Origin of the sequence: Pelagibacterium nitratireducens, assembly GCF_037044555.1 — a bacterium.
In the GTDB taxonomy this organism is placed as follows: Bacteria; Pseudomonadota; Alphaproteobacteria; order Rhizobiales; family Devosiaceae; genus Pelagibacterium; species Pelagibacterium nitratireducens.
On sequence record NZ_CP146275.1, the window covers coordinates 3,147,144 to 3,377,829 of the forward strand.

The 230,686-nt window shown below is 60.7% G+C and carries 216 protein-coding genes, 1 tRNA gene, 1 other RNA gene, 3 pseudogenes and 1 riboswitch (1 of these 222 running past the window's edge); of the genes and pseudogenes, 97 read left to right on the plus strand and 124 right to left on the minus strand.

The window, feature by feature from the left end:
* Positions 1–196: 196 nt before the first annotated feature.
* From V6617_RS15490 to dctP, 5 genes are all read right to left on the minus strand, one after another.
* Entirely contained in the window at positions 197–613 is a 417-nt protein-coding gene (locus V6617_RS15490; RefSeq protein WP_338607817.1) for a heme-binding protein, read from the minus strand.
* 2 nt (positions 614–615) lie between these two features.
* Positions 616–1,056, minus strand: coding sequence for a type II 3-dehydroquinate dehydratase (locus tag V6617_RS15495; RefSeq protein WP_338607818.1), 441 nt, complete (start codon positions 1,054–1,056; stop codon positions 616–618).
* 18 nt (positions 1,057–1,074) lie between these two features.
* A complete protein-coding gene (locus tag V6617_RS15500; protein ID WP_338607819.1) occupies positions 1,075–2,376 on the minus strand; it encodes a TRAP transporter large permease in 1,302 nt (433 codons plus the stop codon).
* Complete coding sequence (locus V6617_RS15505) at positions 2,373–2,879, minus strand: TRAP transporter small permease (protein ID WP_338607820.1); 507 nt, start codon at positions 2,877–2,879, stop codon at positions 2,373–2,375. Before V6617_RS15505 ends, V6617_RS15500 begins: the two co-directional genes overlap by 4 nt.
* 103 nt (positions 2,880–2,982) lie before the next feature.
* Positions 2,983–3,969 (minus strand): TRAP transporter substrate-binding protein DctP, encoded by a 987-nt coding sequence (gene dctP / locus V6617_RS15510; RefSeq protein ID WP_338607821.1) that lies wholly within the window; start codon positions 3,967–3,969, stop codon positions 2,983–2,985.
* A 263-nt stretch (positions 3,970–4,232) separates the two neighbouring features.
* Here dctP and V6617_RS15515 point away from each other — a divergent pair, with 263 nt between their 5' ends.
* On the plus strand, positions 4,233–4,922 hold the full coding sequence (locus V6617_RS15515) for a GntR family transcriptional regulator (protein WP_338607822.1): 690 nt from the start codon (positions 4,233–4,235) through the stop codon (positions 4,920–4,922).
* Positions 4,923–4,932: 10 nt separating this feature from the next.
* On the opposite strand, the gene V6617_RS15520 is transcribed toward V6617_RS15515, so the two are convergent.
* Positions 4,933–5,814: a shikimate dehydrogenase gene (locus V6617_RS15520; RefSeq protein WP_338607823.1), complete on the minus strand. Its 882-nt coding sequence runs from the start codon at positions 5,812–5,814 to the stop codon at positions 4,933–4,935.
* Between the two features lie 175 nt (positions 5,815–5,989).
* Between V6617_RS15520 and V6617_RS15525 the strand changes: the two genes are divergently transcribed.
* The 3 genes from V6617_RS15525 to V6617_RS15535 all read left to right on the plus strand — a co-directional run bounded on the left by V6617_RS15525 (position 5,990) and on the right by V6617_RS15535 (position 11,383).
* Positions 5,990–6,652, plus strand: a complete 663-nt coding sequence (locus V6617_RS15525; RefSeq protein WP_338607824.1) for a TetR family transcriptional regulator — start codon at positions 5,990–5,992, stop codon at positions 6,650–6,652.
* A gap of 110 nt (positions 6,653–6,762) precedes the next feature.
* Complete coding sequence (locus V6617_RS15530) at positions 6,763–8,652, plus strand: bifunctional sugar phosphate isomerase/epimerase/4-hydroxyphenylpyruvate dioxygenase family protein (protein ID WP_338607825.1); 1,890 nt, start codon at positions 6,763–6,765, stop codon at positions 8,650–8,652.
* A 238-nt stretch (positions 8,653–8,890) separates the two neighbouring features.
* A complete protein-coding gene (locus V6617_RS15535; protein WP_338607826.1) occupies positions 8,891–11,383 on the plus strand; it encodes a PIG-L family deacetylase in 2,493 nt (830 codons plus the stop codon).
* 112 nt (positions 11,384–11,495) lie between these two features.
* Here V6617_RS15535 and V6617_RS15540 read toward each other — a convergent pair whose 3' ends face one another.
* Genes V6617_RS15540 through V6617_RS15550 form a run of 3 tightly spaced genes read right to left on the minus strand, consistent with a single transcriptional unit; the run spans position 11,496 to position 15,988 of the window.
* Positions 11,496–12,386 carry a DMT family transporter gene (locus V6617_RS15540; RefSeq protein WP_338607827.1) on the minus strand — a complete coding sequence of 297 codons (891 nt, stop codon included), beginning with the start codon at positions 12,384–12,386 and terminating at the stop codon, positions 11,496–11,498.
* The gene (locus V6617_RS15545) at positions 12,387–14,738 is read right to left on the minus strand and encodes a PIG-L family deacetylase (RefSeq protein WP_338607828.1); all 2,352 of its coding nucleotides are present in this window, start codon (positions 14,736–14,738) and stop codon (positions 12,387–12,389) included.
* A gap of 8 nt (positions 14,739–14,746) precedes the next feature.
* Positions 14,747–15,988, minus strand: a complete 1,242-nt coding sequence (locus tag V6617_RS15550) for an ROK family transcriptional regulator (protein ID WP_338607829.1) — start codon at positions 15,986–15,988, stop codon at positions 14,747–14,749.
* 334 nt (positions 15,989–16,322) lie between these two features.
* Here V6617_RS15550 and V6617_RS15555 point away from each other — a divergent pair, with 334 nt between their 5' ends.
* The 6 genes from V6617_RS15555 to V6617_RS15580 all read left to right on the plus strand — a co-directional run bounded on the left by V6617_RS15555 (position 16,323) and on the right by V6617_RS15580 (position 22,965).
* The gene (locus V6617_RS15555; protein ID WP_338607830.1) at positions 16,323–17,585 is read left to right on the plus strand and encodes an extracellular solute-binding protein; all 1,263 of its coding nucleotides are present in this window, start codon (positions 16,323–16,325) and stop codon (positions 17,583–17,585) included.
* A 112-nt stretch (positions 17,586–17,697) separates the two neighbouring features.
* The gene (locus tag V6617_RS15560) at positions 17,698–18,630 is read left to right on the plus strand and encodes a sugar ABC transporter permease (RefSeq protein ID WP_338607831.1); all 933 of its coding nucleotides are present in this window, start codon (positions 17,698–17,700) and stop codon (positions 18,628–18,630) included.
* The gene (locus V6617_RS15565) at positions 18,630–19,490 is read left to right on the plus strand and encodes a carbohydrate ABC transporter permease (protein WP_338607832.1); all 861 of its coding nucleotides are present in this window, start codon (positions 18,630–18,632) and stop codon (positions 19,488–19,490) included. The genes V6617_RS15560 and V6617_RS15565 overlap by 1 nt, the downstream gene beginning before the upstream one ends.
* 3 nt (positions 19,491–19,493) lie before the next feature.
* Positions 19,494–20,996, plus strand: a complete 1,503-nt coding sequence (gene argH, locus V6617_RS15570) for an argininosuccinate lyase (protein ID WP_338607833.1) — start codon at positions 19,494–19,496, stop codon at positions 20,994–20,996.
* Positions 20,996–22,066 (plus strand): sn-glycerol-3-phosphate ABC transporter ATP-binding protein UgpC, encoded by a 1,071-nt coding sequence (locus V6617_RS15575; RefSeq protein ID WP_338607834.1) that lies wholly within the window; start codon positions 20,996–20,998, stop codon positions 22,064–22,066. Before argH ends, V6617_RS15575 begins: the two co-directional genes overlap by 1 nt.
* Positions 22,063–22,965, plus strand: a complete 903-nt coding sequence (locus V6617_RS15580; RefSeq protein ID WP_338607835.1) for a carbohydrate kinase family protein — start codon at positions 22,063–22,065, stop codon at positions 22,963–22,965. Before V6617_RS15575 ends, V6617_RS15580 begins: the two co-directional genes overlap by 4 nt.
* Positions 22,966–22,993: 28 nt before the next feature.
* Here V6617_RS15580 and V6617_RS15585 read toward each other — a convergent pair whose 3' ends face one another.
* From V6617_RS15585 to V6617_RS15620, 8 genes are all read right to left on the minus strand, one after another.
* Positions 22,994–24,163, minus strand: a complete 1,170-nt coding sequence (locus tag V6617_RS15585) for a M20 aminoacylase family protein (RefSeq protein WP_338607836.1) — start codon at positions 24,161–24,163, stop codon at positions 22,994–22,996.
* 9 nt (positions 24,164–24,172) lie between these two features.
* Positions 24,173–25,153 (minus strand): oligopeptide/dipeptide ABC transporter ATP-binding protein, encoded by a 981-nt coding sequence (locus tag V6617_RS15590; protein ID WP_338607837.1) that lies wholly within the window; start codon positions 25,151–25,153, stop codon positions 24,173–24,175.
* Positions 25,150–26,163 carry an ABC transporter ATP-binding protein gene (locus tag V6617_RS15595; protein ID WP_338607838.1) on the minus strand — a complete coding sequence of 338 codons (1,014 nt, stop codon included), beginning with the start codon at positions 26,161–26,163 and terminating at the stop codon, positions 25,150–25,152. The genes V6617_RS15590 and V6617_RS15595 overlap by 4 nt, the downstream gene beginning before the upstream one ends.
* A gap of 4 nt (positions 26,164–26,167) precedes the next feature.
* Positions 26,168–27,169 carry an ABC transporter permease gene (locus V6617_RS15600; protein ID WP_338607839.1) on the minus strand — a complete coding sequence of 334 codons (1,002 nt, stop codon included), beginning with the start codon at positions 27,167–27,169 and terminating at the stop codon, positions 26,168–26,170.
* A 10-nt stretch (positions 27,170–27,179) separates the two neighbouring features.
* Positions 27,180–28,025, minus strand: coding sequence for an ABC transporter permease (locus V6617_RS15605; RefSeq protein WP_338607840.1), 846 nt, complete (start codon positions 28,023–28,025; stop codon positions 27,180–27,182).
* Between the two features lie 68 nt (positions 28,026–28,093).
* Positions 28,094–29,818, minus strand: a complete 1,725-nt coding sequence (locus V6617_RS15610; RefSeq protein WP_338607841.1) for a hydantoinase B/oxoprolinase family protein — start codon at positions 29,816–29,818, stop codon at positions 28,094–28,096.
* A 1-nt stretch (position 29,819) separates the two neighbouring features.
* On the minus strand, positions 29,820–31,841 hold the full coding sequence (locus V6617_RS15615) for a hydantoinase/oxoprolinase family protein (protein ID WP_338607842.1): 2,022 nt from the start codon (positions 31,839–31,841) through the stop codon (positions 29,820–29,822).
* A 21-nt stretch (positions 31,842–31,862) separates the two neighbouring features.
* Positions 31,863–33,449: an ABC transporter substrate-binding protein gene (locus V6617_RS15620; RefSeq protein WP_338607843.1), complete on the minus strand. Its 1,587-nt coding sequence runs from the start codon at positions 33,447–33,449 to the stop codon at positions 31,863–31,865.
* 313 nt (positions 33,450–33,762) lie between these two features.
* Between V6617_RS15620 and V6617_RS15625 the strand changes: the two genes are divergently transcribed.
* Genes V6617_RS15625 through V6617_RS15635 form a run of 3 tightly spaced genes read left to right on the plus strand, consistent with a single transcriptional unit; the run spans position 33,763 to position 36,522 of the window.
* Positions 33,763–34,770, plus strand: coding sequence for an Ldh family oxidoreductase (locus V6617_RS15625; RefSeq protein WP_338607844.1), 1,008 nt, complete (start codon positions 33,763–33,765; stop codon positions 34,768–34,770).
* A gap of 35 nt (positions 34,771–34,805) precedes the next feature.
* Positions 34,806–35,429 carry an XRE family transcriptional regulator gene (locus tag V6617_RS15630; RefSeq protein ID WP_338607845.1) on the plus strand — a complete coding sequence of 208 codons (624 nt, stop codon included), beginning with the start codon at positions 34,806–34,808 and terminating at the stop codon, positions 35,427–35,429.
* Positions 35,430–35,484: 55 nt separating this feature from the next.
* Positions 35,485–36,522, plus strand: a complete 1,038-nt coding sequence (locus V6617_RS15635; protein ID WP_338607846.1) for a trans-3-hydroxy-L-proline dehydratase — start codon at positions 35,485–35,487, stop codon at positions 36,520–36,522.
* A 9-nt stretch (positions 36,523–36,531) separates the two neighbouring features.
* Here the strand turns inward: V6617_RS15635 and V6617_RS15640 are convergent, their stop codons facing one another.
* Both V6617_RS15640 and V6617_RS15645 read right to left on the minus strand, forming a co-directional pair.
* Positions 36,532–37,533, minus strand: coding sequence for a 4-hydroxyproline epimerase (locus V6617_RS15640; RefSeq protein ID WP_338607847.1), 1,002 nt, complete (start codon positions 37,531–37,533; stop codon positions 36,532–36,534).
* Positions 37,534–37,543: 10 nt separating this feature from the next.
* Positions 37,544–38,776, minus strand: a complete 1,233-nt coding sequence (locus tag V6617_RS15645; protein WP_338607848.1) for an FAD-binding oxidoreductase — start codon at positions 38,774–38,776, stop codon at positions 37,544–37,546.
* Positions 38,777–38,918: 142 nt separating this feature from the next.
* Here V6617_RS15645 and V6617_RS15650 point away from each other — a divergent pair, with 142 nt between their 5' ends.
* From V6617_RS15650 to V6617_RS15660, 3 genes are all read left to right on the plus strand, one after another.
* Positions 38,919–39,641, plus strand: a complete 723-nt coding sequence (locus tag V6617_RS15650; protein WP_422394790.1) for a GntR family transcriptional regulator — start codon at positions 38,919–38,921, stop codon at positions 39,639–39,641.
* A 124-nt stretch (positions 39,642–39,765) separates the two neighbouring features.
* Positions 39,766–40,725, plus strand: a complete 960-nt coding sequence (locus V6617_RS15655; RefSeq protein ID WP_338607850.1) for a dihydrodipicolinate synthase family protein — start codon at positions 39,766–39,768, stop codon at positions 40,723–40,725.
* Between the two features lie 109 nt (positions 40,726–40,834).
* The gene (locus tag V6617_RS15660; protein ID WP_338607851.1) at positions 40,835–42,289 is read left to right on the plus strand and encodes an alkaline phosphatase family protein; all 1,455 of its coding nucleotides are present in this window, start codon (positions 40,835–40,837) and stop codon (positions 42,287–42,289) included.
* A 36-nt stretch (positions 42,290–42,325) separates the two neighbouring features.
* Here V6617_RS15660 and V6617_RS15665 read toward each other — a convergent pair whose 3' ends face one another.
* Positions 42,326–43,186 carry a LysR family transcriptional regulator gene (locus V6617_RS15665; RefSeq protein WP_338607852.1) on the minus strand — a complete coding sequence of 287 codons (861 nt, stop codon included), beginning with the start codon at positions 43,184–43,186 and terminating at the stop codon, positions 42,326–42,328.
* 117 nt (positions 43,187–43,303) lie between these two features.
* On the opposite strand from V6617_RS15665, the gene V6617_RS15670 reads away from it, so the two are divergent.
* From V6617_RS15670 to V6617_RS15680, 3 genes are read left to right on the plus strand one after another with little or no spacing between them, the layout of a single operon-like run.
* A complete protein-coding gene (locus V6617_RS15670; protein WP_338607853.1) occupies positions 43,304–44,179 on the plus strand; it encodes a metallophosphoesterase in 876 nt (291 codons plus the stop codon).
* A complete protein-coding gene (locus V6617_RS15675; RefSeq protein ID WP_338607854.1) occupies positions 44,176–45,228 on the plus strand; it encodes an ABC transporter ATP-binding protein in 1,053 nt (350 codons plus the stop codon). Before V6617_RS15670 ends, V6617_RS15675 begins: the two co-directional genes overlap by 4 nt.
* Positions 45,225–46,181 carry an oligopeptide/dipeptide ABC transporter ATP-binding protein gene (locus tag V6617_RS15680; RefSeq protein WP_338607855.1) on the plus strand — a complete coding sequence of 319 codons (957 nt, stop codon included), beginning with the start codon at positions 45,225–45,227 and terminating at the stop codon, positions 46,179–46,181. The genes V6617_RS15675 and V6617_RS15680 overlap by 4 nt, the downstream gene beginning before the upstream one ends.
* A 14-nt stretch (positions 46,182–46,195) precedes the next feature.
* Here the strand turns inward: V6617_RS15680 and V6617_RS15685 are convergent, their stop codons facing one another.
* Genes V6617_RS15685 through V6617_RS15695 form a run of 3 tightly spaced genes read right to left on the minus strand, consistent with a single transcriptional unit; the run spans position 46,196 to position 49,580 of the window.
* Entirely contained in the window at positions 46,196–47,038 is an 843-nt protein-coding gene (locus tag V6617_RS15685) for an ABC transporter permease (RefSeq protein ID WP_338607856.1), read from the minus strand.
* Positions 47,035–47,955: an ABC transporter permease gene (locus V6617_RS15690; RefSeq protein ID WP_338607857.1), complete on the minus strand. Its 921-nt coding sequence runs from the start codon at positions 47,953–47,955 to the stop codon at positions 47,035–47,037. The genes V6617_RS15685 and V6617_RS15690 overlap by 4 nt, the downstream gene beginning before the upstream one ends.
* A 59-nt stretch (positions 47,956–48,014) precedes the next feature.
* On the minus strand, positions 48,015–49,580 hold the full coding sequence (locus V6617_RS15695; protein ID WP_338607858.1) for an ABC transporter substrate-binding protein: 1,566 nt from the start codon (positions 49,578–49,580) through the stop codon (positions 48,015–48,017).
* A gap of 297 nt (positions 49,581–49,877) precedes the next feature.
* Between V6617_RS15695 and V6617_RS15700 the strand changes: the two genes are divergently transcribed.
* From V6617_RS15700 to V6617_RS15795, 20 genes are all read left to right on the plus strand, one after another.
* Entirely contained in the window at positions 49,878–50,933 is a 1,056-nt protein-coding gene (locus V6617_RS15700) for a LacI family DNA-binding transcriptional regulator (protein WP_338607859.1), read from the plus strand.
* A 92-nt stretch (positions 50,934–51,025) separates the two neighbouring features.
* Positions 51,026–51,913 (plus strand): ABC transporter permease, encoded by an 888-nt coding sequence (locus V6617_RS15705; RefSeq protein WP_338607860.1) that lies wholly within the window; start codon positions 51,026–51,028, stop codon positions 51,911–51,913.
* On the plus strand, positions 51,913–52,809 hold the full coding sequence (locus tag V6617_RS15710) for a carbohydrate ABC transporter permease (RefSeq protein ID WP_338607861.1): 897 nt from the start codon (positions 51,913–51,915) through the stop codon (positions 52,807–52,809). Before V6617_RS15705 ends, V6617_RS15710 begins: the two co-directional genes overlap by 1 nt.
* 33 nt (positions 52,810–52,842) lie before the next feature.
* On the plus strand, positions 52,843–54,240 hold the full coding sequence (locus V6617_RS15715; protein ID WP_338607862.1) for an extracellular solute-binding protein: 1,398 nt from the start codon (positions 52,843–52,845) through the stop codon (positions 54,238–54,240).
* Positions 54,237–55,445: an ADP-ribosylglycohydrolase family protein gene (locus V6617_RS15720; protein ID WP_338607863.1), complete on the plus strand. Its 1,209-nt coding sequence runs from the start codon at positions 54,237–54,239 to the stop codon at positions 55,443–55,445. The genes V6617_RS15715 and V6617_RS15720 overlap by 4 nt, the downstream gene beginning before the upstream one ends.
* 26 nt (positions 55,446–55,471) lie before the next feature.
* Positions 55,472–57,568, plus strand: coding sequence for an ADP-ribosylglycohydrolase family protein (locus V6617_RS15725; protein WP_338607864.1), 2,097 nt, complete (start codon positions 55,472–55,474; stop codon positions 57,566–57,568).
* 21 nt (positions 57,569–57,589) lie between these two features.
* Entirely contained in the window at positions 57,590–58,654 is a 1,065-nt protein-coding gene (locus V6617_RS15730) for a sn-glycerol-3-phosphate ABC transporter ATP-binding protein UgpC (protein ID WP_338607865.1), read from the plus strand.
* Positions 58,654–59,856, plus strand: a complete 1,203-nt coding sequence (locus V6617_RS15735) for a CoA transferase (protein ID WP_338607866.1) — start codon at positions 58,654–58,656, stop codon at positions 59,854–59,856. The genes V6617_RS15730 and V6617_RS15735 overlap by 1 nt, the downstream gene beginning before the upstream one ends.
* Positions 59,853–60,641, plus strand: a complete 789-nt coding sequence (locus tag V6617_RS15740) for a CoA ester lyase (protein WP_338607867.1) — start codon at positions 59,853–59,855, stop codon at positions 60,639–60,641. Before V6617_RS15735 ends, V6617_RS15740 begins: the two co-directional genes overlap by 4 nt.
* Positions 60,642–60,672: 31 nt before the next feature.
* Positions 60,673–61,638 carry an alpha/beta hydrolase gene (locus V6617_RS15745; protein ID WP_338607868.1) on the plus strand — a complete coding sequence of 322 codons (966 nt, stop codon included), beginning with the start codon at positions 60,673–60,675 and terminating at the stop codon, positions 61,636–61,638.
* 60 nt (positions 61,639–61,698) lie between these two features.
* Positions 61,699–63,684, plus strand: coding sequence for an SUMF1/EgtB/PvdO family nonheme iron enzyme (locus tag V6617_RS15750; RefSeq protein ID WP_338607869.1), 1,986 nt, complete (start codon positions 61,699–61,701; stop codon positions 63,682–63,684).
* A gap of 155 nt (positions 63,685–63,839) precedes the next feature.
* Positions 63,840–64,103: a metal/formaldehyde-sensitive transcriptional repressor gene (locus V6617_RS15755; RefSeq protein WP_338607870.1), complete on the plus strand. Its 264-nt coding sequence runs from the start codon at positions 63,840–63,842 to the stop codon at positions 64,101–64,103.
* A 250-nt stretch (positions 64,104–64,353) separates the two neighbouring features.
* A complete protein-coding gene (locus tag V6617_RS15760; RefSeq protein ID WP_338607871.1) occupies positions 64,354–65,169 on the plus strand; it encodes a DUF4198 domain-containing protein in 816 nt (271 codons plus the stop codon).
* 56 nt (positions 65,170–65,225) lie between these two features.
* Positions 65,226–65,789 (plus strand): hypothetical protein, encoded by a 564-nt coding sequence (locus tag V6617_RS15765; protein WP_338607872.1) that lies wholly within the window; start codon positions 65,226–65,228, stop codon positions 65,787–65,789.
* Between the two features lie 15 nt (positions 65,790–65,804).
* Complete coding sequence (cbiM, locus tag V6617_RS15770) at positions 65,805–66,437, plus strand: cobalt transporter CbiM (protein WP_338607873.1); 633 nt, start codon at positions 65,805–65,807, stop codon at positions 66,435–66,437.
* Positions 66,430–67,017 (plus strand): hypothetical protein, encoded by a 588-nt coding sequence (locus tag V6617_RS15775; protein ID WP_338607874.1) that lies wholly within the window; start codon positions 66,430–66,432, stop codon positions 67,015–67,017. The genes cbiM and V6617_RS15775 overlap by 8 nt, the downstream gene beginning before the upstream one ends.
* Complete coding sequence (gene cbiQ, locus V6617_RS15780; protein WP_338607875.1) at positions 67,014–67,796, plus strand: cobalt ECF transporter T component CbiQ; 783 nt, start codon at positions 67,014–67,016, stop codon at positions 67,794–67,796. The genes V6617_RS15775 and cbiQ overlap by 4 nt, the downstream gene beginning before the upstream one ends.
* Positions 67,780–68,463 carry an ABC transporter ATP-binding protein gene (locus V6617_RS15785; protein WP_338607876.1) on the plus strand — a complete coding sequence of 228 codons (684 nt, stop codon included), beginning with the start codon at positions 67,780–67,782 and terminating at the stop codon, positions 68,461–68,463. The genes cbiQ and V6617_RS15785 overlap by 17 nt, the downstream gene beginning before the upstream one ends.
* A 170-nt stretch (positions 68,464–68,633) precedes the next feature.
* Positions 68,634–69,272 (plus strand): HupE/UreJ family protein, encoded by a 639-nt coding sequence (locus V6617_RS15790; protein ID WP_338607877.1) that lies wholly within the window; start codon positions 68,634–68,636, stop codon positions 69,270–69,272.
* Positions 69,273–69,295: 23 nt separating this feature from the next.
* Positions 69,296–69,766 carry an Rrf2 family transcriptional regulator gene (locus V6617_RS15795; protein WP_338607878.1) on the plus strand — a complete coding sequence of 157 codons (471 nt, stop codon included), beginning with the start codon at positions 69,296–69,298 and terminating at the stop codon, positions 69,764–69,766.
* 137 nt (positions 69,767–69,903) lie between these two features.
* On the opposite strand, the gene V6617_RS15800 is transcribed toward V6617_RS15795, so the two are convergent.
* The 9 genes from V6617_RS15800 to V6617_RS15840 form a co-directional block, all read right to left on the minus strand.
* Positions 69,904–70,869, minus strand: coding sequence for a ring-cleaving dioxygenase (locus V6617_RS15800; protein WP_338607879.1), 966 nt, complete (start codon positions 70,867–70,869; stop codon positions 69,904–69,906).
* 292 nt (positions 70,870–71,161) lie between these two features.
* Positions 71,162–72,160: a branched-chain amino acid ABC transporter permease gene (locus V6617_RS15805; protein ID WP_422394838.1), complete on the minus strand. Its 999-nt coding sequence runs from the start codon at positions 72,158–72,160 to the stop codon at positions 71,162–71,164.
* Positions 72,161–72,292: 132 nt separating this feature from the next.
* A complete protein-coding gene (locus tag V6617_RS15810) occupies positions 72,293–73,150 on the minus strand; it encodes a branched-chain amino acid ABC transporter permease (RefSeq protein WP_338607881.1) in 858 nt (285 codons plus the stop codon).
* Positions 73,151–73,156: 6 nt separating this feature from the next.
* Entirely contained in the window at positions 73,157–73,861 is a 705-nt protein-coding gene (locus tag V6617_RS15815) for an ABC transporter ATP-binding protein (protein WP_338607882.1), read from the minus strand.
* Entirely contained in the window at positions 73,858–74,580 is a 723-nt protein-coding gene (locus tag V6617_RS15820; RefSeq protein ID WP_338607883.1) for an ABC transporter ATP-binding protein, read from the minus strand. The genes V6617_RS15815 and V6617_RS15820 overlap by 4 nt, the downstream gene beginning before the upstream one ends.
* Positions 74,581–74,620: 40 nt before the next feature.
* Positions 74,621–75,688 (minus strand): maleylacetate reductase, encoded by a 1,068-nt coding sequence (locus tag V6617_RS15825; protein ID WP_338607884.1) that lies wholly within the window; start codon positions 75,686–75,688, stop codon positions 74,621–74,623.
* A gap of 141 nt (positions 75,689–75,829) precedes the next feature.
* The gene (locus V6617_RS15830; RefSeq protein ID WP_338607885.1) at positions 75,830–76,738 is read right to left on the minus strand and encodes an AraC family transcriptional regulator; all 909 of its coding nucleotides are present in this window, start codon (positions 76,736–76,738) and stop codon (positions 75,830–75,832) included.
* Between the two features lie 356 nt (positions 76,739–77,094).
* Positions 77,095–77,715 carry an alpha/beta hydrolase gene (locus V6617_RS15835; RefSeq protein ID WP_338607886.1) on the minus strand — a complete coding sequence of 207 codons (621 nt, stop codon included), beginning with the start codon at positions 77,713–77,715 and terminating at the stop codon, positions 77,095–77,097.
* A complete protein-coding gene (locus tag V6617_RS15840) occupies positions 77,708–78,091 on the minus strand; it encodes a hypothetical protein (protein ID WP_338607887.1) in 384 nt (127 codons plus the stop codon). Before V6617_RS15840 ends, V6617_RS15835 begins: the two co-directional genes overlap by 8 nt.
* Before the next feature lie 12 nt (positions 78,092–78,103).
* Between V6617_RS15840 and V6617_RS15845 the strand changes: the two genes are divergently transcribed.
* Positions 78,104–80,047, plus strand: coding sequence for a cation-translocating P-type ATPase (locus tag V6617_RS15845; protein WP_338607888.1), 1,944 nt, complete (start codon positions 78,104–78,106; stop codon positions 80,045–80,047).
* A gap of 7 nt (positions 80,048–80,054) precedes the next feature.
* Here V6617_RS15845 and V6617_RS15850 read toward each other — a convergent pair whose 3' ends face one another.
* From V6617_RS15850 to V6617_RS15885, 8 genes are all read right to left on the minus strand, one after another.
* Positions 80,055–80,426: a DUF6152 family protein gene (locus tag V6617_RS15850; protein WP_338607889.1), complete on the minus strand. Its 372-nt coding sequence runs from the start codon at positions 80,424–80,426 to the stop codon at positions 80,055–80,057.
* Between the two features lie 99 nt (positions 80,427–80,525).
* The gene (locus V6617_RS15855) at positions 80,526–81,077 is read right to left on the minus strand and encodes a hypothetical protein (protein ID WP_338607890.1); all 552 of its coding nucleotides are present in this window, start codon (positions 81,075–81,077) and stop codon (positions 80,526–80,528) included.
* Between the two features lie 10 nt (positions 81,078–81,087).
* On the minus strand, positions 81,088–81,666 hold the full coding sequence (locus tag V6617_RS15860; protein ID WP_338607891.1) for a DUF6644 family protein: 579 nt from the start codon (positions 81,664–81,666) through the stop codon (positions 81,088–81,090).
* 12 nt (positions 81,667–81,678) lie between these two features.
* Positions 81,679–82,194: a DUF6644 family protein gene (locus tag V6617_RS15865; protein ID WP_338607892.1), complete on the minus strand. Its 516-nt coding sequence runs from the start codon at positions 82,192–82,194 to the stop codon at positions 81,679–81,681.
* A gap of 118 nt (positions 82,195–82,312) precedes the next feature.
* On the minus strand, positions 82,313–82,825 hold the full coding sequence (locus tag V6617_RS15870) for a DUF6152 family protein (protein ID WP_338607893.1): 513 nt from the start codon (positions 82,823–82,825) through the stop codon (positions 82,313–82,315).
* 130 nt (positions 82,826–82,955) lie between these two features.
* Entirely contained in the window at positions 82,956–84,353 is a 1,398-nt protein-coding gene (locus V6617_RS15875) for a hypothetical protein (protein ID WP_338607894.1), read from the minus strand.
* 244 nt (positions 84,354–84,597) lie between these two features.
* The gene (locus tag V6617_RS15880) at positions 84,598–86,337 is read right to left on the minus strand and encodes an FAD-dependent monooxygenase (RefSeq protein WP_338607895.1); all 1,740 of its coding nucleotides are present in this window, start codon (positions 86,335–86,337) and stop codon (positions 84,598–84,600) included.
* A 14-nt stretch (positions 86,338–86,351) separates the two neighbouring features.
* On the minus strand, positions 86,352–87,221 hold the full coding sequence (locus tag V6617_RS15885; RefSeq protein WP_338607896.1) for an intradiol ring-cleavage dioxygenase: 870 nt from the start codon (positions 87,219–87,221) through the stop codon (positions 86,352–86,354).
* 341 nt (positions 87,222–87,562) lie between these two features.
* Here V6617_RS15885 and V6617_RS15890 point away from each other — a divergent pair, with 341 nt between their 5' ends.
* On the plus strand, positions 87,563–88,084 hold the full coding sequence (locus V6617_RS15890; protein ID WP_338607897.1) for a hypothetical protein: 522 nt from the start codon (positions 87,563–87,565) through the stop codon (positions 88,082–88,084).
* 86 nt (positions 88,085–88,170) lie between these two features.
* Here the strand turns inward: V6617_RS15890 and V6617_RS15895 are convergent, their stop codons facing one another.
* From V6617_RS15895 to V6617_RS15925, 7 genes are all read right to left on the minus strand, one after another.
* Entirely contained in the window at positions 88,171–88,959 is a 789-nt protein-coding gene (locus V6617_RS15895) for a DUF4198 domain-containing protein (RefSeq protein ID WP_338607898.1), read from the minus strand.
* 128 nt (positions 88,960–89,087) lie between these two features.
* Positions 89,088–89,600 (minus strand): DUF6152 family protein, encoded by a 513-nt coding sequence (locus V6617_RS15900; RefSeq protein WP_338607899.1) that lies wholly within the window; start codon positions 89,598–89,600, stop codon positions 89,088–89,090.
* Between the two features lie 196 nt (positions 89,601–89,796).
* Complete coding sequence (locus V6617_RS15905) at positions 89,797–90,990, minus strand: CoA transferase (protein ID WP_338607900.1); 1,194 nt, start codon at positions 90,988–90,990, stop codon at positions 89,797–89,799.
* A 5-nt stretch (positions 90,991–90,995) separates the two neighbouring features.
* Positions 90,996–91,802 carry a citryl-CoA lyase gene (locus V6617_RS15910; protein WP_338607901.1) on the minus strand — a complete coding sequence of 269 codons (807 nt, stop codon included), beginning with the start codon at positions 91,800–91,802 and terminating at the stop codon, positions 90,996–90,998.
* Positions 91,803–92,268: 466 nt separating this feature from the next.
* Positions 92,269–93,585 carry an ABC transporter substrate-binding protein gene (locus V6617_RS15915; protein ID WP_338607902.1) on the minus strand — a complete coding sequence of 439 codons (1,317 nt, stop codon included), beginning with the start codon at positions 93,583–93,585 and terminating at the stop codon, positions 92,269–92,271.
* 164 nt (positions 93,586–93,749) lie between these two features.
* Positions 93,750–94,781, minus strand: a complete 1,032-nt coding sequence (locus V6617_RS15920) for a VOC family protein (protein ID WP_338607903.1) — start codon at positions 94,779–94,781, stop codon at positions 93,750–93,752.
* Positions 94,782–94,839: 58 nt separating this feature from the next.
* A complete protein-coding gene (locus V6617_RS15925; RefSeq protein ID WP_338607904.1) occupies positions 94,840–95,526 on the minus strand; it encodes an alpha/beta hydrolase in 687 nt (228 codons plus the stop codon).
* Positions 95,527–95,628: 102 nt separating this feature from the next.
* Here V6617_RS15925 and V6617_RS15930 point away from each other — a divergent pair, with 102 nt between their 5' ends.
* The 4 genes from V6617_RS15930 to V6617_RS15945 all read left to right on the plus strand — a co-directional run bounded on the left by V6617_RS15930 (position 95,629) and on the right by V6617_RS15945 (position 99,662).
* Entirely contained in the window at positions 95,629–96,456 is an 828-nt protein-coding gene (locus V6617_RS15930) for an IclR family transcriptional regulator (protein ID WP_338607905.1), read from the plus strand.
* A 142-nt stretch (positions 96,457–96,598) separates the two neighbouring features.
* Positions 96,599–97,198 (plus strand): NAD(P)H:quinone oxidoreductase, encoded by a 600-nt coding sequence (gene wrbA, locus V6617_RS15935; RefSeq protein ID WP_338607906.1) that lies wholly within the window; start codon positions 96,599–96,601, stop codon positions 97,196–97,198.
* Between the two features lie 120 nt (positions 97,199–97,318).
* The gene (locus tag V6617_RS15940) at positions 97,319–98,650 is read left to right on the plus strand and encodes a hypothetical protein (protein WP_338607907.1); all 1,332 of its coding nucleotides are present in this window, start codon (positions 97,319–97,321) and stop codon (positions 98,648–98,650) included.
* A gap of 127 nt (positions 98,651–98,777) precedes the next feature.
* Positions 98,778–99,662, plus strand: a complete 885-nt coding sequence (locus V6617_RS15945; RefSeq protein WP_338607908.1) for a helix-turn-helix domain-containing protein — start codon at positions 98,778–98,780, stop codon at positions 99,660–99,662.
* A gap of 18 nt (positions 99,663–99,680) precedes the next feature.
* Here the strand turns inward: V6617_RS15945 and V6617_RS15950 are convergent, their stop codons facing one another.
* Positions 99,681–100,010, minus strand: a complete 330-nt coding sequence (locus V6617_RS15950; RefSeq protein WP_338607909.1) for an antibiotic biosynthesis monooxygenase family protein — start codon at positions 100,008–100,010, stop codon at positions 99,681–99,683.
* Between the two features lie 288 nt (positions 100,011–100,298).
* On the opposite strand from V6617_RS15950, the gene V6617_RS15955 reads away from it, so the two are divergent.
* The 7 genes from V6617_RS15955 to V6617_RS15985 all read left to right on the plus strand — a co-directional run bounded on the left by V6617_RS15955 (position 100,299) and on the right by V6617_RS15985 (position 108,645).
* A complete protein-coding gene (locus V6617_RS15955) occupies positions 100,299–101,696 on the plus strand; it encodes an alpha/beta hydrolase domain-containing protein (RefSeq protein WP_338607910.1) in 1,398 nt (465 codons plus the stop codon).
* Positions 101,697–101,930: 234 nt separating this feature from the next.
* Entirely contained in the window at positions 101,931–102,986 is a 1,056-nt protein-coding gene (locus tag V6617_RS15960) for an alpha/beta fold hydrolase (RefSeq protein WP_338607911.1), read from the plus strand.
* A gap of 96 nt (positions 102,987–103,082) precedes the next feature.
* Positions 103,083–103,286, plus strand: a riboswitch (cobalamin riboswitch).
* 396 nt (positions 103,287–103,682) lie between these two features.
* Positions 103,683–104,711, plus strand: coding sequence for an LLM class flavin-dependent oxidoreductase (locus V6617_RS15965; protein WP_338607912.1), 1,029 nt, complete (start codon positions 103,683–103,685; stop codon positions 104,709–104,711).
* The gene (locus V6617_RS15970; protein WP_338607913.1) at positions 104,711–105,712 is read left to right on the plus strand and encodes an ABC transporter substrate-binding protein; all 1,002 of its coding nucleotides are present in this window, start codon (positions 104,711–104,713) and stop codon (positions 105,710–105,712) included. Before V6617_RS15965 ends, V6617_RS15970 begins: the two co-directional genes overlap by 1 nt.
* Before the next feature lie 6 nt (positions 105,713–105,718).
* Positions 105,719–106,891, plus strand: a complete 1,173-nt coding sequence (locus V6617_RS15975) for an iron ABC transporter permease (RefSeq protein WP_338607914.1) — start codon at positions 105,719–105,721, stop codon at positions 106,889–106,891.
* On the plus strand, positions 106,888–107,664 hold the full coding sequence (locus tag V6617_RS15980; RefSeq protein WP_338607915.1) for an ABC transporter ATP-binding protein: 777 nt from the start codon (positions 106,888–106,890) through the stop codon (positions 107,662–107,664). Before V6617_RS15975 ends, V6617_RS15980 begins: the two co-directional genes overlap by 4 nt.
* 105 nt (positions 107,665–107,769) lie before the next feature.
* Complete coding sequence (locus V6617_RS15985) at positions 107,770–108,645, plus strand: bile acid:sodium symporter family protein (RefSeq protein ID WP_338607916.1); 876 nt, start codon at positions 107,770–107,772, stop codon at positions 108,643–108,645.
* Positions 108,646–108,654: 9 nt separating this feature from the next.
* On the opposite strand, the gene V6617_RS15990 is transcribed toward V6617_RS15985, so the two are convergent.
* On the minus strand, positions 108,655–109,875 hold the full coding sequence (locus tag V6617_RS15990; RefSeq protein WP_338607917.1) for a glycosyltransferase: 1,221 nt from the start codon (positions 109,873–109,875) through the stop codon (positions 108,655–108,657).
* Between the two features lie 547 nt (positions 109,876–110,422).
* On the opposite strand from V6617_RS15990, the gene V6617_RS15995 reads away from it, so the two are divergent.
* A complete protein-coding gene (locus V6617_RS15995) occupies positions 110,423–111,460 on the plus strand; it encodes a helix-turn-helix domain-containing protein (RefSeq protein ID WP_338607918.1) in 1,038 nt (345 codons plus the stop codon).
* Positions 111,461–111,479: 19 nt separating this feature from the next.
* On the opposite strand, the gene V6617_RS16000 is transcribed toward V6617_RS15995, so the two are convergent.
* From V6617_RS16000 to V6617_RS16035, 9 genes and pseudogenes are all read right to left on the minus strand, one after another.
* A complete protein-coding gene (locus tag V6617_RS16000) occupies positions 111,480–111,869 on the minus strand; it encodes a RidA family protein (RefSeq protein ID WP_338607919.1) in 390 nt (129 codons plus the stop codon).
* A gap of 265 nt (positions 111,870–112,134) precedes the next feature.
* On the minus strand, positions 112,135–112,698 hold the full coding sequence (locus V6617_RS16005) for a GntR family transcriptional regulator (RefSeq protein ID WP_338607920.1): 564 nt from the start codon (positions 112,696–112,698) through the stop codon (positions 112,135–112,137).
* Positions 112,699–112,770, minus strand: a pseudogene (locus V6617_RS19030) (hypothetical protein); the annotation flags it as partial.
* Between the two features lie 194 nt (positions 112,771–112,964).
* Positions 112,965–114,131, minus strand: a complete 1,167-nt coding sequence (locus tag V6617_RS16010) for a pyridoxal phosphate-dependent aminotransferase (protein ID WP_338607921.1) — start codon at positions 114,129–114,131, stop codon at positions 112,965–112,967.
* An 87-nt stretch (positions 114,132–114,218) separates the two neighbouring features.
* Complete coding sequence (locus V6617_RS16015; RefSeq protein WP_338607922.1) at positions 114,219–115,487, minus strand: FAD-binding oxidoreductase; 1,269 nt, start codon at positions 115,485–115,487, stop codon at positions 114,219–114,221.
* Positions 115,488–115,592: 105 nt separating this feature from the next.
* Positions 115,593–116,549, minus strand: coding sequence for an ABC transporter permease (locus tag V6617_RS16020; protein ID WP_338607923.1), 957 nt, complete (start codon positions 116,547–116,549; stop codon positions 115,593–115,595).
* On the minus strand, positions 116,546–117,484 hold the full coding sequence (locus V6617_RS16025) for an ABC transporter permease (protein ID WP_338607924.1): 939 nt from the start codon (positions 117,482–117,484) through the stop codon (positions 116,546–116,548). The genes V6617_RS16020 and V6617_RS16025 overlap by 4 nt, the downstream gene beginning before the upstream one ends.
* The gene (locus V6617_RS16030) at positions 117,481–119,316 is read right to left on the minus strand and encodes an ABC transporter ATP-binding protein (protein WP_338607925.1); all 1,836 of its coding nucleotides are present in this window, start codon (positions 119,314–119,316) and stop codon (positions 117,481–117,483) included. Before V6617_RS16030 ends, V6617_RS16025 begins: the two co-directional genes overlap by 4 nt.
* 85 nt (positions 119,317–119,401) lie before the next feature.
* Complete coding sequence (locus tag V6617_RS16035) at positions 119,402–121,141, minus strand: ABC transporter substrate-binding protein (RefSeq protein ID WP_338607926.1); 1,740 nt, start codon at positions 121,139–121,141, stop codon at positions 119,402–119,404.
* Positions 121,142–121,438: 297 nt separating this feature from the next.
* Between V6617_RS16035 and V6617_RS16040 the strand changes: the two genes are divergently transcribed.
* From V6617_RS16040 to V6617_RS16055, 4 genes are all read left to right on the plus strand, one after another.
* Entirely contained in the window at positions 121,439–122,683 is a 1,245-nt protein-coding gene (locus V6617_RS16040; RefSeq protein WP_338607927.1) for a metal-dependent hydrolase family protein, read from the plus strand.
* 60 nt (positions 122,684–122,743) lie between these two features.
* On the plus strand, positions 122,744–124,819 hold the full coding sequence (locus V6617_RS16045; protein ID WP_338607928.1) for a S9 family peptidase: 2,076 nt from the start codon (positions 122,744–122,746) through the stop codon (positions 124,817–124,819).
* Positions 124,820–125,113: 294 nt separating this feature from the next.
* Positions 125,114–126,559, plus strand: coding sequence for a hypothetical protein (locus V6617_RS16050; RefSeq protein WP_338607929.1), 1,446 nt, complete (start codon positions 125,114–125,116; stop codon positions 126,557–126,559).
* Entirely contained in the window at positions 126,556–129,096 is a 2,541-nt protein-coding gene (locus V6617_RS16055) for a pentapeptide repeat-containing protein (protein ID WP_338607930.1), read from the plus strand. The genes V6617_RS16050 and V6617_RS16055 overlap by 4 nt, the downstream gene beginning before the upstream one ends.
* Positions 129,097–129,599: 503 nt before the next feature.
* Here V6617_RS16055 and V6617_RS16060 read toward each other — a convergent pair.
* Together V6617_RS16060 and V6617_RS16065 are read right to left on the minus strand one after the other, a co-directional pair.
* Positions 129,600–129,911, minus strand: a pseudogene (locus V6617_RS16060) (IS110 family transposase); the annotation flags it as partial.
* Between the two features lie 414 nt (positions 129,912–130,325).
* Positions 130,326–131,780: a winged helix-turn-helix domain-containing protein gene (locus V6617_RS16065; RefSeq protein ID WP_338607931.1), complete on the minus strand. Its 1,455-nt coding sequence runs from the start codon at positions 131,778–131,780 to the stop codon at positions 130,326–130,328.
* A 234-nt stretch (positions 131,781–132,014) separates the two neighbouring features.
* On the opposite strand from V6617_RS16065, the gene V6617_RS16070 reads away from it, so the two are divergent.
* Together V6617_RS16070 and V6617_RS16075 are read left to right on the plus strand one after the other, a co-directional pair.
* Positions 132,015–133,100, plus strand: coding sequence for a PLP-dependent cysteine synthase family protein (locus tag V6617_RS16070; RefSeq protein ID WP_338607932.1), 1,086 nt, complete (start codon positions 132,015–132,017; stop codon positions 133,098–133,100).
* Positions 133,101–133,123: 23 nt separating this feature from the next.
* On the plus strand, positions 133,124–134,596 hold the full coding sequence (locus V6617_RS16075) for a pyridoxal phosphate-dependent decarboxylase family protein (protein ID WP_338610745.1): 1,473 nt from the start codon (positions 133,124–133,126) through the stop codon (positions 134,594–134,596).
* Between the two features lie 129 nt (positions 134,597–134,725).
* Here the strand turns inward: V6617_RS16075 and V6617_RS19035 are convergent.
* The 3 genes and pseudogenes from V6617_RS19035 to V6617_RS16085 all read right to left on the minus strand — a co-directional run.
* Positions 134,726–135,159, minus strand: a pseudogene (locus V6617_RS19035) (integrase); the annotation flags it as partial.
* Positions 135,160–135,456: 297 nt separating this feature from the next.
* Positions 135,457–136,206: a 3-oxoacyl-ACP reductase family protein gene (locus tag V6617_RS16080; protein ID WP_338607933.1), complete on the minus strand. Its 750-nt coding sequence runs from the start codon at positions 136,204–136,206 to the stop codon at positions 135,457–135,459.
* A 42-nt stretch (positions 136,207–136,248) separates the two neighbouring features.
* Positions 136,249–137,217, minus strand: coding sequence for an oxidoreductase (locus tag V6617_RS16085; protein ID WP_338607934.1), 969 nt, complete (start codon positions 137,215–137,217; stop codon positions 136,249–136,251).
* An 80-nt stretch (positions 137,218–137,297) separates the two neighbouring features.
* Between V6617_RS16085 and V6617_RS16090 the strand changes: the two genes are divergently transcribed.
* Positions 137,298–138,266, plus strand: a complete 969-nt coding sequence (locus V6617_RS16090) for an AraC family transcriptional regulator (RefSeq protein WP_338607935.1) — start codon at positions 137,298–137,300, stop codon at positions 138,264–138,266.
* A 45-nt stretch (positions 138,267–138,311) separates the two neighbouring features.
* Here V6617_RS16090 and V6617_RS16095 read toward each other — a convergent pair whose 3' ends face one another.
* Both V6617_RS16095 and V6617_RS16100 read right to left on the minus strand, forming a co-directional pair.
* Positions 138,312–138,485: a hypothetical protein gene (locus tag V6617_RS16095; RefSeq protein WP_338607937.1), complete on the minus strand. Its 174-nt coding sequence runs from the start codon at positions 138,483–138,485 to the stop codon at positions 138,312–138,314.
* Positions 138,486–138,536: 51 nt separating this feature from the next.
* Complete coding sequence (locus tag V6617_RS16100; protein WP_338607938.1) at positions 138,537–139,001, minus strand: carboxymuconolactone decarboxylase family protein; 465 nt, start codon at positions 138,999–139,001, stop codon at positions 138,537–138,539.
* Positions 139,002–139,310: 309 nt separating this feature from the next.
* Here V6617_RS16100 and V6617_RS16105 point away from each other — a divergent pair, with 309 nt between their 5' ends.
* The 5 genes from V6617_RS16105 to V6617_RS16125 all read left to right on the plus strand — a co-directional run bounded on the left by V6617_RS16105 (position 139,311) and on the right by V6617_RS16125 (position 143,075).
* On the plus strand, positions 139,311–140,066 hold the full coding sequence (locus tag V6617_RS16105; RefSeq protein WP_338607939.1) for an SDR family oxidoreductase: 756 nt from the start codon (positions 139,311–139,313) through the stop codon (positions 140,064–140,066).
* Between the two features lie 37 nt (positions 140,067–140,103).
* Positions 140,104–140,721: an Rrf2 family transcriptional regulator gene (locus V6617_RS16110; protein ID WP_338607940.1), complete on the plus strand. Its 618-nt coding sequence runs from the start codon at positions 140,104–140,106 to the stop codon at positions 140,719–140,721.
* 2 nt (positions 140,722–140,723) lie between these two features.
* A complete protein-coding gene (locus V6617_RS16115) occupies positions 140,724–141,365 on the plus strand; it encodes a response regulator transcription factor (protein ID WP_338607941.1) in 642 nt (213 codons plus the stop codon).
* 83 nt (positions 141,366–141,448) lie between these two features.
* Entirely contained in the window at positions 141,449–141,823 is a 375-nt protein-coding gene (locus V6617_RS16120; RefSeq protein WP_338607942.1) for a response regulator transcription factor, read from the plus strand.
* Positions 141,824–141,827: 4 nt separating this feature from the next.
* A complete protein-coding gene (locus V6617_RS16125) occupies positions 141,828–143,075 on the plus strand; it encodes a sensor histidine kinase (RefSeq protein ID WP_338607943.1) in 1,248 nt (415 codons plus the stop codon).
* Here V6617_RS16125 and V6617_RS16130 read toward each other — a convergent pair.
* From V6617_RS16130 to V6617_RS16145, 4 genes are all read right to left on the minus strand, one after another.
* Positions 143,072–143,656 (minus strand): glutathione binding-like protein, encoded by a 585-nt coding sequence (locus V6617_RS16130; protein ID WP_338607944.1) that lies wholly within the window; start codon positions 143,654–143,656, stop codon positions 143,072–143,074. The two genes, V6617_RS16125 and V6617_RS16130, sit on opposite strands and share 4 nt — an antisense overlap.
* Before the next feature lie 141 nt (positions 143,657–143,797).
* Positions 143,798–143,874 (minus strand) — tRNA-Arg (locus tag V6617_RS16135).
* Positions 143,875–143,993: 119 nt separating this feature from the next.
* A complete protein-coding gene (locus V6617_RS16140; protein WP_338607945.1) occupies positions 143,994–145,427 on the minus strand; it encodes a HAMP domain-containing sensor histidine kinase in 1,434 nt (477 codons plus the stop codon).
* 26 nt (positions 145,428–145,453) lie between these two features.
* The gene (locus V6617_RS16145; RefSeq protein WP_338607946.1) at positions 145,454–146,872 is read right to left on the minus strand and encodes an NAD(P)/FAD-dependent oxidoreductase; all 1,419 of its coding nucleotides are present in this window, start codon (positions 146,870–146,872) and stop codon (positions 145,454–145,456) included.
* A gap of 280 nt (positions 146,873–147,152) precedes the next feature.
* On the opposite strand from V6617_RS16145, the gene rpmH reads away from it, so the two are divergent.
* From rpmH to yihA, 4 genes are all read left to right on the plus strand, one after another.
* Positions 147,153–147,287, plus strand: a complete 135-nt coding sequence (gene rpmH / locus V6617_RS16150; protein WP_264225450.1) for a 50S ribosomal protein L34 — start codon at positions 147,153–147,155, stop codon at positions 147,285–147,287.
* Positions 147,288–147,305: 18 nt separating this feature from the next.
* Positions 147,306–147,680, plus strand: a complete 375-nt coding sequence (gene rnpA / locus V6617_RS16155) for a ribonuclease P protein component (protein ID WP_338607947.1) — start codon at positions 147,306–147,308, stop codon at positions 147,678–147,680.
* Entirely contained in the window at positions 147,677–149,503 is a 1,827-nt protein-coding gene (gene yidC, locus V6617_RS16160) for a membrane protein insertase YidC (RefSeq protein WP_338607948.1), read from the plus strand. Before rnpA ends, yidC begins: the two co-directional genes overlap by 4 nt.
* Before the next feature lie 117 nt (positions 149,504–149,620).
* Positions 149,621–150,241, plus strand: coding sequence for a ribosome biogenesis GTP-binding protein YihA/YsxC (gene yihA, locus V6617_RS16165; RefSeq protein ID WP_338610747.1), 621 nt, complete (start codon positions 149,621–149,623; stop codon positions 150,239–150,241).
* A 122-nt stretch (positions 150,242–150,363) separates the two neighbouring features.
* Here yihA and V6617_RS16170 read toward each other — a convergent pair whose 3' ends face one another.
* From V6617_RS16170 to V6617_RS16190, 5 genes are all read right to left on the minus strand, one after another.
* On the minus strand, positions 150,364–151,068 hold the full coding sequence (locus tag V6617_RS16170) for a glutamine amidotransferase-related protein (protein WP_338607949.1): 705 nt from the start codon (positions 151,066–151,068) through the stop codon (positions 150,364–150,366).
* A gap of 38 nt (positions 151,069–151,106) precedes the next feature.
* Entirely contained in the window at positions 151,107–151,589 is a 483-nt protein-coding gene (msrB, locus tag V6617_RS16175) for a peptide-methionine (R)-S-oxide reductase MsrB (protein WP_338607950.1), read from the minus strand.
* A 172-nt stretch (positions 151,590–151,761) separates the two neighbouring features.
* A complete protein-coding gene (locus tag V6617_RS16180) occupies positions 151,762–152,319 on the minus strand; it encodes a fasciclin domain-containing protein (protein ID WP_338607951.1) in 558 nt (185 codons plus the stop codon).
* A gap of 111 nt (positions 152,320–152,430) precedes the next feature.
* On the minus strand, positions 152,431–153,147 hold the full coding sequence (locus V6617_RS16185; protein WP_338607952.1) for an anti-sigma factor: 717 nt from the start codon (positions 153,145–153,147) through the stop codon (positions 152,431–152,433).
* 11 nt (positions 153,148–153,158) lie between these two features.
* Positions 153,159–153,701, minus strand: coding sequence for a sigma-70 family RNA polymerase sigma factor (locus tag V6617_RS16190; protein WP_338607953.1), 543 nt, complete (start codon positions 153,699–153,701; stop codon positions 153,159–153,161).
* Between the two features lie 147 nt (positions 153,702–153,848).
* Here V6617_RS16190 and argB point away from each other — a divergent pair, with 147 nt between their 5' ends.
* The 3 genes from argB to V6617_RS16205 all read left to right on the plus strand — a co-directional run bounded on the left by argB (position 153,849) and on the right by V6617_RS16205 (position 156,888).
* Positions 153,849–154,739 (plus strand): acetylglutamate kinase, encoded by an 891-nt coding sequence (argB, locus tag V6617_RS16195; RefSeq protein ID WP_338607954.1) that lies wholly within the window; start codon positions 153,849–153,851, stop codon positions 154,737–154,739.
* 65 nt (positions 154,740–154,804) lie between these two features.
* The gene (locus tag V6617_RS16200; protein ID WP_338607955.1) at positions 154,805–155,521 is read left to right on the plus strand and encodes a pyrimidine 5'-nucleotidase; all 717 of its coding nucleotides are present in this window, start codon (positions 154,805–154,807) and stop codon (positions 155,519–155,521) included.
* Positions 155,522–155,661: 140 nt separating this feature from the next.
* On the plus strand, positions 155,662–156,888 hold the full coding sequence (locus V6617_RS16205; protein WP_338607956.1) for a hypothetical protein: 1,227 nt from the start codon (positions 155,662–155,664) through the stop codon (positions 156,886–156,888).
* Positions 156,889–157,017: 129 nt separating this feature from the next.
* On the opposite strand, the gene V6617_RS16210 is transcribed toward V6617_RS16205, so the two are convergent.
* Together V6617_RS16210 and V6617_RS16215 are read right to left on the minus strand one after the other, a co-directional pair.
* A complete protein-coding gene (locus V6617_RS16210; protein ID WP_338610748.1) occupies positions 157,018–157,824 on the minus strand; it encodes an LOG family protein in 807 nt (268 codons plus the stop codon).
* 663 nt (positions 157,825–158,487) lie between these two features.
* Positions 158,488–158,922, minus strand: a complete 435-nt coding sequence (locus V6617_RS16215) for a DUF2267 domain-containing protein (protein ID WP_338607957.1) — start codon at positions 158,920–158,922, stop codon at positions 158,488–158,490.
* Between the two features lie 125 nt (positions 158,923–159,047).
* Between V6617_RS16215 and dapD the strand changes: the two genes are divergently transcribed.
* The 5 genes from dapD to V6617_RS16240 are packed head-to-tail and all read left to right on the plus strand — an operon-like array spanning position 159,048 to position 162,782.
* On the plus strand, positions 159,048–159,893 hold the full coding sequence (gene dapD, locus V6617_RS16220) for a 2,3,4,5-tetrahydropyridine-2,6-dicarboxylate N-succinyltransferase (RefSeq protein WP_338607958.1): 846 nt from the start codon (positions 159,048–159,050) through the stop codon (positions 159,891–159,893).
* Between the two features lie 5 nt (positions 159,894–159,898).
* Positions 159,899–161,068, plus strand: coding sequence for a succinyl-diaminopimelate desuccinylase (gene dapE / locus V6617_RS16225; RefSeq protein WP_338607959.1), 1,170 nt, complete (start codon positions 159,899–159,901; stop codon positions 161,066–161,068).
* The gene (locus tag V6617_RS16230; protein WP_338607960.1) at positions 161,068–161,589 is read left to right on the plus strand and encodes a hypothetical protein; all 522 of its coding nucleotides are present in this window, start codon (positions 161,068–161,070) and stop codon (positions 161,587–161,589) included. The genes dapE and V6617_RS16230 overlap by 1 nt, the downstream gene beginning before the upstream one ends.
* A 14-nt stretch (positions 161,590–161,603) precedes the next feature.
* Positions 161,604–162,173 carry a hypothetical protein gene (locus tag V6617_RS16235; protein ID WP_338607961.1) on the plus strand — a complete coding sequence of 190 codons (570 nt, stop codon included), beginning with the start codon at positions 161,604–161,606 and terminating at the stop codon, positions 162,171–162,173.
* A gap of 6 nt (positions 162,174–162,179) precedes the next feature.
* Positions 162,180–162,782 (plus strand): hypothetical protein, encoded by a 603-nt coding sequence (locus tag V6617_RS16240; protein ID WP_338607962.1) that lies wholly within the window; start codon positions 162,180–162,182, stop codon positions 162,780–162,782.
* Here V6617_RS16240 and truA read toward each other — a convergent pair.
* The 3 genes from truA to def are packed head-to-tail and all read right to left on the minus strand — an operon-like array spanning position 162,779 to position 164,997.
* A complete protein-coding gene (gene truA / locus V6617_RS16245) occupies positions 162,779–163,516 on the minus strand; it encodes a tRNA pseudouridine(38-40) synthase TruA (protein ID WP_338607963.1) in 738 nt (245 codons plus the stop codon). The two genes, V6617_RS16240 and truA, sit on opposite strands and share 4 nt — an antisense overlap.
* Entirely contained in the window at positions 163,516–164,439 is a 924-nt protein-coding gene (fmt, locus tag V6617_RS16250) for a methionyl-tRNA formyltransferase (protein ID WP_338607964.1), read from the minus strand. Before fmt ends, truA begins: the two co-directional genes overlap by 1 nt.
* 42 nt (positions 164,440–164,481) lie before the next feature.
* Positions 164,482–164,997 (minus strand): peptide deformylase, encoded by a 516-nt coding sequence (gene def / locus V6617_RS16255; protein WP_338607965.1) that lies wholly within the window; start codon positions 164,995–164,997, stop codon positions 164,482–164,484.
* Positions 164,998–165,102: 105 nt separating this feature from the next.
* On the opposite strand from def, the gene V6617_RS16260 reads away from it, so the two are divergent.
* Positions 165,103–166,248 (plus strand): DNA recombination protein RmuC, encoded by a 1,146-nt coding sequence (locus V6617_RS16260; protein ID WP_338607966.1) that lies wholly within the window; start codon positions 165,103–165,105, stop codon positions 166,246–166,248.
* Between the two features lie 59 nt (positions 166,249–166,307).
* Positions 166,308–166,715 carry a hypothetical protein gene (locus V6617_RS16265; RefSeq protein WP_338607967.1) on the plus strand — a complete coding sequence of 136 codons (408 nt, stop codon included), beginning with the start codon at positions 166,308–166,310 and terminating at the stop codon, positions 166,713–166,715.
* A 6-nt stretch (positions 166,716–166,721) separates the two neighbouring features.
* Here the strand turns inward: V6617_RS16265 and V6617_RS16270 are convergent, their stop codons facing one another.
* The 6 genes from V6617_RS16270 to V6617_RS16295 form a co-directional block, all read right to left on the minus strand.
* Complete coding sequence (locus tag V6617_RS16270) at positions 166,722–169,124, minus strand: bifunctional diguanylate cyclase/phosphodiesterase (protein ID WP_338607968.1); 2,403 nt, start codon at positions 169,122–169,124, stop codon at positions 166,722–166,724.
* 127 nt (positions 169,125–169,251) lie between these two features.
* Complete coding sequence (gene recR / locus V6617_RS16275) at positions 169,252–169,854, minus strand: recombination mediator RecR (protein WP_338607969.1); 603 nt, start codon at positions 169,852–169,854, stop codon at positions 169,252–169,254.
* 13 nt (positions 169,855–169,867) lie between these two features.
* Positions 169,868–170,191, minus strand: coding sequence for a YbaB/EbfC family nucleoid-associated protein (locus tag V6617_RS16280; RefSeq protein WP_338607970.1), 324 nt, complete (start codon positions 170,189–170,191; stop codon positions 169,868–169,870).
* Complete coding sequence (locus V6617_RS16285; RefSeq protein ID WP_338607971.1) at positions 170,188–171,918, minus strand: DNA polymerase III subunit gamma/tau; 1,731 nt, start codon at positions 171,916–171,918, stop codon at positions 170,188–170,190. Before V6617_RS16285 ends, V6617_RS16280 begins: the two co-directional genes overlap by 4 nt.
* 53 nt (positions 171,919–171,971) lie before the next feature.
* Positions 171,972–172,066, minus strand: an RNA gene (gene ffs / locus V6617_RS16290) — signal recognition particle sRNA small type.
* Between the two features lie 54 nt (positions 172,067–172,120).
* Complete coding sequence (locus V6617_RS16295) at positions 172,121–172,954, minus strand: prephenate dehydratase (protein ID WP_338607972.1); 834 nt, start codon at positions 172,952–172,954, stop codon at positions 172,121–172,123.
* A gap of 292 nt (positions 172,955–173,246) precedes the next feature.
* Between V6617_RS16295 and V6617_RS16300 the strand changes: the two genes are divergently transcribed.
* A complete protein-coding gene (locus V6617_RS16300; protein WP_338607973.1) occupies positions 173,247–174,449 on the plus strand; it encodes a cytochrome c family protein in 1,203 nt (400 codons plus the stop codon).
* 84 nt (positions 174,450–174,533) lie between these two features.
* Positions 174,534–175,475 (plus strand): glyoxylate/hydroxypyruvate reductase A, encoded by a 942-nt coding sequence (locus tag V6617_RS16305; protein ID WP_338607974.1) that lies wholly within the window; start codon positions 174,534–174,536, stop codon positions 175,473–175,475.
* Here the strand turns inward: V6617_RS16305 and V6617_RS16310 are convergent.
* Positions 175,469–176,812: a leucyl aminopeptidase family protein gene (locus V6617_RS16310; protein ID WP_338607975.1), complete on the minus strand. Its 1,344-nt coding sequence runs from the start codon at positions 176,810–176,812 to the stop codon at positions 175,469–175,471. The genes V6617_RS16305 and V6617_RS16310 overlap by 7 nt on opposite strands.
* 150 nt (positions 176,813–176,962) lie before the next feature.
* Here V6617_RS16310 and V6617_RS16315 point away from each other — a divergent pair, with 150 nt between their 5' ends.
* On the plus strand, positions 176,963–177,721 hold the full coding sequence (locus V6617_RS16315; RefSeq protein ID WP_338607976.1) for a tetratricopeptide repeat protein: 759 nt from the start codon (positions 176,963–176,965) through the stop codon (positions 177,719–177,721).
* Positions 177,722–177,743: 22 nt separating this feature from the next.
* On the opposite strand, the gene V6617_RS16320 is transcribed toward V6617_RS16315, so the two are convergent.
* From V6617_RS16320 to V6617_RS16360, 9 genes are all read right to left on the minus strand, one after another.
* Positions 177,744–178,736 (minus strand): type II secretion system F family protein, encoded by a 993-nt coding sequence (locus V6617_RS16320; RefSeq protein WP_338607977.1) that lies wholly within the window; start codon positions 178,734–178,736, stop codon positions 177,744–177,746.
* A 7-nt stretch (positions 178,737–178,743) separates the two neighbouring features.
* Complete coding sequence (locus V6617_RS16325) at positions 178,744–179,721, minus strand: type II secretion system F family protein (RefSeq protein WP_338607978.1); 978 nt, start codon at positions 179,719–179,721, stop codon at positions 178,744–178,746.
* Positions 179,722–179,723: 2 nt separating this feature from the next.
* Positions 179,724–181,199: a CpaF family protein gene (locus V6617_RS16330; protein WP_338607979.1), complete on the minus strand. Its 1,476-nt coding sequence runs from the start codon at positions 181,197–181,199 to the stop codon at positions 179,724–179,726.
* Positions 181,200–181,220: 21 nt separating this feature from the next.
* Positions 181,221–182,498: an AAA family ATPase gene (locus V6617_RS16335; RefSeq protein ID WP_338607980.1), complete on the minus strand. Its 1,278-nt coding sequence runs from the start codon at positions 182,496–182,498 to the stop codon at positions 181,221–181,223.
* Between the two features lie 64 nt (positions 182,499–182,562).
* A complete protein-coding gene (locus V6617_RS16340; protein WP_338607981.1) occupies positions 182,563–183,891 on the minus strand; it encodes a type II and III secretion system protein family protein in 1,329 nt (442 codons plus the stop codon).
* 45 nt (positions 183,892–183,936) lie between these two features.
* Positions 183,937–184,842, minus strand: a complete 906-nt coding sequence (gene cpaB, locus V6617_RS16345) for a Flp pilus assembly protein CpaB (RefSeq protein ID WP_338607982.1) — start codon at positions 184,840–184,842, stop codon at positions 183,937–183,939.
* 278 nt (positions 184,843–185,120) lie between these two features.
* Positions 185,121–185,597 (minus strand): A24 family peptidase, encoded by a 477-nt coding sequence (locus V6617_RS16350; protein WP_338610749.1) that lies wholly within the window; start codon positions 185,595–185,597, stop codon positions 185,121–185,123.
* 90 nt (positions 185,598–185,687) lie between these two features.
* Positions 185,688–185,954, minus strand: coding sequence for a Flp family type IVb pilin (locus V6617_RS16355; RefSeq protein WP_338607983.1), 267 nt, complete (start codon positions 185,952–185,954; stop codon positions 185,688–185,690).
* A 28-nt stretch (positions 185,955–185,982) separates the two neighbouring features.
* Positions 185,983–186,174 (minus strand): Flp family type IVb pilin, encoded by a 192-nt coding sequence (locus V6617_RS16360; protein WP_338607984.1) that lies wholly within the window; start codon positions 186,172–186,174, stop codon positions 185,983–185,985.
* A gap of 303 nt (positions 186,175–186,477) precedes the next feature.
* Here V6617_RS16360 and V6617_RS16365 point away from each other — a divergent pair, with 303 nt between their 5' ends.
* The 4 genes from V6617_RS16365 to V6617_RS16380 all read left to right on the plus strand — a co-directional run bounded on the left by V6617_RS16365 (position 186,478) and on the right by V6617_RS16380 (position 189,162).
* Entirely contained in the window at positions 186,478–186,942 is a 465-nt protein-coding gene (locus tag V6617_RS16365) for a pilus assembly protein N-terminal domain-containing protein (RefSeq protein WP_338607985.1), read from the plus strand.
* A 132-nt stretch (positions 186,943–187,074) separates the two neighbouring features.
* Entirely contained in the window at positions 187,075–187,629 is a 555-nt protein-coding gene (locus V6617_RS16370; protein WP_338607986.1) for a TadE/TadG family type IV pilus assembly protein, read from the plus strand.
* Positions 187,630–187,631: 2 nt separating this feature from the next.
* Positions 187,632–188,405: a TadE/TadG family type IV pilus assembly protein gene (locus tag V6617_RS16375; protein WP_338607987.1), complete on the plus strand. Its 774-nt coding sequence runs from the start codon at positions 187,632–187,634 to the stop codon at positions 188,403–188,405.
* A 139-nt stretch (positions 188,406–188,544) separates the two neighbouring features.
* The gene (locus V6617_RS16380) at positions 188,545–189,162 is read left to right on the plus strand and encodes an HAD family phosphatase (protein WP_338607988.1); all 618 of its coding nucleotides are present in this window, start codon (positions 188,545–188,547) and stop codon (positions 189,160–189,162) included.
* On the opposite strand, the gene upp is transcribed toward V6617_RS16380, so the two are convergent.
* From upp to V6617_RS16445, 13 genes are all read right to left on the minus strand, one after another.
* Positions 189,159–189,788 (minus strand): uracil phosphoribosyltransferase, encoded by a 630-nt coding sequence (gene upp / locus V6617_RS16385; RefSeq protein WP_338607989.1) that lies wholly within the window; start codon positions 189,786–189,788, stop codon positions 189,159–189,161. The genes V6617_RS16380 and upp overlap by 4 nt on opposite strands.
* Positions 189,789–189,809: 21 nt before the next feature.
* Positions 189,810–191,027 (minus strand): phosphopentomutase, encoded by a 1,218-nt coding sequence (locus tag V6617_RS16390; RefSeq protein ID WP_338607990.1) that lies wholly within the window; start codon positions 191,025–191,027, stop codon positions 189,810–189,812.
* Positions 191,027–192,346 carry a thymidine phosphorylase gene (deoA, locus tag V6617_RS16395; protein WP_338607991.1) on the minus strand — a complete coding sequence of 440 codons (1,320 nt, stop codon included), beginning with the start codon at positions 192,344–192,346 and terminating at the stop codon, positions 191,027–191,029. Before deoA ends, V6617_RS16390 begins: the two co-directional genes overlap by 1 nt.
* Before the next feature lie 6 nt (positions 192,347–192,352).
* Positions 192,353–192,643 carry a DUF6958 family protein gene (locus tag V6617_RS16400; protein ID WP_264225494.1) on the minus strand — a complete coding sequence of 97 codons (291 nt, stop codon included), beginning with the start codon at positions 192,641–192,643 and terminating at the stop codon, positions 192,353–192,355.
* Positions 192,644–192,646: 3 nt separating this feature from the next.
* Positions 192,647–195,016, minus strand: coding sequence for an aldehyde dehydrogenase family protein (locus V6617_RS16405; RefSeq protein ID WP_338607992.1), 2,370 nt, complete (start codon positions 195,014–195,016; stop codon positions 192,647–192,649).
* 153 nt (positions 195,017–195,169) lie between these two features.
* Entirely contained in the window at positions 195,170–196,159 is a 990-nt protein-coding gene (gene deoC / locus V6617_RS16410; RefSeq protein WP_338607993.1) for a deoxyribose-phosphate aldolase, read from the minus strand.
* Positions 196,156–196,950 carry a purine-nucleoside phosphorylase gene (locus V6617_RS16415; RefSeq protein ID WP_264225497.1) on the minus strand — a complete coding sequence of 265 codons (795 nt, stop codon included), beginning with the start codon at positions 196,948–196,950 and terminating at the stop codon, positions 196,156–196,158. The genes deoC and V6617_RS16415 overlap by 4 nt, the downstream gene beginning before the upstream one ends.
* Before the next feature lie 165 nt (positions 196,951–197,115).
* Positions 197,116–197,529, minus strand: coding sequence for a cytidine deaminase (locus V6617_RS16420; protein WP_338607994.1), 414 nt, complete (start codon positions 197,527–197,529; stop codon positions 197,116–197,118).
* Entirely contained in the window at positions 197,529–198,491 is a 963-nt protein-coding gene (locus tag V6617_RS16425; protein WP_264225499.1) for an ABC transporter permease, read from the minus strand. Before V6617_RS16425 ends, V6617_RS16420 begins: the two co-directional genes overlap by 1 nt.
* Before the next feature lie 3 nt (positions 198,492–198,494).
* A complete protein-coding gene (locus tag V6617_RS16430; RefSeq protein ID WP_338607995.1) occupies positions 198,495–199,604 on the minus strand; it encodes an ABC transporter permease in 1,110 nt (369 codons plus the stop codon).
* An 8-nt stretch (positions 199,605–199,612) separates the two neighbouring features.
* Positions 199,613–201,205 carry an ABC transporter ATP-binding protein gene (locus V6617_RS16435; protein WP_338607996.1) on the minus strand — a complete coding sequence of 531 codons (1,593 nt, stop codon included), beginning with the start codon at positions 201,203–201,205 and terminating at the stop codon, positions 199,613–199,615.
* 31 nt (positions 201,206–201,236) lie between these two features.
* On the minus strand, positions 201,237–202,244 hold the full coding sequence (locus V6617_RS16440; protein ID WP_338607997.1) for a BMP family ABC transporter substrate-binding protein: 1,008 nt from the start codon (positions 202,242–202,244) through the stop codon (positions 201,237–201,239).
* A 177-nt stretch (positions 202,245–202,421) separates the two neighbouring features.
* The gene (locus V6617_RS16445) at positions 202,422–202,889 is read right to left on the minus strand and encodes a carbon monoxide dehydrogenase subunit G (protein WP_338607998.1); all 468 of its coding nucleotides are present in this window, start codon (positions 202,887–202,889) and stop codon (positions 202,422–202,424) included.
* Between the two features lie 158 nt (positions 202,890–203,047).
* Between V6617_RS16445 and V6617_RS16450 the strand changes: the two genes are divergently transcribed.
* The 5 genes from V6617_RS16450 (at position 203,048) to V6617_RS16470 (ending at position 207,687) form a co-directional block, all read left to right on the plus strand.
* On the plus strand, positions 203,048–204,253 hold the full coding sequence (locus V6617_RS16450; protein WP_338607999.1) for a cell surface protein: 1,206 nt from the start codon (positions 203,048–203,050) through the stop codon (positions 204,251–204,253).
* A gap of 17 nt (positions 204,254–204,270) precedes the next feature.
* Positions 204,271–205,221: a DUF6384 family protein gene (locus tag V6617_RS16455; RefSeq protein ID WP_338608000.1), complete on the plus strand. Its 951-nt coding sequence runs from the start codon at positions 204,271–204,273 to the stop codon at positions 205,219–205,221.
* A 7-nt stretch (positions 205,222–205,228) separates the two neighbouring features.
* Positions 205,229–206,725: a hypothetical protein gene (locus tag V6617_RS16460; protein ID WP_338608001.1), complete on the plus strand. Its 1,497-nt coding sequence runs from the start codon at positions 205,229–205,231 to the stop codon at positions 206,723–206,725.
* Positions 206,726–206,832: 107 nt separating this feature from the next.
* The gene (locus V6617_RS16465) at positions 206,833–207,180 is read left to right on the plus strand and encodes a metalloregulator ArsR/SmtB family transcription factor (RefSeq protein WP_338608002.1); all 348 of its coding nucleotides are present in this window, start codon (positions 206,833–206,835) and stop codon (positions 207,178–207,180) included.
* A 15-nt stretch (positions 207,181–207,195) separates the two neighbouring features.
* Entirely contained in the window at positions 207,196–207,687 is a 492-nt protein-coding gene (locus V6617_RS16470) for an SRPBCC domain-containing protein (protein WP_338608003.1), read from the plus strand.
* Positions 207,688–207,765: 78 nt separating this feature from the next.
* On the opposite strand, the gene V6617_RS16475 is transcribed toward V6617_RS16470, so the two are convergent.
* The 3 genes from V6617_RS16475 to V6617_RS16485 are packed head-to-tail and all read right to left on the minus strand — an operon-like array spanning position 207,766 to position 210,748.
* Positions 207,766–208,803, minus strand: a complete 1,038-nt coding sequence (locus V6617_RS16475; protein WP_338608004.1) for a histidine kinase dimerization/phosphoacceptor domain -containing protein — start codon at positions 208,801–208,803, stop codon at positions 207,766–207,768.
* A gap of 5 nt (positions 208,804–208,808) precedes the next feature.
* Complete coding sequence (locus V6617_RS16480; protein ID WP_338608005.1) at positions 208,809–209,252, minus strand: response regulator; 444 nt, start codon at positions 209,250–209,252, stop codon at positions 208,809–208,811.
* Complete coding sequence (locus V6617_RS16485; protein WP_338608006.1) at positions 209,249–210,748, minus strand: sensor histidine kinase; 1,500 nt, start codon at positions 210,746–210,748, stop codon at positions 209,249–209,251. The genes V6617_RS16480 and V6617_RS16485 overlap by 4 nt, the downstream gene beginning before the upstream one ends.
* Before the next feature lie 137 nt (positions 210,749–210,885).
* On the opposite strand from V6617_RS16485, the gene V6617_RS16490 reads away from it, so the two are divergent.
* The 3 genes from V6617_RS16490 (at position 210,886) to V6617_RS16500 (ending at position 214,470) form a co-directional block, all read left to right on the plus strand.
* Complete coding sequence (locus V6617_RS16490; protein WP_338608007.1) at positions 210,886–211,611, plus strand: VWA domain-containing protein; 726 nt, start codon at positions 210,886–210,888, stop codon at positions 211,609–211,611.
* Entirely contained in the window at positions 211,608–212,348 is a 741-nt protein-coding gene (locus tag V6617_RS16495) for a DnaJ domain-containing protein (protein ID WP_338608008.1), read from the plus strand. Before V6617_RS16490 ends, V6617_RS16495 begins: the two co-directional genes overlap by 4 nt.
* Positions 212,349–212,469: 121 nt before the next feature.
* Positions 212,470–214,470, plus strand: a complete 2,001-nt coding sequence (locus tag V6617_RS16500) for a BCCT family transporter (protein ID WP_338608009.1) — start codon at positions 212,470–212,472, stop codon at positions 214,468–214,470.
* Positions 214,471–214,503: 33 nt separating this feature from the next.
* On the opposite strand, the gene V6617_RS16505 is transcribed toward V6617_RS16500, so the two are convergent.
* From V6617_RS16505 to V6617_RS16525, 5 genes are read right to left on the minus strand one after another with little or no spacing between them, the layout of a single operon-like run.
* Positions 214,504–214,941 (minus strand): GNAT family N-acetyltransferase, encoded by a 438-nt coding sequence (locus V6617_RS16505; protein WP_338608010.1) that lies wholly within the window; start codon positions 214,939–214,941, stop codon positions 214,504–214,506.
* On the minus strand, positions 214,941–216,755 hold the full coding sequence (edd, locus tag V6617_RS16510) for a phosphogluconate dehydratase (RefSeq protein ID WP_338608011.1): 1,815 nt from the start codon (positions 216,753–216,755) through the stop codon (positions 214,941–214,943). Before edd ends, V6617_RS16505 begins: the two co-directional genes overlap by 1 nt.
* A gap of 51 nt (positions 216,756–216,806) precedes the next feature.
* A complete protein-coding gene (pgl, locus tag V6617_RS16515; protein ID WP_338608012.1) occupies positions 216,807–217,505 on the minus strand; it encodes a 6-phosphogluconolactonase in 699 nt (232 codons plus the stop codon).
* An 18-nt stretch (positions 217,506–217,523) separates the two neighbouring features.
* The gene (zwf, locus tag V6617_RS16520) at positions 217,524–219,005 is read right to left on the minus strand and encodes a glucose-6-phosphate dehydrogenase (protein ID WP_338608013.1); all 1,482 of its coding nucleotides are present in this window, start codon (positions 219,003–219,005) and stop codon (positions 217,524–217,526) included.
* Between the two features lie 24 nt (positions 219,006–219,029).
* A complete protein-coding gene (locus tag V6617_RS16525) occupies positions 219,030–219,905 on the minus strand; it encodes a BadF/BadG/BcrA/BcrD ATPase family protein (protein ID WP_338608014.1) in 876 nt (291 codons plus the stop codon).
* 168 nt (positions 219,906–220,073) lie between these two features.
* Here V6617_RS16525 and cobU point away from each other — a divergent pair, with 168 nt between their 5' ends.
* On the plus strand, positions 220,074–220,604 hold the full coding sequence (gene cobU / locus V6617_RS16530) for a bifunctional adenosylcobinamide kinase/adenosylcobinamide-phosphate guanylyltransferase (protein ID WP_338608015.1): 531 nt from the start codon (positions 220,074–220,076) through the stop codon (positions 220,602–220,604).
* Here the strand turns inward: cobU and cbiB are convergent.
* The 4 genes from cbiB to cobA form a co-directional block, all read right to left on the minus strand.
* Entirely contained in the window at positions 220,601–221,557 is a 957-nt protein-coding gene (gene cbiB / locus V6617_RS16535) for an adenosylcobinamide-phosphate synthase CbiB (RefSeq protein WP_338608016.1), read from the minus strand. The genes cobU and cbiB overlap by 4 nt on opposite strands.
* A complete protein-coding gene (locus V6617_RS16540) occupies positions 221,554–223,020 on the minus strand; it encodes a cobyric acid synthase (protein ID WP_338608017.1) in 1,467 nt (488 codons plus the stop codon). Before V6617_RS16540 ends, cbiB begins: the two co-directional genes overlap by 4 nt.
* Positions 223,017–224,420 carry a cobyrinate a,c-diamide synthase gene (locus V6617_RS16545; protein ID WP_338608018.1) on the minus strand — a complete coding sequence of 468 codons (1,404 nt, stop codon included), beginning with the start codon at positions 224,418–224,420 and terminating at the stop codon, positions 223,017–223,019. Before V6617_RS16545 ends, V6617_RS16540 begins: the two co-directional genes overlap by 4 nt.
* A gap of 248 nt (positions 224,421–224,668) precedes the next feature.
* A complete protein-coding gene (gene cobA / locus V6617_RS16550) occupies positions 224,669–225,526 on the minus strand; it encodes a uroporphyrinogen-III C-methyltransferase (protein WP_338608019.1) in 858 nt (285 codons plus the stop codon).
* Positions 225,527–225,559: 33 nt separating this feature from the next.
* Between cobA and V6617_RS16555 the strand changes: the two genes are divergently transcribed.
* The gene (locus V6617_RS16555; RefSeq protein ID WP_338608020.1) at positions 225,560–226,324 is read left to right on the plus strand and encodes a cobalt-precorrin-6A reductase; all 765 of its coding nucleotides are present in this window, start codon (positions 225,560–225,562) and stop codon (positions 226,322–226,324) included.
* Here the strand turns inward: V6617_RS16555 and V6617_RS16560 are convergent.
* The gene (locus tag V6617_RS16560; RefSeq protein WP_338608021.1) at positions 226,299–227,288 is read right to left on the minus strand and encodes a cobalamin biosynthesis protein; all 990 of its coding nucleotides are present in this window, start codon (positions 227,286–227,288) and stop codon (positions 226,299–226,301) included. The two genes, V6617_RS16555 and V6617_RS16560, sit on opposite strands and share 26 nt — an antisense overlap.
* A gap of 388 nt (positions 227,289–227,676) precedes the next feature.
* Positions 227,677–228,696 carry a LacI family DNA-binding transcriptional regulator gene (locus V6617_RS16565; protein WP_338608022.1) on the minus strand — a complete coding sequence of 340 codons (1,020 nt, stop codon included), beginning with the start codon at positions 228,694–228,696 and terminating at the stop codon, positions 227,677–227,679.
* Between the two features lie 120 nt (positions 228,697–228,816).
* Here V6617_RS16565 and V6617_RS16570 point away from each other — a divergent pair, with 120 nt between their 5' ends.
* Positions 228,817–229,308: a hypothetical protein gene (locus V6617_RS16570; RefSeq protein ID WP_338608023.1), complete on the plus strand. Its 492-nt coding sequence runs from the start codon at positions 228,817–228,819 to the stop codon at positions 229,306–229,308.
* A 214-nt stretch (positions 229,309–229,522) separates the two neighbouring features.
* Here the strand turns inward: V6617_RS16570 and cobO are convergent, their stop codons facing one another.
* On the minus strand, positions 229,523–230,167 hold the full coding sequence (gene cobO / locus V6617_RS16575; RefSeq protein ID WP_338608024.1) for a cob(I)yrinic acid a,c-diamide adenosyltransferase: 645 nt from the start codon (positions 230,165–230,167) through the stop codon (positions 229,523–229,525).
* Positions 230,164–230,686: the 3' portion of a cobaltochelatase subunit CobN gene (gene cobN / locus V6617_RS16580; RefSeq protein ID WP_338608025.1), read on the minus strand. It continues 3,197 nt past the right edge of the window; 523 of the gene's 3,720 nt are visible here — the last part of the coding sequence; the start codon falls outside the window, past its right edge; its stop codon occupies positions 230,164–230,166. The genes cobO and cobN overlap by 4 nt, the downstream gene beginning before the upstream one ends.

Below are 230,686 nucleotides of genomic sequence, written 5' to 3' on the forward strand. Positions count from 1 at the left end.
ACCCGGACGTACAGAATACGACCGGCTGGAGCCTGATTTGCGCTGTCGGTTGCCGGGCTCGGGCGCGCTGTCGATGGAGCCGCCGGCAGGCTCCTAGAGCCGTTCAGGATTTGATTGAGTCAAATCCTTGGCTCCAAGTCCTTGTTTTTTCGCGTGTCCGAGCCGCAAAAATCGTTTCACTTTTGCTGGACACGCTCTAGGTCTGAACTATGCGGCCCGCCGCGAATTCGGCGGCGATGCGTTCAGCCAGCTCGGTCTCAGTATCCTCACGGGCACCGCTCAGCCCCATAGCGCCGAAGAAGACACCGTCACGCTCGAGCAGAACGCCGCCGCCGAGCGGTGTCACATGGGGAAGATGAGCCAGGGGCATGCCCTCCTTGACCCGCCGCGAAAAGTCCGAGGTCGGCCTGCGAAACAGGGCAGCGCTACGGGCCTTGGCCAGGGCGGCATCGACCGCTGCGGGAAACGCGCCATCCATGCGCATTTGAACGTTGGACCAGCCGCCATCATCAACTATGGCGATGGCCAGCTCGAACCCTTTCTCGCGCGCACCGGCCATTGCCGCTTTGGCGATGGCCTCAGCTTGAGCACATGTGAGCGCACGCCGTTCCATGGTCAGTTCAGAAGGTCCTTGCGGGCACACATGGCCCGAACGGCCATGCCATAGCCATCCGCACCCATTCCCGCCATGACCGCGGTTGCGACCTTGGACACATAGGAATGGTGATAGATGGCCTCACGCCGGTGCACATTTGTGATGTGGAACTCAAAGATCGGGCCTGGGAACATCTTGAGCGCGTCGAGCAGGGCAAGCGAGGTGAAGGTGAAGGCCGCCGGATTGATGATGATGCCGGCCGCGGTGTCGATCGCTTCGTGCACCCAATCGATCAGGCGTTCTTCGGAATTGGTCTGCCGGAACTCGATCGGACGGGTTCCCGCGCTTGCCCGGCACAGGTCTTCGACCTGGGCCAGCGTGGTTGCGCCATACAGCTCGGGTTCACGAAGACCAAGCCGGTTGAGATTGGGGCCGTTGAGCACGAAAATGGGTTTGGTCATTACGCGAACTTTCGAAAACTAACCCTGATAGCCGAACATACGCGGCAGCCACAGGACGGTATCGGGAACGAAGGTGAAAAGAAGCAACGCCGCCAGGAGGACGCCCAGGAAAGGAAGCGTATCGCCCACGATGTGGCGCAGCTTGGCCCGTGAGATCGACTGCATGACAAAGAGCAGCATGCCGTAAGGCGGGGTAATCAGCCCGATCATCACGTTGATGACGACGACCACGCCGAAATGGACAAGATCGATGCCCAACGCCGCTGCCGAGGGCACGAGCACCGGCACGATGATCAGGATGATCGCCGTCCCCTCCAGCATGCACCCCAAAAGCAAAAGTACGACATTGACGAAGATCAGGAAGGTGATCGGATCGAGATTCCAAGCGGTCAGTATGGAGCTGAGGGTGGCGGGAATGTTTTCGACGGTGACGACGTAATTGAGAACCAGTGCCCCGGCGATCAGCATGCCGATTGAGACCGTCGTCTTCGAAGAGGTTACCAGCGACCGGTAGAAACTCCTGAGGCTGATCGAGCGATAAAGAACAATCGAGATGATGAGTGCGTAAGCGGCGGCGACCGCTGCGGCTTCGGTGGGCGTTGTGATGCCGCTGTAAATGCAGAATAGCAGAACGACGGGCATCATCAGCGCGGGAAGCGAAGTCCAGGTGATGCGCGGCAACTCGCGCAGCGGCACCGGGTCTTCCACCGGGAAGTTGTTGGTGCGGGCCTTGAAATAGACAATGATTGCCAGCGAAATGCCCATGATGGCGCCGGGGACGATGCCGCCCAAAAACAGGTATCCGATCGAGGCGTCGGAAACGAGGGCGTAAAGCACCATGGGGATCGAGGGCGGAATGATCGGCCCGATCACCGCGGACGATGCGGTGAGCGCCGCGGCAAAGGAAGCGGGGTATTTGCCGTCGCGGGTCATGAGCGAATAGATCATCTTGCCAGTGCCGGCAGCGTCGGCAATGGCGGATCCGGACATGCCGGCAAACACCATCGATTGGAGCACGTTGACCTGGGCCAGCCCGCCCCGGAAACGGCCGACGACCGCGTTGCACCATGCCAGCAGCCTGTCGGACAGCGAGCCGGTGTTCATGAACTCGGCAGCGAGGATGAAGAGCGGAACGGCCAGGATGATGTAGTTGGAATACATGCGGTTGAGGAACTGCTCGGCCGCGATGCCCATGTCGAGGCCCGACATGAACAGATAGAGAATGGACCCGGCGATCATGGAAAGGCCGATCGGCAGGCCGAGCACGGCAAGCACCAAAATCGAGACGATGCAGAGAAAGAAGGGATCGAGAAAAATCATTTGGCCGGGCCTTCCAACTCGTCATCGGCATCCTTGCCCCACACCGCAACGCCCGCCCGCCAGATGTAGCGGGCCATGGTCACCACGGTAAAAACAATGAAGATCGAATAGACATAGTCGTAACGGAATTTGAGATAGGCGGTCTTTTCCACCTTCATGAACAGCACGTAATCGACGATGGCGGGCAGGGCCAGCCCGAACAGGGCGACGAGCGCAATGGCCGTGATCACGGTCATTATCCTGCGAGACCGCGAACTTACCGAGCTGTAGATGATGTCGAGCCGCACATCGTCGCGCGAGCGCAAGACGAAAGTTGTCCCGAAAAGGACGATCCAGACCCACAAGATTGCGCTGAGTTCATAGGCCCAGCCACTCTGCATGCGCAGCCCGTAGCGGAACACGATCTGCAGAATGAACAGCGTAAACATGGCGCCGAGCATCAAGGCCAGGATGTTCTCGGCCCGCGCGACAAGCCAGCGCCCAACACGCAATAGTCCGGACATGAAAATCTCCTCTTCCCTAAACACTCCGGGCAAAACCCGGGGCAGACGTCAGGGAAATACAGAAAGGGCGCCGCGGCAATAAGCACGGCGCCCGATATGCGCCCTAAAGGGCGTTGATGGCTTCAAGCGCGCCTTCGGGCCAGCTGTCCGAAATCTCGGAGTTCAGGTACTGCTCCTGCGCATAGGCGCGGAAGGCGTCCTGATCGGGCTCGTAGATGTTGAGACCGGCAGCTTCGAACTCGCCGATCAACTGCTCTTCCATGGCGATGTGTTCGGCCTGGCTCCAGTTGATGGCCTCGCTGGCAGCGGCCTGGAAGGCTTCCTGGTCTTCTGCCGACATGGCGTTCCATGCGTCGGACGAGATCACCAGAAGATCATACCCGATCAGGTGCGACGTCAGAACGATCTGGTCCATCACCTCGTAGAACTTCATGTTCTGAACGTTGGGAAGCGGGTTGTCCTGGCCGTCGATGGCGCCGGTCTGAAGGCCGGTATAGACCTCGGCATAATCCATCGGTGTGGGGTTAGCGCCAATGGAGCTACCCAGGAACTGCCAGGCATCGCCGCCCGGCATGCGCAGGCGCACGCCTTCCATATCGGCCGGGGTCTGAATTTCCTTATCGATGCGCAGACCAACCTGGCGGGCGCCAAAATAGGTGGGGCCCAGAATGTGAACGCCGAGCTGATCTTCGGCCATCTGCTTGAATTCTTCGCCCACTTCGCTCTCAAAGAACGTACGCAGGTGCTCGGCATCACGGAACAGATAGGCCGAGGTCAAAAGCGACCATTCGGGAATCTGGTTGGAGATATCCTGAGGGGCGATATTGCCCATCTCGAGGTTTCCACGCTGCAGTGCGACGAGCTCGGTGCCTTGACGGAACAGGGTTCCGCCGTAATAGGGCTCGATGGTGGCGATGTCGCGCACTGCATCGGCGAACTGGCCCATCATGGCGGCGCGGATGTCCTGATCGGAAAACACAGCCGAAAAGCGGAGCGTGGGCGCGTCCTGCGCCATGACCGGCATCGATACTGCAGCCGCAACTGCAACCGAGCCGAGCATGAGAGCCCGGCGGGTGAGATTCAAAAGCATAATTATCTTCCTCCTTGTTGCATCCGGCGACGATTGGCGCAGCGTCACGACGCGCGACATCTCCCCTCTCTCGCCGATCTCAAATGTACGAACTAGTTCGTTTATGTCAAGCAGCTTTCCACCTGCTGTCAATGCATCTATCTTTACCAATAACGTCTGTCAATTTTGAAAATCTCATATGAAACAATTTTACACCGTGATAACGTGAAGGTGACAAGTGCGCAGAGACGTGGCAGGAACAGGCGACGGGGAAGAAAACGATCATGGCAAACGCAAAACCGCTGCACGACACAATGGACGAAATCTCCGACACCGTAGGCGAGCAGGCCTTCCGAAAGATTCGCGGCGACATCGTATCGGGCGATCTCAAGCCGGGGCAAAAGCTCAAGCTCGAACAGCTCAAGAGCAAATATGGCGTCAGCGTTTCCACGCTTCGCGAAATCCTCAACCGGCTCACGACCGAGGATCTGGTGGTGGCGGAGGGACAGCGCGGGTTCGAAGTCAGCCCCGCCTCGGTGGACAATCTGCGTGAAGTGGGCGACCTGCGGCTGGTTCTCGAAAACCACGCGCTCGCGCTTTCCTTTGCGGCGGGCGACCTCGACTGGGAAGCGGATGTGGTTGCGGCCCATCACAAGCTGTCATCGATCGAACGGGCGCTGCTGGGGGGCGATGCGAATCGGACATTTGAGTGGATCAAATACGATTTTGCGTTTCACCATGCGCTGATTTCGGCCTGCGGATCAAAGTCGCTGCTGGCGATCCATCAGTCGATTTTCGACCGCTTCATGCGCTACCACCTTCTGGCTGCGAGCTTTCGCGGCGACGGGGTTTCCGAGGACCACAAGGAGTTGTTCCGGCTGGCGCTTGAACGGGACGTTGCCGGAGCCCAGGCCAAGCTGGCCCAGCACATTCATTCGGGCATCGACCATATCCTGAGCACCGGCCGGCTCTAGCGTCGGACGATCAGGCCGCCGCTTCAAAGCTGCGGGTCATTTCCTCACGCGATGGCACGCGACCGGTGAACAGCTCAAATGCCTTGACGGCCTGAAATATGGCCATGCCGGTGCCCGGGAGCGTGGCGCATCCCGCTGCAGCCGCGCGCTTTACCAGCGCGGTTTCGCGCGGGAAATAGACGATATCGGCAACCCATTGGCCAGCGCTCAAAAGCTCGGCATCGACCGGCAGGCCGGGATATTTATCCATTCCGACCGGGGTGGCATTGACGATGCCATCGAAACTGGAAACCGACGAGATGTCGGTGGTTGCAGTCACTTGATAGGCCATCTCGCGCATGCGCGCCGCAAGGCCCTGGCTGCGGGCGGCGTCCATGTCGAAGACGACCAACTCCTCTACCCCGACCTCGATCAGGGCGCGGGCAACGGCGGCACCGGCACCCCCTGCCCCGATCTGGAGCACGCGCTTGCGCTGCGCGTTGGGCAGGCCGAGCCGAAAACTTTCGGCAAATCCCCAACAATCGGTGTTGTGGCCGATCCGCTGTCCGGCATCGAATATCACGGTGTTGACCGCCCCGATCTCCTTTGCATCGGGCGCGAGACCATTGAGGTGCTCAATCACGGCCTGCTTGAACGGATGGGTAACATTGACACCGCGGAACCCGACCTTTTCCAGCAGATCGACAACGTCACCCAAATGCTCGTTGCCCAGGGCGAGCGCGTCAAAATCGATCAGGTGGTAATGATAGTCGAGCCCCTGGCGCTCGCCTTCCTGCCTGTGCATGGTGGGAGAGAGCGATGCGCCGATTCCACGGCCAAGCAATCCGATATGAATGGCCCCCTTGGCGCCGATATCGAGCAATTCCGCAAGATTGCCGCCCAGATTCGCCATGCCTGAAGATCCCGCTTGTGCTGACAGTGCAGTCAAATCCATTCCCCTTCGGGCCATTGCCTTGCCCTTGTGTTTTTTGACCGTCTCGACCTAAATGCAGGCGCGACAGTAGGTGAATGATGTACGAACTAGTTAGTTTAGTCAATCCACGATGCATGGTGACAGGGGCGGGATATTGAGCACTACCGAGGATACGAAACGGCCCGGCCGACGTCAGCAGGACCCCGAGGGCACCCGGCGCAACATCATAGAGGTCGCCTCGAACGAATTTGCTCTCAATGGGTTGGCCGGGGCACGTATTGACGAGATTGCCGAAAAGACCCGCGCCAGCAAGCGCATGATCTATTATTATTTCGGCGACAAGGAGGGCCTTTACGTCAGCGCTCTCGAAAACGCCTATCGCGTGGTGCGCGAAGGGGAGGCCGAGCTTGATATCGAAAGCCTGCCGCCGCTCGAGGGATTGCGCCGTCTCGTGGGCTTTACATTCGATCATCATTCCGAGCATGAGGATTTCATCCGCATGGTGATGATCGAAAACATTCATTCGGGGCGTTATATGGAACGCTCACCGGCGCTGCGCGCCGTCAACGAGGCCGCTATCGCGCGGATCGGATCGATCTACACCAAGGGCGTCGCGGATGGCGTTTTCCGGGACGGGCTGGACCCTCTGGAAATCCACTGGCAGATCAGCGCGCTGTGCTTTTTCAACGTATCGAACCGGGCGACCTTTTCCCACCTGTTCGGCCGCGACATGGGTTCGGCGCAAAATCAGGCAACGCTGCGCCAGAACGCCATCGACATGGTTTTTCGGTATCTGGCCAAGCCCGAATATATCTAGGTATCGATCGGGCGGGAGCCCTCGGAACTCAGGCTCGCGCGCACCACATTGACCGGCAGGGCAAGCGGCCTGTAGAATGTACGAAACAGTTCGTATGTTGTGGAGCCATCATGAAGACCTCAATCGCGACGGTATCGATCAGCGGCGATCTGCGCGAAAAGCTTGCCGCGATTGCCGGGGCCGGGTTTGACGGGATCGAGATTTTCGAAAACGACTTTCTGGCGTTTGACGGTGGCCCGCGCGAAGTTGGGCGCATGGTGCGCGATCATGGGCTCGAAATATCGCTGTTCCAGCCATTCCGCGATTTCGAGGGCCTGCCCGAGCCCGAACGCAGCCGGGCGTTCGATCGGGCTGAACGCAAGTTCGATGTGATGGAAGAGCTGGGCACGGATCTGGTGCTGATCTGCTCGAACGTCTCGCCTGCCGCGCTGGGCGGCATCGATCGCGCCGCAGCCGACCTGCGCGAATTGGGCGAGCGTGCGAAAAGGCGCGGCTTGCGGATTGGCTATGAGGCGCTGGCCTGGGGGCGGCATGTCAACGACCACCGCGATGCATGGGAGATCGTACGGCGTGCCGATCACGCCAATGTCGGCCTGATTGTCGACAGCTTTCACACCATTGTGCGCAAGATCGACCCGCAAACCATACGCTCGATACCGGGCGACAAGATATTCTTCGTGCAACTGGCCGATGCGCCATTGATCGATATGGACCTGCTCTATTGGAGCCGGCATTTCCGCACCATGCCCGGACAGGGCGATCTCGATGTCACCGGCTTTGCCGCAGCCGTCGCGGCCAGCGGCTATGACGGGATGTGGTCGCTGGAGATTTTCAACGACCAGTTCCGTGGCGGCACGCCCGGCACCATCGCGGCTGACGGGCATCGCTCGCTGATCGCGCTGATGGATGCAGTGCGGCGCGCCGAGCCGGCCGTCAAGACCGATCTGGCACCCATGCCCGCACCGATTGCCGTCGAGGGGGTCGAATTCATCGAATTTGCCGCCAACGAGACCGAGGCGGAAGATCTGAAGACGATGCTGGCGTCGATGGGGTTTGCCCATGCGGGACGCCACATCGCCAAGCATGTCGATCTCTACCGCAATGGCGGGGTCAATATCGTCATCAACACCGAGCGCGAGGGCTTTGCCCATTCCGCCTATCTGATGCACGGTACCTGCGTGTGCGATATCGGGCTCAAGGTCGAGGATGCGCAGGCGACGGTGGCGCGCGCCAGAGCGCTTGGGGCCGAACCGTTCGAGCAGCCGGTTGGGCCGGGCGAGCTCAAGATTCCGGCCATTCGCGGTGTGGGCGGCGGGCTGATGCATTTCGTGGACGACAAGACCGAACTGGCCAAAGTCTGGGAGACAGAATTCACCCCGGTGACCGACCAGGGCACACCCGATATGGGCGTTACCCATGTCGACCATGTCGGCCAGACCATGAATTACGAGGAACTTCTGACCTGGCTGTTGTTCTACACGACCCTGTTTGACACGCGCAAAACCCCAATGCTCGACGTGGTCGATCCGGCGGGGCTGGTGCGGTCGCAGGTGATCGAGAACGAGAAAGGCACCATAAGGTTTACCCTGAACGGCGCCGATCAGCGCTCGACGCTGGCGGGACATTTCATTTCGGAAAGTTTCGGATCGTCGGTCCAGCACATCGCCTTTGCGTCGTCGGACATTTTCAGGACCGCCGAGGCGCTCAGGGCCACCGGGTTCAAGTTCCTTGGGATTTCTGCCAACTACTTTGCCGATCTGCAGGCCCGGTTCGGGCTGGCGGATGAATTCGTCGCTCGACTCAAGGCCGGCAACATCCTTTACGACCGCGACGGAGACGGGGAGTATTTCCAGCTCTACTCCTCGCTATACGGCGATGGGTTCTTCTTTGAAATCGTCGAGCGCCGCGGCGGATACAACGGCTATGGCGCGCCCAATGCCCAGTTCAGAATTGCCGCCCAGAAGCGGAGCCTGAGGGACAGAAAAATTCCCGCACGCTAGATCGGCCCGCCTCCCATCCATCGCAATAAACACTTTGTCTGCTCGGCCCTGGCAGCCGGAGAGGGCCTGTGTTCCTCGGCCCGAGCCAGGGACAACGCGCGCCAACGTCAATAAGGTAACTCACTTGTGTTATTGTTTTTCACGGCGCATACTCGTGGTCGAATTGGACGGAAAGATCCGATGCCAGGCGCCGCTGAACGGGCCATAGGAGTGTAATTTCAAAGGTAGGACAAACCCGATGACCAAGATCACACGACGCATGTTCATGGCGTCCTTGCCGGTGATGTATGCAGCCTCGCACATCCCCGCCTGGGCGGCTCCGCTCAGCGATCTCGACCTGATCGCCCAGCAAAAACTCGAGCCGGCCATCGTTACTCTCTATCGCCGTCTCGAGCGCCTGACTTCCACCGCCACAATCATGACCACAGGGGCGCACCCCGATGACGAACCGTCGGCGATGCTGGCGGCGTTGCGCCATGTCTATGGCATCCATCCGGTAGTCTATGCCATCACGCGCGGCGAAGGCGGTCAGAACTCGATCGGGCCGGAACTGGGCTCGGTGCTGGGCGTGCTGCGCACCCGCGAAATGGAAGAAGCCTCGCGCTCGCTCGATGCCTCGCTGGCATTCGGCAGTTTCGGGCACACCGATTCCGTTCACGATTTCGGCTTTTCCAAAGACCCCAACGAGACCATCGACCAGTGGGGCCGCGACAAGATCGTCGAGCGCATGACGGCGGCGTTCCGCAAGTACAAGCCCGACATCATCATGAACTGCTTCCTCGATGTCCCTGGCCAGCATGGCCACCACAGGGCGGCCAACGTCGCGACATTCATTGCCGCCGAGCTGTCGGGCAACCCGCAGGAATTCCCCGACCAGATCGCCGGCGGCCTCGACACCTGGGAGGTGCCGAAAATCTATCAGCCAGCCTATGGCGGCGGCGGCGGGGTCTATGACGACGAGGTGCCGCCTCCCCCCGTGACGCTGGTGGTGACTGCACCCGAACGCGACAAGATTTCCGGTGCGACTTTCCCCCAGATGGGCGAATGGTCCCGCTCCTGCCACCGCACACAGGGCATGGGCCGCTGGCGGCCCGAGCCGACGACCGAATGGGAGCTCAATCTCTCCCGCATTACCGGTGGTGGCGAAGGCGCCCAGGAAAGCGATATTCGCGAAGGGCTCATCGCCACAGTCGGGGACATCGCCGAACTCGACGGCATGCCGTCCGACACCGCAGATGCACTGCGTGAGGCCCAGGGGCTGATCGAGGAAGCCATTGCCGATTATGGCGACCCGGTCGTCGTTCTGGCGAAAGTGGGACGGGTTGGTGAAATCATCGACATGGCCCGCGAGAGCCTGCCCGAAGCGCTGCATGCCAATGTCGCACACCGGCTGGATCGCAAGGTCAAGGAGATCGACCTCGCCCTTGCCGCCGCGGCCGGTGTTCAGATCCGGTCCTATACCGAGGGCGGCGATGTGACGCCGGGCGACGAAGTGGTCATCAAGACCATCGTCGATGGTCCCGAGGACGTAACAATCGAGGGTGTCGAGATCGTCGCGCGCGAGGGTCTCACGGCTTCGGGTGAAACGGTTTCTGTTGCCGAAGACGCCAGCTACACCAACCCGCTCAGCGAAGAGTTCGATCCGCTGGGTGGCAATGGCGATGCTTATACAAAGGTGTCGCTCAATATCGGCGGACGCACGGTTGTGCTCGACGTCGATCTGGAAGACCAGCTGCGCGTCATTCCCACGGCTTCGATGACAATCGAACCGAGCGCAATCGTCTTCAATACCACCGCCGAGCTGGGTCCGGTGCCGCTGACGGCGACACTGACCAACGCGACGCTGGGTGACCTCTCGATGCCGGTTCCCCAGGGTTGGGCGCTCGATGAAACCGAGCGCGCCTCGGACATGAGCGGCACGTTCGCGCTGGTGCCACCTGACGGGCTCGAGCAGTTGCGCTTCGATATCGAACCCGAACTTCTCGGTGAGCAGGCCTATCAGATCGACACCTTCACCTACCCCCATATCGGCCGGTCGGTGGTTCCCACCACGGTATCGGTTCCCGTGCAGGCAGTCGGCGCCGAGCTGCCATCGGTCAAGCGCATCGGGTACGTATCGGGCGGCAACGACAATGTCGGGCTGTGGATGGAACGGCTCGGGCTCGAGGTCGTGGAATTGTCTCCCGAGGACATTTCGAGCGGTACCTATGGCGATCTCGGCACGATCGTTGTCGGTATTTTCGCGTTCGGGCGGCGCCCCGATCTGGCAGAGAACATTGATGGCATCCACGAATGGGTGCGCAATGGCGGGCATCTGGTGACCCTTTATCACCGCCCGTCCGACGGCTGGGATCCCGAGACCATTCCGGTCGCCTATCTCAAGATCGGCTCACCCTCGATCCGTTTCCGCGTGACCGACCCCAATGCGGAAGTCGATGTTCTCGAGCCTGACCATCCGCTGCTCAACTACCCCAACACCATCGGAGCGGACGACTGGGCGAACTGGGACAAGGAACGCGGGCTGTATTTCGCCGAGGAGTGGGACGAGGTCTACAAGCCGCTTCTGGCCATGCACGATAGCGGGGAAGATCCGCTGGCAGGCTCGCTGCTTTCGGCCCAGATCGGGGCCGGACGGCATACGCACACCAGTCTGATCCTGCACCACCAGCTCGACAATCTGGTGCCCGGCGCTTTCCGGCTGCTCGCCAACCTCGTCCAGCCGGCTGAATAGTTGCCCAAGGCATGGTTGTGACGATGAGCGCCCCGGTTTGCCGGGGCGCTTTTTTTGTCGTATCGCGCGGTCGAACCGAAAAAGTCGGCACCTTTTTCAGACAGCACCCCGGCTATCGCTCTGTCTCGGAATTGGCCTTGCGCCGGATGGCGGCGGCTTCGAGCATGTTGGTCGATTGCAGCGCGATAAGGATGATCGCCACGCCGATGACCGTCGCCCAGGATGGGACTTCGTTGAAAAAGACAAACCCGGCAAGCGCGGCAAAGCCGATGGAAAGATATCCCAGAGGCGCCAGTATGCGGGCCGGGGTCGTCTGGTAGGCGCGCAGGAAGCAGTACTGTCCGATCTGGGCCAGGATGCCGATGGCAAGGAGCGTCGGCCAATCGGCCGATGCCACGGGCTGCCAGACAACCATCGCGGGAATGGCGGTCAGCACGGAGAGCCCGACGGTATAAAAGACCATGAGGACGGCGGTATCCTCGTTTTCCATGGCGCGGATCTGGATGACGGCAAGCGAGCCAAACAGCACCGAGCCGAACGCCGCGGCAAGGCCCCATGAGAACGTCACTTCGCCCGGCGCGAGGATGACAAGAATGCCGACAAAGCCGATGGCGGTGCCGATCCAGCGCACGGGGGCGATTCTTTCGGCCAGCAGCCACGCAGCAAAAACCATGACGACCAGCGGCCGCATGAAGCCAATCGCATTGACCAGCGCAAGTGGCAGAGCCGCAAGCGCTGTGAAATTGCAGGTCAGGGCCAGCGTGTTGCATCCCACCCGCACCAGATGCCGCAGGGGCTGTTTGGTACCGATGACCGCATGGCGCTTGCGCCAAGCCAGCGGCAGGATGGAGACCAACCCGATCAGCGAGCGGATGAACACCAGCTGGATCGCCGGATAGGTGGCGCCCTCGAACTTGACGAGAACGGTCATGACCGTAATCAACGTCATGTCGGCCAAAAGCCAGGCGATGCCGCTGCGATAGGAAGGCGCCGGGTCGGCCATCTACATGCGGCCGCCCGCCACGAGGTTTGCCAGGATGCGGAAGGCGCCGGGCACGAGATGATCGAGCTGGTGGTGGAGGACGAGGCTGGTGTGGGTGTGACGGCCCTTGCCGATTTCGGCCGTCAGGAGCGAGCCTTTCAGCGGGCTTTCGCCCTTGTCGCTCATGGCAAGGAGCGGGGTATAGGCATCGTCCCATTCTGATGCAAAATAGAGGCCCCGCTCCTTGTTCCAACCCTGGAAGTCGCCCACCGAGATCGGGTTGGGGCCGGCAAAAATCGGATTGTCCGCCGCCAGTATCTCCACCGGCGCATCGGGATTGGTCACCCGCCAGCGCAGTGACGGCTGGCCAATCTTGAGAAAGCGCGGCGGAACGGCGTCCGGCGTCCAGCCATCCCAGGGGCGATGGTAGAGGGTGACAAGATTGCCGCCTGCCTCGACATAAGCGCGGAGCGCTTGAGTGCTGGCAGCCAGATCGGGGCGCAGCCCGAAGGCGAAGATGCCAACGACAATGGCGGGAAATCCCGAAAGATCTTCGGAAAGCGCCCGCGCGTCGAGTTCGGTCACCTTGAACCCCATGCGCGCCAGCCAGAGGCCGACATTGTCGGCACCGCCCCCGATATAGGCAACGCGGCGGTCCTCGGGGAGAGCGAGGGTGAGCGCAAGAATATCGAGACGCGCGGGGGTCAGGTAAAGGCTTTTACCGATATGGGCGTAGTCAATGGGCTGGACGGTGAAGGCCGGCGCATCGTCGAGAAGCGCGTCGAGGGTATAGCGGCCCTCGACCAGCCCGCTTCCCGAGAGCGTAACGCCGTCCCTGCCTGGCACGATTTCGATGCCTTGAGCGCTGGAAAGACTTAGATTGCCGGTATCGCCTTCGATCCTGGCTTCCACCGACAGACCTGAAAATTCGGCATCTGCCGCCACCAGCAGGGCGCTGGGCGTCAGGCTGACCGAGGCTGCCGGGACGATGGTGAGTGGGCGTTCCAGACCGAAGGCGCGCGCTATGGTGCGTCCGGAAACGGTCAGAGTCAGGACGATGCACGCATCGCCATTGGCACCCGAGGCCGTGAACGACTGGGTAAATGGCCCGGTGACGGGGGCGTCGGGCGCCACCTCCAGTGTATATCTGCCCGGCGGCTGCGCAATGATCGAGACACCGTCGGGCAGGATCAGATCGATCGAAACGTCTTGGGGTACACCACGAAGCGTAAGGCTGAGATCGACCGTCTGGCCCTGCGCCACCACCGGCCGGTCGAGCGCGGCGACACAATCGATGCCGGCTGCGACGAGCATTGCAGATTCGAGATCGGCAATCATGGTTTCGATGCGATGGACGTGTTCGGCCGGGACCGTTTCGGCATGAGCCTCGATGATCTCAAGGGCCACCGCCAAGGGGGCAATGATCTCATCGGCCTTGGGGAAGGCCGCGATGGCTGTGGCAATGGCCGAATCGGCAGAGGCGAGCCCGGGAACAATGTCGGCGAGGCGGCCGGGAAGATTGTCGGTGATCTCGCCGATATCATCTGGCCCGACCCGGAGATGGAGCGGCCATTCGGTCCTGGGATTTTCCGGCCAGCGCCCCATGCCCTGGCTGGCATGATAGAGCCGGGACCACTCCCCGATCTCATCAAACGGCACGCCGGTTGCAAAATCGGGGTTGGTCGCAACCAACTTTACCGTTTGGGGCGGCGGTGGCACCTCGTCATCATAAGTCGATCCCCCGCCAGACCAGGCGGGCAGATAATATTTGGTGACCTGCCAGGGCGCCAGGCCCTGAGCGAAATGCTCGGGATAGGCGTTGGGGTCTGCAGCCAGCGCAATCGCCTCCTCGGCGGCCATGGTCATGGCGCGATGATGACCGTGCTGGCCGGGCACATCGAGAAATGTGGGGATGACGATATCGGGCTTTTCACTGCGATAGGCGCGAACCATACGCTCAACGATCAGGTCGTGCTGCCAGCGTTCGAGGGTGTCGTGACCGTTTTTCGAGAACCCGAAATCGTGGACGGGATCGCTCGGGCCGAACCCGAACCATACGATATCGGCATCGATAACCTTTGCCGATTCTTCAAGCTCGCGGGTGCGAACCACTCCAAGCGCGCCGCCGCGCTCGGGACCGAGCGTATTCTGGCCGCCCTCCCCGCGCGTCGAACAGCCGATGATGGTACGCATGCCGAGCCCGAAGCGCATGAAGGCAAGCATGGCGTTCTGCTCGTCGTCAGGATGGGCGCCGGTGTGAAGCACCGTGACGCACGATTTCAACCGAGCCAGGGCCCGGTGGAGTGCAACCAGTCGTGAATTGGCGCGACGCTGGGTGAAGCGATGGGAAAGCTCAAGGCGCGATAGGGGCATGGACAGTCCTATGGCCGGGCAGCTGCGACCGCCGGCGAATATTCGAGTGAGAGTTGAGGCGACAAGATATCGTGCAGGGCGAGAGCAGCCGCACCCAGTGCCGCGGTAAAGCGCCCCGTTTGCCCGCGAACGACTCGCGGCTGGGCACGTCCGGTACGGGTGGAGACAGAAACCGGCAGCGGTTCGAGCGCCGCGATCAGCGCATCGAGGATAACATCGGGAAGATTGCCGCCGAACACCACGGTTTCGGGATCGAAGATGTTTTCGATCATGGCAACTGTGGGCGCCAGATAGTCGGCCGCTTGCTTGATCCAATCGGCAAGGACCGGATCGTTCTGGGTGAAAAGCGGTTCGAGAGCGCCGCTGTCGATGTTGGGACGGCCACTGGCCGCCAGTTTTTCGCGCAAGGCATACAACGAAGCAAAGCGCTCCAGCGCACCGTCGGGACCGTAACTTGGTAAGCCATGGCGCGGCACCAGCGCCACATGGCCGATTTCGCCAGCATTGCCGAAGGCACCGCGCAGTGGAACGCCGTCCTTGAGAACGCCAAGACCCAGGCCGACGCCGAAATAGAGAAAGCAGAAATTGGAAATCTGGCGCCCGGCCCCGTAGAGCCGTTCGCCAACGGCGGCGGCGGTGGCGTCATTTTCGATCGACACGGGCTGGCCAATGGCCCGGGAGAGTGTCGCCTTGGCGTCGATGCCCTTCCAGCCGGGCAGCGTCGCGGGTCCGACCGAACTCATCCCTTCGACCTCGAACGGCCCCGGCATCACGGCGCCAAACCCGATCAGCCGGTCTCGCGAAGCGCCGATCTGGGCGCAGAGCTTGTCGATTTCCTCCGATACCCTGCCGGGCACCTGATCGGGCGTTGCCGATTGAAGGGGAGCGATCGCCTGAGCGCGGACGGCACCAGAGAGATCGAGCAGGGTGGTCGCTATATGATCGGCGGCGATTTCCACGCCCCCGGTCAAGGGGCCGTCGGGATTGATGGCAAACTGGATCGGCGGCTGGCCGCGGCCCGAACGCAGCCGGCCCAGTTGCACCAGCATGCCCTCGCTCAAAAGGTCATCGACGATATTGGCGACGGCCTGAGGCGTAATGCGGGCGCGGCGGGCAATTTCGGTGCGTCCCATATGACCATGGGTGCGAATGACTTCGAGCACCACGCGCCTGTTATGGGCCCGGTTGCGCTCTGGATTGGAACCGATGACGAGGCGTGGGCCACGACCGTGCTTTTCCGAACTGGTCAAGGTTTCCCCTCTTGCCGATTGGGCGCGCGCTATCGGACCAGCAGATTATGCACGCCATCCGAATAACACAAGTAGATTAATTTAATCGCGCGTAATCCGCGGCCGCAGCGGCACCGGACGCGGAGTGGATTGGTCATTGTTTCGATTTTTCGCGGCTGCGCCAAGCGTTAATCTCGATCCGGCGTGACTCGTCGCTCCAATAACGAAAGTAAATTATTTTATTGACAAGGCATCGCACATCATTTGACGATGACCGGATGGTGGACGGAGGGGTCCGAGCCGCCAAGCAATCACGCAGGGAAGATGTTTCCCTGCTCCCAAAGGAGGGATTAGCATGCGTAGAGCACTTGCATTGACCGCACTTTCAGCCGGCGTCAGCCTGGCTGCCCTGGGTTCGGCCCAGGCGGTGGAAATCGAATACTGGCAGTATGTATTTGACACCCGCGTCCAGGCAATGGACCAGTTGATCGCCAATTTCGAGGAAGCCAATCCCGATATCACGGTCAATCACCAGACATTCCCCTATGCCGATTACCAGACCCGCGTCGTGGCCGCCAATGTTGCCGGTCAGGGTCCGGATGTAGCCCAGCTGTTTTATGGCTGGCTCGACAATTTCATCGCTGGCGGATTGATCCAGCCGCTCGATCCCGAGGTTTTCCCGACCGAGGAAATCGAAGCCGATTTCTTCCCCATCGTTTCCGCCATGGAGCGTGACGGACAGTATTGGGGACTGCCCACCGCCGTGCGTTCGCTGGCCCTGTTCTACAACAAGGACATTCTCGAAGCTGCCGGGCTCGATCCGGAAAGCCCTCCGCAGACGCTCGACGAGCTCGTCGAAGCTGCGGAAGCGACAGTTGAGCGTGACGGCGGCGGCAACATCACGACGGTCGGCATTGCGATGGGCATGGCCGGTCAGGACCACCAGTGGTGGCGCGAGGGCCTCGTCCGCCAGTTCGGCGGCCAGCCTTATTCCGACGATGGTCGCACCGTGACCTACAATGACGAGGCGGGCCTTGCCGCAACAACATGGCAGGCCGACCTCTATCTGGGCGATGATGCCGTGACCCAGGTCGGGTTCATGGATGAGCCGCAGGCCGCCTTCCGCGCCGGCCGCGCCGCAATGACCATCGATGGCACTTTCCGTCTTGGTGCGTTCGGCTCCATCGAGGAATTCGAGTGGGGTGTGACCGAGTTGCCTGCCAATGAAGACGGCATGCGTTCGAACTATGCGAGCTATTTTGCCAATGCGATCGGCGCGCGCGCCGAAGGCGAAGAGCTCGAAGCGGCCCAGAAGTTCCTCGCCTATATCAGCTCGCCCGAAGCCATGGAAATCTGGCTCGACGTGGTGGGCGAACTTCCCGCGCGCAAGGATGTTGCGCTGACCGAGGAAAATCTTTCAGACCCCATCTATGGTCCGTTCCTTGCAGGACTTGAATACGCCCACACCACGATCTTTGTGGACGAGGCCGCCCAGCGGCAGGTGGCGATCGACATGGAAAGCCGTATGTCGCTGCAGGGTCAGTCGCCCGCAGACTCGCTGGCTGCGGCCGCCGAGGAAGAACAGGCCATCCTCGACGACTTCTACGCCGACCAGTAACAATGGGAGCGGACCGGTTGACTGACCGGTCCGCTCTTTTGGCATTCGATCCAATCGGGCCGGACAACAGCCCGGCCGTACCGGTTATGCAAATCAGCAGGAGTGGCAGGCGATGACTGCGGCAGCATCGGCAAGTGGCACCGTGGAGCGACCCGGAGCCTGGAATCGTCTCAGCATTGGACAGAAGCGCCTGGTCTGGGTGTGGACGTTTTTGGCCCTGCCCGTGGTCTTTTACGTGGTGATCCGTTTCTATCCCACTGTGCAGGCGTTCTGGCTGTCGTTCACCGATTGGGATCTTCTGCGACCGGCCGAGTTCATCGGGGCCGAAAATTATATCGAGCTCTACAACGATCCGCTGTTCTGGCAGGTGTTCCGCAATACGTTCGCGTATCTGATTGTCGGCACGCCGATCAGCCTCGTCATCTCGTTCGCCGTGGCCTATTATCTCGACCGCGTGCGGTTCATGCACAGTTTCATACGTGCCCTTTATTTCCTGCCGTTCCTGACGACGGCCGCCGCCATGGCGTGGGTTTGGCGCTGGTTCTATCAGCCGCCACCGATCGGCATCATCAACGGCTTTCTGGGCACTGTGGGCCTTCCGGCCCAGCCCTTCCTGCGCTCGACAGAGCAAGCTCTGCCCGCCATCATGGTGACGGCGATCTGGGCGGGGCTGGGGTTCCAGATCATCATTTTCATGGCCGGACTGCGGGCCATTCCCCAGACCTATTATGAAGCGGCGCGCATTGACGGGCTTGGCGAGTGGGCCATCCTGCGCAAGATCACCCTGCCGCTTCTCAAGCCCACGACCGTATTCCTCGTCGTCTTTTCCTCGATCGGATTCCTGCGGATTTTCGATCAGGTCTACAACATGACCAGCAACGATCCGGGCGGGCCGCTCAACACGACAAAGCCGCTGGTGCTGATGATTTACCAGACGGCCTTTTCTTCCTTCAACATGGGCTATGCGGCAGCGCAGACGGTGGTGCTCTTTACCATCCTTCTGATCGTTTCGCTGCTGCAACTCTGGGTTCTGAGGACACGCTGATGACCGCCACAGCTGCCACGAGCTCCGAGCTCAAACACAACGCCGCCTCCATCCGCCCGGACCGTATCCTGATCTGGACACTGTTGCTCATTGGCGGAGTGCTGATGATCACACCACTGCTGTTCATGTTTTCGACCTCGCTGAAAACGGCGAGCCAGGTTTATGATTTGCGGCTCATCCCAGCGGCGCCCACCTTCGACAATTATATCAAGGTGCTATCGGACGGGCGTTTCGTGCGGTGGTTCTTCAATTCGACGCTGGTCGCGGTAAGCGTGACGCTTTCGAACGTCTTTTTCGACTCCCTGGTTGGTTACACGCTGGCGAAATTCCAGTTTCGTGGCCGGTACCTGATTTTCATTGCCATTCTGTCGACCCTGATGATCCCCACCGAAATGCTGGTGATCCCGTGGTATCTGATGAGCGCGCAACTGGGCTGGATCGACAGCTATTGGGGCATCATGTTCCCGGGCATGATGACGGCGTTCGGTACGTTCCTGATGAAGCAGTTCTTTGAAACCGTGCCCGACGATTTCCTCGAAGCGGCGCGCGTGGATGGGCTGAACGAATTCACGATCTGGTGGAAAATTGCCATGCCCATGGTGGCCCCGGCCATCTCGGCTCTGGCGATCTTTACCTTCCTGGGCAACTGGACGGCGTTTTTCTGGCCGCTCATCGTCACCAACAGCCGCGAGCTTTATACGCTGCCGGTGGGGCTTTCGAGCTTTGCGGTCGAGCAATCGATCCAGTGGGAAATGATCATGACCGGCGCAGCGCTTGCGACCATCCCCACCCTGCTCGTTTTCCTCGTCCTCCAGCGCTACATCGTACGCGGTGTGATGCTGGCCGGCTTGAAGGGCTGATCGATGACCGCGATGAAAGATACGAGCGTTTTTCCCGATCCTGTCTACAAGGAGGCCGTGCTTCGCCCGCTTTTCGACGGCGCCAAGGATCATCATGCCGACGGGTTCAGGGCCATCGATCGGGCGCATCTGGTCATGCTGGCCGAAACCGGTATCCTCAAACGCGAGCAGGCCGCGTCCATTGCCAGGGCTCTTGTCGCCATCGATGCCGAAATCGATCTCGACAGCCTGGTTTATACCGGCGAGGTCGAGGATTTCTTCTTCCTGATCGAAAAGCACCTCAAGGGCCGGCTCGGACCCGACCTGGCGGGGCGGCTTCATACCTCGCGGTCGCGCAATGATATCGATCACACCTTGTTCAAGCTCGGGCTCAAGCCGCGCACCGAAATCCTGCTCGAAAAGATGCGGGCGCTGCTCGACGCGGTGCTGACAACAGCCGAGCGGGAAGCGGAAACGCTGATCGTTGCCTATACGCATGGGCAGCCGGCGCAGCCGACGACCTTCGGGCACTATCTTGGCGCCATGGCCGAGGTGCTGATCCGCGACATCGAGAAAGTGGAAGCGGCCCTCGAGGTGATCGATCTCTCGCCCATGGGCGCCGCGGCGATCACCACATCGGGTTTCCCAATCGAGCGGGAGCGGGTGGCCGAGTTGCTCGGGTTTTCCCGTCCGCTGGAAAATTCCTATGGCTGCATTGCGTCGGTCGATTACATCACCGGCATTTATGGCGCGATGGCGCTGAGCTTTCTCCATCTCGGCCGGCCCATCCAGGACTTTCAGGTCTGGTCGAGCTTCGAGGTGGCGCAGCTCTACGTGCCCAACTCGCTGGTTCAGATTTCATCGATCATGCCGCAAAAGCGCAATCCGGTGCCCATAGAGCACCTTCGCCATCTGGCGAGCCAAACCTATGGCCGGGCCAAGGCGATGCTCGACATCATGCACAACACGCCCTTCACCGACATGAACGATAGCGAGGGTGAAAGCCAGGCCATGGGCTATCAGGCGTTCGATGCCGCCTATCGCGTGCTCGACCTTTTCACCGCACTGACCGCGCAGGTGTCGATCAACGCCGAACGGGTTGAGATCAACACCAAGCGCTCATGCATCACCATTACCGAATTGGCCGACAGTCTCGTCCGGCTCGAGGATCTCTCGTTCCGGCAGGCGCACGAGGTTTCGGCGGCGGTTGCACGAGCCGTGGTTGCGGCCGAGGGCTCGCTGGCCGAGGACGGATACGGGCCCTTTACATCGGCATTCGAAGACGCAACGGGGCGGGCTTCAAACCTTTCGCCCGAGCGATTTGCCGAACTGGTTTCGGCAAGGCATTTCGTTTCGGTTCGCGACCGGCTCGGGGGTCCTGCACCTGCAGCACTTCGAGCCTCGCTCGGACGCTATCGCGAAAAGCTCGCGACATTTTCCGCCGGCGCGGCCCGACGCGCGGAACGGCAAAAAAACGCACACAGCGAACTCAATGACAAATTCAATGCACTTTTAGGAGCGGCGTGATGGCAGAAATCCAGTTGGAAGGCCTCGTTAAGCGCTATGGCAAGGTGACCGCCGTTCACGGCATCGACCTCGAAATTGCCGATGGCGAGTTCGTGGTTTTCGTCGGGCCATCGGGCTGTGGAAAATCGACAACCCTGCGTATGATCGCCGGGCTCGAGGAAATTTCGGGCGGCGTGCTCAAGATCGGCGATACAATCGTCAATCAGTACGAACCCAAGCAGCGCAACATCGCCATGGTGTTCCAGAACTACGCCATTTATCCCCACATGACGGTGGGGCAGAATATCGGGTTCGGGCTTTACACCTCCAAACTTTCCAAGTCCGAAAAGCAGCGGCGCATTGCCGAGGCCGGCAAGATTCTGGGCCTTGAAGATCTGCTCGAGCGCCGTCCGGCTGCACTTTCGGGCGGCCAGCGCCAGCGTGTCGCCATCGGGCGCGCCATGGTGCGCGATCCGGCAGCGTTCCTGTTCGATGAACCGCTCTCCAACCTCGACGCACAATTGCGCTCGCAGATGCGCATCGAAATCAAGCGCCTGCATCAGCGCCTTGGAACCACCATCGTCTATGTCACCCACGACCAGATCGAGGCGATGACCATGGCCGACCGTATCGTTGTGATGCGCGACGGGCTCATCTTGCAGGTGGGCACGCCGACCGAGCTCTACGACAGCCCCGTCGATGTTTTTACCGCACGGTTTATCGGCAGCCCGTCCATGAACCTGATCGATGGCAGCGCGGCAGACGGCGCGCTGACAGCTGGAGGCGTCAAGGTCAAGGGCACCCTGCCCCAGGCCCGATCGGGCAAAATCCTTGTCGGAGTCCGACCGCATGACCTCCTCGTGGGCGAAGCCCCGGCCGATGCCGCGCTGGCCTTTGACGGCAAGGTCACCGCGGTCGAGCCGCTCGGTTCGGAAACTCTGGTGCATCTCGATATCGCCGGATCATCGGCCATTGCCACGGCACCGGGCAAGCTTTTGCCCGCAGTCGACAGTATCGTTACAGCCTGGGCGGCTCCGGGGAATCTCTATCTCTTCGACGCGCAGAGCGAAAAAGCCTTGGGGCGTCTATGAATCTGAAATCGCCGCGCGACGCTGTGATCAGCGTCGGCCGCATCTATTGCGACCTTGTTTTCTCCGGACTCTCGGGCATGCCGCAAATGGGCCATGAGGTTTTTGCGCGTTCCATGCAGCCTGTGCTTGGCGGCGGGGCGTTCATCGCCGCGGCCCATCTGTCCCATCTTGACCGCCCGGCTGCCCTGCTGGCCGCTTATGGCACCGACCCGCTGTCGCAAACGCTGGCGCCCCAACTTGAAGAGAGTGGCATCGATCTGCGTTTTCTCGAGCGTCGGGCCGATGCGGGGCCGCAGGTCACCGTCGTGATGACCAATGCGGAGGACAGGGCCTTTCTTTCATGTCGAGCCGGACGCGCCGTACCGACTCGCTTTGCGAACGCGCTGGCCTGGGAGCGGGCAGCTCTCTTACACATCGCCGAATATGCAACGCTCGATGAACAGCCAGATCTTGTTTCGCGTGCCAAGGCGGCCGGGCTGGTCGTCGCGCTCGATCCAAGCTGGGATGAAACACTCATCGGCCAACCGGGGCTGCTCAAGGCCTGCGCGGGTGTGGACATCTTTCTTCCCAATGCCGAGGAAGCGGCCGCCATCACCGGCAAGTCCGATCTCGCACAGGCGCTCGATGTGCTGGCCGATCATTTTCCCATCGTCGCGATCAAATGCGGCGGCCGGGGCGGATTGCTCGGCGCAGGCAAGACGCGGCTCTCGACTACGGCGCCCAAGGTTCATGTCGTCGATACGACGGGAGCGGGCGATGCCTTCAACGCGGGCCTGATCGATGCGTATCTTTCCGGGCGCGCTCTGGGCGAGTGCCTCGATGCGGGCGTTACGGCCGGATCTTTGTCGGTGCAGTCGATCGGCGGCGCGCCACGCCCCGCTACGTCGGTCGCCGTGTGATCGGCCGCTTGGGCGGTGCCGGCCAGTCTTACCGAGATCGACCGGAGGCCGCAGCCTCGCCCAGACGAACCAGATAACTGACGCCGGCCGGGATGATCTCGTCGTTGAAATCGTAGGTGTCGGTGTGAAGCCCGCTTGTCTGGCCGTTGCCAATGAAGACATAGGCTCCCGGGCGGCGTTCGAGCATGAACGCGAAATCTTCTCCGCCCATCATCGGCACGAGATCGGGATTGACGTTTTCGGTGCCGACGATTTCCTGGGCGATTGCACAGGCAAACCGGGTGTGCTCGGGATCGTTGACGGTTACAGGGTATCCACGGCGGAAATCGAGCTTTGCGGCGGCACCAAAGGCACTGGCGATGTGCGAAACAACCGCGTTCATTTTCGCTTCGACCGTATCGCGCGTCTCGGGGGCAAGCGTGCGAACGGTTCCCGATAGTTGTGCTGTACCGGGGATAACGTTGTAGGCACTGCCCGCTTCCATGCGGGTTGTCGAAATCACCGCCGAGGCAAGCGGATCGACATTGCGCGCAACGATCGACTGGAGCGCGGTAATCATGTGACCGGCAACGAGTACGGGATCGATGGCCTCATGAGGCCAGGCGGCATGCCCGCCTTGGGCCGTGATCTCTATATCGAATTCATCGGCCGATGCCATGATGGCGCCCGAACAGGTGGCAAAGCTGCCTTCGGGCAAGCCGGGCAGATTGTGCATGCCATAGACCGCTTCGATGCCGAACCGCTCGAACAAACCGTCTTCGGCCATGGCCAATCCGCCCGCTCCGCCCTCTTCGGCGGGTTGGAAGATCACCATGATCGTGCCATCGAAATTTCGGGTCTGGGCCAGATGTCGAGCCGCCCCGAGGAGCATGGCGCTGTGTCCGTCATGGCCGCAGGCGTGCATCAGCCCTTGTGTGGTGCTCGCATGAGGCAGGCCCGTTGCCTCCTTGATCGGCAGCGCATCCATATCGGCCCGCAGTCCTATGGACTTGCCTGGTGCGCGCCCGCGGATCACGCCAACGACGCCGGTCCTGCCGATACCGGTCACGACTTCGTCGACGCCAAAGCTTTCAAGACGCTCGGCGATCTTTGCCGCCGTTCGGTCCACATCGTAAAGCAGTTCGGGATGGGCATGAAAATCGCGCCGCCAGGCGACGATGTCATCGAGCATTTCATTGATGGAATTGATAATCGGCATGGTGGACCTTCAGAGAATGTCGTCGCGGATGCAGGCCTTGAGGTGGCCGGGCGCGACCTCACGCAATTCCGGGCGAATTTGGGCGCATTCGGGAAGCGCGTAGCGGCACCGCGTTCTCAACACGCACCCCGACGGCGGATCGATGGGGCTTGGGATATCCCCCTCGAGAACGATACGGTGGCCTTGTCTGTCGGGGTCGGGAGCAGGCGCGGCCGACAGCAGCGCTTCGGTATAGGGATGCTTGGGAGATGCGTAGAGCCGGTCGCGAGGGGCGATCTCCATGATGCGACCCAGATACATAACGATCACCCGATCGCAAAAATGTTCAACCACGGCAAGATCGTGGGCGATGAACAAGATCGTGAGTCCAAGCTGATCCTTAAGGTCCTGCAAGAGGTTGAGAACCTGGGCCTGAACGGACACGTCGAGCGCGGAAACCGGCTCGTCGGCGACGATAAAGCCCGGGGAAACCGCGAGTGCGCGTGCAATGCCAATGCGCTGGCGCTGGCCGCCGGAAAATTCATGCGGAAACCGTTGGGCGGCATCAGCGGGTAGCCCGACAAGCTCGAGCAGTCGCGCCACTTCGGCCTCACGCTCCTTGCGCGTGCCAATGCCATGGATTTCCATGCCTTCGGCGATCAGTTCGCCCACCTTCCTGCGCGGATTGAGGCTCGCAAAAGGGTCCTGAAACACCATCTGAATCTTGCGCCGGAAGGCCATCATTTCGCGTTCAGGCAAGCTGGCGATGTCAGTGCCTTCATAGACGATTTCGCCTTCGGTCGGGTCGGTCAGCCGCATTATGGTGCGCCCGATCGTGGTCTTGCCCGACCCCGATTCCCCAACGAGCCCGACGACCTCGCCGCGGGCGATCTCAAAACTCACATCGTCGACCGCGTGCACCTGGCGCTTTTCGCGCGAAAAGGGCTGGCCCTTGACCGGAAAGCGCTTGGACAGATTATTGACGGACAAAAGAGCTTTTGAAGCACTCATTGGCTCACCTCCTGCCAGCGGATGCAGCGTGCGCCATGGTCGGCACCGACATCAAACAAGGGTGGCGGCGCCTCGCGGCAGGCGTCGATGGCCAGCGGGCAGCGTGGCGCGAAACGGCAACCTTTCGGCAGGTCCAGAGGGTTTGGAGGCGCGCCGCCAATGGTTTCGAGCTTGCTTGACGCAGACCTGACGGCGGGGTTGGGAATGGATTTGAGCAGACCCACGGTATAGGGGTGGCGCGGGGCGGAAAAGATTGTCCGAACGGGCCCTTCCTCGACCACCTGGCCCGCATACATCACCGCCACACGATCGGCGATTTCCGCAACGACACCGAGATTGTGGGTGATGAACAGCACCGACATGCCGATCTCTTTCTGGAGGCGGCGGATGAGATCGAGAATCTGGGCCTGAATGGTCACATCGAGCGCGGTTGTCGGCTCGTCGGCGATCAACAGGGAGGGCCGGCACGATAGCGCAATGGCGATCATCACTCTTTGGCGCATGCCTCCCGAGAGCTGATGGGGGAAATCGTCGACCCGGTTTTCCGGCGCGGGGATCCCCACCAGCCGGAGCATTTCGATAGCTTTTTCGCGTGCTTGCTTTTTCGATACGTTCTGGTGGAGCCTGATGGCTTCGATGATCTGCGCCCCAATCGACCACACGGGGTCAAGACTGGTCATGGGCTCCTGGAAGATCATCGCGACGTCGTTGCCGCGCACGGCGCGCATGGCTCTTTCGTCAAGCGCCCGGATATCGATTTCCGGCCCGCCGGGCCTGTTGAACCTGATGGATCCTTCGTCGATGCTGCCGCCCCCGCGCCCGACAAGGCGCATTATGGACAGCGAGGTCACCGATTTTCCGGAACCGGACTCCCCGACGACACCCAGTGTTTTGCCGGCGGGAATGGAAAACGATACATCGTCGACACTGCGCACGACCCCCCTTGGGGTGGCAAACGAGGTCTTGAGACCTTTCACCTCGAGCAGCGGAATTGCAGCGGGATCGGTCATAGCCTCAACTCCTACGCACGCGCGGATCGACATAGCCATAGAGAATGTCGACCAGCAGATTGACGCCGATATAGATTATGGCGCTGAGCATGATGAATGCCTGCACCACCGCATAGTCCTGGCGCAGGATCCCATCGATCACCAGAGTGCCGATCCCCGGCCAGACGAAAATCCGCTCGACAAGCACGCTGCCCCCTAAAAGCTGGGCAAGGATAAGTCCGCCCGCCGTCAGGGTGGGCAAAAAGGCATTGGGCAGGATGTGCCGGAAATGGGTCGAGATGGGCGCCACGCCCTTGGCATGCAGGACGGTGACGAACGGCTCGCTGACCACATCGAGAAGATTGGCCCGCAACAGACGCACCAGATACCCCAGTGGCCCGAGCGCCAGGGCCAGGGCCGGAAGCGCCAGATGGTGGAACGCAGTGGCAAATCCGGCCAGGTTGCCTTCCAGAAGATAGTCGAACGTATAAAAGCCGGTGCGGAGGTCGGCGGGCACCGGTCCCCGCCCCACAGGACCGGGGAACCAGCCGAGCTGCTCGAAAAAGACCATCAGGAACAGCAGTGCCAACCAGAATGGGGGAATTCCCACGCTGATGAAGGAAAAGAGCCGCAACAGCCGGTCGAGCCATCTCGACTGGAGGAAACTGACCAGAACCGTAATAAGAACCGCCCCGACAAAAGCGAACACGAATGCATAAAGCGCCAATTCGGCGCTGGCGGGCAACCGCTCAAGGATCTGGGACAGGACCGGCTGGCCGGCACTGTAGGAAAATCCCCAGTCGCCCGAGAAGAATGAAACGACATAGTCGAAATACTGAACGAAGAGCGGCTTATCGAGGCCCAGTTGGGCGGTGATGCTGGCGATCACTTCGTCATTGGCGAACGGGCCGGCGATCAGACGGGCCGGATTGGTCGGCACGGCACGCAGAACCACAAAGGCCAGCACCGAGGCTCCGAAAACCGTAATGAAAGCTGAACCGATCCGTCCAAGCAGAAAATTTATCATCTGACCGCTCCTAGATTGACAGTCGCGCGCCCGATTTCGGGTCGTAGATGTCGCGCAGCCGGTCGGCAATCAGGTTGGCCGATACCGCGAGCATGAAAATGCCCAACCCCGGGAAAAAGCCGAGCCACCATTGACCGGTCAGCGCAAAGGCAAGCCCCTCTGTGATCATGGTTCCCCATTCGGGAGTGGGGGGCTGGATGCCAAGGCCGACAAAGCCGAGGGCGGCAAGGGTCAGGATCGAAAAGCTGAAGACCGAGGAGGCCTGAATAAAGATCGTCGAGGTGGTCTGGGGCAGGATATGGAGCCGGATCAGACGGAAATTGGAGGCACCCAGGGCCTGGGCGGATTCCACGTACATCAGGGTGCGCAACCGCAGGACTTCGCTGCGCAGCAGCCGGAAGTACCAGGGGATGGCGGCAAGGATCACCCCGATGGCGGCCGAGACGATCCCCGCTCCGAGCCCAATGGCAACCGCCATTGCGAGAATGAGCGGCGGGAAGGCCAGGATAGCATCCATGACCCGCGAAATGACAGCATCGAACCACCCGCCGACAAGACCGGCAAGCAGACCGAGGGTGCCGCCGATAAGCGTTCCGGCGATCGTGACCCCGATGGCCACACCGATCGAGACCTGCGCCCCCTGGATGAAGCGCGCGAAGACGTCACGCCCCACATCGTCGGTGCCCATCGGGTGCTCGAAGCTTGGCGGGAGCAGAGAGTTCAAAATATCGACGCGAAGCGGATCGAGGGGCCATAGCAGGCGACCGAACAGCGCAAGAAACACGATGACGCCGAGAATGATCACGCCAAAGAGCAATTCGCGGTCATGGGCCAGTTGCGCAAAAAGTCGTCGCACCAAATCCGTCCTCTCAACATTTTTCGTTTCGGGAGTGCGATGACTTCGCCGCACTCCCGGCATTGGGCTCAGGCGAATGCGTGAGGATAGTGTTTCCGGGCATAGGCCTCGGTCATATAGCCATCCTCGACATCGCGCTGGACGCTTGCAATGGGGCGTTCGGACGGATCGCCATAACCCCCGCCACCGCCGGTCTTCATTTGAAGAACCGAGTCCTTTGGCATGTGAAAGTGGGTCGATTTGGCGATCGAATGAACCTCACCATCCGGCATCTGCGCATAGCAATTGTTCGGCCGTGCTTCCTTGCCGCCCAACAATCCCCAGGGTGCGTTGAGAGACCGTTCGAACACGGTTGTAATCAGGGTATCCTCAGTCATGCGGATGTCGAGATTGAGCCCCGGACCGCCCCGCCATTTTCCCGGTCCAACCGAATCGCTGGCCAGTGCCAGTTGCTCGACGATCCAGGGATTGCGCTGCTCCCAAACCTCTGCCGGAGTGAAACGGGTCGCGGATTCGGCTATGTGTAGCATCGTGCCGCCATCGCCGCCGTCCCACGCACCTTGTCCGGTGGGCAATGGAGTGCCGTCCGCCCAGGGTTCCCTGGTTTCTTCACGCTGTCCCCATGCAACAATGGAACAGATGCAGCCGCCCGATTGAGCCGGAACGGCCTTGGGCAATGCATTGGCGACGGCATTGTAGATCACTTCGATGGCCTGCAAGCCCGGCCAGCCATAAATAAAGGAGGGCGCTGGCGGCAGGGGATCGAACATCGACCCGGGGCGGGTGATGACCTTGAGGGCGCGGAAATGGCCCTCGTGGGGAGCCTCACCATAGCCCGCCAGCATGGTGATGGCGACGCGGCTGGCCGAAATTGTCGTGGGGAGCGGCGAGTTCGTCGGGCCGACCTGTTCGTCCGGAACGCCTGAGAAATCGAGAACCACGTCCGATCCCTTGACCTCGAGCGCGATCTCGAAGGGGATACGATCCTTGGTGACCCCGTTGTTGTCCATCTCGCCCTTGCCGACATAACGGCCATCAGGGATTTTCTCGAAATAGGATCGCACGATGCGCTCGCCGTGGTCGAACATGTCGTCGACCGCCGCACGATAGGTTTCGAGCCCGAAGCGCTCGACGACCTCGAGCAGCGACTTTACGCCGACCCGGCAACCGGTGATCTGGGCATCAAGGTCGCCCCGTACCATTTGGGGCACGCGGGTATTGGCCATGATCATGCGGAAGATATCCTCGTTGAGAACCCCTTCCTTATAAATCTTGACCCCTGGAAAGATCACACCTTCCTGGAACACGTCGGTTGTATCGGTGCAGTAGGGATCCTTGGCCCCGATGTCGAGCCAGTGGCCCTTGATCGCAGTATAGCCGATCAACTCCTCATCGTTGAGGAATACGGGCATGATGATGACCATGTCCTGGGGATGCGAGCCGGTCCCAAAGGGCCAGTTGTAGATCAGCGCGTCTCCCGGATTGAGGGTTTCGGGTCCCCCATTGGCCTTGACCGCCTCGTTGATGCAGAAGGACAGCGTGCCCATGAACATCGGAAGCGACGGCGCCTGGGAAAGCAGCCGGACTTCCTTGTCGTAGATAGCCACCGCGAAGTCGAGCACCTCGTAAATGATGGGTGAAAACGACGTCCGGATCAGGGCCCGTTTCATCTGGTTGGCCGCGGAGTTGAGCGCGTGGCGGATGACTTCCGTTGTGATCGGATCCGCCTTTGTCTCGGTCATCCGGCCGAACATGCCCGCATTGTGGACGACTGGTTCGTGTCTCTTTGCCATATCAGTGGGTCCGCTCCAAAATGATCTCGCCCGCCTTGCCGTTCGAGATGGTCCATTGAACGTCGACATAGGTCGTCGTTGTCTCTTCGGTTATGATCGCCGGGCCCTTGACCCTGCCCGAAATCGTGCTCCGGGGGATGATCCTGAACGGCACGCGCTCTTTGGTTTCGAAGGAATAGACGTCCATTACGCGATCGTTATTGCCATCGGAATGTTTCGGCGCGTAGCTCAGATCGCGGCGCGGCAGCAGAACCGTGGTGCTGGCCCGCACCGAAACCAGTTCGACGTCCTGGTTCATTGTGGCACCGAAGGTGCGCGCATATTCGGTTACAAACCGGTCGAGGATGACTGTTTCGTCTTCGGAAACCGCGCCGCCCTCTACCGCCACCTCGATGGAAAGCGTGTGTTCCTGCCCCTTGTAGCGAAGGTCCAGCCGGGCCGATTGCACAGCGTGGTTGGCATGGGCCGTGCTGCGCTCTGTCAGCGTTGCAAAAAGTTCGTCCAGAACGCCATTGACCTCCTGGAGAGCGCCGGAAACAAAGTCGATGACACGGGTGCGGGCGGCCGATTGCACCATGTCTGCTCCCAGAAGCCCCCAGGCCGAGAAATTTCCGGCCAGAGGCGGGATCACGACGTGGTTCATTTCGAGCTCATCGGCCAGAAGCGTGCCCATCAACGGCCCGGCGCCACCGAAAGGCACAAGCGTGATGGTACGCGGGTCGAGGCCCTGGTCGAGCGAAATCTCACGCATGGCATTTGCCATTGCCGCTGAGGATATACGCATCACGCCCGCGGCCGTCGCCTCGACATCCTGACCGATATGAGTTCCCACCGATTCGAGTGCGGACCTTGCCTTTTCGATATCGAGATGAATTCCGGCCGCCAGATCGCCAGGCCCGAGCATCCCCAGCCACGCTGCGGCATCGGTCATGGCCGGTTCGGTGCCGCCCTTGCCGTAGCAGGCGGGACCCGGCACGGCGCCGGCCGAGCGCGGCCCGACCCGCATAAGGCCGCCCGGATCGATATGGGCTATCGAGCCTCCGCCGGACCCGATCGAGCGGACATCCACCCAAGGGCTCTGGATTGGCATGTTGTCGATCATGCCCTCAAACAGTACCTGGGGCTTGCCGTCGATCACCAGGGCCGTATCGAAGCTGGTTCCGCCGACGTCAGCGGTTACCAGCGCCTTGATGCCGAGCATTCTGGCCAGCTCGCTGGCACCCTGTGCGCCGCCCACCGGACCGGACATGATGGTTTCAAACGGGCGATCCTCGGCTTCGGCAAAGGTCATCGAACCGGAGCCGGACCGGGTGATCAGCGATGTGCCCTTGAAACCGAGTTCACGCAACCGGCCATCGAGACGGCGCAGATAGTTGGACATGCGGCCACGCACAAACGCGTCAATACAGGTCGTCGAGGTCCGCTCATACTCGCGATACTCGCCGGAAATCTTGTGCGAAAGCGAAATTCCGCCCTCGAACCCCTCGTCGCGCAAGATACGCTCGACAGCGAGTTCATGATCGGGGTTTGCATAGGCGTTAATGAGGCTGACGGCGATCGCATCGACGCCTTCTGCGATCAGTTTTTGTGCAGCAACCTTGACCGTATCTTCATCGAGAGGCCGATACTCGGAGCCGTTGCCCAGCACGCGCCCGTCCACTTCAAGACGCAGGCGCCGGGGCACCAGAGGTTCGGTCTGTTTCCAGAACAAATTGTACATTTCGGCCCGGTCGCCGCGACGAATTTCGAGCACGTCGCGGAACCCGGTGGTGGTGATCAGGCCGACCCTCGAACCCCGACGCTCCAGAAGAGCGTTGAGGCCGACTGTGGTTCCGTGGAGAAAGAACTCGGCTTCCTCGATGATATCCTGAGGTACGTGGCTGGTGATCGCATGCACGACCCCCTCCTCTGGCGCGGAAGGTACAGTGGGAACCTTGCCTTCCGCCGTCTTGCCCGTCCGCTCGTCGAAATAGACGAGGTCAGTGAACGTGCCGCCAATATCGACACCAATACGCGTTGCCATTCGTTCTTTCTCCTGGAAAGTCTATTTCGCCCAATAGCGGTAGTCGGGCAGCGGTGAGAAGGTGAACTCGGTCACCGCATCACTCAGCACGACGACCGGCTGGTCCTCGAAAAACAGGATCTTGGGATATTCCGACCGCCAGATTTCGGTCACCTGATCCATGATCGCCTGACGCTCTGCCTCATCGGAGGAGGCGCGCAACTGATCGACCAGTTCGTCGACTTCAGGGTTGCAATATTCGGTGAGATTATTGGAGTTGTCGCAGACGGCGTCGTAACCCCAATAGTAGCCGACCTCGAACACGCCCGGCCCATCGAGCCGCATCAGGGACTGAACCTGATGACCCTGCGACAGATCCTGGAACTCGGCAGCCGGTGCCACGCGAATGTTGAGATTGATGCCCAGATCCGCCCATGTGCTCTGCAGGACCGTCGCCAACTGCTGCTGGGTCGCATCGCCCTCCTGAATCATCACCTCGATATCGACCGGCGTGGCCACGCCGCTTTCGGCGATCAACTCCCTGGCGCGATCGAGGTCGAAGGGGATGGGCTGGCTCAGTTCGGCATTGTATCCCGGCAAGCTCGGGGGGATGGGGCCGTAGTAGAGCGTGCCGTAGCCATAGGCGACGCGCTCCACGATGTCCTCATAGGGCACGGCATGGGCAACGGCCTCGCGGAAGAGAACGTTGTCCCAGGGCGCCTTGGTGTTCGGCAACATCATCTGCTGCACGAAGGGGCTGGTATAGGCGATGGTGCGCGTGCCCGGGTTATCGGCAAGCGTGGTCACGGCCTGCTTTGCCAAACCAAAGGTGATATCGGCCTGCCCTGTGCGCGCCTGCAACAACAGGGTGGGCGCCGCCGTGATCCAGTTGACGCTGATCGCATCCGACGCCGGAGCTTCTCCAACAAACTCGGGATTGGCAACCATCCGCGCACTCTGGTTTGCGGAATAGGATTCAAGCAGGAACGGACCGGACTCGGTCACATTGGCGGCCATGAATTCATTGGGTTGCCCCGCGACCACACCACCATTGGCTTCCACGACCGACGGATCAACGATCGATGCCGCATGGGTCGCCAGATCACCCAACATATTGCCGTTTGGCTTGTTGAGCCTGATGGTCAACGTGAACGGATCGACCACCTCGATCGCATCGATGATGACGGGATCGATGTGCCCGTCTGTCAAAAAGAAGCGCCCGCAGCCAGCCATGTCCAGGACACGCTGGAGCGAATAGCGCACCGCTTCGGCATCGACCGGAGCGCCGCTTTCGAAGGTATAACCCTCCTTGAGATGGAAGGTGTAGACCAACCCATCGTCGCTGACCTCCCAGGAATCCGCAAGGTAGGGCTCTACGGTCGAATAATCGACGACGCGAGTACCCTCCGGACCCTCCGCCGTTCCGTACTGGGTAAGCCTTACATAGAAATTCTGGAGAAAGCTGATCTCCTGCAGCCCGCAGGCCCATGCAGGATCGAGCGTACTTGGCGCGACAGCGCTGTTGACCACCAGGTCCGAGTCCTGACCCAACGCCGGCCCTGCCACCATGGTGAGGGACGAAAGCAGTCCCGCCACAAGCGACAATTTTCCGATGTTTCCGATGCGCATTCGAATGTCCTTTCGATATGCGGGCGTCATTTATGACATGTGCGTATCACTACGCGGTGCACCCTCAACGCCCCTCAAGAGTGCACCTAAAGGAAACTATATTTCCGATAGTACATACCCATCCGATGCTGTCAATCGACCAGTTTCGATTTTTTGTTCGATTAAACCCGATCGAATTGGTAGCGAAACGCCTATTTTTTGGGCATATTCTTCAATTCAAGAACGAGAGCCATACCAAACACACTCCCTCTTGCACGGGTAACGAAAATCAATCTATATTTCGTATCGGAAATATTCTCTACTGGAGCGCTTCGTGTCCACAACCATCGCCTATGCAGAACTCGTGGAACTTCTCGAAAAAATCTTCCTGCACCACGGGACGGACAAGGTCGTCGCGTCGATCCTGGCCGAGAACTGCGCCATGTGCGAGCGCGATGGCGCATATAGCCACGGCATCTTTCGCATGCGGGGCTACGTGGATTCCTTGGGCACAGGCTGGGTCGACGGCAGAGCCATTCCCGAGGTCGAAGACATCGCTCCGTCCTTTTGCCGGGTTGATGCGAGCAATGGCTTTGCCCAGGTCGCATTGGCGCGCGCTCGCGATCTGGCCGTCAGCAAGTGCCGGCAAACCGGAGTTTCGGTTCTGGCGATCCGCAATTCGCATCACTTGAGCGCGCTCTGGCCCGATATCGAACCGCTGGCCCGCGAAGGCCTGATTGCCATCAGTGCTGTCAACAGTTTTGCATGCACCGTGCCGTTCGATGGCAAGAGCCCGGTGTTCGGCACAAATCCCTTTGCCTTTGCGGCACCACTCGATGGCGGCGATCCGATCGTTTTCGATCTCGCAACCTCTGCGATGGCCAATGGCGACGTGCAGATCGCAGCCCGCAAGGGACATGCTCTGTCACCCGATTCCGGGGTCGACAAAGACGGCAAGCCAACCGATGACCCCCAGGCCGTGCTGGACGGTGGCGCCCTGCTGACCTTTGGCGGCCACAAGGGATCGTCGATTTCGATGATGGTGGAATTGCTCGGAGCGGCCCTTACGGGTGGGCACTTTTCCTTCGAGTTCGACTGGTCGGGACACAAGGGCGCGCAGACGCCGCATACCGGGCAGTTGATCATCCTGATCGACCCTTCACGCGCGGCGGGTGAACCGTTCGACCGGCGCGCGCATACACTGATCGCGGCAATGCAGGATGCGGGGGTTTCGCGACTACCGGGTCAGCGCCGCGCGGAAATTCGTGCCCAAACGACACAAAACGGCATACCCATTACTGCAGAAGACCTTGCCAGTCTCAGAACATTGGCAATAGCCTAAAACTTGAACAAACCCACAGGACAGCGGCCGCGCTCATGAACAGCACCCTCCCCAAGCCATCCGAGAAAAGCTCGCAGCGCCGGTCGCAACATTCCATCGCCGAAACCTTGCGCCATCTGCGGCAGAGCAATGGCTTTACCCTCAATGAACTGGCCCGGCGGTGTGATTTGGCCCCCTCGACGCTGTCCAAGATCGAGAACGGGCAGATGTCGCCGACATACGATACAATTCTGAGCCTGGCCGAAGGGCTGGGTGTGGACGTCGCCGATCTTTTTTCAGAACGCCAGACCACAACTGTCAGTGGGCGCCGCACGGTAACGCGCGCCGGAGACGGGGTTCCTCTCGATACCGCGCAATACGACTATCAGATGTTGTGCACCGATCTGGCAAACAAGCAGTTTGTACCGCTTCGAGCCAGAATAAAGGCGAACTCGGTTTCCCGATTTGACGGCATGCTGTCCCATCCCGGTGAAGAGTTTGTTTTCGTGCTGTCGGGAGAGATCGAACTTCATACGCAGTTTTATGCACCCACCCGGCTTTCGGTGGGTGACAGTTGCTATTTCGACAGCACCATGGGCCACGCGCTCATCAGGGCCTCGGAAGAGGATGCCGAGGTGCTCTGGATATGTTCGCGGGTCGTCGAGCCGCTCAGGGGATGACGCGCCGCACTCAGCCCGCATCACCGCACCATTGCTGAACGGAGCTGCCTGACACATGCGGTCATCAAAAATCATCAATGTCGTAGGTTGTCACGCCGAAGGCGAGGTCGGCGACGTAATAGTGGGCGGATATGCGCCCCCACCCGGCGAAACCATCTGGGAGCAGGCACGATGGATCGCTGCCGACGACCGGCTACGTAATTTCGTTCTCAACGAGCCGCGTGGTGGCGTCTTCCGGCATGTCAATCTTCTGGTACCGCCCAAGGACCCGCGTGCGGCGATGGGCTGGATCATCATGGAACCGATCCATACGCCCCCGATGTCGGGATCGAACTCGATCTGTGTTTCGACCGTGCTGCTCGATACGGGCATCATTGAAATGACCGAGCCTGAAACCCGCTTCACCCTTGAAGCGCCCGGCGGACTGATCGAGGTCGTGGCGACATGCGAGAATGGCAAGGCCACCTCAATCCGCGTTATCAACCACCCCAGTTTTGCGGCAAAGCTTGACGCTGTGATCGAGGTCGAGGGGGTCGGGACCCTTCGGGTCGATACTGCTTATGGCGGGGACAGTTTTGTTCTTGTCGATGCCCATCAACTGGGGTTTTCCCTTGTTCCGGACGAGGCATACGACCTTGCCAGCATGGGTATGAAATTGACTCGCGCCGCCACTGATCAGCTCGGATTTTCTCACCCCACGAACCCGGACTGGTCCCATATTTCATTTTGCCAGTTCACCGCACCGATCCAGGATATCGATGGGATAAAGACCGGTCGCAACACTGTCGCCATCGAACCGGGAAAGCTCGATCGCTCACCAACCGGCACGGGCTGTTCGGCGCGCATGGCCGTTCTTCATGCACGCGGCGAGTTGGCGGTTGGTGAGGACTTTTATGGCGTTTCGATCATTGGCAGCCGCTTTGCCTGCCGGATCGAGCGCGAAACCACGATCGGCGACACACCGGCCATAGTTCCATCCATCTCAGGTCGGGCATGGATAACCGAAACCAGGCAACTCATGCTCGATCCGTCCGATCCCTGGCCGGAGGGATATCGTATCGGTGATACATGGCCCGCAGGCACGCCGGGGTGAAGCCCGGCGTCAGATCACCGTAAAGCCGTGGGCGTAAGGGTCCCGGTCGTCAATGAAGATGGTGTTGAACCCGGTCTGGCGGGCCCAGCCTCCGATGGAGGGGATGATGGCTTCGAGGCTGCCCACCCGGGCCGCTGCCTCGATGCGACCGGAAAACAGTGAGCCGATAATGCTTTCGTGGACGAATTCGTCGCCCACAGCGAGCTTTCCCTTTGCGGTCAATTGCGCCATGCGCGCCGAAGTGCCGGTGCCGCAGGGCGAGCGATCGATCGCCTTGTCGCCGTAAAAGACGGCGTTGCGGGCCGTCGCGCCGTGTTGGGTCGGCTGTCCGGTCCACTGGATGTGGCTCAACCCGCTGATTTGGGGGTACTCGGGGTGCACAAACTGGTATTTTTCGTTGAGCGCCGCGCGCAGCTTGGGCGACAGGCCGATCAGTTCGGCAGCCGAGAAATCGGCCATGTCGCGAAAGTTTTTTTGTGGCTCGACAATCGCGTAGAAATTGCCGCCATAGGCAACGTCGACGACGAGCTCTCCAAACCCTTCGATCTCGGCGGTCAGCCCTTCAGCGTGGAGGAAAGACGCCACGTTGGTCAGGCGCACTTCCTCAACGAACCGACCCTCCTGATGATAGGTGATGTCGACCTTACCTGCGGGTGTTTCAATCGAGAGCTTTCCCGGTTCGCGCGGAGCGATCAGCCCGTTCTCGATCGCCATCGTGATGGTGCCTATGGTGCCGTGACCGCACATGGGCAGGCAGCCCGAGGTTTCGATGAACAACACCGCAACCTCGCAATCGGGGCGCGTGGGCGGATAAAGAATCGAGCCCGACATCATGTCATGTCCGCGCGGCTCGAACATCAGCCCGGTGCGGATCCAGTCGAATTCGGCCAGAAAGTGCGCGCGCCGTTCAAGCATGGTGTTACCCTTGAGCAGGGGCGCGCCGCCGGCGACCAGACGTACCGGATTGCCGCAGGTGTGTCCGTCGATGCACTGGAAGGTATGCTGGCTCATAAAACTCTTCTCAAAAACGGGTTGCCCGGAACGGCGTGATGTCGATGGAAGGCGGGGTATCGTCAACCAGATCGGCGATGATTTCTGCAGTTCCAGCCGATTGCGTGAGCCCCAGATGTCCATGACCGAATGCCAGAATGACACGGGAATGGCCCGGCGCAAGATCAATGACCGGCAGGCTGTCGGGCATTGAGGGACGAAATCCCATCCAGCGGCGTCCACCGGCGGTCCTGAGTTCGGGCAGAAACCGCGCCGCCTTGGCCAGCAAGGCATCGGCACGGCTCATCCGCGGTGCCAGATCGAGCCCGCCGAGCTCCACGCCTCCACCGACGCGGATGCCGTCACCGATGCGGCTGACCACGAATCCGTGCCCTGCAAAGGTCACATGAGTGCGCAGATCGAAAGCGCCCTCAGGCAAGGTCACATTGTAGCCGCGCTCGGTTTCGAGCGGCAGACTGATCCCCAACGTCCGCGTCAGCCGGTTCGAATGAGCGCCTGCGGCCACAATGACTTTATCGAATACGAGACTTTTGTCTGAACCGGTCAGTTCCACGCCGTTTTCGGTGGGCGTGATGTCTGTGATCTCGGATCTGACAAATGTGGCGCCACGATCCTGTGCCCTGTCGGCGATTGCCGTGGTCCAGAGCGCGGGGTCAGTGACGTTTTTCCAGTCAGGGGTGAACCCTGCATGGGTAAAGCGCGGAGAAAGACCCGGCTGGATTTCGGCAATCGCTTCGGGGCGCGTGAGAAGGTCGAATTTGACACCCACGGCCTCGCGTTCTTCCCAACCGGGCAGGCTGGCCCTGAATTCGCGCTCGCCCTCGTAGAGTTGCAATTGCCCCTCACGGCGCAGCAGCTCTTCGAGATCGCAGGTTTTCACCAGACGCTCGAGCGCGGCAGCGGAGTGGCCCATCAAGGCGCCTTGCGCCACGACCGCGTCACCGTAACGGGCGGGCAGGCTCGCCTTGAAAAAGGCCAGGAGCCAGGGTGCAATCCTGAAGGCATAGGCGGGAGGAATGGAAAGCGGCCCGTTGGGGTCGAGAAGCCAGGCAGGCGCCTTTTTCATGATGCCGGGCGTTGCCAGCGGAATGACATCGGAAAAGGCAAATGCACCTGCATTGCCACCCGAGGCGCCGGAGGCCACGCCCTGGCGGTCCAATATCGTTACCGCGTGCCCGCGTTCGGCCAGCGCCAGTGCGGCGGTCACGCCGATTACCCCTGCTCCGATTACCGCGACGCGCATGGCATTTCGATCCCCGTTCAGCACCGCACCGTGTATATCGACGGGCAACAACTCTGTCGACATAGAAAATATTGGCTATCGACTCCCTTCCCCGCATCAAAGTCCATCCTTATGAATGAATGCAGGAAAAGGGATGGGTGGCATGGCCAGAGATACCGAGCAGGCAAGAACGGAAGGCACCGGCACACCCAAACGCGGGTCGGGTTCCAGCCATGTCTACAAGATCCTGCGCAACGAGATCATCGATCTCAAGCTGGCCCCCGGCAGCCCGATGGACGAGTTGCAACTCGCAGATCGCTTTTCGCTGTCGCGCACCCCGATCCGCGAAGCTCTCGTGCGGCTTTCGGTCGAAGGGCTGATTACCACGCTGCCCAACCGGGCCACCATTGTTTCTACAATCGACTTTCTCCATCTGCCTCAGTTTTTCGACGCGCTTACGCTTATGTACCGCGTGACAACGCGACTGGCTGCGGGCCATCACAGCGCTGACGACATTGTCCGCATGCGCGGCAAGCAGGAGGAGTTCACACGGGCCGTGGAGGCCCGCGACGCGCTTGCGCTGATTGCCACCAACCGGGACTTCCATCTCGAAATCGCGCGGGCCGGCGGCAACAGCTATTACACCGAGCTTTTTGTGCGGCTGCTCGACGAGAACCGGCGAATCCTGCGGCTTTATTATTCCTCGTTCAACGACGAGTTGCCGCGCAAATACGTGACGGAACATGACCAGATGATCGCCGCGATCGCCGCGCGCGATGTCGAGGAGGCCGATCGGCTGGCCAGCGCTCATGCGGAGCAGATTGTCACCCAGATTCAGTCCTACATCACCGCCGACAAGCGCATCAACGCACATATGTCTTTGTAGCAGCGGATCGAGGAGGAGCTCGACGCATTAAACCGTGCGTCCGAAATTTCTGTCGACAAACAAAATACAACGCGTATTATTGGGGTTCAAATGCCGAAACCGCCATGATCGAGGAGACGTCGCGATGGCCGCCAGCATCTTTTCAGGATGCATTCCTGCCCTGATGACCCCCTGCAAGCCGGACCGAACACCCGATTTCGACGCTTTGGTCCGCAAGGGCGAACAACTGATTTCTGCCGGCATGCGCGCTGTCGTCTACTGCGGATCGATGGGCGATTGGCCGCTCTTGACCGATGCCCAGCGCATGGAAGGTGTCGCCAGACTGGTTGGTGCGGGTGTGCCCGTTATTGTGGGAACCGGCGCGATCAACACGGCCTCGGCTGTCGCCATTGCAGCCCATGCCCAAGAGGTTGGGGCACAGGGCCTGATGGTCATTCCGCGCGTCCTGTCGCGCGGCCCCTCCACCACCGCGCAACGCCATCACTTCAAGGCAATCCTTTCGGCGGCACCCGACCTGCCCGCTGTGATTTACAACAGTCCCTATTATGGCTTTGCAACACGCGCCGACCTGTTCTTCGCGCTGCGTGCGGAACACAGAAATCTCGTCGGTTTCAAGGAGTTCGGCGGCACCGAATCCCTGACCTATGCTGCGGAAAACATCACCAGCCAGGATGATGAGATTTCGCTGATGATCGGTGTCGATACAACGGTCTTCCACGGCTTCGTCAACTGCGGTGCGGCGGGCGCAATCACCGGGATCGGCAATGTCCTGCCCCGCGAAGTGCTCCACCTGTGCGCCCTGGCGCAGGCGGCAGCCGGTGGCGATGTGGATGCCCGCCAACGCGCACTCGAACTCGAAGGCGCGCTTGGCGCTCTGTCCTCATTCGATGAAGGGCCGGACCTTGTGCTTTTCTACAAGCACCTGATGGCGATCAAGGGCGATGCCGAGTATGCCCTCAATTTCAACGAAACGGACGCCCTCACCGACAGCCAGCGCGGCTATGCCGAAAGCCAGTTGGAACTGTTCGAGAACTGGTACGCGCAATGGAGTACCCTGCCCGGCGCGGTCCAGATATACGCCTAGCGGGAGGTTGTCGGGTAACCAACCCATTAGCGCGGGTAATAGTGCGTCAACAGCGTGACACGGGGACGACGTAGTGGACTTGAACATCGTTTAGCAAAGAGAGATGTTCGTGACCCACAATCGTTTCGTTGTCGTCGTTCTGGATGGCCTGCGGCCTGATCTCGTTACCCTGGACAGGATGCCCAACCTTGCCCGCTTCCGCGAAGAGGCGGCGGTACTGGGCGGAAGCCGGGCGCTCTATCCCAGCCATACCAGGGTCAACAAGACGGGCCTTGGAACCGGCACGACGCCGAAATATCACGGCATCCATTTCAATAAGATCGCCGGCGGCACACTCAAGCCCGGCGGCATTCTCGATGTCGGCGATTTTGCCCAGATGGCTGGTCTTGACCCCAGCGCGGACCTTGTGACGGCAACGCCGCTGGGCCAGGCACTGGCCGATGCGGACCGGACCATGGCGGTCATCCATTGCGGCGCCTCGGGTGCGCCCCAATTGCTCAACTACCGTGCGGCCGAACGCGGACAACATTATTTGTCGCTGGCCGGACCGCAGTTCAGCTCTGAACGTTTATGGTCTGCGGTGGAAGCCGAGCTGGGGCCCATGCCTTCTCCGAGCGGGGTCAATCTCGAACGTTCGCGCTATGCGATCAGAGCGATGACCGAAATCGTCTATCCCCAGCTTTTGCCGGACGTTACGGTCGTTTGGTCGGACGAGCCTGACAAATCCCTCCATGTCGACGGCTTTGGCGGGCCGGTAAGCGCAGCGGCACTTTCCCATGCCGACGACCTGGTCGGCGAGGTCATTAAGTGGTGGCGCGGGCTGGGCGATGACGCGCCCAATCTGCTGTTTCTGTCCGACCACGGACATGTGGAAACCTCCGGCACGATTGCACTGAAAGCCCTTTTCGCCGAAACCGGCCTGCCGGTTACCACCGATCCGGCCCAACCCGGTGCCTTGCTGTTGCCGTTTGGCAGCGGCGGCATTTATCTGCGCGATACCGACAGCTCGGTCCTGGCCGATATCGTTTCCTGGATGCAGGCCCAGCCATGGTGCGGCAATCTATTGACCGCCGGCGGCGACGGCGTGGCCGGTGCGATCCCCGGCACGTTTTCGACCAGCCTGCTCTCACTCGATCATGAACGCGCACCGGACCTGTTTTTTCAACTGCGCCGCATGGACGCCGATGGGCATGAACGGCAGTACGGCCATTGTCTCAATGCGGGCGACAAGGGCCCGAGCGGGTCGAGCCATGGCGGGCTGCATGCGGAAGAACTCGCGACCGTATTTTTTGCCGCGGGGCCGGACTTCAAAGGTCATTTTCGGACGGAAACCGTCGGCGGCATGGTCGATGTGGCCGCAACCATCCTGTCGCTGTTCGGCATCGAGCAGCCCCAATCGATGGTCGGACGACCATTGGGCGGATTGCTGGTCAACGGCACCGAGCCTTCCGATGCGCTGCCTGAAGTGGAAACCGTATCGGTCAGCAACGGCGCCTTTGAGCAGCATCTGCAGATCCGCAGGCTGGACCGCCGTACCGTTGCCGATCATGGCTGGGTGGGATGAAACGGCTGGGCACCGGGTTCAGGGCCCGGTGCCCGCTCAATCCATGCAATCGAAAAAGCTGCGGATGATGGCCAGATCGCGCACGTCGCTGTTGCACGCCGCCACCAGGGAATAGGAATCGGCAAGGTCGGCAATTGGGATGGCGCGCAGGCGCGGTTCGGACTGCACGGCCTCTCCATAGGTGATGCCAATACCCAGGCCGTTGCTGACCGCCTCGACGGCCATCGGGGTCGACCCGACGGTCATGATATCGGGCAAACGCACGCCCAGTTCGACGGCGCGCCGCTCGAAACGCCAGCGGGCGAATGAGCGAGAACTGGCAAGAACCACAGTGGTTTGCGCCATTTGGGCAATGGTAATTTCGGGTGCTTCGAACAGCGGGTGCCCCTTGTAAACCAAGGCCATGTGAACGCGCTCTTCGATCGGCCACAGGTAGAGCCCGGCGGCATTTTCAGGTTGGGGCATGAGTGCCACATCGGCGTCCCGATTGCGAAGCAGATCGGCGCATTGGCGCCAACTTGCGTTGTCGAAGGCCAACTCGATTCCCGGGTGCCGCTCCTTGAACCGGCTCAGATAGGACAGCGCCGGCTGAGATGCCGCAGCGACCACGCGCAGGAGCCCCTTATTGAGGTGGGCGTATTCACCCATGCGCTCTTCGAGCACCAGATAGAGGTGGCCGATTTCTTCTGTCACCGAATGGATTTTGCTTCCGGCCGGGGTCAGCACGAGCCCGGTGCGCCGACGCTCGAACAGCCGTGCGCCGATCTCGGCTTCGAATTTGGCCACGTTCTGGGTGACCGAGGATTGGGTCACCCCAAGCGCCTTGGCCGCGCTCGAAAATCCTTTGTGCCGGCACGCGGCGTTGAAGGCGACGATCTGGTGATGATTGATTTTCAATGGCCGTTCCCGGAGCGTGATCGATGTATAAACAGCGCTAATACTACATCACCGCGACGTGACAGTTCGATGATATCGGCGGGAGAGTTTCAATTTGAATGCGTCTACGAGGCCCCGTTGCTCAAGCTTATCCATATGACCGATCTTCATCTGACCGGAACCGGCGAACTCCATTTCGGTCATGACACTCACGAGGCGACGCGGCAGGCGCTCGATCATGCCCGCACCCATTTCGCCGATGCCGGATTTGTGGTCATCACCGGCGACCTTGCCAATTGGGGCGAGGTTGAAGCCTATCGCAAGTTGAAGGGCCTTTTGGCCGACTATCCGCTGCCCGTCTATCTGATGATCGGCAATCACGACAATCGGGAGAACTTCCTGTCGGTGTTCGGCGAGCGTCATCGGTTTGACGCACCCTTCATGCAGTACTGGGTCGATCATGATCGCTATCGGCTCCTGTTTCTCGATACCCAGACCGCCGGCACTGCAGGTGGCGCCTTCGGCAGCCACCGCCTGCGCTGGCTCGATCAGCGGCTGGCCGAAAGCGAGCGCGAGGTGCTGATGTTCATGCACCATCACCCCACCCCGACCGGAGCTTTTGCAATGGATGCCAAAGGGGTTGCGGACTGGGACGCCTTTCACAAGGTCCTGGCTCGGCACAGCGCAAAGATCCGGCATATTTTTCACGGTCATTGCCACACCGACATGCAAGGTCATGTCGAAGGCATTTCCTTTTCGGGCCTGCGCTCGATGGGCTCGCAAGTCTATCCCGACCTTTCGACCGATCTGGTCTCGCGCTGGGAAGGCGCGCCCCATTACGCCGTTGCGCTGGTCGGTGAGCGCAGCCTTGTGACCCACCAGCAGGATTTCACCTATGCCGGCGATGTCCACACGCACCCAAGGGGTCAGTTCACCGATTTCGTGGACAATTGCGCTAAGCGGGGTGTGAGTGTCCCCGACGCCGATCCCGACCCGCTGGAGATCGCATCATGACGCTATCACTGCCTGTCCCCGCCCCCTCCTTCGCCGCGATGGCGGAGCCCCGTTCAATCGCACGCAAATCTCCGGCCTTTGCCATCGAAAATCTCGCTGTCAGCGTTCCATCTCCGGGCGGCAGGCTCGACCTCGTCCACGATGTGAGCCTTTCGGTTTCTCGTGGCGAGTGCCATGCCATCGTTGGAGAAAGCGGGTGCGGCAAGACCGTGACATGCCTGGCGGCGCTCGGTCTCATGCCGCGCAGTACACAGGTTTCGGGCTCGGTGCGATTGGGGGAAACCCAGTTGCTGGGCGGGAACCGCGCCGGGCTCGAAGCGGTGCGGGGCCGCAAGATCGGCATGATCTTTCAGGATCCCCAGGGCGCGCTCAATCCGGTGCGCACCATCGGCGTGCAACTGGTCGAGCCGCTGCGGATGCATATGGGCATGACCCGGAAACAAGCACGCGCCAGAGCCTGCGAGCTCTTGGCCATGGTTGGCATTTCCGCGCCCGAAACGCGGCTCGACGCCTATCCGCACCAACTTTCCGGCGGCACCTGCCAGAGGGTGATGATCGCGATGGCCCTGACCACCGAGCCCGAGATCCTGATTGCAGACGAGCCGACCACAGCACTCGATGCGACTGTGCAACTCCAAGTTCTGGACCTGCTCAGGTCGATCCAGCGCCAGCGCGACCTTGCCATCGTACTGATTACCCACGATCTTGGCGTCGTCTCGGAAATCTGCGACCGGGTTACAGTGCTCTATGCGGGTCGATCGGTGGAATCGCGATCCATGACCGATCTGTTTGACCGACCGCAGCATCCCTATACCCGCGCGCTGCTCGACTGTCTGCCCTCGCTCGACCCGCAAGCACCACCACCGGCTGCTATTCCCGGCGAGGTGCCCGGCCCGCAACAGCGCGTTTCGGGATGTGCTTTTCATCCGCGCTGCTCGCACGCCACCGCCCATTGCGCACAGGTTCTTCCCGAGCGTGTCGCCCTCGCAGCCGAGGACATGGTGCGCTGCCACAACCCGCTCGGTTCGACCGGATTCAGCGTTCAATGACCACGTTGCTCACCCTCGACAATATCGAAAAGACCTTCCATGTCGCGGGCGAGGGCATATTCTCGCCGCGGCGCGCGCTTGCCGCCGTCGGCGGAGTTTCGCTTTCGATCGCTCCGGGTCGGGCGTTGGGGCTGGTGGGAGAAAGCGGATGCGGCAAGTCCACGCTCGCCCGTATCGCCACCCATTTTCTCGACCCGAGTGCCGGCATGGTTCGCATCGACGGGCGCAGCCTTGATGCGGTTGGGCCGCAAGAGCGGCGGCAGTTGAGGCGCAGCGTTCAGATGGTTTTCCAGAATCCGGCCGGCGCGCTGGATTCGCGCATGACCATTGGCGACCAGATCGAAGAGGCGGTAGGGATTGCCTTTAGCGGCTCTCATCCAGATCGGCTCGCCGAGCGCGACCGCCTGCTTACGCTTGTGGGCTTGTCCACCGACATGGCCGAGCGGTTTCCGCACCAGATTTCAGGCGGGCAGAAACAGCGTGTGGTCATTGCACGCGCGCTGGCGGCCCGGCCCAAACTTCTGGTTTGTGATGAACCCCTTTCGGCGCTCGACGTTTCAGTGCAGGCCCAGATTCTCGGTCTGCTTGAAAAGCTGCGCCGGGAATTGGGGCTGGCCTATCTGTTCATTTCCCACCAGCTCTCCAGCGTCCGCTATCTTTGCGATGAGATCGCGGTGATGTATGCGGGGCGGATTGTCGAATACGGTCCCACGACCGAAATCTTTGCAACACCGCGTCATCCTTATACGCGGGTCCTGCTCTCTGCAGCGCTGGATCCGCGCCGCGATCGGCGGGACGAGGCGGCCATCGGCGAGCCACCCAACCCCCTCGCCCTGCCCGCGGGATGCCCCTTCCATCCGCGATGCGCCCACGCCATGCCGATTTGCAGCACAGAGCGGCCGCAATTGCGGCACGACGGTACCGCCCGGCAGATCGCCTGCCATCTCGACTGATTGCACCGACAGCATTACCGGGATTGGGAGAGCGGATCGAGCCGGTCGCGCAGCCAATCGCCCAGAATGCTCATCGACAGGGTCGTGAGAAAAATCACGCTGCCGGGAAACACGGCAATCCACCACGCATTGAGAAGAAAATTGCGCCCCTGTCCCAGCATCAGCCCCAGGCTCGTGTTGGGCGGCTGCACGCCCAGGCCGAGAAAGCTGAGGCCGGTTTCAAGCAGCACGGTCGCCGGGAAATTGAGCGTGAGCTGAACGATCAGCGCACTGCCGATGTTGGGCAGAATGTGGCGCAGATAGATCGTTGACTGGCTGAGCTCGAGCCCCTGCAGCGCCATGACGTAGTTCTGCTCTTTGGCGCTCAGCACCATGCCGCGCGTCAGGCGGGCATAGACTTCCCATCCTGCCAGCCCCACCAGCAGGAGGAATATCCACAGTCCACTCCCCGCGATTGCCATGAAGAACAGGACGAGGATGATGAAGGGAACAGCCGCCTGAAAGTCGACGGCCGCCATGATGATCTGATCGACCGGACCGCGAAAATGAGCGGCCACAAACCCCAGCAGCGTGCCGACGACGGCGCCGACCATGGTGCCGAGCGCTGCGATCAGAAGGCTTGTCCTCAGGCCGAAAAGAATGCGCGACAGCACGTCGCGCCCGATCTCGTCGGTTCCAAGCACATGGTCCCAGCCGCCACCAGCAAGAAGAGGCGGCTGGAGGCGCGCGAGAATATCGGTGTCGCGATAATCATAGGGCGCCAGAAAATCGGCACCCAGTCCCAGAACGATGAGCGCGACAAGGAAGATCAGGGCCAGCTGCGTTGTCAAAGGCATGTTGTAAAAGAGCTTTTTCATGATTTGCGCAGCCGCGGATCGAGCCATCCATAGGCGATGTCGACGGCAAGGTTGGCGAGGACCATTGTGGTGGCGGTGGCAAGGACGATGATCTGAACGACGGCGAGGTCGCGGCTCATGACCGATTCAGCCAATAGCCGGCCGATGCCGGGCCAGGCAAAGACGGTCTCGACAATTATGGCCCCAGCCACCAGATCGCCCAGCCGCAAACCCAGGATTGTCACCAGCGGGATCGAGGCGTTGGGCAGTGCATGCAGGATCGTCCGTCGCTGTGGGCGGATGCCGCGGGCCCGGGCTGCCAGCATATAGGGTTGATTGAGAACATCGAGCATGCAGGAGCGCGCGAAACGTGCGATGGCGCCGGCGCTTGACAGGCCCAATGTCATCACGGGCAGGATGAGATGAAGAAGCGAGCCGCTTCCAAAAGTGGGAAGCCAGCGCAGATGGAGCGAGAACAACAGGATGAACAGAATGCCGAGAAAGAAGTTCGGCATCGAAAAGGCCATGACCGACAGTGACATGACGAACCGATCGAGCGCGGTATTGTGGCGCAGCGCTGCGATGATCCCCAGCGGCAGGCCAATGGCGATGCTGAGTGCAAGGCTGGTAAGCCCCAGCACAATTGTGGCCGGCAGACGTTCGAGAAAAAGTTCGGCCGCAGGCATCCCGGTCACGATGGAGTATCCGAATTCGCCCTGGAAAATGCCACTCAGAAAGGCGAACAACTGCTCGTAGAGTGGCCGATCCAGGCCCCAGCGTTCACGCATGCGCTCGATCTGGAGCGGATCGGCATCGGGCCCGGCGATGATGGCGATTGGGTCACCCGACAGCCGGACCATAAAGAACACGGCGACGGCCACGACCAGAAGGGTAATGCCCATGCGCATCGCGCGGGCGGCAACAGGGTGGGCTTTCACAAGTCCGAACTCCCGGAAATTGAGGCGGATGGCACAGACGCGCCACCCGCCGCTGATCCTTATTCGAAAGAGAGATTGTTGGGGCCCAGATCCATCATCCAGAAAGAATAGGGCTGCCAGTCAATGCCTTCTCGGACACCGAAATATTCGACGTGCTGGAACAATTCCATTTGCGGGGCCTCCGCCTCGACGATATCGAGCGCTTCGTTGAAATAGGCGACACGCTCATCGGCATCGAGAGTGGTGTTGAGCAGATCGTGCAATTCAAGCAAGTGCGCGGGCGGGGTCCAGGTGTACCGGAAATCGTCAGGGTTGGTGCGGATCGAGGTGGCGCCCCAGGCATTGATCATGGGATGGGTGAGATCGGGCATCTGCATGCCGTTCGACCAGGCGCGCATATGCCATACCCCCTCGACCAGCGCTCCACCGCCCTCGGTCGAGGACTCGATGGTCACGTTGATCCCCGCGTCGCGCCACATCTGCTGGAGCACCTGGGCGACTTCGAGGTAGTTGGTGTAATACCCGCCATTGATGCGGAAGATGAGGTCTTCACCATTGTAGTCCGAAGCCTCAAGAAGCCGCGCGGCTTCTTGCGGATCGTAGTGGGCCGCCTCGCGGCCGGAAAAGATTTCCTCACCATGGCTGGGAAACACCAGCTCGGGTAGCACCTGGGAGTCGCCACCCCAAAGCGCTTCGACCACCGCCTGACGATCGACGGCATAGGCCATGGCGCGGCGCAGATTGGCATCGTCCATGGGAGCCTGGACCGTGTTAAAGACAATCACGCGCGAATTGTCGATCAACGCCGGCATGAGTTGCACGTTGCCGGCTTGTTCGAGCGTGCCCTTCTGGTCGGGAGAGATATCGGTGATCATGTCGAGTTCACCGGTCATCAGCCCGGCGATACGGGTCGACATCTCGGGAACTTCGAGGAAGGTGATCTCGCGGGCCGGCGGCAGGCCGCCCCAATACGCGTCGTTTGATTCAAGCCGGATGAATTCACCCTGCCGCATTTCAGCAAGCTTGTAGGGACCGGTGCCGATGGGGGCGAGATTGAATTCTTCGGGACCGAGTTCGAGATAATAGTCTTTCGGTACGACCTTTCCCATGGTGGCGGTGAAGCGATAGGGAAAGATGGGATCAGGAGCGCTGGTGGTGAAGATAACCGTGTCCTCATCGACCACCTCGACAGCGGTGAAGTTGCCGAAATAGGTGGGGCCGACAGCAACGAGGCGGTCCGCGCCGAACACCCGTTCTTCGCCAAACGAGAAGGCGATGTCTTCCGCCGTCATCGGCGTTCCGTCGTGGAAGACCACGTCGGTGCGGATATCGACTTCCCATTCCTTGGGAGAGACATTGCGCCACTCGGTGGCCAGGGACGGAGCCAGTTCGGTCCCGTTGCCGTTGCCGTTGCCACCTTCCCAATAGGCGCGACGGATCAACTCGTCGAAAATCGAATAATTGACCCGCTGGCCGACATTGGAAATGTTGAGGCCGGGGCCGAAACCGGCGGGCAGGGACTGCACGCCGATGGTAAGGGTTGGACGATCGTCCTGGGCGGCGGCGGGTGCCGCCATCGCCAGAATCGCGGCCGATACCATGACCACCCTTTTGAGGACTGTCATATTGCTCTCCGTTCGTGAATAACTTGCTCACGACCTCGGGGGTCGTCGCCGGGGACGTTAGGGAGAGGCAATAAACGGGCAATGACACAATATTAACACGGCTAATACCCGCGTAAGGCAGGCGCCATTTCCAATGCCGGCGAAGTCGCCGATTGCCGGGCCGAATGCTTCCATGCTCCCTCAATCAGCTCCCATGCCGCGAGATGGCGATCCATTTTTCGGGCGCGTCTTTACAGGTGCAAATCCGTTTGGTAACGTTCCCAAAAATGGGAGGAAGCGGCTAAGCCGCATCAAGGCATGACCACGCGCCGGAACAAGCAGCCGACGATCATAGACATTGCGGAAGTGGCGGGTGTTTCCAAGAGCACCGTCGCGCGCGCCCTGTCGGGGTCGCCCCATATCGGGGAAAAGACGCGAGAACGGGTGCTTACCGCCGTGCGGGCGCTGGGCTATGAGCGCAACCATCTTGCCCATTCGCTGCGCTCGGGAAAGACCGGGCTGATCGGCCTGGTCATCCCCGATATTGCCAACCCGTTCTGGGCCGAAGTGGCACGCGGCGCTCAGGATGCCGCAGCGGCCAGCGGCGCTTCACTTTTGATTTTCAGCTCCGACTGGGACCCCGAGCGCGAGGCGCATCATTTGCGCGCCTTGCGCCAGGCGCGTGTCGACGGGGCCATCGTCAATCCGGTTGCCGACAATGTGGACGGGCTGGGCCGGTTCGGCCTCCCGGTTGTGCTTATCGGGTCGAGCGCCGAGCGGTTTCCCGAGCTCTCGAGCGTGGGCAGCGATATCGCACAAGGCGTTGCTCTGGGCCTCGATCACCTTGCCAGCCTCGATCATCACCGCCCGGCGCTTCTGGTTGGCTCGGCAAACCGTTTGGCCCGCGTGCGCTTCATGCGCGTGGTTCACGACTATTGCATTGGCCACGATATCGATCCGGCAACGCTGGTGATCGAAGAAGGCAGTTATACAGTCGAATCGGGGCGCGCGGCGATGCTGCGCCTGCTGGAACGCGACCCGAAGGCGGCCCGGTGCGTCTTTGCCGCAAACGATCTGATGGCACTCGGCGCCCTGCTGGCCGTGCGCGAAGCCGGACTGCGCTGTCCCAACGACGTATCGATCCTGGGCTTTGACGGCATTCCCGCGGCCGCCTTTTCAGATCCCGGTCTGACCACCATCGAAAAGCCGGCCCGCGCCATCGGCGTCGAGGGCATGCATCTGCTGGCCGAAACCATCGAAGGCAAACTCGAGCATCGGCGTGTCCTGCTGGACTGCGCGCTCACTTCACGCGGATCGCTGGCCCATAACAGCGACCTCGGTCCGACCCGCCTGATGGCCGTGGGGAGCAACTAGCCATGAGCCTTGACGAAAAAGAGCTGGCTTCAACAGTTTCTAATTTTGGGAACGTTCCCAAAAGCGCAAAACGTGTTTCACGGCGAGCTGCGTTGGGCTTCAAGCTCCAGGCCTGGTGGCCCTACTACGCTATGATGGCTCCGGGCATCGTCTATTTTCTGGTGTTTCACTATTTCCCCATCTACCAGGCCAAGCTCGCCTTCGAGGATTTCCGGATTTTCGGCGACAACCTGTTCGTGGGCTTCAAACACTTCGACACATTGTTCGACTCTCCGGCCTTTTTTCAGGTTCTCGCCAACACGCTGATCATCTCGGCCATGAAGATGGTTTTCGTCTTCCCCGTGCCCATCTTCATTGCGCTGTTCATCAACGAGGTGCGCAGCACCAATTTGCGCCGTTTCATTCAGTCGGCGATCTATCTGCCCCACTTTCTGTCATGGGTGGTGATCGCCGGCATCTTCATCGCAGCGCTCTCGCCGTCGAGCGGTGTCGTCAACGATATCGGGCAGGCACTCGGCTTTGCGCCGCGGTCGTTCATGACCGAGTCCGGCTCCATTCGCTGGGTCATCGTGTTTTCCGAAATGTGGCGCACGGCGGGCTGGGATTCGCTGCTCTATTTCGCTGCGATCATGGCCATCGACCCCCAGCTTTATGATGCTGCGGAAATGGACGGGGCCAATCGCTGGCAAAAGATCGTGCACGTCACCCTGCCCGGCATCACCCCGACCATCGCGACCCTGTTCATCCTCAATGTCGGCCTGTTCATGAATGCGGGGTTTGACCAGGTCTTCAACCTCTCCAACGACGCCATCCGCGACCAGATCGATATCATCGACACTTATGTCTATCGGATCGGCCTGCAGTCGGGTCAGTTCTCGCTGGCGACAGCGGCGGGCCTGTTCAAGGGGGTCATCGGCATGGTGCTGATCGTTGCCGCGCACACCATTTCCAAGCGCCTGACCGGCAAGGGAGTGTGGTAATGGCCAACGCCAATTCCACCCGTTTCGAGCGTCTCGAACAAACGATCATCGTATCGAGCCTTTTGCTCATGGTGGTCGTGACGGTCCAGCCGATCCTCAATCTGCTCGCCATCTCATTTTCGGACTCCGCACAGGTGCCCGGAATGAGTGGCCTCGCCGTTGTCCCGAGGGGATTTTCGCTCGATGTCTGGACGCTGCTGATCGCCAATCCCGAAGTCCAGCGGGGCTTGCTCAATTCGCTGTTCATCACGATCACCGGCACGATCCTCAACGTGACCTTTACGGCGCTGATGGCGTGGGCACTGTCGCGCCCACGGTTGCCGGGGCGCCGCATCCTGTTCGTTTTCGTGCTGGCCACCATCGTCTTCGAACCCGGCCTGATCCCCGACTATTTCGTGGTGCGCGAGTTGGGCCTGCTCAACACCTATTGGGCCGTCATTCTCTATAAGCTCGTCAACGCCTGGTATCTGATCATCCTGATCCGGTTCTTTGAGGAAGTGCCCGGCGAGTTGCTCGAGGCGGCAGAACTCGATGGCGCCAATGCCTTCCAGACGCTGTGGAAAGTGGTGCTGCCGCTGACCATGCCGGCGCTGGCCACCATTACGCTGTTCTATCTCGTCTATCACTGGAACGAGTTCCTGCGCCCGATGATCTATCTCAACGATTCCAGCATGCATCCGCTGCAGGTCGTTTTGCGCAAGTTCGTTCTCGACGGCGACAAGTCCTCGATGGTGGGGCTTGCGGCCATGTCGAACTATCAGGGCGCGGCCCAGATCAGCACGCGGGCCCTCAATGCCGGCATGATCATGCTGACCATCCTGCCCATTCTGGCGGTCTATCCGCTGATCCTGAAATTCTTCACGAAGGGCACCATGAGCGGTGCCCTGAAGGGATAACACAAGCAAAATTCCAACAAGGAGGAGGACCAGATGCTTGCAAGACACCTTATGACCACGGTCGCTGCCGTGGCGGCCACGCTGAGTTTGGGAGGCGGCGTTCTCGCGCAGGACACCCCGACCGTAACCATCATCGCGCACGACAACCCAGGCGATGCCGAGCTTTTCGAGCGTATCGAGGCGGGCATGGCCGACGCCGGAACACCGGTTAATATCGAACTGGTCGGGCTGCCCAGTTCGGGCTATGCCGACGCGCTCAGCCTGCGCCTTCTATCGGGTGAAATCCCCGACATCATCTACTTCCAGGGGGCCGATGCCGAATTTGCCAATCAAGGCATATTGGAGGATCTGGGTCCGTGGATAGAGCAGTCGGAGCACATCCAGAACGCCATGTGGCCGCACAATGAAGCGCGCATGGAGAACTACCCCTACCTTCTCTACATCTTCCCGGCGCGGACAAAATCGGCAGTGATGCGCTCTGACTGGCTCGAACAGAGCGGGCTCGACGCACCGACAAATCTCGATGAATGGACCGCGTTCCTCACCGAGATGTCCCAGTCAGATTTCGACGGCAATGGCGAGCAGGACACGTACGGCATTCTGGCGCCGGACAACACCGCCGAACTCGATGCCATTTTCAACCAGTCGTTCGGTGTATCGGCGACCTGGCTCGAAGACGAAAACGGCGAGTGGATCCATTCGCGCGTGTCGGATGCAGAGCGCGACAAGCTGGCCTACTACCAGATGCTCTATGCCGAAGGCATTCTCGATCCCGAATATGTCACCTCGAACTGGGAAGTGAAGGAAGACAAATTCTATTCGGGCCGCGTTGCCGTGATCATGGGCACCGCCGGTCCGGTGGTCGAAATCTACAAAACCAAGATGGCCGAGGCCAATCCGGGCGCCGATCTCGCCCTGCTCGATCCTCCCGACGGGCTTGAAGCGGTCAACGTGGCCAAGGAAGACCGTGGTTACGCCATCCACGCCATGAGCGAGAACAAGGAAGCCGCTTTCGCGGTTCTCGATTTCCTCGCCAGTCCCGAAGGCCAGTTCATCGACCGCATGGGTGTCGAGGGTGAGCATTACACCCGCAACGGCGATAGTTTCGAAGTGCTGCCCGCCATGGGCGGCTGGTATCCGCGCTTCTGGACGGCAAACCCTGACTATTGGACGCCGCCCGTCCCCTTGCTGTCGGACGTGGCTCAGGGTTCGCTTGAGCAAGGCGCCGAATATTTTGTCGCCGACAACGCCTTTGTCTGGCCCGCGGACCTCGCACCGAGTGTTGATGCGGCCGAACAATATTATCGCACCTCGGTGTTCCGCTTCGTTTCTGGTGAATGGTCGATGGACCAGTGGGACCAGTATGTCGAGGGATGGTACGCCGCCGGAGGGCAGGCGATGACCGATCACGCAAGGACCGTTCTTCCATGACCACACTGCAGAACACGGGCCCGGCTTTCAAAAGCCGGGTCCGCGGACTGCTCCATGGCGTCGCCTTCGGCGACGCCATCGGGGCGCCCGTCGAAAAGCTCACTCCGGCGGAAATCCAGTCCATGTATGGGCGGGTCAATTCTCTGGACAACCAATGGCACCGCACCAGCCGCGACCCGGCCGCCGGCAATGGACGCGTGCGCGGCAATGGCATCGTCACCGACGATACGCTCATGACCCTCTCGCTCATGGCCGTCTATAATGAAACCGGCCGCCATATCGACGCCTGGGACATGGCCGACGGGATGGTGCGCCAGATCGCCTGGGTCAAACGCTACGTTCCAGAGCTCCAGCGCGAATGTCCACTGCTCGAGCGCCTGTTCTATCCCGAGAAATGGATTTTCCAACGCCACCAACTCTCCGGCTGCGATCCGCGCCAGGGCGGGATCGGCAACATGGTCAATTGTGGTGCAGCGATGTACATTGCGCCGATCGGCGTCGTGAACGCGTGTGATCCGCGCGCCGCCTATGACGAGGCTATCGCGTTCGCCTCGGGCCATCAGCAAAGCTATGGGCTGGAAGCTGCCGGCGTTCTGGCCGCCGCCGTCGCTGCCGCCTTCGTTCCTGGGACAAGCATCGATGCCGTGGTCGATACCGCCTATGGCCTCGCCAAGGACGGCACCCGTGCAGCCATCGGCGCGATTGCCGAAACCGCCAGGGATTTGCGCATCAGGGGAGCCGGTCATGCCGAGGTGGTACAGGCGTTTCATCAGGCCATCCTGCCTTTTTCGCCGCTCGGCGACGATCTGGACCACACCGCTGCAAAGGCTGGCCGACCGACCCAGAATTATCAGCCCTCCCGGTTCTTCTCGATCGAGGAGTTGCCCCTGGCCCTGGGCTTTGCGCTTGTCGCCGATGGCGATTTCCGCCGGGCCGTCGAAGACGGCGTCAATTCGGGTCGCGATACCGATTCCATCGGGGTGATGGCCGGAGCGATCCTTGGCGCGATGCACGGGGAAGCCGTCATCGATGCCGGTGAAGCCGACCAGATCGACACGATCAACAGGCTGGACCTTGCCGGCGAAGCCGCCCGCTTTGCCGCAACGTGCAGCACCATAATGAGCGTCGACCAGAAGCGTCTGGAAACGCTCGCTGCTCAGCGTGCAGCCATCCTTGAAGCGCCCGTCAGCGCGGCGCAGAACTGATACCCCTTTTTCAAACAGGAATTTGAATGCTTTCCTCCTCCGATCTCGTCCACCGCATCTATTCGGGCTTTCTGGGCAAGGCCATTGGCGTGCGCCTTGGCGCGCCGGTCGAGCCGACCATCTGGAGCTATGAGCGGATCCGCGACACCTATGGCGAGATCACCGGCTATCTGCGCGATTTCAAGACGTTTGCGGCAGATGACGACACGAACGGTCCCGTCTATTTCATCCGCGCCATGCGCGACTACCAGCTTGTGCCCACACCGCACGAAGTTGCCAAGACCTGGCTCAACTATGCCGCGGAGGGCCACGGCATGTATTGGTGGGGCGGCTATGGCCGTTCGACCGAGCACACCGCGTACCTCAATTTGCGTGCCGGCATCGAAGCGCCGCAATCGGGTTCGATAGCCCAGAATGGCTCTGCAATTGCCGAACAGATCGGTGGGCAGATCTTTATCGACAGCTGGGGCTGGGTGAACGCAGGCAACCCTGAACGCGCCGCCGAGATGTCGGCCAGCGCCGCTTCGGTCGCCCATGATGGAGAAGGGCTCAACGGCGCCCGGTTCTGCGCGGCGATGATCGCTGCAGCGTTCACCGCAAAGTCGGTCGAGCAATTGTTCGAAATCGGCCTTTCGGTCATCCCTTCGGATTCAACCTATGCCGCGGTCGTCAGGGCCGTGCTCGGCCAGCATCAAAATGACCCCGATGACTGGCGCGCCTGCCGCGATCTTTTGACCCGCGACTGGGGCTATGACCGCTATCCGGGTGTCTGCCACATCATTCCAAATGCCGGTGTTCTGGCGCTCGCCATGATCTACGGCAAGGGCGAACTCTGCCGCACCGTCGAGATCGCCACAATGTGCGGTTGGGACACTGACTGCAACGCCGGCAATGCCGGGGCGGTCATCGGCACCTTCGAGGGTGTCCAGCCGGGCTGGGACAAATACCGTAAGCCCATCAACGATATGGTCGTGACCTCGGGCGTCACCGGCGCGCTCAACATCGTCGATATCCCCAATTTCGCCCGCGAACTGGCGACGCTCGCCCTGCAACTGGACGGCAAGAATGTGCCCGAAGGCTGGGCAGAGGCGATGGACGATCGCGGCATCCATTTCGACTTTTCGCTGCCCGGCTCCACACATGGGTTCAAGACTTCGGGCACCAACCAGCTCGAACTGAGCTGGACCGACAAGGACAATGGAGCAGGAGTTGGCGCTCTGGAAATCCTCATCGACCGTTTCGAGCGTGGGCAGTCAGGCAAGGTGTTCTGGAAACCGTTCTACCGGCGCGCCGATTTCGACGATGAGCGCTACCGCCCGATGTTCTCGCCGCTGGTTGCCAGCGGACAGACCGTATCGTTCGATATCTTCATGGAGCCATGGGAAGGCGATGGCCATTTGCGCATCGCGCCCTATGTCCGTGCCACGATGAGCAAGACGATCGTCGAAACCGGGGCTTACCAGCAGCCGGCTGCAGGGTCCTGGACCCATATCGAATTTACAGTGCCCGACGCCGATGGCGAAGCCATCGACGAAATCGGTCTCGACATCGAATATTTCGGCCGGCTCAAATTTCTGGGCAAGCTCCATCTCGCCAATTTCCGCGTCACCGGCAAAGGCACAACCCGCATCGATCCGGCAAAAGAGGTCGAGGAGTGGGATGCCATCACCCGATTTACCTGGAACCGGGGCTATTGGAAGAAGGACGGCGCAACCATCACCGGTCTCACCGATACCGATGCCGATCTGTGGACGGGTCACCTTTATACGCGTGATGCCGTCGTCAGCGCCGAGATCACCCCACAGTCGGGCGCCTCGCATCTTGTGAGTTTTCGGGCCCAGGGCACGTCGCGTTTCTACGCCGCCGGATTTGAGGACGGCAAGCTCCGGATTATCCGCGAAGACTTCGGCAAGAGCGTCCTGGCCGAGACCGATTTCGCCGTCGAATTTGGCCGCACCTATCGTCTCGCAGTCGACGTCAAGGAGACCTCCATTGCCGTCAGCGTCGATGGCGAGAAGCTTCTGACAGCAAGCGATGACCGTTTCGCTTACGGGCAGGCCGGCGTCCGGCTGGGCGGTCCAGGCCGGCTTGCGGTCTCCAAGTTTGAAATCGTCGAGCAATAGAGGCCGACAGGGAGGATTTCGATGTCCCAGATCACGCTCAGGAATGTCCACAAGCGCTACGGTCAGGTGCCCGTGCTCAACGACATCTCCATCGACATCGCGCAAGGTGAATTTGTCGTTCTGGTTGGCCCATCGGGGTGCGGAAAATCGACATTGCTGCGTATGATCGCCGGGCTCGAAGACATAACGGGCGGCGATGTGGAAATCGGCGGCAAGGTGGTCAACACCATGCCGGCCAAGCAGCGCGACCTCGCCATGGTGTTTCAGTCCTACGCGCTTTATCCGCACATGAAGGTCGCCGACAATATGAGTTTCGCGCTCAAGCTGGCTGGCCAGCCCAAAGCCGAAATCGAGGAACGGGTGAAGATCGCCGCCGACATTCTGGGCCTCGAAAACCTCCTCGACCGCCTGCCGCGCGAGCTTTCGGGCGGGCAGCGCCAGCGTGTTGCCATGGGCCGCGCCATCGTGCGCAATCCCACCGCCTTCCTGTTCGATGAACCGCTTTCCAATCTCGATGCCAAGCTGCGCGTCAAGATGCGCTCGGAGATCAAGAAACTGCACCAGCGGCTGGGCAAGACGATGATCTATGTCACCCACGACCAGACCGAGGCTATGACGCTGGCCGACCGCATCGTCGTCCTGCACGATGGCAATATCGCCCAACTGGGCACGCCGCTCGAGGTGTATCAGGACCCGGCCAACGCCTTTGTTGCCGGTTTCATTGGATCGCCCGAGATCAATTTGCTCGCCGCCAAAACTCTTGGCTCCGACGCTGCCGAAGTCGAGATGACCGACGGCACCCGCATGCCGCTTCCCGGGCCGGTGACACTCGAAAAAGGTACGCCGGTCACATATGGCATTCGGCCGCAGCATTTCACCGTGTCCGATACCGGCATCAACGCCGAAATCGTTCTGGTCGAACCCACCGGCGACAGCCAGGAACTCGTCGTGCGCGTTGGGCAGACCGAACTTTCGGTGGTGCTGCACAATCGGGCAATCCTTTCGGCCGGGGAGACGATCTTTATCGCACCCGATGCGGGCAAGGCGCTGCTGTTTGACACCAGGTCCGGCGCGAGGCTGCGCTGATGGTGCGAAGGTTCACCCCCGACGCCGAAGGTCCGCTCAAGGGCGTAAAGGTCATTGACCTCTCACGGCTGGTGGCGGGGAACATGACCTCGCTCCAACTTGGCGATTTCGGCGCCGAGGTGATCAAGGTCGAACCGCCCGCCGGCGACCCCTTGCGCGCCTGGAAGGACGGCGGCGCATCGTTTTTCTGGAAGGTCTATGGCCGCAACAAGCGCTCCATAGCCCTCGATCTTCGCCGTCCTGCAGCCATGGCGGCCCTCTGGTCGCTTATCGATGGCGCCGATGTGCTGATCGAGAACTACCGCCCCGGTACGCTCGAAAAGATGGGGCTTGGCCCCGACGCGCTGCATGCGCGCAATCGCGGGCTGATCGTGTTGCGGGTGTCGGGCTATGGACAGACTGGGCCCTATGCTCACCTTCCCGGCTTCGGCACGATCGTTGAAGCGATGAGCGGTTACGCCTATCGCACCGGCTTTCCCGACCGCGAACCGGTCCTTCCGCCACTCGCGCTGGCCGATATGATCGCCGGCGTTTATGGCGCATCCGCTGTCACCACGGCGTTGCTGGCGCGGGAAAAGGGGCAGGCCAAGGGTCAGGTCATCGATCTTTCGCTGCTCGAGCCGATCTTTTCCGTACTCGGCCCGGAAGCCGCTATCTTTGCAAAGACCGGCACCGTCAAGGAGCGCATCGGGTCCGCGTCGAACACATCGTGCCCCCGCAACGTCTATATCTGCGCCGACGGCAAATATCTCGCCCTTTCAGGCTCGACACAGGCCGTCGCTGAACGGATTTTCACGATCATCGGGCGGCCCGAGATGATCGATGACCCAAGGTTTGCGACCAATTCGGACCGCATCAAGCACCGCGATCTCGTCGATGCTGCAATCGGGGGCTGGTTTTCGGCCCGCACCAGCGAGGATGCCCTGCAGATCATGCGCGACGCCGGGGCAACGGTGGGCCCGATCTATTCCATTGCCGACGCCTACGAGGACAAGCACTTCCGTGAGCGCGAAGTGTTCGTCGATCTCGAAGACGCCGACTTTGGCGCCCTGCCCATGCACAATGTCCTGCCGCGCCTTTCGGCGACGCCCGGCGGGTTCTACCGCCCGGCGCCCGAACTCGGTGCCGATGGCGAGGCCATTCTGGCCGAAATCGGCCTTGCCCCGGACGGCATTGCCGCCGCACTGGACGTTTCGCAATGAGATTACGCTCGCTGCTTTACGTCCCTGCCGACAATGAGCGCTTCATCGCCAAGGCTCATGAACGCGGCGCCGATGCGATCATTCTCGACCTTGAGGATTCCGTGCGTCCCGAACATCGCGATGCAGCCCGGAAAAGCCTTGGCACCTCCATCCGCTCGGCCGGGCAAGCCGGCGCCAAGGTGTTTGTGCGCATCAATACCGAAAGCGCGACCGAAGACGCCACCGCAGCAGCAGGCGCCGATGGCCTCTACGTGCCCAAGGCCAGTCGCGCCCGCATCGAGGCACTGGCGACCGATGGTCCAAACCTTCTGCTCTTTGCCCTGATCGAAGACCCGATGGCGCTTCTCGACGTTGCCGCCATTGCCGCCCACCCCGCGGTCTCCGGCCTTGCAGCCGGCGGCGAAGACTTTGCGACAGCTCTAGGCGCCGTCCCCGATCCCGACGTGCTGCGCACGCCCAAGCTCCTGATCCACTATGCGGCAAAGGCCCATGGAAAACTCTCCCTCGGCCTTTTCCGCTCCATCGCCGACTACGCTGACCTGTCCGCCATCGAGCATGCAGCCAAAGAGGCCCGACGGCATGGCTTTGATGGTGCAAGCTGCGTGCACCCGTCGGCAGTGCCGATCCTCAACGCCGTTTTTGCTCCCACATCCGAGGAGCTCGATTGGGCCCACCGCGTCCTCGCCACTGCGGAAACGAACAAAGCCGGAGCCTTCAGGGTCGATGGCCGCATGATCGATGCCCCGATCATCGCCCGCGCCCGCTCGATCCTTTCTCAGACCTGAACCACAGCAAACGCGGAGGAGGCGTTTCATCATGTCCAATCTTGCAAGGGGACTCCTTGTGCCGGTCCTCATCGGCACATTGATGGTGCCGGTCATAGCCCAGGAGATCACCATCGAGACGATGGCCTCGCCTGCCCTGGCCAATGACGACAATCCTCAAACCGAGGATTTGAGCTATACCCTCTATCTCCCCGCCGGCTATGAAGCTGCGGGCGATACACGCTATCCCGTCCTCTATCTGCTGCACGGCAGCGGCGGAGAGGCGGATGCGTGGGAGGACTTCTGGCCCATCCTCGACACCATGATCCTTGAGGGCACCGTGCCACCGGTCATCGCCGTCGCACCGGTCACCGGCAACTCCTACTGGGTTGATTCGGCGACCTTCGGCGCCGCTGAAACCGCCGTCATCGACGATCTGATTCCTCACATCGATCAAACTCTTGCCACCATCCCTGAACGCGATGGCCGGGCGCTTGTTGGCTTTTCCATGGGCGGTTTTGGCGCCGCACGCTATGGTCTTGCCTACCCCGACCTCTTTGCCGCCGCAACGCTGCTCAGTCCAGCCCTTCAGCAGGCCCAGCCCCCTGCTACTGCCGGCGCCGTCAGCCGTGGCTCGTTTGGAGACCCTTACGATCCCGCGCGCTGGGATGAGCTGAATTATCCGGCGGTTATCGAGACCTACGCCGCCCAGGATCATCGCGTGCCGTTCTTCATTGTCGCCGGTGACGATGACTGGAACCACCTCTCGGAAAAGGAAGACCTCCCCGGCGACGCCACCAGATACAACATGGAGGTACAGGCAGTGGCCTTCTATACGGCTCTCCACCGCGAAAACATCTTCGATGCCGATTTCGAAAAGTGGGAAGACGTTCCCGCCAGCCCGGCTGAATTGCGCATCGTCGATGGCGGACACGACATGGAGGTCTGGGGGCCTGGTTTTAGCGAGGGCCTCGCCTACATGTTCGCCAACGGTCTGTCTGCACCCACGGAAAACTGAATCCGCTCCCCGGAGCTGGAACGCTCCGGGGCCTAAAGCCCCAGTATCTCCCGAGCCCTCATGACCCGCCCTGGCTTTTCCCCTTACGTCCCGCGCCCCATCGACAGGCCCGCTGTTGTGCCGCTCACCCCTGACGCCGATCTCTCTGTGCTTGACGAGGCCAAGATTTTTGCCGCACCCGACGACCCGGCCGATTGGCCGGCCTGGCGGGCCGCCATCACGCGCTGGCGGGACGAGGCCTGGAGCCGGATCGACTATACTCCGCACCGCTACAACACGATGGCCGAGGCCGGACCGCGTATCGTGGAAATGGTCTGGCTGTGGGACGAACGGCTTTACGACTTTGCCACCGGGCGTTTCACCGTGGATGCCTATATCGACTCCGGCGAGGCCGAATTCGGTGGTTTCGACGCGGTCATGCTCTGGAACGCCTATCCCGTTCTCGGCATCGATGCCCGCGACCATTTCGCGTTCTTTGAAGACATTCCCGAGCTGCCCGATGTCGTTGCCGCCTTCCAGCGGCGTGGCGTCAAGGTCTATTTCACCTATTACCCCTGGGAGACGGGCTCGGGACCCGAAGCGATCGAGAAGGTAACGGCGATCGTTGAGCGATGCGGCTTTGACGCGGTCTTCCTCGATTCCTCCAAGGAAGCCTCCTCGCGCCTGCGCGCCGCCCTCGATGCCATCGACCCTTCGATTCCCATCGAGTGCGAATCCCGCGCACCCTTGGCCCAGATCGCCGATCAGACGATGAGTTGGGCGCAGTGGTTTGCCGACTCGAACGTGCCCGGCGTGTTGCGGGCCAAATGGTTCGAGCGCCGCCACGAATTGCATCACATTCGCCGCTGGAACCGCTCGCATCTCGACGAACTCCATTCCGCCTGGCTCAACGGTACCGGCGTTCTGGTGTGGCCGGTGGTCTTTGGCGTGTGGGTCGGGTGGAATGACCGGGACCGCGCCATTCTTGCCCATATGCGGCGGCTCTATCTCGAAAACGCCGATCACTTCATCTCGGAGAACTGGACGCCGCTTGCGGACCATCCCAGCCAAGACGCAAAAATTTATGCTTCCCGATGGGAAACCAAAACCGGCCGTCTCTGGACCCTCGTCAATCGCGGCGAAGATTACTCTGGCCCCCTCTTGTCGATCGAACCGGAGCAGAAAGAACAGGGGATCTGGATCGATCTGGTCTCCGGCGAGACACTTGCAGCCGCGCGGCAGGCGGACGGCCGTATCGCTCTTTGTGGCACCATGCCTGCCGGCGCCATCGCCTGCATCGCCAACCGCGCCGCGCCTCCCGCTGCCGCCGGCCCCGATATCGCCTCGGCAGCACACGATTTTCCTGCCCGTGTCGCCGAGCGTGTTCCAGCGCCCTTCGTTATGCACCAGAACGGACCGGCCGGCATGACAGAGCTCGACATCCCCGAGGGCGATTTGACGGTTACGTACCGACTGCGCGAAACAGCGCTTTATGGCGAAGCGCCTTACGTCGAGGAATGGAAACCTCTACCGCCCCGCCTGCACCAGATCGCGACAATGACTCGCCCGCTCTATGCGCACCGCATTGCCATTGCGCGCGATGAGGTCACCAACGGCCAATTTTTTCAATTTCTGTCCCATACCGCCTACCAGCCCGCCCGTCCCGAGCGCTTTCTGGCGCACTGGCACAACGGAGCGCCGCGCCCCGGCACAGAAAGCGAGCCCGTCACCCATATCGAGCTCGACGACGCCCGCGCCTATGCGGAATGGAAACGATTGCGCCTGCCCACCGAGGACGAATGGCAGATAGCGGCGCAACAGGGCCTGCTCAACCGTGCCGAACCGCTGGTCTGGAACCTGACCGAAAGCGAGCACCGCGACGGGCGCACGCGCTTTGCCATTCTCAAGGGCGGCTGTGCGCGCCTATCCCAGGTTTCGGACTGGTACGTGGAATCCGGCCCGTTGCCGCCGGAGCGCTCGGTAAAACTTCTCGCCGTCGGCGCCGGCCTCGCCCGCTCCCCCATGATCGGCTTCCGTTGCGCTGTCGATATCGGGAGCGATGGCTAGCGAACCGACATAACCGTTGCACCCGCAATAGCGTAACAAAGTTCTGCACGATCCAATCGCGCCGAGCCACCAATCCGCTGTGATCGTGCAGGCCATGCCCAACCAACAAAAAATAAGCTTTCAATCGGAGCCGAGCGCGATCATCAGGAAGCGGCATGTCACACACGCGGCACGACAAGAAGCGGTTGCTCAACCGTGTCCGCAGAATTGCCGGGCAGATCGAGGCTGTGGAACGCGCGTTGGAGGAAGAGCGCGAATGCGCCAGCGTGATGCAACTCGCAGCCTCCGCAAGGGGTGCGCTCGGCGGGCTGATCGCCGAGCTCATGGAAGACCATGTCCGAATGCATATGACCGATGGCGTCAACTCCAAGGAGGATACGGAGGCCCTTATTGCCGTGATGCGCGCTTACATGCGTTGACCTTACCGGGAGCAATTCGGCTCCCCGGTTCCTGAACGAAGCACCGGGCCGACCCGAAACTCGGTCCGGGTTTTCTGCGTGGGAAACGCGGGCCTGATCCACATACCCCTCCCCCCTATATTATTGAAATAACTATTGTTTTTCTCTTGACCCCTCACGATAAACTCATACGCTCAGTTCAAGTTTTCGCTCAATTAGGCGCTGCGAGATCGGTGCCCGGAAACCAAGGTAAACGTTCGGGGAAAATCTAATGGGGCAAAAGACAATCATGCCAGCAGGGCTTGCCGCAATGCTTGTTACAGGAGTAGCCGCTTTTTCGGCCACACCGGTCAATGCGCATTTCCTTTCCATATTTGCGCCGCTCGCGGTCATGGATGGTCCGACCGAAACCCATGTGGATGTCTTGTTCTGGCACCCTCTGGGGGGTGCCCATGTGATGGACATGGGCGGGGCGCCCGAGGAATTTTTTGTCACTCACAGGGGAGAACGCACCGACCTGAGCCATCGTCTGGCCGAGATCGCATTCACAAGCGCGGCCAATACGGGCCAGGCCTATTCGGTGCCGATGACTTTCCGCACATCCGGAGACTATATCATCACCGCCGTGCCACAGCCCTATTATGAAGAGACCGAAGACATCTTCATTCAGCAGATCACCAAAGCCTATTTCAACCGCGGGCAATTGCCCACCGACTGGTCGGAACCTCTTGGCCTCAAGGCCGAGATCCTGCCCCTCAGCCGGCCTTACAATGCGCTTGTCGGCTCGACGTTTACCGGTCGTGTCTTGTCGGAGGGTGAGCCGGTCGCGGGAGCGGAAATAGAGGTCGAGTATATCGCGGCAGAACCCGATGTCACCACCCACACATCGGGCGCACCCACGGTCAGCGAAGCAGCGGGCGGCACGATCACGCTGATGAGTGATGCCAATGGCTATTTCACATTCGGCATCCCCACGGCCGGATGGTGGGGGTTTGCCGCACTTGGCGTCGGGCCCGACGTTGAATTTGAAGGCAGGGAACTCTCCCAGGATGCGGTGATCTGGGTCACCGCGCATGATCTTGAATGATTGCGGCAACACCCGGCACAAAGTCCGCCAGGACGGAACTGATAACGATGATGATCATGATGAAACATCTTGTGCGTAGGCTGTGGCCGACCCTTTTTACCCTCGTGGTGATGACCGGACCTGCTCTTGCCCACAACCTGATCCTCGAAGCCTACCCCTTTGGCGAAACCATAGCTGGCGAGGCTTTTTTTTCCGATGGCGTCATGGTCGGAGAAAGCGTTGTGGAGATTATCGGCCCCGACGGAGAACGGATCGGTGAGGTACTGACTGACCCTCACGGCAGTTTCAGCTACACGCCTACCGAGAGCCTCGACCTGACGTTCCGGCTCGACGCAGGAGCCGGTCATGTCGCTGAAGCAGCGGTTGCCGCTAAAACCCTCGACGTCCAGCACCCCCCGACGAGCGGGCAAACCGTTGTAGCTCCGGTCCGGCTTAGCGCCGGTGTGGAAGCAGAGATTGCGGCCGTCATTCGTGAACAACTGCGGCCCATGCGTCAGGATCTGGCACTCTATTCCGCCCATTCGAGCTATCCCGTCGTCCTGGGCGGGATCGGTTATATCGTTGGCCTCGCAGGCCTGGGATTTGTTGTCATGGCAAGGCGGCGCAAGCTGAACGCGTAAGGGAGGACCTCACAGATGCATATTGCCGATGGCGCACTTTCAGGTCCGGTTCTGATTGCAGGGGGCGTTCTCAGTCTTGCCGGGTTGACCATCGGCCTGCGCAAGCTCGACATGGAAACCATCCCGGCGACCGGCGTTCTCAGTGCGACGTTCTTTGTTGCCTCTCTGATTCATTTCCCAGTCGGGGCGTCGAGCGTGCACCTTATAATGAACGGGCTGGCCGGCCTCGTGCTCGGCTGGGCGGCCTTTCCAGCACTGGCCGTGGCACTCCTATTGCAGGCAGTGTTTTTCGGATTTGGCGGCATAACCGTTCTTGGGATCAATACGTTCAACATCGCGGCGGCAGCGGTACTGATGCACTATGTGTGCCGCCGAGGGGTCATGGCCAGTTCACCGTCGATAGCCGCCATGTGGGGTGCCGCCGCAGGGGCCGGTGCCATTGTCGTGACCACGGTTCTTGTGGCGCTATCGCTGGCGCTTTCCGGCGAGCAGTTCATTCCCGCTGCGCAAATTACCGTGCTCGTCCATATTCCAGTGATGATCATAGAAGGAGCCGTGACCGCCGCAGCGGTCTATCTCGTACGCAAAGTCAAACCCGAGCTGTTCACCGCCATTTCGAGCCTGAATGGAAGGGCGCGCCATGGCTAGAGTTTTCCTGCGCCTTTCTGTCCTGCTTGTCGCGCTAACTTTCAGCTGGGAGGCCATGGCGCATAACCTTATCCTCGAAGCTTACCCTTTCGGCGGAGAAATTGCCGGTGAAGCATTTTTTTCCGACGGGGTTCTTGTGGGTGAGGCTACGATCGAGGTTCTGGACCTCGACGGCAGGGTCTTGAGCGAAGTCATAACGGATCAAAGCGGCAGCTTCTCTTATACGCCCGATGGGTCGGGGACCCTGTCCTTCCGGCTCGACGCGGGTGCCGGCCATGTTGCCGAGGCCAGTGTCGAGGTGCCCGATGCCGCCGGCACCATGACGACAAATGTCGAGACGACCGTTTCCGCGGCCACCGGGCCCGACAGCGATATGGCCGCTGCTCTCGACGGCTTGGTGGCGCGAGAAATTTCAGGATTGCAGGCCCAGATTGAAGACTATCAGGCGCGCAACGATTTTCTCAACGTAGTGGCCGCGATTGGCATCCTGGCTGGAGTGATCGGGTTCGGCTTGTTCGGGCTGGGCTACAGAATTGCCGGTGCGGCGCCGCGCCATCGCGGCCGGGATACCGATCGATGAGCATGGTACTCGAAGCAGGCGGGGCAGCACCGGCCGAGCCAGGAGAGCTGCTGAGCGTCGATCCCCGGTTCCGCATCGTGGCGGTCGGCGGCTTCGCCATCGTCGTGATCAGCCTCGACAGCTTTGGCGCACTGGGCGTAGCGCTGGCAGTCGCACTCGCAACCCTTATCCAGGCCCGCCTGCCGCTGGCCCGAACCGTGCGGCAGGTGGCAACCGTCGATACCTTCATGGTCTTCGTCATCATCAGCATGCCCTTTACCATTCCCGGCACGCCCCTGCTGAATGTGATGGGATTGACCGCAAGCTGGGAGGGCCTTTGGGAGGCCCTGCGCATAACGCTAAAGGCCAATGCGGTCGTCCTGGCCATGCTGACGCTGGTGGGCACGATCGGTCCGGTCGAACTTGGACATGCGCTGGCCCGGCTCAAGGTGCCGCATGCCTTCGTTCACCTGTTGCTGTTCACCATCCGCTATATCGAAGTCCTGCATGCCGAACACGGGCGGCTGCGTATTGCCATGCGAACGCGCTGTTTCGTGGCAGGGACAAACGTTCACACGTTGAAGACCTTCGGCTACCTCATTGGCATGTTGCTGATCCGCGCGCTCGAGCGTTCCGAACGCATCATGGCGGCGATGCGATGCCGGGGGTTCAATGGGACTTTCCCGCTCATTCACACGGAGCAATTTTCTCCACGTCGAGATCTGGGCTTTGCGTTCGGCGTTGTCGCCCTGTGTTGCGCCTTGATCGGGCTGGAGGTGTCACATGTCCTATCATTTTGAACTCCAAGACGTTCATTTCTCCTATCCCGGCAGCCATGCGCCAGTGCTGTGCGGGGTGGACCTGCAGCTTGCCGCGGGTGAACGGCTTTGCCTGAACGGGCCAAATGGGTCGGGCAAGTCGACGCTGTTGCAATTGCTTGTCGGCTTGCGTCGCCCCACCCAAGGCACGATTAAGGCGTTCGGGACCATCCCGTCGAGCGAGGCAGACTTCCGCATGGTGCGCTGCCGGGCCGGCTACGTGTTCCAGGATCCCGACGACCAGCTCTTTTCACCCACCGTGCACGAAGACGTTGCGTTCGGTCCGCTCAATATCGGTAAGTCGCAAGAAGAAGCCCAAGCCATAGTCGTCCGGGTCCTCGAGCAGTTGGGGCTTTCGGGCTTTGAAAACCGCATTACTTACAAGCTGTCGGGTGGGGAGCGCCGGCTTGTCTCGTTGGCGACAGTACTCGCCATGGACCCTGAGGTGCTGATCCTTGACGAACCGACCAATGCCCTTGACGAGCACACCACCGAGCGGCTGACCCGAATTCTTCTTTCGTTGCCCCAATCGATGATAATCGTTTCCCACGACCCCGGTTTCCGGCAGGCCGTTCGGACGCGCGAGGTGTTCATGCAGGCGGGTCGCGTCGCGGTGGAGCGGACTGTGGCCTCGGGGGCGCGGCATTAGAGAGAGCGACGGCGTGAAGTCACGCCGTCGAACATGGCCCTGTCCTGCACGAAGCTTGCACAGAACGGCACATTCTTCTGTTTTTGCCGATTGTGCGGCTCCAGGTTCGGTGAAAAACTTCGAAGTCGAGAAATATACGCCAAGCCACAATCACAGAGAACTTTGAGCCAATGTTGAGCATTATTCGGCCATTGTTGGCGAGCGCCATTGCAATCTTTTCTGTCGCCACACCCGCTCTCGCGCACCACGCTCTTGGCGGACGGCAACCGATCAATTTCGGCGAAGGCTTTTTCTCCGGGCTGGCCCACCCGATCATCAATTTCGACCACTTTGCCTTTATCGTTGCGGTGGGTGTGTTTGCTGCCGTAACCCAGGCATCGAAGTTCCAGCCGGCGTGGTTCGTGGGGGGTACCATACTGGGTTGCCTGCTGATGCTGAGCGGGAACGCGATCCCCTTCAATGCCTGGCTGGTTCACGCCGCGCTGCTAGCGCTGGGTCTGGCCCTGGCGTTTGGCAAGCCATGCATGCGCTTTGTCGATACCGGCGCGTTCGTTCTGGCCGGCATTCTGCACGGCGGCCTCTACGCCCAGGCGATCGTGGGCAGCGTCACGGTTTCCATCAGCGGCTACCTGCTCGGCTTTGCCATAATCCAGGCCGTGGTTGCGACCGGTGCGATGTTTGCCGCCTTCATGCTGTGGCGGGGCGATGAGCTCTATGCCAACGCCCGCGTCGTCGGCGGCATGGTTGCCGGCGTTGGCCTGACCGTAATGGTGCAGGCCGGCGTGGCAGCCATGTTTCCGAACCTTTAGCGCGCGGCTGGCGGAATTTTTCGGTGCGGCTCTCCAAACAAACCAATTATGCAGTTCGGACGCTGGTCTACTGTGCAGTGCACGCCCCCGAGCTCAGCCGTGTCGCCGATATCGCAAAAGTGTTCGGCATCTCGGACATGTTCCTGTTCAAGATCATTTTTCCGATCACCAAGAACGGAGTCCTCGAAACCGTCCGCGGCCGGCGCGGCGGCATAAGGCTGGCCAGACGGCCTGAGGATATCAATCTACTCGATGTCATGCGCTTTACCGAGGACGGGTTCGAGCTTTCCGAGTGTTTCGGCCACGAGCGCGAAACCTGTCCCTTCCGCGATCGCTGCGCCTATACCAAGGCACTCGACAGAGCCCTCGACGCGTTCTTTAATGTGCTTGCCGAATATACGATTGCCGACCTCGCCAACAATCCGCGCATGCTCGAAACCGCCCTCGGGATTAATACGCTGGAAAAAGGCCGCGGCTTGGTACGTCAAGGCTGACGACTGTCATTCCAGTTCGCCCAGCCGAGGATCTCTCACGACAGTAGCTAAATGTCGCCGACCGGACGACTGCAGTCGGCAGAAGCGAAAGGGGCCGGCGATCGCTCGCCAGCCCCTGACCGTGATTCAGATGGCTTTTATCGAGGAACCTTGATCGGCTCAAGCGGCGCGACGATTTCGGCGCGGCGATCTTCGAACCAGGGCGGCAGCATCAGGTTCTTGCCCAGCTCTTCGAGAGGTTCGTCGGTCGTAAAGCCGATATCGCAGGTTGCGAATTCGGTCAGGATTCCCCCCGGCGAACGGCAATAGACCGAATGAAAGTAGTTCCGGTCCTTTTGCTCGGAGGCGTCGGTGTAGCCCAGACCCTCGAGCCAGTCCTTGAGCATCTTCTGGGTGTCGTCATTTTCGACCTGGAAGGCGACGTGATGCACTGTGCCTTCACCGAACGTCCAGGAACCCTGCGGTGTGTCGGCATCTTCACGCAGGATCACTGTCTTGCAGGGGCCACCGCCGTTGATTTCGTACTGGTGGTAGTTGTCTTCCTGGCCGGTTTTTTCAAAGCCCAACGCATCGACCAAATAGGCTTCCATGGATGGGATTTCGCGAACCGTCATCACGACATTGTTGAAACCCTTGACCGAATTGGCCTCGGAAATTTCGTTGGTGGTCCAGCCTTTCCGACTGTCACGGTTGTCGCCGACCACTTCGTAACCCAGGCCGACGGGATCTTCGAAATAGATCCGATCCCTGCCGAACAGGCGTTTGACGCCCGAATTCTTGACACCGTGGCGCTCGAGGTGCTGCGCCCAGAAGTCAAGGCTGTCCTCGGCAACGCTATAAGCCGTCACGGCAACCTGACCGGTCCCCTTGCGTCCCTTCCGGCCATCCTGACGATAGGGAAATGTCGTCATCACGGTGCCGATTTCGGCATCGGCGTTGGCGTAGTAGAGGTGATAGATCGGGACCTGGCCGTCAAACAGAACGGTCTGCTTTATCATACGCTGGCCTACGACCTGCGTCAGGAAATCGATGTCCTCCTGGGCTCCGCCCACGCACGATGTAACGTGGTGGATACCCTTAACGAGCTTATGTTCGTCGCGCATGTTATACCTTTTCTGTACCGGACTATCGCCGGACCTCTTTGCGATTGTCTCTTCCCAAGCCGCCCGCCAGTGCTTTGGCGACAGCTCTCAACCGGATAGGGCAAGGGCTTGGCTTTCCCACATCCATGAGAAAACTTAACCAGTGGACCAGGAGCGGACCTGCATAATCCGCTACGAAGTTCTGCACGAAACAACCCAATACCCCGCCGATGCGCAAGCAACTGAAAATACAAGGCTTTTCACCTCGGCGATGGTCGTTGAGCGCCTGTCGAAGTGCCGTGGCTGTGACGCCCTACTCCCTGTCGTCACGCTCCAGGCGCTTACGCGTCGGGAAAAGGCGGATGTTGGTTGCCGAAGAGAACATTCCCCACAACCCTTTGGGCGCAAACAGCATCATGACAATGGCAAGCAGCCCCAGGAACATCAGATACCAGGGTCCGAAAGACGAGAACCATGAACGCAGAAGCACGAACACAATGGCCCCGATGATCGGCCCCTCAATGGTACCCAATCCTCCGATAACCACGATGAAGATGACGTAGGCCGTCCAGTCGATCACAGAGAAGGCGGCATCGGGGGAGACGCGCGCCTGCTGGAGGAAATAGAGCGCACCGATCAAGCCGGCACCGAAGGCAGCGAAGACATAGACAAGGAACTTGGTGCCGTTGATATCGATCCCGACGCTTTCGGCGGCGATCTCGCCATCCTTGATAGCCGAGAGCGCCAGTCCCAACCGCGAGCGCAGCATGAAATAGGCGACGATGACGATCATCGCCACCACGGCCAGGGCACCCCAATAAATGACGATCTCGCGCGCGGCGGCCGACCGCACACCGAAAAGTTCGGCGGCGAAGTCGAGCCCGATCATCTCGGAGGTGGCAGAGCGCGGCAGCGCCGTGCCGGTACCGCCGCCGAGTGCGGGCCAGATTGCGGCAATCAGCCTGAACACCTCGGCAACCACCCAGGTGACAACGGCGAAATAGGCGCCCTGCAGGCGGAAAACCACAAGACCCACCGGAATGGACAGCAGGGCCACAAACACCGCCGAGATCAGCACCGACAAAAGCGGATCCGCCCCCATCATGATGACGACGTAAAACATGCCATAGGCCCCCACGCCGACGAAAGCCTGCTGACCAACCGAGATCAGCCCCGCATAGCCGGCGAGCAGGTTCCAGCACTGGGCAAGGCCGATCAGCATCAGGATCAGAATGAGATCCTGAAGTAGCGCGCGCTCGACAAACCCGGGAGCGGCGAACAGGATCAGGACCACAAGACCCATGATGACCATGCCAATCCGAGATGCTTTCGTATCTACAGCGACGCGATAGCGACCCTTGGCGGCGCTCAATGCATCCTTGGCGTGAACGTCTTTGGTGCTGGTGGTGGTATTTTGTTGTGAACTCATGGTGTGCCTGCGCACCTATTGTTTGGGGAACAGGCCACGCGGCCTGAACAGGATAATCAGCAGAAAAACGATGTGACCAGCCAGTATCTGGTACTGGGGGTGGATCGCAGCGCCAATAGCTTGGGACACGCCGAGAATGACGCCTCCGGCCAGCGTCCCCCAAAGACTGCCCAGTCCGCCGATAACCACGGCTTCGAAGGCGAACAGCAGTCGTGCCGGTCCCTGGGACGGATCGAAATTGGAGCGTGCACCCATGAAGAATGCGGCAATGGCAATCACGATGAAGGCAATCCCCATGGCAATAGCAAAGACCTTGTGGGGATTGATGCCCACGATCTGCACATAAGTGCGATTGTCAGAGGTGGCACGCAGCTTACGCCCCAGTGCGGTCATATAGAAAAGCGCTGAAAGCCCACCGATAACCGCTACTGCAGCCGCGAATGTAAACAGCGGCATGACTCCGACGCTGATACCGCCGATTGAAAGGGAGGCCGACTCGATGCCGCCAAGACTGAGCCTGCGGCTGTTGGCGGTGAACCCTTCCAACAACCCGTTCTGGATAATGATCTGCAACCCGAACGTGACCAGCAGGGGAACCAGCAGGTTTTCTTCTACCGTTCGATTGAGAATTACCCGCTGCAGCGCCCAGCCCAATGCAAAAAGAAAGGGCAGCGCAATCAGCATCGCCCAAAAGGGCGGGATAAAAAACGCCGATGACAGCGCCAGGATGACATAGGCGGCAAGAACGATGAAGTCGCCATGCGCGAGGTTGACCAGCCGCATGACGCCGAAGATCAGCGACAGCCCGGCGGCGTAAAGAGCATAAAGCCCACCCAGCAGCACACCTTGAATGATCGTGTTGATGAACGTCATAGCCGCCTAAACCCCGAAATATGCGTCTTGTATCTGCTCACGTGTCAGCTCGTTTGGTCTGCCTTCAAGACTGACCCGCCCTTCCATGAAGCAGTACACCCGGTCCGCAGCGTCGAGCGCCGCGGAGAGGTCCTGCTCGACTATCAATACCGTTGTTCCCCGCCGCTTGATCTCTGCGAGCGCCATATAGACGTCCTTGACGATGGTTGGGGCCAGCCCGAGGCTGATTTCGTCGCACAGCAGCACCTTGGGGTTGCTCATCAGTGCGCGACCGATGGCAACCATTTGCTGTTGGCCACCCGAGAGGGTTGTCGAGGGCTGATTACGCCTCTCCTTTAGGATCGGGAACAGGTCATAAATGGCCCGGAGCGTCCATCCGCGGTCCTCGCTCATTCCGTGCGCGCCGACCAAGAGGTTTTCCTCGACCGAGAGTGAAGGGAAAAGACGTCGCCCCTCGGGCACAAGCGCCACACCTTTGCGCACCATGTCGAAGGCGGGTGTACCGCCCACCGATACGCCTTCAAGACGAATCTGTTCGGGCTTTGAGGCGTTGAGCCCGCACAATGCGTTCAGAAACGAAGATTTGCCCGCCCCGTTCGAACCGATGATGGCTACCGTTTCGCCGGCATTGACCACCACATCGACGCCGAAAAGCGCCTGGAAGTCACCGTAAAACACTTCGAGATTTTCAGTTTCGAGCAACGCACTCACGATGCCGCCTCCTCAATGCCCAGATAGGACCGCCGCACCGCTGGATCGGCCATGACTGCCTTGGGTTCGCCCTGCGCGATCAGCACGCCACGCTCGAGCACGATCAGCCGTGAGACGACCGAAAGCAAAGCGTGGACGATATGCTCGATCCAGATGATCGTGATGCCGCGCTTGTGCAGCGAGCCGATCAGTTCAACCAGCCTCAGGCACTCTCCCTCGGTCAGGCCGCCGGCGATCTCGTCGAGCAGCAGCAGGTCAGGATTGGTCGCCAGGGCGCGCGCCAGTTCAAGTCGCTTGCGATCGAGAAGAGTGAGCTTGCCCGAAACGATATTGGCCTTGTCCGCCAGTTCCGTCATTTCGAGGATGGCAAAAGTCTCCTCCAGTCCCATTTCTGAATCACCGGAGCCGAATTCGGCCGCAACCATCAGATTTTCAAAAACAGTGAGCGTTTCGAAAGGCTGGGGGATCTGGAACGAGCGACCGATACCGCTGCGACACCGATCGCGCACGCTCGAACGGGTGATCTCCTGGCCCTGAAAAGAAACGGTTCCCGCGTCGGGACTCAACACTCCGGTGATGAGGTTGAACAGCGAGCTCTTGCCGGCGCCATTGGCCCCGATGATCCCAAGAGCCTCGCCCTGCGCTACGGCAAGATCGATTCCCTCCGCCGCAACGACAGCTCCAAACCGCTTGGAAACCGATTTCAGTTCGAGAAGCATTCGACCATACCTGTCTGCTGCAACATCAATTCTCTCTCCACTAAAGGCTGGTTCCCGGCGCCCGCCCGAAGAAGGCGTCGTCAAGAAGACCGCGCAACTCCTCCTCGGCAAGCGGCTGCGGGTTCCAGTAAGGATTGCTCATCATGACCTCCACCGCACGGTCTAGATCGGGTTGTTTCATGCCCAACTCGGCAAGCGTCATGGGCGCATCGAGACGACGCGCGAAAGACCAAAGGCCAGATGCCGCGCTTTCGGACTGAAAAATATCGGCAACAGGCCCCAACTCCCGCGCCACGGCGCGCTCGTTGTAGGCTGTGGCGTGTGGCAGTATGACTGTGTGGGTTTCGGCATGCGGTAACTCGAAACTGCCGCCCAGGACGTGACAGATCTTGTGATGCAGCGCCATACCGACCGCCCCCAGCACGGTGCCGCAGGCCCATGCACCATAAAGAGCATCCGAACGCGCTTCGGCATCGTCGGGCCGCTGATGGATAACCGGCAGCGCGCGCGCCAGGGCGGCAATGCCCTGTTGGGCGATGGTGGAGATGATCGGATTGCGGTCCTGGGTATAAAGCCCCTCGACCGAATGCGCGATGGCGTTAAGCCCGGATGTCACGGTCATCTTGGCCGGCAGGCTCATTGTGAGGTCGACATCGTAGACGATGACTTCGGGAAGCACCTTCATAGAGCGCTGTGTGGTCTTGGCGCCATTTTTGGTTTCACCCAGGATCGGTGTCGCTTCCGAGCCGGCATAGCTGGTAGGAATGACAATCTGCGGCAAATCGGTGCGCAGCGCGATGGCCTTGCCGAGGCCGGTCGTCGAGCCTCCGCCGATAGATACGACACAGTCTGCGCCCACCGCTTCAATCTGCTTGAGCGCCTCATCGGTGACCTCGATGGGAGTGTGCATAGCAGCCCCGGCGAAAAGACCCGCAGCCCGCGCGCCAAGCGTCGTAACCATTTGCCGGCCTATTTCTTCTTGCTGCGGCGTGGTCAGAACAAGCGCTCTTGTGAGTTCCATTCGCCCAAGCTCGTCAACCACCTGGCCGGTGGTTCCCGAACCAAAGACCACGCGTTGGGAAAGTGCTTGATAGACAAACGGATACATAAACTCCTCCGGACGCGAAGTGCTGCGCCTTCCGAGTCTGGAAGCTAGTTGCTAGCGCCACCTCTCTCCTGCACGTTCTCGCGGGGGAACCTGCACAAAACAATCTTTGCGATCCGATCTCTTCGAGCCTTCGGCCAAGACCTAATTCTGGCACGATTTCCGATAGGCTGCGGGGGTTGTCTGGAAACGCCGCCTGAACAGGCGTGTGAGATGTTCCTGGTGGGTAAAGCCACATTCAAAGGCGACTTCGGCGACCGACATCCGCGTGTCGCGCAAGAGCGACTGTGCCTTGTCGAGACGAAGATTGACCAAGTACTGATAGGGTGGTGTGCCCATCTCATTGCGGAACTGGCGCGCGAAATGGCTCGGGCTGCGATTGATGACGGCGGCTATGTCGTCGAGCCCGATGGAGCGATCCAGGTTTTCACGCATATAGGCGATGGCCTCGTTGACGATCGGCCCCCCGATCGAACCCGATGAAAAAGAAGAGGCCTGTCGCAGGCGCGCACTGGAATAATTGCGCACCAGGCGCGAGGCAACCGCACGCGCCAGGCAGTCGACATAAAGTGAGGTGGCATAGTCGCCATCTTCGAGGGCAAACATCACCGCCTGAAGCAGATTGTTCATCTGCACGTCTGAATCGACGAATTCTCCAACGATATCGATGTTGGTGGGATCGCCCACAACCATTTCGGCGGCGACTTCCTCGATCACGGCGCGGCGGACATAGACGTGGAGCGTGTCGAGCTTTTCGAAAAGCCGGAAACCGAAGCTCATGCCGCCGGGCACCAGGTGAATGCCGCCAGCCGGAACGATTCTCCTCTGCGCACGATCCCCGTTCAACCGGTCGACAGCAACAGGGCCGCTGCGATGAAGAACCAGTAACTGGTCATCGACAGCGGAAAAAAACGCCTCGAATGGAAATTCACTCTGCGAAGACGCATAGATTGAATTCCAGTTGTAATTGTCACTGGATGCTGCCGTTTTGTTCGGCTTCTGTCCCAGAACCCCATGAGTTTCTTCCACGCCAAAGGGTACGCTTGCGCGCATCTCCACTCCTCCCAAAAGTCCTTTTGCCCGCCGGGTCACTAACGCCGGCAAAGCGATACTCTGCCCCTCCCCGGATGACCGGGTTTACACGCCTGACTGATTATGGCCGTCGGCACCTCCTCGTGCCGGGCCACACAAAGTTCCACAGCGGAACGAGCGGCGTCCTGCACGTTATCATCACCCGCTGGCGCCTCCTATCTCCGTTTCCGGGGCACAGCCGCCGAGGTGCTCGACAGAGTAACGCCAGTTATGTTTTTGTTTTTAGAATGTAATTTGTTTCCGTGAACCCGAATTATCCAGTCGTCATCGACCAAAGTCGCATGTCCGGGCCTGCACAAAACGCTCATTGGGTATGCCTAGCGCGCCGCCTCGATCATGCGACGTGCAGTGGCAATTTCCACGTCCAGCACACCATGCTCACGATCCTCGAAAATCTCGAGTTCGGGCTTGGCGCCGCTCTGGCGCAACCAATCGTAAGTCTCGCGCACACGCTCGGGAGGGACAAAGGGATCGTTTTCGGCTGTGCTAATGCAGGCAGGCATTCCCGAGAGCGCCGGGCGCAGAGGCCAGACCGTTCCGGCCGGCCCGATCAGCCCGCCTGTCCACAGAATAGCGGCGGCGTAGCGGCGGGGATGGCGGGCTAGAAATTCCGCCGTGAGGCAAGCGCCCTGGGAGAACCCTCCCACGATGATCCGTTCGGCTGGTGTCCCCTTGGCGATAAGATCGGAAACAATAGACTCGTAGTGGGCAATAGCTGCGGACAGGGCTGGCTCGTTGTCCGTGATCGGAGCCATGAAGGGTCCAGGGTACCACGTGTTCCCAGTGGCCAGCGGGAAGAGGAAGGTCACATCCTCGAGCGCCAGGCGTTCGGCGTGACCCTTCATATCCTGCGGCGACTGGGTACGGCCGTGCACCAGAACGATTGTCAGGTCATCTCCATTCCCAAGCCTGAGGCTCTCGAGGGGATTGTCATGCATGCCGGCTTCTCCTCATTACGTGGCATTTGGCACCGCGTGACACATCAAGGCTCCCCGATCGCATGATCGGTTCGTGCAGTTTTGCCGGGATGATCGTGCAGGCAATCAGCGCGAGGGTGGATAGTGTAATGGTCACGGTGCATCCAACACCCGCATGCAGACTCGGCGCCTGCACAACTTTGCTGCACTTCTGCACGTTTCGCGCAAAGTTCTGCCGCCGCAGGGGAAAAGGCGGATGCATCCGGTTTTCTGGAGAGGATGATACATCATGACCGACCACGCGCCCGAGGCGCCTCACAGCCACCAAAACGGCCACGATCATCATCACCACCATGATCACTCCCACGGGCACGATCATGGCCACCATCACGACCACGAGTTTTCACCTATGGTGATTGCGCGGATTGTTGTTGCCGGGCTGTGCGCGGCTGCGGTTCAATTTCGTCTGCCCGATGCCAATCCACCACTGCTGATGATCGGGTCAAATATATTCCTTCCCTTCTCGTGGTATGCGCTGGTGGGCCTTTTGTTTGGCGGCTGGCCGCTTTTCGTGGAGGCATGGGAATCCATCAGGCGGCGACAGATGACAATGGAACTTTCCATGGTCATCGCCATCCTCGCGGCGACCTACACGGGTTATTTCTTCGTGGCTCTGGTCATCACCTTCTTCGTGTTGATCGCCGAAGTGCTTGAGGGCATGACGGTCGAGCGCGGACGGCGCGCCATCCAGAACCTGCTCGAGTTGCTGCCCCGCGAGGTTTCGGTGCGGCGCGCGGGTTCGGTCAACACCATCTCCACGGCAGACCTAGCGGTTGGGGATACTGTGCTGGTCGAGCCCGGCGCGCTTGTCGCTATCGATGGCACCGTGACCGGGGGTAACTCCTTTGTCGATGAAACCCGCATCACCGGTGAATCCATGCCGGTCGAAAAAATCGCCGGCACCCGCGTTTATGCCGGATCGATCAATCAGTCCGGAGCCCTTGAGATTCGCGCCGAGCGTATCGGACGCGACACAAGCTATGGCCGGATCATTGCCGCCATCGAGCAGGCCGAGCGTTCGCGGGCGCCAGTTCAGCGCTACGCCGACAAACTTGCGGCTTATATCGTCTATGTCGCGCTGATCTTTGCGGCGATCGAATACTTCATTTCGGGCGGCAATATATCCTCGACCATTGCGGTCATCATCGTCGCCGGCGCCTGTGGCGTGGCTGCGGGCACGCCGCTTGCCATCCTTGGTGCCATCGGCCGTTCGGCACGGCTCGGCGCGATCATCAAGGGCGGCACGCATCTGGAAACCCTTAGCCAGGTCGATACGATCGTGCTCGACAAGACCGGCACACTGACCTTCGGGGAACCTGATGTGACCTCGATTGCCACAGTGCCGGGCGCAAGCGAAGCCGAGATTCTGGCGGCGGCGGCAACTGCGGAAATCCGATCCGAGCACCCGCTGGGCAAGGCCATAGTGGGGCGTGCCCGCGCAGCCGGAACGGCCATAGTCGAACCCAGTTCATTCAGTTATTCCCCCGGCATGGGCATTTCTGCTATTGGCCCCAAGGGTGCTATCGTGGTCGGCAATGCGGGCTGGATGGAGCGAAACGGCGTATCACTGGCCGATTTTGGACCGCGCGAGGAGGCAACGACCTGGGTTCATGTAGCCCAGGACGGAAAATTGCTCGGTGCGATCGGCATTGCCGACCGCGAGCGGCCGGAGGCGCGCCGCGCCATTGCCGCTTTCAACAAGATGGGCATCCGCACCATTCTCCTGACCGGCGACAGTGCGCCGGTCGCAAAGGCCATGGGTGCCAAGCTCGGCATAGACGACGTGCGGCCCGAACTTCTGCCTGAAAATAAGCTCGATCACATCCGCGAACTTGTGGGCGGCAAGAGCAAGGTCGCAATGGTCGGAGACGGGATCAACGACACGCTGGCGCTGGCGGCTGCCGATGTGGGGGTCGCGATGGGATCGGGCACCGAAGTGGCGCGCGAGCGGTCCGACATCGTGCTTTTGGGCAATGATCTCGAGCGTTTCGCACAGACCGTCATGCTCGCACGGCGAGCTCGGGGTATCATACTGTTCAATTTTGCCGGTACGATCGCCATCGATATTCTGGGGATCATGGCGGTCATGCTGGGCTTTGTCGGCCCCGTGGCGGCGGTGCTGATCCATGTGGGATCCGAGCTTGCCTTCATTCTCAACTCGGCCCGGCTGCTCTCGTTCAGCCAGAAAGACAATTCGTTCGATTTCGATCTGGCTCGGATGCCCGCGAGTGGACCAAAACTTGTGATGGGAAACCACCACGAACACGCCGCAGAGCGTGCAAACGCTGCCTAGGATCCACTTATTCCGGGTCGGGCGGCTCCAGTCCCTCGGCCCGGCCAAAGGTCCTGCCCTGACTGTCGACCGACCCTTGCCAGAGCCCGGCGGGCCGGTTGCCGCGCATCGGATGGACCAGCACGGTGATCCGGTCGCCCGGCATCACATAATCCTGGCGGATACCCCGGGGAAAAAGCTGCGGCACCCCTTCCATCTCGATTGCCCAATCCTGCTCTGCGTCGTCGCCTCCGGTAATGACGAGCTGCAACCATGAATGGGGAATGGTGTAGTCAAAATCCTTGACCTCTCCCACTAGAACCATCTCCTGGTCCATCAGATACATGGCATAGGAAGGATGGCCGACCGCCACGGCCGGAGCGCCAAACAGAAGTGCCATGGGAAGAACAAAACGGCTTGCGCACATTGGAAATCTCATGGGCACTCTGCCAAATTGGAGCACGTTAGTGCCGAACCATTCCGCTACTGCAGCAAGCCGTCAGCGTGACTGGCCGATAATGCCCGGCTCAAGTTCATATGTTCCAGCCAGCGTCAGCTCGATTTCAATAGGCGTATCGAAGGAATCGTTAACGAAATACCAGCCGTGAATGCCTTGAAGCGGTGCACGAACGAAACCGTGAGACTGATTGCCCATCTCGTCGCGATAAAGCATGGCGTCACCATAGGTCCCATCTTCATAGAGCGGATGTCCGTGCATTTCGTAATAGATGTCATCGGAGGCCGTCCAGGAGTAGAGCAGCATATCGCCCTCTTCCATAGTAACCTTATATTCCATTTGCCCGTAATTTTCGACCAGCCCGTTGACGGTTATGGTCACCGTATCGGTGCGCCAGGGTTTTTCCAGTTTGCTGGTTATCTCCTCGCTGGCCCGGCCCAGAGCGTAGGGAGCGAAATCGGTTTCGACCGGTCCACCCTCCTGGACGTCCTGAGAAAATACGGGAAAGGCGGCGAGGCCCACCAAGCCCGCCGCAGCAATCGCCAGCCCATAGGACAGACGGTCGCGAACTTGAATGCCTTTTTGCCTCATCATTTCCTCCCCTTCAGCCAATCGCCGTCTGCGCAAATGATATGGCGCCGAAAAGATTGTCCAGATCAAGGTCGGCCGGTGGAGGCGCCGAGAAGTTGAAGCCCTTGGTGTAGCCGATCCAGCGTCCCAGGATAATGACCAGAGCCCAGATCGAGATCGAGGCAAACCCGGCGAAGCGCGCGGCCGGAGGCGTCCGACGCTCAGTGTCCCAATTGGCCATGTTCCGCGCGGTGATGAGTTCGAACACCACCATGTTCAATCCAGCAAATGCCAGAGCGACCATTTTGAGTTGGAACTGGAGGTTGATGTAGAAGGTGGTCGCATTTGCTGCGAACATCAAAAGTCCGGTCACAACCGCAAGAGCAAAGCCAATCCAAGTCCATTTGAGCAGATCGTTGGCGACCCGGCTGACCGGGCGAGTGACCGACTGCAGGCCGATCAGACGCATGTCCACCATGAAGATCGTCCCGAACACCAGCGCGATCCCCAAAACATGAAAGACATTGACGATCGGCAGCACATTGAGCGTTTCGCGGACGAACACACCGATGGCCGAGTTTTCGATGGCCGCAAAAAAACTGTAAAAATCCATTGTCTCGGTCCCTTAAGGCTGCGGCGACAGACTGCCCCAGATGTCGGCGTCCCACGCTATCAGGCGGCCCATGGCGATGATCCCGACCCAGATGAAAAACGAGAAAACCGCGAAGATTTTGGTGACTGGCTGCACCGTTTCGGTCTCGGACCAACTCGCCTGATTGTTGCGAACGTGAATCTGGAAGGCAGCGGCGATTATGATTCCGATAACCAGAAGGCTCATCTTGACCCAGAATGAAAAGCTCAGGAGCTCGCGGGCAGGCTCGCCGACGATGAGAAGCAGGCCGGTGGCTGCAAGAACTGCAATACATCCCCACACCCACGGAGCGTAACGGCGCGTTACTGTAACAAGCGACTGGTCTTTCGATGCGAATCCGAGAATCCGCAGGTCGACGACCAGCAACGCGCCGATCAGCACAGCAAAGGTGAGGATGTGTACCGACTGGATGGCCGGGATCATCCAGAGGCTGGAGGCAATGGTCTGGCTGAACGCCGTGCCTGCCAGCCAAGAGGCGAATTCATGCATGGCTGTGTATCCTCAATTTCTTCATGCCGTTTCATCTTGTGGTGTGCCGGGATGCCCGGCACGTGCGGCGCTCACTCCGCCGCGGCAGGGCCGCAGCGGAGCAATTGTCAGCCAGCGCTTATTCTGGAACGTATTCTTCCTCGAGCTCACCCTCTTGGGGAATTTCCCCATCGCCGTGGGACGTGGCCCCCTCTACGTCCCAACAATGGTCGCCTGCGGCGGGCGGAGTGTTGGCGGGGCATTTGTAGAGCGCGGATTCGCCACGATCGCCGCCGGGCTGGCCGTTGCGCAGCGGATGCAGACCGATCGAAAAGATCGTGCCCGGAGCAAAGCCGTTGACCGAAATGCCGTCCTGGGCGGCCTGCGCCGCACCGTTCATCTCAACGGCCCAGATCTGGGGTTCGCCATCGTCGTTCCGGATCACTGCACGCCGTTCGTCATCGAGCGGGGCGAAAAAGATCTGCAGGTGGTTGGCGTCGGGATTGATCCGCGTCACCACACCGGTGAACACCTTGATCTGACTGCCGTCGAACATGGCGAACGAATGGTGCGCAAGGCTGGGCACAACGCTTGCTGCCAGGATGCCGATAGAAGCCACCCCGCCAATCAAGGCTCTCTTGATAGTCATCATTTTCATCTCCTCCTTTCGGGCTATCCTCTTGTGGCCTGGAGGGCAGGAAACCATTCATCTCCAGGTCGGCAAGTGCCCGCGACACACCGGGGCGCTGCGTTTCCGCCCCGGTGCCATTTTCCGGTTTCGCCTAAAAGCCGAAGAGGGCTTCTGCTTCAGGACGCTGCATGTCCTGCTCGAAATGCTCCTCCTGAATCGTGGCCCACGGGCGACCGAAACGATCGGGAATGGTGTATTCGATGGTCTGACCCGGCGAGACCGGCTGCGCGCGCCCGTCGATCGGGAAGATCGTCTGGTTGCACTCGATGAAGATATAGGGATCAACCTCGTCGAGCTGGTCGAGCTGTTGATACCACTGAATCTGGCGCACCGGCACGGTCAGGGCCGCAGGGTCATAGAAGATCGCCTCGTGATGCAGGCCGGAGAAGTTTTCGGTCTCCATCGGCGTGAAGATCTCGATAATCTGGAGCTGATCGGAATGCTCGAACGCGTTGTGGGTCACCCAGCCCTGGATGTTGGAGGTCCAGGTAATCAGCGCATCGCCATCCCAGAAGCCTACCGATTCACCGTACCAGCGGGGCACGTCCTGGCCGAGGCGCGGCACGGCGCCCTCCATGTTGAACTCGCGGCCGATATTGTACTGGAGCAGGAAGTTGTCGGCGGTGCCCATAAGCCACTGCACCAGGTTCTCGGTCACCACGAGCTGATGCGGCTGCTGCACGGAGAATTGGTGCCAGCGGCGCATCATGCCTTCAGGCCAGCAATACTGGCTCGGCCATTGGGCGGCGTTTGTGTTGCCCTGATGATAGGCTTCCTGGACCACGCGGGTCTGATACTCTTCGGTCAGAACAGAGAGCATGGTCGGGATCTGGGTGATCCGGCCCCACCACCAGTTCTCGTAACCCCATTCCTGGTTGGGGCCGAACCCTCCCATGCGCTGGTAGCGACCGCTCCAGTTGGGCGGGGGATTTTCATAGCTGTACTCGGTCGGGCCGCCGTCGGCCTCGGCCTCTGCCATTAGCGCTTCGTACTGCTGCTGAGCGGTCTCGAAGGGATAGGGGCTGATGATGCCTTCACGCGGATAGCCGCGGTCGCAAAAACCCCAGGAGGTGGTCAGGGGTGGGTTGTCTCCGTTGGCCGTATTGCCACCATAGGCGCCCCACATCGATTCATTGGCAAGGGGCGAGTTACAGCGGAAATAGCGCGGATCGTCCCACAGATCAGCGTCGATATAGAAATCGTCGGAGGTGTAAAGATCGCGCTCAAGCGCCTCAACACCTTCAGGAGAATTGCCGTCGCTTGCAGCGACGTTCTCGCCGGACGCGCCGACCTGCTGGTATTCGCGCGCATCGACGTAAGCCCAGCCGCGGGCTTGGCTGTCGGCCTCATATGGATCATAGAATGTGAGATCGGGGTTAGCCTCGATCATCTCGGCTTCGCTGGCCCATTGGGCCATGGCGGGGCCAGCGGCCAATGTCAGCACGATCGCCGACACACCTGTCGCAAAGCCTATTTTTGAAATCGTCATATGGTCCTCCCTCAAATCGACCAGTACCGGCGGCTCCATCCGACGCACGGCTCTGGATGCACGCTCACAGGCGTCCGGGGCGATGATGGCCAAGCAAGGGGCGGCTGGCCTGCATGTTAGTGATCCGAGTTCTGCACAAAACAGGCTTTGGGTTAGAAGCCGAACCAGACAGCCCGCGCGGCGGGACGCAAGTCCTATATACTTAAGTATTACAAGGACTTGGCCAGAACCGCTTTTGGCGCGATCAACGCCCCAGCATAGCGCTGAATACGGCTAGCAAGGCCGGCTCCGGTTCAAGGGCAAGGTCCTGAGACCGCCACGCGACGAAATGGTCCGGCCGCACAACAATCGCGCCATTATCTTCTATGTGCCTTGCACGCGCCCAATCGCCGAAATGGTCTTCCCAGTCTAGGTCAGGGCCGATGCCGACAACGCGGACGTCGACGCCGAAGCGCTCACGCACGGCATCAACCGCACCTTTCCACGCATCGCCGCCAATGCCGGTGATGAGCGTGAACTGGCCATGCCCGGTCACGTCGAGGGTAGAGACCGATTTCCCGTCCCGCTCGATCCATGCGTGGGGCAAACGGGCACCTGGGACTGTCGTGGCTTGATAGATCAGCTCGCGGTCCTCAGAAAAATTTGATGGTGTTGCATCGCCCGCCACCACCGCCTGAGACTGGTAGTGCTGGTTCATTTCCACACCATGGGCATCGAACTCATAGCGTTTGAATGCAATGGCCTCGCGCAACGCCTTGCGGCGCCGACTCCCTTCTGCGGTGTCCCGCTTGCGTGCGTCCATATTGGCGACCATGGCAACGGGCTCGCTTGTTTCGAGCAAACCAAGGGACTCAAATATCGGACCAAACTCTCCGATCGACTGATTGGCGCGGTCGACGATCTGCTTGCCGATCGGCGCCCGCTCCTGGGTAAAGGTTTCGAGCAACGAGGGCGCTGCCTGACCGCGCAGCACAAGAGCCAACTTCCAGGCGAGGTTGAAGGCATCCTGGATCGACGTGTTTGATCCTAGCCCGTTTGAGGGTGGATGGCGGTGCACGGCATCGCCCATGCAGAAAACCCTTCGGCTCGAATACCGATCGGCATACATGTGGTTGACGGTCCAGAGCGACATCGAGACGATCTCAACGGGCACTGTGTCATCCCCGATCAGGGAATGGGCAACGCCGCGTGCGAAATCCTCGGTGATCTGGGGTGGTTCGGCATTGATATCGTAGCCCCAGACAATCAGCCATTCATTCCAGGGCCGCACCATGCGCACCAGTCCCATGCCGATGCCGCCGACATTCGATCCCGGCTGCAGCACCCAGTAGAGTACGGAGGGCCGGTGGGCGACGTATTTAGACAAATCGGCCTTGAAGACGATGTTGATCGAGCCGTCGACCCCCATCTTGCCCTGCATCGGCAGCCCGATATCCTCGGCAACCTTTGAGCGGCCGCCATCCGCTCCGACGAGGTATTTGGCACGAATTTGGTAAGTCTGATCGGTCATGCGATCGCGCACGGTGGCTGTTACACCACTTTCGTCCTCGACGAGATCGATATATTCGGTAGATAGCCTTGCGCGCGTGCCCCGGGCGCATGCTGCGCCGAACAGGATCGGTTCGAGATAGGTTTGGGGCAGGTCTACCATTTCGGTAGGGCTGGCCATCCGGTGACGGGCGTGGCTGAGCGGATCCGTGCCCCAGCCCCTCAGCCGCCCCAGTTCCTCCCCGGCCAGCGAAGTGCAGAAAACCGTGTTGCCCATCAGGTTGTTGGGCGTCGCCTGCAGCATGGCCTGCTCTTCAAGCCCCAGATCGCGCAACACCTCCATGGTCCGCTGGTTGGTGATGTGCGCGCGTGGAGTGTCGGCAAGCCAGCGGTACTTGGTGACCAGAATGTTGTCGATACCATAGCTCGACAGCAGCGCGGCCGTTGTCGATCCGGCCGGTCCGCTCCCCACGATCAGGACGTCGGTTTCCAACATGTTTGATACTCCTCTCAGAGTGCCGGCTTGAGGCCGAAATTGTGGTCCAACCGCTTCCAGATGGTCCCGGACGGCTTGTTGGCTGCGGCGGGCGGCGCGCCCGCTCCGTCTTCGAGCGAGACGATCAGCGACTGCTTGACGCCGAACACCGCGTCGCTGTCGAGATAGGGATCACCCTCGATGAAAAGATGGGTCACAAGCGTCTCATAGCCTTCATGGTCGATCATGAAATGGATATGCGCTGGACGGTAGGGATGGCGGTCGGTCGCCTTGAGCATGTCGCCAACCGGGCCATCGGCCGGGATTGGATAGAATTTGGGGACGATGGTCCAGAAGCTGACCTTACCGTTCTGGTCGGCAGTGAAACGGGCGCGCAGATTGGGATCGTCGCCCGGCTTTTGCACGTCGTAAAACCCATCCTCATCGGATTGCCACACGTCTACGTGTGCCCCGGCCAGCGGCATACCGTCGGGCGCTGCAATGGTCGCTGTCACATAGAGCGGCACCCCATGTTCGCCACCTGAAATGTCGGCATCGGCCGGCTTGAGCGGCGGATTCTGGACGTAAAACGGCCCGAGAACCGTCGTCTCGGTCGCCCCTTCGGGCATGCGGTGATTGATGGCATCGACGAGCATGGAAATCCCGAGCGTATCGGAAAGCAGGATGAATTCCTGGCGCTTGTCATCGGTGATATGGCCGGTTCTGGTGAGAAAGCCGATGGCTTTGATCCATTCGTCCTGGCTCATATCCACCTCTCGGACGAAGGCGTGGGCATGGCGAACCAGCGCCTGCATGATCTGTTTGAGGCGTGGATCGGGGGTGTCGGCAAATCGTTCCACCACCGCGTCGGTGATCGAATGCTCGTTGAAATCACGCGTGGACATTGCTTCTCCTCGTGGTTTTGGACACAAGCATAGGGCCACCAAAGATGCTGGCGCCTGCATGAACCGCTCGTGACCTGCAAAATCCTGTAAGAGCGCGTCGCCTTCCCTCATCGGTGCCAGCGCCTCTGCTCACAGGCGTCACACTCTTTGAACCTATGACCGCCCAGCGTCGATCATGCAAAGAACGTGCTGGCTTTGTGCAGGCAAAGCCTTTCCACGACCTGTTGACTGTATCGGCGATCAGCACTGCAAGGGCTGGCCTGCCGGCTCGAGCCTGACGCCCAAGTGCCCGCGGTGTGCTCTTGCATTGGCTAAACCATTCCATCTGGAAGGATCGAGAAATGACCACGACATCAAAGCTCTTTGGCACCGCAGTGGCCGCTGCCGTGCTTTTTGCCACTGCGCCTACTTTCGCCCAGGACGCGCTTGAGGTTTCTTTCGCAGATGCGGAGTGGACCGGCGAGAGCGTTCCGGACGGTCAGCATTGCAGCCTTCAGGGCGGGTCCGGAGCCACGCCCGCTCTCAACGTCTCGGGCGTACCTGATGGCACGACCGAAATTCACGTTGCCTATTCGGACGAAACCTATCAGCCCATGAACAATGGTGGCCACGGCACCATAGGGTTCAACGTAACCCCGGCCGATGGGATGGTTTCGCTCCCCAGCGTGCCCGGCGAGACAGACGCTTTGTCCGAGCCGGCCTTCGTCGCCGCCCCCAACGCTACATCGGGTGACTTCCTTGCAGAAGGATATATGCCCCCGTGCTCGGGCGGCAACGGTAACACCTATTCGGCCCAGGTCACCGCGCTTGATGACGCAGGCACTGTGTTGGCAAGCGGGGACATCACGCTGGGCACTTACTGACATATACGCGTTGACAGGCGCCGGGGCGCAACTGCTCCGGCGTTCTTTTTCTGCCCGGCTACGCAACCGCGAGAGGTGCGCCCGATCTAAAGATCGGTCGCCTGGACCCATAAAATGGCGTCCTGAGACATGTAGGTGCCGTCCTCATGTCGGTATTGCGGCCCCGCCCCAAGCGCTCCGAAACCCCAGAACCCGGCGCGCGGCAGACCGATGGTGAAAACACCGTTCTCATCGGTCGTCGCAACCAGCGTGCCGCCTTGCGGTGCCCGCGTCGTTGATGACGCGGCAACATTGGTGTTCATGTCCGGCTCGGTTGAGAGGTAAACAATCTCGATCTCATAATTGTGCAACGGCTTGCCGTCGCTCAACAATCTGCCGGTGAAGGTCGAACCGGCCATTACGTTGTATGGCTTGGTCATTGGAACGATCTCGGTGGGAAGCCCCACGGGCTGGTTCCAGTCCGTGGGCAAACCGCTGGCATTGACGATCGTCTTTGTGAACTGCTGAACATACAAATCCGAAGACTCGTCGAAATAGAGATCGCCGACCACGACCGTTACGTAATCTCCGGCGCGCGTGACGGGCAGGGTCAGATCATAGGCAAGCGCTGAATTTTCCGGCCCTTCGAACGCAATCTCCTCAAACGTTTCGAGAAGATCGATTCTCTCTCCGCGATTGATGGCGAACGCCTCGAGCGGCAACGGCATATCCACATTCGGGCCGCCGACAAAGGGATGCCAGAAGATGGCCTTGAGCGGCAAATCCATGGTGCCCGAGACAGTCAGATCGGACGTATAGAGTGTCTGGAAATGGGCTTGGGCAGGTTGGGCAATCCCGGCTATGAGGACCATAACGAGCGATGCGGCTGCTTTCATGTCTAATCTTTCCTGATGCGTCTGCCCCCACCTTAGAAACAGGGCACTGGTTGTCCTGCACGAAAGCTGCGGCATCAGGCAAATCCGCCGCCGCGAGAACGGCGACGGCGGATCAGATGTCTTCCAGCTTATTCGGGGACGTATTCTTCTTCGAGTTCGCCCTCATGGGGAATTTCCCCATCGCCGTGCGCGGTCGCTTCGGCCAGGGACCAACAATGGTCGCCCGCGGCGGGCGGAGTGTTGGCGGGGCATTTGTAGAGCGCGGATTCGCCACGATCGCCGCCGGGCTGGCCGTTGCGCAGCGGATGCAGACCGATCGAAAAGATCGTGCCCGGAGCAAAGCCGTTGACCGAAATGCCGTCCTGGGCGGCCTGCGCCGCACCGTTCATCTCAACGGCCCAGATCTGGGGTTCGCCATCATCGTTCCGGATCACTGCACGCCGTTCGTCATCGAGCGGGGCGAAAAAAATCTGCAGGTGGTTGGCGTCGGGATTGATCCGCGTCACCACACCGGTGAACACCTTGATCTGACTGCCATCGAACATGGCGAACGAATGGTGCGCAAGGCTGGGCACCACGCTTGCTGCCAGAATGCCGATAGAAGCCACCCCGCCAATCAAGGCTCTCTTGATAGTCATCATTTTCATCTCCTCCTTTGAACCCGCCTCTGTCTCCCAACAGCGCGGTTAGTACAGCCGCCCCGCAATCGGGGAGGAACCGTTCGCTACCGGCTCCGTGCCGGCCAAAGCGCTTTCGGGAAAACCGGGCTCCACCTGTCCGGATCGAAAACGCAATAGATATAGATTTGGAAGTCCGAGCCGATATGCTCGCCTCCTGCTATTCTGTCGCTTCGGATCTCCTGCCCGCACTGGCGGTCGGGTCTGGCCAGCCCTTGCCGTTCGCCAGGCTTTGGCGAATCGTTTCGCCGTCGGCGTCGAGCCGTGGGGCGGGACGAACATCGAGGAACGGCCTGCCGTCGACGGTCACTGCCGGACGCACAGCACGATCGGCCCCGTCCTGACCCGTTTTTTCCATGGGAACGATGAGATTAAGGTGATTGACTTGCGGATCGTCCACCACCTCTTCGACCTCGTTGACTGCGGCGAAGGGCACGTCGAATTTTTCCATGATCGCGGCCCATTCGGAACGGTCACGCTGACGGGTGATGGCAGTGAGCTCTTCCCCGAGCGCCTCGTAATTGTCGATGCGTGCGAGGCGTGTGGCAAAGCGTGGGTCTTCCCGCAAATAGGGAGCATCAAACGCATCGGTGAGCTGGTCCCAGAACTTTTCGGGGCTCGAAAGGTGGATGGCCACCAGCTTGTCGTCGCGGGTCTTGAGAATATGGGCCTGCGCCAGGCGGGGCCGGTCCATTCCCACAGGTGCTGTTCCCAGTGCGAACAATGCCGTGAAAGGCTCGATCGCAAAATGGGTCATGGCCTCAAGCATTGAGACTTCGACCAGACGGCCCTTTCCATCCATCCCGCGGCTGACCAATGCGCCAAGGGCACCGTAGGCCGCGTAGATACCAGTGATCGAATCGGCGAGGGCCGGCCCGAGAAAGCGCGGGTGCTCGCGATCGGTGACGATGCCAAGAAATCCACTCAACGCCTGGGCAACGGAGTCATAGCTCGGGCGATCCCGGTAAGGGCCGTCCTTGCCAAAGCCCGAAATCGAACAATAGATCAGCTTGGGGTTGATCTCGGACAGCCGCTCATAACCTGCGCCCATTCTTTCGGCGGCACCGGGGCGGAAATTCTGGATAAAGACGTCGGCCTCGGCCACCAGTTCGTCGAATATTTTCTTATCTGCCTCGGATTTGAGGTTCAGGGCAATCGAACGCTTGTTGCGGTTATAGGCCTGGAAGTGAGGCGAGTAATTGCCTTCCTGATAGGTGCGGTAAGGGTCCCCACTATCGGGCGATTCAACCTTGATGACATCGGCCCCAAGGTCGGCCAGCATCATGCCTGCGCAAGGACCGGTGATAAACGTGCCCTGTTCAAGGACCTTGATGTTTTTAAGCGGCATATCCATGGCGTTCACTCCCCGGCCCCTTGCGCAACGAAGCCTTCGGGCACCTCGCCGGAGTAGGAAATGACCTCGGACCCGGCTTCGGTCAGGGCAAAGCCAATGGGATTGCTGCGCTCTTCGAGGATGTGAGCGATCAGGCTCGCCGTTCGCGCCAGGATCGGAACGCCCTTCATACCAAGCAGCGGATAGCCGGCATCGAGCAGCAGCGAAGGGATGGCACCCGAGACATTGAGCACCAAAGCACGACCAGTGATTTCAGGAATCACCTTTTCGGCGAGCAGCGCGGTTTCAAGGTGCTCACCAAAAACGCCCAGTTCCCGCGCGACTTCGATCAACCGTCCCGTCCTCGGATCGTGAGCCTTGTGATAGGGGTGGCCGTAGCCCGGAATGGCCTTCTTTTGGCTACGCAGGTCCGACACGACCTTTTCGATGGCCGACCGACGGTCTCCGCCCGCATCGATGCATTGCTGCAAGAATGCGCCGGCCGCTTCGGCGGCTCCCAAAATTACCGACCCGCAGCCAAGAATCCCGGCCGCAACGGCGCCCTGCACCGCTTCGGGTGCGGCTGCATAGGTGATGCGTGCAGCCTGAACCGAAGGCACCAGGCCGTGTTCGGCGATCGCCACCAGCGCGGCATCAAGCGCCCTTGTCTGCGCGTCGGAGGGCATGCTGCCTGTGACCAGCAGCCAAGTATGCTGTGTAAACGAGACCTTGCCGATCAAATCGGTGCACAGGTCCTTGCCGCGAATGACGATCTGATCCGGTGTTGCGGTGGAAATGCTTGTTTGCCGTGTCGAGTTTGGACCGATCTTCATGCTGGACCTATTGCCTTCTGGTAACGCAAAGAATGGAAGCAGGACAGGCACAAGTGGCAAGGTCCGCCCGATGGAAGGTCAACCCCGTTCGGTTCCTCTCCTCTCACGACGACAGCGCCTCGTGCCAGATGCAAAGTGCCCGTGTTGCAGCGGCCACCCGCCTCCACCCTTTAACTATTTCGTTCAGCGAATTTTTTTTCGCATATCGCATTCTGTTGAGTCCGCGCCGTGATGTCAAGGACACGAGGCCTTTGCGAATGCTCAATTTTTCAAACACCAGCATTGGAGAGCACGGAGCACTCGATTGCGGCAAACGCAGACGGTGGAGACGGTATGTCGGCGGTTCGACTGACTGCCCCTGGTTGAGACGATCACCAAACACAAAAATGCCGCCGCGCCGGCCCATTGTTCCATGAGCTGGTGCGGCGGCCAAAAGCGCGCCTGGCCCGAGACCGGGCGGCTTTTGCTAGGCGATGGCTTCCATCTCGCCTGCCACTTCGATTTCCGGCGCTGTCTGATTGTCGACAATCACCAGATCATAGCCCTCATCGGCGAGACGCCACTGACCACCAACCAATTTGGTGGTGGACACATTGGCACTGGCAAAGCCCGGCACGTTGTCACGACCGAAGGCGACCTGACCGACGATGGTCTCGAGGTTGGTTGCAGCGATCGCGTCCGTATTGGCGTCGAGATCCTTGGGGTCGGCGCTGCGGCTGAGCACGTCCAGGGCGACCTCGAACAGAGCGTGGGTAAAGCCGATCGGCTGGGTCCACTGGCGGCCGGTCTGTTCGGTGAAGGCCTGAGCCAGTTCGGCTGCGCTCATGCCGTTCATCGACGAGCTATAGGGATGGCTCGGCGACCACCACACTTCGGTCGAGAGGTTATGCCCCTGATCGCCCAAGGCTTCGACGGCGGACGGGAACAGAATGCAACGGCCCATTGTGCAGACCGGCGGGCGATAGCCCTGCTGGAGAGACTGTGTCCAGTAGGTCGTGAAATCGGGCGGGATCATCAGCCCGGTCACGATATCGCAATCGTTCTGCTGGAACTGGGCGATCTGGGCCGAGAAATCGTCCGACAGATTGGCATAGCGCCCTGGATCGGTAACGTCATAGCCCAGATTGGCGAGGAATGGCGGGAAGCCGGTATTGGGATCGGAGAAGGCGTTTCCGTCCGGATCGTTGGGCCAAAGGCCGCCGACATTCTGGTTGAGCCCGTCGAGCTGGGCCCACATGTTGGTATAGGTCGTGAACCAATCGGCCGAACCGGGGAAGAAGTGATAGGTGTAAAAGAACCCCTCGGGGCTTGCAGGGTTTGCCTGACGGCCCATAAACCATGCATCCCACGGCGCCATGGTCGAGATGCAGGGCATCTGTTCGAGCTCGCAGACAGTCGAAACCGGATTGGTCGTGTCAGGGGTCGAGGCGGTCAGCATCAGGTCGACGCCTTCGGAGACGATCAATTCCTGAGCGACTTCGCCGGCGCGGTTTGGGTTGGACTGGCTGTCGCGGACAACAACTTCAACATTGTAGGTGGTGCCGCCAATCGCAAGGCCGCCAGCAACCGCTTGCTGGAACATTTCGATCATCATCTGATCGGCTTCGGCAAAACCGGCCAGACCACCCGACTGCGGCGTTACATAGCCGATCCGGATGGTGGGCGCCTGTGCCCGGATAGCGGGTGTGAACAGGCTGGTCGCGGCGATAGCGGTACCGGCTCCAGCTGCACCCTTGAGGAACCGGCGGCGATTGATGCCGCGCGGCAAAATGAGCTTGTTCATGATTGTCTCCCTTGTACCCGCCCCTTCCGGCGAGCCCTCCCATCTAATAACTGCATTAAACCATCGCGTTCCTGCACAAACCGATCGGGTCGATGCCGGCCATGCCCGGAATGTGTCTCCAAAAAGCCGGTCGCCTCGCCGCTATAGCGGCGAGGCATGGCGCGCTAGCCCGCCACTTTTTCCTTGCCGCCCTTGGATTTCTCGCCCGCCGTGGCCGGCTCACTCTTGAGGCTGCCGTCCGGACGGCGCGGATTGGTTATCGGCGTCAGTTCACGCTCGAGTCGCGCGCGAAGCGGTTCCACACGTTTTGAAAGCGCCAAGCGCTCGCCGAGTTCACTGGCGCTCTGATCCACCAGGAAGCCCGGGCCCGCGCTGCACAATTCGATGATCCCGCCCGGCGTCTGGGTATAGCAACTGTCGAACACGTGGTGGTCGTAGACCGGCGTGGTCGGGATCGGGCCGGAATGCGAATAGTCGCGCCAGCCTGAAAGATCCTCGTCGGCATCCAGAGCCAGATGGTGCCACAGGCCCACGCCGATCTCCTGGAACGCTCCTTCAGGTGCGGGCGCCGTGTACCAGCGCGCGCTCTTGGTGTCGCCGTTGAGCTCATAGCGCTGCATGGCGTCGTTGCGCACGAAGCCCATGTGTTCGGCATAGGGCTGAAGCTCGTCGAGTGTGGTGTAGGACCGGATGCCCTCGATGCCCGTAACCCTGTAAGCCTCGGGGATGTCCTGAGCCGGGAAGGCCAGCGGCTTGTCCTTGGCGTCGGTTGCCATCAATTCAACTGTATGGCCCTCAAAATCCTGGAATACCAGGCGGCGCGGTTGGGTGGGATCGAGTCGCATCAGTTCGGAATAGATCTGCTCGTTTGTGAGACGATCCATCCAGTAGTCGAGAGCCTCGTGGCTGCGCACGCGCAGAATGGCCGCCGCGTGGTTGCCCTTGCCCGGAGTGGCCTTGGGAGCATCGTTGAATTCGAGGAAGGTGACAACGCTGCCACGGGTGCCGTCCGCGTCGCTGTAATAGGTGTGATAGCGGAAGGTCGTTTCAAAGTTGAGGGTCTTCTTGATGAACCGCAGACCCATAATGCGGCTCCAGAAATCCACATTGGCCTGCACGTCGGCCGTGATGCCGGTGATGTGGTGATTGCCGTCCAGGCCTTTGGCCGGCTTGTTGGTATTGGGACGCTGAGACACTCTAAATCCTCCTTGTCTGGTCCTTGATGCTGCGCATGCCTGTTGGGCACTCGCAGGGTTATGTCCTAGGTCCAACTCCTTGAACGAGTTCGCCTAGAAGCGACATTTCCTGGCTGCGGACCACGTGGTCGCCATCGGGAAATATTTGAAATCGAACATCGGCCCCCAGTGCCTCGAGCAGCGTGCCAGTGGCTCTGAGATCGGCCGCCGGCAACCAAGGGTCGGCATCGCCGCCCGAAAGCACGACCGGCATGCCGGCGAGTCCCGCAGTTGGCTGGCGAGGATGGGCAATGTCGAGTACGCTGCCGGTAAAGATCGCAGCGGCTGCCGGGCGTTGCGCTCCGCTCAAGAGGTATTCGGCCACCATGCATCCGCCCTGGGAAAAGCCAGCGAGGACAATTTTCGATGTAGGGATGCCCTTTTCGCCAGCCAGCGCAAACGCGGCCGCGATTTTTCCAAGCCCCACATTCACCTGATCGGCATTTTCGGCCCGCGGAGCGTCGTAACGACTATCGTACCAACTCTTGCTGTTCGCATGGGGGGCCAGGATGCGCGTGACACGGGAGACGGGATGGGAGACAAAGCCGATGGGCAATTCATCGCTCGTCCGATCGCGTCCATGAACGGTTACAAGGACGCGGTCACTATCGGACCACGACGCACCATATTCGGCCAAACCGTAGCCAGCCATCACGGCAGGCATCGGTGTCGGCGCAGTTCCTCTTGCGCTGTGGGCGCTGTCCATTGATAGATTCTCCTCCCGGCTACGGTTCGCTTTTAGCGGTTGACTTTTTTCGCTGAGCGAATTCATATCCGTACAGCGAATATTTTATGGAAAGGAGGCACCATGTCAAGTGTTCTGGATGGCAAGGTTATCGATGAGAAAGAATTTAACTCGGCCATTGCCAGAGGCTTTGCCGTTCTGGAGTGCTTTGACAGCCAGAATGTCGAGATGACATTGTCGCAAGTCGCCGCGCGGACCGGGCTGTCTCCCGCCACAGCACGGCGATGCCTCTACACGCTTTCGATCCTGGGTTATGTGCGCCAGCACGGCCGGAAGTTCACGCTCGGTGCGCGAGTCTTGACGCTGAGTTCGTCCTATATGCGCTCGAGCCAGATCGACGAATTCCTGCTTCCCGAGCTGCGCCAGCTTGTCGATGTGTTCGGGGACGCTTCGTCGGTGGCGATCCTGGACGAGAACATGGTGCTCTACCTCGCCCACACTTCGCGCCAAAGCGCCGTGCGCCCCATCGCAGCGATCGGCGCGCGCTATCCGGCTCACGCAACCTCATTGGGAAAAGTGTTGCTGGCTCACGCCGATTCGACGACACAGAACCGCTTTCTTGCAACGGCGCCCTTCAAGGCGATGACCGATCGAACTGTGACCGATCAGACCGAGATGCTGCAGGTTCTCAAGGAAGCCAAGCGCCTGGGCTACGCTCTTGGCATAGACGAACTCGATTATGGCATTGCCTCGATCGCGGTTCCGGTATTCGACAGTGAGGGCCGCGCAGTGGCAGCGATCAACACCTCGGGGTACAGCGGGCGTCTTTCGGCAGAAGCCCTTATCGAAGAGCGCCTTTCCCTGCTGCTTCAAGCCTCGCGAAACATTACGGCAAAGCTGTCTCAATACCCGGTTCTGGTCAAAACCGCCCTCACTCCCGCCGGACGTTAGGGCGCAATCAGAACCAATCGGGACGGATAGAGCTGTTGTCGTCCTCCGCGCCACTTTTTGGGACTGGCACCGGTCTTGACTTCCGAAGTCGAACTGTCGAACCTTCGCATTGCGAACTATTTTTCGCCTAGCGGAGGTTTTCATGGCAAAAATATTGATACTTTACTATTCGAGCTTCGGTCACATGGAGACAATGGCCCAGGCGGCGGCCGATGGAGCGCGCCAGACAGGTGCGGATGTGACCATCAAACGTGTGCCCGAACTGGTTCCGGAAGAGGTGGCTCGAAGCGCTTATTACAAGCTGGAACAGGACGCGCCCTTTGCCAGCCCGGCCGAACTGGCCGAGTATGATGGCTTCATCTTCGGCATCTCGACCCGGTTCGGCATGATGGCTTCCCAGATGAAAAACTTTCTCGATCAGACCGGACCGCTATGGGCCCAGGGGGCGCTGGTCAACAAGGTGGCGACAGTGATGTCCTCAACCGCCGCACAGCACGGCGGACAGGAACAGGCCATCCTGAGCACCCAGGCCGCATTGCAGCATCACGGCATCATCATTGTGCCACTCGGCTACGCCTATCAGGACCAGATGGGTGTAGACGTGGTCCGCGGCGGCTCGCCCTACGGAATGACCACAGTCACGCTCTCGGACGGCTCGCGCATGCCCAGTGAGCAGGAACTCGACGGCGCCGCGTGGCAGGGCCGCCATCTGGCCGACATCGCCCAGCGCTTGCACGGCTAGATCACCGCTTCATTCCCCCGCTTCCCTCTCGGCTTGACAAGGCTGGCGGGTTCGCCAACAATATTCGCTGTACGGATTTTTTTTCGTACAGCGAATATTTCGCTTTGGGAGGAGACCAATATGACTTTGAGATTGCCAGGTCATCTGGCTTTCACGTCCTTGGCCGTTATCAGCCTGGTGCTGGTTCAACCGGCCATTGCACAGGACGAACATGAGAGCGCCGGCTTCGGCTGGCCAATGGCCGACCAGGAAGGCCATCAGGCCGTCGGCGCGGGAAGCGGCGGGGCTTTTGGAGGAGAAGCCATCGCCGCTCAAAATGGTGAGGTTCCAGACGGGGTCGAACAGCTCGAGCGCGACATTTTCACATCCGACGATTTTTATCAGGACGCCGAATTGTGGTCAGATCCACGCTACTTCCGCTGCAACAGTCCCATGGGACTGGAAAGCCAGTGGGGGGCCTACGGCAACGCCATAATCGGTGACAATCCACCCGAATCCGGCGCCTGGGGCTTCTGCGATGCCGATTATCCGCGCGCGGACATCGTCAGCCCCTACCCGTTCGCGACCGCGCAGGAGCACTACGAGGCTCTCCTCGCAGAAGCCGAGAACGCCGGAGCAACTCTCAAGCGCCCCATGGACGATTTGCCCGACTGGAACGGGGTTTATACCGACTCGAGCGAGAACTGGTTCTGGGGCCGCATCATTCAGGCCACAACGATCGTGTCGCTGCTCACCCCCGAATACCAGAAGCGTTTCGTTCAGGAGGCTTATCATCATGCCAACACCAACGCTGCCATGTGGCCCAGCCAATATTGCTGGCCTGAGGGCTTCCTGCGCCGTTGGCACGAGCATTCTGTCCGCGACCATCAGGTGCTGATGAACGAGGATATCATTCAGATTCTCACCGGCGTTGCCGACAACTTCCTCACACAGATCCACATCGATGAAGACTTCACCATCGAAGAAGGCAGCGTGCCGCGTCTCGGTGAGGCCGTCCCGCGCTGGTATGGGGAAACCATCGGCGTCTGGCACGGGGACAATCTGATTACCTGGACCTCCAACATCCAAGGCTGGATGACCCATGGCGGCTTCGAGCATTCCAACCAGATGCAGACGGTTGAAATCTATTCTCCCGAAACCGACGACCAGGGTAATTTGGTCGGACTGCGGCACGAGGCGATCATTTATGATCCCGAAGCACTGGTCGAGCCAATCCGCATGGTGCGTGTACTTGAGCGCCTCGGCGAATTCGATGAACGCGATCCCTACATCTTCGTCGAGTGCAATCCGACCATCTATCCGGTCGACGGGCGCGCCCAACCGGTCTCACCAGGCCAGGTAATCGACTATCTGGTTCCCGACTGGTTCGGACGTCCCTGGGCCCAGATGTGGGAGCGTTTCCACGAGGAGGGCATGGAGCGGCCCGAAAGCGAAGCCCTTTTCGGCTTCTGATGCCTCAAGGGTGGGCCCGGGAAATCCCAGGCCCCTCAAGGACCCGGGAACCCGCGCGAAGCATATGTTCCTTCCGTGGGTTCCCGATATCTGCCGGGCCACAATCCGGATGCAATGGAGACGATAGATGCAGATGCATATTGCGCGGTTGGAACAACCCCGCACGTCGCTCACAGGCTCACCGCCGATTTCCAGCGAACGCCGCAGCATGAGCGTGGAGATGCGCCGCGAAGGTCCATTTTCAGCTTCATTCAGTGCGACGTCGGATCTCGTGATCATTCGCCATGTGGGCGGCGAGATTTCAGCCGATGTTTATTATTCCGACAGGGCCTATTCCCGAACACTCGCGGAGGGTGGCGTGCTGGTCATTCCACCTCACAGTGCCTTCAGGCTACGAGTGGAACAAGGTGGTCTCAATCTTTACGCGGCGCTTGCCCTGCCCCAGGGCGTGGCGGTGACAGGCTCACGTGACCGTAGGCCTGATCTGAGCCGGCCGCTGATGCTCGCTTCGGACGAGGTGCTCGATGGCCTGCTGAATATGGCGCGCGACGTCGTCGATATCCCCATGGGGGTCAGTTCCAATTTGCTCGACAGTCTGGCGAGCACAATACTGAGCCATCTGACCTGCGCCCATGCGGAACAGGACGACAATAAGCACCGTCTTCTTTCAAATCCCCACAAGACCTCAAGCACAATGGTCACCCGCGCCGTCGAATATATGATCGGCAATCTCGACCGCTCAATCACCCTGAGCGAGGTGGGTGGGCATGTGCGGTGTAGCGCCTCGCATCTGGGGCGCCTGTTTAAAACGCACCTCAAGGCTTCACCCCACCGCTACTTGCTGGGTCTGCGTGTCGAAAGGGCCCAATTGCTGCTGACAGCAACGAGGTTACCCATCGCCCACGTCGCACTTGAATGCGGGTTCGCAAGTCAGGAACATCTCACGCGCCATTTCCGTCGCCTGAGCGGCACTACTCCCGCCGCCTATCGGCGGGCGCAAGTCGACACCTAGCGGGCCTAAAAAGAGAACCTATTGGGAATAAACGAAGTGAGGGGGCATAACGCGCGCGTCCATGCTCTGGCAGACATCATCAAGCGCTCCAATGTGCCATTCCGCGTTCGGGTGATCGCGAAAAGCTTCGAAAGCGGACCTGTCGGACCATTGGGAATAGTTGACGACCATGCCTCCATCTTCGGAAGCATGGATAGCGCTGGAGACAAAGCCAGGCTGATGACGGGTGAATGTCGCGACCATCTCTTCGAGCCGTTTCAGAAAAGCCTCCTGCTGGTCCGGCTCGACGGTCACGACAACAATCACGGTCAGGAGCGATTGTCCGGTATCGATGCGCGTATTTGCCATGGTTCATCCGCCTTCCGTGTTTCCAACTCTATCCTGTGAACGTTCTGCGCGACCATCTTGTTCGCATCGCGCCACATGCGCTTACCCCGACATGGCCTTCTGAGGCATGCAATGGCCGATCTCATCGGGAAGGCCAAAGGTCGCCGCCAGCTCCATGCATAACGTGAGAGTTTCGCTGGCTGCTTGACAGCAGGTTGCGGTCGCCTCTAACTTATTTTCGCTTAACGGATATTTTTTCGTATAGCGAAACTTTTTATCCTTTGAGCGTCAATCTTTGGGAGGAAGATCATGACCAAATTGTATTCCCGCGAGCCTTTTGGCCGATTTGCGCTCAAGTCAGCCGCGATGAGTTCCATTGCCACACTTGCCCTGACGATGGCGGCATCAGCGGTTCTGGCCCAATCTGTTCCAGCCCTTCCGGACGTCGAAGGTCCTGTGTCGGCGGATGAAACAGACATGCAGCACCCGAGCCGCCGCGGTCCGACTTTGGGCCAGGAGACTCCGCAGGAGTGGCCTGCTTATGGTGAACCGGCCTTCCATGATTATGTCGAAGACGAGTTCTTTATCTCGGGCCAGGCCAATGGCGAACCCTACACGACGCGCATTGTGTTCCGCCGCCCCGCCGATATAGACGATTTCTCGGGATACGCGTCCATCGAGACCCTGCATCCCGCCCAATCGGCGCAGATGTGGATGGCTACCCGGATCGGCGGCATGATGAACGGACATGCCTATATCGAGGTGGTGAACACCCCCGGCCTGGTCGGCAGTCTGCAAGCCTACAACGCGGAGCGCTATGCGGATCTGGCCATCGAAGGTGCTGTCACCGAAGAAGGTCAGGCCGACCCAGCTCAGAACGAAATCATTGCACAGGTCGCCTATCTCATGCAGACCGCCAGCCCACTTGGAGCGGAGTGGAATGTCGAGCATATGGTAATCAGCGGCGCTTCGGCCACCTCACGTACCGCCATGAATTTCATGGAACAGGAAAACGGCAATTCGGCCTACCGGATGGATGATGGATCAAGCCTGATCGACGCCATGTATGTCTGGGATACCAATGGTCCGTCCCAGGACGCACTCGATACGATTTACGACGTCCCCGTCATCATCCTTGCCACCCAGACCGAATGGGATGACGGCACACGAACCTTTCCAGCAGATTCCGAGGATTACCGCCTCTACCAGGTCGCCGGCATGCCGCATCTGGAATCGCGGGAGATGTATGAGGCCGGCTGGAACGAATGCACCCTGCCCATCGATAACTTCATGTTCAATGCCATGGTCTTCATGGGCATGGACTATATGTATAACTGGCTTACAGAGGGCCAGGGGCCGCCAATGGCCGACCGAATCGAGTTCGAAGGCGATGCAGAAAACGCCACCATCGTGCTCGATGAACACGGCAACGCCGCTGGCGGCATGCGCAGTCCGCAGGTTGATGTTGCCTGGGAAACATTCTCGACCCCAAATGAGGGCAATTTCGTTTGCGGCCTGATGGGTACCGCGATCGCGCTGCCCGACGATCAGATTGCCCAGATGTATCCCACAACCGCCGATTATGCCGAACAGCTGGTTGCCCAGACGAACCGCCTGATCGATGAGGGCTGGTTCCCGGCCGAATACATCTTCGAGATCGGCAAGGAGATCGAGCGCTTTGCCTCGCGCGACAGCACTGCCAACTAGTCTTCCCGAGCCGTTCAAGGCTTTAACTGTGCCGCGCCCTCAGGGGTGCGGCTTTTTTTTAAAGGAAAGGCTCACCCGGTGCTTAACGAGCAACATTGTGCAGGAGGATGGGCGGATCATGCAGGCAATAAGTTCACCACTGCGATTGGATTTGCCGGCGACTTCGGACTTTCCCGCCTTTTCCCGACGCGGCGAGGGAGCGAGTTGGATCGCGTATCTGTGGAGGAGAAACATATGACCCGCAAATTCACCGCCCTCTTGGCCAGCGCCTTGATGGCGACCACCGCCAGCGGCGCCTTTGCCCAGGACAGCGCCGTGACCGGCGGAGAAGCCGGACCCATTCATCTGCGCGACATGGGTAATTTCTATGTCGGCGCCGAATATTCCGAGCCTGACGCCGACGGCAATGTGTTCGTAAAGAACCAGATGCACGTCGAATTCTACTTGCCCGAAGAGCCTCAGCACGACCTTCCGCTTATCCTGGTACATGGCGGTGGCGGTCAGGCTTCCGATTGGTACTACACCCCGGATGGTCGTGACGGTTGGCGCGACTATTTCCTCAATGCCGGCTTCGATCTCTATATCGTCGATCGTCCCGGATACGGGCGGTCGCCGGCCTCCCCCGACTATGGCGACGGCAGCCTGACCAGCGTGCCAAGCGCCCTGATCGCGCGCCTGGCGGCGGCCAGCAACTGGCCCGAAGGTGAAGTAAGCCCTGAAAGCGAAAGCATCCTCAACTGGATCGTCGCCTCGTCCACCACGCCCTATGCCGGAAATGAAGTGGCCGCCAACGATATTGCCGAACTGCTCGAGCGCGTCGGACCTGCCGTACTGGTCCTGCATTCGGCGGGTGGCGTCAGTGGCTACTGGGCAGCCGATATGCAGCCGGAAAACGTTGCAGGCATCATCGCGTTCGAAGCCAGCGGATCAAACATGCTCAGCATCGCCGAAGGACTGACCTTCGATCCCGCGCTCCCTGAAGGCTTCGAGCCGGTGCAGAACGCTGAAGGTTGTGACGTACAGCCCGAGGATGCGGTGAGCACGCTCACGAACCTGGCCGACATTCCGGTGGTTCTTATCGGTGCACCGGAAAGCTTCCTTGCGGAGGGCCAGCCCTGCCATCTCACCGCCATGCAGCAGGCCGGGATCGATGCATCACTGGTGAGCTTCGGCGATCTGGGCGCGCCGGGTACGGGTCACTTCGCCATGGCCGAAACCAACAATGCGGACTCGGCCCAGGTGATGATCGATATCGCTACCGAATTGGCCGGCGGCGCGTCGGCTCAATGATCTGCTCTTAAGCTGCTGAAAGGCGTCGGGCTTTTGCCCGGCGCCTTTCATTTGTGTGGCCTAGGATACGCGTCTTGCGTCACCTGGCCCGTTGTGCAAAAAGCGGTACGCTTAGGTTCCGCCATGTGCGCGGATTAAAAGGGAACACGGTGCGGATTACCCATCAGGGGCCAACGCCGTGGCTGCCCTCGCAACTGTAAGCGGCGAGCGTTTCGCAATGATGCCACTGGATTTATCCGGGAAGGCCGCGAACGCGCCAGAGCCGTGAGCCAGGAGACCTGCCCAGGCACCATACCATGAAGCCGGACGAGGTGTTCCGGCAGGGGCAGAAAATGAGCAAACCACAGCTGCATGCTTTAGATTGCGTTGATGCACCCGTCTTACCGAGGCCGGGTCCGTGCAGGCGCCATACTCTTCTCAGACATTGAAATCGGTTCGTCGGCGCGCGCTGCTTTGCAGACGCGCTTCAGCCGGGATTGCATTATCACCAGCATGCCCGGGTCGGTGGTCCGACATCAATGAGAGCGGGAAACCGTGCCCGCGAAGCTGGCCACAAAAACTTGCATGGAATTTGCAAGTTTTTGTGCTGCCACGCGCCGAACGTGCAGGCCTTGCCGGTTTCAGCATGCAATCGTCGCGCCGGCAGCCAGACCGTTGTCTTGGACCATCACACACAGATGAAGGGGGCGCGCAGCCATGAGAATTGACATCGCCGGCTTCACGCGCGGCTCAAAGACCCTTGAGCACCACGCCGTTCTCGATTTCTGCGCGAGAATGGATCGATTGGGCTACGATGGCATCTGGTTCAACGAATTCCATTTCCAGCAGCCGCCCGACCCCTATCCCTCCACGCTGCTTCTCGCCGCGGCAATCTTTGCACGGACGAAACGCATTCGGGTCGGCACATCCATTGTCGTCCTGCCGCTTTACCATCCCTGGCTTCTTGCCGAACAAATTGCGCAGCTCCATTGGCAAAGCGCTGGGCGGTTCGACCTTGGCATCGGGCGCGGCACGCATCCATCGACGCTGGACGCACTGGGTATTGCGTCCGGGGCCACCCGCGACAGGTTCGAGCAATCCTTGGCGCTGATGAAATCGGCATGGGTTCGACCAACACTCATTCCCGAGGATGGGGCATGGCCGGGGTCATCGGTTCCGGTCGGCCCGCTTCTTCCCGAGGGCGCCGAAATTCCCGTCTATGCAGCCGGCTCAACTGCAGAAACCATCGGATTTGCCGTCGCTCAACACCTCCCGCTTCTTCTCAGTCTCGAACCCCCCGAGCAGCGACAGCTCTCGGTCTATGACGCGATTACCGGCAACCGATCCGGACGCTATCCGGCCAACTTCTCGATTTCCCGCTATTTGACCGTCGCCCCCACGCGCGCGGAGGCCCTTGCGGCCGTGGATGCCCTGCTCCCGCGGCTGTACGAGCGGCGGAAGCGCTACGCCATCGCGCAGAACCGGCCACTCGATATGATCAAACCGATCGATCGCGATTTTTTCCTCAGCCAGCAGATGGTCGCTGGCAGCCCCGATGACTGCGTCGAGCAATTGGCGTCCCTACGCGACCAGACCGGCATCGAAAGCATACGACTGATCTTCAATTGCAACGGCGAAGTTCCAGAGCCGGAAGCCGACGCGATGGCAACCCTGTTCGGACAGGAAGCGCTCGGGGCGCTCCAGACCCTTTCTCCTTCCATCACCATACCAACCGAGGTTCATTGATGATCAAGCTTCACGCCCACCACCGCGCCGGCATCGCCAGCGCCCTGGCCCTTTCGTTGCTTGTCGCTGCTCCGGCAATCGCCCAGCAGGCCGGCTTTCCCTACACCGATGAAAACTGTGGCGTGACCACGACATACGAGGCCGCGCCCGAACGCGCCGTTACGCTGTCCAACAACGCGACCGAACTGATGCTCGCGCTGGGCCTTAAGGACCGGATGGCCGGCACCTCCTACATGGCCAACCTTACGATCAGCCCGGACTACGCGGACGCCTATGCCGAGGTGCCGATCATCGCACCGCTGGTGGCCACCACCGAGGAGCTGATCGAAGCCGAAGCCGATTTCGTCTATGCCGGCTATCCCGATGGCTTCAGCGAATCGCGTCACACGCGGGACCAACTGCACGATCTGGGCATGAAAACCCGGCTCAATACGGAAGGCTGCAATCTCGGCCCGTTCGGCTTTGCCGAGCTGTTCGCGGAAATCGGGTCCGTCGCATCCATCTTCGGCGTTCCCGATCGTGGCGCGGCGCTGATTGAAGAGCTTTCAGGCCGCCTCGATGCCGTCACCCGAGACCTTGAAGGCGTCGAACCGATATCGGTCTTTATCTACAATGGCGGTGACACCACACCCAACGCTGTCCTTGGGCATACGCTCCTGTCTCAAGCGGTCGCAGCCGCGGGCGGTGAAAACATCTTCGCCGATGTGGCCAACCGCTATGGGCAGGTGAGCTGGGAGCAGATTGCAGAGCGTGAACCCGAATTTATCGTCGTCTTTTACTCAGGCACGGCGAGCGGGCAGATCGTGGCCGATCCCGATACCGAACTGGGCCAGGCCCGTATCGATCTGCTCAAGGCAACACCAGCCATTTCCGAGGTTCCGGCGATACGCAACGAGCGCTTTATTCTCGTCGATTCGGTCAAAGGCCAGCCCGGTCCGAGCACACTCGATGCTGTCGAGGCAATGGCCAGGGCGTTCCATCCCGACGCCTTTGGCGCGTAACCGTCCATGCTCGAGCGCAAGCCCGATATCGTCGATAGCGAGGAGCAATCCCGGCTCCTCGCGGTGCTGCGATCCACACCCGATGCGACCAACGACCGGCCCGTCGCGGTCAGTGCGCCGTCCGCACCGGAGCGGTCGGCATCGATGCCCTATGGCCTTTCCATGGGACTATTGGCGATTTTTATGGGGTTGCTCGGCGTCCTTGGCCTGATGTTTGGCTCGGTTTCGATCCCGGCGCCCACGGCGCTGGGAATCCTTGTCAATTGGCTTGCGGGTTTTGAGTTGGTGCCCGTCACCTGGCGCGGTGTCTATGAGACGATCATCATCGAAACCCGTGTGCCGCGGGTAATTCTGGCGGGCGCTGTCGGAGCGACGCTGGCGGCAACCGGCATGACAATTCAGGCCATTGTCCGCAACCCGCTGGCCGGCCCCAGTATCCTCGGCGTTTCCTCGGGCGCGGCCACCGGGGCGGTTGTCGTGATGCGCTGGGGTCTGATGGGCCTGGGCGCCTTTACGCTCTATATCTCTGCCTTCGCCGGCGCACTCGTCACCTTGATCATTGTCTTTTGGGTGGCGCGAACCGGCGGGCATATGACGCCCACCCGGCTCGTTCTGGCAGGCATTGCCATGAGTGCCGTGCTGAGCGCGCTCACCAGCCTTCTGGTTCTCACCTCGCCCGACCCGCAATTGGCCTCGCGCGTTCTCTTCTGGACGCTTGGCGGCTTTGCGGCCGCGCAGTGGAAACTTCTGCCTTTGCCGATCGCTGCGTTGGTCATCGGTCTGGGCACAATGCTGATCCAGGCCCGCCGTCTCAATCTGCTGATGGCGGGCGATGAAAGTGCAACCGCACTTGGGCTTGATGTTCACCGTTTCCGGCAGCGAATGTTTGTTCTGACCGCGGCGCTCACTGGAGTGATGGTCGCCGTTTCCGGCGTCATTGGCTTTGTGGGCCTGATCGTCCCCCACATCGTCCGTTTTCTGGTCGGCTCCGACCATCGCAGGGCGCTTCCGGCCGTTGCACTGGTTGGCGCCAGCTTCGCGATCGCCGCCGATCTTGTTGCAAGGGCCGTCATTTCCCCGCTCGAGTTGCCCGTGGGCATCATAACCGCCCTTGTCGGCGGCCCCTTCTTTATCTGGTTGTTGCGCCGTGATGCCAAGGTTCGGGAACAGCCGATATGAATTTCGTCAAATCGGGGACCCTGTCCCTTGAAGACGTCAGTTTTGCGGTAAACGGCAAGTCTCTGGTCAATTCCGTTTCGCTCGATGTCGCTCCGGGAGAAATGATCGGCCTGTTGGGACCCAACGGCGCGGGCAAGTCCTCGCTGCTGCGTACGATCTATCGCACCAATCGTCCCTCCGGCGGTCGCGTCCTGGTGAACGGGCAAGACGTCTGGCAGCAGTCGGCGCAGTGGACCGCCCGGCGCGTCGGCGCTGTGTTACAGGACATGCCCGCCGATTTTCCGCTCACCGTCACCGATGTGATCGCCATGGGCCGCTCGGCGCACAAGAGGCTTTTCGAGGCGGACACCGATCACGACGATGCGCTTATCGAGGCGTCACTCGATCTGCTGCAACTGCAACCGCTCAGGTACCGACTGTTCAGAACGTTGTCGGGCGGCGAGCGGCAGCGGGTTCTGGTGGCGCGTGCCCTGGTTCAGCAACCAAGCGTTCTGGTGCTGGACGAGCCGACCAATCATCTCGACATCCACCACCAGATCAACCTTTTGCGCTTCATTCGCGATCTGGGCATCACAGTCGTCGCGGCACTTCATGACCTGAATCTGGCAGCCATGTTCTGTGACAGGCTTTGCCTGCTTCACGGCGGTGAACTCGTCGCCTGTGATCGGCCCGACACCGTTCTGACGCGGGAGAACCTCGCTCATGTGTTCCGGATCGATGCGACCCTGACCCGCAATCCGCGCTCGGGCACCATCTGGGTCATGCCGGCGTAGAGTTGGGGGACACTGCAACAGCCGAGCCGCTTGTTGCCATGATCGTTCTACGATAGACGCCGTCTAAGGTATTTGGTCCGTGTCGTCTATTGCGGTGGAGCAGAGATGCTTATCGAAGTCATTCTGCCTGTTATTCTGGCCGTGATCATGTTTTCTCTCGGTCTTGGCCTTCGACCCTCCGATTTCTGGCGCATTGCCCTTCAGCCCAGGGCATTCAGCATCGGCGCCTTCAATCAATTGATCGTCGTGCCGATCGTGGCCTTTGCCGTCGCCACGCTTTTTGCGCTGCCGGCAGAAATGGCGCTTGGGGTCATGATCCTGGCGGCCTGCCCCGGAGGCATATTGTCAAACTCCGCCTCGCGATATGCAGAGGGAAATGTGCCCCTGTCGATTTCGCTGACCGCGGTGATCTCACTGGTGGCAACCATCACCCTGCCGATCCTTGTGGCTCTGAGCGCTTCCCATTTTCTCGGCTCGGAAGCCCCTGCGATCGATGTGACGGCGCTCGGGGTGCAGGTTTTCGTGCTGACGGCCGTCCCGGTCGGCCTCGGTATGGCGTTGACCCAGTTCACCCCCCGCTTTGTAGCCGCAGCGTCGTCCTGGATATCGGGTCTGGCCTTTTGGCTATTCGTGATGATGATCCTGGCGGCGCTGGTTAGCAATTGGGGTGCATTTTCGTCCAACTTCTGGGTGCTGGGACCAGCGCTGATCGCCATGAACGCGGCGCTGCTGCTGATCGGCCTGGCCAGTGGCAGGCTGGCGGGGCTCAACGCCCGGGATGTCACCACCATAGCGATAGAATCAGGGACGCAAAACGGATCGCTGGGGATCACCGTGGGCCTTCTGGTGCTGGGGGCCGGCACCGGGCTGCCCGATACAACATTGCCGGCCGTGATCTATTCGATCACCGCCTGGATCCTGACCATGCCGTTCGTGCTCTGGCGCCGGCGCTACGTCGCACCGCCCGCCACGCCGGCCTAAAGTCCTTGGTCAGCGCGTGCCCCAACGATTGTCCCAAATCGTGAGCAGGGCCACCACACGCAGCGGGGTAAGGATGAGGAGATGGGCCAGACTATAGAGCGGCGCGAGAAGGATCAGCCTGGGCTCGCGCAGGATCAGAGTGACGTTGCGGAAAAGACCCGCCGCCAGGACGTAGGCCAACCAGATCGCAAGGATCGACCACGTCCCCACCACGGGGTCGAAGATCAGCATGTTGGCCATCGTGGAGAGATAGAAGAACCAGAAGAACAGCTCGGCAAAACTGAACAGGCCGGGAAAGCTCAGGACGCCAAAATCTCTGACAGCCAGCACGGATTCACGCAGGAAACTCTTGTTCCAGCGCAACTGCTGCTTCATGAACTGTACCGGGCTGGTGGGCACCTGGGTGGACGCAACGGCGTCGAGAGCAATGACGACCTTGCCGCGCTGCAGCGCCAGCGCCGTCAGCCGCCGGTCATCGCCAAAATGGACCGTCTGCCCGAGAAAGCGCTGTTCCATCCACTCATCTTTCACATCCCGCAGGAAGCCGGATCGATAGACCGACAGAACGCCTGATGCACAGAGGGCCGACCCCATGACCGATTGGGCCGCGCGTTCGACCATGAAGGCATTGCGATAGCGCGCGTCGATGATCCGAGTAAGCCAGTTCACGTCGCGATTGAGGGCACGGATATTGGCCGTCACCGCCGCGGTGTCGGAGTCCATCGCCGCCAACAGATGGGACAGGGCGCGTGGATCGAGCACAGTGTCGGAATCCAGCAGCGCCGTGTAGGGCGCGGTGAGCCGGTCAAAGGCCACGCCCAGGGCATGCCGCTTGCCAACCTGTTGCTCGTTCCGGATCAGCACGACGCGTGGATCGTCCGCAAATACCCCTTTCACATGAGCGAAGGTGGCTATGGACGTCGACCCATCGTCTACCGCGATGACCTGGCCGAGCCGCACATTTCGCTGCGCGAGTACGCTGTGGATCGCCGCCTCGAGCAGATCGGGGTCTTCGTTATAAAAGGCGATGGCGGTATCTATGGACAGCCCGGTGGTGTCGCTTGACGGACGGCGAGCCGAACGCAGGCGGTAGATTTCCGCCAGAACAATTTTGCCGGTCACATAGCCGATGACCAGAACCCCATAGAGGGGGATCACCAGACCGTTGGGCAAGACCAGATGTCCAAGAATGATTGCAATCGCCGCGGCAACAGCAGCCAGACTGGCCAACTTCCGAAGAACCGTGCCCCAGCGACCGGTCGGTTTCGATCGTGATGGCGGGGCAATTCGCGCCGGCGGCACGTGCGTTTTCCCCGCCGATAATGAGCGAGCCGGGGCGGAATAATCGTCCATCATACTAAAAATCCTCAACGCTGCCGATTCCGACTCCCAGCGACGATGGCTGATTGCAATCGTCTCGGGCATCCTGGCGCGCAGCCGTACCCGTGAGCGCAATTGGTCGAGTTGGCTTACGTGAGGAAATGCCAGCAGGCGATGGAGAGCGCCCGACTTTGCATGCAGCGCAAAAAGATTTGCACGCAGGTATAGTCGCTGGTGGCTTTGGCCTTGCGCAATTCTGGTAGAGCGGTGGTGCAAGCGGGCTTCACCGGTGATCGCGAATGGGTCCATCCCTCCTGCCCAAGCAGTTCATTGCATTTGCACGGTGCCATGCTAGAATCGATAATATCGATCGGCATATTCACATTCATGCATGCTGAACTTTTCACACCCGGGACACTAGCGTGCAGAATTTTCAGGGCGCGACGGAGCCGAACTCGTGACGCCGCGTGACCTTCGGGGTGCCGGAAGCCGGCTGGTCCCAAGTCTGAAATTTTCCACGGACTCGGTCAGAACCATCGAGCAATTCGACGCCTGGAGTGCGTTCAACTCCATGGCTGAACTCGAGGCAATCACACCGCCAGCCGAGGGCTTCAAGGCCAGTTCTGCGTCCTATCACCTGGGCGGCCTGCAACTGACCTCGTTTCAGCTTGCGCCAATGAATATCCGCTATACCAGGGATATTCAGCGCAAACTTGGTCTCGATCACTGGTGTCTGAGTGTCACCACCAAGGGCCCGGTCGGCTATCAGAACGATGACAATGAACTGGCTGTTTCGCCCGGCAGTTTGTTGCTGCACTCCTATGCAACCCCCTTCTCTGGGGTAATGGAGCACACCAATTACAGCAGCCTGTTCTTTGCGCGCGATGACTTCTGGGACATCGCCGATCACCTCGACAAGGGCGCGCATCAACTGATGCGGGGGCCAATGTCGCAGGTCATTCGGGACTTCATGCTGTCAATGATCGCACGAGCGGATGGCTTGACCCAGGCCGATGCCTCGGCACTGACAGAAGCTTTCGGCCATCTGATCCGGGCCCTGGTGATCAACAATCCGGCGTCACTGGAAGCGGCAAAGGTGCCGATCGCGGCTGCCCAACTGGAGAGGGCGCGGCGCTTCATCAATGCCAATCTGAAATGGCCGGGCCTGTCGCCCGACACCATCTGCGCCAGTATCGGCGTATCGCGCCGCCAGCTTTTTTATCTTTTCGAGCAGCAGGGGGGAGTCGCCACATACATCCGAAACCGGCGTCTCGCCGCCTGCTATGCAACGCTGGCCAGAGCCGAGGAAGGCAGACAGATCGGCGCGATCGCTTATGAGTATGGCTTTGCCAATCTAAGTTCGTTCTACCGGCAGTTCTCTGCGCGCTATGGCTTCAGCCCAAGCGAAGCGCGCCCCGCCGCGCGCAGCGGTCACACAGTACCCAGCACCGACACCACGTTTTCCGACTGGCTCTTGCGTATCGGCAGGGCGTAGTTTGTAACACCGTCTGCGCCTACTCGGGCCGCTTCAGCGCCGTCGCTTCAATTTCGACTTTGATTTCCTCAACAGGAAATCCGCAAATGATTGTCGTGTTGGTGGGGCGCGGGTCCGAGAAATGCTCACCCAGAACCTTTGATACAGTCATTACGTCCTGCCGATCGGCGACGTAAACTCGCAGCCTTACGATGTCTGAAAGCTTGGCATCGGCTTGGCCCAATGCGGTGGCAATTGTGCGCAGGGCCTGTCGAGTCTGCTCCTCAGCGTCTGCCGAAATGGAGCCGTCAGCCGGGTCATGCCCCGCAGTACCCGACACGAACACCCATTCGCCATCGACAACGGCGCGGGAGTATCCTGCAAGCTTTTCAAACCGCGATCCCGATGAGATTGCCCAACGCTTCGCCATACCCTAACCACCATGCAGATTTCCAAGATGTGATCATATGATCACAGGGAGCCATGTCGATCAATGCTGATATCCCGCACGCTGACAAATACTCGCGTTCGCCTAGAGCCGATCAGGATTTGATTGACTCAAATCCTTGGCTCCAAGCCCTTGTTTTGTCGCGTGTCCGAACCGCAAAACCGTTTCCATCCCCGATCGCGTCGAGGACATGCTTTTGCTGGACACGCTCTGGGCAAACCAAAGGGTATTGCAGCAGGGCGCCGAGCTAGACGCCCGGCCCGGACGCGGCTTGTTCTTCTGATGACCAGATATCGAGCAGAAGATCGCGGGACGTCTGGATATCGGCCTCGCAAGCCGCACCGAGGGCGTCCCAGTCGCCCTTTTTGATCGCCTTCAACATGGCGGCGTGGTGATCGGTGAAACCTTCTCTATGGTCGGTCTCGAGCAGAGCGCTCATTCGATCAGAAAGAAACCGGACATAAGGACCGGACCGGAGCCAGAGATTTTCAATCTGACTGAGCAGAACCGGGCTGTTTGCAGCGCGATAGATGGCGAAATGGAAGGCGCGGTTGGCAGCCGTCATTTCCGTATTCTTGCCTGCACTTGCGCTCGCGCGATGATGATCAAGCAGTTCTTCGAGCGCCGATATGTCCTCTGGGGTCAAATTCGGGCCCGCAAGTCTGGCGGTTGCTCCTTCGACGATGACGCGCGCACGACTGATATCGACCAACTGGGACGACGTGATGGCAGGCACAAATGCCGTGCCCGACGCGGAGATGTTGAGCGCATTCTCCGATGCAAGCCGGCGCAGCGCCTCGCGCACCGGCATATGCGAAGTGTGGAACCGTTCGGACAGCGATGCAATCGTAAAGGATTTGCGCGTCTCAAAAGCACCCGACATCAACGCGTCGCGAAGTTGCTCATAGACCAGGTCGTGGACCGTCTTGCGAGATGATACCGGCTTGAAGTCACCAGTCGAATGTTTGCTTTCGAGCAATCGATTTACCTCGCCTGTTGCCTTTGCGCGCGACCACTTCAGTCTAGTAGGGGTAAGCGGCAACGACCAGCAATATGGAATTACAAATTTCGGTCCTGCTATCCTAAACTTCTTACGAACAAGGTCATACGATCAAGCGCCTCATCGATTTCATCGAGAGACAAGGCACCAAAACACATACGCAAATGCCCTTCGCCGGCGGCACCGTAAAAGCTGCCGGCCTCAACAACGACCCCGCATTCATCCATAAGGCGCTCTGCAAAGATTTGCGAGCGAACGCCGAGCGCGGAGATGTTGGGGAAGGCGTAGATCGTGCCTTGGGGCCACGCACACTTGATTCCTGAAATCTGGTTCAGCCGGGTCACCACGCGGTCACGCTTTCTGCGATCGTCGGCAACCAGTTCCGTCAGAACAGAGGCATCCCCGGTCAAAGCGGCCAGCGCGCCTTCCTGTACGAAGGTATTTACGTGAGTCACATCATTGGCCGTGATCTTCAGTATTGCCGAAACGGCCTGTTTGGGAGCGACCAGGTACCCGATGCGCCAGCCGTCCATCGCATAGCTCTTCGTAAAGGCGAAAAGCGTTACCGTGCGCTCGTCCATACCCGGCAGAGACGCAATGGAAACGTGTTTGGCGTGATCGTATGTAATCTCTTCATAGACTTCGTCGGACACGACAATAAGGTCGTGGCGCCTGGCGATGTCGGCGAGTGCCTCGAGCTCGGCCCGCGTATAGACGCGGCCAGTCGGATTGCAAGGATTGATGAGAACGATCATCTTGGTTTTCGGCGTGATCGCGGCCTCGATCCGGTCCGTATCGATGGCAAAGCCGTTCTCGGCATCCAGTGCAACCGGGACGGGCACGCCGCCGGCCAGCTCGACCTTTCCAATATGCTGCGGATAATAGGGCTCGAGCAGAATAACTTCGTCGCCGTCATCGACGAATGCCATCAATGCGGCGTAGGAGCCGTGTGTAAGGCCATTGGTGACAACGATCTGGTCGGAACTCACCTGCAGCGCGTTCTGCCGCGCCAGTTTGGCAACGATGGCCTCACGCAGCGGACGGATGCCGGGAAGATCGGAATAGTGAACCTTTCCGGCCTCGATCGCTGCAATCGTTGCGTCCTTAATGTGCCGGGGCGTATCGGCATAGGGTTTGCCCAATTCCATATGGATCAGGTTGTCGCGACCACTGGCGGCCGCTCGGGCATACATGCCGAACGATTTTTTCGAAGTGCCGGTAATTCGATGGGCGAGATGCTTCATATCACTTGTCCTGGGGGCGAAAACGGCCGGGTTCGGATCCAGCTCCTGGATTTGGGGTGTGGCTGGTGCAACAACGTCTCGCGATACTCATTGAACGAACCTGTCCTTGAGCCGAGCCTGCAAAAGCGCCGCAGAGGCAACGAGAGGTGTAAACCGGTGAAAGGGCAGCGGGCGCAGGGGTCGCACGGGAATGGGCAATTCGTCGATCGACTCTCCCAGGGCAGCGCGGGCCAGGACACGCCCCAACTGCGCAGTCATCGCTATGCCCCTTCCGTTGCAACCGATTCCGCCAAACCACCCGTCACCGAACCGGTAAAGGCGTGGCAGAAAGTCCGGGGTCATGGCCGCCGTGCCGCTCCACACAATTTCCGGGCTTACGGCATCTGGAAGATCGAGTTCCTCGCCCAGGCGCGTGGCCACACTCCGGCCAAGACGCGCAAATGCGCCCAGCGGCACTGTGGCCATGCCCCCGCTGATCAGCCTATTGTCCCGATCAAGGCGATAAGTGAACAGGTTCTGCCGCGTATCGCCTACTGGCCTGCCGTCCGGGGCAATGCGGCGAACCGTGGACGGATCAGCCGACGTGGTGGCGATCTGATACACCTTCAATGGCACCGCTGACCGCCCCATCCTGGAGGCGACCCCGGTTGTGAACGCATTGGTGCAAACAAGCACCTTTCGTGCACTGATCGACCCGCCAGAACGCATGACCAGGCGCCAGTTGCCGTGCTCGGAGCTGACCCTTTCAACACAATGGTGCTCATGGACCGTACCGCCACGACGCTGTACGCCATGGGCCAGGCCACGAAGGTAGTCGAGCGGGTGGATGGTGCCGCCTTCCTGGTCCAGCAAAGCTCCCGAGTAGATGCTCATACCCGTCTGGGCCCGAACTTCCGCCGCATCCAGAAACGAAACGGGGCGGCCCAGCTCACGCCACTGCGCAGCGCGGGCCTTGAGCATTTCGGCCGCGGCATTGCCATAAGCGGGATTCAGCCAGCCGGTTTGCCGCGCATCACAGTCAATGCCGTCTTCCTCGATCGTTCGAAAAACGGCATTTGCGCCATCACCGACCAGACGCAGCAGGGCGTCGCCGCGTTCTTGGCCGAGCTTTGCCCGTACACCGGCAACATCTGCCCTGGCGAAGTTGGGCACGACAAAGCCCGCATTCATACCGCTTGCTCCGTTGCCGATCTTGCCCGCCTCCAGAACAGCGACCGAGAGGCCGGCATTGAGAAGTTCGCGCGCCGCTGTCATGCCGGTGAAACCACCACCGACAACGGCCACATCGACCTTCTCGGGCAGATTGGGGTCGGAGGTCACCTCAAGGCGGGCGGTCCGTGTCCAGAGCGTTTCCAAGCCCGGTTCTCCAATTCTTGCAATCGTGTGGCGGGAGGCGTGGACCGATCCAATGGCCGTTGGGTATGTGTCGCGCGCGCGCGGACTGTGGGCGATGGCAGACATTTAGGACCTGATGCGGGGATCGAGGAGAAAATAGAGAAAGTCGACCACCAGATTGGCGAGGACGATGAAGAACCCGGCCAGCATGACCACTCCGATGATGACAGGACGGTCCTGTGTCTGGACTGACTGCACCGCCAACGATCCGATCCCCTGCAGTCCGAACACCTGCTCGGTGACCAGAGCTCCGCCCAGAAGCGAAGCGATGTCGGCGCCGAGTTGGGTGGTCAGTGGCGGGAAGATCGACCTCACGCCGTGTTTATAGACGACCTTGCGCTCCGACAGGCCCTTGGCCCGCGCGGTGCGGATGTAGTCCTCCCCCAGGATTTCGAGCAACTGCCCCCGCGTCAGCCGTGCATAGATAGCGGCCGAAAGAAGCGCCAGGGTGAAGCACGGCAGCGCCATGTGCCAGGCCCAGATCAATGGGTTCTCGAGGAACGAGCGGTATCCTCCGGGGGGAAACAGGGTGAAGCCGGCCTGCCGGGGCAGGAAATAGAGAAAGTAGAGCGCCGCCATGCCCAAAACGAACGACGGAAAGCTCACCCCGACCAGAACGAAGCCCTGCCCGAGCCGGTCCCGCACGCTTCCCGGATGCCGGGCGGACATGATGCCAATGGGTATGCCCATACACAGCCACATGATCACCGCTCCAATGCAAAGTGATATCGTGGCAGGCATGCGGTTTTTGATAAGCTCGATCACCGGCTGCTGGTTGCGATAGGAAAACCCCAGGTCCCCGCTCAGGCTGCGCCCCAGGAAGCTGAAATATTGTTCAATTACGGGACGGTCGAGGCCCAGGTTTTCGCGCACCATGGCCACCTGTGCCTCGGTGGCACGCTCGCCCGCCACAATGCGAGCAGGATCGCCCGGCGCAACAAAGAACAGCGTGAAGACGAAACCACTGAGCAACAGCAGCACGAGTGCGGCGAAACTGATCCGGCTGGCAATGAAAGAGATCATGATTCCGAACCGATTGGCCTGGATTTTTTCTTGGTCGATCGCTTCACCGTGCTCTTGGGATCGAGCGCATCGCGTATAGCGTCGCCAAGGATGTTGAACGAGAGGGTGGTGAGCAGGAGTGCCAGACCGGGGAACAGGACGAGCCACCAGGCAAACATGTAGATCGAATTGTTGGCCGCTTCGGCGAGCATGCCCCCCCAGCTCGGGGCCGGAGGGACGATGCCCAGTCCGAGAAAAGACAGTGTCGCTTCGAAAATGATCGAGATCGGAACCATCATGGTGGTGTAGATAATGATGGGTGCACCCAGATTGGGTAGTATATCCATGACCATGATCGAAAGGTGCCCCGCACCCATCGAGCGCGACGCCATGACGAACTCCCGCTCCTTGAGTGACAGTACTTGCCCCCGGATCACCCGGCCCATCGTTGTCCAGGAAAAGAAGACGATAACCGCAAGGCTGAGCGTAAGGCTGGGGCCGAATACGGCCACCAGTGAAAGCATGCAAAGCAGAACCGGGATGCTCATCACCAGGTCCATCGCACGGCCAAGAACAGCGTCGATCCAGCCCCCAAAATACCCCGCGACCAGACCCACCGTGATGCCGATTATGGCCGCCAGGAGGGAAGCCACGAACCCGATCGAAAGCGAAATGCGCGCTCCATAGGCAAGACGAACGAAAACGTCTCGTCCCAGCTGGTCGGTGCCGAAAACGAACTCGGCGTTGGGGGGTACGGGCAGTCCGGTTGGCGTCAGGCCCGTCTCGCGAAATTGCTCGGCGGACGAATGTCCCGTTAATGCTGCTATCGCGTCGGCACCCACGGCGATGACGATGAGCACGACCAGAAACGCCAGGGCCACAAGGCCGGCCCTGTCGGCGATCAGGCGTCGTATCGTAAGTTCGAAGGAACTGCGCTGTTTGATTTCACTGCTCATGCGATCAGCCCCCGGTCAACGACGGGCGCGCTGCCTGCATTGCGATATTGGGGATCGGCCGCGGCCAGCAATTCGCGCGTATAGGGATGCTGAGGATTGTCGTACAGTGTCTGGGTATCGCCCCGCTCCACGACCTGACCGTCTTTCATGACGACAATGCGCGAACTCACATGGCGTACCACCGCGAGATCGTGGGAGATGAATAGGTAGGACAGGCCCAACTCGCGCTGAAGCTTGATGATCAGATTGAGGATTTGCGCCTGAATAGACACATCCAGCGCCGAAACCGGCTCATCGAATATGATGATGGACGGATTGAGTGCCAGCGACCGGGCGATTCCGATGCGCTGTCTTTGGCCACCGGAAAATTCGGAAGGAAACCTGTTGTAGTGCTCGGGATTGAGCCCGACGATTTCCATAAGGTCCCGGACCCGGTTTTTTCGATCAATTCCGCTGGCCACCTTCTGGATACGAAACGGATCACCGATGATCGAACCTACCCGGCGCTTTGGATTGAGCGATCCAAAAGGGTCCTGAAACACCATCTGAATGCGCTTGCGCATCTCGACCCAGGCCCGCCGATCGAGGCCAACGATGCTTTCGCCTTCGATCTGGACGTCTCCCGAGCCTGGCGGGGTCAAGCCAGCGATGATGCGGGCAAGGCTGGACTTGCCACAACCGCTTTCGCCCACGATTCCCAGCGTCGTGCCACGGGGCAATTGAAGGCTGACGCCCTTGAGCACCTCGACCCCCGGCTTGTTCGAGAGAAAAGACTGCCCACCATAGGTCAGGCGCACATCCGATACGTTGACGACGATATCGCTCTGCGAAGCCTCGTCATCGCTCGGTACGGGTGCAGCAGCCACACGACCCCGTTCGGCCTTGTTCTCGAGCCAGCACAGCGATTGCGTACCGTCCTCGAACCGCCGCAACGGGGGGCGCTTGCCAGAACAGATTTCGAGCGCCAGCGCACAGCGCGGGGCAAAAGCGCACCCCTTTTGCTCGACCAGAAGGCTGGGCGGCTGGCCGGGAATTGATTCAAGATCGCCTCGGACATCATGACTGGGAGACGAGCGAAGCAATCCCAGGGTATAAGGATGAGCCGGCGTGCGCAGTACCGCTTCGGCGGGGCCTATCTCCATGCGATTGCCCGCATACATGACCATGGCGTGGTCCGCGACCGACGACAACAATTCGAGGTCATGAGTGACCATGATGATTGCCGTGCCCAGTTCCTTTCGCATCTCGTTGAGAAGGGCGATGATCTGGGCCTGAACTGTCACATCGAGCGCTGTCGTGGGTTCGTCGGCAATAAGCAGGGCCGGGCGCAGAACGATGGCCATGGCAATCATTACGCGCTGGCGCATGCCGCCGGAGAACTGATGAGGATAGTCATGGACCCTTTGTCCGGGTTCATGAATGCCCACCCTGCCGAGCACCTCTATGGCCTCGGCAAGTGCATCGCGGGCGCTCGTCTCACGATGGGTCCGTATTGCTTCGGTGATCTGGTCGCCAACCGTATAGAATGGATGGAGGCTCGAAAGCGGGTCTTGCGAGATCATGGTAATTCGATTGCCGCGCAACCGCTGCATCTGCTTGGGCGGAAGCTTGAGCAGATCGCTGCCTTGGAAATTGATCTGTCCCGAAATCTTGGCCTGCGGGAGCAGCCCCATGATTGCCTGAGACAATACACTTTTGCCTGAACCCGACTCCCCGGCAATACCGAACAGCTCGGCTTCCTGCACAGAAAAGTTCACGTCGCGCGCAGCCTGCACATCGCCATCCCCGGTCGGAATGTCAATTGTGAGATTTTGAACGGACAATAGGGTCATTGAGCCAGCCGCAAGCAAAAAATGTGGAGAGTTGGGCTCCAACAGGGGAGCCCAACTTCGGTGTTGTGGGTGGATACCGAGCCGGTCAGCGGTTCAGCCAGACGTTGGTCCAGTCGCCATTGCCACCGGCAGCATAGGGCAGGAAGTTTTCGACGCGTGCGCCATGATAGAGCACGGTGGTCTGGGATATCAGCGGCACCGTCGGAGGATCGGCCATCACCACTTCGTCGACCTCGTTCCAGAGGAGCTCGGCTTCCCCAAGATCGGTGGTGCTCAAGGCGCGTTCAGCGATCTCGTTGGCCGCTTCATTGTTATAGTCCGAGAAGTTGAAGGTGCCGTGCGTGCCGTCATAGGTGTATTGCGGCTGGAAGATCGAGCGGGCGGCACCACCGGGCCAGTCCGGTGACCAGCCCGAAGGGACCAGATCCCAAACCCCGTTCAGGGCGTTGTCGAAATTAGTGATCAGGCGCGGGTAGAAGTCTGACGCCGGGGTCGGGATCAGTTCGATCTCGAATCCCGCTTCCTGAAGGCTGGCCTGCAGCACCTGGGCTTCGGCAGCACCATTACCCGCATTGCGGAACGGCATCTTAAGCGACAGGCCATCTGGATATCCCGCTTCGGCAAGAAGCGCGCGTGCACGCTCGGGGTCACCCTGGCTGTCGGGTGTCGGGTAGGGCTCGAAATCGTGATGCCCCAGGATACCAAGGGGGAAGATCCCGTTGAGCGGTGTGGCAAATTCGGGACCACCCACCTGCTGGACGACGGCTGCCTTGTCCACGGCGTAGTTGAGAGCCTGCCGTACCAGCGGATCGCGCAGCGCGCCATCATTGTTGTCCGAGACCGTGTTGATCCAGATCATTCGCGAGGCGCCTTCGGCGAGCGTCGAGATCTTTTCGTCACCCTGCATTGTGAGCATCTGCACGGTCACGGGCGGCACGTTGATATCATAGAGCATATCGCCATCGCCCGATTGCAATTGCTGCATGGCCGCATCCGGCTGAACGCCGGCAATGACTTCTATTTCATCGACATAGGCATTACGCAACGGATCGCTTTCCGCATCCCAGGCAGGATTGCGCGATAGCGTGAGGCTCGTATCGGGGATGTAGGACGCGATCGTATAGGGGCCGCTGGAGATGTAATTTTCCCGGTATTCCGGACTGTCGGGCAGATAATCAAGAACTTCAACCGGCGCCGGCGTCGTCACCGGCAGCGTCAGAAGATAGATGAAGTCGTTGGCGGCATAGTTGAGATGAAATACCACCGTGTCGTCGGCCGGCGTTTCGATGCCGGAGATATCGCTTTCTTCGATGTAGGCCTTCATCGCTTCAACGGTCGGCTCGACTTCGGCAAAGCCCGCGCAGAAGTCGGCAAACCCGACAACCAGATCTTCAAAATAGGACACCGCCGGAGCGGGAATGTAGGGGTTGCAGAGACGCATGAACCCGCGCTCGACATCGTCTGCAACGATTTGACGCGCACCGTCCGGGGCATCCCAATTGGCGCCTTCGCGGAGCGTAAATGTATAGGTCGTGCCGTCGTCGGTCGCGGTCGGAACGCTCGCGGCGAGGTCGGCTTGCGGTGCGATCTGCTCGGCGGGATCTTCCGAGGCAGCAAAATTTATCAGCTGCCGCGTGGTCGCCCGGAAAAAGCTTCCTGTGTCTGCGGTTGCGGGCGGCACGGTGTCGAACCGGTCGACTTCCGCTGTGCCGAGAATCCGGAGCGTGCCACCGGTTTGCGGCTCTTGTCCATAAGCGCTAACGGAGCTCAGCAGAGCCAGAATAAGCCCTCCCGAAGCCACCATGGTGGATTTGCGAAATTTCATGACTTCCCTTTCTGCCGCCTTGGCATTCCCTCAAAGCGTGGCCGGCATATTCCCTCACGGCGGCACACGCTTAGTCTGAGCATTTGATCAAACTATCTCGAACTTACGAGTGAGGTGATGATCTTGTCAACGCCCTATCCATTCGCCGCGATCGAGCCATTCACACAACACAATCCATCGGATAGAGGGTTTGTGATTTTTTGATCAAATGGCTTTACATGTGGTCGGGTTGCCGACACATTGCCCGAAATTCCGGGTCGTTCTGACCCCACGTGCATGCAGGCGGAGAAAAATATCATGGCAGCTATCGCTTTCACCAACGCCACAATTTTCGACGGAGTGAGCGACGAGGCAGTTCCCGGGATGAACGTTCTGGTTGTGGATGGGTGTATCGAAGCGGTGAGTGAACACCCCTTCACGGGCGACGCCATGACCGTGTTCGATCTGGGGGGCAGAACGCTGATGCCCGGTCTGATCGATGCGCATGCACACGTCTTCGCCATCAATCTGGTCGAAGAGCACAATCGCAACATCCCGCTGACCGAGATGACGGCGCGGGCGGTACCGCGTATTCGCAAGATGCTCGACCGGGGCTTTACCAGTGTCCGTGATGTCGCCGGTGGAGACGTGGGCATTCGCAACGCCATCGCCCAGGGTTACATTCCCGGCCCCCGTCTTTTCGTAGGTGGCCCGGCTCTGAGCCAGATCGGTGGACATGGAGACCATCGCAGCACGACCGATGAGAGCCTCGACATCGATCTCAATGCGAGCGCGTTTCACTTTACCTGCCGCATTGTCGATGGCGTGGACACAATCCGCAGCGTCGTCCGCAACGAAATGCGCAAGGGGGCCGATCATATCAAGGTGCTGGCGTCCGGTGGCGTCGGGTCGCCCAATGATGCCATTGAAGTTCCTCAGTTTTCCGAAGACGAGATCCGCGTTGTCGTGCAGGAAGCAGCCGTGCGCGGGAAATATGTGTGTGCCCACGCCTATGAAAGTGCAGCGATCCAGCATTCCATCAGAGCCGGAGTACGCACCATCGAGCACGGAAATCTCATCAATGCCGAAACCGCGGCAATGGTCGCGGCGGCCGATGCCTTTGTCGTGCCGACTCTGGTGGCCTATGAAGTCACGGCCCAGCACGGCGAGCGCCTTGGCCTGTCGCCTTATGTCATGTCCAAGCTCAACATGGTCAACGATGCGGGCATAGCCATGCTTGGCCTGTGCCAGGACGCTGGCGTCCAGCTCGGGTTCGGCACCGATCTGATGGGAGACATGGAATTTGCCCAGCTTGAGGAACTGGCCATCCGCGCCCGTGCGCAGCGCCCGGTCGATGTGCTCAAATCAGCGACATCGGTCAATGCCAAAATTGTCCAGCGCTCCGGCGAACTCGGCGTTATAGCGCCCGGCGCAATTGCCGATATCATCGTGGTGGACGGTGATCCGCTCAAAGACATTTCGGTTCTGACCGAACCGGAAAAGAACCTCCGTCTGATCATGAAAGATGGCGGAATTTACAGGACTGACCTCACCGCCAACTAGCGCCGGGTTCAACTGCGCCCGATTTCACCCCACCCGATTATCGTCCTGTAGAGCTCGACAATGACTGCCCTTCAAACTGCCCCGCTGACCTTCGAAACCCTCTATAGCGAGCCCAGCATCATCGGCACCCTGCCCCTTGGCGCATGCTGGTCGGCGGATGGCAAAAAGCTGGCGTTTCTCTGGAACGATGCCGGCCACACCTTCCGCGATATCTGGATCTGGGAAAAGGATGGCAAGCGCGTTAGCCGACGCACCCGGCTTGGCATCGACAGGACCAGCGGCGAAGCCAGGGGCATTTCCGAACTCGCCTGGATCGGATCGGACCGCCTTGCCTTTGTCCTGGACGGACAACTTTATAGTGTCGAAAGCGATGGCGCCATTGGCCCGTTGGCGATCGGCGCGGCGGTTGTGCGCTCGCTTGTCACGAGCCCCTCTGGGGATAGGTTGGCCTTTATTGCCGGCTCATCATTGATGACAATCGCGGTATCGGGCACCACGCGAGCTGACCCTCTCGTAATGGGCACTGGTTTTGTGGGCATCGAATCCTTCAAATGGTCGTCCGACGGCAAACAGATTGTCTTCGTCGAGTCCGATGACACCAACACCCGAAAAATCGAAATTGCCTATGATGCCAGGGGCGAAGCCCGAAGGGACCGGTTCACCCGCGCTTTTCCGGGGGATTTGCTGACGCGCCGCAGGATCGGTCTCATCGACGTCGCGGGCGGAGAGCCCCTGTGGTTCGAACGTCCCGATGCCGAAGACGCAATCTGGGGTTATGGCCTGTCGCCCGATGGAAATGCGCTGTTCATCAGCAGCAGCGTTCTCTCGATCAAAACGCATACCGTCTACATGTTCGACGTGCGATCGGGGGTGCGGACCGTCCATTATTCGGCGCATGACGCCTTCAAGATTCGCCCCGATTGGCAGGTCGAGTTTGCCCCCGACGGCAGGACGCTGATTATCCTGACTGATCGCGACGGGTTCAATCATCTCCATAGTCTCCCCACCGCGGGCGCGGCCCTTGAGCCCATCACGGCCGGCGCCTGGGAGATCGCCGAATTCGCCGTCGATGCCGCCAATGGCACCATCTACTTTGTCTCCAACGCGTCGCATCCGGCGGAACGCCAAATCTATTCGGTGCCGCTGACTGGAGGCCCTGTTTCGCAACTGACGCGAGCCGCAGGAATTCACGTGCCCATCTATGCGCCGGATTTCAGTGCATTTGCCGACCTGTTCAGCAACGACATGACCCCGCCGGAGCTCTTCGTTCGGGCCCTTCCGGACGCGTCCGACGACCACCAGATTACCCGGTCGCCGCGCCCCGAATTTGCCGATCACAACTGGGCCGAAGTGCGCTATGTGCCGTTCCAGAGCCACATCGATGGCGCCGAACTTGTGGCAAGGGTCATGCTTCCCGCCAATTTCGAGCCCGATGGCAGCCACCCCATGGTTGTTGGCTCTGTCTATTCCGACGGGCTTCTTAATCAGTGGGGCGGACGGGCGGCCCATCCCAGCTGGGGCATCGATCAGTATCTGGCCTCACGTGGTTTCGTGGTGGTAAGCCCGGAAATCCGCGGCAGCTTCGGGCGGGGCCGCGACTGGAACCGCCCCATGCTCAACAGCTATGGAAGCCAGGACATCGAGGATATTGCAGACTGCGTCAAAGCCCTCGTCGATCTGGGCTATGCCGATGGGCGGCGTGTCGGCCTTTGGGGGTCGAGCTATGGCGGACTGATGACGTTGATGTCGTTGTTCAAAAAGCCCGGATTTTATGCCGCCGGCTTTGCCGGCGCACCCGCCACCAACGTCTGGCACGCTTATCCCGAACAGGGCTGGATCATGGGGCTGACAGAGGGCGATGACTTTGTCGACCGCTACCGCGCCCAGTCGGCGCTGTTCCACAGCAAGGACCTTCAAGATCCCCTGATGATCCTGCACGGGACCAAGGATGAAGTGGTTCTTTATGCCGATACCATCGCCCTGGTCGAAAAGCTGATCGCGCAGAACAAGAAGTTCGAACTCGTAACGCTGCCCGGGACGGGGCACGCCTGGGCAAAGCAGGATCTGGCGCTGACGCGCTTCGCCTATGGAAAGCTTGCCGACTTTTTCGAAAAGACCCTGAAGGGCTCCAGGTAAGCCCGGCGTTCTTGTCTGACGCATGAATCCCCCGCTCCGTGCCCTTATCGGTCGGCGAATTTTTAGCGCGACGCCTCAATATCGCTTGGTGGGCTTATGGGCCCCAAATGCTGGCGGCACCCGATACGCGAGCCGCTTGCTTTTCTGCGCCGGTGACGAGAAGGGTCGTACCGCCATGGGGTTCGGTCGAAATGGCCGAGGACGCCTATTGCGATCCCTCGACTTTGCCGCAGATTGCCAAGAGTACCCCATCTGCTACAATCTGGCCGGGGAACGGGGGCTTGGCACTGGCTTATGGTTGGATCTGAACCTGGTTGGGAAGAACAGGATCTCGACCGCGTCAGGACGCGGCGCAAAGCTTTGCTCAGCCTGCTGGAAGCCGATATTTCGCTTTTGATGAATGGCGCCGGGACGGGGTCTGCGGACCTCAAGCTCGAACAGGCATTGCGGCTCGAAGCCGCTTCGCTCAGCAAGGTGCGACTGTGGCATTTTGTTTGGTCTCTGCCGAAAGGGACGCGGCTGGCCGGCCTGGCGGCTGGAAGTGAGCCGCAGTTTGTCGACGCTTTCGTGCTGGCGGGTCCGGCGTCTCTGGCACGGATTGCCGGTGCCTTCCGCAAGCCGGATTTTTCCGCAAGCGATCTCTACGCAGCGCGCCAGACATTGGGCGGCGACGATGTGCGACGCTATGTCGGCTCGTTGGGGTCGGAAGCCGGCGAGGTCACATCGCGCCTGATCGAATGTCTGAAGACGGCCGACCGGAGGGAAGGCGCGATCTGCCTCGGGATGGATCTGGCCTGGCCGAACTCGATTGGCACCGATCAGGAGAACAAGCTCGCCTTTACCGCCGAGATTGCGGACGGCAACGCGGACTGGTCGCCGGCCAGCCTGAGGCAGAACAAGATGCTTGCGGCAAACAAGGACTTCGTCGAAGCGCTGATCGCGGCAAGCGTTGCGACGCGCGAGGACGTCTCCGCGGCGGCCAGACGCGACCGGGAGCGGCGCGAAAAGGAGGAGCCGCTGCGCATGCTTTTCGATGGCAATTCGGTCAGCAGCGAGGTCTTGTCGTTCAATTCGCGTGCGGAAGCGGACCTTGTGGGATTTTCCGGGCCGGTGGAAGGCGAAGCCGTGGTTCTCAAGGTTGCCGAACTCCCGTTCTACAAGCGTACGCGCCTCATCGACATGCTGGACCGGCGGAGTGGCTATCCCAAGATAGCCCGCTTCATGGGCGAATACAGCATGGAGGGCAATGTCATCAGCTACGAACGCGTGCTGCCGATCGATTGGCAGTCCCGCACAATCTTTGCCAAGAACGCCTCCGAGAACCTGCGCCTGACGGCGGAAACGGTCCCCTCGTATCTGAAGTTTTTCTGCCAGTACATCAGGGGCAGCGACGGGTATTTCCGCATCATTGAAGACCCCGCCGAGTTGTCCTGGCTGGGCATCAGCAACGACGCCGCCCGAAGGGCAGCGAACCATATCCATCCCATAGAACTGTGGACGCCGGAGGCGGTGCCCGACCCGACCGGGGACGCCGCCATGCAAGGCCAGGGATGCTATCTGGCGCGCGGTTGGGTCATCTATTCCCGCGCCTTGTTCGCGGCGGTCTTTTTGGTTTCCGAAACCGGGGCCGTGCGGATGATCGAGGACCAGCCCTTCGGCGCACAATTGCCCATAGTGCCCGAGACGATCAGCAAAAAGACCCACTTCATCTACCTGCTCAGAGAAGAGGCGCAGGCATGACCGGCGAAATGGACGCACGCGACTTCAAGGAGTTCATACGGCTCGGCCAGTTCGAAAAGATTGAACGCGCGCGCGTCACAGGCGAAGTGAGTTTTCGCGGCGAGGAAATTCCCCGCAACCTTCGCCTTCTCTACGTTACATTTCTGGGACCCGTCGATTTTGGCGACGCCCGGATTTCGGGGTCGCTGGACCTGACCGGATGCTGGTTTGGACGCACATTGAGCCTGTCCAATGCAATGATCGATGGTGAACTCATCCTTGACGATGTGGTCGTGGAGTCGACGGCCCAAAACGGGAAAGCCGGCGACTACGATCGGGCGGTCGTCGGGACTGCGCTCGATGCAAGCGGACTTCGGGTGACCGGTCGGCTCAGCGGCGCATTCCTTTCGGTGGTCGGTTTCGCCGATTTCTCTCACGCCAGGATCGACGCCAATGCAGCGTTCCTGGCCTTCGAGATCCGCAGATCCTTTGCGATGTCGGGGCTCACTGTCGGCGGCGATCTGCACCTGACGGCAGGCTATCGCTCAGGCGCTACAACAAAGGGCTTTGTCGCGGGCAACCTTGACGCCGCAAATGTTTCTGTGCGGGGCAATGTGTTCATTGCCGGTGTCCACATCAACGGCAATCTCAATTTGTGGTCGGCCGATATCAGCGGCAATTTCTGGCTGACCCCTGCCGTTTTCAAGGGAAGCGAGGCCGTGGCTTCGGTTGTTCGCGGTGACATGCATCTCGGCGCCAGCACGGTGCGCGGCCACGTCCAATTCGAATCCGTGCAGATCGATGGGGTGCTCAAACTCTATTCGGTGGACATCGGACCCTTGCGCATCAAGCACGCCAACGATGCCGATGCCGGACCTCTGGGACGCCGGGGGTGTCGACTCGGTGGAATGTGGGCGCTGGGCGCCAGGATCCGGGGAGACGCGCTTCTATACAATCTCGAGGTTTCCGGATTCGGCGTCGGCGGGGAGCGGGCGGTGGATCTCTCGCAGGCTACCATCGAAGGCAACCTTCGGCTTTGGGCGCCCGGCCAATTCCTCGAGGAGGGCATGAGGGTCACCAATGGAGCCGACATGCCCGAGGACCGGCAGAGCCTGATCGTGGGCGACATCGACCTTAGCGGCTGCTCGATCGGAGGCGACTGCAATCTCACCAATCTGCAGGTTGACGGAGCCGTACTGCTGGACGATGCGGAAGTAACAGGTGACGTGCTGTTTCAGTCAGCTGTCTCTCTGCTTGACTCGCTACAGACCCAGGAGCGCCATCGCGACCTCTACAACCGGCTGGTGCAGCATGCGCTCGAGGACAGGACCGGGAAGCCAATGGCGCGGGTCAGGCGTCTTTCAATGGTCATGTTGCGTTGCCACAATGATGTCGATCTCAGTGGCCTGACGTTGCGGGCGACGGAGGCCGAAGTCCGCAGCCATAGCGGCTACGGCACCATCGACGCTCACGACATCACAGTGGCCGGTCACCTGTGGCAGTACCGGACCGTGGGGCATCAGCGCTGGCAGCAGATTGCGGGCGGCGATGTCGGTATCAGGCCGCCGAACTCGGATGCACAGATACCGGGCAGCGCCGACTTCTCGGGATCGAAGGTCTGGCACATGTGCCTTTCGGGCGCCAGCTTCCAGACCCCGGTTACCAGAAGAGAGGATGCCGAAACGGTTGAGCGCGAACGCGGGCTCATCCTGGCGGGTGCCAAGATCAATGAACTCGAGATCACCCCGCTTTCGAGCCGGCACATCTTTCCCATTCCCATCAACCTGGCCGATACGGCCGTTACGCTGTGGAATCTGCACGACGCTGACGACAACCGGTTCACACGCTACAAGTCACTGCTCGAGAGCGATGCCACCTTCAGGCGCTCGACCTATCTCGCCGCTGAGTCCAGCCTGCGCAACAGAGGCCATGAAGCCGAGGCCGACGCTATCTACCGGGAAATGGTCAGACGTGGCCACAGGGAGCGCGTTCGCCGCCGTTTCTGGCCCTCTCTGCTCGAAATCACCATGGTGGGCGTTCCGGCCATGCTGATCTCAATGACCCTGCAGCTCGACTTGCTGGTCATCCTCGCCACAATACTGATTGCCGCGCTGCTGTCGCGGCCGCTGGTGGCCTTTGTGCGCTGGCTGTTGTGGGACTGGCTGCTGGGATTCGGAACGCGACCCATAAGGATCGGCGTCGTGATCCTTATTTTCCTGATTATCTCGTTTGCCGCGGTCTATTTGGATTCGCGGAATATCGGGCCCACAATCGGCGCCGAGGTTGCGACCCCCGATAGCCCCTCGTACCCGCAGAGGTGGGACTTGTGGGACGGCGCCGCCATAACGCTGCGCGTCCATGTTCCACTGGCAAATTGGGGGGTGCGCGACGACTGGCAACTGGCCGACGCTCCCGAGAGGAGCCTGTATTTCGCACAAACGCGCGTCGAAGGGGTCAGGCCGGAAGATTACGGCATGCTCATGATGATTCTGAACTTTTTGGCGTGGCCGCCCTTTCTCGCATTTGCCCTGCGCCGCGCCTTCCGCTTCGCATCCTAACGCCGGGCGCCCAATTCGGGTGCGGCCCCGATGATCTTTTCGCCCGAACGCGAGCGGCGGGACGCCGCGAATTTTTGGCCCATGCAGGGAAAGTGGCGCGCCGGTCAGAACAAACCTGCGAACACTTACTGCATTGAGTTACTCGGTAATTTACAGCCATATACGAGAGTTTCGTGCCTGTTGTCACCGTATATGGAGTGACCGGGAAGGGGTCCGGCGCACTCTTCTGTCCGGCCCGTTGATGCAGCCACGAGAGACTGCTGGCCCTGATGGGGTCGGCGAACAAGGCCCCAATCTGGTTATCGGGCTATTGCGCCTCAGACAGTCCATGGGTTGTCCTTGCTCCCGGCCTGACCCGTATCGCCATCACTTCGCTTCGCTCTTACAACCTCATGGAGCCGATTGATCGGTTCGAACTGGTATCCGCTTTAGGGTCACCTCATAGGTTTGGAACATGGCGGGCTTGATAGGTCTCGGCCCGAGCCACTATCGCCCGGACCTCACCGCATGGTGGGGCGCGTCACCGCTTCGCAGATCGCCTCTGCGTCCACCGAGTCGTTCTTGCCGCGCTTCATATGGGGCTTGACGTAGGCAGGCGGCATCAAACGGACCTCGTGACCCAGCTTTGCCACCTCTCGCGCCCAATGGTGTGATGTGCCGCACGCCTCCATACCGACCAAAAAGGGCGGCAACTTAGTGAAGAATGCCAGAACCTGCGATCGGCGCAGGGCCTCGCGAATGACAAGCTCGCCAGAGGCGTTGACGGCATGAACCTGGAAAATGCGTTTTGCCAAACCGGGGCCCAAAGTGGCAATCTGCGTGGCGGATGGCTCCTTTGCTCGGGTTGCCTGAGAGCAAACCCACTTTGGCACTCAGATGCCGGGAGCGGGAGCCATCCACCTCATCTGGTTTGGGCGAGTAAGTACGGAAAGGCAACGTTCGCGATCCACCGCAATTTCAGTCATTCAAGCTGGGCTGCGAAGCGCTTGAAACCCGCCGTTTTGTTCACCACTGGCTGTTCGGCTTGAGCGGGCCTCGAAGAAGACAGGCAGGTTCGGTACGGATCGGTGCTAGCGAACTTCGAGGCGGCAGCGGCAAGGTCTGCCCCAGTGGCTACACGGAACCATCATGACCGGGTCTCGCCTTTCTAAGCGACGTGATCGAACTTGACGTCCAAACGCGACAACGCTGATTTTCGCTATCCGGCACGGCTGTGCGGCGAGTCGTGATCAGAAGCCATGTCGGCGCAGCTCCGCCGCAATACGGGCGCGCGAGGCCGTTTCGCGTGTCGGGAAGGCAGCGAAATAGTCTGCTGATGTGGCGTCCGGCTTGAGACTGCGGGTCGTTTGTCGCCACCGGGCCGCCTGTTCATAACGCTCGGCCAGCCCGTTCGCGACAAGCGCGATCATAGCGATCAGGTAATGCGCTCCGGGCGTGGTCGCCGCACGGTCGGCCCAACCGGCCGCGGCCTCATAGTCTTCCTGCTGGATTAGCATCTGCGCCCGCACGCCGCGAATACCGTATAGCAGCGGGTCGAGCGGGCTCAGATTCAGCGAAGTGTCCAAGGCGGCGAACGCGACAGTTGCATTGCCCGTCAACATTGCCGTGAATGCTGTGGCATAAAATCCCTGCGCGTAATTCGGGTTCAGCGAGGTCGCCCTCGCCAGCCAGTCTGCGGCGATCTCGGGCTCGTTGGACAGCCAGAAGGTGCGCCCCATCGTGAAATTCGCGAACGGGTCGAGAGGGTCCAATTCGAGTCCGCGTTCGGCATGGCGACGTGCGTCTCGCGCCGCTTGCGCCGGATCGGGCGTCAGGCGCAGGAACGCGTCCAGAAAACTGGTGAAGGATAATCCCGCATGAGCGCGCCCAAGCTGAGGATCCGCCGTGATCGCACGCTCAAAGCAAAGCTTCGCAAGCGCATTGTCTGTTGCCGTGAACCTGTAGAGATGGCCAAGGCCGATGTGGTAGTTGGCCCAGGCGTCCACTCCGGTTGGATCGCTCAGCCGCGCGATGCGCGCCTCGTTGAAGGGTATATGCGCCTCGAGTGCCGATACCAGGTGCGCCACGATCCGTCCCCTCAGATCGTCGATCTCATCAAGGGGAGACGCGAGCCTGTCTGCCCAGATGATCTCGCGCGAGATGGCGTCGGTCAGTTCGAGGGTCACCGCGATGCTGCGGCCGGGGCTCTCGATCACGCCGGACAGGACGTAGCGCGCGGCAAGTGCGGTCGACACCAGATCAAGATCGGCGGCGACCTGCCGGAAGCGGAAGGTTGATCCCCGCGCGATCACAGCAAGCCATCGCAACCGCGACAGTGCTTCGATGATCTCGTGCGGGATTGCGTCGCCAAGAATGGCGAGTTCCGGCAACATGCCGAGCTGTTGGAAGGGCAGAACCGCGATCGAAGGGCGCCCGCCAGAACGGTCTGGTGTCGGGTGGGCGGAGTCCTGCGAAGCCGCTTGCCCGGGCGACGAGGTGGTGACCTCCGGGATGAAGCGGAAGCCTCGACCATGGACCGTGGAGATTACTGCCTGTCGCGCGCCATCGTCGCCGACGGCCTTGCGGGCCGAGCGGATACGGCTCGAAACACTGGCATCCGACACAGCCTCGCCCTGCCACACTGCGGCAACGATTTCGTCCTTGGTGACCATGTGATCGCGGTTTCGAACGAGATGGATGAGCAATGAGAGTACCTGCGGCTCAAGCCGAACCGGCTCACCGCGACAGCTGAGCTGAAATCGCTCCGGATCGAGCCGAAAATCGCCGAATGCCCAAGTCATGTGAGAGCATACAGCACAATTCTTGGCTTCTACAGGAATTCTTCAGAACTCCGTCAAGCCAGCACAAGGCGGACGGTGCAGATTCCACGAGCGAAACTTGGCTCGCCAGTCAGAAGCAAGCGGCGAAGGAGAAAATCGATGGACGCGATGACAATGCGCACAACACAGGGGCGTGGCAGGCTTTTCGCCAGCGTCCTCGAAACGGTTGGCGACACCCCCGCAATCCGGGTCAACAATCTGGCCCCGGCCGGTGTAGAACTCTACGTCAAGACGGAAGCTTTCAACCCGGCTGGATCGGTCAAGGATCGTCTGGCACTCAACATCATCGAGGAGGCAGAGCGCGACGGAAGCCTTAGGCCCGGTCAAACGGTGGTTGAGGCGACATCGGGCAATACCGGCATCGGTCTTGCGATGGTCTGCGCTGCGAAGGGCTATCCCCTGGTCGTGACCATGGCCGATAGCTTCTCGATAGAGCGGCGCAAGCTGATGCGCATGCTTGGCGCCAAGGTCGTCCTGACCCCGCGCGCGCAAAAGGGTTTCGGCATGTACAGGAAAGCCGTCGAACTGGCCGAAGCGAACGCCTGGTTCCTCGCGCGCCAGTTCGAGACCAAGGCCAATGCCGCCATTCATGAGGCAACGACCGCGCGCGAAATCATCAACGATTTTGCGGGATCGCGGCTCGACTGGTTCGTGACGGGCTACGGCACCGGCGGCACGGTGGCGGGCGTTGGCCGTGTGTTGCGCCGGGAAAGGCCCGAAACGCAGATCGTGCTCGCCGAACCGGCCAACGCGCAATTGATCGGCAGCGGTCGCTTGCAGGAGCGTGATCCCGGGGGCGCGCCGACCTCAAGCCATCCCGCCTTCGAACCCCATCCGATCCAGGGCTGGACGCCGGACTTCATTCCGCATGTGCTGCAACAGGCGATCGACGCCAGCCTCTACGACAACGTCACCCCTATCGCCGGCGCCGAAGGGATCAAATGGGCGAAAGAGCTTGCGCAGAAGGAAGGAATTCTGACCGGAATCTCCGGCGGCGCCAGCTTCGCCGTCGCCCATCAGATTGCGGAGCAGGCGCCAGCCGGATCCGTCATCCTGTGCATGCTGCCCGATACCGGCGAACGATACATGACGACGCCGCTCTTCGACGGGATCGAGGCCGACATGGACGAGGGCGAACGCGCCCTCTCGTTGTCGACCCCCGGATACCAGCTCGCTGCCGCATGACGACGCCAAGGGGGACAGCAATGATGGATGTGCTGCGCAAGCCTGCGTTCTCGGAAGCCGAAGAAACGCTAGACCCGTTCGACTGGAGCGATGTCCGGAAACTCTCGCATCGAATGGTCGACGATTCGATCGACTACCTCCGCGATGTCCGCGAGCGTCCGGCATGGCGGAAAATGCCGTTTGAGGTGAAGGAGACTTTCGAGCGGCCGCTCCCAAGGTCTCCCATGCCGCTCGACGAGGTCTATCGGCAGGTCAGCGACAACCTAATGCCCTATCCCATGGGCAACATACATCCGCGCTTCTGGTCCTGGTACATGGGGTCGAGCAATTTCACCGGGGCATTGGCGGACTTTCTTGCGGCCGTCCAGGGGTCGAACCTCGGCGGCGGCAATCATGCCGCCGCATTGATGGACGTTCAGGTCGTTAACTGGTGCAAGGAGATGATGGGATTTCCCGCCTCCGCCAGCGGAACGTTGGTGAGCGGCGGCTCGATGGCCAACCTGCTCGCTCTCACCGTCGCGCGCAACTTCAAGGCGGGAGTGAATATCCGCGAGGACGGCATCGGCGCGATCGAAAGGCCGCTACGCTTCTACGCCTCGGACCAGGTGCACAGCTGCCACCGCAAGGCGGTGGAGGCGCTGGGGCTGGGCAACAAGTCGCTTCGCCGTGTTCCCACGGATGCCGAACTGCGGATCGACATCGCCGCTCTTCGGGCCGCCATTTCGGAGGATCGGGCCGCCGGCTTTAACCCGGCCTGCCTGATTGCTACGGCCGGCACGGTCAACACCGGCTCCATTGACGATCTGGAAGCTTTGGCTGACCTGGCGGCGGAAGAGGCTCTCTGGCTTCACGTCGACGGCTGCATAGGAGCCCTACTGGCGATTGCGCCAGCGAATGCCTATCGCGTCTCAGGCATTACGCGCGCCGATTCCGTAGCTCTCGACCCGCACAAATGGCTGCACGCTCCATTCGAGGTCGGCTGCGTTCTGGTCCGCGACGCCTCCGCGCATCGCGGCGCCTTCGCCGTCACGCAGGAATATCTCGAATCGACGCCGCGCGGGCTCGCATCGGGCAATTGGCTGTATGAATACGGCCTGCAGACGACGCGCGGTTTCCGCGCGTTGAAGGTCTGGATGGCGCTCCTGGAGCATGGTGTCGAGAAGTTTGGCCGTCTGATCGACCAGAACATCGCGCAGGCGCGTTATCTCACCAGCCTGATCGAGCAGGAACCCCTGCTCGAGCTGGTCGCGCCGACCAGCATCAACATCGTCTGCTTCCGCTACAAACACGATGGCATTGACGAAGTCGGGCGCAAGGCCCTCAATCTCGAGATCATGCTGCGGCTGCAGGAAGAGGGTATCGCAGTGCTTTCGGACACGACCGTCCATGGCGAGCACTGCCTGCGGGTGGCGGTCAATAACCACCGAACCCGGCACGAAGATCTGGACATGCTCATCCAGGAGACGTTGCGGCTCGGCGCACTGCTCATGCCATGACAGCACAGCGGACCAGGCCCGGGCGCACATGCACGGCATCGGTTACATCGAGATGGCAAGCGGTCATCCGTTGCGAGCAAATGACCGCCCCCTGTTCAAATTTCGGTCCGTTCAGCAAGAAGTCGAGATGACCCATTCATCGACCAGGCGCGCATACTGTCGCGTGCTCATGTGCTGATTGTGGTCGACACGGCTTGGAAGGGCCTAGTCACTGGCACTACCCCCTCGCCGTTCAAGCCAGGCCCATAGGCTGGCACGCACATCGCTGATCAATTCAATCGGACAGGACGTCCGGTCTTTTGTTGAACGACCACTGCCCGTGTTCGAATCTCGAGCCCAGTGACCAAGTCGCCAGTCTTGACCTTGACGAGATCGCATCCGTAAAGCTTGCTGTCGATTGCGAGATCGAACAGGGCACGGTCTCGAAATCGGCCTTCCCGGTCCAGAAAGAAACGGATTGCCAAAATCTGCTTCCGGGTCAGAGGATGCTTGGTCCCTACAGTCTTTCCGGTATTCCACGCAGCCCGTCCTCGGGCCAAAGCATCAGATCTTGAGTATACCATCGAAGGTCTCCTTTGGCGCTGATTGGCCAAGAGAGAAACGCTGAGATCGGCAGGCGCTGGGCCGACAGCCGAAGGTCCGGTTCCAGCTCGGAAACGGACGAAGCTGACATTCGGCATCCGCGCAATTTCGGTCGGTATGGCCGTGCATGACGAAGCCCAAAGCTGCCTTTCGGCCGGATGGCGACGTCGCTAAGCATTCCATTCCTGTCGTTCAATCGATGCGACATCCCGAAGGTTGCGAAAGCGGTGTGCGTCAACCCGGATTGACGCACACCTGATACTTCTGGTCAGCTACGCTCAGGAGGTCAGACCGCCATCCACAGTGATGCTGGATCCGGTGACGAATGAGGCAGCCTCGGAGGCCAGGAAGGCGACCACCGCGGCGATTTCAGGCGGCTGGCCCAGACGGCCCAGCGGAATCATCGATTGCAGATGCTCGGCAATCGGGCCGCTGCCCGGGGTCATGTCAGTGGCGGTGGGACCGGGCTGCACGGCATTGACGGTAATGCCGCGCGGGCCCAGATCATGGGCCAGACCTCGGGTCATGCCCTCGATGGCCGATTTGGTCAGGGCATAGACGCTGGCCATCGGGCTGCCGATCCGCCGCACGGTATTGCTGGCGATATTGATGATCCGGCCGCCTTGCCGCATATGGGCCAGGGCCTGCTGGATGGCAAAGTAGCTGGAACGCACATTGACGGCGATCATGCGGTCGAAATCGGCCTCGCTGACGTCATCCACCATGCCCAGCACCATGATGCCGGCATTGTTGACGAGAATGTCGAGGCCGCCAAACTGCGCCGCAGCGTCATTGATCGCTTTCCGGACCGCAGCGATGTCGCCACTGTCAGCCTTGATGGCCCTGGCATAGCCCCCGGTTGCTTGAATTTCGGCCGCCACCTGCCGGGCCGCGTCTGCGCTGGCCGAATAGCTGAAGGCGACCTGGGCGCCGTCTGCCGCCAGTCGGCGGACAATCGCGGCGCCGATGCCGCGTGAACCGCCGGTAACGAAGGCGCGCTTGCCGGCAAGGCTTGGAGAAGTTGTCATTAAAGGCACTTTCTGCCGCTGGGCGGCTGGGTGAGGAAAACGTCAGTTGAGGGAAAGGCCGGTCATGGCTTCGGACATTGTCCATAGCCGCTCGGCGAAACTGGCATCAGCCGCCCAGGGGGCGACGCCCTTGCGACCGGCTTCGGCAGTGTTGATCTCGACGATGTCGCTATCTTCGCAATAGACGCCGCCCAGGCCGGCCAGTAACGGGCTGGTGGCGCACCAAAGGCTCATCGCCGCCGCCTGCTCGACGGTTTTCATTCCCTTGTCAGGGTCGACGCGCGGCTGGCCTTCGCTGTCATTGGTATCGAAGCCGGCGATTTCTTCCGCGCTGAGGTGCCGCGCCAGCCCGGTCAGAACCTGGCCGGGATGGAGGGAAAACGCGCGGATGCAAGCGTCCTTGCCACGAGCATCAAGTCCCATGGCAAAGAGCGCATTGGCCGTCTTGGATTGGCCATAGGCCACCCATTTGTCATAGGGGCGCCTGGTGAAATCCACATCGTCGAAATCGATGCCGGCGATCTGGTGCCCGCGTGACGATACGCTGACGACGCGCGCCTCGCCCGCGCGGCGCAACGCCGGCCACAGCCCGAGCGTGAGCCGGAAATGGCCGAGATGATTGGTGGCAAACTGGCCCTCATGGCCATCGGCATCGCGGGACAGCGGCGCTGCCATGATGCCGGCGCTGTTGATCAGCATGTCGATGGCGCTGCCGGACGCCACTACCCTTGCGGCAAAGGCAGCGACCGATGCAGCCTGGGTGAGGTCGAGCGCATCCACCTCGGTTCGGGCGATCCCGGCCAAGGCGAGGGCAGCGCGGGCCGGGTCGCGGGCCGGGACGATAACACGGGCGCCAGCACCCGCCAGGGCCCGAACCGTTTCGAGGCCGATGCCGGAATGGCCGCCGGTGACAATGGCGGTCTTGCCCGCCAGATCGATGCCCTCGACGACCTCGGCGGCCGTACTGGCGGCGGTGAAGGGCGATCCGACGGGACTTTGAAGATTGCTCATGTGTTCTGCTCCGCTTGTCATGCCTACTGATATGACCTACTTCTTCGGATAAACCAGTCAGTGAAGTCCGAGATAATATCGTGATCGTCCAGAACTCGCCCAGCGATGCACTGTCCGCCGTGCTCAACACCATCAATGCCGTGGCGCTGTGTTCCATCAGCCTGCAGGCCGGCGGACGCTGGGGCATCCGCTTTCCCGCGCCCGCCAACATCAAATTCAACGTGGTGCGGCGGGGCGGCTGCTGGCTGCTTACCGAGGGCGACGAGCCGGTTCGGCTGGAGGCCGGTGATTGCTTCGTGGTCGCCAATGGACGCTTCGATCTGGCCAGTTCGCCCGGCGAAAAGCTCACCTCGGCCTATGACGTCTTCTCTACCTCCACCCTCGCCGGGCAGCTCGGCGAGGGTCGCGACTTTGCCATTCTGGGCGGCAGCGTGCGGCTCGACACCGTCGATGGCGTCGTGTTGTCCGATGCGCTGCCGCAGATCCTCGTCATCAAGGGCGGCTCGGCCGCGCCGATCGCCTGGCTGCTCGACCAGCTCGACCGGGAATGGGATTCCGGCGCACCGGGCGCACAACTGGTCTGCAATGACCTGCTGCGAATGGCCTTCATCCATGTCATCCGGGCGCATCTGGCGCAGCGGGACGCGGCAAGTCCCGGCTGGCTGGGCGGTCTCACCGATCGGCACATCGCGCCGGTCCTGCACGCAATGCACGCCGCGCCCGAAAGGGACTGGACGCTGACGGAGTTGTCGAGCCTTGCCGGGCAGTCGCGGTCGAGCTTTGCCGCGCGCTTCAAGCAGCGCGTCGGCCTGGCGCCACTGGACTATCTGATGCGCTGGCGCATGCGGCTGGCAGCTGGGCGGTTGCGCCGCGGCGGCGATCCCGTGGGCAGCATCGGCGCCGCCCTGGGCTACCGCTCCGAAAGTGCATTCGGCGCCAGCTTTCGTCGGGTCTACGGCATTTCGCCCGCGCGTTATCGCGCCGAGTGCAAGCTCAGCGGGCCAGCACATCCGCATATTCAGGATACAGTGCCACAAAGCGTCCCATGAAATCGCAGCGAACCTGAACCCGCTTTCCGCTGCGTCGCATGAGTTCTAAGACACCCTTGGCCAGCTTGTGCCAAGACCCTGGCCGGCATGCTCAAAGGGAATCTGGGTATGGGTGAGCACGACGGTCTCATCTTCGAGGTGGTAACAAACCGAGGCCGGCTCGCCCCCGGTCGCCAGTTCAAAGCGGTGTTCGGCCAAATTGTCGGTGATCGCGGTCATGTTAGGCTCCCCGTCAATGGGCGACCGGAGCCAGGTCCCGGCCGTCAGGCTTCAGGCGGCGAAGCTGGCCGCAGGTTCGATGGGGTGGACGGTGCGGGCAGCGATCTGCAGCCGGTTCCAGGTATTGATCGCGCCGATCATCACCGTCAGCGTGACCAGTTCGCTCTCGTTGAACTGGCTCTTGACCAGCTCGTAATCGGCATCCGGCGCATGGGTGGCAGCGATATTGGTCAATGATTCCGTCCAGGCCAGAGCTGCCCGCTCGCGGTCTGTATAGAGCGGAGACTCCCGCCAGGCATCAAGCAGGAATATGCGCATCTCGGTCTCGCCATGCTGGCGGGCATCCTTGGCGTGAATGTGCAGACAGGCGGCGCAGCCATTAATCTGGGATGCACGCAGCTTCACCAGTTCAGCCAGGCTATGTTCGAGACCGCCTTCGGTGATGGCGGCCTCAAGCGCCAGCAGCGACTTGGTCAGGTTTGGCGCGACTTTGAAAGGCAGGAAGCGGGGTGTCATGACGTTGGCTTTCGGTGTGGGTTTCGATGTCCCCACTCTCCAGGCAGGACGGGTATGGCCGACAGTGGCCGCAATCGATACCGAGCCTCGCCTTTGGCATAGGGCGGTCATGCCAAAGGCTGTTCGCAGCGGCAGAATGGCCGGGGTCTTTCCTCCCGGGGTCCATGGATAGGGCGGGCCGCTAATCTAACGGACAGCCCTAATTCGTCCGAAGTCGACCCGGCGATCCGGTTCCTTATGCCCCGGTTCAATGGCGGATCTCGCGTCAAGGTCTAGGTTTCCCGGAGCATTCAACCGAGGAGACTAAATATGAAGATCGTTGTTATCGGCGGCACGGGCCTGATCGGATCCAAGGTCGTGACCAATCTTCGCATCATGGGCCATGAGGCAATCGCCGCTTCGCCCGGCACGGGCGTCAATACTATTACCGGCGCAGGTCTGGCCGAGGTGCTGGTCGGCACCAATGTGGTTGTCGATGTCGCCAATTCGCCATCGTTCGAAGATGCCGCTGCCCTGGAATTCTTCCAGACGGCGGGCCGCAACCTTCTCGCGGCCGAACAGGTCGCTGCGGTCAGGCACCACATCGCCTTGTCAGTCGTCGGCACCGAACGCCTGCAGGCCAGTGGCTATTTCCGGGCCAAGATGGCCCAGGAAGAGCTAATCATGGCATCAACGGTGCCCTATACCATCCTGCGTTCGACGCAGTTTTTTCCCTTTGTCAGCGGCATCGTCAAATCCGGCGCCGTGGACGATGCAGTGCATCTGTCGCCTGCTCTGGTCCAGCCGGTCTCGGCCGATGATGTGGCCGAGGTCCTGGCGTCGATCGCCCTGGCCGCTCCCATCAATGGCATGGTGGAAATTGCCGGACCGGAGGCGTTCCGCCTCGATCAGTTTGCGCAGAAATATCTTGCCGCCAAGCAGGACGGTCGGCGCATCGAGACCGATAAGCTGGCGCTTTATTTCGGGACTGAGCTTGATGATCGCTCCCTGACGCCTGGACCGAACCCTCTGGTCGGCAAGGTCACCTTCGACAGCTGGCTGCGCGAGTCCATTTCGCCGGACTGATCTGGTGTTTATAACACATACCGACTAAGGTGGCGTTATGAACGCGCCACCTTATCAACCCGAACAACCAAACCGGCCGGCAGCGCCCAGCCTTTATGGCGCGGCGGTGGAATATGCCATCCATTGCCTGGTCTGGCTGGTGACGCCGCGCGAGCATCCCGCCAGCAGCCGCGATCTTGCTCAGCTGCAGGGCATCTCGCCCGCCATGCTGGCCAAGATCATGCCCAAGCTGGAAAGGGTCGGCATTGTCGTTGCCAGCGGTGGCGTGCATGGCGGCTACCGGCTGGCCCGCGCACCGACCGATATCAGCATCCTCGACATCATCGACGCAGTGGATGGCGGCAAGCGCCTCTTTGACTGCAAGGAAATCCGGCAAAACTGCGTGCTGTTCGGCGGAGAAGCGCCAGGCTGGAGCGGCGCCGGGACATGCGGCATTCATGCGGTCATGCTGCGTGCGGAAAAAGCCATGCGGGCCGAACTCGCCAAGACTACGCTGGAGGATCTAGGGCGCGCCTACAAGGCCCCGCCCGCCTTCTTCGTCGAGGTCGGGCAATGGTTGGACGGAAGGGTCGGCAAGCGCGAGCAGGCGCGCCTCAAGGGCATGCGCCGGGGTGGCCGGCAACTGCAAGACAATGATGCGATAGCGGGGGAGTGAGCATGGCCAATGCAGTGCAGGCGCCACAGGTGATCGTTGTTGATGACGATGATGCCGTCCGGCTGTCGATTTGTGAACTGCTCGAATCGGTGGGCTTGGCGTCGCGCGGCTTTGCCTCGGCCCGGCAACTGCTCGACAGCGATGCCCTCGATCGGGCCGGCTGCATGATCCTCGATGTCCGTATGCCCGGCCTCAGCGGGCTGGATTTCCAGAACCAGCTGGTCGCCAGCGGCGCCTCGGCAGCCATCATCTTCCTCACCGGCCATGGCGACATTCCCATGACGGTGCAGGCAATGAAGGCCGGTGCCGTCGAGTTCCTGACCAAGCCCGTGCGCGACCAGACGCTGCTCGACGCGGTCAATCGGGCCATTGTCATCGATGCCGGCAAGCGCGGAGCGGAAGAGGCCACGCGCGCCAACATTGCTCTCTTCCATACCCTCACGCCGCGCGAGCGCCAGGTCATGTCCGCCGTCGTCGATGGCGCGCTCAATAAGCAGATCGCCTTCGAGCTGGGCATCTCGGAAGTCACGGTGAAGCTGCATCGCAGCAGCGTCATGAAAAAGATGCAGGTGCCGTTCCTACCGCATCTGGTGCGGGCCTGGCAGTCGCTCCCCAGTGACCTGCGCGACGGCATCAGCAACTAAACCATCGTATAGCTGGCGGACGGAGGCGAAAGGGATGATGTATCAGCACCGAACCGTTTCCCCGAAGGGCGAAAGCCATCGCCTTGTCCCGCGCCCACCTCATTGCCATCATCGACGACGACGCGGCGTTGCGCGTGGCGTTGCAGGAACTCCTGGCCGTCCTCGACTTCGAGTGTCGCACCTTTGCCGATGCGGCGGCGTTTCTGCTGGAGCGCCGACCGGGCGAGTATGCCTGTGTGATCAGCGACCTCAACATGCCCGGCATGGACGGTCTGGCCCTGGTGCAACACCTCCACACCGTCGAGCCGGCGCTGCCGGTTATCCTCATCTCGGCCCAGGTCGATCCAGCCATAAGGGCCAGGGCCCTGCGCGCCGGCGCCATTGCCTATCTGGGCAAGCCCATCGACGATGCCGTGCTGCATCGGCACCTGGTCGCCGCGCTCAACCGCCGGCGCTGATGCCATGCGCATGAACGATGCCGACCACGCGGCCCTGCACATCGAACTTGCCCAAGCCAGGGCTAGCGCCGCATGGTACCGCCAGATGTTTCACCGGGCGCCGGTGGCACTGATGCTGGACGATGCCAGCACCATCGCCGCCCTGGTGGGCCAGTTGCGCCGCGATGGGGTCACCAACATAGAGGCCTATCTCGATGCCAATCCGGCCTTTCTCGAACATGCGCTCGATACCATTACACTGATCGAGCCCAACGAACGGGCCATCGCCCTGTTCGGGGCCACCGATGCCGCCGAGTTGATGCAGTCCGTGCGCCATATCTGGCCAGATGCGCCGGACACGTTTCGGCGCTCCTTCGTGGCCCTTTATAACGGCGCCTCCCACTTCACCGAGGAGACTCGGGTTCGCACCCTGGATGGGCGCACCATCGACGTGCTGTTTTCGCTCGCCTTTGCCGGTCAGAGCGAACTGGCCGGAGCCAGTCTCAACGGCATGCTCGACATCTCCGACCGGATCGAGGCAGAGACAAGGCTCCGCCAGGTCACGGCCGACTTCAGCCATGCCGCCCGCATTTCCACCCTGGGGGAACTGACGACGTCGATTGCCCACGAGATCAAGCAACCACTCTCGGCCATCCTGACCAATGCCCAGACAAGCCTGCGATGGCTGGACAAGGACGAACCCAATCTCGACAAGGTAGTGCAGCTGACCGCCCGGATCGTCGAAAGCGCCCAGCGCGCCAGCGACATTATCGGCCGCATCCAGGACATGGCCGGCAAACGGCAGTCGGAACGTAGCCTGATCGACCTCAATGCTATGATCCGCGATTGCCTTGCCTTCCTGCGCCACGAATGCGAGGACAAGGGCGTCCGCGTCCAGCTCGAACTGGCTGCGCACCTGCCCGCCGTGCAGGGCGATCGGGTTCAGCTACAGCAGGTGGTCGTCAATCTGGTCGTCAATGCCATCCAGGCCATGGAGGCGGCCGGCGGGACGCCGCGCACGATCACCGTCAGCACCGCTTCCGGCGCCGACGACAGCCTGCATCTTCGCGTATCGGATAGCGGACGGGGCATTCCGGAGGCAGACATGCCCCGGCTCTTCGAGAGCTTCTTTTCTACCAAGGAGGCGGGGATGGGCATTGGACTGGCCATTTGCCGCTCGATCATTGCCGCCCATGGCGGCACCATTAGCGCCGCCAATGCGCAGGCTGGCGGGGCAGTCTTTGAGGTCGTGCTGCCCCGGCGATTGCTCTAGATCAGGCCCTCGTAGCGCATTGACGCAACCACTGCCGGCCGGGCGGCAAGCCGGTCGCGCAATTGCCCCAGGACCTCGGGCACCCTCACCTCGAACCGCACAGCCCAGAGCAGCATCACGAACAGGTAGAAGTCGGCAACGCTGGGCGTCTCACCGAACAGATAGTCCGTCGTGAGCCCATCGGCGAAGTATTGCAGCTGCCGGGCAATGGTCTGTCGTGCTTTCGCCTTTTCCGTCTCGGCGCCCGCGTGCCACATCGGCTTGAACGCACGATGCACCTCGGTCGAGATATAGGTCAGCGCTTCGAGAACACGGGTGCGACCCAGAGGCGTGGCGACGCCGAGGTCCGGATACTCCGCGGCAATCCAGTCCAGCACGGCGATGTTCTCGGTCAGCACCTGCCCGTCGCCAAGGACCAGGGCGGGAACATAGCCTTTCGTCGTCACCAGGCTGAAATCGCCGCCAGAGGTCAGCTGCTTGGTCTTGAGGTCGACGCGCTCCAGCGCGAACTGAACTCCGGCTTCGCGCAACGCGATATGGTCGGCAAGGCTACAGGCAAGCGGGCTGTAATAGAGCTTCATCGGGATACCCTTTCATGGACGGAACGGCACCATTTTGCCAGCCGGGTCCACCCGGGTGAATCAGCCCTAAGGTTGCCCACCCCATCCGAAAGGTAGGGCTAATCAATCTAAAGGCCAATTCCGACAACGTTAAAGAAAATATGGCGCGCCCGAAAGGATTCGAACCTCTGACCCCCAGATTCGTAGTCTGGTGCTCTATCCAGCTGAGCTACGGGCGCGCAGTGCCGGTGCGGTTAACGCGGTGTCGGGGGCGATGCCCCGAGCGGCAGGCGAACGCTTATACTGGCTCGGCGGCCATTGCAAGGGGCCAGCAGGGGAAGTTTTCGAGGAAATTTCGTCAGCCGCCCGCTGCGGCACCCGATGGCAGATCGATGGCGAAAGCGGTTCCCTCCGCGGTTTCGAGCAGTTCCACGCGCCCGCCATTGGCTTCGATCAGTTCGCGCACGATGGCGAGGCCCAGTCCCGTGCCCCCGGCCCTGGCCGAACCCTCGAAGGCGACGAACAGGTTTTCCCGCGCGCGCGGCGGCAGGCCCGGTCCGTTGTCGGCGACGACCAGCCTCACGTCTTCGCCCGTCCGCTCATGGGTGAACCGAACATAGGGCGTGGCGATCTCGGGGCTGGCCTCGAGCGCTTCGCGGGCATTTTTGAACAGATTGGTCAAAACGCGGGCCAGATGATCGGGATCGACAAGGATCACCGAATCGTCAGGAACCTGATTTTCAAAAACGATCCGAGGATGCCCCGTCAGCCCACCCGAAAGGGCAGCTTCAAAACCGAGAGCCCGAAGATCGACAGGCTCGGCGCTTGGTGGGGCCGATTGCTGGCGTCCGTAGTCGAGCACGGTCTGGGCAAAGGCAATGGCCTTGTCGAGCGTGGTCACCAGCCGGGGGGCCAGTCGCTGCACCTGGGGATCATCGAGATTGGCCACCTGGTCGGAGAGCAACTGGGCCGAGGTCAGCATGTTGCGCAGGTCATGGTTGATCTTGGAGACCGCCATGCCCAGATCGGCAAGGTGGCGGCGCTGGCGCAGCATGGCGAACAACTCGGCCTGGGTATCGGCCAGCGCGCGCTCGAGGATGCCGATCTCGTCGCGGCGCGCCGTGTCGGGCACGATCACAAGCGTGCCGTTTTCAGGGTTTTCGCGGAAGGCCAGCATCTGGTTGGTGAGGCGCTTGATCGGTCCGATCAAAAGGCTCTCGGCCAATATGTATATGACGAAGGCCGTCACCCCCGCGATGACGATCGAAACGAGCACGATGTTGCCGGCATAGGTGAGAAGGTCGGCTCGCAGCGGGCTTTCGGGCATCAAGATCTCGACCACCGCATCGCCTGCGCCGGGCGGCACGCCGACGATGCGCAGGGTGCGCTGGCCGCCCACCACGAGTGTATCGAGCGCCTCGATGATAAGGCGCATCGGGTTGGTGTCGCGCAGATCGGCCAGGTGGGGCTGCTCGGGCATGGTGACCGCCTCGAGCCCGATCAGATCGGTCTGGCCCTCGCGGCGGTAAACGATGGCGATGGCGCCGGCCGCCTGCAACAGTGGATCGGTGATTTCGGCGGGCAGGTCCATCACATCGGGCGCGGTATCGAACACGCGTACGGCCACACTGCCGACGCGCAGCCGGTCCTCGAGCCAGCCAACGCGGTAGTTGGCGAGCGAGGGGAGGAAGACGGCGATTTCGACAAGGAGAATGACCAGCGCGATCGCCGCTATGATCTTGACGGACAGGCCGGAGAACGGACCTGGCACCTTGGCGATGTCGCGTGTCATTGTGCCAGCCTACAACCCGATTTTACCTATGGCAACAAACGCTTAAGCAGACGACGCCAGCCTGCGGGGGCTGCGCCGGGGTGGTCGCGCGCATATTCGGCGGCGGCAAGGGGTATGATCTGGGCGAACGACGGATATGGCGCCACCAGCCCCCCGAGTTCCGATGGCGTCATTTTCCGCGCAATGGCGAGAGCAAAGACAGGCACGAGTTCAGGCGCCGTCGGGCCCACGACCCCGGCGCCCAGCACCCTGCCGGCGCTGTCGATGATGATTTTGACCTGCCCGTGCGGTTGGGCGCGCGCCCGCGCCGCATCGGTCTGGGCCAGCGCGATGCGGACGATTTCGAAACGATCCTTCAATTTTGCCCTGGCCTGGGCCTCCGTCATCCCGACCCGCGCGATGGCCGGGCTGGTATGAACGATGCGCGGCACAAGGCCCTCTTTGCTCACCGAACCGGTAATGGCATCGACGGCAAGTTCGGCGCTGTGACGTGCGGCGTGTACGCCCTCATGTCCGGCAGCATCGCCGACAATAAAGATGCGGCGGTTGGCGGTCCGGCCGAACCGGCCGAGTTCGGGCCGCCGCCCCTGCATTGCCACGCGGGCCAGCTCCAGGCCCAACCCCTGAAAATCGGGCTCGCGTCCCGTCGCAAACAGCAGATGGCTGCCCACGATCCGGTCCTCGTGGGGGCCGGCCTTGATGTCGAGAACGATATCCTGATCGTCGCCGCCGGCGACCGAAACGATGCCCGTGTGGGTGTGCAGTTCAAGTCCTTCGGCCCGCATGCGGCGCAAGACGATATCGACCAGCTCGGGGTCTTCCCCGGCCAGCGGCTCGAGCATTTCGACAAGTGTCACTTTTGCGCCCAGCCGCAAATGGGATTGGGCAAGCGCCAGCCCGGTCGCCCCGGCCCCCACGACAATCAGATGAGACGGACGGCGGGTCACTTCGAAAATTGTTTCAGGCGTAAAGAACGGCACACCGTCGAGCCCGGGAATGTCCGGCACGACAGGGCGGGTGCCCGTGGCGATCAGGAAGTGGGACGCCTTTATCGACCGGCCGCCGACGTCAATTGTGGATGGGCCGGCAAAGCGGGCCCGACCGCTGACGGTCTCGATGCGCTGGGCAATCAGGTGCTCGGGAGAAACTGTCGGGCTCGCCTCTTGGATCATGGCACGGATGCGCGCATTGATGCGGGCGAAGTTGATGCGTGGCTCGTCGGTGCCAAGGCCGAAATCCCTGGCGGTGCGGATCTGGTGGGCACGCTCGGCGGCGGCGGCCAGCGCCTGGGCCGGCTGTGCGCCCCAATTGTGCGCAACGCCGCCAAACTCTCCGGCCTCAACCAGCACGACGCGCAGCCCGCGCGCAACAGCGCGCTCGGCGGCCGCGATCCCGGCCGGACCGGCCCCAATGATGCAAAGATCGATCCCGTCGCCCTGCGCCACGCGCCTGCCCTCAACCTTTGGCCTTGATCCTGGAGCCTGTCCGAATCCATGATGGGTTACGGTCCCGCTTTTAGCGCGGCCAATGCACGCTGGCCAGCGCCAGAAAACACACGCGATTGTGGCCATCGCGCAATTGACTTGCCCCCGGGTTTTCCCTATAAGCCGGCCAACCTTTGCCGATGGCCCGGGACCGCTTGTCCCATTCCCTTTCGCGCAAGACCTAAAGACAACAGACAAGCTTAACCAGAGGATCGCGCGGACCGGCGCGCGATGAACCATAATGAAGCGTACTTTCCAGCCGAGCAATCTTGTGCGCGCCCGCCGTCACGGTTTCCGTGCCCGCATGGCGACCAAGAACGGCCGCAAGATCCTCAATCGCCGTCGCGCGATCGGGCGCAAGCGGCTTTCGGCATAAGTCGGGCCTGGCTCCGATATGCCGGATAGCCCGGCATTGCCGTTACGACGCCTGAAAAAACGGGCGCAATTTCTTAAAGCCGCGCGGGGCAGTAAAATTGCCAGGCGCGGCTTTGTGTTGCAGGCCGTCCCCGTTGCCGATCCTGTTCCCGGTGTGGGATATACCGTGACCAAGAAGACCGGCAACTCGCCCGAACGCAGCCGCATCAAGCGCAGGCTGCGTGAGGCGGTGAGAGCCTGTTCGGACCGGCTGGTCGCCGGCCATGACTATGTGTTGATCGGGCGGCGCGAGAGCCTGTCCGAACCGTTCGACAATTTGACGCGCGAACTTGGCAAGGCCATCGCGCGCTTGCACAGACCGGCCCAAGCGCCAAGCGGACATCCAAAGCCATGAACGAAAACAATCGCAACATGATCCTGGCCGTCGTCCTGAGCATGCTCGTGCTCTTTGGGTGGCAGTTCTTTATCGCCGGCCCCCAGCTCGATCAGGCCCAGCGCCAGGCCGAGCTTTCGACCCAGCAGGACCAGGCTTTGGACAGCGCCGATCTGGCAGCGCCCAGCGCTGATGGTGTTGCCGGTGCGACGCCGTCTTCGGACACCGACACCCAGGTCTTTGCGAGCCGCGACGATGCTCTGGCCGCCACCCAGCGCGTCGCCATCGAAACCGGGTCGCTTTCCGGTTCGATCAATCTGACCGGCGCGCGCATCGATGATCTTCACCTGGTGCGCTACAATGAAACCCCCGATCCCGACAGCCCGACCATCACGCTGCTCTCGCCTGTCGGTTCGGACGTCCCCTATTATCTCGAGCAGGGCTGGGTCGCCGCGCAGGGAAGCGATGTGACGCTGCCCACGGCGCAGACCGAATGGAGTGTTGAGAGCGGGGACACGCTGACCGCCGCAACACCGGTGACGCTGGCCTGGGACAATGGCGAGGGGTTGATTTTCCGCCGCACCGTCAGTGTCGATGACAATTACATGTTCACCATCGACCAGAGCGTTGAAAATTCCGGCGCCGGCGATGTGACCCTTTTCCCCTATTCGCGCATTGCGCGGCTCTATACACCCCAGACCCAGAATTTCTTCATTCTTCATGAAGGCGCCATCGGGATTTTGGGCGACAGCAACCTCGTCGAAAAATCCTATGGCAATCTGCGCGACGAAGACAACGCCACGATGGGCTCGACCGGCGGCTGGCTGGGTTTCACCGACAAATACTGGGCAACCGCGATCATTCCACCGCAGGACGAGGCGATCAACGCCCGGTTCTTTTACGGCACCGGCACGCCGAGCGGAAATGACTACCGCGCCAATTATGTGGCCCAGGACGGCGTCGTCGTGCCCGCCGGTGGCAGCGCCTCCCATGAGAGCCTGGCCTTTGCCGGCGCCAAGGTGGAGTCGATCATCGATTCCTACGAACGGGCCTATTCGATCGACCGGTTCGAGCTGATGATCGACTGGGGCTGGTTCCATTTCATCACCAAGCCGATGTTCTACCTCATCCGGCTGCTCTATGAATTTCTGGGCAATTTCGGCCTCGCCATTCTGGCGGTGACCGTCATCGTCAAGGCGATCTTCTTCCCGCTGGCCAACAAGAGCTATGCCTCGATGGCCAACATGCGGCGCGTGCAGCCCAAGATGAAGGAAATCCAGGAAAAGCATAAGGACGATCGCGCTGCCCAGCAGCAGGCGATGATGGAGCTCTACAAGACCGAAAAGATCAATCCCATCTCAGGGTGCTGGCCGGTCCTGATCCAGATTCCGGTGTTCTTTTCGCTCTACAAGGTTCTGTTCGTCACCATCGAAATGCGCCATGCGCCGTTCTTTGGCTGGATTCAGGATCTGGCGGCGCCCGATCCCACCCATATCTTCAACCTGTTTGGCCTGCTGCCTTACGATCCCAGCGCCGTGCCGGTCATCGGCTCGTTCCTGGCCATCGGCATCTGGCCGGTCATCATGGGCATCACCATGTGGGTGCAGATGCGGCTGAACCCGCCGCCGGCCGATCCCACACAGGCGATGATCTTTAACTGGATGCCGGTGATCTTCACGTTCATGCTGGCGACCTTCCCGGCCGGCCTCGTGATCTACTGGGCGTGGAACAACTTCCTCTCGGTGGTCCAGCAATGGTTCATCATGCGGCGCCATGGGGTCACCGTGGACCTGCTCGGCAACATCAAGAGTTCGTTCAAGCGCAAGCCCAAGGCTGCCGAATAGACTTCATTTTGATCGCGCTTCCGAAGCGGAAAAGTGCTACCCACTTTTCCCTGAAGCGCTCTTGGTAAGGGCCGGGCGACCGGCCCTTCTCTTTTGGACACGCGAGAAATGACTGACCTGCCCGAAACCGTCCGCCTGCTGTTTGCGCGCCCCTGGATTTTCCTCAAGGGCTGCGTCCGCGTGTCCGATCTTCCCGCAGATGACATCGTCGAGATCGCCTTTGCCGGGCGCTCGAACGTCGGCAAATCCTCCCTGATCAACGCCCTTGTCGGCCAGTCCGCCCTGGCAAGGACATCCAACACCCCCGGCCGGACCCAGGAGCTCAACCTGTTTGCGCCCGAGGCCGGCGGCATCCGGCTCGTCGACATGCCCGGCTATGGCTTTGCCAAGGCTCCCAAGCCGGCGGTCGAAAAATGGAACAAGCTGATCCATCAGTTCCTGCGCGGACGCCCCAATCTGCGCCGCGTCTACGTGCTGGTCGATGCCCGCCACGGACCCAAGCCAAACGATGCAACGGTCATGAACGAGCTCGACAAGGCCGCCGTTTCCTATCAGGTGGTGCTCACCAAGGCCGACAAGCTAAGTGAAAAGGACCTTGGTGGCGTCCTCGAGGCGACAGCCAGGTTCATCGTCAAACGTCCCGCCGCGCATCCGGAAATCATTCTCACATCGAGCGAGAAGGGCCTGGGCATCGACACGCTGCGCCAGGAAGTGGCGCGGCTGCGTGAGGGCCTTTAGAGCCTTTCAGGATTTGATTGACTCAAATCCTTGGCTCCAAACCCTTGTTTTGTCTCGTGTCCGAACCGCAAAAGCGTTTCCATCCCCGATCGCGTCGAGGACATGGTTTTGCTGGACACGCTCTAGCAGGCAAGGAACCGGCTGATGGCGTGCGAGAGGATTGCGCTGTCCGAGCGGGTCTTCATTGAGTCATGAGCCGCCTCGATAACGTCTTCTGACACCTTGCCGCGCCGCAGGTCGATGAGCGCTTTCGAATAGTCGTCCTCGAATTCGGGGTGCGGCTGGAAACTCAGAATATTGCCTCCCGCATAGGACAGCCCGGCATTGGGGGCGAATGCGCTGCGCAGGATTACCTTTGCCATCGGCGGCGGCGTGATGACCTGATCCTGATGCGAGCAGGCAATGGCCAATTTATCGACTCCCGGCACGAAATGGGGATGATCGGGCAAAACGTCGTAGACGTGCCGCCCCAGCCCCCAGCCTTTTTCCGACTTGCGCACATCGCCGCCCAATGCGTCGGCAATGATCTGGTGGCCAAAGCAGATGCCCACCATCTTCGTCCCGCGCTCGTGGGCGCGGCGGATGAAATTGCGCAGCGGGTCCATCCAGGGGAGCGGGTCGTACACTCCGGCCGGCGAGCCGGTGATCAGAACGGCGTCCAGCCCTTCGGGATCGGGCAGCGGCGCGCCTTCGAGCACGGGCACGAAGTCGGGCGCAATCCCGGCACCGTGACGGGCCAGCATCGTGGCAAACATTTCAGGATAGGGGCGGAACCGGCCGCGCAATGGCTCTGGCACGAGGCCGGTTTCGATGATGGCAAGATTCATGGGGAGGGACCGTGGACGAACGATCCCGCATTCAGATCCTAGGCCGCAACGAACGTCAAGGCGACACCATTGATGCAGTGGCGCTTGCCGGTCGGCTCGGGCCCGTCATCGAAAATATGGCCCTGGTGGCCACCGCAGTTCGAGCAATGGCACTCGGTGCGCGTCATCATGAATGATGTATCGACTGACGTTCCGATAGCGCCCGGGAGGGCTTCCCAGAAGCTGGGCCAGCCGGTGCGGCTGTCATATTTGGCTTCCGAGGAATAGAGCGCCTGCCCGCATCCGGCGCAATTGTAGATGCCCGGCTCGTAGAGCTTGTCGAGTTCGGATGTGAAGGCGCGCTCGGTGCCGTGCTCGCGCAGGACATAATATTCCATCTCGTCGAGCCGCTCGCGCCATTCGGCGTCGGTGAGGGTAAAGGGAAACTCTCCCTCGGCGCCCTTGGCGGTCAAGGCAAGCCCGAATGCGGCGGCGCCGGTGGCGAGAGTTCCGGCAAGCAGGAAATTGCGACGGTCGATCATGGTCATTCTCCTTGCGTCGTTTATCCCAGTAAATTGCCTCGCGATCCAGTCAAACCCGCGTGTAGCGGGAGCGGGCATGGTTGCGCCCGGCCGACGGAGGGCGGGCCGGGCGCAGTTTGCGGCTCAGAGTAGGATTGGGGGCGAACGCTGAGCCGCGGTGCCTGTTTAGAGGTTACATGGCCGGCGTGAACACGGCGTCGGTCACATGGATCACGCCGTTGGACTGCATCACATCGGCGATGGTGACGGTCGCGGCAGTGCCGTTTTCGTCAGTGATCGTGACGGTGTCGCCGTCATAGGTGGCTTCGAGCATGCAGCCGCCAAGGGTTTCGATTGTGTGGCTGCCGCCATCGGCATCGATCATGCCCACGAGATCGGCGGCGGTCGCCTCAACGCCAACCACATGACAGGTCAGGACCTGCTGCAGCATTTCGACGTTTTCAGGCATCAAGAGCGTGTCGACGGTGCCTTCGGGAAGGGCAGCGAACGCTTCATTGGTCGGCGCGAACACTGTAAAGGGGCCGTCGCCCTGCAGCGTTTCGACAAGGCCGGCAGCTTCCACGGCGGCGACAAGGGTCGTGTGGTCAGCCGAGTTGACTGCATTTTCAACGATGTTCATGTCCGGCGACATCGGCGCGCCACCAACCATGGGGTTGTCCTGGGCGAGCGCAGCGCCGGTCAGCGCAGAGGTGGCCAGAAGGGCTGAGAGAGCAATTGCACGGGTCTGCATGGTGTTCGTCTCCTAAAAGATCATCTGTTGTGACCTCCCCTTTTTGGGGAAGTTCGCGATCAGTTACGGAGCATGAGACCAACAAGTTTCAGACGGGTCGAAAAAATTTCCTCAGATGGCGGCGATCGGTCCGGCCGCGACAATCGGGCCCTGAGGATCGCCGGTCGGCGAGCCGCCTTCCACTTCCCGCGTGACGGCCAGCGTTATGCCCTGGGCCAGTTGGCCGCGCAGCGTTTCATCGACCGCAATGGTCTGTGCCTCGGCCACATCGATCACGCCCATCGAGATCGGCGCATTGTCGCCCTCGATGAACCAGAGTTCATAATCATTGCCCGCACCGGCCGGCGAACCGGCGCCGCTCACCCGCAGCGCACCGGACGCGGAATCATAGCGCGCAATAAAGCTCACATCGCTGTCGACGGTCTGCATCGCCGCCACCAGCTGGGCGGTATCGAGCGGCGTTTCGACTGTCGGTTGGAGCAGGTTGAGACCGACGGAAAGCACCGCCACAGCGGCCGCGGCCCCGGCCAGCGACCTCCAGACCAGGAGCGAATTGTACCAGGGCGTTTTGGCACCCGCATCGGCGAACAGCCTCTGCTCGATCCGGCCCAGAAGGGTGTCGGGCGGCGAGGTGGGCACATAATCGTCATTGAAAGCGGAAAAGCGATCCTCCCAGAATCGCGCTTCGGCCGCGAGATCGGGGCGCGTTTGGATGGCGCGCGCCATTGCGGCGCGGCTTTGCGCGCTTGTCAGCCCGAGCACATATTCAGCAACCGCCACGCGGCGCTCTTCGTCCCGGTTCAGATCGTTGTCGTCAAAATCGCTCATCGTTTTGTCTATTATGCTCCAAGACAGTCGCGCAAGGCCAGGAGCGACCGGCGCAGCCAGGTGCGTACCGTGTTAAGGGGCACACCCAGCCGGTCGGCCAGTTCATTATAGCTTTCGCCTTCGACGTAGGCCCTGCGCACCGCTTCGGCGCGTTCGGGTTTTAATTGCCCCATGCACTCGTCAATCCGGTTGCCGTCGTCGGTGTTGATCGCCGACTGTTCCGGGCTCATCCCGGAATCTTCGAGATCGAACGCTTCATCGATGTCTGTATGACCCGGCCGCCGCGCGCGCAGCCTGTCGATGGCGTTGTTGCGCGCGATGGTAATCAGCCACGTCATGGGGCTTGCGGCATCGGGGCGATAACCCTCGGCACGCTGCCAGACCTTGATGAAAACGTCCTGCAAGGCGTCCTCGGCTTCGCTCCTGTTGGAGAGTATACGCAGGCTCACGCCAAAAAGTTTCGCGCTCGTGCGTGCATAGAGAGCGCGAAAGGCATTGCGATCACGCAACGCAATGCGGGCCAGCAGGTCTGCAATTTCAGCGGTATCGGCCATAGGCGCCCTCCCTATCGCATAACAATTGCATTTTTGCTTACGAGTTCCATCAGTAATTGGATCACGAGCGCGTCAGCGAGGACTATTCACAGGACGCGCGTTCGGGTTAGAGAGGTTTTCAAGACCGAAAAGGAGTTGTCCTGCCCCATGGCCGACGGACTTGAAAACGCCTACGACGCCGAAGTGCTGTCCAAGGCCCTGCCCTTCATGCAGCGCTACGAGAACAAGACGGTTGTCATCAAATATGGCGGCCATGCCATGGGCGATCCCGAACTGGGCAAGGCGTTTGCGCGCGACGTGGCGCTGCTCAAGCAGTCGGGGGTCAACCCGATCGTGGTTCACGGCGGCGGTCCGCAGATCGGCGAGATGCTCAAAAAGCTCGGCATCGAATCAAAATTCGAGGGCGGTTTGCGGGTGACCGACAAACGCACCGTCGAAATCGTGGAAATGGTTCTGGCCGGCTCGATCAACAAAGAGATCGTGGCGATGATCAATGCCGAGGGCGAATGGGCGATCGGGCTGTGCGGCAAGGACGGCAACATGGTGTTTGCCGAAAAGGCCCACAAGAAATATGTGGACCCGACCTCCAATATCGAGCGCGTCCTCGACCTCGGTTTCGTGGGCGAACCCGTCGAGATCGACCGCACGCTGCTCGACCTTCTGGCCCGCTCGGAAATGATCCCGGTCATCGCGCCCGTGGCTCCCGGCCGGGATGGCAACACCTACAACATCAACGCAGATACCTTCGCCGGCGCCATCGCGGGGGCGGTATTTGCCAAGCGGCTGCTGTTTTTGACCGACGTTCCGGGGGTGCTCGACAAGGATGGCGAATTGATCCCCGAACTTTCGGTGCGCGAGGCTCAGCAGTTGATCGCCGACGGCACGATCTCGGGGGGCATGATCCCCAAGGTCGAAACCTGCATCGAGGCGCTCGATCGGGGCGTTGAAGGCGTGGTGATCGTCAACGGCAAGACGGCCCATTCGGTGCTGCTCGAGTTGTTCACCGAACACGGCGCGGGAACACTCATGGTGCGATAGATGAGATCGATCACACCTTCGTTTTCGGTCATTTCCCATTCATCGATTTTGGGCATAATGGGGTCATGAACCAGATGACCCCGCCTGCCCTCACAACGCCCCTCGAAGTCGATCACATTACCGATTGGGTGTTCGACCTCGACAACACGCTTTATCCGCGTGAATGCAATCTGTTCGCCCAGATCGATACGGCCATCACTCAATATGTGATGAAAGTCGCCCAGCTCGATTTCGAAGCGGCGCGTGATCTCCAGAAAGCCTATTACCGCGATCACGGCACGACGCTCAACGGGTTGATGAAATCCCATGCCGTCGATCCCGAGGACTATCTGGAAATGGTTCACGCCATCGACTATTCGCCTGTCGCGGCGCATCCCGAACTGGTCGAAGCCATCGCGGCGCTTCCGGGCCGCAAGTTCATCTTTACCAATGCGAGCGCCGGTCACGCCGAAGCCGTACTGGCGCGCCTTGGAGCGGCAAGCCTGTTCGAGGGCATTTTCGACATCAAGGCGGCCAAATACCGGCCCAAACCCCTCGAAATTGCCTATACCGACTTCCTTGCCGCGCATGGGATCGGGGCCAGGCAGGCCATAATGTTTGACGATCTGGAAAAGAACCTGCGTGTGCCCCATGCAATCGGCATGTCCACGGTTCAGGTCGTGGCCGGTTCAGGGTTCGAGCATGACCAATGCGATCCCTGGGAACTGGGCCGCGGCGAAGACATGGAACACGTCCACCACGTCACCGACGACATCGTGGCATTTCTCGCGCGCTGCCGCTGACGCTTTTTCGCCCGATTGGCGTGATCGAAAAGTCATCTCAAAGCGTTAGCGTCTATGTCTGGCCGTAAGCGGCCGCAATGGTGTAAGTTCGCAGCTTTGCAGTAAAATGGCACAACAAGCGCCGAAAAACGGGGACCGTCATGAAAAGAATTACTCGCCTTTCGCTTATCGCCACGATCGCATTGGCCGGAACCAGCCAGGCCGCCCTGGCGCTCGAGGCCACCGATTTCGCGGATCGGCTCGTTGAAACCAGCAAGCTGATGGGTGTTGCCTTCACCTATGGATCGGCCAGTGCCGAGGGCGACACGGTGACGATTTCCGATTTCACCATCTCCATTGCGGGTGAAGACGATGTCGAGGTGCCCGGTGATGTGGTGTTTACCGGCGTTGTTGAAACGGCAGAAGGTGGGTTCACCGCTGAACGCGCCACCATCGAGGACGTCGACTATACCGACGAAGACGAGGGCATCACGCTCAACTTCGTCGATATCGCGGCCGAGGGCATCGCATTGCCCGCAGAGGTCAGCGTCGACACAATGCTCGAAACCGGGTTCAACCTCTATGATCGCATATCGGCAGGTCCGCTGACGGTTTCAGATGCCGAAGGCAACGAGCTGTTTGCCATCGCGTTGATGGAAGTCACCATTGACGAGGCTGCTGCCGACGGCGGAGTCACCTCGGGCTTTCAGGTCACCGGCATCAGCGCCGATCTGAGCGCGATCGAGGAGCCTGAAGCCCAGGAGGCTTTTGCGACTCTCGGCCTTGAACAGTTCAACGCCTCTATGTCGGGTGAGGGAACGTGGTGGCCCGAGACCGGGGAAGGCACTGTCAGCGACGTCTCGTTTGTGGTCGATGACCTCGGTTCGATCTCCATGGACTTCGCTGTCGAAGGCTACACCGAAGCGCTCTACTCCGAGCTCATGAAGCTCAATCTCAAGATGGCGGAAATGGCCGAAGCCGATATCGAGATGGACGACGAGCAGATGCTGGCCATGTCCGAGGCGATGATGGAGCCATTGGCCAACGTCAAGCTGGTCAGCGGCGCGTTGCGCTATGACGACAATTCGCTGTTCATGAAGGTACTCGATCTGGTCGGCGCCGAGCAGGGCGTCGATGGCGAAACCTTCAAGGCCGGTTTGCAGTTCATGGTGCCCATGGCCCTGGCCGAAGTCGAGAACGAAGCCTTCAAGACAATGGTGACCAGCGCCGTCAACACGTTCATTGCCGACCCGCAGAACTTCACGATCTCGGTCGAGCCTGAAGAGCCCATCGCCTTTTCCGAGTTCGAAGGCATGGAAGCCGAAGTGGAGGCCGATCCCTTCGTCCTGGTCGACCTTCTGAACGTGCAGATCACTGCCAACCAGTAAGCGATCCTGTTGATGTCTTGGGGCCCGCCGGATACCGGCGGGCCCCTTTTTAGTGTTCTCACGCTTGCGGCGGACAACATATGCGTTGCGCACTCCGGATCATGTCGGGGGGATGCTTGCCCTTCCGGTTCAGGCCGGGTGCTCGATCCTGGGCAGATTGTAGGTCTTGCGCACGATCTCCCAGGCCTCATCGGCCGTATCGACGAAACTGAACAGTTTGAAGTCGTCGGGCGAGATTGTCCCCTCCTCGGCCAGCGCCTCGAGGTTGAGAACCCGGCCCCAGAATTTCTTGCCGAACAGCAGCAGGGGAATGCGGTCCATTCGTCCTGTCTGGATCAGGGTCAGGGCTTCGAAAAATTCGTCCATCGTGCCGAAGCCGCCGGGGAAAATGGCAACCACCTTGGCGCGCATCAAAAAGTGAATCTTGCGCGTCGCAAAATAATGGAAATTAAAGGAAAACTGCGGCGTCACATAGACATTGGGGGCCTGCTCGTGGGGCAAGACGATGTTATAGCCGATCGAGGGCGCTCCCACATCTGCCGCTCCGCGATTGCCCGCTTCCATCACCCCAGGCCCACCCCCGGTCGCCACCACATATTCGCTGAATTCGTTGGCTTTCGAGGTCAGCGATGCCAGTTGGGCAAAGCGCCGTGCCTCATCGTAATAGACCGAATTGGCCTCGAGATTTTTCCTCGCCTCGTCGGTCTTTGCCGCCCAGGCCGGCTTGCCCGGCTCGGGGATGCGCGCGCCGCCAAACAGCACCACAGTCGAATTGACATTGGCCTCGCGCAGCCGGGATTCGACCTTGAGATATTCGAGCTGAAAGCGGACCCCACGCAATTCCTCGCTGGTGAGAAACTCCTCATCGGCGAAAGCCAGCCTGTACGCTGCCGATTGTGTCTGCGGCGTTTGCGGCGAATGGCGTACGGCCTCCATATCCTCCTTGGACGAACGCAGCGAGGAATGGCGTTTGCGGCCCATGATCAGGCTCCTTTTTGGTCTTCTAGAGCCGTTCAGGATCTGATTGACTCAAATCCTTGGCTCTAAGCCTTTGTGTTGTCGCGTGTCCGAACCACAAAACCGTTTCCATCCCCGATCGCGCCGAGGATATGCTTTTGCTGGACACGCTCTAGTTCCGGTTACTATGTCAGGGCCGTGTTAAGGATGGGTGGCTGTTTTTCCAAGCCCCTGACGCAGATGTGCGCGATCGCCCCCTCTCGATAATATTTATCCCCGCTTCTTCCACCTCCCCCATACTGCCCTCACGAGCCCGCGCACATGGACGCAAGCGCAACGAACGTTTGGGCGGGATCGGTTCGGGTTCCATGCGGGTCGCCGCAGGGAAGGTCCAAAGCGGACGGATGGCCGGACGAGGAGTGGTATCCACGTCGTACCGGGGAAACCCGGAGGGGCACCGCGGAAGGCACCAGCGATGGTGCCCTCCCGACAAACCCCAGCCCGAGACGCCGCCATAAGCCAAAAACCCCGGATGCGTGGGGCGATGATCGCTTCATATATACAAATTTCAGTGCGGAGCGTTCATCGCCCCATGCCGTCTAACCCATAACAATCCGGGGCTCTTGGTCGCCGGACGCCTGCCTATGTCCGGAGCGTCGGTGTTGGATCCCAGAAGTCCCGCGCTTGGTGCGGCAGGCGTGCCAGAGCTGCATCGAATGCGCCCTCCTCGACGTGCCGGCGCACGGCCCAGGCCACATCAGCCACAACGGTATCGGGCGAAAAATTGTGGTGCTGGCGCAGCGATTTTGCCTCGCGGGTCCATTCCGCCCGGCTACCCCAGGGTTGTGGCGGGGTCACCACCCAATCCTGGACGAAAATCGCCCGCAGCACCGCCGGCAGGGTATTTGCAAAGTCCAGCGCCTGCTGGGTGTCGAGCCGGGCACGGAAAGCTCGAAACACGCCGTCGGTCGCAGTATAGGCGACGTTGCGCGAGGGCGTATCGAGGCGATCGCGTGCATCGAGCAGGTAGGCCTCGAAATCGTCGGTGGCGTGCTGATAGATCATTGGCCGGGTCACAAATTTCTCCCTTCGCCTTGGCCGCTTCCCGAGCCGAATATGGGTTTCCCCTCCCATGCGCTTCGGTTAAGGTCCGCGCCGAATTCTTCCTTCCTTGTTTAAAGACTAAAAGGCCCGCAATCCCCATGTCCATGAGTGAGCTTGCCGCAACCATCGATGCCGCATTCGAAGCCCGCGAAACCGTCAATTACCAGACGACCGGTGAGGTGCGCGATGCAGTCAACGAGGCGCTCGCACTGCTCGATTCGGGACAGGCGCGCGTGGCGGAAAAAAGTACTGACGGGGAATGGGTGGTCAATCAGTGGCTCAAAAAGGCCGTGCTGCTCTCTTTCCGCCTCAACGACATGGAAGCCATTCCCGGCGGGCCGGGTGGCGCGCAGTGGTGGGACAAGGTGCCATCCAAATTTTCCGGCTGGAGCGAGACCCAGTTCCGTGCCGCCGGGTTCCGCGCCGTGCCCGGCGCCATCGTTCGGCACTCGGCCTTCATCGGCAAGAACGCCATCCTCATGCCGTCCTTCGTCAATCTGGGCGCCTATGTCGATGAGAGCGTCATGGTCGATACCTGGGTAACCGTCGGCTCGTGCGCCCAGATCGGCAAGAACGTGCACCTGTCCGGTGGCGTTGGCATCGGGGGCGTGCTCGAGCCCTTGCAGGCCGGCCCGGTCATTATCGAGGACCATTGCTTTATCGGCGCCCGCTCCGAAATCGTCGAGGGCGTCTTGGTTGGCGAAGGCTCGGTCATTTCCATGGGCGTTTTCATCGGCCAGTCGACCAAGATCGTCGACCGCACGACCGGCGAAATCTTCTACGGCAAGGTGCCGCCCTATTCGGTCGTCGTATCGGGCTCACTCCCCGGCAAGCCGCTCCCCAATGGCGAGCCTGGACCGCATCTTTATTGCGCGGTGATCGTCAAGCGCGTCGATGAAAAGACCCGCTCGAAAACATCGATCAACGACCTGCTGCGCGATTAGCGACAATGACCCATCCCGCCGTCCCGCTGCTCGCCGATCTCATCCGCCGCCCTTCGGTCACCCCGGTCGAAGACGGCGTGCTCGACGTGCTCGAAGCCTTTCTTTCACCACTCGGTTTTGTGTGCACGCGGCTCAAATTCGAGGGCGACGGCTCCTACCCCGTCGACAATCTCTACGCGACCCGCAAGGGCAGTCAGCCCGGACCGCATCTGCTGTTTGCCGGCCATACCGATGTCGTGCCCCCCGGTGACGCCACCGCTTGGACCCATGATCCGTTTTCGGGCGCCATTGTCGACGACGTCATGTGGGGCCGCGGGGCGACCGACATGAAAAGCGGGGTCGCCGCTTTTTGCGGTGCCATGGCGCAACTGGCCGCAACCGGTGCGCTGGAGAAAGGCACGGTCTCGCTCGCCATCACAAACGATGAAGAGGCTGATGCGGTCAACGGCACCAAAAAGCTGCTTGAATGGGCCGAGGCACAAGGCGAGAAATACGATTTCGCCATCGTCGGCGAGCCCTCATCGTTCGAGACTTTCGGGGATTCGATCAAGATCGGGCGGCGCGGCTCGGTTTCGGGCCGGATCACCGTGATCGGCAAACAGGGGCACGCGGCCTACCCCCAGCGGGCCAACAATCCCATGCCGGTCGCCGCCGACATCGTAAAAGCGCTCTATGTGCCCCTCGATGATGGCACCGAGCACTTCCAGCCGACCAATCTCGAAGTCACCTCCATCGACACCGGCAATCCGGCTTCCAACGTCATCCCCGAGCGCACCACCCTGCGCTTCAACGTCCGCTTCAACGACACATGGACGGGCGAAACGCTGCTGGCCGAAATCCACCGCCGCCTCGCCGAAGTCGACATGCGCGGCTGTAGCATCGCGTTCGAACAGATCGGCCCGATCTCGCGGTGCTTTATCTCCCAGCCCGAGGGACATGTGGCCCATCTGTGCGATGTGATGGAAGCGTTCAACGGCATTCGCCCGCAGCTCTCGACCATTGGCGGAACTTCGGACGCACGGTTCATCTCGCTTTATTGCCCGGTCGTCGAATGCGGCCTGATCGGGGCGACCATGCATCAGGTCGATGAACGCGTGCCTGTGGCCGATGTCGAGCGGCTGGCCGAATTTTATGCGCTTTACGTCGAAAAATTCCTCTTGGGAGAACCCGCCTGATGATCGAGACGCTCAAACAGGCCGTATCGGGCTGGTCCAAGATCCTGGGCCGGCAGCCCGACTGGGAGCGCCATTTCCGTCTCGATGCCGAGGGTATGAATACAGGGCTCGTGGCTTTTGGCGGAGCTGTTCTCATTGCCATCGTTCTCGCCACGCTGCGGCTGGGCTTCCCGCCGCCCTTTGCCATGCTGCTCATCGTCATCCAGCACGCTTTGGCGTTGTTTGCCCTGATGATTGCCACCCTGGCCGTGACCCGGATCACAAGCTTTTCGGGCTCGAGTGCCAAATTGATGGTACCGGGTCTTTATCTCATCGCGATCATGAAGCTCATCGAAGGACTTGCTGCGCTGATCGGGCTTCCTCTCGCTGGCGCCATTCTCGCGATAACCGGCATTCTGGGGTTCCGGCTGGCGCAGGCCAACGGGCTGTCGCTCGCTCCTTCCATCGGATACGGGCTGGCGCTGTTCGTGCTGCTTGCGGTCCTGCCGATCGCCCTCTACATGTTGGTCAACGCCTTTTAGAAAGCCATTTTTTCGTGTCCCAAGCCCAGCCGACCCTTCTGGAAGAAACCCGTTCTGCCTTTGGCGGAACCTGGCGGCTGATCATAGGGCGGCGTGACGCGCCGGGCTATTTCTTCACCGACATGCGCGGGCTCGCCTCGAGCTTTGTTGCGCTGCTGGTCTCGGTGGTCGTCACCTTCCTCATCTCGGCGCTCGTTGCCCCGGCCGGATCGGGCATTTCGACCTTTGCCGCGCTGGTTCAGAACGCGCTGCTTTATGGCGGCATCATGAGCGCCTCATGGGTGGTCCTGCGCCTGACGGGATTGACCGAAAAATTCACCGCCTTCGTCACGGTCGAGAACTGGGTCAACGCCATCGTCTCGATCGTGCTGGCCTTTGTCGCGCTGGTCACGGTCAGCGCCGAGCTGATCCTGGTTCTGGCAGTCATCGTGGGCTTTCTCGCCCGCATCAACAATGCAAGGCTGGTCGTCGGCATGACGGTCGTCCAGATCATCATGCTCATCGTCGTCCAGACCATTGGCATGTTCATCGCGCTTGTTGCCGTGGGTCTGCTTTATGGCCCCGTCCCCGCACCGGAGCTCTGATCGGGCGTGGCAGAGCGCGGATCGACGCTGCTTGAAGAGGCGGGCCGGGCCGTCGGCGGCATGTTGCGCCTGGTGCTTGGGCGTCGTGACGCCACTTGCCGGTTCGATTTTTCCCAGCGCGGGCTGGCCGGCAGCTTCATTGCCCTGATTGTGGCCTTTGTCGTCTTTACGGCCATTACGGGAATGGGCGCCGCCGTCCGGCAAACCATGTCACCCACCGGCCAACTCTTCATCATCGGCACCCTTGTCGCTGCCCGCTTCGTCGCGCTGCGGGTTGTCCTGCCGCGCCTTAATGCGCTGCATGCCTTCCGGCCGGTCATGGTTGCCAGCAACTGGGTCAACGCCATCGCGGTCGGAGGGCTCGTCGCAGCAACCTTTTGCCTTGCCTTCGTTGGCGCGCTGATGCTTGGCCCCACGGCGGGCGAAACGCTCGTCGCGATCATCCTCACGCTGTGGGTGGCCATCGCCATCGCCACATTCGTCGCCGAGGTCAACATTCTGCGCCTCGTCGCGGCGCTGGGTGGCGGAGAAATCGTGATGGTGCTGGCCGCGCAGGTCTTTGCCCTGATCCTTGCGATATTTATCCTCGCCCAGCTTCCCCTGGGCTAATAATCGATCGCCATCAGATAGAGCCCGGAGGATGGAGCCATGGCCCCGCACCGCGACCTGTCCTGTGCATCGAGCGCAGCCCTGAGCCCCGCCACCGGCCAGCGTCCTTCGCCGACCAGCTTGAGCGACCCGGTCATCGAGCGCACCTGATGATGCAGGAAAGCGCGCGCCGAAGCCTCGATGATGATCAGATCGCCCTCGCGCCTTACGTCCAGCCTGTCGAGCGTGCGCAGGGGCGAATTGGCCTGGCACTGGGCTGAGCGGAAGGTGGTAAAGTCATGCCGGCCCAGGATGGTCTGCGCCGCCGCATGCATGGCCGCCGCATCGAGCGGCACCGCAACATGCCAGACCTTGTGGATTTCCAGGGCCGGGCGGGCACGGCGGTTGAGGATCAGATAGCGATAATGGCGCGCTTTGGCCGAAAAGCGGGCCTCGAAATCCTCGCTAACCAATTGGCAGTCCAAAATGGCGATGGGATGGGGCTTGAGGTGATAATTGAGTGCTTCAGACACGCGAAACGGGTCCCAATCGCGTTCGAGATCGAAATGGGCCACCTGAGCTTTGGCATGAACGCCCGCGTCGGTGCGCCCCGCTGTCTGGGTGCGCACTGCTTCGCCGGAAAAAGCCTCGATGGCCGTCTCGATCGCCTCCTGCACCGAAAGCGCATCGGCCTGGCGTTGCCAGCCCACGAATGGCGTTCCGTCATATTCGATGGTCAGCTTGTAGCGGGGCATCAGCCCACCGAGCGGCCGGTCAGGTCGCCCGCGCCGCGCAGAAAGGCCTCGGCGTCCATGGCCCCCTTGCCTTCACGTTGCACCTGCTTGAACCGCACGGCGCCCTCCCCGCAGGCAATCGTCAGCCCGTCGAGCACAGTGCCGGGATTGCCCTGCCCATCGGCCAGGCTCGAGCGCAATGCCTTGACGCGAACCGGCTTGCCACCAAGCTCGATCTCGAACCACGCACCTGGGAACGGCGAAAGGCCCCGGACATGGTTGTGAACCTCCTGTGCCGGCCGCGAAAAATCGATCCGCGTCTCGGCCTTCTCGATCTTTCTGGCGTAGGTAACGCCATCATCGGGCTGAGCGGTAAATTCGAGAGCGTCACGGTCAAGCGCCGACAGCGCCCGCCCCATCAGGTCCGCGCCGGTGCGCATCATTTCGTCGTGCAGTTCGCCCGCCGTCATGTCCGGGCCGATGGAGATGAAATCGAGGAGGCTCACCGGGCCGGTATCGAGCCCCTCTTCCATCTTCATCACCGATACTGCTGTGCGCTCGTCCCCGGCCATGATGGCGCGCTGGATGGGCGCGGCACCGCGCCAGCGCGGCAAAAGCGAACCGTGCAGATTGAGGCACCCTTTTTCCGACGCTTCGAGTACCGCGGGAGGGAGCAACAGGCCGTAAGCCACGACCACCGCCACGTCCGCGCCCAACGCCACAAAAGTGGCGACATCGGCCGGATCGCGGAAATTTTTGGGCGTAAACACCGGAATGCCGAACTCTTCGGCCGCCAGATGCACCGGCGATTTGCGCTCGGACTGACCACGACCGGCCGGCTTTGGTGCGCGCGTGTAACACGCGATCACCTCATGGCCGCGCATGACGATCTCGGTCAGCGTGGGCACGGCGAAATCGGGTGTGCCCATGAAGACGACGCGCATTCGATTGCCCTTCGATTTCGAGACGAGTTGAAGGCGCGCAGATCAGCTGGCGAGCCGGGCCTTTTTCTGGAACTTCTTGTTCACGCGGTCACGCTTGAGGCGCGAAAGATAGTCGATATAGAGCACGCCATCGAGATGGTCGATCTCATGCTGCATGCAGACCGCCAGACGGCCGGTGGCATGGCGGGTCACTTCCTTGCCTTCGGGCGTGAAATATTTGACGGTGACCTCGGCGGGCCGTTCCACCTCGTAATACATCTCGGGGATCGAAAGGCAGCCCTCCTCGGACACCTCGGTCTCTTCGCTCAGGCCGACGATTTCGGGATTGACCATGGCGATCTTGCCGGAGTCCGGATTTTCCTCGTCGGCCAGGTCGATCACCACGACACGCTTCATATAGCCGATCTGGGGACCGGCCAGCCCGATGCCGGGCGCGTCGTACATGGTTTCGAACATGTCATCGACGGTTTTTTTAAGGTCTTCATCGAACGCCTCGACGGGCTCGGCCACCTTGCGCAGCAGAGGATCGGGCAGGATGAGGATTTCGCGTACAGCCATTCAAATATCTCGGAATTGGTGTGTGACGCACTGGTTAATGCAGGTGCACCACACCGGTCAAGCAAAGCGGATATGGGAAGCAGCGAATCAGATAACAAGAACATTATGGAAACAGTGCTCTTTGACATCGGCGGAACGCCCATTACCGTCCTTGAAGCGCTTGCCGGCGGGCTGGCGATCGCGGTGCTCGGGCTCATTATCGTCCTGATCGGGCAGACCCGCGCTGCGCGGCAGCGCGAGGAACAGGCAGCGATCGATGCCGCCCGCAATGGTGAAATGGAACGGCATATGGCCGATATGATGCGCATTCAGTCCGAAATGACCGGCCGCATGCAGACCATGAGCGAAATTTTCGGCAACCGGACATCCGATCTTGCCCGCGTTCTCACTGAGCGGATCGACGCCAGTTCGCATCGGGTCAACCAGTCGATGACCGAGACCCGCACCAAGACCGATGAAACACTGACCAAGCTCAACGAACGGCTTGCCGTGATCGACAGGGCGCAGACAAATATCACGCAGCTCTCGGGTGAAATCGTTTCACTGCAATCGATCCTGTCCAACAAGCAGCAGCGCGGCGCTTTCGGTCAGGGACGTATGGAGGCGATCATTGCCGATGGGCTGGCGCCCAATTCCTATGAATTTCAGGTCACGCTTTCCAACAATTCGAGGCCCGATGCCCTGATCCACATGCCAAACGATGCGCCCTCGCTGGTGATCGATGCCAAATTTCCCCTCGAAGGCTGGCAGCGGATCACCGATGCGGAGACCCCCGAGGCGGTGCGCGCCGCCATGACCGGATTTCGCAACGATTGCACAACGCACATCAAGGCGATTTCGGAGAAATACCTGATCGCGGGAGAAACCCAGGATACCGCCTTCATGTTCGTGCCCTCGGAATCGATCTTTGCCGATCTGCACGAACGGTTCGAGGACGTGGTGCAGAAAGCCGCAAGGGCCCGGGTGGTGATCGTGTCGCCCTCGCTCCTGATGCTGTCCATCCAGGTGATTCAGGCGCTGCTGCGCGACGTACGGATGCGTGAACAGGCCCATATCATCCAGAAGGAGGTCGTGGCGCTTCTGGGGGACGTCGGACGCCTCAACGACCGGGTCAACAAGCTCCAGACCCATTTCCGGCAGGCCAATCAGGATATCGACGACATTCTGATTTCGACCGGCAAGGTGACGCGGCGTGGCGAAAAGATCGAAGCCCTGGAGTTCGAGGACGAGCGGCCTTCACTTCTTGAATGATCGGCAACCAAGGTGCGCCTGTCGCGTTGTCCTGGACGATCATGCCAAGGAGAAGAGCGATGGCAGAACATCCCCATGAAGGTCGGGTCATCCCGGTCGATCAGGCCCTCGGTGACGACGCGAACCCCAGGGCCACGCTGATGCCGATGAGCCTCGATGAGGTCAACGACTATCTCTATGACGAAAGTCGCCCGGCCGAGGAACGCGTTGATCGGCTGCGTGAGATTTCGGACAATCTCGCCGGATTGGAAGCCTCCGATGTCGGCAGCGATGTCGATGCCCTGCGCGACGAGGTCAACGCCGCCATCGCCGCGCTGGAAGGCGCGGACCGGGCCGCCCCCGATGATGCAGCGACGAGCTTTGATCCTGCCGAACACATCGAAAGCCAGTCACCCGATGACGATGAGGCGCTTTCGCGCATCACCGGCGAAGACGACAATGAAGGCTATGAGGACAAGCCTGAGTGATTTGAGCTATGCTCTGAGCCTGAGCGGTACAACGGTCTGGTCGGGAGCGATCGTTTTTCTCGAGCCGCGCACGACATCTTCGAAAGCCGAAATATCTTCGGGTCGTGAGAACCAGTACCCCTGGGCGGCGTCACAGATCTCGCCCCTGAGAAAATCAAGTTCCTCAAGCCGTTCAACGCCTTCGGCAAGGATGGGCAGGTTTAACCCTTTGCCCAACCCGAGGACCGCGCGCACAATCGCGGCCGACTGATCGTTGTCGTGTACCGAACGGATAAAGGACTGATCGACCTTGATCCGGTCGAACGGAAAGGCGCGCAGGTTCGAAAGCGAAGAATATCCTGTCCCGAAATCGTCCATTGCGACCTTGACGCCCAGCGCCTTGATCTGGCGCAGATTGGCCAGCGCCCGGTTCATGTTCCGAATCATCGCGGTTTCGGTGATCTCGATTTCCAGCCGTTCAGGAGCCAGACCGGTTTCGGCCAGCAGCCTTTCGATGAACGCGACGAAATTTGGGGCATGCAACTGCACAGCCGAAACGTTGACCGCAATCATCAGCGGAGCCGTCCAGCTTGCGGCCTGGATGCAGGCGGTCCGCATGACCCATTCGCCCAATTGCAGAATCAGTCCGGTTTCTTCGGCAATGGGAATAAAGGTAGAGGGCGGAACCGCGCCGCGCTCAGGATGGATCCAGCGAACGAGAGCTTCGAATCCGGAGACCTCCCCACTTTCGAGATCGACCTGGGGCTGATAAACGAGTGAAAGCTGCTGGCTGACAAGGGCTCCGCGCAAATCGTGCTCGAGCAGGCGCCGGTCACGCACCTGAACGCCCATCTGGCTCTCGAACAGCCGATGCGTCCCCCGACCTTCGGCCTTGGCACAATAGAGCGCCGTATCGGCATAGGTCATTAGCTGGTCGGCGTCTTCTGCGTGTTCGGGATAGACCGCGATGCCAACTGAAGCGGAAATGACCGCCCCATCACCTTTTTCACGGTTGGCCCGCGCGAACATGCCGAGCATGTCCTGGGCAAGTGCCGAGGCATTGTCGATCGACCCTACATCCGGAAGGATGACGGCAAATTCGTCACCGCCCAGACGCCCGGCAAACTGGCTGCCCTTCAATCCGCCCTCGATCAGCCCCGCCACGCGCTGCAGCAGCGCATCGCCAGCCGCGTGACCAAACAGATCGTTGACTTCCTTGAAACGGTCGAGATCGAGGCAGAGCACCGCAAGCGTTTGACCCGCGAGGCGAGCGCGGGCGATTTCATCATCGAGCCGCGTGTTGAAACTTGCACGATTGGCAAGTCCGGTCATGGCATCGTGATGGGCGAGAAATCGGATATGGTGCTCGGCCCGCTTGCGGGCCCGCAGGTCACGCACTGCAATGGCGCGGTGGAGGCTCCCGCCAAAATCGACTTCACGCATGACAACTTCGACCGGGATCCGCTCGCCGTCGAGCGCGGTGAGTTCGGTTTCAATGAGTTCGTTCGCATTCTCAAATATGGCTAAGCAGCCAGTCGGTGCGAGAAATTCATCGATCGCGCGACCCGATAGATCTTTGCCTTTCCTTCCGGCAAGCCGCTGGAAGGCGGCATTGACCGTAACGACGGTGCGGTCCGAACAGACAACGAGCCCTTCGACCGCGGCATCGGCCAGCCCACGCATGCGGCTTTCCTCGGCCGCGGCCCGCCTTCTGTCACGCAGATCGAGATAGAGGCTGCCCAGCGCCGCCAGCAGGATGAGTATCGACACCACGCCAACGATCAGCGAAAGCACGCCCGGGCCGATTTCACCTGACGTCGCGATTGCATAGCAATTGGCGAACCCGGCCGCGCCCATCGCGGTGAAATGCATCGAGCATATTGCAAGGGTCAAGAGCCCCGCTCCGAAAACTCTTGCGCGTGGGCTCCGGCTCACACCAATGCGCAGCGCGGCCGCACCGAGAACCATGCCGGAAATTACCGAGCCCGCGACAAGACTGGAGTCCCAGGATATTTCGCCGCCGATTTCGAGCGCCCGCATACCAGTGTAGTGCATGGCGGAGATGCCGAGTCCCACGATGGCACCACCCAAAATCAGGTCAGAACGCCGGCGGCTCATGCCGGCCACAACCAGCCCCGCGCCGCAGACGGCGATGGCAATCAAAAGCGATGCCAGCGTCAGGCCGACGTCATAGCCGGCCGGGAAACCGACATCGAAAGAGAGCATGGCAATAAAGTGCGTGGCCCAGATGCCAAAGCCGACGGAAACGGCAGCAATCGCCAACCAGACGGCTCGCACGACGCTGACTGCACGTCGGGCATGGGTCAGAATTGACACACCGGCAAATGAGGAGAGCGCACAGATGAAAGCGGCCAGGATCACCAGCCGGATATCGTGCTGGTGGTATAGGGTTGAAAGAACTTCGCTCATATTAAATCCGCCCGTCCCTGGCTTTTGGGACAGGATATGAGGCAAATACGTAAACAAACTTTAGTAGTCTATGCTGCGGTGCGCCCTCACGCCTTCATTACCGTTAGCAACCTGTAAACGGTGGCGCTCAAAACCGGGTGCGAGCCTTGAGTGCCTGACTGAGCGTGCCTTCGTCGAGATAATCGAGTTCGCCACCAACCGGCACCCCATGGGCCAGACGGGTAATGGTGACGCCATTGCCGGCAAGGCGGTCGGTGATGTAATGCGCCGTCGTCTGTCCCTCGACAGTGGCATTGATCCCAAGAACGACCTCGGAATAGTCAGGGGCCCGGCGGATCAGCTGGTCGATCGAAAGATCGTCCGGACCAACACCGTCGAGCGGCGAAAGCACACCACCAAGCACGTGATAGCGCACCATCCCGATTCCAGCGCGTTCCAGGGCCCAGAGGTCGGCCACGTCTTCTACGACTATGAGCAGACCGGTCTCGGCCCGGCGCGGATCGGCGCAGATCGTGCAAGGTGAAATGGTATCGATATTGCCGCAGGTCTGGCAAACCTTAACCGCATCGACGGCGCGGTCGAGTGCAGCGGCGAGCGGGATCATCAACTGCTCTTTTTTTTTGATCAGATGCAGCACGGCCCTGCGGCCCGATCGTGGGCCCAGCCCCGGCAGGCGCGAAAGAAGCTGGATGAGCTGTTCGATTTCCGGCCCGCCGGAGGTGTTCGCCATTCTGCAACTATCCCTAAAAGGGGAACTTCATGCCCGGCGGGATCGGGAGTCCCTCGGTCATTTCGCTCATTTTCTGCTGCATGAATTCTTCGCCCTTGCGCCGTGCATCAGCATGAGCAGCGACAATCAGGTCTTCGACGATTTCGGCATCGTCTGGTTTGAACAGCGAGGGATCGATCTTGAGCCCCTGCAAATCACCCTTGGCGGTCATGGTCACCGTGACCATTCCCGCCCCTGCAGTGCCTTCAACAAGGTGAGCAGCCGCCTCGGCCTGAATTTCCTGGGCGCGTTGCTGGAATTCCTGGGCCTTTTTCATCATGCCCATGAGATCTTTCATTCGTCTTCCTCCGGATCAACGGGAGTTTCGAAATCGTCCGCTGCCGTTTCCAACTCGCTGGTCAGGTCTGGTCGCGACTTGATGTTCACCAGCCTGGCGCCGGGAAAGGTTTCCATCACCGCTTTAACCATCGGGTCTTCCAGTGCGGCGTCGCGGGCATGGTCTTCTGCGGCACGCCGCGCCTCGCGCAAGGTCGGTGCAGCAATCTCTCTAGTCGATATGGTCACCAGCCAGGGCCGCCCGGTCCATTCCTTGAGCCGTGCCGACAAGGTAGATACGACCGAAGGATTGGCGGTAGGCGTGAGTGCCACCTCGATGCGTCCAACTTCGAACGACACCGGCTTGATGTCGGATTCCAGCGCATACTTGATCGCGATATCGCGTTTTTCGGCGGCCAATGCGACAATCTGCTCGTACGATTTCGGTACAGCAAGCGCCTCGGTCCGCGGGGCCGTTTGAGCGGCAGCGCTGGGCGGTGCCAGAGGCGCTACCGCTCGAGCCTGATATCCACCGCCACCATTGGGCGCCGGGGCGGACGGCGCGGGACCAGACCCGTTTGGCTGGCTCGTCAGCTTTTCGATCAGTTCGTCAGGACTGGGCAGGTCTGCGGCATAGGCAAGGCGGATCAGCACCATTTCGGCGGTCTGCAATCCGTTGCCGGACTGAGCAATCTCGTTCAGACCCTTGGATAGAATCTGCCAGGTCCGTGTCAGCACACGCAGCGCGAGTTTCTGGGCCAACTCGGCGCCGCGACCGCGCTCATCAGGGGTAAGAACCGGATCCTCGGCCGCCGAGGGTACGATCTTGATGCGCGTCACCAGATGGGTCAATTCGGCCAGATCGGTGATGATCGTTGTTGGATCGGCGCCAGAATCATAGAGCGCTCGGGTGTCGTCGAGTGCCCCGGCGATATCGCCGCCCATCAGCTTTTCAAACAGATCGATGATGCGTGCCCGGTCGGCAAGTCCGAGCATGTCGCGGACAGACTGGACGCTGATTGCTCCACCGCCATGGGCTATGGCCTGGTCGGTGAGCGAAAGACAATCGCGCACAGAGCCCTCTCCGGCGCGCACGATCATCGACAGCGCCTCGGGCTCGACAGCGATCGACTCCTTTTCGAGCAGTCCCGAGAGATAGCCGGTCATCACGTCTGGCGAAATCCGGCGCAGGTCGAACCGCATGCAGCGCGACAGAATGGTCACCGGGACCTTGCGGATTTCCGTCGTCGCGAAGATGAACTTAACGTAAGGCGGCGGCTCTTCGAGTGTTTTCAAAAGCCCGTTAAAGGCCGACGTCGAGAGCATGTGCACTTCGTCGATGATGAACACCTTATAGGGTGCGCTCATCGGAGGCGTGCGGGTCATGGCGTTGATTTCGCGGATGGAATCAATGCCGGTATTGGATGCCGCGTCCATTTCCATGACATCGACATGGGTACCGGCAATGATCTCGGCGCAGTGGATACCCTCTTTGGAGAGGTCGAGTGTCGGGTGCGCACCGGTTTCATCGGCGTAATTGAAGGCGCGGGCAAGAATTCTGGCAGTGGTGGTCTTTCCCACGCCGCGCACACCCGTCAGGATGAAAGCGTGGTGGATGCGACCGGTCGCAAAGGCGTTGCCCAGCGTCTGGACCATCGCGTCCTGCCCCACAAGGCTCTCAAAGCTCGATGGCCGGTATTTCCGGGCCAGAACCTGATAGGGCGTTGCTGGGGTCTGAGGGGTCACCATCGCGGGCCGTTGCTGGGGGAAACTGCCGCGCCATTACCCAATGGCGCTCTAGAGCAGGAGGCTGACGACGACCCGTGCCGTACTCGTTAGGGCTGCTTCCTTCCGGACCTGACCCGGTTGGCGAGCGGTTCGTCCGCCACCAACCTCCCGTCCCCTATGTGCTGCATCGGGAACGGGTTTGCAAGTGGTCAGTGGGACTCTTTCACGGCGCGGAGTCGGCCACCGGATAAATTCCAAGCAGTTTGAAGTGATCGGAGAAAAACCCCAGTTCTTCAAGCGCCAGCTTGACGTTGTGATCTTCGGGATGCCCTTCGATATCGGCATAGAACTGAGTGGCGGTAAACGAGCCGCCAACCATGTAGCTTTCGAGCTTGGTCATGTTGACGCTGTTGGTCGCGAACCCCCCCATGGCCTTGTAGAGGGCGGCGGGAACGTTGCGGACGCGGAAGACAAAGGTGGTCTTGATTTTTTTGCCGTTCGGTTTGGGGGCAATCGGCTCGCGCGCCATGATCAGAAAGCGAGTGGTGTTGTGGGCGGCGTCCTCAATGTTTTCAGCAATAACATCGAGCCCATAGGTCTCAGCGGCAAAGCGCGACGCGATGGCAGCGATCGTTCGATCGCCCTTTTCTGCGACTTCGCGAGCCGATCCGGCCGTATCGACCGAGTTGATGGTGCGCAGCTTATGTCGTGCGATAAATTTCCGGCATTGCCCCAACGCCACCGAAAGCGATTGCACGGCCTCAATGTCCGATAGCGTTGCACCGCGCACGCCCAGCAGGTTCATACGAACGGGAAGGTAATGTTCGCCAATGATGTAGAGCCCGCTTTCGGGCAGAATATGGTGGATGTCGGTGATCCGGCCGTAAAGGGAGTTTTCGACCGGCACGACCGCATAATCTGCATCGCCCGACTGCACGGCAGCGATGGTCTGTTCAAACGTCACGCAGGGAACCGGCTGATCATCGGGAAACAGTTCAACAGCCGTTGCGTGACTGAAAGCTCCCAATTCTCCCTGAAAGGCGATCTTGCGTGACATATGCGTGGTCCCAAAGAATGAATGCGGGCGCACCTAACCCTCCGGGCGAATGGGTGTCAATTGAACGAACGAATGGCAAAATTTGGCTTGCGGGATTGTCGCACCCGGCCTATGGCGGTTGCGTGGGCCGATGCTTCCATTATATGGTCCGCGCGCGGGCTTGACGGTCGAATCCGTGGCTTTGGCGCAGGTGTGGAAACACCCTGCTTCCCGGATCGCCGATCGAAGGCCCGTATTTTGCGTTCTGCTGCCGGCGCTCGGGCGGGGATAACGGTACGGAGAGACCGAGGTTATGAATTCATTTGAACTCAACAAGATTTTTGGCGCCATCCTGGGCACCTTGGTCTTTGTGATGGGTGTCGGCTTTATCGCTGACGAGATTTACGCTCCGATCGAAGGGCGCGGCGCAAGCTACGACCTGCCGGAGCCCGCTGCCGAAGGTGAGGGCGGCGGCGAAGAGGCACCTGAAGTGCCTTCGATCGCTGCCCGCATGCAGACCGCTTCTGCCGAAGAAGGTGCGAACCTGATCACACGGTGCCAGTCGTGCCACGACTATTCTCCGGCAAACGAGAACCGCACCGGACCAGGCCTGTACGGTGTGGTCGGCCACCCGATCGCCAGCCATGAGGGATTCGCTTATTCGGACGCCTTGGCAGCGCTGGGCGCCGATGGCGAAATCTGGGACTACGAACATCTCGATGGCTTTCTTGAGAGCCCGCGCGATTACGCGCCGGGCACAAAGATGAGCTTTGCCGGCCTGTCGAACCCTGAAGATCGCGCCAATCTTATCGCATTCCTGCGTGAAAATTCGGACGATCCCTTCCCGCTTCCCGAGGCTCCTGCCGAAGACGAAGCTGCACTCGCCGAGGGCGAGGGCGGTGATGAAGCGCCGGTCGAAGACGAATTGACCGCTGCATTGGCGGCCGTCACACCAGAGGACGGCGAGGCATTGATAGTTCGCTGCCAGGCCTGCCACGATTATTCGCCGGCGAACGCCAATCGCGTCGGCCCGGGAATCCATAATGTGGTCGGGGCCGATATCGCTCATCACGAGGGCTACTCCTATTCAGACGCCCTGGCCTCACTGGGCGCCGAAGGTGAAACCTGGACGCCGGAAAATCTCAGCGCGTTCCTTGAAAGCCCGGCCGATTTCGCTCCCGGCACACGCATGAGCTTTCCCGGACTTGCCAATGTCGAAGATCGCGCAGCGCTGATCGTCTTCCTCAATTCGATTTCGGACGATCCTATCGATCTTGGTGGTTCGGATGCGACAGAAGACGCTCCCGCCGACCAGCCTGTGCTCGATGAAGTCGAACAGCTCAATCTCGAGGAGTCCGCCGAAGGGGACGACCCGGTGGTGATCGACGCTGAAGAACCGCAGGTCGATCCCACACCGCAGAGCGAAGATGCCAGTTCCGGCCAAGGCCAGCCGGCGGGCGATACGGTCGAGGGCGCGGCTGGATCGGACAATGCGCCCGAAACGACAGCCAACTGATCGTTTGCCATACGCGCGAACATGTAATTGCGGCCGCGCCATCTGGTGCGGCCGTTTTCTTTAAAGACAGGTGGGGAGGGTTCAATGGCGCTGTTATTGCATTTGACCGGCATCGATGAGGCGGGCTGGGCGAAAGGGTTCCGTGAGGCGATGCCCGGTTATCGCGTCGTGACGCGAAGCGATGCATTCGACCCCGCCGAGATCGAATTCATCTTTGTCTGGAAGCCGGCAACCGACGCTTTTGAGGGCCTCGATAACCTCAAAGCGGTCCTTTCCCTCGGCGCTGGTGTCGATGCCCTGCTCGAGCATCCCGCCCTGCCCGAAGTGCCTGTCATCCGGTTTGTCGACGAAGAACTCACTCATTGCATGAGCGACTATGTGATCTCGCAGGTCACCATGCATCAGCGACTCTTCACACGCTATGCGGCCCACCAAAAAGCCAAAGTCTGGAGCCAGCTCTACCCCCCAGCCAGCCATGAAATTTCAGTCGGCATCATGGGCCTGGGAGTCCTGGGGACCGACGCCGCGCTAAAGCTCAGGGCCGTCGGTTTTTCCGTTAACGGCTGGAGCCGCTCTGCCAAGTCGATCGAGGGCGTTGAAGGGTTTGCCGGTGACACACGGTTTATGGACTTTCTGGCAGCTACCGACATATTGGTCTGCCTGTTGCCGCTTACCGAGGAAACGCGCGGCATCTTGAACATGCAAACTTTCAAGGCACTGCGCCGCGGCAGACTTGTGGGCGGGCCTGTTCTTGTCAATGCGGCCCGTGGCGGGCACCAGAAGGAAGCCGACATCGTTGCTGCGCTCAAGGATGGTACGCTGGGCGCCGCCAGTCTCGACGTCTTCGAAACAGAACCGCTGCCCCGCACCAGTCCGCTCTGGGAGATCGAGACCTGCTTCATCACACCCCATATCGCGGCGATATCGAACGAGCACAGTGGTGTGCGCTATTTCTCACAGATCATTGCCGACCATGCGGCCGGCAAGCCATTGCGCAATGTCGTCGACCGGGGCCGGGGCTACTGACCGTAGCGAGCCTTGAGCGCACCATAAAGCGCCCTTATGGCTTGGTCGGTGCCGCCATATGGACGGCCCGGCCGCGCTTCTGGCGCCCATGCAAAAATGTCGAAATGCATCCATTCGGTCTCGGGTTTGATGAACCGGTTGAGAAAGAGGGCAGCGGTGATCGATCCCGCCAACCCGCCGGTTGATATGTGATTGACGTCAGCGATCTTTGAGGCAAGCAATTTGTCATAGCCGTTCCAGAGCGGCATGGGCCACAGCGGATCGTCGATCGCCATGCCGTGCTCGACGAGCGTTTTTGCAAAGGCCTCATCGCGGGCATAGACAGGCGGCAAATCCGGGCCAAGCGCTACACGAGCCGCACCGGTCAGCGTCGCCATGTCGATGATGAGGTCAGGGCTTTCCTCGTCGGCTAGTGCCAAAGCATCGGCAAGGATCAGTCGCCCTTCGGCATCGGTATTGCCAATCTCGACTGTCAGCCCCTTGCGAGAGGGCAGCACGTCACCGGGCCGGAAGGCATTGCCGGCGATGGAATTTTCGACCACCGGGATCAGAACACGCAAGCGTACCTTGAGGCCGGCCGTCATTATGGCGTTGGCGAGCCCAAGCACGTTAGCGGCACCGCCCATGTCCTTTTTCATCAGCGCCATGGAGCTGCCGGGCTTGATATTGAGCCCGCCCGTATCGAAGGTGACGCCCTTGCCCACCAGTGTCAGCTTGGGATGCGCTGCATCACCCCAGCAAAAATCTACAAGCCGGGGCGCCTGGCCGCTGGCTCGACCAACCGCATGGATCATCGGAAAATTGTGCGCCAGCAGGTCATCGCCGCGCACGACCTTGGTCGGAACATTGTGGGTTCCTGCAAAATCGGTGATCCACGCCTCAAACGCGTCAGGGCCAAGGTCATTGGCCGGAATGTTGACCAGATCGCGCGCGATGAATGCCGAGGTGACAAGGTTTTCGATCTCGGCGGCGTCGGCCCCCTCGGGAAGCTCCAGCACCGGCCGATCCTTGGCCTTGGTATAGCGGTCGAAGCCATATGCCCCCAACCGGAAACCCAGGGCCGCCAGCGTCGGGTCGCCGTAATCGCCCTCCAGCCGGTATGTGCCCGACGGAAGCGCCGATGCGGCAAGGCCAAGGACCAGCGCCGAACGGTTACTCTTTGGGCCAAGGCCGAAAAGGTAGGTCTCTATTTTTCCCTCGGTATCGGGCAAGGCCAGCAGCCTGCCCGATTGACCGGCAAAACCATTGCTCCGTGCCCAGGCCTTGTGCGTCTCGCTGAGACTGGCCGCGTCGACGCCGTTTTCGGCAACACAGATGATGGGCAGGGATTTGGGCATGAAAAACTCCGAGGCTGGATGTGTCCCGTTTGTATCCGCTGGCCTCCGGGACCGCAATCGATGTGGGACGGGTTTAACCCGGCGTTAGGGTTAATGAATTACTTCTTGAACGGATCAGGTACGCGCGAGCGCAGGGCGCCGGGAGTTGGAATGGGCAAATTTGGTTTGGTGTTGCTGGCGGGTGTCGCTACCATCGCCTTGGCTGGATGCGCCACCAATCGATCCGGAGCGTTGAACGCCGACTACGCAAATCTTTCCGGACCGCAGATCCAGTCAAGCGTGGCCGATCTCTCCCAGCGCTATGCCCAGGATCCACGCAACAAGGTGCTCGGCATCCACTATGCTGCCGCCCTTCGGGCCGCGGGCCAGGTCGAGCCTGCCGTCACTGTGCTCGAAAATCTCATGTCGGTTCATCAAGGCGATCCTGAGTTGGGCCTTGCCTATGCCAAGGCGCTGTCTGCGGCCGGCCGCTTCGAGCAGGCTCTGCGGGTTGTGGACAATGCGATGAATCCCGTAACACCCGACTGGGACGCGCTTTCTGTGCGTGGGGCCATTCTCGATCAGATGGGACGGCCCGCAGAAGCGAGGCAGGCTTATAAGCAAGCGCTGCTTCTGGCACCCAACGAAGCACGGCTACATGCCAATATGGGGCTTTCCTACGCCATGACGGGTGAGCTCATCCAGGCCGAAACCCATTTACGTCAGGCGGCAGCCCTGCCCGGCGCAACCTCAAAGGTGCGGCAGAATCTGGCGCTCGTCCTCGGTCTGCAGGGTCGGTTCGAGGACGCACGCGCCCTCTATGCCGCAGAATTGCCGCCCGAGCAGGTTCAAGCCAATATGGAATACATCCGCGCGCTGCTGACCCAGCAGGACCGCTGGCAAGCCATCCAAAACGACACGCCGGCCTGAGCTGGGCCCCGCTGCTGTCCCGTCAGAGCGAGGTGACGGTGATGATGGCCGGCGCCATGATGATGATAAAGAGAACCGGCAGGAAGAAGACGATCAGGGGGACGGTCATCTTGGGCGGCAGCGCGGCCGCCTTTTTCTCGGCTTCCATCATACGCGCGTCTCGCCCTTCTTCGGCCATGACGCGGAGCGCCTGTCCCACCGAGGTGCCGTAGCGCTCGGCCTGGATGAGCGCCGTCATCACCGAACGCACGCTGTCGAGTCCGGTGCGCCGGGCAAGATTGTCATAGGCGCGGGTCCGATCTTCAAGAAAGGACAGTTCGGCCGTCGTGAGGGTCATTTCCTCGGCGAGTTCAACACTTTGAAGCCCGACTTCCTTGGCAACCCGCTTTATGGCGTGCTCGATCGACATGCCCGATTCAACGCAGAGAAGGATGAGATCAAGCGCATCTGGCCACGCCTTCTTGATCGAGCGCTGGCGTTTCTGAATCTTATTGCGCAGCATCAGAACGGGGATGTAAGCCCCGACCAACCCCACGCCCACGGCATAAACTATATTGAGAAAGAGCGGACGGTCGCCGGGCGTAATGAAAATGAGATAGAAAGCACCGAGCGCAAAAAAGAGAAAGGGAGCAACGAAACGCACGAACAGGTGCTTTGTCAGTTCGCCCTGGCCACGCAGGCCTGCCTGAGCAAGGCGGTCCATCGTGTTCTCGTCCACAAATGCCTTCTGGAGCGAAAACCGCTCGACTGTGGACTTCATATAGGTACGGGCATCGGCACCGCGAATGTTGCCCCTCCCGCCTTCCTTACCATCGGCCTGGTTGCGCAAACGGGCCATTTCACGCGCCCGCATCTGTTCGCGCTCTATGGCCACCTTCTTGATGCGGTCCTTGCGTTCGACGCGCTCGAATATCTGGGAGCCGAACGTAAAGACGATCGCAGCAGCCGAAATGGCCGCAAAAACTGCGATGAGAAAGTCGGGATTGACGATCTGGTCAGCGAGGCTCACGCGCAAATCTTCCCTAATAGTCGAACTGGATCATACGATTCATGACGAACACACCCGTCATCATCATACCCGCGGCAACACCAAGGCAGATCGTACCGACACTGGTGGTAAAGAGCGGCGCCAGGTAGCCGGGACTGATCACGGATACAGCACCGATAACGAAAACAGGCAGGGCGCCGATAATCATCGCCGAGGCCTTGGCCTCCGAACTCATCGCCTTGACCTTCGCTTTCATCTTTTTGCGGTTGCGCAGGACGATGGCGAGGTTTGACAACGCCTCGGAAAGGTTGCCGCCCGACTGCTGCTGGACGGTAATGACAACGATGAAGAAGTTGACCTCGGACAACGGCACGCGATCAAAAAGTACAGGCACCGCTTCGGCCATGCTCTTGCCGACGGACTGTTGATCGAGAACGCGCATGAATTCCGATCGCACCGGCTGCTTGACCTCCCGGGCGACGAGCCGAATGGAGTCGTTGAGCGGCATGCCGGCCCGGACGCCGCGAACGATGGCCTCGACGGCGTTCGGCAATTCGTCGAGATAGGCGGCCTGATACCTCTTGCGACGCCAGCCGAGATAGATATTGGGCAGGACATATGCACCCGCGGCCGCAATGACCGCGGCAAAGGGCAGCGGCACCTGCACCACGACCAGGATTACCAACAGAGCGACGCCCAAAATAATCGAATTGCGCACCCAGACCTTGAAGGTGGTCTTGATCCCGGCCTGAAATATTCTGTGTTTCAGGGTCTTTTTGGCGCGGCGCGCATTGAGCTGATCGGATTGCTGCTTGAGTGCATCCTGCACCGTGCGGCGGCGCGTTTCTCTGGTCTTGTCGGCGGTAACGGTCTGACGGCGCACCTGAACGTCGGCCTGCAAGGCTTTCATGCGTTTGTCAGCCCGACTGGACCCCGCCAGCGCAGGCACGAAGGCAACGCCAAGCGCTCCAACGCAAACCAGGACAAGAATGCCGAGGACGATTGGGCTCATGGTCAACGCATCAGTTCGTGTTGTTCGACATTTGCCCGCTCCAGCGCTTCGACCAGCGCCATTTCCTCGTTGAAGTAGCGGGCTTTTTCGGTGAACTGGGGCTTGGTAATGCCGGTCGAGCGGTGGCGACCGAGGAGGGCCCCGTTGGCGTCTTCGCCCATGATGTCATAGAGGAACACGTCCTGGGTGACGATGACGTCGCCTTCCATGCCGAGCACCTCTGAAATATGGGTGATGCGGCGCGAACCATCGCGCAGGCGAGCGGCCTGGACGATCACATCGATCGACGACACGATCATCTCGCGAATGGTGCGGCTGGGCAGCGCGAACCCGCCCATGGTTATCATCGATTCAAGACGGGAAAGGGCTTCGCGCGGCGAGTTGGCGTGCAGCGTACCCATGGAGCCGTCATGGCCGGTGTTCATGGCCTGGAGAAGATCGAACGCTTCAGGGCCACGGACTTCGCCGACGATGATCCGCTCGGGACGCATGCGCAGGCAGTTCCTGACCAACTCGCGCATGGTGACCTCGCCCTCGCCCTCGAGATTGGGCGGGCGGGTTTCAAGGCGCACCACATGGGGTTGCTGGAGCTGCAGTTCGGCCGAATCCTCGCAGGTGATGACGCGTTCGTCTTTGTCGATGAAGGCAGTCAGACAGTTGAGCAGAGTGGTCTTGCCCGAACCTGTACCGCCGGAAATCAGAACGTTGGCCCGCACGCGGCCCAGAACGCGCAGCACTTCGGCACCCTCGGGAGAAATCGAGCCAAACTTGACCAGCTGCGGCAGGGTCAGCTTGTCCTTTTTGAACTTACGAATGGTGAGCGTTGGCCCATCGATCGAAAGCGGCGGCGCGATGACGTTGACACGAGAGCCATCGGGCAGGCGCGCGTCGCATATGGGAGAGGACTCGTCAACGCGACGGCCCACCTGGCTCACAATGCGCTGGCACACATTCATCAGGTGCGCATCGTCACGGAAGCGCACATTGGTCAGCTTCACCCGGCCACTGACTTCGATATAGCAGCGCTGAGAGCCGTTTATCATGATATCGGCGATGTCGTCGCGGGCCAACAACGGTTCGAGCGGACCATAGCCAAGAACGTCATTGCAGATATCGTCGAGCAGGTCTTCCTGCTCGGAAATTGACATGACGAAATTCTTGAGCGCGATGATTTCGGCGACGATGTCGCGAATTTCCTCACGCGCAGAATCCTGATCCATCGCGGCGAGTTGCGACAGGTCGATGGAATCGATCAGGGCCGAAAAGATCGAGGACTTGGTCTGGAAGTAGTTCTTGTCGCGCCCATTGGGTTCGACGTTGTCGACACCCTCTTCGATTCGTGTCGTTCGTTGGGCTTCGGACGTCGCGATCGCCGACTGCTCGCGGGCGCGTTCAACCTCCTGAGTCTCGGGAGGAGGCGCGGGGCGACTCGGAGCCGGCTGGGTGTTGCCACCGAAACTCGCACGCTTGCCGAACATCGTTTAAAGCCTTCCTTGTAATTACGCCCGCTTGCGCATGCGAAACAGATCGGGGAGCCGGATTCCGGAGGGGCGGCTGCCCGCCTCGGCGCCGGACCGCCCGGTCAGTTCCAGTCCAAGCGTGCGGAAAATGTCATTGACCTTGTGAGTCCCCGAGACCTCCGCAATCATCTGGCCGTTGTTGGCGGCGGTCCCGAACAGGGCCGGCTCAAACCCGATCTGGGCAGCGAGACGGCATTCGATCGATGAAGCGAACTCCGCCGCGGGGATTTCCGGACGCTTGGAGATACCCGTTTTGTTGACCACGATAATGGGGTCGCTGTCGCTCGGGCGCATGGCCTTGACCGCATCGGCGATCGCCTTGGCATTTCGCAAATTGGCTAGGTCTGGCTCGGCCACGATCACCACCTCATCGACAGCAGCCAAAGTATGGCGCACCCAGCCCGTCCACAGATGCGGTATGTCGAGAATGACAACGGGTACGGTTTTCTGGCTGAGTTCGATAACCTGTTCGAAGCTGCGCTCTGTGAGATCGTAGGCTCTGTCGAGGGTGGCCGGTGCAGCGAGCAGCGAAATGTGATTTGCCGCCTTGCTCATCAGCCGATCGAGCATCACAGCATCCATCTTGTCGCTGGCATAGATGGCATCTGCAATGCCTTGCGGCGGATCCTGATTGAAGTCGAGCCCGGCGGTTCCGAAGGGCAGGTCGAGATCGACCACAAGAACGTCCTGGCGGATCGAGCGGGCGATGGCCCAGGCAACGTTATGGGCAATGGTGGACGCCCCGGCGCCGCCCTTGGCCGAAATAAAGCCCATGGAACGGCCGATCGGAGCTGCGCCTTCCGATGCAAAAAGATCGGTTATAGCATTGATGATTGTCGCGCTCGAGGACGGCATGACCAGATATTCGGAAACACCGGCGCGGATCAGGCTGCGATAGAGCATGACATCATTGACGTGGCCGATGACGATGACGCGCGTCGAGGCGTCACACACCTCCGCCAGTTTTCCCAGAGCGCTTTCGATCTGGTCTGCGGGCAGCGTGGTTTCAACGATGATCAGGTTGGGCGTGGGATTTGTGCGGTAAGTTTCAACCGCCCCTTCCAAGCCGCCATTGTGGGTCGTGAGGGCCACCTTAGACATTCGCCGGTCGTGCGTCGTGTCTTCGATGATCTGCGCGGTCTGGGAGTGCTCACAGAAAGCCTGGATCGTTATGCGCGGGATCAGCCGTGCCCCGCTTACGGTCTCGGTGGGTGCCTCGGATGCATTTGCACGATCGTCGTTGTCGATAAAGGTCATCGTTTCTACCCCAAGCGGGACGTCTCAAAAAGGGCGCGCCGGCGGCGATGCCGGAGCGAAGGGATCAATCGAGCATGAAGCCCACGGAACCACGGAACTGTCCGCCCCCCGCGCCGCCGACCCCGTACATGTTCTCCATGCGCCCAAGGAACATGGCTTCTGCATCTGACGAGGGCTCGTAGAAATCGTCCGGCGTGGCCACCGGTGCCACACTTGGCTGGGCAATCACCGGCGTGACCAGGATCACCAGTTCGGTCTGGGACGTGCTGTATTCGTAGGACCGGAACAGCGCACCGAGGATGGGGATGTTGCCGAGCCCAGGCAATTCATTGATCTGGCGCCGTGTGCGCTCTTCGAGCAATCCTGCGATCGCCAGGGTCTGGTAGGCCGGAAGTTCCACCGAAGTGGACGCGCTGCGCGAATTGAGGGCACCCGAAATCGTATCGGAGATTTCGGAGACTTCGGTATCTATATCGAGCGCGATCAATCCATTCGAGCGCACGGTCGGTGTGAAATTGAGCTTTATGCCATATTCCTTGTAGTCGTAGCTTTCCTCACCGTCGGTGACGACGCGGATCGGCAACTCACCGCCGACGTGGAAATTGGCTTCTTGCCCCGACATTGCCGTAAGCACCGGTTCGGCGAGAAGGCGCAGGGCGTTCTGGCTCTGCAACGCCTGCAGCGAAGCGTCGATGGAGAAATTGCCCTGGCTGAAATCGCCTGAATAACTGCCTGCGGTATCGCCGATTGTGGGATCCGAATTTATGCCCAGGTTAAGCGCGCCAACCGAGAGCGAACCGGACAGATTGATTCCCAGAGCTTTCGCCGCGTCACGCTTGATCTCGGCGACTACGACTTTGAGCGCGACCTGCTGACCGCCTGCAACGTTGATGACGGAAGTGACATTGGCTTCTCCGCCCACATATTGCGCGGCGATGGCAACTGCCTTTTCCATGTCATCGCCGGACTGAACATCGCCCGAAAGAATGACAGAATTGGCAAAGGACTGCACCTGAACGCGAGAGCCAGGCAGCAGCCGATTGATGGTTGCCGCAAGGCCCGAGGAGTCCTGGGCAACCGAGATCTCGATCACCGCAATGCCTGCACCCGAGGAATCGAGGAACAAAATATTGGTTTCGCCCGGAGCCATGCCCTGAATGACGGCACGGGTCCGTGTCCGCATCAGGGCGTTAGCCACGTTTGGCTGGGAGACGATAACCTCTCCGGCCTCAACCGGCAGATCGATGATGATCGATTTATTGACCCCGATTTCCACGTATTGGGTGCGCCCCAGCTCGCTCTGGGCAATTCGCAGATGCGGCGAAGTGGCCCCCAGGGCCTGTGTGGCACCAAACAGGGTGGCCAGCAGCAAGCCTGCAAACAGGGCTCGCATCAGATCAACTCGAGCGGCGAAAGGCTGTTTCGGAACGAAGAGCATCTATCTGACCTCGATGACGGGCGACAACGGCTGGGCCGACACCGTTGGATCGGCTGGATTGTCCAGAGCCGAGACCGACGTGCCGGAGGACGGAGTAGTACGTTGCGCGCTGGATGTAACGGATTGGGACTGTCCGTAGCGGACGAGCCTTACGGTCTGGCTGCCGCCATGATCGTCCGCTGCGGTCTGCCCGAAATCGACAACCGAGCGCAGAACAAGCGCCAGCCGACCGACGGACCCGGACTGCAAAATGGTTTCCGACTGGGCAGGCGTGAGCTCGAGCGTGGCGATCTCGGCTTTTTCAAAGACCTGGGAAGAGGGGTTATCGGGATCGACCTGCCCGCCGGTCGTACCGACCTCACCGAGCCGCGTACCAATTGCCAGAACGCGAACATTTGAAAGGATTGTTTCGGAATAATCGCCACCGGAAGGGGTGAGAACGACATCGACGCGGTCGTTGGGTACGATGTATCCCCCCGACGCCGAATCAGGGTTTACCGAGACCGAAACGGCTCGCATGCCCTGTCCGATGACCGCCGAGAGATAGCCTTGGGTCGAATTGACGAGTTTGGCTTCGCGGATCGGTTCGCCGGCGAAAAATTCGAAACGGGCCACCGAGCCTGTCACCTGCTGGGGCGCATCGGGTACCGCACCGGCCGTGATGAATTCGGAGCGCACGCCGCCTTCGGGCCAATCCTGCCAGCCCACGTCCGCTTCGGTCAGGCGCTGTCCGAGGCCGATTGCCCGCGTTGCGACCAGAACCTGGGCGCGCGATTCGGTTTGCACTTCAAGCGCTGCGGATTCGGTCTCTTGTGGTCGGGGATTGTTGCCGCGTGTCGCCAGGAACGCCGCGAGCCCGCCCGCGACGATGGCAACCACGATGAGCAGAATACGCGCCGGTTTCATCTGACCCTACACTCCCACTAGCCCATGCCTGTCGCGGCACCTGCATTGTTTTCGGGAGACAGCACACCTCAGCGCTTTGAGCCCCCGCAACGATCAGCCTTGGCACGCCATATTTGGATGCGCTTACGGCCTGATGGGGCAACTATTGCCGGTAAAGGGTCAAAACTTGGTTAATTGATGCTTTTTTGCAAAGGTTAACCAATGGTTTAGAGGAAGAGCTTCCTGCCCAACGCGAAACCTTGTGCTCAACGAGCGCAAGGCGACGGCCCGGCAAGACTTCAAAGTGTGCCCAGTTGATCGAGCAGGGTCTGCTGGACAGCCTGATTGGTGACCAGACGCTCATAGATCAGGGTCTGCGGATAGATCAGCATGGCCCCGATCGCCAGAGCAATACCATAGGGCACCCCTGTCTTGGGATGATGCAGGCGCTGTATCCAGCCAACGCTCAGGAGCGGGGCCGGTAGCGCCCAGCGGCGACCGATGACAAGGGCCAAGGTCAAAACGCCGCCCAGAACGGCCGCGTAAAGAAGAAAGGGCAGCATGAACTCAAAGCCCATCCACATGGCGATCCCAGCCGCCAGCTTTGCATCCCCGCCACCGATCCAGCCCAGAGCAAACAGGGTGAAAGTGACGGCCAGCACCAGTGCGCCGGCGGCCAGATGCATGCCGATCAGGGTCGGGCTCATGCCCACGACCAGAGCGACACCTACAAAACCGACAATAACACCGGCAACGAGCGCGTTCGAAATGCGCATGGTGAGCAGATCTGAACAGGCAGCAAAGGCCATCAGAAGCGGGAATATCAGTGCGATCAAGGGATTGAACATTTGCAATATTGGTCAGTCTTACTGGAAAACAACGGCTATGCTGTCTGAAATGTACTGGTACATTCCATCCATTTGCTCCTGGTAGAAAATCAATGCTCCAATGATGGAGATTGAGACGAGCGAGGCAATGAGCGCGTATTCGATCGATGTCGCGCCTTCACTGTCCTTAATGAATAGACCGAACACGATGCACACCCTCTTCATTCGTGTTGTCGTCGTCGACCAACGATAGCGACGGCTGTTTAACAAACAAAAAAGAAAGAGGGCCAATGGCCCTCTTTCCATGCAAAACTGATTTAACGTCAGTGTTAGATCAGCACGTCGTCGTAACGGTTTCTGTGCCGTCCCGCAGCGATGCGCCGATCGTGCAGAATGTCTCTTCGAGCTGCGGGCCAATGAGTGAAAGGCCGGCAATGATCACAACGGCAACAAGCGCCGCGATAAGGCCGTATTCGATGGCAGTGGCGCCGGAATCATCGGCGATGAATTTCTTAAAAAGGTTCATGACTAAGCTCCTTGTTCGTGCGTCCTCAAGTGACTGCATCGTTCGACGCGTCACACATCGAACATGGGGCAAAGCTAGTCCCGGCCAGTTGAAATAGAGTTAATCCTAAGGCTCAAAACCGGCCGTTCAAAGCCAATACTCAATATGACTAGCAAATGGTTTAACCGACTTGTAAAACGATAACTATTATCGCTGCCATCAACTCAATATATACACCGCCGCCGGACCCGCTCTCGTTTGCCAAATCGTAACCATTGCCGTCCATGATCGGGTAACCATGCCAATCGGGACGGGAAGCCAGTCATGCCGGGTCAATTGCGCAGCACCCTGATTGCTGCAGTATTATTAATCAGCGGATATGGCCTAAGTCCCGCCATCGCTCAGGACCAGGACGCCATTACGGTCACTGTCAATACCAACATGGCCCGGGTGCTTCGCATCAACGCGCCGGCTGCCACGGTGATTATCGGCAATCCGGCAATTGCCGATGTCACGATACAGGACCCCCAGACCCTGATCCTGACCGGCAAGAGCTTTGGCCGGACCAACATGATCATCCTCGATTCCAATGGCGATCCCATAGCCGATACCATTGTCGAAGTGGCTCAACTCACCTCCGACACCGTTACCGTGTTTATGGGCGCCCAGCGGACATCGATGGCGTGCGCACCCAATTGCCAGCCCGTTATCATGCTGGGCGACGACACCAGCTATACCTCGGACGTGGTCTCTTCGAGCACCATCATCGACGGCGCGGCCAGCCGATAGGTCGAAATCTTCCCAACTCCTTAAGGTCCGGTTTACCGTGGCCTCAGATGCGCGGTCACGCGATCCAAACCCTAACTATTGGTTAGGAGAGCTTTGCGTATTGTGCCCAGCGATTTCAGACGGAGCGCGGGCATGGGGACTACCGCAACACGATTATCGAGACGGAAATGGCTGGCCCGCAGGTTGGCGCGCCGTTTTGCCCTGTCCGATCGAGGTGTGACAGCCATCGAATTTGCGATTGTCGGTCCGGCGTTTCTTGCCTTGATTGGGGCAACGTTGGAAACCGCCCTCGCCTTTTTTGCAGGTTATGCCCTCGACACAGCGGTTATCGACTCCTCGCGGCTGATCCGTACTGGGCAATCGGCCTATATTTCCTCGGAAGCCGACTATAGGGAAGCGCTCTGCGGGCGCCTGTATGGCATCTTCGATTGCGAACAGGTGCGTATGTCGGTGCGCCCTATCGACGATTTCGCCAGCTTTTCGATGTCCGGACCCATCGACACCGACACGGGCGAATGGACGATGGACAATTTTTACACCGAAGCAGGGCCGCTCGAAACCATGATGATTGAGGCCTATTACAAATGGCCGACATTCTTCAATATTCCGGGCCTGAATGCCGGACAGACAGCCGATGGCAAGCGCCTTCTGGCCGCGACGCACGTCTTTCGAACGGAGCCCTTCTGATCATGTACGAACCGCGACAGGGCATAGCCGGGGCATTGGCCAGATTACTCCGCAACCAGAAGGGAATAGCGGCAGTCGAGTTCGCGCTGATCGTGCCCATCCTGTTGCTGAGCTATCTGGGGGCAACAGACGTAACGCAGGGCCTGGCCATTGACCGTAAACTGGGCCAGGTCGCCTCCACCGTATCGGATCTGGTGGCCCAGGAAGGTTCAATCACACGCGACGAGGTTCATGCGTTCTTTCAATCCGGAATCGCAATCATGCGCCCGTTTGACTTCGAGAACACGAAGCTTCGGCTGACCATCGTCGAAGTGAACGGCAGTTCTACCGAAGTAACCGGCGCGACCGCGCGCAATTGGGAGATCGACGCCAGCAACGGAGAGACATATGAGTTGCCAAGCGACCTGCTGACGCTTTCAGATGAGCGCTATGTGGTGGTTGCCGAAGTAAGCTACGATTATTCTCCCATGTTCGGGACCGTCTTTAACAGCACAGTCCCCCTCGGGCAGCGTTCCCTTCACGTAACCCGCAAGGACGTCAGCGAATTCGGCTTTCCACCGGACGGCTCTCCGACCGGCGGGGGGCTCATCGAAGACGTTGTCGATGCAGTGGACGATGTCGTCGACGACGTCGCAGGCGACGAGGATGAAGAGTCCGGAGAGGATGATGGCGGTTCCGCTGGCGATGGCGATGACGATGGACCGGGCGGTCCTGGCGGTGGATGGGGTGGCCCTGGTGGTGGATGGGGCGGCGGGTGCTGGGGCTGGCGCTGCTAGCCCTCAGCCAGCAGCCATTGCCGCGACGCCGCAAATACCGGATCGCCCTTTTCTCTTGTCTCAGCGCGCCAGCGCCATGGGTGGTTGTAAATCACGCATCTGCCTGACATGACATCGATCGAACCCTGGAGCGATAGCGATGTCCGAACCCCTCATTCCCGTTTTCGATCTTGGCGGCGTCTTTGTCGACTGGGATCCGATGTATCTGTTCCGCAAGCTGTTTGCGACCGAAGAAGAGGCGCGGTGGTTTGGCGACACCATCTGCACCAAGGATTGGAACCTTGAGTTCGATGCCGGGGATATCTATGCCGAAGGCGTGGCCAGGCTGATTACCCGCTTCCCCCGCTACTGGCGTGAAATCGGAGCCTATGATACCCGTTGGAAAGAGACCATCGGCGGCATTTTCCAGGGCACAGTCGATATCCACAACGAGTTGATCGAAGCGGAAATCCCGACCTTTGCGATCACCAATTTCTCATGGGAGAAATGGGTTTCGGTGCTCGACGAGTGGAGCTTTCTCGAAAAGTTCGACGGGGTGGTGGTCTCGGGACTTGAAAAAATGGTCAAGCCCGATCCCCGCATCTTCCGTCTGTTTTGCGACCGCTATGGATTGGCGCCGGAATCCTGTGTCTTTATCGACGACAACGAGGCCAATGTGGTTTCGGCCCGCGCGGTCGGCATGGAAGCGATCCATTTTTCATCGCCCGAGGCGCTCAGGGCCGAGCTTGTCGGTCTTGGATTGCCGCTCAAAAGCTAGCGCGTGCCGTACATCCGATCGCCCGCGTCGCCCAGACCCGGAACTATGTAGCCATGCTCATTGAGCTTTTCATCCATGCTGGCCGTGAAGATCGGCACATCGGGATGGGCTGTTGTAAACCGCTCCACCCCCTCTGGCGCGGCCAGCAGGCACAGGAAGCGGATATTGTTGGCCCCACGATCCTTGAGTTTTTGTACCGCCGAAATGGCAGAGTTCGCTGTTGCCAGCATAGGGTCCACGACGATCACCAACCGGTCGGCGGCGTCTGAGGGGGCCTTAAAATAGTATTCGACAGCCTCCAAGGTTTCGGGGTCCCGGTAAAGCCCGATATGGGCGACGCGTGCCGAAGGAACCAGATCGAGCATGCCAGCCAGAAGCCCCTCACCGGCCCTCAGAATCGAGGCGAATACGAGTTTTTTTCCCTTGAGGGTTGGGGCCCGGGTGGGCCCGACGGGGGTTTCGATATCAATATATTCGACCTCAAGGTCGCGCGTGACCTCGTAGCATAGAAGATGCGCGATCTCGCGCAGAAGCCTGCGGAAGCTGGCGGTCGAGGTGTCCTTGCAGCGCATGATGGTGAGCTTGTGCTGGACAAGGGGGTGATCGACGATGGTCAGGTTCTGCATGAGGCCGCTCTTTGTTTATGGTTATAGGGCGCTGGAGCCGTGCTTGCCCGGCGCGATGCCCAGCCAGTGGGCAATTGTTTCGCCAATATCGGACAAAACGGGGCGCAGGCCAATGCTGCCCTTGTCCAAAGCGCGGCTAAATAACAGGATTGGCACCTGCTCGCGCGTGTGGTCGGTGCCGGGCCAGGTTGGATCGTTGCCGTGATCGGCTGTGATGACCAGAAGATCGTCGTCGCGGAGCCTGGCGATGAGTTCGGGGAGGCGGCGATCGAACTGTTCGAGGGCGTCCGCATAGCCGCCCGGGTCGCGCCGGTGACCGAATTCTGTATCAAAATCAACGAAGTTCGTGAAAATCAGCGCGCCATCGGTTGCCATATCCATGGCTTCGAGCGTGCGGTCGAACAGCACCATGTTGCTCGATGCCTTGATCTTGTGGGTAATGCCGCGCGCTGCGTAGATGTCGGAGATCTTGCCGATGGCATAGACCTGCCGGTCGGCCGATTTGAGGCGATCGAGCACCGTATCTTCGGGGGGATCGATGGCGAAATCGCGCCGGTTTCCAGTGCGTTTGAAGCTCTTGGCGTCCTCGCCGAGGAAAGGTCTGGCGATGACGCGACCGACCTTTAGGGGGGCTGTGAACTTGAAGACCGTTTCGCAGAGCGCGTAGAGGTTTTCGAGGCCGAAATGCTCCTCGTGGGCGGCGATCTGGAAGACTGAGTCCACCGAAGTATAAAAGATGGGTTTTCCGGTGCGAATTGACTCTTCACCGAAATCCTCAATGACCTGCGTGCCCGAGGCGTGGGTGTTGGCAAGGGAGCCTTCAAGTCCTGCCGCTTCGTAGATTTTTGCAAGCAATTCCAATGGGAAAGCCGGATTTTCGTTAGGGAAATAGCCCCATGCGAAGGGAACCGGGACACCGGCGATTTCCCAGTGGCCGGACGGAGTGTCCTTGCCGATCGAGACTTCGCGCCCAACGCCCCAACGCCCGCCGAGGGGGGCGTTGCTCAGGCCGGGCGGGACTGTGCCGGTGGACAGTTCGGCTGCGGCGCCCAGGCCGAGGCCGTCGAGATTTGGCAGATATAACATACCCTTACGGGTGCCTTCGATATCGCCACGGCCATCGGCGCAGGCCTGGGCGATGTGGCCGAGGGTGTCGGCGCCCGCATCGCCGAAATCGGCGGCGTCGGGGGCACCGCCGATGCCGAAACTATCGAGCAGACATAAAATGGCGCGGGGCATCACTGGCCTCCCTGGGGAAGAATTTCACTATAGATAACCGGATGTTCAGGCGCATCCTCATCGATCACGTAAGCCGCGAGAAGGCGCCTTTCGGCCTCTGCGGCAGTGGCCTCGTCGCGGGCATGGATGCGGGCGATGGGGGTTTGCGGGTCGACTTTCGTGCCGATGCCGGCGAGGCGATCAAAGCCCACATGGTAGTCGAGCTTCTGATTTGGATCGGTGCGTCCTCCCCCCAGAACGACCACCGCCATGCCCAAGGCACGTACATCGATCCGGGCCACACGCCCAATGGACGCAGCATACACTTCCCTTACCACACCCACTGGACCGGGCACATATTTTTCCAAATCGTGCCAGGATCCCAGCGCATTTGCCATGGCAAAAAACTTCTCGGCGGCAGCACCGCTGTCGAGTGCTATTTTGGCGCGGATAAACCCGTCATCATAGTCGAGCGCCATACCCCCGAGGATCAGTCCGTGGGCACAAAGGGCGAGCGTTACCTCTTCGAGGCGCGGGTCGCGATGGGCGCCGGTGAGGAAATCGATGGCGTTTTTCACCTCCAGCCAATTGCCCGCCGCAGAGGCGAGCGGCTGGTTCATGTCGGTGATCAGCGCACCGGTTTTCAGCCCCGCTCCATTGGCGACCGATACCAGGCTTTCGGCCAACCCGACTGAATCCTCGAGCGTCTTCATGAAGGCGCCCGAGCCGGTCTTGACGTCGAGGATGAGAGCATCGAGCCCGGCGGCGAGCTTTTTGGAGAGGATGGAGGCTGTAATGAGCGAGATGTTTTCGACAGTCGCTGTGACGTCGCGGATGGAATAGAGCCGCCGGTCGGCGGGGGCGAGATCATCGGTCTGGCCGATAATGGCGCACCCCACGTCCTTGACCACCCGGCGCAGGGTGTCGATGTCGGGATTGGTCATATAGCCGGGGATGGAATCGAACTTGTCGAGCGTGCCGCCGGTGTGTCCGAGACCGCGGCCGGAAATCATCGGAACATAAGCGCCGCAAGCGGCAAGAATTGGCGCGAGCATGAGGGACACGTTATCGCCCACTCCGCCGGTCGAGTGCTTGTCGATCGTGGGGCCATCGAGATCGGACCAATCGAGCACGCGGCCTGAATCGCGCATGGCGAGGGTCAGCGCCACGCGCTCATTACGCGTCATGTTCTGGAAATAGACGGCCATGGCAAAGGCGGCGGCCTGCGCGTCATTGACAGCGCCGGAGGTGAGCCCGGCGACGAAACCGGCGATATCGGCTGGGTCAAGTTCCAGACCGTCGCGTTTTCTGGCGATCACTTCCTGGGGGAGAAGCGGCATGCAGGATCAGACCTTGTGGAGCCGGACGGGAGATTTTGGCGCGCGTTTCAATATGCCCTTGGCCTCAAGATCAAGTTGGACGCATTTGAACCACCAGCCGGCCTTTTCGCCGCCGGGAAACAGGTCCTGGGGCAGGTCGGGCTTGATGGCGGCGATCAGATCGGCCGGGGTGGCGCCCGGTTCGGTTGTGGGAATGTGTTTCATCACCGCTTCGCGGACCGCCATGTATTTGGCCTTATCGACCCGCGTCTTGTGGTTGGGGGAGGTGAAGTTTTCGACTTCGATCTTCTCGTTCATGGTTCAGGCTCCGTAGGGTACCCAGACGTTTTTGATCTGGGTGGCTTTGCTCAGGAGATATTCGCCCTCCAGCGCCGGGTCGGCCCAATCGAAGGCCAGTCCGCGCGTGGTCCAGCTTTGCTTGACGTTGCCCGCCGAGAGCCTTTCGATTTCGGTGGAGTCTGCCAGAGAGCCGGCGAACCAGATGCCGTCCACGCCATCGTGTTCGGCAAGGGTTGTGGCCAGTGATTTCGCATCGCCGGTGACGATGTTGACGACGCCGGAGGGGACATCGGAGGTTTCGAGCACCTGATAGAAATCGGTGACGGCCAACGGATAGGCCGATGAGGGGATCAGGACCGTGGTGTTGCCCATGGCGATGGCCGGGGCGAGCAGGGAAACGGCACCGAGCAGCGCGCTTTCGAGCGGGGCGGCGATGCCGACGACGCCAACCGGTTCGACCATGGCCACAGCCATCATGCGGGCGGGCGGATTATGAACGGCACCATCGAACTTGTCGGCCCAGCCGGCAAAGGCAAACAGCCGCTCGACCGAAAGATCGACCTCGCGCCGCGCCGCATTGGCCGAGGTGCCGGTCATCGACCGGATGCGATCGGCAAATTCGGTTTTGCGATAATCGAGATTTTCCCCGAGGTAATAGAGCACCTGTGCGCGGTTATGGGCCGTGGCATTGCTCCAGCCCAAGGCGGCGCGGGCCGCTTCGACAGCGTTACGGATGTCCTTGCGGTTGCCCTCTCCCACTTCGCCCAGATGCTTGCCGTCGGCCGATAGGACGGACCTTGCATAGCCTGAATCGGGGCGGGCCTGCTTGCCGCCGATATAGAGCTTTGCCGTGCGGTCGATGCCGGTTGTTTCGCTTGTGTCGGCCGGAGTGGGCCGTTTCACGTCCGGGGCGGCTTTGAGCTTTTTCTCCCAGGCGGGCTTGAGGTAGGCGGCCATGCCTTCCCTTCCCCCTTCGCGGCCAAAGCCGGATTCGCGATAACCGCCGAAGCCGACCGCTGCGTCGAACTGATTGGTGGAATTGATCCACACGACGCCGGCCTTGATCTGAGGGGCGATATCGAGGGCGAGATTGACGTTTTCGGTCCAGACCGAAGCGGCCAGGCCATATTTGGTGTTGTTGGCCAGCTCTACCGCCTCTTGAGGTGTGCGGAAGCTCATGGCGACGAGGACGGGGCCGAAGATTTCTTCGGACGCCAGCGTGTGGGCCGGAGAAATGCCGGTGACCAGCGTGGGGCGGACATAGCACCCCTTTTGCGGCATATCGCCATCGGGCGAATAGAACTCGCCACCCTCGGCCTTGCCGGCCTTTAAGAGATCGAGAACCCGTTCGACCTGAACGGGGGCAACGAGCGCGCCGATATCGATGGATTTATCCAGCGGATCGCCGACGCGCAGGGTTTTCATGCGCTGCTTGATCTTGGCGATGAAGGCGGTCTCGATCGATTCCTGGACAAGAAGGCGCGAGCCCGCGCAGCACACCTGCCCCTGATTGAACCAGATGGCATCGACCAGCCCTTCGACGGCGCTGTCGAGATCGGCATCCTCGAACACGACGAATGGCGATTTGCCGCCCAACTCGAGCGAAAGACCCTTGCCCGAACCGGCAGTGGCGCGGCGGATGATCTTGCCCACCTCGGTGGAGCCGGTAAAGGCGATCTTGTCGATATCGGGGTGGGTGACAATGGCCTCGCCGGTTTCTCCGGCCCCGGTGACGATGTTGACGACGCCCTTGGGCAGGCCGATGCGAGCGCAGATTTCGGCGAACAGCAATGCGGTCAGCGATGTGAATTCGGCGGGCTTGAGGACAACCGTGTTGCCCGCCGCGAGGGCCGGAGCGATCTTCCAGGCCAGCATCAGCAGCGGGAAATTCCACGGGATGATCTGACCGCAAACGCCATAGGGCACATGGTCGGGGAAGGATTTCCCCAAATGCTGGGCCCAGCCGGCGTGATGATAGAAATGGCGGGCGACGAGGGGGATATCAATGTCGCGGGTTTCGCGGATCGGCTTGCCATTGTCGAGGGTTTCAAGAACGGCAAACAGCCGGCTTTCCTTCTGAATCTGGCGCGCGATGGCATAGAGATATTTGGCGCGCTCAAAGCCGCTCAGTTGCGACCAGCCGGAGAACGCGGCGCGGGCCGCCTTTACGGCCTTGTCCACATCGGCTTTGCCGGCTTCGGAAATGTCGGCCAGCTTTTCGCCATTGGCCGGATTGGTCGAGGCGAAGGTTTTGCCCGGCCTGGTGAAATCACCATCGATGAAATGGCCGAATTTCCTGCCATGAGCCGCCAGCCAATCGAGGGCCGGGCCGGGCGCTTCGGGAGCCGGGCCGTATTCGAGGGTTTCAAAGATTTCCGCCACTTTGGTCATTTTCTTTCTCCGGGCTTTGGAGCCCCTAAACTCGGCGTGTTATCCTAGACCAGACCACTCAAGGGGCCGGAGTCTGGAGAAACGCACACTGGTCCCCGGGAATAAATCCCGGGATGACAGTGGGGATGGGTGAAGCGCTGGAAGCCATGGCGCTCAGGCCATCGCGAAGCGGTAATCGGCGGCGTAGTGGCCGGTGATGCCGTGTTCGATCTGGCGTTCGATATCGGTCAAAAGCGAGGAGGCGCCAAAGCGGAACAGGTGCGGTTCGAGCCAGTTGCGGCCCAGTTCCTCGCGCATCAGCGCCATATAGGTCAGCGCGTCCTTGGCCTTAGAAATGCCGCCGGCCGGCTTGTAGCCGATCTCGATGCCGGTCTGCTCGTGAAACCAGCGGATCATGCGGACCATGGCCAGAGAGGTGGGCAGGGTCGCGTTGGTCTTTTCCTTGCCGGTCGAGGTCTTGATGAAATCGGCGCCGGCCAGCATGCAGACCAGCGAAGCCTTGGCGACATTGGTGAGCGTTGCCAACTCGCCGGTGCCAAGAATGGTCTTGATATGGGCTTCACCACAGGCGGCGCGCATGGCACGAACCTGATCGTAAAGCCCCTGCCAATCGCCGCTGAGCACCATTCCGCGCTCGATGACGATGTCGATTTCCTTCGCGCCGTCTTCGACCGAGGCCTCGATTTCCGCAAGGCGGATCTTGAGGGGGGTCAGCCCGTGGGGGAAGGCGGTGGAAACCGCGGCGACGGGGATATCTGTGCCCTCGAGCGCTTTGACGGCGGTCGCAACGAAATTGTGGTACACGCAGACCGCCGCCGGAGTAACGCCCAGTTTTTTGACGCCCATGGCTTCGACCAGATCAGCGCGGATGGGATTGCGGGCCTTGGCGCACAGGCGTTCGACCCGGCCCGGCGTGTCATCGGAATTGAGCGTGGTCAGATCCATCAGTGACACGGCCTTCAAAAGCCAGGCAAGCTGGTGGTCCTTTTTGACCGAGCGGCGGGCGCCGATCGTTCCGGCGCGGCGTTCGAGCGCCGAGCGGTTCATGCGCACGCGTTCGACCCAATCGAGATCGAGCGGGAAGCCCGGATTGCGCTTGTGGCCGGTGGCGTGGCTCTGGCTGTCGACGATCTTGAGACTCATATCTCCTCCATCAGCGCCGGGATGAGGCGCTTCAATTTCTCGGCCCCGTATTTCGCCACGTCCTTGGTCTGGGTGTGGGAGATGACCTCCTGAGCCATGCCGGCGCCCATATTGGTGATCGAGGAACAGGCCCAGACCTTAAGGCCCAGGAACCGCGCCAGGATCACCTCGGGGACCGTGGACATGCCGACCGCGTTTGCACCCAGGGTCTGGGCCATGCGGATTTCGGCCGGCGTTTCGAAGCTGGGGCCAGAATACCACATATAGATGCCCTCCTTGAGGGCGATTTCGAGGCGGGCGGCGACCGCGTGGGTCGTGGCGCGCAACTCGGGATCGTAGGCATCGACCATGTTGACGAAGCGGGCGTCGGTATCCTCGCCGATCAGCGGATTGACGCCGGCGTAATTAATGTGATCGGAGAGCAGCATCAGATTGCCGGGCGGGACGTCGTGATCGAGCGAGCCGGCGGAATTGGTCAGGAGCAGCGTTTTGGCGCCGAGTTCGGCAAGGGTTTCAAGCGCCGGGCGCATGGCGGCGGGGTCGCCATGCTCGTAATAGTGCTGGCGGCCGGTGAGGATGGCGAGACGCCGGGAGCCCATCTGGCCGATGAGCAGATCCTTGCCGTGGCCGGAAACGCCGCCCTGGGGGAAACCTTTGAGATCGGAAAAGGGGATCGTGACCTTGTCGGTCAGCAGGTCGCCGATGTCCGACAGGCCCGAGCCCAGGATCAGCGCGGCATCGATCGGGGTATCGCCCGCCAGATTGCGGATGGTCTTTTGTGCCTTGGCCATTCTCAGTGCCTTATGGTTTTCGCGTTTGCTCCGGTGGACCTCCCCATCCGATACCCAGAGCTGGAGCAGTTTCAGCATTTCTCCGAACCGCTGAAACTGCTCTAAGTCTTTGTTTTGTCGCGCTTCCGAACCAGATAAGTGGTACCCACCTATCCTGGAAACGCTCTAGCGGCCCAGAAACTCAGGGCCGAAAGAGTGGGGCAGAAGTTCGCCCAGCGTCGTAAAGAGCGGTTCGCCCTCGACCCCGAGGCAGATGATTGGGGTGGTTTCGGAGGCGAATTCGCGGATGCGCTGGCGGCAACCGCCGCAGGGGGTGACGGGGGTTGTGCCGGGGCCCGTCACAAAGATCTTTTCGATGCGCCTGCCGCCGCCGGCCAGCATGGCGGCAATGGCCGAGGGTTCGGCGCAATTACCCACGGGGTAGGCAGCGTTTTCGACATTGCAGCCCGAATAGATGTTTCCATCATCGGCCAGGATTGCGGCGCCGACATGGAAGTTCGAATAGGGCGCGTACGCGAGGGCGCGGACGGCCTCGGCGGCGTCGAGCAGGGTTTTATCCTGCGGCGAAAGTGTTGCCATCACCGTTCCTTGACATAGGGCTGACCGGCCGCCTTGGGCGCGATGGCGCGACCGACAAAGCCGGCGAGCAGCAGGATGGTGAGCACGTAGGGCAGAGCCTGCATGGCCTGGGTGGGGACAGCGCCGATCAGCGGGAGTTCGACGCCTTGCAGGCGGTACTGCATGGCTTCAAGGAAGCCGAACAGGAGGCAGGCGCCGAGGGCTGGATAGGGTCTCCATTTGGCAAAGATGAGTGCCGCGAGCGCGATATAGCCGCGGCCCGAGCTCATTTCACGCGAGAAGCTGGCGGCCTGGGCCGTCGAGAGATACGCCCCGCCCGTACCAACCAGAACGGCGGTTATGGCGAGGGCCTTGTAGCGCAGGAAGCTCACCGACATGCCGGCCGTGTCCAGGGCCTTTGGGTTTTCGCCCACGGCGCGCAGGCGCAGCCCGAAGCGGGTGCGCCAGAGCACCCATGCGGTCAATGGCACGGCGAGGAAGGCGAGATAGGTGAGAATCGTGTGTCCGGACAGGAGCCCCGAATAGATGGGGCCGATGACCGGAACACCGGCCAGCTCGCGCGCGAAGGGCAACTCGATACCGTAAAAGCGGGCACCGCCGGACAGGGCGGGCGTGTTGCCGCCACGGCCGAACCAGGCGGCGCCCAGGAAGACGGTGAGGCCCGAGGCGAGGAAATTGAGCGCCACGCCGGAAATGATCTGATTGCCGCGGAAATTGATCGAGGCGAGGCCGTGTACGGCCGAAAACATCAGCGACACGCCAATGCCGGCCATGAGCCCGAGCCAGACATTGCCGGTGACCGAGGCCACGACGGCGGCGCCGAAGGCCGAGCCGAGCAGCTTGCCCTCGAGCCCGATATCGACGATTCCCGAGCGCTCGGAATAAAGGCCGGCGAGGCAGGCAAGAATCAGCGGGGTCGAGACGCGGATGGTGGTGGTGAGAACCGAGATGATGTCCTCCATCGCCTATGCCCCCTTCTCTTGCGGCACGGGATCGGGATCTCGCTTTTGCCGCGTTGCCATAAAGGCAAATTCGACCGGACGGCGCAGCATGTTGCTCATGGCACCGGTAAACAGGATCACAAGGGCCTGAATGGTGACGATCATTTCGCGGGTGATAGCGGGCATGGTAAAGGCCAGCTCCTGCCCACCCTGATAGAGCACGCCGAAGAGCAGCGCTGAGAGCCCCACCCCGATCGGGTGGGCCTTGCCCATGAAGGCCACGGCGATGCCGACAAAGCCGGTGCCGGCTACGTAACCCAAAATCAGGCGGCCATGGGCACCGGCAGTGTCGTTTACCGCGACCATACCGACAAGCGCTCCGGAAATTGCCATGGTGGCCATGATGAGCTTGGCGTTGGACATACCCGCATATCGCGCGGCGGTGCTGTTATGTCCCATAGTGCGCAGGGCGTAGCCGAACTTGGTATGCCAGATCAGGATATAGACGCCGATCAATGCGAGAATGGCCAGAATGAAGGAGATGTTGACCGGCGTGTTGCGAAGCAGCGGTATCCATTCAGCCAGGAACGGCACACGGGTGACTTCAGCGATGCGGGCACTCTCGTCGGAATTGATTTCTTCCGGCTTCAGGATGCGCGAGATGATGTAGCTCATCATCGAGGTGGCGATGAAGTTCATCATGATTGTGGTGATGACGACGTGCGACCCGCGTTTGGCCTGCAGATAGCCGGGAATAAAGGCCCATGCGCCAGCGAAAAGCGCCGAGGCGATCATGATGAGCGGCAGGGCGAAGGCCCAGTGCAACCCGCCAACGGCAAGCGCCACAAGAATGGCGCCGAGCCCGCCAACATAGGCTTGCCCTTCGCCGCCGATATTGAACAGCCCGCCGTGAAAGGCGACCGCAACGGCCAGGCCCGCGAAAATGAAATTGGTGGTGTAATAGAGCGTGAACCCGAAACCGTATCCGTAGCCGAAGGCGCCGTAGATCATGATGCGGACAGCTTCGATGGGGTTTTCACCCACGATCAGGACAACGATACCACCGATGATGAAGGCCAGGGTAACGTTGAGCACCGGCAGAAGGATGATATCGACCCAGCGGGGCAAGGGCATGGACGCACTCATTGGCTCGACTCGGTGGATCTGGTTTTTTCGCCGGCCCCGACACCGGCCATAAGCAGGCCCAACTCGCCTTCATCGGCGGTGGCCGGATCGGCCTCGCCAACGATCTGGCCGTCGAACAGGACGACAATGCGGTCTGACAGCGAGCGGATTTCATCGAGCTCGACGGAAACCAGCAGAATGGCTTTGCCTGCGTCACGCATCTTGATGATCTGGTTGTGGATGAACTCGATGGCGCCAATATCCACCCCGCGCGTGGGCTGGCCCACGATCAGGACGTCGGGATCGCGCTCCATTTCGCGGGCCAGAACGATCTTTTGCTGATTGCCACCGGAAAAATTGGCGGTCTTGAGGTCGGTATTGGCCGGACGGATGTCGAATTTTTCGATATGGCGCTCGGCCTCGGCCCTTGCGGCCCTGACATCGAGTATCAGTCCTTTGCCATAGTTTTCATGGTAGCCGAGAATGGCGTTTTCCCACTCGAAGAAATTGGTGACAAGGCCCATGCGGATGCGGTCCTCGGGCACATGGGCCAGACCGTTTCGCCGCAGCATGGCGGCGCTGTCCTCGTTGACGGCGGTCACATCATGGCCGTTCAGGGAAATGCTGCCCGATTTTGCGGCGCGCATGCCGGCTATACATTCAAGCAGTTCGGACTGCCCATTGCCAGCAACGCCGGCCACGCCAAGAATTTCTCCAGCCCGCACCTTGAGTGATATGCCCTTGAGGCGTTCGACCCCTGCGTCGTCGGTGACGACGAGATCGTCGACATCGAGGAGCACATCGCCGGGGCGGGCCTCTTCCTTGTGGACGCGCAGCAGAACGCGGCGCCCCACCATCAACTCGGCGAGTTCTTCGGGACTGGTCTCCGAGGTCACCAGCGATTCCACCATCTGGCCCTGACGCATGACCGAAACAGTATCGGTGATGGCCATGATCTCGCGCAGCTTGTGGGTGATGAGGAGTATGGTCTTGCCCTCGTCGCGCAGCGTCTTGAGCACCTTGAACAGGTGATCGGCTTCGGCCGGGGTCAGCACGCCGGTCGGCTCGTCGAGGATCAGGATATCGGCGCCGCGATAGAGCGCCTTGAGAATTTCCACCCGCTGCTGCTGGCCGACCGAAAGGTCCTGGACCAGCGCATCGACGGGAACATTGAGCCCATAGTCGTCAGCAAGGCGCTGCAATTCGCGGCGTGCCTTTTCGACGCTGGGGCCCAAAAGCGCCGAATCCTCGGCGCCCAGAATGACGTTCTCGATGACCGAAAAATTGTCGACCAGCATGAAGTGCTGATGAACCATGCCAATGCCGAGCGCCAGCGCATCGGAGGAATTGTGGATGGTTACTGGCGTTCCGTTGACCACGATCTCGCCGCTGTCGGCGTGATAAAAGCCGTACAGAATCGACATCAGGGTCGATTTTCCGGCTCCGTTCTCGCCCACGATGCCATGAACCGTGCCTCGCGTAACAGCGAGGTCGATATCCTTATTCGCGTGAACCGGCCCGAAGCTCTTGTTGATCTTTTTCAGTTCGATCGCCAGAGAGGTTTCAGCGGCCGGAGCCGGCCGCTGAACGTTTTCGGTTTGCGTGTCCATTATCGGACCCTTCCCTTAAAGGGGTAACGAATCAGACCGGGCAGGACTCGTCTTCGCGGTAGTCGTGAACGACGATTTCGCCCGATACGATCTTGGCGGTAATGTCGTCAACCATAGCGCGCATATCATCGGTGATGAGCTCGGCGTTGTTTTCGTCGAATGCTGCGCCCACACCGTCTTCGGCAAGGCCGAGGACCTCAACGTCGTTGGTCCATTCGTCATTGGCAAAGTCTTCGAAGGCGTCGTAGACGGCAACGTCGACGCGCTTGAGCATCGAGGTCAGAACCTGTCCGGGATGGAGATGGTTCTGGTTGGAGTCCACACCGATGCCGAGAACGCCGGCATCGGCGGCAGCCTGGAGAACGCCGACACCGGCACCACCTGCAGCGTGATAGATGACGTCTGCGCCGCGGTCGATCTGGCTGCGGGCAACTTCAGTGCCGCCGCCGGGATTGTTGAAGGCGTCAAAGCCAGTGCCAATGGCCGTTTCGATCACTTCGATATCGGGGTTCACATAAGCGGCGCCCTGCTTGTAGCCGCAGCCGAAAGCCTGGAGCAGCGAGAAATCGAAGGCCGGAATAAAGCCGATGGTGCCTGTTTCGGTTGCCATGGCAGCAAGCGCGCCCACGAGATAGGAGCCTTCATGCTCCTTAAAAATCACCGAGCGCACGTTTTCGATATCGTCAACGACGGTGTCGATGATGAGGAACGAGGTGTCGGGGAAATCCGGAGCAACCGCGCGCAGCGCGGTTTCCCAGCTAAAGCCCGGCAGGACGATGGGATTGTTGCCCCGCGCCGCAAACTGGCGGATAGCCTGTTCGCGCTGGGCATCGCCCGAAATTTCGAGATCCTGGTAGTCCTGCCCCGTATCTGTCTTGAACAGTTCGGCGCCGTTATAGGCCGCTTCGTTAAACGAAGCGTCGAACTTGCCGCCGCCATCATAAACGAGCGCGGGATCGGCAAGGGCCGTGCCGGCCAGGAGAGTGGAGAGGGCTACGCCTGCCAGGGCGGCGATGCCAGTCTTTGTTGTTTTGGACATGATTGATGCTCCCTATTCACGGGCTGCAGAAAGGGGCCCGGCGACGGCCGGTGCATTTCCACGCGCGATGGCTTCAGATACAATCGCGCAAACAAAGCGGACGCAATAGAGAATTTCGATTTTTTGACCATTTGGGCAAAAAATTTTAGGGATGCGGTAAACCACGCAGTTGCCCGTCTAGAGCTGAGGCTCCAACGGGACAACCCTGGCGCCCATGGCCTCGCCGAAGCGCTCGAAAAATCCGTCGATGATCTTCTGGGCGGAATTGCCAACGATGGCCCTGCCCAGTTTCATGATCTGGCCAGACGCTCCACCGGTGGCCGAAAAGCTCAGAAGCGTTGAAGAGTCGAGATCGATCAGTCTGATATCGGCCGAGGCCTGCGCCTTGCCGAGCAGCCCACCCCTACCCTGTCCGGTCAGCGTATAGCTTATGGCCGGGTCGATATCGGACAAGAACAGATCGCCTTTGAAAACGGGTTGAACCACGCCGAGATTGACAGTGATCTCAAGCTCGAGCGCGGTGTCGGACACCCAGCGAATCGCCTTGCAACCGGGTATACAGGCCTTGAGCACTTCGGCATCGTTGAGCGCGTTCCAAACCGCGAGCCGATTGGCATCGACCCTGTAGCGTCCACCGAAATCCAAGCCATCTTCCTCTTCATTTAACTCAAACACCGTGTATGCGGCTTTTTGGCACCAATGGCGAGAAAACAGCGCCATGTGGTGCATGCGCAATTGTCTTATCTCTTGCCAGGCGGAATCATGTCACCACATCTGCAAAAGTTGCAACAGGGACGTGGGCAATGAGCACCGAGATTACCCAAACCGAAGCTCCCCAGCTTATGGACAGGCCTCTGCAATATCTGGACAAGGCCGTCGCGGCGATCAAGGATCTTGGGCTCTGGCCCGAAGGTGAACCGGGCGAGGCACCGATTGCAGGGCTTCTGGCCGAAATCACGCATCTCGACGACACCAGGGTCATCCTGATCGGGCGTGTTCTGACCCAGGCAAGTGCCTTCAACGAAGTGGTGCGCACCCAAGTTGCGGCGATGAATGTGGGCGAGCGCTACGAGGACATTACCAAATCCTTCAATTCGATCCGCGACGACGCCAAGAGCATGGTCGACCAGCTCGAGGACGGCAAGATCGATATTTTCGAGCGCGCTTCTAACGTGTGGATGAAGGTCTCGCGCGGCGATATCGCCGCACGATTCGACAAGATTCGCGACACCTATCTCGACGTCTCGAAAGACACCAAGGACCAGATCGACCGCGAACATACGATTCTCGAAGCCTATCGCGACTTTCGCGGCGCGCTCAAGCAGGCCGAAGTGATGGCGCTCGAAGTGCTGGACATCGCCAGCGCGCAGCTCGAGCAGCGCAAGATCGACCTGCAGGGGGCAACCGATGCGCTCAACGCGTTCACCGAAGGGACCCCGGCCGACCGCGCACGACTGGAAATGGCGCGGGACGAGCGGGTGCGCGATCTGCAGAACGAGGAGCGTCGCTACCAGATCGCCAAGGATCTGTCGGACAACCTGACGATTTCCTACTCGACCTCGGAAGTGATTATGGCGCGGCTCATGCAGACGACCAACGCCAAGGAACGCGTCTATCAACAGTCCATCTCGTTCTTTTCGACCAACGAAACTGTCCTCACAGCGCTTTCGGCCTCGTTTACCGGCCTGTTCGGGCTCCATGAATCGACCGAAACCCTCAATGCAATGAAAGAGGGCATGAGCCAGAGCCTGGAGACACTTTCGGAGATCGGCGGCAAGGTTCAGGAGGAAGCGCTAAGAGCGGGGTACGGTCCGACCATCCGCGCAGATGCGGTAAAAAAGCTTGTCGATAGCGTGGTCAGCTATCAGGAAAAAAGCATCACCATCATCGCCGAAATGCGCGATCAGGCCACCAAAAATTCGGCTGAAATCCGCGACGCTGTCGAAGACGGCAAGAAGCGGCTGGCAACGCTCGCCGCTGAAGGCAACGCCCTCGTTTCGGCCCGTTAGGATGCGATAACCCGATTATGGCAAGCGGTGGGGCAATAACGGGACAGACAGGCAAGGCGCCGCTGGACGATGTGATGCTGGCCATGGACGTGGTGGATACACTGCGCCATGAGCAAAATCTCGTGGCCCGCGAACTGGGGGCCACCGCCCGCGAAGCCGAACTGATTGAGCGCCTGCGCAAGATCTATCACGACCAGGGGATCGAGGTTCCCGACCATATCCTCAAGGAAGGCGTCAAGGCGCTGGCCGAGAGCCGGTTTACCTATACCCCGCCGCCCGATACATTCTCCACACAGCTGGCCCGGCTCTATGTGAGCCGGCAGCGCTGGGGACGTACGGTGCTCATCGGGGTTGTAGTGCTGGCGGTGGTGCTGGGCGGGTATTTCCTTGCCTACCGTCCCTATCAGGCGGGCATGGAGGCGGCGGCGCGGATCGAGCTGGCCGAAGAACTTCCGGCGCGAATCGACGCCGCCTATCAGCAGATTTTCAACGAGACCAAGGTGCAATCGGCCCTCGAGGTGGCCGAGCCCTGGGTCGAGCGCGGCAAGGCGGCCGCCGAGCGAGGTGATCGCGAGGACGCGCTGGCGGCCATCGAGCAGCTTGAGGCCATCCATGCGACATTGCTGGCAGAATATTCTATCCGCATCGTCAACCGGCCGGGGGAATCCACGGGGATCTGGCGATTCCCCGAGAGCAACACCGAAGCGACCAATTATTACCTCGTTGTCGAGGCCGTGGGGTCCGATGACGACCTGGTGACACTGCCGATCACCAATGAGGAAACCGGGCAAACCGAAGAGGTCTCGACATGGGCCATAAGGGTGCCGGACGTGACCTATGAATCTGTCCGGGCCGACCGGCAGGATGACGGGATCATCCAGCGCAATATCTTGGGCATAAAGCAGTACGGGTTCCTCGATACCGACTACACGATGCCGGTTCTCGACGGGGCAATTACGCAATGGTGAGGCTGCAATGAGCGTAAGCGGACCTCAGGCCATGCGGGCGCTAGACGATGCGCTACGCGACATCCGGCGCGAGGAAGATGACATAACCAAGCGCATCGCGCGGGCCAATGAACGTGTGGGTAAGCTGCGCGAGACCGAATTGGGGCAATTGCGGGCGGTGGCAAAGGTGCGGCTTTCGCCAGAGGTTCAAAAAGACCTGGCCGGCACTCTGAGCCAGGCCGAGAGCCGGGCGCGTGAGCTGCTCAAGAGCCATGCAGCCGCGATGGCCGACATGGAAAGGGCGCTGACCGGCAAAGAGGCCGATCTTGCAAAACTCAGCGCCGAGCGGCAGGAGTTGCTGGAAAATACGCAGAAATGGCAGGCCGAAATCGACGCTCTGGAGGCGCCCGTCAAGGCGGCACTGGCCGATGATGCAGCTTATGTTGCGTTGATTGCCGAGCGGGCCGAGACCGAAAAGGTGGCGACCGAGGCCGATCGCAAGGCCGATATGGCCGAGGCGGATCGTGAAGAAAAGGGCAAGCCCTATCGCGAAGATCCGCTGTTTTCCTATCTGTGGGACCGGGGATATGGAACGGGGGCTTACAAGGCCGGCACCTTAACGCGCATGCTCGACGATTGGGTGGCGCGGCTGGTGCGTTTTGCCGATGCGCGGCCCAATTATGCAATGCTGATCGCCATACCCGAGCGCCTGCGCGAGCATGCCGAGAAACTGGCCGCCGACGCCGATGTGCTCGACGAGAATGTGCGAGCGCGCGAGAACGCTGCGCTGGACGCCGCCGGTGGTGGGAAAGCGCGTGCGGCGCTGGAAACGGCACAGGCGCGGGTTGAGGCCATTGACGCGGAATTGCTGGCCATCGAGGACGAGCGCGAGAACCTGACCGAAAAGCAAAAACAGATTGCAGATGGCGGTGATCCGGCCTTTGCCCAGGCAGTGGACATGCTGGCAGAGGCGATAAGCGACACCGGTATCGAAAGGCTTCTGGCCGAGGCGCGCGCGACGCGCACCGAAGAGGACGACGCGATCGTCGTGCGGCTCGAGGAAACGCGGCGGCGCATTGCCGAAGAGCAACTCGAACTCGACGATGAACGCAGCCGGCTCAAGGTGCTCGAGGCGCGCCGGCGTGAGCTCGAGGACATCGAGTTCGAGTTCAAGAAATCGCGCTATGACGATCCGCGCTCCCGGTTCGGCAATGAAAGGCTGGTCGGCGATCTTTTGACCGAATTTCTCAAGGGCGGGATGACAGCGGCGGCCTACTGGGGGCAATGGCGTGACTCCCAGGACTGGACCGGCACCTCCGGACCGATCGTTCCGACGTCGCCGCGCCGGTCGAAAAAGTCGAAGGGCGGGTTTTCCGTGCCGCCGGGGGGCTTTTCGCCGCGACCGCCTTCGGGCGGCAATTGGGGCGGATTCTCGCGTCCTCGCAGCGGCGGCTTTGGCGGCGGCGGGTTCAAGACCGGTGGCGGATTCAAGGGCGGTGGATTCAAGACCGGCGGCGGATTCTGATCTTTTCATAACGGTCCGGCTTTGGAGTGCTCGGCAAACGAGCCCTTGACAGGTTCCGGCTTCGCCTTTATTAAACCAAATAGTTTAAAACTAAATGGTTTAATTTGATGTCTGCCACCGACCCTCTCAGTCAGGTTTTTGGCGCCCTCGCCGACCCCACGCGCCGTGCGATCCTTGCTCGTCTGTCATCGGGCGAGGCGAGCGTTGGGGAGTTGGCAGCGCCGCACGAGATGAGTCTGGCTGCAGTCTCCAAGCACATCAAGGTGCTCGAAAATGCCGGGCTGATCAGCCGCAAGAAGGATGCCCAGTACAGCTACTGCACATTGGTGGCCAGCCCGCTCAAGGATTTGCATGGGTGGCTCGGTGCCTATCGGAAGTTCTGGGACGAAAATCTCGACCAGTTCGAAACCTATCTCGCCGAGCTTCAGCGCGGCGATCCCAAATCAAAACAGTAACCAGGGAGCAATCGTGTGAGCGAAACAATCATCGCAACCCCAACCGACAAGCCGATCATCACCTTCACCCGGACATTCAAAGCGCCCCGCGCGCTGGTCTGGAAAGCCTATACCGAACGCGAACACGTTGCGCAATGGTGGGGCCCGAGGTCCATCGGACCGATCGAAATACTGGCACACGATTTCAAGCCCGGCGGGAGTTGGCGCTATGTGCAGGACGTGCGGGATGTTGGCCAGGTCACCTTTTTTGGCCGGTTCATCGAGATCGATGCGCCCGAGGGCTATGTGAACACTTTCGGATTTGAAGGCCCGTTCGGATCGACCGAAGGCAATGAGGGACGCGAGACCCAGCGCTTCGAGGATCTTGGTGAGTCGACCCTCTATACCGGCACGTCCCATTTCGACGATTTTGCGAGCCGCGACGCCGTTGTCGCCTCGGGCATGGAGAGCGGCGCGCGCGAGCAGATCGAGCAATTCGCAAATTACGTACTGGAAATGGAGCAGTAGCCCAGACGAGCGAGGTCGGCGGGCGGATTTTTTTATCCGGCTGGGCGTTGTTCAGACCATAGAGGCCCGCCCTCCGGATCAGATTTCGATCTGCAGGCGCGCGCGGGTACCCTGAGGCACCTTGTCATAGGCCAGCGTCGCACCAAGGCCCGTCGCCGTTGCGGCAATGACGCGAGACCCCACACCGGTCCCGTGAATTTTGCCCTCACCCATCCAGCCCACACCGTCATCTTCGACGATAATCTCACAGGTGCCGGGCTCTATCTGGCTGGCTCTGACGCGAATTTCGCCGACCTCGCGGTCCCGATAGGCGTATTTGGCGGCGTTGGTGACCAGTTCGTTGACGATAACGCCGACCGAGACCGCCTTGTCGGTGGGAATGCGAATGGGCTCGGCCACGAGCTTGATGTCCGCTGCAGCGCCGTCAAGGCTCATGGACATCTGAATCTCGCTGGCCAGATTGCCCAGATAGGCATCGATTTCGACGAAACGTACGTCGTCGGTGGTATAGAGTCGCTTGTGGATGCCGGCTATGGCCGAGATGCGCCCCTGGGTTTCGGCAAGCGCTTCTTTTGCCGCCGGGTCCGCAACCGCCGAAGCCTGCAGCCTCACAAGCGCTGCAACCAGCGCCAGCGAATTGGCAACGCGATGATTGACTTCAGCCAGAGCCAGTTCGGCGCGCTCCTTGGCAGCGCGCAGTTCGCGTTCGGCCTGTTCACGTGCCTTGCGCAGGCGCGATGTCGTGATGGCCTGCTCGACCGCATTGCTCAAAAGTTCAAGAAAATCTTCGCCCACAGTCTTGAGCACATAGTCGGCAGCCCCCGCCTTGAGCGCGGCAACGGCAATTGCCGCTTCGGTCGAACCTGTGACATAGACGACCGGCGGGGAATCTTCGTTGGCGGCGACCTGTTCGAGCATGCCAAGGCCGGTGCTGTCTGCCAGATAGTGATCGAGCACCAGAACATCGATATCGCCTTCGCCGAGCCGTTCGAAGCCCTTTTCGGCGCAGGTGACATGGATGATCTCGCGCCCCTGCCGACCCAGCACCTTCTGGACCAGCCGTCCGAGAGCGGGATCGTCATCGACATAGAGAATTTTGGCGGGTCTGTTGGGCATCGGCGTTACGCGGTCTCCGGGACCTGCATGACCGAAAAGAACATGCCCAACTGGCGGATAGCGTTGGCAAAGCCGTCGTAATCGACCGGCTTGGTGATGTAGACATTAGCCCCGAGATCGTAGCAGCGCTGAATCTCGCGCTCGTCGTCGGTGGTGGTCAGCACGACGACAGGCGTACGCTTTGTGTGGGGGTTTGCCTTGACCTTTTCGAGGATGGAAACCCCGGTCATGTCCGGCAGATTGAGATCGAGAAGGATGAGATAGTGGCGGTTCGTGCTCACTGTGCCGCTGCCGTCCTGGCCGAACAGATAGGCAAGAGCATCGGTGCCGTTCACAAACGGAATGATTTCATTGTTCACCCCGGCGCGACGGATGTTTTTTTCGATCAGGCGTGCGTGACCATCGTCGTCCTCTATCATAAGGATGGTGACGGGTTTGGCGTCGGTCATGGTCGGTCCTTGATTTTAGCAATGGCGCGCAGATCAGGCGCCACGATCACTGTAAATATGGTCCCATGATCGGGATTGGATTGCAATTGGATATCGCCGCCGAGGTTGCGGGCCATTATGCGCACATGGGCGAGCCCGATGCCCTCTCCGGGGACATTCTGGTTGCCCGATCGCCGGAACAGTTCAAACACGCGGTCATGGTCTTCGACAGAAATTCCGCGGCCATTGTCGATCACATCGATCACGATGCGGCCGTCGCGCTCCTGCCGTCCCTCGATGGTAATGGCGATGGGGCGCTCTGGATGCCTGTACTTTATGGCATTGTCGAGAAGGTTGCCCAAAATCTGCTCGAGCGCCAGGCGGTCGGAAAACACCGGCGGGGTTGCAACCTTTATGACGACGTCGCCATCTGTTTCCGCAACCTGATGGCGGACGGCCGATACCGTCGACTCCACGAGCGCTTCGAGATCTATGCGCTCGGCTTTGAGGTCTCGACGACCCTCGCGGGAAATCTTGAGAATGGCGTTGATCAGCCCATCCATCTTCTTTGTGGATGAGCGGATGAACCCTATTGCCTCCGGCAGGTCCTCGGTTGCGGTCTGACGCGCTTCGACAACAACAGGATCGTCGGGATCACCAGCGTGGCTTTCAACGAGTGCGTTGATAGGCCCCAGAGAGGCTTCAAGCTCGGAGGTAAAGCCCATGATGTTGACCAGCGGCGCGCGCAGATCGTGGGTGACGATATAGGCGAAGCGCTGCACTTCCTCGTTGGCGCGCATGAGATCGCGGGTGCGCTCGCCGACCCGGGCTTCGAGATCGCGATTGACACTCTCGACTTCGGCGCGCGCGGTATCGATTTCGCGGGTGTACCGCAGGACCAGCCATGCGGCCCCCCCCACCACGGCGATAATCACCAGCGCGCCGATAATTGCGATGATGCGTAGTGCGCCAACCGCGCCGCGTTGTTCGACCACGCCGTTGAAGGTTCTCTCATCCGCTGCGGAGACGATGGCATCGAGAAACGTGCGCATGCGCTCCATGATGATTTCACCCTGATCGGTGCGCACCAGATCCAGCGCCGACTGGAGATCGCCCTGCTGGGCAAGTTCCAGCGTCCTGTCGAGTTCGGCCAATTTGGTCTCGATATCGGAGCGCATCTGCACCATGGACTGCTCTGCTTCCGGATAGGGAATGAGCAACTCATTGAGCAATTCGTAAGCCGGGACGATGCGGTCGACGACGTCGCGATAGGGTTCGAGATAACGGTCATCGAGGGTCAGCAGATAGCCCCGCTGGCTCGACTGTGCGTTCTGGAGCAGATTGCGCAAATCGACGGCGGCGATGCGGGCCACACGGGCTTCGGTGACCTCGTCGAAATGGGCCCTGTTGCGCTCGACCAGCCAGATGGTCGTGCCTACGATGCCGATCAGCGCCATAAGGCCAACAATGATGAGCGCAAGGCTGGACCGGGCGAAGCCCTTTGACGAGATTGGCATTTTTGGTGATGAAGCCCGGAAATCAAAGCGTCGAAGTTCACTTTTGCCGGAAAATTGAACCGAACACAAGCAGCGCGGGCCGCACAGACTTGCGGGGCGTGGTGGCACGGCCCATATTTGCAGAGAAAGGAGAGCACGTGGCCGAAAAGACCCCGACCAAGACCCCGAGCACCCCTCCGACCGATGATCGCGCATCGCATGCGGAGATCGCAGACTTCGTTGCGAAGGTGGGCGCAATGAGTGCCACCAGGACGGCAGGTACTGACCAGCGCGGTCGGCTGCTGTTTGCCATGGACGCAACGATGAGCCGCCAGCCGACATGGGATCTGGCCTGTCAGTTGCAGGGAGAAATGTTTGAGACGGTGGCCAAGACCGGCGGGCTCGACGTTCAGCTCATCTATTTCCGCGGCTTTGGGGAATGCCGGGCCTCGCGCTGGGTTTCCGACGCACGGGCGCTGGCGGGCCTGATGACCGGCATCGACTGCCGGGGCGGACATACGCAGATGTCCAAGGTGTTTTCCCACGCCCGAAACGAGCACAACTCCAAAAAGATCAACGCCGTCGTCTATGTGGGCGACGCCATGGAAGAAGACATTGACAAGCTGGCCCAGAAGGCGGGCGAGCTGGGGCTTTTGGGCTGCCCGATGTTTCTGTTTCAGGAAGGACACGACCCGGTGACCCAAACCGCGTTCAAGGAGTTCGCAAGGCTCACCAAAGGTGCCTATGCGCGGTTCAACGCCGGTGCAGCCGCGGAACTGGCGGCGCTGCTACGAGCAGTGGCCGCCTATGCGAGCGGTGGACGCGCGGCGCTCAAGCTCCAGCAGGGCGGGCCAGCGAAACTGCTGCTCGAACAGCTTTCATGATCTGGTTTGTGCTTGCCGGCGCGGTGGCGCTGATTGCGCTGTATCTGTACGCACTGTTTTTACAGGGCGCGATCCGGCAATTGGTGCGCGCATTGCGCTGGATCGTCGGTGGCGTTTTGGTGATCGGCGCAGCAGTGCTTGGCGTGCGCGGCCAAATGCTTTTGGCCAGCTTCATGGCGGCGGGCGGGCTGGGCGTGTTGATGCGCGGACGGCTCGGCCCCATCGATTTTGGGGCGGGCCTGTCGAACCCGAACAACGTTTCAAGAGTGTCTTCGGTCTATCTGGATATGGCACTCGAGCACGAGACGGGAGCGGTTTCGGGCACCGTACGTTCAGGGCATTTTGCCGGGCGCGGACTGGCGGACCTGTCTGCAGAGGAGTGCTGGGCGCTCTATGACGAGTTGAGCGACGATGCGGACTCGCTGGCGCTGTTCAAAAGCTGGCTCGACGCCAATCGGGCGGGCTGGCGGGACTATTTTGCCAGCGAATTCGGCATGGAAACCGGCGAGGAGGACGGCCAATCCGAAAGCCAGAGCACTGCCGGCGTCAGCGGGCTCGAAGAAGCCTATGAAGTGCTGGGGCTCAAGCCCGGCGCGGGCCCGGACGCCATCAAGGCGGCGCACCGGACGCTGATGAAAAAGGTTCATCCCGATACGGGCGGATCGGCCTTTCTGGCCGCCAAAATCAATCAGGCCAAGGACTTGCTGCTCAAGGAGACCGCCTCGCGCAAATCCTGAATGCCAAGCGCGTTGTTTTCCACAGGCGGTTGTAACAACGCCACGCCCTGATAGACTTTACCCAAGTCAATTGCCTCGGGCCGCCGTTGTCCGGGCAAAAAACAAGAAATGAGTGGGGTTCATGTTTTCGGGTTTCGTCATCAATCCACCGGTCTTTTTCGGCGCCATTATCATTATTGCCGTTTTCCTTTTGATCGGGGTCGTGATGCCCGATCAGGCAGCCGATATTTTTTCCGCATTGCAGGCCGGTATTCTTGGCAATTTCGGCTGGCTGTACCTGCTGTCGGTGGGCATTTTTCTCGCCGCAGTTCTGCTGTTTTCGCTGGGGCGTTTCGGCTCGCTCAAGCTGGGGCCCGACGATGCCACGCCGGATTTCAAATATCTCTCCTGGATAGCGATGCTGTTTGCGGCCGGGATGGGAATCGGGCTGATGTTTTATGCCGTCGGCGAACCTATGACCCATTTTTATGCGCCACCGACCGCCGAGCCGGGCAGTATCGCTGCCATGCGCGAATCGATGGCGGTGACGTTTTTTCACTGGGGCATTCATGCCTGGGCGATCTATGCCGTGGTGGGGCTGTCGCTGGCCTATTTCGGCTATCGCTACAATCTGCCCCTGACCATACGGTCCGGGCTCTACCCGTTGCTCAAGAGCCGGATCAACGGCCCGATCGGGCACGCTGTCGACATCTTCGCCATTGTGGGGACTATGTTCGGCATCGCCACCTCTTTGGGGCTCGGGGTCAACCAGATCAATGCCGGGCTGAACTATCTGATCGGCGTGCCGATCGGACCGCAGGTGCAGGTTCCGCTGATTGCGATCATCACTGCATTGGCGACCGTCTCTGTGGTCACGGGGCTCGACAAGGGTGTGCGCATCCTTTCTGAAACCAATCTGGTCGTGGCCGTGCTGCTGATGGTGTTCGTGCTGCTGGTCGGACCGACGGCGGATCTTTTCAGGGATTTCGTCCAGAATATCGGTCTCTATCTCGATACGCTGCTGCTACGGACCTTCAATATCTATGCTTATGAACCCACGCCCTGGGTTGATGGCTGGACGCTTTTCTACTGGGCCTGGTGGATTTCTTGGTCACCGTTCGTTGGCATGTTTATCGCGCGCATTTCACGCGGGCGGACGGTGCGTGAATTCATCGTCGCGGTGCTGTTCATCCCGGCCGGTTTCACATTCTTCTGGATGACGGTGTTCGGCAATACGGCAATGTTTGTGGATACGGGGGTGGCGGCCGGAGAATTGGGCACGGCAGTTGCCAACGACGTGGCCGTGGGACTGTTCCAGTTCTTCACCTACCTGCCACTTCCGGCCGTGACCTCGACGCTGGCGGTCATTCTCGTTGCGGTATTTTTCATTACCTCATCGGATTCGGGTTCGCTGGTCGTGGACACCATCGCGGCTGGCGGGGAAACGGAAACCTCGACAGCCCAGCGCATCTTCTGGTGCGTCATGGAGGGCGTTGTGGCGGCCGGCCTGTTGCTGGCGGGGGGCCTCGGCGCACTGCAATCGGCGACCATCGCAAGCGCCCTGCCCTTCACATTCGTAATGCTGGCGCTGGTGTGGTCGCTTTATGTCGGCATGCGGGCCGACCTCGCCCAGCAGGACGCACAAGCGGCCTCTCCCCATTCCGGTCCGGCCCATCCTGCCTCAGGCTTGACCTGGCAAAGGAGGCTGGCCCTGATGCTCAAGGCGCCAACGCTCAAGGAGGTCAAGGCCTTCATCAACGGCGACGCCAAGGCAGCGCTCGAACAGGTGCGGGACGAACTGGCCAAACGGGGCTGGAACGCGAACCTGGAGGAAGACGAGGCCGCCGGGACCATCGCGCTGGTGGCCCCTTCCGAAGGGGTGCGTAACTTCGTTTATGGCCTGCAGAGTTCCGAGCAGCGGCTGGCGGCTTTTACCGCCTTTGAGGCCAGCCGCCCCGAAGTGCGCCACGAGGCGCGGACCTATTTCTCGGACGGGTCGAAAGGCTATGACGTCATGGGGATGACGCGCGAGCAGCTCATAGCGGATGTGCTGGTCCAGTTCGAACGCTACCTGGCGCTGGTCCAGATGCCAGCGTCCCAACTCGTTACTGCAGCGCCAGAGCACAGCGTCGAGACGAACTGAGTGGGTTGGGGGCAACGCCCCCAACCCACACTTTCAATAATTCTTCATCTTGAGATGGGGAATGCCGGCGTCCATAAACTGGTCCCCATAAGCCATGAATCCGAGCCGGGCATAAAAGCCCGTCTTGTCAGCCTGGCTTTCGAGATAGCACCGAGGCTGACCATTTTCACCCGCTAGCTGCACGGCAAATTGAATGAGCCGGGCACCCAGCTTCTTGCCGCGGTGGGACGCTGCAATAGCAACGCGACCGATCTTGGCGTGTTCGGGCTTGAACAGGATGCGGGCAACGGCAACTACCGCTCCTTCGGCGATGCCAACGATATGGGTCGCTGTCATGTCATCGGCATCGTGCTCGAGGTGTTCGGGCACGCGCTGCTCGATGACAAACACCTCGCGGCGCAGGGCAAAGCCAAGATTGCACAGCGGCGAGAAGACAGGCACCGCAAGCAGCGTAAGGTTCGACTGTCCCATCAGGCAAAAACGCTCGCGCCGCGATCTGCGGTTCCCACCAATTGCCGGAAGCCGGCGAACAATTCACGGCCCATGCCGTAATGCTGATCGGTCAGATCTTCGGTGGCCGCCGGGCGGGCTGCGAACTCCTGGGCATCGCCCAGAAATTCAAGCGTTCCGGTTTCAGCGTCGAGGCGAAGCAAGTCGCCGTCCCTCACTTTGGCGATGGGTCCGCCATCGGCCGCTTCAGGGGTCATGTGGATGGCGGCCGGTACCTTGCCCGAAGCGCCCGACATGCGTCCATCGGTAACAAGCGCGACCTTGATGCCACGATCCTGAAGGATGCCCAGAGCCGGGGTGAGCTTGTGAAGTTCTGGCATGCCAATAGCCCTTGGGCCCTGAAAGCGGATGACGGCGATGAAGTCGGACGTCAACTCGCCGGCCTTGAAAGCATCCTGGAGGCCCTGCTGGGAGTGGAAGACCCGTGCGGGTGCCTGGACGAGACGATTTTCCGCCTTTACGGCGGAAATCTTGATGACCGATTTGCCCAGATTACCCGAGAGCAGCTTTAATCCACCGGTCCTGGCAAACGGCTCGGACGCCACTGTCAGCACCTTGGGGTTGCCGCTCTGGGCGGGAGCAGGCTCAAAAGTCAGCTCTTCTTCGATATAGCGCGGCTCTTTGGTGTAGGCGTCGAGCCCCTTGCCCCAGACCGTGGTCACATCGTCGTGGAGGTATCCCGCGTCGCGCAGTTCGCGGATGAGGAAACCCATCCCGCCGGCAGCGTGGAAATGGTTCACATCGGCCAGCCCATTGGGATAGACGCGAGCCAGAAGCGGTACGGCATCGGACAGTTCGGACATGTCATCCCAAGTGATTTTCAAGCCCGCCGCGTTGGCCATGGCGACAAGGTGCATTGTGTGGTTGGTCGAGCCGCCCGTGGCGAGCAGGCCTACGAGACCGTTCACTATGGACTTTTCGTCAATGACATGGCCGGCCGGGGTATATTCATTGCCCTGTGCCGTTATGGCCAGCGCCCGTTTGGTGGCCGCCTTGGTCAGCGCGTCGCGCAGAGGGGTGCCCGGATTGACAAAGCTCGCACCCGGCAGGTGCAGGCCCATGATTTCCATGAGCATCTGGTTGGAATTGGCCGTGCCGTAAAAGGTACAAGTGCCCGGGCCGTGATAGGATTTGCTTTCGGCCTCGAGCAATTGGTCGCGCCCAACCTTGCCTTCCATGTAAAGCTGGCGGATGCGGGCCTTTTCGTCATTGGGCAGGCCGGTGGTCATGGGGCCAGCGGGGATGAAAATGGCAGGCAGATGCCCGAAGGTAAGGGCCGAAATCACGAGGCCGGGGACGATCTTGTCGCAGATGCCGAGAAAGACTGCTGCATCGAACATGTTGTGGGACAGGCCGACGGCAGCGGCCATTGCAATCACATCTCGGGAAAACAGCGAGAGGTCCATGCCGAGCTGACCCTGGGTCACGCCATCGCACATCGCGGGCACGCCACCGGCGACCTGGGCGACACCACCCGCATCGCGCGCCGCCTCGCGGATGATGGCGGGATAGGTCTCATAAGGCTGGTGGGCCGAGAGCATGTCATTGTAAGAGGTGATGATGCCCAGATTGAGCGCCTGATCGCCGGCCAGTTGGGCCTTGTCGGACGGTCCGCACGCCGCAAAGCCGTGAGCGAGGTTGCCGCAGGACAGAGCCGAGCGATAAACGCCCTGGGCCCGCGCCTTGTCGAGACGGTCGAGATAGGTGCGGCGCGAGGCTTCCGAACGCCTCGTTATGGCATCGGTCACGTCCTTGATTGTGGTCTTTACGGTCATGGTCGCCTCCTTAGCGAGGATGAAGGAGGTGACCCTGGGTCAGGTTGGGCCTCAGGGACACCAGAAGAGGGAAACGGGAATATGGTTTTGTGACAGCACGGCGCGCACCGGCATGGTTTCGACCGGCCCGGTTTGAAGCGCTTTGTCGAGCACCTGGGCCTTTTCATCACCTTCTATATGCAGATAGAGGGCACGCGTGGCCAACAGACGCGGCAGCGTGAAGGTGACGCGCGGTTCGCCGGCGCCAGGCGCGTTGATCGCGATGACCGGACCGTCGGCATTGAGAGCTTCCTGAAGCGTGTCACCGCCGGGAAAGAACGAAGCTGTGTGCCCGTCATTGCCCATACCGAGGACGACGGCATCAAAGGGCATGGGCAGGCAATCAAGAGCGGCGTTGGACTTTGCGATCCCAGTCGCGTCGGGTTCGGGCGTGCCGGCGTAAAGCGGCACAAAGGCCGCGACGGAGGCGGGGCCTGCCAGGAGATGTTCCTTTACCAGCCGCGCGTTCGACCGTTCCGAATTTTCGTCCACCCAGCGCTCGTCGACAAGGGTGACCGCAACGTTTTCCCAATCGACGTCCTCGCGCGCTCCGAGCACTTCGAAAAAGCGTTTGGGGGTCGAGCCGCCCGAAACGGCGAGCGAAGCCGTGCCGCGTTCATCGAGCCCGGCATTGAGGTTTTCGGCTATTGCGTCGGCAAGGGTTTCGGCCAAACGCTCCTTTGTCGAAAAGACGTTGCGCTCGATGGTCATTGTATTCTCCAGACTGTTTCAGGCGTCGCCTTCGTGCCAGGTGCGCCCGTCACGTTCGATCAACGCGACCGACGCTGTAGGACCCCATGTTCCCGCAGTATAGGTCTGGGGGGCATCTGACGCATTGTCCCATGCCTGGCGGATGGGATCGATCCAGCGCCACGCGGCCTCAAGCTCGTCACGGCGCATGAACAGGGTCTGGTTGCCGCGAATGACGTCCATTAAAAGCCGTTCATAGGCCTCTGGGGTGCGTTCGGAGAAGGTTTCGGCAAAGGACAGGTTCAGAGGCACTTCGCGCAGGCGCATACCGCCGGGACCGGGGTCCTTGATCATCAAGAACAGCTTCACGCCCTCGTCGGGCTGCAGACGCAGGACGAGCTTGTTGGGCTTTGGGGCGCCCTCGGCATGATCGAAGATCGAATGAGGGATCGCGCGGAACTGGATGACGATTTCGGAAACACGCGAGGGCAGGCGCTTGCCGGTGCGCAGATAGAAGGGCACGCCGGACCAGCGCCAGTTTTCGACCTCAGCCTTGATGGCTACGAAAGTCTCGGTCTTGGAGCCCTTTTTGTCGTCCGGCAATTCATCCTGATAGGAGGTGACCGAACCGCCATTGACCGCGCCGCCCTTATATTGGCCGCGCACCGTAAACTTGGAGACGTTGTCGCCGGTGATCGGCTTGAGGGACCGCAGGACCTTGAGCTTTTCGTCGCGCAGGGCGTTGGCATCGTCGGACGCCGGGGGCTCCATGGCGACGAGGCACAAAAGCTGCATCATGTGGTTCTGGACCATGTCCCGCAGGGCGCCGGAATCGTCGTAATAGCCGCGCGTGCCCGCCCCAACATCCTCGGCCACCGTGATCTGCACATGATCGATATGGGCCGCGTCCCAGATGGGCTCGAACAGGATATTGCCGAAGCGCAGAGCCAGAAGGTTCTGGACCGTTTCCTTACCGAGATAGTGATCGATGCGGTAAACCTGATCTTCGGCGAAGACCTCCGAGATCGCATCGTTGATTTCCATCGACGATTCAAGATCCTGGCCGAGCGGCTTTTCGACAACCACGCGGGCATCGCGCCGCCAGTAGCCCTTGTTGTCGAGATATTCGCAGATGGGGCCGAACAGCCCCGGGGCGACGGCGAGATAAAAGGCGCGTTCGATCTCGGGATCGGTGCGCAGGGCCTTTTCGAGATCGGCCCAGCCATCCTTGTCGGTGACGTCGTTGGCGATGTAGGAAAAGCACGAGACGAACCGGGCGATAACGTCCTTGTGCTGATCGACCTTATCCACAAATTCGCTCACGGCATCGCCGGCAAATTTCTGAAAATCGGCATCGGAAAGCTCCGAGCGCGATACACCGATGATGCGCGAGCGCTCATCGAACTGGCCATCGGCAAAGCGATGATACAGCGCCGGGATCAGCTTGCGCCGGGTCAGATCGCCAGTGGCGCCGAACACCACATAATCGAAGGGCTGGACCGGAATAATGCGTGCGGACAAGGACGAGCCTCCGTCATTAAAAAATTAGCGGGCGGCGTTCTGGCGGGCCAGAATCACCGCTCCGTGCAGCGGTTCTGCGCGGGGCAAGGAAACGTAATCGCCGTAGCGGATCTGAAGCAAAGGCATGAGCCTTTGGCCAAAGCCGCCGACAATGGCGAGTCTGTCTGCACCACAGGATTTGAAGTAAGACACATAGCGATCGATATAGCCAAGCTCGATTTCCATCAGTTCGGCCGCTACAGGATCGCCTTTTTCAAAATATTCAATGAAAAGCGGCATCAACGCGCCGTAGTCTGCCGGCTGGCGGCTGTCGAAGCTCCAGGCCATGACGGCGTTGAGATCGCCACCGAGCTGGGCGATGACGGCATCGGTCAGAGGCGAGGTATCGACGAGGCCGTCGGTGGCTTCGACGGCGTAGCGGACGAGTTCTCGACCCAGAATGGCGCCCGACATCTGATCGCCGATGTGAAAGCCCCAGCCGCCGACCTGAAAGCGCTCCCCGTTCACCAGCGCCATGCCGGCCGAACCGGTGCCCACGATAATGACTGCGCCATCCTCGCCCTCATGGGCGCCGGCACGGGCGATGTCGATATCGTCATAGACTGTGACATGGGCGAATGGCCAGGGGCGCAGCGCGAAAGCCTCGCGTGCCGAGGGCAGCCGTGCGCCGGCCATGCCGAAACACGCTTCGGTGTTGGCTGTTTGGGCATAATCGAGCCCGGCCAACGCAAAGACCTGCCGCGTGCCTTCCTGGATGGACGCATAGGCCGGATCGCCACCCTCGAGCTGGAGATTGGAGCGTCCGCCACGGGCTTCGGCAAGCGTTTCAAGGTTGGCATCGGCGAGACGGATGCGGCAATTGGTGCCGCCGCCATCAACGCCGAGGAAGTATTTGGGCACGATCGGATCAGCTCCCGGTTTTCGCGGCGGACCATACTGCGCTTGCGCATAGGACGAAAGTATTATGAGGTCAAATCGTAAATCGGCCCGATGAAACGATCAGGCTGATTGAAGAGCTGAACGGGCGCAGCCATTTTTGCCCGGACACAGACTGCGGAGGGCATAAATTTGGCTGATCACATCCTGGTTCTGGGCGGAACGCGTTCGGGCAAGACGGCGCTGGCCGAACGGATCGCCCTGCGATCGAGCACCTCGCCCGCCTATCTGGCCACCGCCGAGGCGCTGGACGATGAAATGATCGAGCGGGTCTCGGCGCACCAGCGTGCCCGCGAGGGGCGGTTTGCCACCATCGAGGAGCCGCTGGAATTGCCGCAGGCGCTGTTTGCGGCGGCGCAGGCCCATGACGTGATTCTGGTCGATTGCCTGACCTTGTGGATCACCAACCTCTTGAGCATGGAGCGCGATGTGGCCGAGGAGGTCGATCTGTTGGTCGAAGTGCTTGAAAACATTACCGACACTCAGGTGATCCTGGTCTCCAATGAAGTGGGACTGGGGATCGTGCCCGACAATGCTCTGGCGCGGACCTTTCGGGATCTGACCGGGGCGGCGCATCAGGAGTTGGCGGGGATTTGTGAGCACGTCTATTTCGTCGTCGCCGGGCTGCCCATGGTGGTCAAGGGCAAGGCGCCCAAGCTTTAGAAGACCATCGAAAATAGCGCCCAGACGGCAAGTATGCCGAGCGCGATGAGCATGGCCCTGTCGTAAAGGCTTATGGCGGTTGCGATATCCTCGGCGGTGAGGTTTCGCTTGCCCTTACCCATTTTCGGCAGATCGAGCGTCTCGCCCTTGTAGGCGCGCGCGCCGCCGAGACCGAAGCCCAGGGCCCCGGCCATGGCGGCTTCGGGCCAGCCGGCATTGGGGGAGGCGTGATTGGGTGCGTCGCGGCGGGCGGTTTCCCAGGCGGCCCTGGGGTCGGCTTGTGGCATGGCGCGGGCGGCGAGGGCGAAGAGGCCGGCCGTCAAGCGCGCCGGGATGAAATTGACCAGATCGTCGAGCTTTGCTGACGCCCAGCCGAAGGCTGCGTGGCGCTCGGAGCGATGGCCGATCATGGAATCGGCAGTGTTGATTGCCTTGTAGATCGCGGCGCCGGGCAGGCCGAACAGGGCGAGAAACAAGAGCGGCGCGATGACGCCGTCGGAGGTGTTTTCGGCCAGGGTCTCGATGGCGGCGCGGGAGATTTCGGCTTCGTCGAGCTCGGCTGTGTCGCGGCCCACGATGTGGGCGACTTCGCGGCGGGCGCCTTCGATGCCCTGTTCGCGCAGGGCGCGGGCCACGGCGAGGACGGCGTCGCGCAGGCCTTTCTGGGCGATCAGGGTTGAGGCGAGCAGGATTTCTATGAGCCAGCCGAAGGGCAGAAAACGCAGGACCTGCTGGAGGCCGAGGGTGACGATGAGAACGGCGAGAACCACGATGGCGATGGCGAGAACGCCGGCTATCTTGCGGGAACCAAAGGATTTTTCAGGGTCGTTCTGGCGGCTGTCCAGAGCGTCGATCAGCCTGCCGATCCAGATTACGGGATGGCCGATCCTATCGGTGAGCCAGGCGGGATAGCCCACAAACCGCTCGAGGATTGCGGCGAGGAAGGCAATCAAGGCTGCGGCTCCCGGGCGAGGGCGAGAACGGCCTCGAGGTCGAGATGGGTTTCGAGATGGGCGGCGAGATCGTCCAGGGTTCGATCGATCGCCGCGTCGAAATCGAGCAGCGGATCGGTGGAAATGCCAAGGTTTGCAAGGAATTGGCGGCGGAAGGCATCGGCGGCGAAAAGGCCGTGCAGATAGGTGCCCATGATTTTCCCGTCCGCCGATCGGGCGCCTTCGGGGGCGCCGTCGACATGGGCGAAGGGGCGGGATGTGTCGGGGCCGATCGTTGTGCCCATGTGCATGTGGTAGCCGGTGAGCGGTAACTGGGAGATGGCGTCGGTGGCGGTTTCGAGGCGGAGTTGTTTTGTACCTTCGAGGCGGGTGGTGACGGCGAGGTGGCCAAGTCCTTGGGTTTGCCCGGCTTTTCCCTCGATGCCGTCAGGGTCGGCCACCCAATCTCCGAGCATCTGGTAGCCGCCGCAGATGCCAAGGACGTGGCCGCCGGCGCGGATGTGGGCGGCAATGTCGATGTCCCAGCCCTGGAGGCGGAGGAAATCGAGATCGGCACGAGTGGCTTTCGAGCCGGGGAGAATGACGAGTTTTGCTTCGCGCGGGATGGGCTGACCGGGCTGAACGATGACGAGGCGGACGCCGGGTTCGGCGCGCAGGGGATCGAGGTCGTCGAAATTGGCGATGCGGGCCAGACGCGGCACGGCAATGACGGTTTCGGCTGAATTTTGTTCAATATTTTCAAGGGCTAAGACGTCTTCTGCTGGAAGACGGCTGGCGGGTGCAAAATGGGGGACGACGCCGAGACAGGGGCGGGCTGTACGGGTTTGTACGAAGGTCCGGCCAGCATCGAACAGCGATGGATCGCCGTGGAACTTGTTGACCAGCGTTGCCGCGATCAGATCGGCATCTTGGGGCGCGATGACGGCGAAGGTGCCGACCAGCGCGGCGATGACGCCGCCGCGATGAATATCACCGACAAGGATCACCGGAATTTTCGTTTCCTGCGCGAAACCGAAATTGGCGATATCGCCATCGCGGAGGTTGATTTCCGATGCACTGCCGGCGCCCTCGACGATGATGAGATCGTTTTGAGCAGCGAGGAGTTTAAACGCATCGATGACGGCGGGCATAAATTGGGTGCGGGACGCGAAATAGTCGCGGGCCGACATGGAGGCGACGCGCCGCCCCCTGATAACCACTTGAGAACCCGTGTCTTTTTCCGGCTTGAGCAGGACGGGGTTCATCAGGGTGGTGGGTTGTTTGCGGGCGGCTTTGGCCTGGAGGGCCTGGGCGCGGCCGATCTCGCCGCCATCTGATGTGACGGCGGCATTGTTGGACATGTTCTGGGGCTTGAAGGGCGAAACCGAAAGGCCGCGATTGGCAAAGGCGCGGCAAAGTCCGGCCACTATCAAGGACTTACCGACATCGGACCCGGTGCCCATGACCATTATGGCGCGGGTCATTGTGCGGCGCCTTCGATGATATGGGCGTAGGAGCCCATGACATTTTCAAGCACGCAGCCCATGGGATCGAGGGCGGTTCCCAGGGCGTCAACCGCGCCAAACAATGGCGCTAAAAGGTATGGAGTTGAGCGTTCGGTGACGCCAGATTGCTCAACATTGGGGAAATATTGTTGGGAATAATGAAATTCGTGCCCGCACAGTTTTTCCGGCCACGGCAATGGCGAGGCATGGGTAAGGCGGCGATAGCCGAGGACGCGCCTGGGGCGGTCGATGGCGGTTGAGACCGGCAAAAGACCGGCCATGGGGTAAGTGGCCCCCGATTTGTCGGTCAGGGTTTGCCCCAGGACCATATAGCCACCGCATTCGCCATAGATCAGGGCGCCACGGTCGCGGGCTTTGATAAGGCCCGATTTGAAACCCGACGCATTGGCGAGGGTGGCGCCATGCAGTTCAGGGTAGCCGCCGGGGAGGAAAACCGCGTCGGCACCTGCATCGGGCGCTTCGTTTGCCAGGGGCGAAAAAAAGTTCAGCGATGCGCCGGCATTGTGCCAGCTTTCGAGCAGGTGGGGGTAGATAAAGGCAAAGGCCGCGTCGTGGGCGATGGCGATGCGCTGGCCCAGCGGCGCAAGGCTGGCGATTTGCGCGGCGGGCGCGACGGGTGCGGCGATGGCGCCAAGCAGGCGGAAATCGAGATGGGTGGTCATGATCGACCCGGCGCGGGCCAGATGGTCCTCGATGCCTTCGATATCGCCAGGGAGGACCAGACCGAGATGGCGTTCGGGGAGCGCGAGATCGGCGCGGCGGGGGATGGCGCCAAGGCAGGGGATGGCTGTTTTGGCCAGCGCATCGCGCAGCATGGTTTCATGACGGTCGGACGCGACCTTGTTGAGGATGATGCCGGCGATCGTCACATCGTTTCGCCATGAGGCAAAGCCGTGGACCAATGCTGCGACGGACTGGGCCTGACGGTCGCAATCGACAACGAGGATGACCGGCAGGTTGAGCGTTGCGGCGAGATCGGCCGTGGAGCCTTTGCCGTCGATGGCGGAATCGAACAGGCCCATGACGCCTTCGATGAGCAAAATGTCGTGGCGCTCGGCGTGTTGGGCGGCGCGCGCCGTAAGGGTTGCAGCGTCCATCGCCCATGGGTCGAGATTGATGGCGGCCGTGCTTTTTTGTGTCGCGGCTGCGAACGGCGAACCGGTTTCCACTTCGCCTGCATCCGCTTGAGCCGCTCTGGAGAGAAAGGCGGGATCGATATAGTCCGGGCCGGTCTTGGCCGGGGCGACGCGATAACCCGAATTGACGAGCGCGCGGGCGATGCCCAGCGTTATGGCGGTCTTGCCCGAGCCCGAGCGCGGGGCGGCAATGATGAAGCCGCGGGGGGACGGGTCAGTCATTTCTCGCCTCGTGCGAAATCAAACGCCGTGGATGCGCCTTTCCGCAACCTCGCTGCCCCGGCGAACGCCGGGTTCCAGCAGGGCTGATCCACAAACCGGAGTTCGCGGCGATGCACATGGACCCCGGCTTTCGCCGGGGAAGCGATGGGGGGCAGGCGTGTGTGGGGACAAGCGCCGAGGGATGCGGGGATTGGAGGGAGAGCGCGAGAAGCGCGGGAGCGGGATATCCGTTAGCAGTGCGGTGTGCTTCAGCCAATGGTGTTCTCCCGCAGGCTTCCGGCGTACCAGTCGAAGGTTTCGCGGTAGCGTGAGACAGGGCCGAGGACGATGACGGCCGGGGTGGGGACACTGGCGTCGGCCAGCTCCCCGGCCCGGCCCAAGCGCGTTTCGAGAACGGTTTGATCGGGCAAGGCGGCGTTGGAGACGATGGCGAGGCGATCGGCGGGGTCGCGGCCGGCGGCGATCAGCTTTTCGGCAATCGAGGGGAGATGCTTGACGGCCATATACATGACGATGACCGGGGAGGCGGTGGCGATGGAGGCCCAATCCACGCCCTGGGGGATGCCGCCCTTTTCGTCGTGGCCGGTCAAAAAAACCACAGTGTGGTTGGTGTCGCGATGGGTGACGGGGATGCCGGCATAGGCCAGCCCGCCAATGCCGGCGGTAATGCCGGGCACGATGCGGAAGGCGATGTTCTCGCGGGCAAGGGTCTGGACCTCCTCGCCGCCGCGCCCGAACATCATGGGGTCGCCCCCCTTCAAACGCAGCACGCGTTTTCCCGCTTTGGCGTGTTCGACCAGTTTTAGGGTGATATCGGCCTGTTTGGGCGAGGGCTTGCCGCCGCGTTTGCCCGCATAGATCTTTTCGGCCTTCGGGTTGGCCATATCGAGCAGGCCCGGGCCGACAAGGGCGTCATAGACGATGACATCGGCCTGGCCCAGGGCGTGATAGCCCAAGAGGGTGATGAGGCCGGGCGCGCCGGGGCCTGCGCCGACCAGCCACACCGAGCCGGGCGCAAAGACCGGAAAGCGCGCGGAATCGAGGGCGGCAAAATGGCCCTTTTCCACCGGTTTGCGCCTGAGCCAGCCGAACACGCGAATCCCCATTTCCTTTTTCGTAGCGCTGTATAAATCTATGCCATGGATATGGGCAATCGCGACACCATTGGCAGGCGCATATTGATCGTTGGCGGCACGACCGAGGCGCGCGAACTGGCGGGCCTTTTGGTCGATGCCGGCTACGAGGTCATCACCTCGCTGGCCGGGCGGACCGACACACCGCGGTTTCCGGCCGGAATCGTGCGCATCGGGGGATTTGGCGGCAAGGAGGGGTTGGCCCGATATATCAGGGAGAACTGTATCGATCTGCTGGTCGACGCCACCCACCCCTTTGCGGCGCAGATTTCGGCCAATTGCGTTGCCGCGGCGGCGGACGCCGATGTGCCGCTGATTCGGCTCGAGCGCCCGGCCTGGAAAAAGCCCGAGGGCGCGACCTGGATCGAGGTGGGCACGGCCCAGGACGCCGCCGACGCCCTGCCCCGCGGCGCGCGGGTTCTGCTGACCGTGGGCCGGCAGGAGCTGGGGCCGTTTCTGGCCTATACAGGCTGCCATTACACAGCGCGGATGATCGAGGTGCCGGCGGGGCTTCCCGACGATTGGCGCGTGATTGCGGCGCGCGGGCCGTTTACGCTCGAGGATGAGCTGCACCTGATGCAGGAACGCGGCATCACCCATCTGGTGACCAAGAATTCGGGCGGGACGCAGGTGGCCGGCAAACTGGAGGCGGCGGTGCAGCTTTCCATCCCGATCATCGTGATAAAGCGCCCCCGGTTGCCCAAGGCGAATGCCGTGGATTCGGTTGTCTGGGCGCACCAGAGCGTTACGCGGATTTTCCGAACCGGCTAACGTCTATGGGCGTATCGGCCCGGCCCAGCGCGCAGGTGACATTGCCCGCAATCTGCTTGGGCACGATGAGCGTGCCTGCCTTTATCGCCACCGCTTCGCACACGCCCGAAAGACCGATTGCCGCCTCGACACTGGCGGACGGGGTGACCAGGCGTTTTTTCTCACGGTCGATCTCGCGGCGGGTGAAGGTGCGCAGGGGCACGCCGAAATGGGCGGCCGCTTCGATGAGCGCGGGGGTTTTGCCATGAGTGTGGATGGTGGCCAGCGCGGCGAGGGCTTTCGGGGCGATGCCGGCGGTTTCCAGGGCAGCTTCGAGAAGGGTTATGACCTCACGCATTTGGGCCTTGCTGGTGCAGCCAATGCCGCCGACCACGGTTTTGGGATGGACGAGCAGGCCGGGGCCGGGCGCGGGGCTTTCGGTGAGGCGCAAAAGCTGGCTGCCATGGCGCGAGACGGGATAGCCCGCCAGCTCCAGCCAGCCCGACAGGCCCTCGACGCGCAGCTTTTCGCCCTTCAAAAGCGCCGCCATGAGCGGGCGCACGGCATCTGGATTGGCCACCACATAGCCCGGCGGCGGGTCATCGAGGGAAAAATCGTAAAGCGTATCGGAGGTGGCGGTGACAGCGGCAAAGCCGCGAAAGCCATCGGCGATCCAGCGGGCCAGCGCGTTGGCGCCGCGATGGCTGCCAAGCAGGGGAACGGCAACCTTGCCATCGGCGGAAACCGCGACCACGGGCGGCTCGGACATCTTGTCGCCCAGCGTGCCATCGAGCAGCCGGATCAAGGCGCCGGTGGCGCATACGCCCACAATGGGGGCGCCCTGGCGATAGGCATCGCCGACGAGGGGTGCCGCATCGATCCGCCCCGGACCGCACAGATGCACCGGCGCACCCAGAAGCTGGGCCACGTGGCGGGCGATTTCATCGCCGCGAGGCGAGGTGGAAAATACGAGCGGGGTCTTCAACGCCAAAATTTAAGTTGAGTGAGGCAGTTCGGTTTTTTCGCCTAGCATGGTTGGGGGGAACGGGCAATGTGTTGGGGGCGGGAAGAGAGGTCTGGGGTACTGGATCCCGGGTCATCGCCCGGGATGACGGGGGTGGGGAGGAGGGGTTGGGGGGCAATAGGCAAGGTTGGGCGGGTGGTGAACGATGAAGCTGGTTCGCACGGGCTCGTCTCGCCTCCACGGTCATCCCGGACTTGTTCCGGGATCCAGTACACCCAGCGGTGTTGCAGTTGCAGGGGGTATGAAACGAGATGAAGACTGCTGGCTCTGCCGGGTACTGGGTCCCGGGTCTTGGCCCGGGATGACGGTGGTTGGGGGGAGGGGTTGGGGGACAGCTTCGGCCTGGCGGTCAGGTGATGCGGGTAACCGACTCGCGGGGGACGAGGTGGACGGGCAATTCGATGATGGGAAGGTCGGATTTTGTGCGGGCTTCGATGATGTCGAGGACCAGGTTCATGGCGTGGCGGCCCATTTCTTCCTTGGGCTGGTGCACTGTGGACAGGCCCGGAACGTATGTATCGGCCAGCACGATATCGTCGAACCCCATGACCGAAAGATCGCCGGGCACCGAGATGCCGTAGCGGTGAAGCTGGGAGATGAACCCCATGGCCGCCTCGTCATTGGCGCAGAAAACGGCGGTGGGGCGGTCCTTGAGCGAAAGGAAGCTCTGGGCGGCGGCGCGCCCGCCGATGGCCGAAAAGCCGCCTTCGAAAAACCATGTGTCATTGATGGCGACACCGGCTTCGGTCAGCGCCCGGCGCAACCCGTTGGCGCGGGCGCGGCGCACAGGGGTGCGGTGGGGGCCATAGGCGTGGCCGATGCGGGTGTGGCCCATTTCAATGAGGTGCCGGCCGGCAATATAGCCGGCCCGTTCATTGTCGATGAGGATATGGGGCACGCGCATATAGCCGCGCTCCTCGCTCATGGCGACGATGGGCGGGGTGCCCGAATAGAGCTGTTGCAGCAGCGACAGGTCGTGATCGGCGATTTCGTGGCCCGAGAGGATGATGACACCATCGACCTTGGCGTTGCGCAAATTGGACAGGATCAGATCCTGGGTGCCGCCGGGGCTGGGATTGGCAATGATCGTGGAATAGGACGAGGCTTCGGCCCGGCGCTGGACGCCGCGGAAGATTTCCGAATAGTAGATATTGCCGATATCGTTGGCGACGACCAGCACGGTGTTGGCGCGCTGCTTTTTGAAATTGCGCGCGGTTTCCGATTGCACGTAATGGAGCGCGTCAACGGCCTCCTGCACCTTGCGGCGGGTCTTTTCGGTAACGGTTTCGGGCGCGTTGATGGCCCGTGACACAGTTGCCGTCGACACGCCGGCCTGGCGCGCCACGTCTCCAATGGATGGTCTTTTCACTTGCCCCTGCCCCAAGCGCCGGTTTTGTGGCCATTGTTTACGCCAATTGTGGTCCGAGCGGAACCATGGCAGCCCAGAGATGGCTTGCGAAAGCCACAATCGGTGGGCAATCATCGCCAAATGTTGCGCTCACTTGTCCTCGCCATTGCCGTTTTTTCCAGCGTTTCCGGCAGCTTGCCGGCGGCGGACTGGACTCGCTATGTCAATCCGCGATTCGGGGCGGCTGTCGATGTTCCGGCAGATTTCGCCGCCGATGGTCCGGCCCAGGTGGCCGGCGAAGGCAAACGGTTTCGCGCATCGAACGGGCGCGCGGTGATTACCGTATGGGGCGGTCCGAGCCAGGGCGCCGATTTTCTGACCGAAATGGGTCGCCGGATCGGGGCGGAAGAGGACGAGGGCTGGGCGATCACCTATCGCTCGGAAACCCCCGATTGGGCCGCGTGGGGCGGAACGCGGGGCGGGCACGTCTTTTATGCCAAGACCATTCTGGTCTGTAACGGGCGGCAGACCGCCAATGTGCGGCTCGACTATCCGGCGATGGACGTGCCGGGGTTCGACGCCGTGGTCAACCGGCTGGGGCAGAGTCTGGGCCAGGACGGGGCGTGTTTTTAGGTTGTGCGTTCAGTTAGGTGAAGGTGGCGTAGCGACAAGGTTGCCGCTCTTTCAGCGACGTCATCCCGGACGTGATCCGGGATCCAGTAATCGGCAGCGCAGAAATTTTCATCGCCAACGTGGAGTGTACTGGGCCCCGGGTCTTCGCCCGGGGTGACACGAGTGGGTTGGCGGGCTCGGGGACTGCCCCCCGCGAATATCGATTGCAGGCGCTCTAGAATTCAATCCCCGCCTGGGCCTTGATGCCCTGTTCGCGGAAGGGGTGTTTGATCTGGGTCATTTCGGTGACCAGATCGGCGATTTCGACAAGCTCGTCCTTGGCGTTGCGGCCGGTGACGATGACGTGCTTGTCGGCGGGGCGGGATTTGAGGGTTTCGATCACTTCATCGAGCGGCAGGTAGTCGTAGCGCAGGCAGATGTTGAGCTCGTCGAGCAGGACCATCTGATAGTCGGGGTCGGCGATCAGTTCCTTTGCCCGGTCCCAGGCCTTTCGGGCGGCTGCAAGGTCGCGCTGGCGATCCTGGGTTTCCCAGGTGAAGCCATCGCCCATGGCGTTGATCGAGACCTGATCGGGGAAATGCTCGAGGATGTCGCGCTCGCCGGTGTGCCATTTGCCTTTCACGAACTGGACGATGCCGACTTTGAAGCCGTGGGCGATGCCGCGGAAGACCATGCCGAAAGCGGCTGTGGATTTGCCCTTGCCTTTGCCGGTGTGGACGATGAGCAAGCCCTTTTCATTGGCGTTGGCCTCGACCAGCCTGTCGCGGGCCGCCTTTTTCTTTTTCATCTTTTCGGCGTGATAGGCGTCGCGCTCCGCCTCGGACATGAGGTCGGTCTTTTTGGGCTGGCGTTCGGTCATGTCTCGTCCTCGAGATAGGCGTAGGCGGAATTGGAGCGGGGGGTCCAGAAGCCGCGGGTGCGGGCTTCGGAAAACTTTTCGATCAGCTCGTCATAGCCGAAGCGGTTGGCGGCGATGAGGAAGTCGCGGGTGGCGTCGTCCTCGATGAAGGCGGCAAAAGCCATGTCGAAATGGTGGGACTTGACCGCGCCCGTGGTGGCGGCAAAGCCGAACATGAAATCGACCGTCGCGATGATTTCGAAGGCGCCGCGATAGGAATGGCGCTTCATGGCATCGATCCATTTGGGATTGACGACACGGGCGCGCATCACCCGGGCGATTTCTTCCTCGAGCGTGCGCACTTTCGGCGTTTCGGGACGCGAGGTGTCGAGGTGGTAGGCGGCGGGCTTGTGGCCCGAGAGGGTTTCGACGGCGGCGGAAAGGCCGCCTTCGAACTGATAATACTGGTCGGAATCGAGCAGATCGTGCTCGGCATTGTCCTGAACGTGGACGACGGCATCAGCCGATTTCAGGCGCGCG

Excerpts from the sequence above, each read along its gene's own strand:
- V6617_RS16180 (WP_338607951.1), bottom strand. The coding sequence starts at position 152,319 with ATGCAGACCCGTGCAATTGCTCTCTCAGCCCTTCTGGCCACCTCTGCG.
- V6617_RS15845 (WP_338607888.1), top strand. The coding sequence starts at position 78,104 with ATGGTGATTGCGCGGATTGTTGTTGCCGGGCTGTGCGCGGCTGCGGTT.
- rpmH (WP_264225450.1), top strand. The coding sequence starts at position 147,153 with ATGAAGCGTACTTTCCAGCCGAGCAATCTTGTGCGCGCCCGCCGTCAC.
- V6617_RS15500 (WP_338607819.1), bottom strand. The coding sequence starts at position 2,376 with ATGATTTTTCTCGATCCCTTCTTTCTCTGCATCGTCTCGATTTTGGTG.
- V6617_RS15800 (WP_338607879.1), bottom strand. The coding sequence starts at position 70,869 with ATGCGCGACGAACATAAGCTCGTTAAGGGTATCCACCACGTTACATCG.
- V6617_RS15580 (WP_338607835.1), top strand. The coding sequence starts at position 22,063 with ATGAATCTGAAATCGCCGCGCGACGCTGTGATCAGCGTCGGCCGCATC.
- V6617_RS15535 (WP_338607826.1), top strand. The coding sequence starts at position 8,891 with ATGACCAAGATCACACGACGCATGTTCATGGCGTCCTTGCCGGTGATG.
- V6617_RS15490 (WP_338607817.1), bottom strand. The coding sequence starts at position 613 with ATGGAACGGCGTGCGCTCACATGTGCTCAAGCTGAGGCCATCGCCAAA.
- V6617_RS16085 (WP_338607934.1), bottom strand. The coding sequence starts at position 137,217 with ATGAGCAATCTTCAAAGTCCCGTCGGATCGCCCTTCACCGCCGCCAGT.
- dapD (WP_338607958.1), top strand. The coding sequence starts at position 159,048 with ATGTCCATGAGTGAGCTTGCCGCAACCATCGATGCCGCATTCGAAGCC.
- rnpA (WP_338607947.1), top strand. The coding sequence starts at position 147,306 with ATGCCGGATAGCCCGGCATTGCCGTTACGACGCCTGAAAAAACGGGCG.
- V6617_RS16465 (WP_338608002.1), top strand. The coding sequence starts at position 206,833 with ATGTCTGCCACCGACCCTCTCAGTCAGGTTTTTGGCGCCCTCGCCGAC.
- V6617_RS16020 (WP_338607923.1), bottom strand. The coding sequence starts at position 116,549 with ATGATCTCTTTCATTGCCAGCCGGATCAGTTTCGCCGCACTCGTGCTG.
- V6617_RS15630 (WP_338607845.1), top strand. The coding sequence starts at position 34,806 with ATGAACAGCACCCTCCCCAAGCCATCCGAGAAAAGCTCGCAGCGCCGG.
- V6617_RS15960 (WP_338607911.1), top strand. The coding sequence starts at position 101,931 with ATGACCCGCAAATTCACCGCCCTCTTGGCCAGCGCCTTGATGGCGACC.
- V6617_RS15760 (WP_338607871.1), top strand. The coding sequence starts at position 64,354 with ATGGGGCAAAAGACAATCATGCCAGCAGGGCTTGCCGCAATGCTTGTT.
- msrB (WP_338607950.1), bottom strand. The coding sequence starts at position 151,589 with ATGATCGACCGTCGCAATTTCCTGCTTGCCGGAACTCTCGCCACCGGC.
- V6617_RS15810 (WP_338607881.1), bottom strand. The coding sequence starts at position 73,150 with ATGACGTTCATCAACACGATCATTCAAGGTGTGCTGCTGGGTGGGCTT.
- V6617_RS16405 (WP_338607992.1), bottom strand. The coding sequence starts at position 195,016 with ATGACCAAAGTGGCGGAAATCTTTGAAACCCTCGAATACGGCCCGGCT.
- V6617_RS15830 (WP_338607885.1), bottom strand. The coding sequence starts at position 76,738 with ATGCGCGCAAGCGTACCCTTTGGCGTGGAAGAAACTCATGGGGTTCTG.
- V6617_RS15805 (WP_422394838.1), bottom strand. The coding sequence starts at position 72,160 with ATGGTCATCATGGGTCTTGTGGTCCTGATCCTGTTCGCCGCTCCCGGG.
- V6617_RS15575 (WP_338607834.1), top strand. The coding sequence starts at position 20,996 with ATGGCAGAAATCCAGTTGGAAGGCCTCGTTAAGCGCTATGGCAAGGTG.
- V6617_RS16310 (WP_338607975.1), bottom strand. The coding sequence starts at position 176,812 with ATGCCCAAATCCCTGCCCATCATCTGTGTTGCCGAAAACGGCGTCGAC.
- truA (WP_338607963.1), bottom strand. The coding sequence starts at position 163,516 with ATGCCCCGCTACAAGCTGACCATCGAATATGACGGAACGCCATTCGTG.
- V6617_RS15740 (WP_338607867.1), top strand. The coding sequence starts at position 59,853 with ATGAGATTACGCTCGCTGCTTTACGTCCCTGCCGACAATGAGCGCTTC.
- V6617_RS16285 (WP_338607971.1), bottom strand. The coding sequence starts at position 171,918 with ATGGTGACCCCTCAGACCCCAGCAACGCCCTATCAGGTTCTGGCCCGG.
- argH (WP_338607833.1), top strand. The coding sequence starts at position 19,494 with ATGACCGCGATGAAAGATACGAGCGTTTTTCCCGATCCTGTCTACAAG.
- V6617_RS15895 (WP_338607898.1), bottom strand. The coding sequence starts at position 88,959 with ATGAAAGCAGCCGCATCGCTCGTTATGGTCCTCATAGCCGGGATTGCC.
- V6617_RS16540 (WP_338608017.1), bottom strand. The coding sequence starts at position 223,020 with ATGACCCGCGCCATAATGGTCATGGGCACCGGGTCCGATGTCGGTAAG.
- edd (WP_338608011.1), bottom strand. The coding sequence starts at position 216,755 with ATGACCGTAAAGACCACAATCAAGGACGTGACCGATGCCATAACGAGG.
- V6617_RS16325 (WP_338607978.1), bottom strand. The coding sequence starts at position 179,721 with ATGAGCCCAATCGTCCTCGGCATTCTTGTCCTGGTTTGCGTTGGAGCG.
- V6617_RS16430 (WP_338607995.1), bottom strand. The coding sequence starts at position 199,604 with ATGCCCTTGCCCCGCTGGGTCGATATCATCCTTCTGCCGGTGCTCAAC.
- V6617_RS16545 (WP_338608018.1), bottom strand. The coding sequence starts at position 224,420 with ATGACTGACCCGTCCCCCCGCGGCTTCATCATTGCCGCCCCGCGCTCG.
- V6617_RS16375 (WP_338607987.1), top strand. The coding sequence starts at position 187,632 with ATGTACGAACCGCGACAGGGCATAGCCGGGGCATTGGCCAGATTACTC.
- V6617_RS15940 (WP_338607907.1), top strand. The coding sequence starts at position 97,319 with ATGACTTTGAGATTGCCAGGTCATCTGGCTTTCACGTCCTTGGCCGTT.
- V6617_RS16335 (WP_338607980.1), bottom strand. The coding sequence starts at position 182,498 with ATGACCTTTATCGACAACGACGATCGTGCAAATGCATCCGAGGCACCC.
- V6617_RS15855 (WP_338607890.1), bottom strand. The coding sequence starts at position 81,077 with ATGATGAGGCAAAAAGGCATTCAAGTTCGCGACCGTCTGTCCTATGGG.
- cobA (WP_338608019.1), bottom strand. The coding sequence starts at position 225,526 with ATGGGGATTCGCGTGTTCGGCTGGCTCAGGCGCAAACCGGTGGAAAAG.
- V6617_RS16485 (WP_338608006.1), bottom strand. The coding sequence starts at position 210,748 with ATGCCAATCTCGTCAAAGGGCTTCGCCCGGTCCAGCCTTGCGCTCATC.
- V6617_RS16495 (WP_338608008.1), top strand. The coding sequence starts at position 211,608 with ATGATCTGGTTTGTGCTTGCCGGCGCGGTGGCGCTGATTGCGCTGTAT.
- V6617_RS15775 (WP_338607874.1), top strand. The coding sequence starts at position 66,430 with ATGGCTAGAGTTTTCCTGCGCCTTTCTGTCCTGCTTGTCGCGCTAACT.
- V6617_RS15555 (WP_338607830.1), top strand. The coding sequence starts at position 16,323 with ATGCGTAGAGCACTTGCATTGACCGCACTTTCAGCCGGCGTCAGCCTG.
- V6617_RS15930 (WP_338607905.1), top strand. The coding sequence starts at position 95,629 with ATGTCAAGTGTTCTGGATGGCAAGGTTATCGATGAGAAAGAATTTAAC.
- V6617_RS16125 (WP_338607943.1), top strand. The coding sequence starts at position 141,828 with ATGCGCATGAACGATGCCGACCACGCGGCCCTGCACATCGAACTTGCC.
- V6617_RS16230 (WP_338607960.1), top strand. The coding sequence starts at position 161,068 with ATGATCGAGACGCTCAAACAGGCCGTATCGGGCTGGTCCAAGATCCTG.
- V6617_RS15540 (WP_338607827.1), bottom strand. The coding sequence starts at position 12,386 with ATGGCCGACCCGGCGCCTTCCTATCGCAGCGGCATCGCCTGGCTTTTG.
- V6617_RS16355 (WP_338607983.1), bottom strand. The coding sequence starts at position 185,954 with ATGGAAAGAGGGCCATTGGCCCTCTTTCTTTTTTGTTTGTTAAACAGC.
- V6617_RS15595 (WP_338607838.1), bottom strand. The coding sequence starts at position 26,163 with ATGACCGATCCCGCTGCAATTCCGCTGCTCGAGGTGAAAGGTCTCAAG.
- V6617_RS15645 (WP_338607848.1), bottom strand. The coding sequence starts at position 38,776 with ATGCGCGTCGCGGTAATCGGAGCAGGGGTAATCGGCGTGACCGCCGCA.
- V6617_RS16130 (WP_338607944.1), bottom strand. The coding sequence starts at position 143,656 with ATGAAGCTCTATTACAGCCCGCTTGCCTGTAGCCTTGCCGACCATATC.
- V6617_RS15695 (WP_338607858.1), bottom strand. The coding sequence starts at position 49,580 with ATGACAGTCCTCAAAAGGGTGGTCATGGTATCGGCCGCGATTCTGGCG.
- V6617_RS16170 (WP_338607949.1), bottom strand. The coding sequence starts at position 151,068 with ATGAATCTTGCCATCATCGAAACCGGCCTCGTGCCAGAGCCATTGCGC.
- V6617_RS16570 (WP_338608023.1), top strand. The coding sequence starts at position 228,817 with ATGTTGCGCTCACTTGTCCTCGCCATTGCCGTTTTTTCCAGCGTTTCC.
- def (WP_338607965.1), bottom strand. The coding sequence starts at position 164,997 with ATGGCTGTACGCGAAATCCTCATCCTGCCCGATCCTCTGCTGCGCAAG.
- V6617_RS15635 (WP_338607846.1), top strand. The coding sequence starts at position 35,485 with ATGCGGTCATCAAAAATCATCAATGTCGTAGGTTGTCACGCCGAAGGC.
- V6617_RS15680 (WP_338607855.1), top strand. The coding sequence starts at position 45,225 with ATGACCACGTTGCTCACCCTCGACAATATCGAAAAGACCTTCCATGTC.
- V6617_RS16070 (WP_338607932.1), top strand. The coding sequence starts at position 132,015 with ATGGACGCGATGACAATGCGCACAACACAGGGGCGTGGCAGGCTTTTC.
- V6617_RS16140 (WP_338607945.1), bottom strand. The coding sequence starts at position 145,427 with ATGACACGCGACATCGCCAAGGTGCCAGGTCCGTTCTCCGGCCTGTCC.
- V6617_RS16100 (WP_338607938.1), bottom strand. The coding sequence starts at position 139,001 with ATGACACCCCGCTTCCTGCCTTTCAAAGTCGCGCCAAACCTGACCAAG.
- V6617_RS15875 (WP_338607894.1), bottom strand. The coding sequence starts at position 84,353 with ATGACGATTTCAAAAATAGGCTTTGCGACAGGTGTGTCGGCGATCGTG.
- V6617_RS15975 (WP_338607914.1), top strand. The coding sequence starts at position 105,719 with ATGCTCGAGCGCAAGCCCGATATCGTCGATAGCGAGGAGCAATCCCGG.
- V6617_RS15560 (WP_338607831.1), top strand. The coding sequence starts at position 17,698 with ATGACTGCGGCAGCATCGGCAAGTGGCACCGTGGAGCGACCCGGAGCC.
- V6617_RS16450 (WP_338607999.1), top strand. The coding sequence starts at position 203,048 with ATGAGCACCGAGATTACCCAAACCGAAGCTCCCCAGCTTATGGACAGG.
- V6617_RS16555 (WP_338608020.1), top strand. The coding sequence starts at position 225,560 with ATGGATATGGGCAATCGCGACACCATTGGCAGGCGCATATTGATCGTT.
- V6617_RS16210 (WP_338610748.1), bottom strand. The coding sequence starts at position 157,824 with ATGGAGGCCGTACGCCATTCGCCGCAAACGCCGCAGACACAATCGGCA.
- V6617_RS16260 (WP_338607966.1), top strand. The coding sequence starts at position 165,103 with ATGGAAACAGTGCTCTTTGACATCGGCGGAACGCCCATTACCGTCCTT.
- V6617_RS16300 (WP_338607973.1), top strand. The coding sequence starts at position 173,247 with ATGAATTCATTTGAACTCAACAAGATTTTTGGCGCCATCCTGGGCACC.
- fmt (WP_338607964.1), bottom strand. The coding sequence starts at position 164,439 with ATGCGCGTCGTCTTCATGGGCACACCCGATTTCGCCGTGCCCACGCTG.
- V6617_RS15720 (WP_338607863.1), top strand. The coding sequence starts at position 54,237 with ATGACCACACTGCAGAACACGGGCCCGGCTTTCAAAAGCCGGGTCCGC.
- V6617_RS15585 (WP_338607836.1), bottom strand. The coding sequence starts at position 24,163 with ATGCCGATTATCAATTCCATCAATGAAATGCTCGATGACATCGTCGCC.
- V6617_RS15710 (WP_338607861.1), top strand. The coding sequence starts at position 51,913 with ATGGCCAACGCCAATTCCACCCGTTTCGAGCGTCTCGAACAAACGATC.
- V6617_RS16390 (WP_338607990.1), bottom strand. The coding sequence starts at position 191,027 with ATGCCCCGCGCCATTTTATGTCTGCTCGATAGTTTCGGCATCGGCGGT.
- V6617_RS15505 (WP_338607820.1), bottom strand. The coding sequence starts at position 2,879 with ATGTCCGGACTATTGCGTGTTGGGCGCTGGCTTGTCGCGCGGGCCGAG.
- V6617_RS15820 (WP_338607883.1), bottom strand. The coding sequence starts at position 74,580 with ATGCTTCTCGAACTGAAATCGGTTTCCAAGCGGTTTGGAGCTGTCGTT.
- V6617_RS15970 (WP_338607913.1), top strand. The coding sequence starts at position 104,711 with ATGATCAAGCTTCACGCCCACCACCGCGCCGGCATCGCCAGCGCCCTG.
- V6617_RS16265 (WP_338607967.1), top strand. The coding sequence starts at position 166,308 with ATGGCAGAACATCCCCATGAAGGTCGGGTCATCCCGGTCGATCAGGCC.
- V6617_RS16480 (WP_338608005.1), bottom strand. The coding sequence starts at position 209,252 with ATGACCGACGCCAAACCCGTCACCATCCTTATGATAGAGGACGACGAT.
- cobO (WP_338608024.1), bottom strand. The coding sequence starts at position 230,167 with ATGACCGAACGCCAGCCCAAAAAGACCGACCTCATGTCCGAGGCGGAG.
- pgl (WP_338608012.1), bottom strand. The coding sequence starts at position 217,505 with ATGACCATCGAGCGCAACGTCTTTTCGACAAAGGAGCGTTTGGCCGAA.
- V6617_RS16045 (WP_338607928.1), top strand. The coding sequence starts at position 122,744 with ATGACTGCCCTTCAAACTGCCCCGCTGACCTTCGAAACCCTCTATAGC.
- V6617_RS16055 (WP_338607930.1), top strand. The coding sequence starts at position 126,556 with ATGACCGGCGAAATGGACGCACGCGACTTCAAGGAGTTCATACGGCTC.
- V6617_RS16340 (WP_338607981.1), bottom strand. The coding sequence starts at position 183,891 with ATGCGAGCCCTGTTTGCAGGCTTGCTGCTGGCCACCCTGTTTGGTGCC.
- V6617_RS16420 (WP_338607994.1), bottom strand. The coding sequence starts at position 197,529 with ATGGCAACACTTTCGCCGCAGGATAAAACCCTGCTCGACGCCGCCGAG.
- V6617_RS15650 (WP_422394790.1), top strand. The coding sequence starts at position 38,919 with ATGGCCAGAGATACCGAGCAGGCAAGAACGGAAGGCACCGGCACACCC.
- recR (WP_338607969.1), bottom strand. The coding sequence starts at position 169,854 with ATGGCGAACACCTCCGGCGGGCCGGAAATCGAACAGCTCATCCAGCTT.
- V6617_RS15835 (WP_338607886.1), bottom strand. The coding sequence starts at position 77,715 with ATGCATGACAATCCCCTCGAGAGCCTCAGGCTTGGGAATGGAGATGAC.
- V6617_RS15615 (WP_338607842.1), bottom strand. The coding sequence starts at position 31,841 with ATGGCAACGCGTATTGGTGTCGATATTGGCGGCACGTTCACTGACCTC.
- V6617_RS16000 (WP_338607919.1), bottom strand. The coding sequence starts at position 111,869 with ATGGCGAAGCGTTGGGCAATCTCATCGGGATCGCGGTTTGAAAAGCTT.
- V6617_RS16295 (WP_338607972.1), bottom strand. The coding sequence starts at position 172,954 with ATGTCACGCAAGATCGCCTTTCAGGGAGAATTGGGAGCTTTCAGTCAC.
- V6617_RS15950 (WP_338607909.1), bottom strand. The coding sequence starts at position 100,010 with ATGGCAAATACGCGCATCGATACCGGACAATCGCTCCTGACCGTGATT.
- dctP (WP_338607821.1), bottom strand. The coding sequence starts at position 3,969 with ATGCTTTTGAATCTCACCCGCCGGGCTCTCATGCTCGGCTCGGTTGCA.
- V6617_RS16110 (WP_338607940.1), top strand. The coding sequence starts at position 140,104 with ATGAACGCGCCACCTTATCAACCCGAACAACCAAACCGGCCGGCAGCG.
- V6617_RS16400 (WP_264225494.1), bottom strand. The coding sequence starts at position 192,643 with ATGAACGAGAAGATCGAAGTCGAAAACTTCACCTCCCCCAACCACAAG.
- V6617_RS15850 (WP_338607889.1), bottom strand. The coding sequence starts at position 80,426 with ATGGCACTTCTGTTTGGCGCTCCGGCCGTGGCGGTCGGCCATCCTTCC.
- V6617_RS15520 (WP_338607823.1), bottom strand. The coding sequence starts at position 5,814 with ATGGCGAATCTGGGCGGCAATCTTGCGGAATTGCTCGATATCGGCGCC.
- V6617_RS16460 (WP_338608001.1), top strand. The coding sequence starts at position 205,229 with ATGAGCGTAAGCGGACCTCAGGCCATGCGGGCGCTAGACGATGCGCTA.
- V6617_RS15790 (WP_338607877.1), top strand. The coding sequence starts at position 68,634 with ATGTTGAGCATTATTCGGCCATTGTTGGCGAGCGCCATTGCAATCTTT.
- V6617_RS15965 (WP_338607912.1), top strand. The coding sequence starts at position 103,683 with ATGAGAATTGACATCGCCGGCTTCACGCGCGGCTCAAAGACCCTTGAG.
- V6617_RS15725 (WP_338607864.1), top strand. The coding sequence starts at position 55,472 with ATGCTTTCCTCCTCCGATCTCGTCCACCGCATCTATTCGGGCTTTCTG.
- deoC (WP_338607993.1), bottom strand. The coding sequence starts at position 196,159 with ATGAGTCTCAAGATCGTCGACAGCCAGAGCCACGCCACCGGCCACAAG.
- V6617_RS16095 (WP_338607937.1), bottom strand. The coding sequence starts at position 138,485 with ATGACCGCGATCACCGACAATTTGGCCGAACACCGCTTTGAACTGGCG.
- V6617_RS16105 (WP_338607939.1), top strand. The coding sequence starts at position 139,311 with ATGAAGATCGTTGTTATCGGCGGCACGGGCCTGATCGGATCCAAGGTC.
- V6617_RS16080 (WP_338607933.1), bottom strand. The coding sequence starts at position 136,206 with ATGACAACTTCTCCAAGCCTTGCCGGCAAGCGCGCCTTCGTTACCGGC.
- V6617_RS15870 (WP_338607893.1), bottom strand. The coding sequence starts at position 82,825 with ATGATGACTATCAAGAGAGCCTTGATTGGCGGGGTGGCTTCTATCGGC.
- V6617_RS16455 (WP_338608000.1), top strand. The coding sequence starts at position 204,271 with ATGGCAAGCGGTGGGGCAATAACGGGACAGACAGGCAAGGCGCCGCTG.
- V6617_RS15735 (WP_338607866.1), top strand. The coding sequence starts at position 58,654 with ATGGTGCGAAGGTTCACCCCCGACGCCGAAGGTCCGCTCAAGGGCGTA.
- V6617_RS16200 (WP_338607955.1), top strand. The coding sequence starts at position 154,805 with ATGAACCAGATGACCCCGCCTGCCCTCACAACGCCCCTCGAAGTCGAT.
- V6617_RS16505 (WP_338608010.1), bottom strand. The coding sequence starts at position 214,941 with ATGGGACAGTCGAACCTTACGCTGCTTGCGGTGCCTGTCTTCTCGCCG.
- V6617_RS15865 (WP_338607892.1), bottom strand. The coding sequence starts at position 82,194 with ATGCATGAATTCGCCTCTTGGCTGGCAGGCACGGCGTTCAGCCAGACC.
- V6617_RS15980 (WP_338607915.1), top strand. The coding sequence starts at position 106,888 with ATGAATTTCGTCAAATCGGGGACCCTGTCCCTTGAAGACGTCAGTTTT.
- V6617_RS16030 (WP_338607925.1), bottom strand. The coding sequence starts at position 119,316 with ATGACCCTATTGTCCGTTCAAAATCTCACAATTGACATTCCGACCGGG.
- V6617_RS15750 (WP_338607869.1), top strand. The coding sequence starts at position 61,699 with ATGACCCGCCCTGGCTTTTCCCCTTACGTCCCGCGCCCCATCGACAGG.
- V6617_RS15825 (WP_338607884.1), bottom strand. The coding sequence starts at position 75,688 with ATGTATCCGTTTGTCTATCAAGCACTTTCCCAACGCGTGGTCTTTGGT.
- V6617_RS15515 (WP_338607822.1), top strand. The coding sequence starts at position 4,233 with ATGGCAAACGCAAAACCGCTGCACGACACAATGGACGAAATCTCCGAC.
- V6617_RS15730 (WP_338607865.1), top strand. The coding sequence starts at position 57,590 with ATGTCCCAGATCACGCTCAGGAATGTCCACAAGCGCTACGGTCAGGTG.
- V6617_RS16035 (WP_338607926.1), bottom strand. The coding sequence starts at position 121,141 with ATGAAATTTCGCAAATCCACCATGGTGGCTTCGGGAGGGCTTATTCTG.
- V6617_RS15655 (WP_338607850.1), top strand. The coding sequence starts at position 39,766 with ATGGCCGCCAGCATCTTTTCAGGATGCATTCCTGCCCTGATGACCCCC.
- V6617_RS16365 (WP_338607985.1), top strand. The coding sequence starts at position 186,478 with ATGCCGGGTCAATTGCGCAGCACCCTGATTGCTGCAGTATTATTAATC.
- V6617_RS16010 (WP_338607921.1), bottom strand. The coding sequence starts at position 114,131 with ATGAAGCATCTCGCCCATCGAATTACCGGCACTTCGAAAAAATCGTTC.
- V6617_RS16435 (WP_338607996.1), bottom strand. The coding sequence starts at position 201,205 with ATGGACACGCAAACCGAAAACGTTCAGCGGCCGGCTCCGGCCGCTGAA.
- deoA (WP_338607991.1), bottom strand. The coding sequence starts at position 192,346 with ATGCCGCTTCTCCCCCAGGAAGTGATCGCCAGAAAACGCGACGGTCTG.
- V6617_RS15495 (WP_338607818.1), bottom strand. The coding sequence starts at position 1,056 with ATGACCAAACCCATTTTCGTGCTCAACGGCCCCAATCTCAACCGGCTT.
- V6617_RS16205 (WP_338607956.1), top strand. The coding sequence starts at position 155,662 with ATGAAAAGAATTACTCGCCTTTCGCTTATCGCCACGATCGCATTGGCC.
- V6617_RS15785 (WP_338607876.1), top strand. The coding sequence starts at position 67,780 with ATGTCCTATCATTTTGAACTCCAAGACGTTCATTTCTCCTATCCCGGC.
- V6617_RS15860 (WP_338607891.1), bottom strand. The coding sequence starts at position 81,666 with ATGGATTTTTACAGTTTTTTTGCGGCCATCGAAAACTCGGCCATCGGT.
- cpaB (WP_338607982.1), bottom strand. The coding sequence starts at position 184,842 with ATGAAACCGGCGCGTATTCTGCTCATCGTGGTTGCCATCGTCGCGGGC.
- V6617_RS16330 (WP_338607979.1), bottom strand. The coding sequence starts at position 181,199 with ATGTTCGGCAAGCGTGCGAGTTTCGGTGGCAACACCCAGCCGGCTCCG.
- V6617_RS16025 (WP_338607924.1), bottom strand. The coding sequence starts at position 117,484 with ATGAGCAGTGAAATCAAACAGCGCAGTTCCTTCGAACTTACGATACGA.
- V6617_RS15880 (WP_338607895.1), bottom strand. The coding sequence starts at position 86,337 with ATGTTGGAAACCGACGTCCTGATCGTGGGGAGCGGACCGGCCGGATCG.
- V6617_RS15885 (WP_338607896.1), bottom strand. The coding sequence starts at position 87,221 with ATGTCCACGCGTGATTTCAACGAGCATTCGATCACCGACGCGGTGGTG.
- V6617_RS16075 (WP_338610745.1), top strand. The coding sequence starts at position 133,124 with ATGGATGTGCTGCGCAAGCCTGCGTTCTCGGAAGCCGAAGAAACGCTA.
- V6617_RS16305 (WP_338607974.1), top strand. The coding sequence starts at position 174,534 with ATGGCGCTGTTATTGCATTTGACCGGCATCGATGAGGCGGGCTGGGCG.
- V6617_RS15900 (WP_338607899.1), bottom strand. The coding sequence starts at position 89,600 with ATGATGACTATCAAGAGAGCCTTGATTGGCGGGGTGGCTTCTATCGGC.
- V6617_RS16270 (WP_338607968.1), bottom strand. The coding sequence starts at position 169,124 with ATGAGCGAAGTTCTTTCAACCCTATACCACCAGCACGATATCCGGCTG.
- wrbA (WP_338607906.1), top strand. The coding sequence starts at position 96,599 with ATGGCAAAAATATTGATACTTTACTATTCGAGCTTCGGTCACATGGAG.
- V6617_RS15715 (WP_338607862.1), top strand. The coding sequence starts at position 52,843 with ATGCTTGCAAGACACCTTATGACCACGGTCGCTGCCGTGGCGGCCACG.
- upp (WP_338607989.1), bottom strand. The coding sequence starts at position 189,788 with ATGCAGAACCTGACCATCGTCGATCACCCCCTTGTCCAGCACAAGCTC.
- V6617_RS15905 (WP_338607900.1), bottom strand. The coding sequence starts at position 90,990 with ATGGATATGCCGCTTAAAAACATCAAGGTCCTTGAACAGGGCACGTTT.
- V6617_RS15600 (WP_338607839.1), bottom strand. The coding sequence starts at position 27,169 with ATGATAAATTTTCTGCTTGGACGGATCGGTTCAGCTTTCATTACGGTT.
- V6617_RS16115 (WP_338607941.1), top strand. The coding sequence starts at position 140,724 with ATGGCCAATGCAGTGCAGGCGCCACAGGTGATCGTTGTTGATGACGAT.
- V6617_RS15915 (WP_338607902.1), bottom strand. The coding sequence starts at position 93,585 with ATGAACAAGCTCATTTTGCCGCGCGGCATCAATCGCCGCCGGTTCCTC.
- V6617_RS15925 (WP_338607904.1), bottom strand. The coding sequence starts at position 95,526 with ATGGACAGCGCCCACAGCGCAAGAGGAACTGCGCCGACACCGATGCCT.
- V6617_RS15700 (WP_338607859.1), top strand. The coding sequence starts at position 49,878 with ATGACCACGCGCCGGAACAAGCAGCCGACGATCATAGACATTGCGGAA.
- V6617_RS16185 (WP_338607952.1), bottom strand. The coding sequence starts at position 153,147 with ATGAGCGATTTTGACGACAACGATCTGAACCGGGACGAAGAGCGCCGC.
- V6617_RS16005 (WP_338607920.1), bottom strand. The coding sequence starts at position 112,698 with ATGCCGGTGCGCGAGGCGCTGCGCCGGCTTGCATCGGAGAATGCGCTC.
- V6617_RS16280 (WP_338607970.1), bottom strand. The coding sequence starts at position 170,191 with ATGAAAGATCTCATGGGCATGATGAAAAAGGCCCAGGAATTCCAGCAA.
- V6617_RS15590 (WP_338607837.1), bottom strand. The coding sequence starts at position 25,153 with ATGAGTGCTTCAAAAGCTCTTTTGTCCGTCAATAATCTGTCCAAGCGC.
- V6617_RS15685 (WP_338607856.1), bottom strand. The coding sequence starts at position 47,038 with ATGAAAAAGCTCTTTTACAACATGCCTTTGACAACGCAGCTGGCCCTG.
- V6617_RS15945 (WP_338607908.1), top strand. The coding sequence starts at position 98,778 with ATGCAGATGCATATTGCGCGGTTGGAACAACCCCGCACGTCGCTCACA.
- dapE (WP_338607959.1), top strand. The coding sequence starts at position 159,899 with ATGACCCATCCCGCCGTCCCGCTGCTCGCCGATCTCATCCGCCGCCCT.
- V6617_RS16040 (WP_338607927.1), top strand. The coding sequence starts at position 121,439 with ATGGCAGCTATCGCTTTCACCAACGCCACAATTTTCGACGGAGTGAGC.
- V6617_RS16360 (WP_338607984.1), bottom strand. The coding sequence starts at position 186,174 with ATGAACCTTTTTAAGAAATTCATCGCCGATGATTCCGGCGCCACTGCC.
- V6617_RS16050 (WP_338607929.1), top strand. The coding sequence starts at position 125,114 with ATGGTTGGATCTGAACCTGGTTGGGAAGAACAGGATCTCGACCGCGTC.
- V6617_RS16315 (WP_338607976.1), top strand. The coding sequence starts at position 176,963 with ATGGGCAAATTTGGTTTGGTGTTGCTGGCGGGTGTCGCTACCATCGCC.
- V6617_RS15910 (WP_338607901.1), bottom strand. The coding sequence starts at position 91,802 with ATGAAGATCGGTCCAAACTCGACACGGCAAACAAGCATTTCCACCGCA.
- V6617_RS16425 (WP_264225499.1), bottom strand. The coding sequence starts at position 198,491 with ATGGAGGACATCATCTCGGTTCTCACCACCACCATCCGCGTCTCGACC.
- V6617_RS15765 (WP_338607872.1), top strand. The coding sequence starts at position 65,226 with ATGATGAAACATCTTGTGCGTAGGCTGTGGCCGACCCTTTTTACCCTC.
- cbiM (WP_338607873.1), top strand. The coding sequence starts at position 65,805 with ATGCATATTGCCGATGGCGCACTTTCAGGTCCGGTTCTGATTGCAGGG.
- V6617_RS15640 (WP_338607847.1), bottom strand. The coding sequence starts at position 37,533 with ATGAGCCAGCATACCTTCCAGTGCATCGACGGACACACCTGCGGCAAT.
- V6617_RS15565 (WP_338607832.1), top strand. The coding sequence starts at position 18,630 with ATGACCGCCACAGCTGCCACGAGCTCCGAGCTCAAACACAACGCCGCC.
- cbiQ (WP_338607875.1), top strand. The coding sequence starts at position 67,014 with ATGAGCATGGTACTCGAAGCAGGCGGGGCAGCACCGGCCGAGCCAGGA.
- V6617_RS15545 (WP_338607828.1), bottom strand. The coding sequence starts at position 14,738 with ATGCCCCTATCGCGCCTTGAGCTTTCCCATCGCTTCACCCAGCGTCGC.
- V6617_RS16500 (WP_338608009.1), top strand. The coding sequence starts at position 212,470 with ATGTTTTCGGGTTTCGTCATCAATCCACCGGTCTTTTTCGGCGCCATT.
- V6617_RS15675 (WP_338607854.1), top strand. The coding sequence starts at position 44,176 with ATGACGCTATCACTGCCTGTCCCCGCCCCCTCCTTCGCCGCGATGGCG.
- V6617_RS15890 (WP_338607897.1), top strand. The coding sequence starts at position 87,563 with ATGACCACGACATCAAAGCTCTTTGGCACCGCAGTGGCCGCTGCCGTG.
- V6617_RS16380 (WP_338607988.1), top strand. The coding sequence starts at position 188,545 with ATGTCCGAACCCCTCATTCCCGTTTTCGATCTTGGCGGCGTCTTTGTC.
- argB (WP_338607954.1), top strand. The coding sequence starts at position 153,849 with ATGGCCGACGGACTTGAAAACGCCTACGACGCCGAAGTGCTGTCCAAG.
- V6617_RS15745 (WP_338607868.1), top strand. The coding sequence starts at position 60,673 with ATGTCCAATCTTGCAAGGGGACTCCTTGTGCCGGTCCTCATCGGCACA.
- V6617_RS16440 (WP_338607997.1), bottom strand. The coding sequence starts at position 202,244 with ATGTCCAAAACAACAAAGACTGGCATCGCCGCCCTGGCAGGCGTAGCC.
- V6617_RS15620 (WP_338607843.1), bottom strand. The coding sequence starts at position 33,449 with ATGCGCATCGGAAACATCGGAAAATTGTCGCTTGTGGCGGGACTGCTT.
- V6617_RS16350 (WP_338610749.1), bottom strand. The coding sequence starts at position 185,597 with ATGCGCATTTCGAACGCGCTCGTTGCCGGTGTTATTGTCGGTTTTGTA.
- V6617_RS15955 (WP_338607910.1), top strand. The coding sequence starts at position 100,299 with ATGACCAAATTGTATTCCCGCGAGCCTTTTGGCCGATTTGCGCTCAAG.
- V6617_RS15755 (WP_338607870.1), top strand. The coding sequence starts at position 63,840 with ATGTCACACACGCGGCACGACAAGAAGCGGTTGCTCAACCGTGTCCGC.
- yidC (WP_338607948.1), top strand. The coding sequence starts at position 147,677 with ATGAACGAAAACAATCGCAACATGATCCTGGCCGTCGTCCTGAGCATG.
- V6617_RS16190 (WP_338607953.1), bottom strand. The coding sequence starts at position 153,701 with ATGGCCGATACCGCTGAAATTGCAGACCTGCTGGCCCGCATTGCGTTG.
- V6617_RS15610 (WP_338607841.1), bottom strand. The coding sequence starts at position 29,818 with ATGGCAAAGAGACACGAACCAGTCGTCCACAATGCGGGCATGTTCGGC.
- V6617_RS16415 (WP_264225497.1), bottom strand. The coding sequence starts at position 196,950 with ATGGCCAAGGCACAAAAGACCATCCGCAATCTGGCGGGCGATACCCCG.
- V6617_RS16475 (WP_338608004.1), bottom strand. The coding sequence starts at position 208,803 with ATGCCCAACAGACCCGCCAAAATTCTCTATGTCGATGACGATCCCGCT.
- V6617_RS16370 (WP_338607986.1), top strand. The coding sequence starts at position 187,075 with ATGGGGACTACCGCAACACGATTATCGAGACGGAAATGGCTGGCCCGC.
- V6617_RS15985 (WP_338607916.1), top strand. The coding sequence starts at position 107,770 with ATGCTTATCGAAGTCATTCTGCCTGTTATTCTGGCCGTGATCATGTTT.
- V6617_RS15530 (WP_338607825.1), top strand. The coding sequence starts at position 6,763 with ATGAAGACCTCAATCGCGACGGTATCGATCAGCGGCGATCTGCGCGAA.